Source organism: Ramlibacter tataouinensis, from assembly GCF_027941915.1.
Classification (GTDB): Bacteria; Pseudomonadota; Gammaproteobacteria; order Burkholderiales; family Burkholderiaceae_C; genus Ramlibacter; species Ramlibacter tataouinensis_C.
Map to the genome: position 1 here is coordinate 732,469 of NZ_CP116009.1, position 220,563 is coordinate 953,031.

Sequence of the window (220,563 nt, forward strand, 5' to 3'; positions counted from 1 at the left end):
TCGCCGGCCTGTTCGGCATGCCCGACCTGCGCGCCTTCGGCGTGTTCTGGCTGGACGAGGACGAGCTGGCCGCCGCGCTGGACATGCGAGGCGCCTTCAACCGGGTCGCGCTCAAGCTGGAGCCGCAGGCCTCGCAGCCGGCAGTGGTGGATGCCGCCACGCGGCTGCTCGCGCCGTACGGCGGCCTGCTGACGCGCACCCGCTCCGAACAGGCGTCGGAAGCAATGCTCGACAACGAGATCCGCAGCCAGCAGGTGATCGGCACCCTGCTGCCGGCGATCTTCCTGGGCGTGGCGGCCTTCCTGCTGCACGTGGTCACGGCGCGGCTGGTGGCCACCCAGCGCGAGCAGGTGGCGGCGCTCAAGGCGCTGGGCTACCGCGACCGCTCGATCGCCCTGCACTACCTCAAGCTGGTCGCGCCCATGGTCGGCGCCGGCTTCCTGCTCGGGCTGGCGGCCGGCAAGTGGATGGGCGTGCAGCTCATGGGCCTGTACACCGAGGTGTTCCGCTTTCCCGTACTGGTGCACGCGGTGCCGCCGGGGCTGGTGGCCGCCAGCCTGGCCATCGTGGCGCTCACGGCGGTCGCCGGCGCGCTCACGGCGATCGGCAGCACGGTGCGGCTGCAGCCGGCCGAGGCGATGCGGCCGCCGGCGCCCGGCACGTACCGGCGCTCGCTGCTGGAGCGGCTGCCGCGGCTGCGCACCGGACCGGCCCTGCGCATGATCCTGCGCAACATCGAGCGGCGCCCGCTGCGCACCGCCGTCACCGTCGGCGGCATCGCCTTCGCAGTGGCGATCGTGGTGCTGGGCAACTTCTTCCGCGACGCGATCGAGGTGATCGTCGACGCCAACTTCAACCTGGGCATGCGCGGCGACGTCGCCGTCTGGACCGTCGACCCGGTGCCGGCGGGGGAGGCACGGGCTTTCGCCCGCATTCCCGGCGTGCAGCAGGTGGAGGCGGGCCGGCGGGTGGAAGTGCGCTTCCTCAAGGGCCACCGCAGCGAGACCGGCGTGATCCAGGGGCGCCCCGCCGACAGCCGGCTGCAGCGGGTGATCGACGTCGACCGCCGCTCGGTGCCGATCCCGCTCGACGGCCTGCTGATGGGCGACCGGCTGGCCGCCAAGCTCGGGTTGCGGCCGGGCGACACGGTCACCGTGGAATTCCGCGAGGGCCGACGCCCCGTGCGCGAAGTCGTGGTCGAGCGCACCGTGCGCGACATGATGGGCCTCAATGCCTGGCTGGAGCGGCGCGCGCTCAACCGGCTGCTGGGCGAAGGCGACGTCGCCTCCGAGTTCACGCTGGGCATCGAACCGGGCCGCACGCCACAGGTGCTGCAGGCCACGCAGGAGATCCGCGGCGTGGCCGGGGCGTTCAGCAAGGCCAGCATGCAGCGCAACATGGAACAGGTCACCGCGCGCAACATCCTGATCATGAGCACCATCCTCACGACGTTCGCGGCCGTGATCGCGGTCGGCGTGGTCTACAACAACGCCCGCATCGCACTGGCCGAGCGCAGCTGGGAACTGGCCAGCCTGCGCGTGCTGGGCTTCACGCGGGCCGAGGCATCGTTGCTGCTGCTGGGCGAGCTCGCGCTGGGCATTGCCATCGCCCTGCCGATCGGCATGCTGCTCGGCTGGGGGCTGACCCACCTGCTGGTCGGCTTGCTGCAGACCGACCAGTTCCTGTTCCCGGTGGTGATCCGCCCGCGCACCTACGCCTGGGCGGCGATCTGCATCCTGGCGTCCGGCGCCGCCAGCGCGCTGGTGGTGCGGCGGCGGGTGGACCGGCTCGACATGGTGGCCGCGCTCAAGACGAGGGAGTGAAGGCGATGAAACTGAACCGGACGACGCTCTGGTGGGGGATCGGGCTGGCACTGGCGGTCGGTGCGCTGGCCTGGGCCTTTGCGCCGCGGCCGGCGGCGGTAGAGGTCGCGACGGCACGCCAGGCGCCGTTCGAGCAATGGATCGAGGAGGACGGCCAGACCCGGCTGCGCGACCGCTACACGATCTCGGCGCCGGTGGCCGCGCGGGTGGCGCGCAGCACCCTGCGCGAGGGCGATGCGGTGGCCGCCGGCGACGTGGTGGCGGTGCTGACGCCGGTCATGTCGTCGATGGTGGACGAGCGCAGTGCGCGCGAGGCCGCGGCAAGGCTGCGCGCCGCCTCGGCCGGCGTCGAGCGCGCGGCGGCACGGGTCGAGCGCGGGCGCATCGCGCTGGAGGAATCGCGCCTGAACCTGCAGCGCGACGAGCGCCTGGCCGCCGACGGCTACGTCTCCGCTTCACGCCTGGACAGCTCGCGGCTGGCGGTCGGCGCGGCGCAGCGCGAACTGGAGGCGGCGCGCGCCGAGCGCGAAGTCGCGACCCACGAGCGCGCCCAGGCGGCGGCGATGCTGCAGCCGGCGCGCCCCGGCACCGCCACCGGCGAGCCGCTGGCGGTGCGCTCGCCGGTGGCCGGCGTGGTGCTGCGGCTGCCGCTGCAGAGCGAAGCGACCGTCGCCCCCGGCACCGCCTTGCTGGACGTGGGCGACCCGAAGCAGATGGAAGTGGTCGCCGACCTGCTGACCACCGACGCGGTGCAGGCCAAGCCCGGCACCCGCGTTGCGATCGAGCGCTGGGGCGGGCCGCCGCTGGAAGGCCGGGTGCGCCGGGTCGAGCCGGCCGCCTTCACCAAGGTGTCGGCGCTGGGCATCGAGGAGCAGCGCGTCAAGGTGCTGATCGACCCGGTGGAGCCGCCGCCCGAGTGGCAGCGGCTGGGCGACGGCTTTCGCGTGACGGTGCGCGTGATCACCGGTTCCGCGCCCGACGCGCTGCAGGTGCCGGTGGGCGCGTTGTTCCCCAACGGCGAAGGCTTCGCCGTGTACCGGCTGGAGGACGGCCGCGCCAAGCTGCAGCCGGTGGACGTGGGCGGACGCAACGGCAGCATGGCCTGGATCGAGGCCGGCCTGGTGGCGCAGCAGCAGGTCATCCTGTACCCGGCGGCCACGCTGCGCGAAGGCAGCCGCGTCGCGGTGCGCCAGCCGTGACCGCCGCCTGGGTGCAGGCGCTGGCGGCCCGGCTCGGCGCCCGGCTGATCGAGACCCACATCTCCTGGGTGCTGCTGGCTGGCGACACGGCGCTGAAGATCAAGAAGCCCGTCACCCTGCCCTTCGTCGACTACGGCAGCCTGGCCGCGCGGCGCCACTGCTGCGAGGAGGAATTGCGGCTGAACCGGCGGCTGGCGCCCGGCCTGTACCGGGACGTCGTGCCGATCACCGGCACCGCGGCACAGCCGCGCCTGGGCGGCGACGGCCCGGCACTGGACTACGCGCTGCGCATGCGGCGGTTCGCCGACGGGATGCTGTTTTCCGAACTGCTGCCGGCCGGCGCCCTGCAGGCCGCCGAGGTCGACGAGCTGGCCGCCCTGCTGGCGGATTTCCATACGCAGGCGCCGATCGCGGGGTCGCAGGACGGCTTCGGTACACCCGAGGGGCGGCGCGATCTCGCACTGGCCGCCTGCGCCGGCGCCGCCACCGCGCTGCAGGCGGACCTGTCGGACCTGCACGGCTGGCTGCAGGCGCGGGCGGCAGAACTGCAGCCCCTGTGGGCGGCGCGGCTCGCGGCCGGGCGCGTGCGCGAGGGCCATGGCGACCTGCACCTGGCCAACCTGGTGCGGCTGGACGGCGGCGTGGCCGCCTTCGACGGCATCGAGTTCGACCCCGCGCTGCGCTGGATCGACGTGCTGGACGACATCGCCTTCGCGGTGATGGACTTCGCCGCTGCCGGCCACCGGGCCTTCGCCTTTCGCCTGCTGAACCACTGGCTGGATGCGACCGGCGACCACGACGGGCTGCCCGCGCTGCCCTTCGCCTGCGCCTACCGCGCGCTGGTGCGGGCGCAGGCCCATGCCCTGCGCGCCGACGCCCCGCAGGCACGGGCCTACGTGGAGGCCGCGCGCTCCTGGACGACGCTGCCCACCCCGAGGCTGGCCATCACCTTCGGCCTGCCCGGCTCGGGCAAGACCTGGCGCTCGCAGCAATGGCTAGAGCGGCACGGCGCCATCCGCCTGCGCTCGGACGTGGAGCGCAAGCGCCTGGCCGGGCTGGGCATGCTGGACGACTCGCGCGCGGCGGGGCTGGACCTGTACACCGCCGACATGGGCGCCCGCACCTACGAGCGGCTGTTCACGCTGGCGCGCACGGCGCTAACCGCCGGCCTGCCCGTGGTGCTCGACGCCGCCTTCCTGCGCCGCGCCGAGCGCGACCGGGCCCGCGCGCTGGCCAAGGAACTCGGTGCGCCGTTCAGCATCCTGGCGTGCGAGGCGCCGCCCGAGGTGCTGCGCCAGCGGCTGCGCGAGCGACGCGGCGATGCCTCCGAAGCCGACGAATCCGTGCTGGCACGTCTGACACCGGCCGCCGAGCCGCTGGGGGCGGAGGAGCTGGTCAGGGTGGAACCCGCGTGAGGAGCGCAGCCGGGGACGATACAGTGCAGCTGCAGCCTTCACCGACATGAACTCCACCTCCTCCCCCCGCCCCGCCCGCTGGCAGTTCTGGATCGACCGCGGCGGCACCTTCACCGACATCGTGGCGCGCCGTCCCGACGGCTCGCTGCTCACGCACAAGCTGCTGTCGGACAACCCCGAGCAGTACCGCGACGCCGCCGTCGCCGGCATCCGCCACCTGCTGGGCCTGGAGGCCGGCCAGCCGATCGGCCCCGAGCGGGTGGAGAGCGTGAAGATGGGCACCACGGTCGCCACCAACGCGCTGCTGGAGCGCAAGGGCGAGCCGACGCTGCTGGTCACCACGCGCGGTTTCCGGGACGCGCTGCGCATCGCCTACCAGAACCGCCCGCGCCTGTTCGATCGCCAGATCGTGCTGCCCGAGCTGCTGTACAGCCGGGTGATCGAGGCGCACGAGCGCGTCGGCGCGCAGGGCGAGGTGCTGGAGTCGCTGGACGAAGCGCACCTGCGCGAACAGCTGGCCGCCGCCCACGCCGACGGCCTGCGCAGCGTCGCCATCGTGTTCCTGCACGGCTGGCGCTTCACCGCGCACGAGGCCGCGGCCGGGCGGCTGGCGCGCGAGGCCGGCTTCACCCAGGTCAGCACCTCGCACGGCACCAGCCCGATGATGAAGTTCGTCAGCCGCGGCGACACCACCGTGGTCGACGCCTACCTGTCGCCCATCCTGCGCCGCTACGTCGAGCAGGTCGCGGCCGAGATGCCGGGCGTCCGGCTGTTCTTCATGCAGTCGTCCGGCGGGCTGGCCGACGCCCATGCGTTCCAGGGCAAGGACGCGATCCTGTCCGGGCCGGCCGGCGGCATCGTCGGCATGGCGCGCACGGCCCAGCTGGCCGGCCAGCCTCGGGTGATCGGCTTCGACATGGGCGGCACCTCCACCGACGTGTCGCACTTCGCCGGCGAGTTCGAGCGCGAGTTCGAGACCCAGGTGGCCGGGGTGCGGATGCGCGCGCCGATGATGAGCATCCACACGGTGGCGGCGGGCGGCGGCTCGCTCCTGGCGTTCGACGGCTCGCGCCTGCGCGTCGGCCCGCAGAGCGCCGGGGCGAATCCCGGGCCGGCGTGTTATCGCCGGGGCGGCCCGCTGGCCGTCACCGACGCCAACGTGATGGTCGGCAAGATCCAGCCGCGCTACTTCCCGCAGGTGTTCGGCCACGGCGCCGACGAGCCGCTCAGCCACGCAGCGGCTGCGGAGAAATTCGCCCAGCTCGCGGCCACCATCGGCCGCAGCGCCGAGGACGTGGCCGAGGGCTTCATCGCCATCGCCGTGCAGCAGATGGCCAATGCGATCAAGAAGATCTCGGTGGCGCGCGGCTACGACGTGACGCGCTACACCCTGCAGTGCTTCGGCGGCGCCGGCGGCCAGCACGCCTGCGGGGTGGCCGATGCGCTGGGCATGCCGCGCGTGCTGGTGCACCCGCTGGCCGGCGTGCTGTCGGCCTACGGCATGGGGCTGGCCGACCAGAACGTGATCCGCGAGCAGGCAGTGGAGCTGCCGCTGGATGCGGCGTCGCTGCCGCGGGTGAACGAGACCTTGCAGGCGCTGGCCGATGCCGCCCGAACCGAGCTGGAGAAGCAGGGCGTCGGCGCCGGCGAGGTGCGCATCGCGCCGCGCGTGCACGTACGCTACCAGGGCACCGATTCGGCGCTGGTGGTGCCGCACGGCGACCTCGCGGCCATCGTCGCCGCCTTCGAGGCGGCCTACCGCCAGCGCTTCTCCTTCCTGATGCAGGGCAAGGCGCTGGTGGTCGAGGCGGTGTCGGTGGAAGCGGTGGTCGCCGGCGGCGCGCCGGCCGAGCAGCGCCACGAACTGCAGCCGGAGCGCGAGCTGCCGCGGCGCGAGACGGTGCGCATGTACTCGGGCGCGCAGTGGCACGACGCCGCGCTGGTGGTGCGCGAGGACCTGCGGCCCGGCGACGCGATCCCCGGCCCGGCGATCATTGCGGAAAAGAACGCCACCACCGTGGTCGAGCCCGGCTGGGAGGCCCGCATCACCGGGCTGGACCACATCCTGCTGGAGCGGCGCGTGCCGCGCGAGAGCCGCTTCGCCGCCGGCACCCACGTCGACCCGGTGCTGCTGGAGGTGTTCAACAACCTGTTCATGAACATCGCCGAGCAGATGGGGCTGCAGCTGCAGAACACCGCCTACTCGGTCAACATCAAGGAGCGGCTGGACTTCTCCTGCGCGCTGTTCGACGCCGAGGGCAACCTGATCGCCAATGCCCCGCACATGCCGGTGCACCTGGGCAGCATGGGCGAGAGCATCAAGACCGTGATCCGCGAGAACGCGGGCAGCATGGCGCCGGGCGACGTGTTCGTGCTGAACGACCCCTACCACGGCGGCACGCACCTGCCGGACGTGACGGTGATCACGCCGGTCTACCTGGAAGCGCAGCCGGGGGAATTCGTATCTGCCCCCCATTTCTATGTCGGCTCGCGCGGGCACCACGCGGACATCGGCGGCACGACACCGGGCTCGATGCCGCCGTTCTCGACCCGCATCGAGGAAGAGGGCGTGCAGATCGACAACTTCAAGCTGGTCGACCGGGGCGTGCTGCGCGAGAAGGAGATGCTCGAGCTGCTGCGCAGCGGCACCTACCCGAGCCGCAACCCCGAGCAGAACCTGGCCGACCTGAAGGCGCAGATCGCGGCCAACGAGAAGGGCGTGCAGGAGCTGCGCCGCATGGTCGAGCAGTTCGGGCTGGACGTGGTGCAGGCCTACATGCGCCACGTGCAGGACAACGCCGAGGAATCGGTGCGCCGCGTGATCACGCGGCTGAAGGACGGCCGCTTCACGCTGCCGCTGGACAACGGCGCGCAGATCCAGGTGGCGATCCGCGTGAACGCGGCCGACCGCAGCGCCGAGATCGACTTCAGCGGCACCTCGCCGCAGCAGACCAACAACTTCAACGCGCCCACCGCGGTGTGCATGGCGGCGGTGCTGTACGTGTTCCGCACGCTGGTGGACGACGACATCCCGCTCAACGCGGGCTGCCTCAAGCCGCTGAAGGTGATCATCCCGCCCGGCTCGATGCTCAACCCCGATCCGCCGGCGTCGGTGGTGGCCGGCAACGTCGAGACCTCGACCTGCATCACCAACGCGCTGTTCGGCGCCCTGGGCGTGATGGCGTCCGGGCCCTGCACGATGAGCAACTTCACCTTCGGCAACGAGCGCCACCAGTACTACGAGACCATCTCCGGCGGCTCCGGCGCCGGCGGCATGTTCGACGGGCAGGGGCGCCTCATCGGCGGCTTCGACGGCACCAGCGTCGTGCAGACGCACATGACCAACTCGCGCCTGACCGACCCCGAGGTGCTGGAGTTCCGCTTCCCGGTGCGGCTGGAGAGCTACGCCATCCGCCACGGTTCCGGCGGCGCCGGCCGCTGGCACGGCGGGGACGGCGGCATCCGCCGCGTGCGCTTCCTCGAGCCGATGACCGCCAGCATCCTGTCCAACGGCCGCCGGGTGCCGGCCTTCGGCATGGCCGGCGGCCAGCCCGGGCAGGTCGGCATCAACCGCGTGGTGCGCCAGGACGGCCGCGTCGAAGAGCTGGGCCACATCGGCTCGGCGCCAATGGCGCCCGGCGACATCTTCGAGATCCACACGCCGGGTGGCGGCGGCTTCGGCGCACCGGACTGAACGGCGCGACAGCCGAGCCGCGTCCTGCGGCTAGACTGGCTGCCATCCGACACGCAACCCTTGCGAACATGACCCGTTGCTCCCCTGCCCTCGCCGCCGCCCTGCTGGGCCTGGCGATCGCCCTTCCCGCCGCCGCGCAACTGAAGGTACCCGGCCCGTCCGCCGCGCCGGGCCTGGGCGCGTCGACCGGCCGCGCACCCGCGGCCGCGCCATTGCAGGCCGCCTCGGCGCCCCAGGCCGCGGCCTCCAGCGACGTCGAGGAAAAGGAAACGGCCGGCCGCGTCGCCGCCGCCGGCTGGCTGACCCTGCTCGACCGGCGCGACTGGGGCACGGCCTGGGAATCCTCGGCCGCGGCCTTCCGCAAGAGCGTGCCGCTGGCCAACTGGATGGACGGCGCGCCCAAGGTGCGGGCCGACCTCGGCGCCCTGCAGGAGCGCACGCCCGCCACCGTGGCCTACAAGCAGCGCGTCGAGGGGCTGCCGCCCGGCGAGTACGTCAGCGTCATCTTCCTGAGCAAGTTCGCCCAGCGCGAGGTCGAGGAGGTGGTGACCACGGTGCGCGAGCCCGACGGCCGCTGGCGCGTGACGGGCTACTCCACCCGCTGAGCCTTCAGTCGACGATCCAGCCCCAGGGCACGACCAGGGTCCGGTCGGCGATCCCGTCGCCGTCGTCGTCGATGGCCGACACCAGGCGGGTGCTGTCGGTGCTGATGGCCGCCCGGATCGGCGCGGTGACCGTCACCGTCCGCCGCACGCTGTCGCCGGACAGGCTGAATTCGTCGGCCACCAGCGACGCGGTGGTGCCCACCGGCCGGAAGCCGACGCCATCGAGGAAGGTGGTTGCGCCGGCCGCTTGCGCCTGCACCTGCAGCACCCCATCGGTGCCGGTCTCCTGCCGCCAGGCGTCGCCGGTGGCACGCAGGGCCGGCGTGCCATAGCCGAAGCGGGCGGTGGCGGTATCCAGCGCCGCTGCGAGCACGCAGGCGCTGCCGGCCGGGCAACGGCCATCGGCCGCGTAACCGCTGGACTGGATGGTGAAGATCCAGCTGCCGTCGTAGACCAGCGGGTCGCCCGCCACCAGCTGGCAACGGCGCGCGTCCAGCACGAACCGGTTGGGCGCCGTCTTGCGGGTGGCGATGCTGCCGGCGGCACACGGCTGCTCGGCCGCGGTTCCGGCCGGCCCGCCCAGCTGCGCGTGGGCACCGGCCGCGGCCATCAGGCGCTCGGTGCCGGCCAGGCTGTCGAACAGGGCCAGCGCCAGCACGCTGGCGCCCAGGCCCGGCTCGCCGCGCGGCAGGTGCAGGCCGTCGCTGCGCGGCTCGTCGAAGACGCCGTTGTCGTCGAAGAAGCCGAAACCGATGCTGATGCCGCCGCCGCAGCCCGCCAGCGCCAGCGCGACGGCCGGCACCCCCCGCAGCAGCGCATGCCGGCACTTCATGGCTGGCGTGCACCGGACGACCGGTCGGCCGGGACCGTGGACACCGACCGTCGATGCGGCGGCGACGATGCCGCCAGCAGGCGCTCGGCCGCGGCGTGCTGCCGGCGCAGGCCGGGCAGCTGGCGCTCGACCCAGGCCTGCAGCAGCGGATCGCCCAGGGCCGGCGCAGCCCGGCCGAACTGAAGCCACTCGTCGCGGCGGGACGCGCTGCCGACCAGCTCGACGAACTGTCGATCGAAGCCCCGCCCCGTCGCGCGCGCCAGCCGCTGCAGGGCCTTGCGCTGCGCCGTGTCCATCAGCGGCGGCGCCATCTCGCGCGCGTGCAGCAGGTGCATCAGTTCCAGCCGGCCGGATTCATGCTGCTCCAGCAGTTCGGCCGCCAGCGTGCGCACGGCCGGCGACTCGGCCCGGGTGGCGGCCAGCCGGCTGGCCTCGGACTCGACCTGCGCGGCCAGCGCCGCCATCCGCAACCAGTAGCGCGCCTCGCGCTCGTGCGGCGGCAGCGGCGTGAGCGTGCGGACCGCCTCGGCGGCGTAGCCGCCGGCGGCGGCCCGGCGAACCGGCCTGGCGCCGCTCGCCGGCGGGGCCTCGCCAACCGGCGGCGCGCGCACCCCGTCGGCCGGTGCCGCCGGCACCTGCGCCCGCACGGCTCGCGCCAGCCACAACGCGACGGCCGCGCCCGCCAATCCCCACAGCCACCTTCTCGACGCCACCACCTGCTCCCTGCCGGCAGCAACTTCGTCGCCGGCCCGCTTAAGCGGGGGTCAGGATAAGGCTTCTTGGGCAGGCGTGGGCGGCTGCCGCCGTTGCCGGCGCGCCTCGAACTATCCCTCCTCGGCCTTCAGCGCGTCGGCCTTGGTGCGATGCAGCGTGCCGGGCGCTTCTTCCGGCGGGCTGTAGATGGTGTAGAGCTTGAGCGGCTGGCTGCCGGTGTTGACGAAGTTGTGGCGCGTGCCGGCCGGGACCACCACCAGCGAGCCGGCTTCGATCCGCGACTTGCGGCCGTCGAGGATGGCCTCGCCCTCGCCTTCGACGAAGGCGAGGGTCTGGTCCACGTCATGGGTTTCCTCGCCGATGTCCTCGCCCGGCCCGACGCTCATGAGGACGAGCTGGCTGTGCTCGTTGGTCAGGATCTCGCGCCGGAAATCCTTGTTCTCCTGCGCGAGCTGGCGGATGTTGACGTTGAGTTGGGGCATGGGCTCCTCTCCTGTGAAGACGTCACGAAACGGGGTGGCCGCCGGCCGGGCGCCGGCGGCGGCTGTCAGTACCTGGACCCGCTGCCCGCAGCCGGCGCCGATGACTTGCCGCTGCCGCCGGCTCCCATCCGGGCGGTGTCGCCGGCAGCGCTGCCGCCCATCTTCTCGCCGCCGGCCTGCGGCAGCTGCTTGGCCTGCGCCAGGTGCTCCTGCAGCACCGGCAGGGTCTTGGTCACGTACGCCTTCAGTTCCGGGTCCTTCACGTCCTTGCTGGCGTTCTGGAACTTCTTGATGTCCTTCTCGTGGTCCTTGATGCCGACCTCGCGCACGAACTGGCGGTCGAACTCGGCGCCGGTCTTCTTGCCCAGGTCCTCCACTTCCTTGCGCTGGGCTCGCGGCGCGGTCGCCGGCAGCTCGATGGCCTTGGACTTGGCCAGCTGGGCCAGTTCCTCGTTGCTCCTGGTGTGCTGCTCGACCAGCATCTCGGCGAACTTCTTGACCTCGGGATCGCTCGCCTTGGCGCTGGCCAGCTTGGCGGCCTGGACCTCGGCCATGCCGCTCTCGGCCGCTTCCTGGATGAACTTGCGGTCGCCGCGCGCGACCTTGTCGTCCTTCTTGCTCTCGGTATTGCGAGTGCCGGTGCCCGGCTGGGCAGCAGGGGCGGTGCGTGCCGAGGAGTCGCCGGACGAGGTGGACGGTGCCGTCGACTGGGCGTGCGCGCCGCCCAGCGAAAAGGCCATCGCGACCGCGATGGCGGAAAACTGCAGGGGTTTGGCCATGTGGATATCTCCTGAGGTCGAGGGATGGAAATGCGCGGCGACCGGCTCCGGCGCCGCACCCGTGGCGATGTTCAGCGGCTACTTCCGGCCGCCTTGCGAACTGGAGCCGCCGGAAGTGCTGCCGCCGGTGGACGACGTGCCGCTGCTGCCCCGGCTGCCGCCGGTGCGCGATTCGGCGCTGCCGGCCGCTTGCGAGCGGCCGCCCAGCGGCGCCGCACGCAAAGGACCTTAGGACGCGACCGGCACGCGACCTGTCGGACAAGCGCGAGGCATGTGTAGGACTGCCCGGCCTTGGACGGACCGGGCACCGAGGCGCGGGCCGCAAGGCCCGGACGGGGTCGTCAGTGCGTGTGCGCCGCGGCGCTCACCGCCGCCACCAGGCCCATGCCCAGCGCCAGCCACAGCACCTGGGCCACCGTCTCGCGTGCGCCGACCCGCTTTTGCAGTTGCGGGATCAGGTCGGCCAGGGCGACATAGACGAAGCTGCTGGCGGCCACCACCAGCAGGTACGGCAGCAGGTGGTCGAGCCGGCCGATCACCCACCAGCCGACCAGTCCGCCCAGCGGCGTGACGGCGCCGGCCAGCGACACCTTGACCAGGGCCGCGCGGCGGCTGCCGCTGGTCATGCGCAGCACCGCCAGGTCGCCGATGTGGTGCGGCACCTCGTGCGCCAGCACCGCCAGCGCCGCCACCAGCCCGAGCCGCAGGTCGGCCACGAAGGCCGATGCGATCAGCACGCCGTCGCCGAAGCAGTGCACGCTGTCGCCGGCCAGCACGGCCCAGCCGCCCGAGCGCGCGCCGTCGTGGCCGTGCCCGTGCGAGTGCGAGTGGCCATGCGCGTGCGAATGGGCGTGGGCCTGACCGGCGGGGTCGCCCGCTTTGCCATGTTCATGCCCGTGGTGCCACAACTCGGCCTTGTCCAGCAGGAAGAAGAACACCACGCTGACCAGCAGCGTGCCGAACAGCGCCTGCGCGTGCGCGCCGCTCTCGAAGGCCTCCGGCAGCAGGTGCATGAAGGCGGTGGCCAGCAGCGCGCCGGCCGCCAGGCTGAGCAGGTGCTGCGCGCCGACGGCCGGGCCCTCGCGCTGCGCGCGGGGCAGCAGCCCCAGGCCCATCAGGGCCGCGGCCAGCCACACGCTGCCGATGCCGGCCGCCAGCGTGGCGGCAAGGATTGCAATCAGGGTCATTTGCGTGGCGCCGCTCCGCCTTTCGCGGGGCCGGCGCATTCTTCTTTCATCCCAAACACAAGAAAGCCGCCCGGCGGCGGCTTCTTCCGGTCTTTCCGTTCCGCGGCCCTCAGGCCACGCCGTGCGCCTTGAACCAGTCCAATGCGCGATTCCAGCCGTCCTGTGCCGGCTGGGCCCGGTAGCTGGGGCGGTAGTCGGCGTGGAAGGCATGCGGCGCATCGGGATACACCACGAACTGCGACGCCTTGGCCGCCGGCGAACCACCCGCCAGGGCCGCTTTCATCTTATCAACCGTGTCAAGCGGGATGCCGGAGTCGGCGGCGCCGTACAGGCCCAGCACCGGCGCCTTCAGGCTGCCCGCCAGGTCCACCGGGTGCTTCGGGGTCAGCTCGGTGCTGTTGCCGACCAGCCGGCCGTACCAGGCGACGCCGGCCTTGACCGGCGCGTGGGCCGCGTACAGCCAGGTGATGCGCCCGCCCCAGCAGAAGCCGGTGATGCCGGCCTTGCCCGCGTCGCCGCCTTGGGCGGCCGCCCACTTGAGGGCGCCGTCCAGGTCGGCCAGCACCTGCGCGTCGGGCACCTTGGACACGACCTCCGCCAGCAGCTTGCCGACTTCGCTGTAGCTGCCCGGCTCGCCCTGGCGCGCGTACAGCTCGGGCGCGATCGCCAGGTAGCCGGCCCTGGCGAACCGACGCGCGGTGTCGGCGATGTACTCGTGCACGCCGAAGATCTCCTGGATCACCAGCACCACCGGCAGCCCGGTCTTGCCGGCCGGCGCGGCGCGGTAGGCCGGCACCTTGAAGCCGCCCACCTCGTAGCTGATCTCGCCGGCCACCAGGCCGTCGGCCGGCGTCCTGATCGCCGTCTGCGCCATGGCCGCACCGGCCGCGGCGGCATAGCCGGCGCCCAGCACCTTGAGCGCGGTGCGCCGGCTGGGACCGGCCTGGCCGCCAGCGCCGGCCGGCAGCAGGGCATCGAAGTCGTTCCGGAAATCCTCTCGCAGCATCAAGCGTCTCCTTGGGTGGTTGGGGGTCGGAATGCGCAGCTGACTATAGGGGCGAAGCCCGGCGGGCGTCTTGCCCGAGCGGGGCCAAAGGGCTTGGCCGGAGCGCGCTTCAGGAGCCCGGCGCCGGCGCGCACTGCAACAGCAGCACCTGGCGATCCGCAGCCCGTCCAGGGCGGCCGACGACGCCTTGCAAGGTCGCCAGCCGTTGCGCGGCCTCCTGCGGTCGCATGCCCTCGGGCCGCAAGGCGCCGATCGGACCCAGCCGGCGATGGCGCCCGGCCCGCTGGTCGACGTAGACCGTGCCGTACCACAGCGGAACGGGTGGCGCGCCGGGCCGCTGCAGGTCGACCCCGGAACGCCACAGCCGGAGCACGTCGCGTCCCCCGCTCGCCGCGGGGTCCGCGCGCACATGGACCAGGCCGGAGATGCGGCCCTGGTCCAGGCGCGGCAGCACCGGCAGGCCCTCCCAGTCCGGGCTGGGGGCCAGCAGGGCCAGGCTGGAAGCCAGGTTCCAGCCCGGCGAGGATCGCCAGCCCGCCGACTCCAGCACCGCGCGCAGCCGGTCCTCGCGGCAGGCCCACTGCACGGCGAAGGGCTCGGCCAGCTCCCCGGCGGCTTCGCGCCGGCGCGACGGCAGCTGCTGCCAGTCGCCCGCGAGCCAGTCCGCCAGCGCCATCGTCGTGCCTTCCGCCCGGCCGCCGTAGCGGGCGAGGTCGTGCGTCAGCCGCAGCGCGGTCCAGCCGGCGCCGAACGCCAGGTAGCTGGCCAGCGCCAGCGCCATCAGCTGCCGCGGCGCCTGCAATTCCCGGATGCGGCGCTGCGTGTAGACGGTGGCCACCAGCGCCAGCCACGCCGCGCCCAGGCTGATGCCGCCGACGGCGTCCGACAGCCAGTGCGCCCCCAGGTAGAGGCGGGAGAAGGCGATCAGCGCCACCAGCGCCGCGGCCGTGCCACCCAGCGCGAGCCGGATCCGCAGGGACTGCCCGCGCGCCAGGAAGAACGCCAGCAGGCCCAGCACGACGGTGCTGACCGTCGCATGGCCGCTGGGAAACGAGAACCGCTGCATCCCCTCGTACAGCTCCAGGGGCCGCGTGCGGCCCAGCGTCAGCTTGAGCAACTGCACGGCCGCCTCGCCGAACAGGGCCGCGGCCACCCAGTAGGCCGCGGTGCGGCGATGGCCACGCCGCAGCATCCAGGCCAGGACGACGGCCACGAGCGGCAGCAACACGCCCAGGCTGCCGAACTCCGAGACGACCACCATCAGCCGGTCGACGCTGTCGGTACGCAGTCCCTGCAGGAAGTTGAAGACGGCCAGGTCCACCTGCACCAGGGGCTCGCCGGCGACCACGTTCTCCACCGCCCCGAGCAGGACCCCGCCCGCGCCCAGCAGCAGCAAGGTACCCGCCAGCAGGCTCTGCGAGCCCGGGCGCGCCGGATCGAGCATCGCGACGACGGCCCGTGCGACCGCGCCGCGCCGGTGGCGTGCGCGGCGCAGCGCGGCGTCCCGCACGTGCCTCAGCCAAGGCGCGACGAACCGGACCACGGCCCGGGTCAGCGCCACCGCCAGCCAGATCGCCGCGGCGAGCAGCAGCATGAGGACCAGCAGGCGTCCGCCGACCGCCTCGGCCACCTTCAGCGAGTTGCCGAAGACCACGCCCGGCAGGATGTGCACGGGCGCCCACAGCAGCGCGGAGCCGACGTTCATCAGGTAGAAGCGCCGCCTCGGCATGTGCAACATGCCGGCCAGCAGCGGGACGAACGCGCGCACCGGGCCCATGAAGCGCGCCAGCACCACGCTCTTGCCGCCGTGGCGCTGGATCACGCCGCGCGACCGGGCCAGGGCGGCCTCCTGCCGCCGCATCAAGGGCCACTCGCGCAGGCGCGGGCCCTGGCTGCGGCCGAGCTCATAGCTCAGGCCGTCCCCCAGCGTCGCGCCGCCGGCAGCGAGCAGCAGCGTGGCCCACAAGTCGATCGCCCCGTGCGCCACCAGCGCACCGGCGGCGAACATCACGATCGCGGCCGGGACCACCGTGCCGACGATCGCCAGCGACTCGGCGAACGCGACCAGGGCGACGACGGCCAGCGCGACATGCGGATGGTCGGCGGACAGGGCGAGCAGTTGTTGCACGTCGGCGCGCGGCCCGGCACCCGGGCCACCAAAGGTGAAGAGTGTCACGCCGTGTTGCTTAAGCCCCAATTAAGTCTGGCTTGCGCAGACTTGGCCGTACGCAACAGCTTGGGCAGGCGCTGCATGACCGACGTGGCCGATCTGAATGAGGGTACCCGCTTGCGGGCCCGGCGCCGTGCGCGCGGGCCCGGGTCCGACCTCGGGAAGATGGCCTTGCCTGTTGCCACGGGCAGTGGCCACGGGCAACGAAGGAGCGGGCGCCCCAGCATCTCCTGCGTCATCCCTTGCCGCAACGAGGCCAGCAACCTGCGCGAACTGCTGCCGCAACTCCAGCAGGTCCTGGCCGGGCTCGCGCCGGAATGGGAAGTGGTCCTCGTCGATGACGGCAGCACCGACAGCACCTCCGACCTGCTCGCCCTGTGGACGCAGCGGCCCGGATTCCGCCTGATCGAGCTGTCGCGCCATTTCGGCAAGGAGGCCGCGCTGACGGCCGGGCTGGAGGCAGCGGCCGGGGAAGTGGTCGTCATCATGGACGCCGACCTGCAGCATCCTCCGCAGCTGCTGCCCGGCTTCCTGCAGCGCTGGGCCGAGGGGGCGGACATCGTGTACGCCGTGCGCGCCAGCCGCGAGGACGAGAGCCGGTTCAAGCGGCTCGGGACGAGCTGCTTCTACTGGCTGCTCAACGGAGCCGATCGCTTCGACGTGCCGGCCGGCGCCGGGGACTTCCGCCTGATGGACCGCAAGGCGGTCGACGCCCTGCTGGCGCTGCCCGAGCGCAACCGCTTCATGAAGGGCCTGTACGCCTGGGTCGGTTTCGACGCCGTGCCCATGCCCTACATGCCGCCGCCGCGCGCCCATGGAACCAGCCACTTCGGCGCGCTGCGGCTGGTGCGCCTGTCGCTCGACGGGCTGACGGCGTTCACGACCTGGCCGCTGCGGGCCGTCAGCATCCTCGGCTTCGCCCTGGCCCTGCTCGCCTTCCTCTATGGCAGCTACCTGATCGTGGCGTACCTGCTGCACGGCCATGTGGTGAGCGGGTGGACCACCATCGTGGTGAGCCTGATGTTCGTCGCCGGCATCCAGCTCGTCTCGCTGGGCGTGGTCGGCGAGTACGTCGGGCGGGTGTTCGAGGAGGTCAAGGCCCGGCCGCTGTTCGTGGTGCGCCGGCAGGCCGGCCGCGGCCTGGGCGGACCTCGCCCATGAGGGGCCAGCCCGGCCCGGCCGCCCGCGAAGCGATCGGGGTCGCCCTGGTCCTTGTCGCGTGGCTGGGCGCCACCGCGTGGATGCGCCCCCTGCAGCTTCCCGACGAGGGCCGCTACGTGGGCGTGGCCTGGGAGATGCTGCGCTCGGGCGACTGGGCCGTGCCGACCCTCAACGGCCTGCCGTACTTCCACAAGCCGCCGCTGTTCTACTGGATCACCGCGGCCTCCCTGTCGGTCTTCGGGAACAGCGAATGGGCGGCGCGCGCCGCCCCGCTGCTGGGCGGCTGGCTGGCCGCCTTCTCGATGTACCTCTTCGTCAGGCGGTGGCAGGGCCTGCGCGTGGCCCGGCTGACGGTGCTGGCGCTGGCCTTGCAGCCGATGCTGTACGCCGGCGCCCAGTTCGCCAATCTCGACATGCTGGTGGCCGGCTGCATCACGGTCGCCATTACCTGCCTGGCGCACGCGGCGCTGGGCTTCGAGCAGGACCGCCCGGTCCCCGAGTTCGTGGCGCTCGCCTGGCTATTCGCCGGCCTGGGCGTGCTGGCCAAGGGGCTGATCGGCGTGGTGATCCCGGCGCTGGTGGTCGGCGTGTGGCTCGTGGTCCGCGGCCGGTGGCGAACGTTGCGGCACCTGCTCTGGTGGCCCGGCGTCGTGCTGTTCCTGGGCATCGCCGCGCCCTGGTTCCTGGCCATGCAGCAACGCTTTCCGGAGTTCCTGCAGTACTTCTTCGTGGTCCAGCACTTCGAACGCTATGCCGCCGGCGGATTCAACAATGTGCAACCACCCTGGTTCTTCCCGGCCGTGCTCGCGCTGTTCAGCATCCCCTGGCTGCCCTGGCTCTACCGGTCCGCACGGCAGCTGCTGGCGCGGCGCAGCCAGGCCCTGGCGAACCCCGTGACACTGCTGGCCGGGCTCTGGGTCGTGCTGGTGATCCTGTTCTTCTCGCTGCCGGCGTCCAAGCTGCCCGGCTATGTGCTGCCGGCCGTGCCACCCCTGGCCTACCTGGCCGCCAGCGCCTTTGCCGGGTTGCAGCGCCCTTCGGTGGCCCAGCGCATGGCCTGGCAGGCCAGCTGCTGGATGGCCGCGGCGGTTTGCTTCGGTGCCGTCGCCTACGTCGGGCACTCGCCTCGCACCTCGCGCGAGCTGGGAAGCGCCTTGCGCCTGCATCGGGAGCCGGGCGAGCCGGTGCTGATGCTGAACCGGTATGCCTACGATGTTCCGTTCTACGCAGGCCTGCGCCAGCCGGTCGCGGTGGTCGAGGCCTGGGACAGTCCCGAAGTCCGCCAACAGGACGACTGGAAAAGGGAGCTGGCCGATGCGGGCCGGTTCGACCGGGGGCGTGCGGCGGGCCTGCTGTTGACTCCGGATGCCGCCATGCAGCACCTGTGCACGGTTCCGGCCGCCTGGGTGGTGGCCGACGAACAGGCCCACGAGCGCTACCGCCTGCTGGCCCAGGGGCGGCTGGTCGCGCGGCAGCGCGGCGTGGCGCTGTGGCGTGTCGAGCCCGCGCGCGGACTGCCGGAGGGCGGCGCATGTCGCGCAGCACCCGCCGACTGAGTGCCTCAACCGCCTGGCGCGCCGGCGAACGCCCAGCGCCGGCTGAGCAAGTAGGTGGCGCCGGCGACCATGACGAGCACGATCAGCAGCAGCACGTCGTAGCGGCCGGAAGTCCAGCGCAGCAGGACCGCATACGCCGCTTCGTTGGTGGCGAACCCTGCCGAGGAGATGAGAAGGAATCGCCTCGCGGACGCCAGCCAGGCGGTGCCGTGCCCGCGGAAGGTCAGCAGGTGATGGCCCGCGAACGAGACCGTGAACGCCGCCGCCCAGCCGGCCACGTTCGCGACCAGGGGCTGCCAGCCGAATCGACCGACCAGGGCCACCACCATCATCCAGTGCACCGCCGCGGCCGCGGTTCCCACCAGGACGAAGCGTCCGATCCGGACGAACTCGCCAGGCGTGGGCAAGGAATCACGAGCCATGGCCGAGCATAGCCGCGCGTGCAGCATCTGCATCTGTGCCGATGACTTCGGGCAGCGCGCGGGCATCAACGAAGCCGTCCTAAGGCTGGTCCATCGGGAGCGTGTGCACGCCGTCGGCTGCCTGGTCGGCGCACCGGCCTGGGCCAGCGGGTCGGCGCACCTGCGCGACGTGGCGGCGGACCGCTTGGACGCCGGACTGCACCTCGACTTCACGGAAGCGCCGCTGCTGCACCGACCCGCGCGACCCTTGCCCGCCCTGATCGCCGACAGCTCGCTCGGCCGCCTGGACGCAGCAGCCGTGGCCGCGGAGATCCATGCCCAGCTCGACGCCTTCGAGCAGGCCATGGGACGCCCGCCCGCCTTCGTCGATGGCCACCAGCACGTGCACCAGCTCCCGGTGATCCGGCAGCAGCTGCTGCTCGCGCTGCAGGCGCGCCGGTACGGCCGATCGCCCTGGCTGCGCTCCACGCGACACGCCCGCGCCGGAGCATTCGACTGGAAGCCGCGGCTCATCGAAGCGCTCGGCGCGGGTCCGCTGGCCGCGGCCTGCGAGCGCAGCGGCTACCGGCAGAACGGCCGGCTGCTCGGCGTCTACGACTTCACTGGCGGCGAGCAGCGCTATGCGGCTCTCCTGCGGGGCTGGCTGCAGCAGGCACGCCAGGGCGACCTCCTGATGTGCCACCCGGGACTGGGGACCGACGCGCAGGACCCGGTCGCGGTCGCGCGCGCAGCCGAGTACGCCGTGCTCGCCAGCCCCGCGATCGGGGAGCTGCTGGAAGCGAGCGGCATCCGTTTGCGGCCGATGAGCCGCATCCTTGCGCTGCCGGGTCGAGGGCACCCGCCCTGAGCCGGGCGGGCCTGCCGGCCGCAGAACGCCAGCGGTCCATCGAGCCCGAAGCCGGCGCTGCGTTCCGGGCGGCTGGCTCAAGCCGCCTTGTTCAGGCTGTGCCGGGTTGCGTAGGCGTACAGGTCCAGGCGGTTCTGCAGCCCCAGCTTGCCGTAGATGGAGCTGAGGTGGTTGCGCAGGGTGTGCTCGCTGATGCACAGGCGGCTGGCGATCACCTTGCCGGGGGCGGCGGCGTCGCTCGCGATGGCGACGATGGTCTGGCGCTCGCGTGCCGTCAGCGATGCGATCTTCAGCCGCTCGGGGTCGTTGGCGTGGGCCGCGTTCTGCCGGGCCATCTCCATGAAGATGCGGCCGGCCGCGCTGCGGTCGATCCACAGCTCGCCCTCGTGCACCTTCTCCAGCGCCTTGAGCAGCGCTGCGGGCGGATCGCTCTTGCGCACCACGCCGCGCGCGCCGCAGACCACCGCGCGATCGAGCATGGCCTGGTCCTGCGAGGACGTGAGCAGCACCAGGCGCAACTGCGGCGGCAGGTGCAGCTCGGCCAGCATGTCCACGCCATAGCCGCCATCCATGTCCAGCAGCAGCACATCGGCCGGCGAGCGCTCGAGGATCTGCTGGGCCTGCGCCAGCGTGGCGGACGTTCCCGTCAGCTCGAAGCGAGGGTGCGCGGTCTGCACCAGCCTCTCCAGGCCCCAGCAGAGCATGGCCGGGGCCACCACGAAGACCTTGATCGAATCGGACTGGAGTGCATTCATCGTCGAACCAGGCGTTGGTTGTTCGTGCGACGCATCCTACGAACGGCGACCGCCCAAGCCCCCGATCTTGCATCCGCTTGCAGCATTTGCAGATGCAGATGGGACGGTTGGGTCCGCGGCGCGGGGCTGCGCGAACGCCCTTGTCATGCCCTTTTCCATGACAAACCCGCGATGGAATCAGTCGTTTGCCCCATGTGGTGCGCAGCCGCGCCAACCACACTGTGTTGCATGTTCCCCGAACGCCGCGCGAGCCCGCGTGAGCCCCTGTCCCTGCCGATCACCCTGGCGGGCGACGGCACGGCCATGACGCGCGACATCAGCGAGCACGGTTTGTTCCTGTACGTGCCACGGGGCTCGGCCGTGGCCGAGTGGCTGTCCTTCGAATTCGCCGTTCCGCAGGTCAGGCTGAAGTTCGACGCGGTGGGCGAAGTGGTGCGCATCGAGCCGGGCATCGGTCACGTCGGCGTTGCCATCCGCCTGCACCGGCCGCGGCTCGTCGCACTCAACTGATCAGCTCGATCGCCGCAGCGCAACGCTGCAGTGCCCGGCCGGCACCCCTGAGCCAAGTACCACCTGAGCCTGACGCTTGTCCTGCCGAGATCGGGACGCACGGCTCATGCGTGCGGTCCCACCGACCCATAGATTGGACCCATCGACCCGACCGACCCGTTGCCAAGCCTCGCACGATGACCGAATTCGACGCCTTGAAGGAGCTGCTCTGGATGCTGGTGACGGATCCCGGCACCGGACCGCTGATCGGCCTGCTCGGGGTCGCCGCCGTCATCGACTGGCGGACCATGAGGATCCCCAACTGGCTCACGGTGGGTGGGATGGCGTGGGGCCTCTTCTACAACGCCGCGCATGCCACCTCGATCGGCGCCGGGCTCATGGCGAGCGCCGGGGGCCTGGCGACCGGCTTGGCCCTGCTGTTGCCGCTGTACGTGCTGCGGGTGATGGGTGCCGGCGACGTCAAGTTGATGGCGGCGGTCGGCGCCGTGGTGGGCGTGCCCGCCGTCCTGCACGCCATGCTCTGGAGCCTCGTCGCAGGCGGTGCCGCCGCGATCGGCTACGCCCTCTATCTCCGGGCCTTCGGTCGCATGGCGACCAACGTCGCTGCGATCGCGCAATCCATGGCCTTCGCCGCTCTCGTCGGCCTGCGCCCCGACCCCGCACTCACGGGGCGTGCTTCGGTCGGCAAGCTGCCCTTTGGCGTGGGTATCGCCCTGGGGACCGTTGCCTTCCTCGTTGCCCGCCAACTCGGCTACCTCTGAGCCGGAAAGGACATCCCCATGAAGAACCTCAAGGCGCTCGCGATGCTCGCACTGGCCGTGCTGATCGGCCTGGCCGCGGCGCTCTACGCGGCGCGCTGGGCTGCCCAGCGGACCCAGGTGGCAGCCAACAAGGTGGTGGTCGCCGCGGTCGACATCGAACTGGGCAGCCGGATCAACCCGCAGATGCTCACGACCGTCGAGTGGCCGGCCGGTTCCATCCCACCGGGCGCCTTCACGGACCTCGCCGAGCTTCAAGACCGGGTGGTCAAGGTCGCCATCCTGCGCGGCGACGCCATCCTGGATCGCAAGCTGGCACCACCCGGGACCAAGGGCGGCCTGTCGGCCGTCATCACCGAGGGCAAGCGCGCCATGACCGTGCGCGTCAACGACGTGGTGGGCGTCGCCGGGTTCGCGCTGCCTGGCAACTACGTGGACGTGATGATCAACGCCCAGCAGGACCGCGGCCGCGGCGATGGGCCCAACCAGGTCAGCATGACCGTCCTGCAACAGGTGCTCGTCCTCGCCGTGGCCCAGGAGGCCAGCCGCGACGACCTCAAGCCCAAGGTGGTGAGCGCCGTCACCCTCGAGGTCACGCCCGAGCAGGCCGAAAAGCTCGACCTGGCCCGCAGCGTCGGCACCCTGTCGCTCGTGCTGCGCAACCAGCTGGACAAGGACTCGGCCGGGACCAACGGCATCACGCGCGCCGAGCTGCTGGGACTCAAGGAAGTCTCCGCGCACCCCGCGCCCAAGCCCGCCGCGCCGGTGCGCACCGTCGCGCGCAGCACGCCCAAACCGGCGCCGGTCCACCGCGACTGCGTGGAAGTCATCCGCAACGCCTCCAGCTCCATGCACTGCTTCTGAAAACAAAGCATCGGCGCAGCACCTCCGGCCAGAAAACGAACCAAGAACAACGCTCAGGGAGAGAACACGATGCATCCCACTCCGTCGGCCCTCATGGCCGCCGCGCTCGCCGCCGTCGCGGCGCTTCCCGCCCCGGGCCGCGCGCAGGACTTCGACCACTGGCCGGCCGCGGCCGCCGCAACAACCGGCGCTGCGACAGCTGCCCCCGCGACGGTCGTTCCGTTCACGTCCCTGTCCCTCGCCCGCGCGGCACCAGCAACAAACCCGGAAGTGGTCGCACAGGCATCGGCTCCGGCAACCGCGCCGGCCGCTCGTCCGGCCCGCCCGGCACGCACTCAGGCGACGCCGGAACGCGGACCAGGAAGCGATACGCAGGCGGCCGCGCTGCGCCCCTGCACCACGGTCACCGTGGATCCGCCCACGCAGCTGACACTGGGCAAGTCGCAGGTGGTGCGCCTGCCCTTCCCGGTGGCCCGGCTCATCGTCGGCGGCCAGCCCGGCGGCCGTGCCGGCAGGGCCGCGGGCGCCGCGCCGGCGATGCCCGGCCAGCCGGCTCAGGCCGTCCGACCGGCCCCCGGCGCGTCCCGAAGCGGTGGCGGCAACGGCGTGGCCGAAGCCGATGTGACGCTGCTCAGCCCCACCGAGCTGTTCTTCCTCGGCCGCGAGACCGGGTCGATGAACGTGGTGCTGCAGGCCAGCGACGGCCACTGCCTCGTCAAGGACCTGGTCGTGACGGTGGACGCCGGCACCCTGCAGGCCACGCTGAAGGAGCTGATGCCCGATGAGTCCGGCATCCGCATCCGCAGCGCCGAGGACTCCCTGGTGCTGACCGGCAGCGTGCTGGATGCCGTCAAGCTGCAGCAGGTGCTGGCCCTGGCGACGTCCTATGCCGACACGAAGAAGGTCATCAACCTGCTGCAGGTGAACGCGCCCCAGCAGGTGATGCTGGAGGTGCAGATCGCCGAAGTGAGCAAGAACCTGCTGGATCGACTCGGCTCGGCATCGGCCATCACCCGCAGGACCGACGGTGGAGCCAACACCTTCTCGGTTGCCTCCAACTTCCTGAGCAACGGTGGCGGCTTGCTGCAGTTCCTGCGCAAGGGGCACACCGCGCTCAACCTGGATGGCGAGTTCACCGACGGCGTCGTACGCGTGCTGGCCGAGCCGAACATCATGGCCATCAGCGGCCAGACCGCCAGCTTTCTGTCCGGCGGGAAGATCTTCATTCCGGTGGCGCAGGACCGCGACCGCGCCGGCGTGACGATCACGCTGGAGGAGAAGGAGTTCGGGGTCGGCCTGAAGTTCACGCCCACCGTCCTGAACGGCCGCATCAACCTGAAGGTGGTCTCGGAAGTTTCCGAGCTGTCCCAGACCGGCACGCCCTTCACCACGATCGGCAACGTCACCGCCATCCTGCCCTCGATGACCACCCGTCGGGTGGACACCACGGTGCAGCTGGGCGACGGCCAGAGCTTCGTCGTCGCGGGACTGATCAAGAACAACGTCACGCAATCGCTGGACAAGTTCCCGGGCCTGGGCGACACGCCGGTCATCGGCGCGCTGTTCCGCTCGACGGAGTTCCAGAACGACAAGACCGAGCTGATGTTCGTCGTCACGCCACGCCTGGTGCGCCCGGTCACCACCCCGCTGGCCCTGCCCACCGACAACCATGTCGTGCCTTCGCGCAGCGAGGTGATCCTCAAGGGAACGGGCGAAGGGCCGGACCCCGCCCTGCGACCGGCCGCGACGCCGGCGCCGAAGCCCGGACCCGCGCCATCGTCCGGTGCCGCGCCCGCACCGCTGGTCGCGCCTCCGCCCGCAGCGCAGCCTGCCCCCGTGCGGCCGGTTTCGATGCTGGGCCGCGGCGGCCAACCCCTGACGATACCCTGACGACCGGAGAACCGACCATGCGACAACTCATTACCGTCCTGGCCGCCAGCGCCCTGCTCGCCGGCTGCGCCACTTCCAGCACGCCGAACTACGACACCCGCTTCGGCGAGGCGGTGCGCCAGGCGCGCCAGCTCCAGACGCTCAACCCCACACCATCGACGGCCTCGATGTCCGGCATGGACGGGGTGGCCGCCGCGCAGGCGGCGGAGCGCTACGTCGACTCGTTCAAGAAGCCCGAGCCGGTGGTGAACGTCATCAACATCGGTGGCCAGATCGGCGGAGGCCGCTAGCCGTGCAAGCGACCCCTGCCCCTTCAAGCCCCAGGCATTGCCGGGATCCCTGTTGCGCCGCGGAAAGGAGGACGCGCATGGATTAGCTCTTCCGTCCTCTTCCCCTGAACCCTTTTCATCACTCCTTTTTCTTCTTCGAGGTTCCTATGGAAGCTTTCATGAACATGGTTCGCGCCTTCGCCCACGACGACGACGGCGCACAGATCATCGAGTACGCGCTGATCGTCGCGGTGGTGTCGCTCGGCCTGATCCTCCTGATGATGGGCACCGGCGGCCTGGACTTCACCGGCTGGATCGGTCGCGTGAACGATTGCCTGCAGGGCGCCACCACCTGCGCGTGATCGCCACCTGAGCCCTGCGCCCGCCTGGCCAGGCGGGCGCAGTCCGATTTCGACCCCAAGCGACTTGTGGAGGAAGACAACCGTGCGAAGCATCGCCAGCCCTCGTCGTGAACGTGGCGCGGTGATCATCACCGTCGCCCTCCTCATGCTGTTCCTGCTCGGCTTCGTCGGCTTCGCCGTGGATTTCGGGCGCCTGTTCATCGTCAAGTCCGAATTGCAGACCGCCATGGACGCCTGCGCACTGTCCGCCGCGCAGGAACTCGATGGCCAGGCGGATGCCCTCACGCGCGCCACGAGTGCGGGCCTGACGGCAGCGAACCTGAACCGGGTGAACCTGCAGTCCGCCACCTGGGACGCCCAGGGCCAGTTGACCGGTGCCGGAATCAGCTTCCGCAACGGAGGCTTCGGCTTGACGACCAGCCCGTTCGCGGCCCGCTACGCCGAGTGCCAGCACACGCAGCCCGCGGTCCAGATGCTGCTGATGCATGCGATGGGCGCGTTCACCGGCGACAACGCCTTGTTCCCGAACGCGCGCAACGTCGCAGCACGAGCCGTGGCCACCCGCGCTCCCGCGCAGTCCGCCTGCCCGCTGCCGCTCGCACTGCGTCCCAAGACGGGGACGCCTCCCAATTACGGCTTCACCGTCGGTGAATGGGTTCGCCTGCTGATGTCGCCCGGCACCTCGGGCAGCGGCGAGATCGGATGGGCCAACCTGGACGGCTCGAACAACGCGGCGGAGACCCGGGCCGAGGTGCTCGGCTACTGCGGCACCGAGATCGGCGACGAACTGGGCACGCCCGGTGTCCAGGCCGCCATCGCCAGCGCCTGGAACTACCGATTCGGCCTTTATGGCGGCAGCGACACCCCTGAGATCTACAACCCCGACATGTCGGGCTACTCGTACACCGCGCTCAACTGGCCGACCCGGTTCAACGCCTTCGACGGCCCCAGGCCGCCCATGACCCCGGCCACGGCCACGTCCGAGAACTTCATCACCAAGCGGCTGGCCTATGCCAACTGCGCCGACACCGGCAACCGCGTGCGCGGCGCCAACAGCTGCGAATCCATCACGGGCCTGTCCCTCAACAGTTTCAGCCGCGTCGCCGCCGCGGGGCCGACCGCAGTCGGAGGCCACCGCACCTACGGGATCCGCAGCCGCATCGCGCCCGTGCCGGTGGTCAACGGATCGAACCAGGTGATCGATTTCGCCTGCATGTTCATGCTGCAGCCACTGACCATCCCGATGGCCGACGTCTACCTGGAGTTCCGCGGCAACGCCAGCGATCCGGGCAGCCCCTGCGTGACGGCGGGCATTCCCGGCGGCACCGCGGGTCCACTGGTGCCGGCGCTGGTGCGATGAAGGAGCGTTGCCATGACGAGCGTCCGGATGAAATCCCAATGCGGCGTCGCCATCATCGAGTTCGCGCTGGTGGTCCCGGTGCTGGTGCTGCTGTCCATGCTCGCGGTCGAATTCGGCCGGGCCATGTACCAGTACGACGCGCTCACCAAGTCGGTCCGGGACGCGGCGCGCTACCTCTCCATCCAGCTGCCCGGCGCCAACATCGCCGAGGCGCGCAACCTGGTGGTGTACGGGAACCTCGCGGGCAGCGGGTCGCCGCTGCTGCCGGGCCTGACGCCGGCGCATGTCCCGGACCCGACCTGGCAGAACGTCGGAGCGGACCCGATCATCCGCACGGTCACCATCCAGGTGAGCGGATACACATTCGACCCGCTGGTGACGACGGCGTTCGGCTTCACCTTCCCGGCGCTCACCTTCTCCGACATCCGGGCCACGATGAGGAGCCACCAATGAAGCGCGACCGCCAGACCGGAGCCACGACCATCGAGTTCGCGCTCGTGCTCATCCTCTTCCTGATGTTCATGCTCGCCATCGTCGACTTCGGCCGCATGCTGTACACATGGAACGCTGCAACTGAGGCCACGCGCGCCGGCGCGCGCTACGCCGTGGTCTGCGACAGCACGGCGAACGCGGCCGCGGTGCTCGCGCGCATGCAGGCGCTCATGCCGCAGATCGCCGAAGTCGGCGTCGACTGGACCCCGGCCGGTTGCACGACGTCCAACTGCGTCGGGGTCACGGTGACCATCGAGAACCTGGACTTCAACTGGATCTCGCCCATCCTGGGCGCATCGGGCATGGTCGTGCCGATGCCCCCCTTCAGGACATTCCTCACCCGCGAGGTCATGCGCATGGACCCGGCGAGCGAGGCGATCTGCTAGTCCCGCAAATCACAGACGGAGGTTGCATGAAGATCGCGGTGATATCGCCCAACGCCGACCACCTGGCCGGCCTCTGCAGCGCCCTGACGGCGCAGGGGCACGTGGCGGTGGCGTTCGAAGGCGGCAAGAGCCGGCTGCGCGAGGTGGTCGAGCGCGAGTCTCCCCAGCTGGTCCTGGTCGAAGGCATCTGTTGCGATCCGGCCGAGCTGTCGCACGTCGAGCAGTCGATGTCCCGGCAGCCCGGGCTGGAAGTCATCCTGCTGTGCGCCACGACCAGCCCCGAGTTCCTGATCGAGTCCATGCGCGCCGGGGTGCGCGAGGTGCTGCCCTCGCCGGTGCCGCCGGCCGAGCTGAAGGCCGCGCTGGAACGGGTCGAGGCCAGGCGCTCGGGCGCCGCGGCGCGCCGCCTCGGACAGGTGCTGGCCTTCATGTCCTGCAAGGGGGGCAGCGGAGCGACCTTCCTGGCCACGCAGCTGGGATGCCAGCTCGCGGCAAGCCGCTCCGTGCTGCTGATCGACTTGAACCTGCAGTTCGGCGATGCGCTGTCCTTCCTGCACGACGGACGCCCCGCGGCGACCCTGTCCGACCTGTCTCGCGATATCGGCCGGCTGGACGCGACCCTGCTGGCGGCTTCGACGGTCAAGGTGGCACCCAACTTCAGCGTCCTGGCCGCGCCCGAAAACCTGGGCCTTGCGGCCGAGGTGCGGCCGGAGCACGTCGACGCGGTGGTGGCCCTGGCGGCGGCCAACTACGAGTTCGTGGTCCTCGACATCGGACGCACGCTCGACACGCTGACCATCCGCGCACTCGACCGCGCCACACGCATCTACCTGGTCATGCAGTCGGCGTTGCCGGACCTGCGCAATGCCACGCGGCTGCTGGAAGCCTTCCGCACGCTGGGTTATGCCGGCGACCGCACCGAGGTGATCCTGAACCGTTACGACAAGTCGGCCGAGGTGGCCCTGGAACAGGTGCAGCGCGCCATCAGCCCCGCGCGGCTGCAGACCGTGCCCAACTCCTGGCGCGAGGTGAGCAGTTCCATCAACCACGGCACGCCGCTGGCGGCCATGGGGCGCTCCGGGCCGGTGGTGCGCCGGCTGACCGAACTCGCCTCGGCCCTCAGCCCGCGCCCCGACGCCGGCAGGGGCCTGTTCGACCGCCTGCTGAGGAGGGCTTGACGCATGGCCGCCCTCCACCCGATCACCCCGCGCGAGGGCTCGATCCTGTCCCTGCGCGAGCGGCTCAACGCGGCGCCGCCGGAAGCTGCGGCCGGCCCGGCGGCTCCGAACGACGCCGGCAGCTCGTACCGGGCCATCAAGAGCCGCATCCACCTGAAACTGCTGGAGATGTTCGACCTCACGGCGCTCGAGTCGCTGGCGCCGGAAGTGCTTCGCCAGGAGATTGCCGTGATGGTGGAGCGGCTGCTGGTGGAGGAGCAGGCGGTCGTCAACGACAGCGAGCGCAGCACCCTGATCCGTGACATCCAGCACGAGATGCTGGGCTTCGGCCCCCTGGAACTGCTGATGGCCGACCCTTCCGTGTCGGACATCCTGGTCAACTCCTGGTGCCAGGTCTACGTGGAGCGCCGCGGCCGGCTCGAGCTCACCAACGTGAGTTTCACCGACGAGAAGCACCTGCTGCGCATCATCGACAAGATCGTCTCGCTGGTGGGCCGGCGCATCGACGAGTCCAGCCCCATGGTGGACGCCCGGCTGCCCGACGGATCTCGCGTGAACGCGGTCATCCCGCCGGTGGCGATCGACGGGCCGATGATGTCGGTGCGCCGGTTCGCACACATCCCGCTGCGCATGGAGAACCTGATCGGCGAGCAGTTGCGCACGCTCACGCCGGAGATGGCGCACATGCTGCAGGGCCTGATCCGCGCCAAGGTGAACATCCTGATCTCGGGCGGCACCGGCGCCGGCAAGACCACGCTGCTGAACATCCTGTCGGGCTACATCCCGGACGTGGAGCGGGTGGTCACCATCGAGGACGCCGCCGAACTGCAGATGCAGCAGCCTCACGTCGTGCGCATGGAGACCCGGCCGCCCAACATCGAAGGCAAGGGCGAGGTCACGCAGCGCGCGCTGGTGCGCAATGCCCTGCGGATGCGGCCCGACCGCATCGTCATCGGCGAGGTGCGCGGTGCCGAGGCATTCGACATGCTGCAGGCCATGAACACCGGCCACGAGGGCTCCCTCACCACCATCCACGCCAACTCCCCGCGCGACGCCCTGGCCCGCCTGGAAAACATGGTCGGCATGGCCAACCTGAACCTGCCGCACAAGGCCGCGCGCCAGCAGATCGCGTCGGCCATCACGGTAGTCATCCAGGTGCTGCGGCTGATCGACGGCCGCCGAAAGGTCACCAGCATCCAGGAGATCACCGGCATGGAAGGCGAGGTGGTCACCATGCAGGAGATCTTCGCCTTCCGGCAGACCGGCCTCGGCAGCGACGGCAAGGTGCAGGGCCACTTCCAGGCCGTCGGGGTGCGACCCAAGTTCTGCGACCGCCTGCGGGCGTTCGGCATCGCGCTGCCCGACAGCATGTTCGACCCGACCCGGCACTACCTGTAGGAGGTGTTCGTGTTCGACTTCATCGAAGACAACTCGTTCCTGGCGCTGTCGGTGCTGGTGTTCATCGCCGTCGTGCTGCTGCTGGAGGGCCTGTGGACTCTGTGGCAGGCGCACCGCGGCGAGCAGGCGCGCCGGCTGCGCCAGCGACTGCAGCAGCTCGGCGGCCGCGCGGCGCTGGAGGCGCGATCGCGGCTGGTCAAGCAGGGCACGGTCAGTCGCATCCCGTTCCTTGAACGGCACTTGCGCAGCCTGCGCCTGACCGAGAGCATCGAACAGCACATCCAGCAGTCCGGCTTGCCGTGGACGGTTTCAGGCCTGCTGTCGTCCTCAGCCCTGGCCGCCGCGGCGAGCTGGTTCGTGCTGGGGGTGTGGCTCTACCAGCCCCTGCTGCTGACGCTGATCGGCACGGCGCTGGCGGGCGCCGCCCCCTGGGCCTGGCTGAACTGGCGCCGCTCGCGCCGGCTGGGCCGCCTGCAGCAGCAGCTGCCGGATGCGCTGGACCTGATGACCCGGGCGCTGCGCGCGGGCCATGCTTTTACCGCCAGCCTCAAGATGGCCGGCGATGAACTGCCCGACCCGATCGCCGGTGAGTTCCGCGCCGTGCATGAGGAGATCACCTTCGGTGTTTCCTTGCAGCAGGCGCTGACGCACCTGTCCGAGCGCGTTCCCGGCACCGACGTGCGCTTCTTCGTGGTCGCGGTCCTGATCCAGCGGGACTCGGGGGGCAACCTGACCGAGATCCTGTCCAACCTGAGCCGCCTGATCCGTGAACGGGCCCGCCTGATGGCCAAGGTCCGCGTGCTTTCGTCCGAGGGCCGGCTGTCGGCGTGGATCCTCACCTTGCTGCCGTTCGCATTGGGTGGCGCGCTGTACCTCGCCAACCCCAAGTTCATGGGTCCGATGGTCACCGACCCGATCGGCCAAACCATGCTGCAGTACCTGCTGGTCATGATGGCTTTCGGCGTGCTGGCGATCCGCAAGATCGTCCGCATCCGCGTCTAGGAGAGTTCCATGGTCCTGCTGTTTTCCGGGCTCATCTTCGTGGCCACCGTCCTGGCCGCTGCCGCCCTGTTCTATTGGCTGACCCCGACGCGGGCCGAGCAGCGGCTGCAGGCGATCAACGTCCTGCCCGCCTCCCCGGGCTGGACCGCCCTGGCCGTCAGGGTCGCGGGCCCCCTTGCCAAGCTGTCCTTGCCAGAGGGCGATTGGGAGCGCTCCCCATTGCGGGTCCGGTTTCTCAACGCGGGCATCCGGCACCCCGACGCGCGGCTGACGTACTTCGCCGCCAAGACGCTGCTGCCGCTGCTGCTGGCCGGAGCCACGTTCGCCGCACTCCGGGCGGCCAGCCAGTCCTACGGCGTGACCCTGCTGTTCTACGTCATGGTGGCGGCGCTGATCGGGTGCTACCTGCCCAACCTGGTGGTCGAATGGGTTGCCCGCGTGCGCCGCCGCGAGGTCTTCGAGAGCTTCCCGGATGCCACCGACCTGATGCTGGTGTGCGTGGAGGCCGGTCTCGGCCTCGACGCGGCCCTCACCAAGGTCGCGGACGAAATCCGCCGCAAGAGCCTGGCGCTCGCCGAGGAGCTGCACCTGACCAACCTGGAGATGCGCGCCGGGGCCAGCCGCGAGCAGGCCCTGCGCAACCTGGCGCTGCGCTCGGGCGTGGAGGAGATCGGGACCTTCGCCACCATGCTCACCCAGGCCGACAAGTTCGGCACCAGCATCGCCGATTCCCTGCGCGTGTTCTCGGACGAACTGCGTCACAAGCGCCAGGTGCGGGCCGAGGAGCGCGCAGCGAAGGTGCCGGTGAAGCTGCTGTTCCCGCTCGTGCTCTTCATCTTTCCGTCGATCATGATGGTGGTGCTCGGGCCGGCCATCATCCAGGTGGTCCGGACACTCGCGCCGATGCTGAGTGGGAGATAACGGTCCGGAGAGCGAGTGAACGAAAGGGGCGATTCGAGCGGCTGGATCTCTGTGCCCCAGCCGCCCTCACTCGAAGTGCACCCACTCCTCCTCCCGCAACCCCGAGAGGAACTCGAACGCCGCCTGCAGCGCTCCCTGCCGTTCGGCCCATTCGATCTGGTCGCGCAAGCGCAAGCGCTTCTGCATGGCCGAGGCGGCGGCCCAGGCGGGCCCGTCGAGCGGTGCGGGCGCGGCCCTTTGCTGGCCGTCGGCCAGGCGCGGCGGCAGCAGCCGGTGCAGGGCAGCCCAGGGGCCGGGCAGCGGGCAGGCGCGGTTGTTGCGGCGCGCCAGCAGCATCACCCGTTCGAGGTTGACGGGCGGGGATGGCGCCCGGGCCTGCCCGTCGGGCGCCGGCACCGGGGCCTGCATCGGCTGGGTGGGCGCGAACGCGCCGGCAGGCGAGGGAGCGGGTTCGGCAGCAGTGCGGCCCGGCGACACCGGCTGGCCATGCATCCGCTGCAGTTCCTGGAACATCTGCCAGGCCGAATCGCTGGATTCCTCCAGGGCCGCCGGCGCCGTGGCCCGGGTGCCGGCCACGAAGGGAGCCGGTGCAGGCGGGCGCGGCGGACGGGCGGCAGGCATGGCGGTGGCCATTATGGAGCGCGGCGGCCGGGCCTGCCTATTCCCTGCAAGGGGTCATCCCGTCAGTGCGCCTGCTCCCAGTTCGGCCCCATGCCGATCTCCGCCACCAGCGGCACCCGCAGTTCGGCCACGCCCGCCATCAAGTGCGGGATCTCGGCGCGCACCCAGTCGACTTCATCCTCCGGCACCTCGAACACCAGCTCATCGTGCACCTGCAGGATCATCTTCGTGCGCTTGCCGGCGCGATCGAGCACCTGCTGCACCTTCACCATCGACATCTTGATCAGGTCGGCCGCCGTGCCCTGCATCGGCGCGTTGATGGCAGCGCGCTCGGCGCCGGCGCGGCGCGGGCCGTTGGGCGAGTTGATCTCGGGCAGGTACAGGCGCCGGCCGAACACGGTCTCGACGTAGCCCCGGCTCTTGGCCGACAGCCGGGTCTCGTCCATGTACTGCTTGACGCCCGGGTAGCGCTGGAAGTAGCGGTCGATGTAGGCGGCGGCCGCCTTGGTCTCGATGCCCAGGTTGCGCGCCAGCCCGAAGCTGCTCATGCCGTAGATCAGGCCGAAGTTGATCACCTTGGCGTAGCGCCGCTGCTCGCCCGACACCTCGTCGGGCGCCAGGCCGAACACCTCCGCCGCGGTGGCCCGGTGCACGTCCATGTTCTCGCGGAAGGCGCGCAGCAGCGCCGGGTCCTCGCTGATGTGGGCCATGATGCGCAGCTCGATCTGGCTGTAGTCGGCGCTGGCGATGACGTGGCCCGGCGCGGCGATGAAAGCCTCGCGGATGCGCCGGCCCTCGGTGGTGCGGATCGGGATGTTCTGCAGGTTGGGGTCGTTGCTGGACAGCCGCCCGGTCACCGCCACCGCCTGCGCGTAGTGCGTGTGCACGCGCCCCGTGCGCGGGTGCACCATCAGCGGCAGCTTGTCGACGTAGGTGCCCTTGAGCTTGGACAGGCCCCGGTGCTCCAGGATCTTGGCCGGCAGCGGGTAGTCCTCGGCCAGCTTCTCCAGCACCTCCTCGTCGGTGCTGGGCGCGCCGCTGGCGGTCTTCTTGAGCACCGGCAGGCCCTGCTTGTTGAACAGGATCTCGCAGATCTGCTTGGGGCTGCCCAGGTTGAAGGGCTGGCCGGCCAGGTCGTGCGCCTCCTGTTCCAGCTTCAGGATGCGCTGGCCCAGCTCATGACCCTGGCGCGCGAGCTCCTGGCTGTCGATCAGCACACCGTTGCGCTCGATGCGGAACAGCACCTCGCTGCTGTCCATCTCCAGTTCGTAGATGAACTTCAGCTTCGGCTCGCGCTCCAGCCGGGGCCACAGCGCCAGGTGCACGTCCAGGGTCTGGTCCGAGTCCTCGCAGGAGTACTCCGCGGCCTTCTCGATGGCCACCTGCTGGAACGGGATCTGGTGCTTGCCGTTGCCGGCGATGGTCTCGTAGTCGATGCCGCTGCGGCCCAGGTGGCGCTCGGCCAGGCTGGCCAGCCCGTGCGGCTTGTGCACCTCCAGCACGTAGCTCTGCAGCATGGTGTCGTGGCGCCAGCCGCGCACCTCGACGCCATGGTTGGCGAACACGTGGCGGTCGTACTTGACGTGCTGGCCGAGCTTGGCCCGGTCCGGGTTCTCCAGCCAGGGCTTCAGGCGCGCCAGCACTTCGTCGCGCGGCAGCTGGTCGGGCGCGCCGGCGTAGCTGTGCGCCAGCGGGATGTAGGCCGCGATGCCCGGCGCAGTGGAGAACGACAAGCCGATGATCTCGGCCTTCATCTCGTCGAGCGAATTGGTCTCGGTGTCCACCGCCACCAGCTGCGCCGCTTCCAGTTGCGGCAGCAGCGCGTCGAACTGCGCCCACGTGAGCACGGTCTCGTACTGCAGGTTGGTCGCCCGCGACAGGCCCGAGAGGTCCGGCTCCTGGAACAGCGGGCCGGGCGGCGGCGCTTCGGCCCGGCCCTTGTGTTCCTTGATCTGCTCGGGCGGCACGTCGTGGCTCTCGAGCTGCTTGACCAGCCCCTTGAAGCCGTACTGCTCGTAGAAGGCCTTGAGCCGGGCGGTGTCCTGGCCGCCGATGACGATCTCCTCCAGCGAGGGAATGCCGGGGATGTGTTCGGCCAGGTCGCAGTCCTTCTTGATCGTCAGCAGCTCGCGGCCCTTGGGCAGCCAGTCCAGCGCCTTGCGCAGGTTCTCGCCCACCGCGCCCTTGACTTCGCCGGCCCGCGCGATCAGCTGTTCGAGCGAACCGTACTCCTGCAGCAGCTTGACGGCCGTCTTGGGCCCGACCTTCTCGACGCCGGGCACGTTGTCCACCGTGTCGCCCACCAGCGCCTGGTAATCCACCATCAGCCGCGGCGGCACGCCGAACTCCGCCTCGACGCCCGCCAGATCGCGCACCCTGTCGTTCATGGTGTCGATCACCGTGACGTGCTCGTCCACCAGCTGGCTCAGGTCCTTGTCGCCGGACGAGATCACGGTGCGGATGCCGCGCTCGCTGGCCAGGCAGGCCAGCGTGCCGATCACGTCGTCGGCTTCCACGCCCGGCACGTGCAGCACCTTCCAGCCGAGCAGGCGCACCACCTCGTGGATGGGCGGAATCTGGGCTCGCAGGTCGTCCGGCATCGGCGACCGGTTGGCCTTGTAGTCGGGGTACAGGTCGTCGCGGAAGGTCTTGCCGGGCGCGTCGAAGATGCAGGCGGCGTAGTCGGCGCGCACGTCCTTGCGCAGCTTCTGCAGCATGTTGATCATGCCGCGGATGGCGCCGGTCGCCGGGCTGCCGGGGTCGCCCGGCACCGCCCGCAGGTCGGGCATGGCGTGGTAGGCGCGGTACAGGTAGCTGGAGCCGTCCACCAGCAGCAGGGTTTTTCGGGGGGTGTCGGCGGCGGCGTCGGTCATCCGGCGATTGTGCCGAAGCGCAGGCCACGCGCCGCCCGGTCGCTCGAGGCGCGTTGCGCTGCAATTCCCGCCTCCGGGGACTGGCAGGCCGCCTACAATCCGCCCCATGTCCCGCCTCGTCGCCCTTCCGCTGCTGCTGCTGTCGTTCGCGGCCTTCGCGCAGGCCCCGGCCGTGCCGCCGCCGCAGCAGGACCCGCCGTTGGAAGGCCGGCGCAACCAGCGCGTCGAGCACCTGACGGTCGAGGACGGCGGCAGCCGCATCGACGAGGTGCGCTACGCCGGCCAGACCCAGAGCATCACGGTCCAGCCCAAGGTCGGCGAAGTGCCGGCCTACGAGGTGATGCCGGCGACGCCCTCGCGCAACCGCATCGCCGACGAGCGCCAGGGCACGTATGGCGGCGGCCAGCGCTTCTGGAACGTGTTCCGCTTCTGATCCCCGCTTGCGATGGCAGTCTTCACCGAGGTCCCGGAGGATGAAGCGCGCAAGCTCGCGCAGCGGCTGGGTTTGGGCGAGGTCGTCGGCCTGCGCGGCATCCAGGGCGGCATCGAGAACACCAACTATTTCCTCTCCACCGAGCAGGACGGGCGCCGCAGCGAGTGGGTCCTGACCCTGTTCGAGCGCCTGGGCTTCGAGCAGTTGCCGTTCTACCTGCACCTGATGAAGCACCTGGCACAGCGCGGCATCCCGGTGCCCGACCCGCAGGCCGACGCCAGCGGCGACATCCTGCACGCGCTGTGCGGCAAGCCGGCGGCAGTGGTCGACCGCCTGCCCGGCCACAGCGAGCTGGCACCGATCGCTGCCCACTGTGCGGCCGTCGGCGAGATGCTGGCCCGCCTGCACCTGGCGGCGCGCGATTTCGACCGCACCCAGCCCAACCTGCGCGGGCTGGACTGGTGGAACGAGACGGTGCCGGTGGTGCTGCCCTTCCTGGAGCCGGCGCAGGCCACGCTGCTGCGCAGCGAACTGGCCTTCCAGAACCACGTGGCCGCCTCGCCCGCCTACGCGGCACTGCCGCGCGGGCCGATCCACGCCGACCTGTTCCGCGACAACGTGCTGTTCGAGGGCGGCACGCTGACCGGCTTCTTCGACTTCTATTTCGCCGGCGTGGACAGCTGGCTGTTCGACATCGCGGTGTGCCTGAACGACTGGTGCGTCGCCCTGCCGGACGGCACGCACGACCCGCTGCGCGCCGACGCGTTCCTGCAGGCCTACCAGCGGGTGCGCCCGCTGGCCGCCGCCGAGCGCCGCCTGCTGCCCGCCATGCTGCGCGCCGGCGCCCTGCGTTTCTGGATCTCGCGCCTGTGGGACTACCACCTGCCGCGCGAAGCCGCCCTGCTCAAGCCGCACGACCCCGGCCACTTCGAGCGCGTGCTGCGCGAGCGCGTCGCCCGGCCGGTGCAGGCCTGAGGCCCGCCGACCGCGCGAGGGCGAGAATCAGGGCATGAAACTCAACGTCGTCCCGGCCCGCACCGGCCTTCTCTGGGTCCGGCTCGGCATCCGCACCTTCCTGCGGCAGCCGCTCGCCCTGGCCGGGTTGTTCTTCATGTACATGGCGGTGGTGCTGGTGGTCACGCAGATCCCGTTCGTGGGCATGTTGATCGGCGGCATCCTGGTGCCGGCCGCCACGCTGGGCCTGATGGCGGCCACGGCCGAAGCGTCCAGCGGACGCTTCCCGATGCCCACGGTGCTGGTCAGCGCCTTCCGCGCCGGCCGCGAGCGCCTGCGCTCCATGCTGGTGCTGGGCGTGATCTACACCGTGGCCTCGATCATCGCCACCACCCTGGCCTCGCTGCTTGCCGGCGGCGCCCCCGCGCCCGCGCCCGCCGCCGGGCCCGAGCAGCCGCAGGTCGACACCGGCATGCTGGTCACCCTGCTGCTGCACACGCCGCTGTTCCTGATGTTCTGGCATGCGCCGGCGCTGGTGCACTGGCACGGCATCACGCCGGCCAAGAGCCTGTTCTTCAGCGTGGTCGCCTGCTGGCGCAACCTGGGCGCGCTGCTGGTCTACGGGCTGGCCTGGATGGGCGTGTTCCTGCTGGTGGGCACGGTGCTCGGGCTGATCGGCGCGCTGGCCGGCGGCGCCAACCTGGCGCGCGCGGTGATGGTGCCCACCGCCCTGCTGATGGCGGCCATGTTCACCAGCTCGATCTGGTTCACCTTCCGCGACAGCTTCACGGCCGACGACCCGGCCGCCCCGCCCGGGCTCGACGGCCGGGCCGGTTAGCGCCCGCCCGCCTCGCGCAGCCGGCGCGCGATCTCCGCGTAGCCCCGCTGCACCGCATGCTGCAGCGGGGTGGTGCCCTGGCGGTCGCGCGGTTCACGTCCGCCCGGCGGCCGATGAGCAAGCCGACGATCTCGACGTAGCGGGGGCCGCCGTCGCCCAGGATCACGGCTTCGAGCAAGGCCGTCCAGCCCAGGTCGTTGACGTGGTCGACGTCGATGGCCGTGCCCAGCAGCAGCCGCACGGTGTCCACGTGGCCATGGTGGCAGGCCGGGATCAGCGCCGTGCCGCCGTAGCGGTTGGTGCTGCGCAGGTCGGCCCCGGCGGACAGCGCCGCTCGCACGATGGGCGTCAGCCCCTCGGCGCCGGCCAGCAGGAACACGCTGTCGCGCCGCTGGTCCTGGGCGTTCACGTCGGCCCCGCGCGAGATCAGCAGCAGGGCCGCCTCCACATGCCGGCCCTGCGTGGCGGCGAGCGCGGCGTTGCGGCCCGAGCCATCGCGTTCGTTCACGGCGGCGCCGGCATCCAGCAGCCGGCGCACCTCGCGGGGGTCACCGCGCGCCGCGGCGGCGATGAGCGGCGGCGTTCCACCGCCGGCGGCGCCCACCAGCGCGGGGGCAAGGCCCGTGGCCAGGAAAGTCCTGCGAAGCATGTAGCCGATTGTGTTGCACGCAGCTTCCGTCAGGGTGACGGCGCTTCCTCCGACAGCCACGGATCAGCGGCGCCGCTGAAATGCCTGTCGAGGACTGACGAAAGGAGTGCGCCATGTCCCAACAAGCCATCATCCGGGGAGAGGTCAACTTCCGCGCCGGCGACGGCGTGCTGCTGCCGGTGCCCAACGGGCCGGTCGACATCGAGCTGGCGGAGGACAGCGTGACGCTGGCCTGGCACGAAGGCCGCGACGCCAGTTCGGCGGCCATCACGCGCGACGAGTTCGACCGCTACGTGCGCGAGGGAAAGATCCGCCTCGGTTGACGCGGTGCGTGCGCGTGGCGCGGGGCATCGCCCCGCATGCCTCAGCGCATGAACAGCTTGGAGAAGATGATGCCCACGGCGAACGCCACGCCGAGGGCGGCCAGCGGGTTCTCGCGCACCTGGTCGCGCGCCATGTCGCCGTACTCCTGCTGCCAGCCCATCATCTTGTCGCTGCCGGAGCTCAGGGTCTGCTCCAGCCGGTCGACCGCCTCGTGTGCGCTCTGCGCCAGGCGCTGGACCCGGCCGCTGTCGGCGCCCATGCCGCCGGCGTCGGTGCCGCCGGTGGACGCGCTCCCGGTGGCGCCGGTCGTGCCCGTGGTCGTGCTGGTCGGGAAGGGCGAGGAGGAGGTTTCGCTGTTCATGGTGTTGCTCCGGAGGTGCTGGCAGGAAGGTTCACCGGCGGCGCCGGCGGCTCGTCCACTGTAGAAAGCCCAGCGTTGGCTCCCTGTCGTCCGCCGGGGAAGGTCACGGTAGGACGTCACCGACACGCACGCGACGGTGCGGCACGCCGGCCGCGGCTTATGATGAGCCGCATCCCATGAGTGCATTGCAACCGCTCGCGCCGCAGGGCGCCATCACCGACGTGGCCGGCATCGAGGTCGGCCATTTCACCCACGACCGCCGCGCCACCGGTTGCACCGTGGTGCTGGCCCGCCAGGGCGCCGTGGCCGGCGTCGACGTGCGCGGCGCGGCGCCCGGCACGCGCGAGACCGACCTGCTCGCGCCCACCAACCTGGTCGATCGCGTGCACGCGGTCATGCTCTCGGGCGGCAGCGCCTGGGGCCTGGACGCCGCCGGCGGCGCCATGCGCTGGCTGGAGGAGCAGCGCATCGGCCTGGGCGTCGGCCCGGCCGTGGTGCCGATCGTGCCGGCGGCCGTGCTGTTCGATCTCTACCTGGGCGATCTGTCGGTGCGGCCCGATGCCGCTGCCGGCCATGCTGCCTGCGCCGCCGCGTCGACGCGGGCACCGCAGGAGGGCAGCGTGGGCGCCGGCGCCGGCGCGCTGGTGGGCAAGATCTTCGGCCTCGACCGCGCCATGAAAGGCGGCATCGGCACGGCCTCGGTGCGCGCGGCGGGCTTCACGCTCGGCGCCCTCGTGGCCTGCAACGCGCTGGGCGACGTGGTCGATCCGGATACCGGCGCCCTCATCGCCGGTGCGCGGCGCGAGGATGGCCGCACGCTGCTGGATTCGCGCCGCGCGCTGCTGGCCGGCCAGCCGCCCAAGCGGCTGATCCCCGGCAGCAACACCACCATCGGCGTCATCGCCACCGATGCCGTGCTGACCAAGGCGCAAGCCGCGCGGCTGGCCACCGTGGGGCACGATGGCTTCGCGCGCGCGATCAACCCGGCGCACACGCTGCTGGACGGCGACACCCTGTTCGCGCTCGGCACCGGCACATCGGGCCAGCCGGCCGAGATGATGCTGCTGGCCACCATGGCCGCCGAGGCGGTGGCGATCGCCACCGTGCGTGCCGTGCGGATGGCGCGCGGGATGACGGTGGACGGCGTGCGCGTGCCGGCCGCGTCCGAGCTGTAGGCGGGCGGCTTCGCTTGCGCTCGCCGGTGCGTCGCGCTGGATCCTCCGCCTGCGCGGAGGATGACGAAATCCGGGGCGCGGACGCAGTCCGCCGAGACGCGGCGAAGCTGTCGCCTACTTGAGCGCCTTGAAGCGGACCCGCTTCGGCTTGGCCCCTTCCTCGCCCAGGCGCTTCTTCTTGTCGGCCTCGTACTCCTGGTAGTTGCCGTCGAAGAACACCCACTGGCTGTCGCCCTCGGCGGCCAGGATGTGGGTGGCGATGCGGTCGAGGAACCAGCGGTCGTGGCTGATCACCATCACGCTGCCGGCGAATTCCAGCAACGCGTCCTCCAGCGCCCGCAGCGTCTCGACGTCCAGGTCGTTGGAGGGCTCGTCCAGCAGCAGCACGTTGGCGCCCTGCATCAGCGTCTTGGCCAGGTGCAGGCGGCCGCGCTCGCCGCCCGACAGCGTGCCCACCTTCTTCTGCTGGTCGCCGCCGTTGAAGTTGAAGCGGCCGCAGTAGGCGCGGCTGGCCATCTGGAACTTGCCGACGGTGATGATGTCCAGGCCGCCGGAGATGTCCTCCCACACCGTCTTGTCGGCGGACAGGGCGTCGCGGCTCTGGTCGACGAAGGCCAGCTTGACGGTCTTGCCGATGTTCACCGTGCCGGAGTCGGGCTGCTCCTTGCCGGCGATCATCTTGAACAGCGTGGACTTGCCCGCGCCGTTGGGGCCGATGATGCCGACGATGGCGCCGGCAGGCACCTTGAAGCTGAGGTTGTCGATCAGCAGGCGGTCACCGAAGGACTTGGAGACGCTCTCGAACTGGATGACCTCGTTGCCCAGGCGCTCGGCCACCGGGATGAAGATCTCGTTGGTCTCGTTGCGGCGCTGGTAGTCGATGTCGCTCAGCTCCTCGAAGCGGGCCAGGCGCGCCTTGCTCTTGGACTGGCGGCCCTTGGCGTTCTTGCGCACCCACTCCAGCTCGCGCTTCATGGCCTTGGCATGGGCTTCCTCGCCCTTCTGCTCGGCCTCCAGGCGCGCTTCCTTCTGCTCCAGCCAGGTGCTGTAGTTGCCCTTCCACGGGATGCCGCGGCCGCGGTCCAGCTCCAGGATCCACTCGGCGGCGTTGTCCAGGAAGTAGCGGTCGTGGGTGATGCCCACCACGGTGCCCGGGAAGCGCTGCAGGAACTGCTCCAGCCACTCCACCGATTCGGCGTCCAGGTGGTTGGTGGGCTCGTCCAGCAGCAGCATGTCGGGCTTGGACAGCAGCAGCCGGCACAGGGCCACGCGGCGCTTCTCGCCGCCCGACAGGTTCTTGATCACCGCGTCCCACGGCGGCAGGCGCAGCGCGTCGGCGGCGATCTCCAGCAGGTGCTCGCTGTCGCCCTCGGCGCCGGCGGCGGCGATGATGCCCTCGAGCCTCTGCTGCTCCTCCGACAGCTTGTCGAAGTCGGCGTCCGGCTCGGCGTACGCGGCATAGATTTCCTCCAGCCGCTGCTTGGCGGTCGCGACCTCGCCCATGCCGCCCTCGACGGCCTCGCGCACCGTCTGCTCGGGCTCGAGCTGCGGCTCCTGCGGCAGGTAGCCGATCTTCAGGCCCGGCATCGGGGTGGCCTCGCCCTCGATCTCGGTGTCGAGGCCGGCCATGATCTTGAGCAGGGTCGACTTGCCCGAGCCGTTGAGGCCGAGCACGCCGATCTTGGCGCCGGGGAAGAAGGAAAGGGAGATGTCCTTCAGGATCTGCCGCTTCGGCGGCACGATCTTGCCGACGCGGTTCATGGTGTAGACGTATTGGGCCATGGGGCGGGATTATCCCCGCGGGGGCGCAGCCTCCCCGGAACGGCCGGGGAATGGCCGCCCGCATCCGCGGACAACGCGGTTCGCGGACCCGGTTCGTCATGCCCGCGGGAGGGCGGGGAGCCCTCGCCCGGCCCGCCGGCCCTACTCTTTCGCCAGGCTGTTCTTCAGCGCCGCCTTCGCCACCTGGTCGAGCGCGTCGTCGACCACCGGCCGGTCGGCGACGACGCGCAGCAGGCCCTGGCCGCGCAGGCGCTCGAGCGTGCGGCGCGACATCGAGTGCGCGGTGCCGGCCAGCGAGGTGAACATGAACAGCGTGCCGTGCGGGCTGGCCCAGGTCAGCTGCACGCGGGTCCAGCGGCCCTCCACCACCAGCTCGGCCCAGGTGCCGGTGCGCAGGCCGCCGGCGCCGGCGGCCACCGGCTCGGCCGGGCCGGAATCCTCGAACGGAATGCCGGCGACGGCCAGCTCCTGCGGCAGCAGCGAGTCCTCGCCCAGCCAGCCGGACTCCTGCACCTCGCTGTCGGCCAGCCAGGGTTCGGCGGCCGCTTCGGCGCCGGCCGGGCGCGGCTCCGACTCCAGCTCGGCGGCCCGCTTGCGCGCCGCCTCCTGCGCGCCCTGCAGGGCGGCGGCGTGCAGCGCGCCCAGGTTGTCGAAGAAGCGCTCGGTCAGCTCCGCCGGGTAGGCGATGCGCGCCAGCCCTTCGCGCAGCTTGGCCACCAGCGCCGGCACCATCCGCGCCAATCGGTGCGCGCGGCGCTGCTGCGAGGTGGACTTCTGCACGCTCCAGACCAGGTCGTCGACGAGCGCTCGGTAGCCGAACGGATCGTCCGAGCCGTCGGTGCAGGTCAGCTGCGCTTCGGCCACGACCTGCGACCACGAGCCCTTGAGGAAATCGGCGACGAAGGCGGCGACGTCCAGCCCCTCGGCCGCCTGGGCGAACTCGGCGGCGAGCTTCTGCGCCAGCAGGTTGCGCTGCTCGGCATGCAGCAGCGCGCGGGCGCCGTCCTCGCGGCGCTGGCGCACCGACTGGTCCTGCTCGGCCCAGACCTTCTGCAGGTGCGCCAACAGCTCGCCGAAGGTGTCGGCATCGACCACCTTGCTGCCGGCCAGCCAGCGCGAGGCGTACTGCACCGAATCGAGGAAGCGGCTCCAGCCTTCGTCGTCGGCCCTCTTGAACGCCAGGCTGCGCTGGGTGACGCGATCGAGCAGCTGGCGCGCCGGGTGCTCGCGGTCGCTGAAGAAGCGCGAATCCTGTTGCGCCAGCTTCTGCACCACCGGCTGCAGCACGCGCAGCTGCTCCTTGTAGCCGGGCAGCAGGCGCTCGTCCTGGGCCAGCGTCTCGAACATCAGCCGCAGCACCTCGTCGCCGAGCTGGTGGCCCAGCCGCAGCGGCGGCGCCGGCTCGTGCTCCGCCACGGGGCGCGCCGGCGCGGCCGGTGTTGCCTTGGGCCTTTGCTCCAGCCGCTTGACCAGCGTGTCGACCTGCTTGAGCTCCTGCAGCAGCGCCATCGAGGCCGGCACCGTGTGCAGGAACTCGGCCTTGCCGCCGGGCTGGTCGAAGTCGCCGGCCAGCAGCTTGCGCAGGCGGTCCAGCGTCAGCAGCGTGCGGGCCATGCTGCCCGCGGCCTGCTTGCCCTGGGCCCCGCTGCCCTGCTGCAGCTTGCCCCCGATCGGCACTGCCGGCTCGACCCCGGTGGACAGCAGCCAGTCGGACAGCTCGCGGTAGAGCCGGCGCAGCTGCGAGCCGAGCATGCCGGCCGCCGGCGCGATCAGTGTCTCTCGCGCCTGCGCGTCCGGCACGTGGGCCGCCAGCGTGCTCTGCAGCGCGCGCACGAAGACCTCGGGCCGCAGCGGGTTCAGGCCGGGCTGGATGGTGCGCCAGCCCAGCAGCGTGCTGACCAGGGCATCGACCGTCGGCAGCACGTCGTCGACCGCGAACGAGACCTCCTGCAGCGCCCGCGCGACCTCGATGCTCTGGTCGAGCTCGTCGTCGCCGAACAGTTGCAGGTCCTCGTAGCGCAGCACCTCGGTCGGCACCTGATCCTTGCCGCCGCCTTCGCGCGCAATGCGGGTGAGCTCGCCCTGGTAGGTGGCCTGCACCGCGGCGGCCTGTGCGTCCAGCGCGGCGATCGCCTGCTGGATGCCGGGCTGCTGGAACACGCCCACGCTTTGCGGGCCGACCGGGGCGGCGCCGCGCACCAGCGCCTGGACCACCTCGGCCATCAGCGGCTGGGCCTGCTCCAGCATGGTGTCCAGGCAGTCGTTGAGGCTGGGTTGCAGTGCCGTCGGATCGTCCGCGACACCGATTCGCCGTGGAAGCATCTTGGCCATGGTCGGGCTGATTATGGCCAGCGAACCCGGCTTTGCGAAGCGTGCGACAATGGCGGCTCCCGCGTGAACAGCAGTCGCTTGCGCGGGCTCAGCGCTTCGCTGGGGAGCCGCCGGCCAACGCAGCCGCGTCCTCCCGAACTCAACCCCATCTGCCTTTGACTGGCTCGGCGCCGCGGCGCCGCACAGGCCGATACCCGCGCCGGGTCTGGCGCTCAAGCTGTTCATGACATTCGACGAACTCAAACTGGCACCCGCCATCCTCAAGGCCGTGCGCGAGCAGGGCTACGACAACCCCACCCCCATCCAGGCCCAGGCCATCCCGGCCGTGCTGGAAGGCCATGACCTCCTCGGCGGCGCCCAGACCGGCACCGGCAAGACCGCCGCCTTCACCCTGCCGATGCTGCACAAGCTCACCACCGGGCGCAGCAAGACCAACAAGTTCGGCGTGGATGGCGTCGCCGCCCTCGTGCTCACACCCACGCGTGAACTGGCAGCGCAGGTGGAAGAGTCCGTCCGCACCTACGGCAAGTACCTGCCGCTGACCTCCACCGTGATCTTCGGTGGCGTGGGCATGAACCCCCAGATCGACCGCATCAAGCGCGGCGTCGACATCCTCGTGGCTACGCCCGGCCGGCTGCTCGACCTGCAGCAGCAGGGCTTCATGGACCTGTCGACGGTGGAAATGCTCGTGCTCGACGAAGCCGACCGCATGCTGGACATGGGCTTCATCCACGACGTCAAGAAGGTGCTGGCGCTGCTGCCCAAGGAGAAGCAGAGCCTGCTGTTCTCGGCCACCTTCAGCGATGAAATTCGTGACCTTGCAAACTCTTTGTTACGCGATCCGCGTAGCATCCAGGTCACACCCCGCAACACCACGGTCCAGCGGATCACCCAAGTGGTGCATCCGGTCGGCCGGGCCAAGAAGAAGCAGCTGCTGGCCCACATCATCCAGCAGCACGACTGGAGCCAGGTGCTGGTGTTCACCCGCACCAAGTTCGGCGCCAACCACGTGGCCGAGTTCCTGGACAAGAACGGCGTCACCGCCATGGCCCTGCACGGCAACAAGAGCCAGGGCGCGCGCACCCAGGCGCTGGCCGGCTTCAAGAGCGGCGAGATCCGCGCCCTGGTGGCCACCGACATCGCCGCCCGCGGCATCGACATCGACGACCTGCCGCACGTGGTGAACTACGAGATCCCGAACGTGCCCGAGGACTACGTCCACCGCATCGGCCGCACCGGCCGCGCCGGCAAGGAAGGCCAGGCCGTCAGCCTGGTTTGCCTGGACGAGGAAGGCTTCATGCAGGAGATCGAGCGCTTCACCAAGCAGCAGATCCCGGTGCAGCCGATCGAAGGCTTCGGGCCGGAGCCCGGCGAGCGCGCCGAACCGATCGCCATGGGCCGCCAGACGCTCTGGGGCGGCGCCGGCAAGCCGCCCAGCCGCGACGTGATGGCCGCTGCCGCCAAGGCGGCGCGCCAGGAGATGATGCAGCGCATCCGCGACAACAAGGGCGGCGGCTCCGCCCGCAAGCCCGCCGGCGGCGAAGCGCGCAGCGGCGGCAATGGCGCCGCGGGTGCGCCGCGCAACGGCAACGGCGCGGCGAATGGCGCGCGCAACGGCTCCGAGGGCGGCGCCCGGCGCGACGGCTCGCGCGGCCGCCCGGCCGGCCAGCCCCCGCACGCGCCGAACGGGCGTTCGCACAACGGCAACGCGCAGTCGCGCCCGCCGCAGCAGCCGCGCGACGATCGCCTGGCGCAGGATGCCGATGGCTTCGAGGAGCGCGACGACGAACGCCTGCCGCGCAACGTCGATCCGCTGCGCACCAACCTGCCCAGCCGGCGCGACACCATCGGCGTGCGCCGCCCGGCCAGCGGCAACGCCCAGCCCGACCCGATGCGCACCAGCATCGACGCCATGGGCAACAGCGGCCGCAGGGGCGGCGGTGGCGGCAATGGCGGTGGCGGCGGCAACCGCAACCGTGGCGGCTCGCGCGGCTACGGCCGCTGACGCCTTGCCATCGCGGCCGTGCGCCGCGATCCAGCACCCGCCCGCCGGACCGGTCCGCACCTTTCCAGCCCGCGGGAAGACCGTCCGCGCGTTGACCGGGAGGGCATGAAAGGCGCACGCGCGTCAGCCGCTGGGGCGCACAATGGCCGGATGCGTGCGGCGCCCGCCTCCTTCCGCACCGCCCTCGTGGCCGGTGCCAGCGGGCTGGTCGGGCGCGAGATCCTGGCGGGGCTGCTGGCCGACCGGAGCCTGGCCAAGGTCCACACCCTCGGGCGGCGCGAACTGCCGGCGACCCACCCCAAGCTCGAGCAGCACGTCGTCGATTTCGCCACGCTGCCGGCGCTGCCGCCGGTCGATGAGGTCTATCTGGCCCTGGGCACCACCATCAAGGTGGCAGGCAGCCAGCAGGCCTTCCGCGCCGTGGATCACGACGCCAACCTGGCCGTTGCCCGGGCGGCGCGCAAAGCCGGCGCCACCCGCCTCGCGCTCGTCAGCGCCATGGGTGCGGACGCCAGGTCCTCGATCTTCTACAACCGCGTGAAGGGTGAACTCGAGGCCGCGCTGGCCGGGCTGGGTTACGAAGCGCTGGTCATTGCGCGGCCCTCCATGCTGGCCGGCGACCGCCAGTCGCTCGGTCAGCCGGTGCGATCCGGCGAGGTCCTGGCCCTGCGCGTCAGCACGGCGCTGCGACCGCTGATTCCCGCCAACTTCCGCTCGATCCGCGCCGCCGACGTGGCCGCCGCCCTGCTGCAGGCACTGCCGCGGGCCCGCGGCACCACGGTGCTGCCGTCGGGCGCCATGCAGGGCGCGTCGGCGCGGGCTTGATCCGGCGCCGCCTCAGCCGCGCAGGAACAGCGTCACCAGCGGTTCGTGGCCGACCTGCGCGCTGCGGTGCCCGTGCACGGCCGGATCGAACGTCGCGCCGTCCGGCAGCAGGTCGGCCGACCAGAAGTGCTCGCCGGGACGGAACACGCGCGAGCTGCCGTCCTGCAGGCCGATCTCCATCGCGCCGGACAGGATGAACACCCACTGCGTGTGCGGCGAGCAGTGGAAGCTGCTGCGAAAGCCCACCGGGCTGTGGCGCAGCTGGTACCCGCCGCTGGGCAGCAGCGCCGACAGCCTGGCTTCGGGCTTGCCCTGGTCGAGCGGCACGCGCTCCTCGCGGAAGCGGGCGCGCCCGTCGGCGCCGGTGAAGAGGATGACCTTGGTGAAGTGCATGCGGAACCTTGCCGGTTGGAGGCTGCGCATCGGCAGCTCGCGGACGGCGGATGGTAGCCGCCGTGCCGGGCCGGCACCCGGCCGCGGGCGTCGCTACGATGCCGCCATGACCGGATCCACCGACTCCCCCATCCGCTTCGGCCTGCAAGGCCGCGTCTGCATCGTCACCGGCGCTGCGCAGGGCATCGGCGAAGCCTGCGCCCGCCGCTTCGCCGCCGACGGCGCGCAGGTGGTGATCGCCGACATCGAGGACGCGCGCGGCCAGGCGCTGGCGGCCGAACTGGGCGGCGCCTTCGTCCATTGCGACGTCGGCGACAAGGCGCAGGTCGATGCGATGGTGGCCGAGGTCATGCAGCGGCACGGCCGCATCGACGTGCTGGTCAACAACGCCGGCATCTTCAAGGCGGCGGATTTCCTCGACGTGAGCGAGGCCGACTTCGACGCGGTGCTGCGCGTCAACCTCAAGGGCTCTTTCCTCGCCGGCCAGGCGGTGGCGCGCGAGATGGCCCGGGCCGGCCGCGGCGCGATCGTCAACATGAGTTCGGTCAACGGCGTGCTGGCGATCCCCACCATCGCCAGCTACAACGTCAGCAAGGGCGGCATCAACCAGCTCACGCGGGTGATGGCGCTGGCGCTGGCCGACAAGGGCATCCGCGTCAACGCGGTCGCGCCCGGCACCATCGCCACCGAGCTGGCGGCCCGGGCGGTGCTGACCAGCGAGGACGCGAAGCACCGCATCCTGAGCCGCACGCCCATGAAGCGGCTGGGCGAGCCGGCGGAGATCGCCGACGTGGTCGCCTGGCTGGCCAGCGATGCCGCCAGCTACGTCACCGGCGAGATCGTGGTGGTCGATGGCGGGCGGATGACGCTGAACTACACGGTGCCGGTGTGACGCCGGAAATTCGTACCTGACCCCGATTTCTCAGGGGCGGGTGCGGGCGGCCAGCCGCCGCTTGCGCCGCAGCCGCACGCGCAGCGCCCAGATCCACGACGCCAGCACGTACGACAGCAGGCCCATGCTGACGGCGAAGATCGACAGGCCCAGCAGCAGGGGCTTGCCAACCGCCTTGACACGGCGCAGCGCCTGGCCGAACCAGCCGGCGTCGGGCGTCGCGCCCTCCTCCGGCGCGGTTTCGGACAGGGCATCGCCGGGCGCAGGTCCCGCCTCGCCGAGCAGCGCGGCGCCCAGTCTCCAGGCCGCGTAGTAGATCGGCCCGAAGGTGGCGGGATTGGATACGAGCGTGCTGGCCACCGCCGCCGGCACGTGGGCGCGCAGCGCCACGGCGGCCGCGGCGGAGAACGGGATCTGCGCCAGCGGGAACAGCAGGCCGAAGAACACGCCCAGGGCCACGCCCATGGCCAGCCCGCGGCGGCTCAGGTGCCACAGGCGCGGATGGTGCAGCGCCGGCCCCAGCCAGCGCAGCCAGCGGTTGCGCTGCAAGGCATCGCGGGTGGGAACCAGGCCGCGCAATCGCTGGAACATGGAGCAAGGTTAGCGCGGCCAGCGGCCGCGATCACGCGGTGGTGGCGGCCAGCCATCGCGCGCTGGGCCACTGAATGCAACACCCGTATCCCGCCGCGGGGGCGGGATCGGCAACGCCAGGATCAGGCGTTCATCACGGCGACCGCGCGCGCGTTGAGGTATGCGTCCAGCGCCTCCGGCCCGCCTTCGCTGCCGTAGCCCGAATCCTTGATGCCGCCGAAGGGCATTTCGGCGGAGGGCATGGCGGGCATGTTGATCCACAGCATGCCCACTTCCACGCGCCGCGCCAGCAGGTCGGCGTTCTTCAGCGAGCGGGTGAAGGCATAGCCGGCCAGCCCGTAGGGCAGGCGGTTCGATTCGGCGATCGCGTCCTCGAGCTTGTCGAACGCGCGGATCGCGGCCATCGGCCCGAACGGCTCGTCGTTGAACACCTTGGCCTGCAACGGCACCTCGTCGAGGATGGTGGGCTGCCAGAAGTTGCCCGCATCGCCGATGCGCTCGCCGCCGGCCAGCACCTTGGCGCCCTTCTCGACCGCGTCCTTCGTGAACTCGGCCATGGCCGTCAGGCGGCGCGGGTTGGCCAGCGGGCCCATCTGCGTGCCGTCGGCCAGGCCGTCGCCGACCTTCAGGCCCTGCGCATGCTTCGTCAGCGCGGCAGCGAAATCCTTGCGGATGCTCTCGTGCACCAGGAAGCGCGTCGGCGAGATGCAGACCTGGCCGGCGTTGCGGAACTTGGCGCCGCCGGCGCACTTGACCGCCAGCGCGATGTCGGCGTCCTCGCAGACGATCACCGGCGCGTGGCCGCCCAGCTCCATGGTCACCCGCTTCATGTGCTGGCCCGCCATGGCGGCCAGTTGCTTGCCCACCGGCGTCGAGCCGGTGAAGGTGATCTTGCGGATCACCGGATGCGGGATCAGGTAGCTGGAGATCTCGGCCGGATCGCCATAGACCAGCCCCAGCACGCCGGGCGGCAGGCCCGCGTCCTGGAAGGCGCGCACCAGCTCGGCCGGCGCCGCCGGGGTTTCCTCCGGCGCCTTCACCAGCATCGAGCAGCCGGCGGCCAGCGCGGCGCCGACCTTGCGCACCACCTGGTTGATCGGGAAGTTCCAGGGCGTGAACGCGGCCACCGGGCCGACCGGGTCCTTCAGCACCATCTGGCGGATCGCCAAGTTGCCGCGCGAGGGCACGATGCGGCCGTAGACACGGAAGCCCTCTTCGGCGAACCACTCGATGATGTCGGCGGCGGCCAGTGCCTCGCCCTTGGCTTCCACCAGCGGCTTGCCCTGTTCCTGGGTCAGCAGGCGGCCGATCGCCTCGGCCCGCTCGCGCATCAGGCCGGCGGCCTTGCGCATGATCTTGCTGCGCTCGGCGGCCGTCATGTCGCGCCAGGTCTCGAAGCCCTTCTGGGCCGATTCCAGCGCACGGTCGAGGTCGGCCCTGCCGGCGTGGGCCACGCGGCCGATCTCCTGGCCGGTTGCCGGGTTGTGCACCGCCAGGGTGCGGCCATCGGCGGCGTCCTGCCACTCGCCATGGATGAAGAGCTGGGTGTTCCGGTAGGTCATGGTTTCGCTGAGAGCGGGGGAGAAAACCGTTGATTGTCGGTGATTGACAAATCCGGATTCCGACGGCGTCGGGATGGCCGCTTCCAGCCGAGCGCCCCGCAAAAAAAAAAGAACTCTGCCGCAGTCGGCCGCGCGCACAAGAGCCCGGTCACTCGATATAAACGCCTCAGGAGGGGGCGTTCTTCATCGCAGGAGCAGCAACCCCATGCGCAAGTACAACGCCAGCCGCCCGGTGCTCGTCACCGGCGGCGCCGGATTCCTGGGCAGCCACCTGTGCGACCGGCTGCTCGGCCTCGGCCATGAAGTCATCTGCGTCGACAACTTCTTCACCGGCGCGCGCCGCAACATCGAGCACCTGCTGGACCATCCGCGCTTCGAGCTGATGCGCCATGACGTCTCGCTGCCGTTGCAGCTCGAGGTGGACCAGATCTACAACCTGGCCTGCCCGGCCTCCCCGGTGCACTACCAGCATGACCCGGTGCAGACGGTCAAGACCAGCGTGCTGGGCGCCCTGCACGTGCTCGAGCTGGCCCGGCGCACCCAGGCGCGCGTGTTCCAGGCTTCCACCAGCGAGGTCTACGGCGACCCGGACGTCCACCCCCAGCCCGAGGCCTACTGGGGCCGCGTCAACCCGGTCGGCCTGCGCAGCTGCTACGACGAAGGCAAGCGCTGCGCCGAGACGCTGTTCATGGACTACCACCGCCAGTGCGGCGTCGACGTCCGCATCGGCCGCATCTTCAACACCTACGGCCCGCGCATGCACCCCAACGACGGCCGGGTGGTGTCCAACTTCATCGTGCAGGCGCTGCGCGGCGAGCCCATCACCATCTACGGCGAGGGCCGGCAGACGCGCAGCTTCTGCTACGTCGACGATCTGGTCGACGCCTTCGTCGCCTACATGGCGCATGGCGGTCCGCTGCCCGGACCCATCAACCTCGGCAACCCGCACGAGTTCACCATCCGCGAGCTGGCCGAGCAGGTGATCGAGCTCACCGGCTCCTCCTCGAAGCTGGTGTTCAAGCCCCTGCCCGCCGACGACCCGCAGCAGCGCCGGCCCGACATCCGGCTCGCCGGCCAGCAGCTCGGCTGGGAGCCGAAGGTGCAGCTGGGCGAAGGCCTGCGGCGCACCATCGCGTACTTCGAGGAACTGCTGCAGCCGGTGCACTGAAAGGCGCGACTTGGAGCCGCTGGCGCCCGATGACGTGGGCGCACGCTGGATGGCCGCGATGCGCGCGGGCGACTGGGCCGCGGCCTGGCGCGCCACCGACGCGCTGGAAATCCCGCGCCGCCGGATGCAATCGCAGCCCGGCTTCGAGCGCCGGCCCTGGCACCTGTGCTGGGACGGCACCCCGTTCGAGGGCCGTACCGTGCTGGTGCGCTGCGAGCACGGACTGGGCGACACGCTGCAGTTCCTGCGTTTCGTTCCGCTGCTGCGACAGCGCGCCCGCGAGCTGCACCTGATGGTGCAACCGCCCCTCGTGGCGCTGCTCACCGGCGCGCCGGGCCTGGGCCAGGTGCACGACGGCTGGCAAGGTCCCCACTGGCCGAAGCACGAGGTCGAGATCGAGGTGATGGAACTGGCCTATGCCTTGCGCACCACGGCCGCCACCTTGCCGCCGCCCTATCCGCACCTGGCCGGGCAGGCCGGCCGGCGCTCGCGCTTGCGGATCGGGGAGGAGCCGGGCCAGGGCCGGGTGCGGGTCGGCCTGCTCTGGGCCGCCAGCGACTGGGACAGCAGCCGCTCCCTGCCGTGGCCGGTGCTGGCCCCCCTGCTGCGTTGTCCCGGGGTTCGCTTCCACGCGCTGCAGCAGGGTCCGGCAGCGCATGCAGCCGCGCTGGACCCCGCCGTGGTGCCGCTGTGGCAGCGCACCGACCGCATCGAGGATGCCGCCGCCGCCATGCTGCAGATGGACCTCGTGATCGCCATCGACGGCATGGCCGCCCACCTGGCAGGCGGCCAGGGCCGGCCGACCTGGTTGCTGCTCAAGCACGAAGCCGACTGGCGCTGGATGGACGGGCGCAGCGACTCGCCCTGGTACCCGTCGATGCGCCTGTTCCGCCAGCGCCGTGCCGGCGACTGGGCGGGTTTGGTCGACGAGGTGGCCGCGGCCCTGTCGGCATGGAGCACGGCGGCCGCTGCGCCTTGCCCGCCGGGCTGAACATCGAGCCCAGCCCGGCTTCTCGCCGCCGATACCCGGCGCTCAGAGGTTGGTCTGCTGCGGCGGAACGACGCCCGGATCCGGCAGTTCGCCGGCGGTCGCACCGGAACTGGCGCGCGGCACCGCACCGCCCAGCGCATAGCTGGTCATCGTGATGCCGCCCATGGTGCCGCCCTCGGCGAAGGGCGCAACCGTCTCGCCGCCGGCATGCGCCAGCCCGGCCAGGTACAGCAGGGGGATGAAGTGCTCGGGCGTCGGCACCGACAGCCGGTAGTCGGCATGGGCCTGCACCGACAGCAGCTGCTGCGGGTCGCTGGTCATGATGCGGCGCACCTCGGCGTCGAAGCGCTCGCCCCAGTCCCAGGCGCGATCGTCCAGGCCCCAGTCGATGCGGCGCAGGTTGTGCACCACGTTGCCGCTGCCCAGGATGAAGACGCCGCGCTCGCGCAGCGGCGCCAGCCGCGCGCCCAGGTCGAAGTGGTACTGCGGCGACTCGCCGCTGTGGATGGACAGCTGCAGCACCGGCACGTCGGCATCCGGGAACATGTGGGCCAGCACCGACCAGGTGCCGTGGTCCAGGCCCCAACTGTCCTCGTCCAGCCCGACGTAGGCCGGCTGCACCACGTCGGCGATCTCGCCGGCCACCTCGGGCGAGCCGGGTGCCGGGTAGTCGTACTCGAACAGTTCGCGCGGAAAGCCGAAGAAGTCGTGGATCACGCGCGGCCGCTCCATCGCCGTCACGGCGCTGCCCTGGATGAACCAGTGCGCCGAGATGCACAGGATGGCGCGCGGCCGCGGCAGGCTGCGGCCGAGCTCGCGCCAGGCGCTGGTGAAGCGGTTGGTCTCCAGCGTGTTCATCGGGCTGCCGTGGCCGATGAAGGCGGCGGGCATGCGGGTCTGGGTCATGGTGCGGCTTTGAAGGGAAGTCGGCGCAGGATAGCGCCGAAGCCGAGGGCCTGCAGGCGCCAGCGAGTGACACAGCCGGCTTGCGCCGAGATGGCAGATGCTGAGACCTCAGGTCCCGGGGCCTTGGCCCGGTTCGACATCGCCCCCCGTCGCATTCACCAGCCTCACCTGCAGCCAGCCCTGGCCCGCCTCGACGATGCTGAGGGAGCCGGGGGCTACCTCGAAACGCTCCAGGTCGTCGAGCGACATGTGGAGGACAGTCGCCAGGACGGCCTTGATGACGTCGCCGTGCGAGGCGATCAGCACGGCGCCGGCCGGATGACGTTGGCGCAGTTGCTCCAGGGCCTCCACGGCGCGCTGCCGCACCTGCGGCAGCGTCTCGCCGCCGGGCGGCCGGGCCTGGCTGCGGTGCTCGCACCAGTCGCGCCAGCGCTGGCCCTCGCGCGCCAGCGCCTCGAAATCGCGCCCGGCCCATTCGCCGAAATCGATCTCGTCGAACGCGTCCAGCACCCGCACCGGCAGCCGGCGCCGGCCGGCCAGCGGCGCCACCGTCTCCTGCGCGCGCGGCTGCGGGCTGCTGTAGATCGCCGCGATGTCCCAGCCGTCGAGGCGGCGCACCAGCGCCTCGGCCTGCAGCCAGCCGTGCGCATTGAGCGATACGCCGGGCAGCCGCCCGGCGATGCCGCGCCCGAGCCAGTCGTGGGCGCCGTGCCGCACGAGCAGGAAGGTGGTCACGCCACGGCCACCTCGCCCTCGGCCGCGCCGGCCGATGCACCCCGCGCCGGCGCATAGCGCCGCACCATGCGCGCACAGAACTCGGCGAACTCCTGCGGCACCTGGGGCGCGCTGGTGTGGTGCGGGTTCAGGCCGCGGTGCTCGGGCGTGAAGCAGAAGGTCAGCGTGACGTCGAACGCCTCCAGCGCGGCCATCTGCCGGTCGAACCATGCATCCGCGCCTGGCCGGAAGCTGTCGGCCCAGGACAGCCCGGTGCGCAGCTTCCTCACGCCCAGCCGGTGCAGCCAGCGCACCGCGTCATCCAGCCGGGGGTCCTCGAAGTGGAACCACTGGCAGATGCCCAGGCCGGGTGTGTAGTCGGCAAAGCGCGCACAGGCCCGCTTGGGCGAACCATCCTCGCGCAGCAGGCCCATGTGGAAGTGCCGGTAGTAGCTGGAGCCCTCGGCCTCGCGGTGCCGGGTGGTCGCCGGCCACGCCCGCGGCAGGTCGTACAGCGAGTACCAATGGATGCGCGGCGCGCGCCCCAGCAGCAGCTCGGCCGTGCGCTTCAGCCCCCAGTCCTGCACCTCTTCCGCCCCGAAGCTGGACACACCCACTTCGGTCACCCACACCGGCAGCGGCAGCACGGCCTGGATCTCGGCCAGCCGGGCCGGCCACTCGTCGATGGGCCAATGGTTCCAGTCGAGCGGAAAGCCATGGACCGCCACGGCATCCAGGTCGCGCAGCGCACCGGCATCGCGCAGCCGCTGCATGAACAGCGGATCGATCGGGGAGATGCCGCCCAGCACGCGCGTGAGCGGCGGGCTCTCGGCCTTCACGGCCGCGGCCGCGAGCTGCACCATCTGCGCGAAGCGGGACCATTCGGGGTCCAGCTCCAGGTCCCAGTGCGACTTGTTGTTCGGTTCGTTCCAGAACTTGACGGCTTCGATCATGAGCTCTTGAGGGCCTTGGGTGCGAGCGGGACGGCAGGCTTGGCGTTGCGGCGGCGGCGCGGGCGCAACGCACCGTCGCCGCGGATGAACGCCTCGACCAGTTCGCGCGCCTCGTCGTCGCTGAACTGCAGCGGCGGCGACTTCATGAAATAGCCGGCAGGGCCATTCAGCGCGCCGCCGATGCCGCGGTCGAGCGCGATCCTGGCGCAGCGGATCGCATCGATTACCACGCCGGCCGAGTTGGGCGAGTCCCACACCTCCAGCTTCACCTCGCATTGCATCGGGACATTGCCGAACCCCGTGCCTTCCATGCGGATGTGGCAGAACTTGCGATCGGCCAGCCAGGGAACGTAGTCGCTCGGTCCGACGTGGACGTCGGTTGCCTGCATGGGATGGCCGAGCTGGCTGGTCACCGCCTGGGTCTTGGAGATCTTCTTGGACGCCAGCCGCTCGCGCTCGAGCATGTTGAGGAAATCGGTGTTGCCGCCGAAATTGAGCTGGTAGGTATGGTCCAGCCGCACGCCGCGCTTCCTGAACAGGTCGGTGAGGATGCGGTGCACGATGGTGGCGCCCACCTGCGACTTGATGTCGTCGCCGATGATGGGCAGGCGGCGCTGGGCGAAGCGCTTGTTCCAGTACGGGGCCGAGGCGATGAACACCGGGATGCAGTTGACGAAGGCGCAACCGGCCTCCAGCACCTGCTCGACATACCACTTGGTGGCCATCTCCGAGCCGACCGGCAGGTACGACACCACCACGTCGGTCTTGGTGGCCTTGAGGATGCCGACGATGTCGTCCGTGCTGGCGCTGGACTTGGGCACCACGTCGCGCAGGTACGTGCCCAGGCCGTCGTGCGTCATGCCGCGGTGCACCGTCACGCCCAGCGGCGGCACCTCGGCAAAGCGGATGGTGTTGTTGGGCGCGGCGTGGATCGCCTCGGCCAGATCGAGCCCGACCTTGTGTGCACTGACATCGAAGGCCGCGCTGAACTCGATGTCGCGCGGCAGGTAACCGCCGAGATCGACGTGCATGAGCCCCGGCACGAAATCTTCAGTTGTTGCATCTTGATAGAAATGCACGCCTTGCACCAGCGCTGAGGCGCAGTTGCCCACGCCGATGATCGCGACCCGAATGGCAGACATGCATCGCTCCTGCAACAGCCAGCGGCACATCCTACTTGCGCAACGAGCTCCTCCTCGCAGGTTTCCTGCCCATCGATGCGAATATTTTCATGAAGCGTTAGAGGCCGACCCACGGACACAGCGTAAACACATAACATCGGTTTCCTCCTAAGAACGAAAAACCATGCGAAATGTCCTGATCACCGGGGGCGCCGGTTTCATCGGATCGCATCTGGCTGACGAGCTGTTGCGCCACGGTTATCGGGTGAGGGTGTTCGACGCCCTGGTTGAACAGGTGCATGGCGAGGAGCGGCGGCGGCCGCCCTACCTCGACCCCGATGTCGAACTGCAGGTCGGCGACGTGTGCGACGCCGATGCGATGGCCCGCGCACTCGAGGGCATCGACGCGGTCTTCCACTTTGCGGCCGCGGTGGGCGTGGGCCAGAGCATGTACGAGATCGCCCACTACACCCGCACCAACAACCTCGGCACCGCCGTGCTGCTGGAAGCCCTGATCGCCCGGCCGGTGCAGCGGCTGGTGGTGGCCTCCAGCATGAGCCTGTACGGCGAAGGCCTGTACCGCAACGCGAGCGGCCAGGTGGCCGAGGCCGGCGAGCGCACGCTCGAGCAGCTGAAGCGCGGCGACTGGGAGTTGCACGAACCCGGCGGTGGCCTGCTGCAACCCGTCCCGACGCCGGAGAGCAAGAGCCCGGCACTGGCCTCGATCTATGCGCTGTCGAAGTACGACCAGGAACGCATGTGCCTGCTGGCAGCTCGTGCATACAATTTCGATGCCGTTGCGTTGCGATTCTTCAATGCTTACGGTCCGAGGCAATCGCTTTCGAATCCCTATACCGGCGTGCTGGCGATCTTTGCCTCGCGCCTGCTCAACGGCAGCCCGCCCCGGATCTTCGAGGACGGCCTGCAGCAGCGCGACTTCGTCAGCGTGTACGACGTGGCCCGCGGCTGCCGACTGGCGCTGCAGTCGGCCCGGGCCGCCGGCGAAGTCTTCAACATCGGCAGCGGCCAGCCCCAGACCGTGCGGTCCATTGCCGCGCGCCTGGCCCGGGTGATGGGCCGGCCAGCCATGGATCCGGAGATCGTCGGCAAGTACCGGGTCGGCGACATCCGCCACTGCTTCGCCGACATCTCCCGGGCCCGGCAGGTGCTCGGCTACGAGCCGCAGGTCACGCTGGACGACGGCATGGCCGAGCTGTCGGCCTGGCTGGCCGGGCAGGCGGCCGTGGACAAGGTGGCGCAGGCCAGCGCCGAACTCAGCGCCCGGGGACTCACCGTATGAGCGGGCCGCTGACCCTGATCACCGGGGGCGCCGGCTTCATCGGATCCAACCTCGCCCATCGCCTGCTGGCCATGGGCCGCAAGGTCCGCATCCTGGACAACCTGTCGCGCCCGGGCGTCGAGCAGAACCTGGCCTGGCTGCGCGAGCAGCACGGCCAGGCGCTGCAGGTGGTCACCGGCGACGTGCGCGACGAACAGGCCGTGCAGCAGGCCGTGGCCGGCGTTGCCCAGGTCTTCCATTTCGCGGCGCAGGTCGCGGTGACGACCAGCCTGGCCGATCCGCGCACCGACTTCGCGATCAACGCCCAGGGCACGCTCAACCTGCTGGAGGCCATCCGGGCACGCCCCGTGCCCCCTTTCTTCCTGATGACATCGACCAACAAGGTCTATGGCGACCTGGCCGACCTCGCCCTGCAGCCGATCGGCCGGCACTACCAGCCGCTCGACCTGGCGGTGCAGGCCCGCGGCGTGTCCGAGCGCCGCCCGCTGGATTTCCACAGCCCCTACGGCTGCTCCAAGGGCACGGCCGACCAGTACGCGCTGGACTACGCGCGCAGCTACGGCCTGTGCACGGTCGTGTTCCGCATGAGCTGCATCTACGGCCCGCGCCAGTTCGGCACCGAGGACCAGGGCTGGGTCGCGCATTTCCTGCTGCGCGCGATGAACGGCCAGCCGATCACCATCTACGGCGACGGGCGCCAGGTGCGCGACATCCTGTTCGTCGAGGACCTGGTCCATGCCTTCCTGCTGGCGGAGCAGAACGGCCGGGCGCTGGCCGGCCGGGCCTTCAACATCGGCGGCGGCCCGCGCAACGCCATCAGCCTGCTCGACCTGATCGACCGGATCCAGGTGCTGGAGGGGGGTCCGCCGGCGGTGGCCTTCGACGAGTGGCGCACCGGCGACCAGCGCTACTACGTCAGCGATACGCGCGCCTTCGAGCAGGCCACCGGCTGGCGGCCCAGGGTGTCGTCGGCCGCGGGCATCGCGCGGCTGCACGCCTGGCTGGGCCTGCATCGCCGGCCGCCGGCGCCGGAGTCCGACTTGCAGGCCGCCGCCGCAGCCCATTGACGCAGTCCCATGCAAGCATGCGTGATCGCCGGGCCCCAGCAGGCCCTCCTGCAGGACGCGTCCCGCCCCGAGCCCGGCCCCGGCCAGGTGCTGCTGCAGCTGGAGGGCTCGGGCGTGTGCGCGTCCAGCCTGCCGGTGTGGGAAGGCCGCAGCTGGTTCGAGTACCCGCAGCCGCCGGGCGCGCCGGGGCATGAGGGCTGGGGGCGCATTGCCGCGGTGGGAGCGGGCGTCGAGCGCCTGGCCCCCGGCGATCGCGTCGCGGCGCTGAGCTTCCGGGCCCATGCGGAGTACGACCTGGCGCAGGCCGATGCGGTCGTGCCGCTGCCGGCTGCGCTGGCGGGCAAGGCCCTGCCGGGTGAGCCGCTGGGCTGCGCGGTCAACATCTTCCGCCGCAGCGACATCCGCGCCGGGCACGCGGTGGCCATCGTCGGCCTCGGCTTCCTCGGCTGCCTGCTGACGCAACTGGCGGTGCACGCCGGGGCGCGCGTCATCGCGATTTCGCGCCGCGGCTTCTCGCTGGACTTTGCACGCCGGTGCGGCGCACAGGAGCTGGTTCCCATGGACGACCACCAGCGCGTGATCGAACGGGTCAAGGCGCTGACCGGCGGCCGCTGGTGCGAGCGCGTGATCGAGGCGACCGGGCTGGAGGGGCCGCTGCAGCTGGCCAGCGAGCTGGCGGCGGTGCGCGGCCGGCTGGTGATCGCCGGCTACCACCAGGACGGGATGCGGCAGGTCAACGTGCAGCTGTGGAACTGGCGCGGGCTGGACGTCGTCAACGCCCACGAACGCGATCCGCGGGTCTATGTCGAGGGCATGCGCATGGCGGTGGACCTGATGGCCGCGGGCGTGCTGGATCCGGAGCCGCTGTACACGCACCGCCTGCCGCTGGACCGCCTGGGCGAAGCGCTCGAGCTGACCCGCACGCGGCCCGACGGGTTCATGAAGGCGCTGGTGGTGGCATGAACGGGAAACCGCCCCTTCCGCGCCTGGGCTTCCTCGGCCTGGGCTGGATCGGCCAGCACCGGCTGCAGGCGCTGCTCGACCAGAACGCCTGCGAGGTCGTCGCCATCGCCGACCCGTCGCCTGAAGCCCGGCTGCGCGCGCGCGAGTTCGCCCCGGGCGCCGCCCTCGTTTCCACGCTCGACGAGCTGCTGGCCCACGAGCTCGATGGCGCCGTGATTGCGACGCCCAGTGCGCTGCATGCCGGCCAGGCCCTGCAGGTGCTGGAGCGCCGCATCGCCGTGTTCTGCCAGAAGCCGCTGGCGCGCACGCGCAGGGAGACCGAGGCCATCGTCGCCGCCGCGCGCAGGGCCGACCGCCTGCTCGGCTGCGATCTCTCCTACCGCCACACCGAGGCGATGCGCCGCATCCGCAACGCCGTGGTCGAGGGCGACATCGGCACGGTGTACGCCGCCGACCTGGTGTTCCACAACGCCTGGGGGCCCAGCAAGGGCTGGGCGCGCGACATGGCGCTGGCCGGCGGCGGCTGCGTCATCGACCTGGGCACGCACCTGGTGGACCTGGCGCTGTGGGTGCTGGGCTTCCCGGCCGTCCAGCAGGTCGGCAGCCGCCTGTACGCCCACGGCCGGCCGCTGGCCGCCGGCGCGGCCACCTGCGAGGACTACGCCATCGCGCAGCTCGACCTGGCTGGCGGCATCGCCGTGCGCCTGGCCTGCTCCTGGGACTTCTCCAGCGGACGCGACGCCGTCATCGAGGCGCACTTCCATGGCAGCGGCGGCAGCGCCGTCATGCGCAACCGCGACGGCTCGTTCCACGATTTCGTGGCCGAGCGCTGCCACGGCAACCGGCGCGTGGTGCTGGCCGAGCCGCCGGATGCCTGGGGCGGCCGCGCCATCACCGAATGGGCGCGCCACCTCGGCGCCGGCGCCCGCTACCACCCGGCCATCGAATCCACCGTGCTGGTCGCCGCGGTGCTGGACGCGATCTATGGGCGGTGAGCAGCAACCCTCCATCCTGCTGACCGCCGACACCGTCGGCGGCGTCTGGACCTACGCCGTCGAGCTGGCCCGCGCGCTGGGGCCGTTCGGCATCGACGTGCACCTGGCCACGATGGGCGGGCCGCTGCGGGCGCACCAGCGCGACGAGCTCGATCGCCTGCCCCACGTCAGCCTGCACGAAAGCCGTTTCGCGCTGGAGTGGATGCCGGATCCGTGGCGCGAGGTCGACGCCGCGGCCGACTGGCTGCTGGCGCTGGAGCGGCGCTGGCAGCCGCAACTGGTGCACCTGAACCAGTTCGCCTTCGGCGCCCTGCCCTTCGCCGCGCCCACGCTGCTGGTCGCGCATTCCTGCGTGCCGAGCTGGTGGCGCGCCGTGCACGGCACGCGCGCGCCGGCCGGATGGGACGGCTACCGGGGCCGGGTCGCCGCCGGGCTGCGGGGCGCCGGCCTGGTGGCGGCGCCGACCGCGGCCATGCTGGCCGCGCTGCGGGCCGAGCACGGCTTCCACGGCGAAGCCGTCGTGCTGCCCAACGGCCGCGATCCCGCGCTGTTTCCGATCGGGGCCAAGGAGCCGTTCGTGTTCGCCGCCGGCCGCTTCTGGGACGAGGCCAAGAACCTGGCCGCGCTGCAGGCGGTAGCGCCGCGCCTGCCCTGGCCGGTGTGCGTGGCCGGCTCGTGCGTGCATCCGGATGGGCGCGAGCTGCGGCCGGCCGGTGTGCAAGCGCTGGGCGAGCTGGCGCCGCGCGAGGTCGCCGCGCACATGGCCTGCGCCTCGATCTATGCCCTGCCCGCGTACTACGAGCCGTTCGGCCTGTCGGTGCTGGAAGCGGCGTTGAGCGGCTGCGCACTGGTGCTGGGCGACATCGCCAGCCTGCGCGAGGTGTGGGGTGACGCGGCCGTCTACGTGAAGCCGGACGACACGCTGGCGCTGCACGAGGTCCTGCAGCAGCTGATCGCCCGCCCCGACCCGCGCAGCCGGCTGGCGGCCGCCGCCCACCGGCGCGCCCTGCGCTTCTCGCCGCGTGCCATGGCCGAGGCCTGGTTCGCTGCGGCAGCGCGACTGGCGCCGGCGCTGGCCGGCCGCCCCGAGGAGCTGCCATGCGCGTGATCCTGTTCTGCCACTCGCTGGTGTCCGACTGGAACCACGGCAATGCGCATTTCCTGCGCGGCATCTGCAGCGAGCTGCTCGCGCGCGGCCACGAGGTCGGCGTGTACGAGCCGGCCGACGCCTGGAGCGTCGCCAACCTGCTGGCCGAGCACGGCGAATCCGCCCTGCGCGCCTTCGCCCGCGCCTACCCGCACCTGCGCAGCCACCGCTACGCGCGGGGCGAACTGGACCTGGATCGCGCGCTGGCCGGCGCCGACCTGGTGCTGGTGCACGAGTGGAACGGGCACGACCTGGTGCGCCGCATCGGCCTGCACCGCAAGGCCCATCCGCACTACCGGCTGCTGTTCCACGACACCCACCACCGCAGCGTGACGGAGCCGCAGGCCATGGCCGCCTACGACCTGCGCCACTACGACGGCGTGCTGGCCTTCGGCTCGGTGATCCGCGACCTGTACCGGCGCCACGGCTGGTGCGAGCGCGCCTGGACCTGGCACGAGGCGGCGGACACGCGCATGTTCCGGCCGCAGCCGGCGGCAGGTGGGCGCCGGGGGCTGGTGTGGATCGGCAACTGGGGCGACGGGGAGCGCACGGCCGAACTGCACGAGTTCCTGCTGGAGCCGGTGCGCGCGCTCGGGCTGGCAGCACGGGTGCACGGCGTGCGCTACCCCGGGCATGCGCTGCAAAGCCTGCGCGAGGCCGGCATCGACTACGGCGGCTGGCTGCCCAACCACGAGGCACCGCGCGTCTTCGCGCAGCACGCCGTCACCGTGCACGTGCCGCGGCGGCCCTACGTGCAGGCGCTGCCGGGCATCCCGACCATCCGCGTGTTCGAGGCGCTGGCCTGCGGCATCCCGCTGGTGTCGGCGCCCTGGGACGACTGCGAGGGCCTGTTCGAGCCCGGCGCCGACTTCCTGGTGGCGCGCGACGGGCGCGAGATGCGCGAGCACCTGCGCGCCGTGCTGGCCGACCCGGCCCTGGCGCGCTCGCTGGCCAGCCACGGCCTTCGCACCATCCAGGCGCGGCACAGCTGCGCCCGCCGCGTCGACGAGCTGCTGGCGATCTATGCCGAGCTGGCGCCGCCGCGCCAGCCGGCACGGGAGGCCCCGGCATGAGCCACATGAGCCACGGGATGCACATCGCCTTCTTCGCCTCCAGCCTGGTGTCCGCCTACTGGAACGGCGCCGCCACCTATTACCGCGGCATCGTGCGCGCGCTGCACGCGCGCGGCCACCGCGTGACGTTCTACGAACCCGATGCGTTCGGGCGGCAGCAGCACCGCGACATGGCCGACCCCGACTGGGCCGAGGTGGTGGTCTATTCCGCGGCGAGCGAGGCCGCGGTCCTGCGCACGGTGCAATCCGCGCGCGGCGCCGACCTGGTCGTCAAGGCCAGCGGTGTCGGCGTCCACGACGAGCTGCTGGAGCGGGCGGTGCTGGACCTGCAACGGCCGGGCACGGCGGTGGTGTACTGGGACGTGGATGCGCCGGCCACGCTGGACCGCATGCAGGCGGACCCCGCCGATGCCCTGCGCGCCCTGGTGCCGCGCTACGACGGGGTGTTCACCTACGGCGGTGGCGAGCCGGTGCGCCAGGCCTACCGGGCGCTGGGTGCGCGCGACTGCGTGCCGGTCTACAACGCGCTGGATCCTTCCACCCATTTCCCGGTGGCGCCGGACCCGCGCTTCGCGGGCGACCTGGGCTTCCTGGGCAACCGGCTGCCCGACCGCGAGGCGCGGGTGGAGCAGTTCTTCCTGCAGGCGGCCGCGGAGCTGCCGCAGCGCCGCTTCCTGCTGGGCGGCAGCGGCTGGCACGACAAGCCCCTGCCCGCCAACGTGCGCCACCTCGGCCATGTCTATACCGCCGACCACAACGCCTTCAACTGCACGCCGCTGGCGGTGCTGAACATCAGCCGCGAGAGCATGGCGCGCTACGGCTTCTCGCCGGCCACGCGGGTGTTCGAGGCGGCCGGCGCCGCCGCCTGCCTGATCACCGACGACTGGGAGGGCGTGGCTCAGTTCTTCGAGCCGGGCCGCGAACTGCTGGTGGCGCGCGACGGCGACGAGGTCGCGCAGCAGCTCGACAAGCTCGACCCGGCGCGGGCCCGCGCCATCGGCCAGGCCGCGTACCGCCGCGTGCTGGCCGAACACACCTACGCCCACCGCGCAGCGCAGCTGGACGCGATCCTCGAGGGGCGCGCAAGCGGCGCCCGAGTCGAAAACGAGGCGACGACATGACGCACCGCCTGTCCATCGTCATCCTCGGCCTGTCGATCACCTCCTCCTGGGGCAACGGCCACGCCACCACCTACCGGGCCCTGGTGCGCGAGCTCGTCGCCGCCGGCCACGAGGTGCTTTTCCTCGAGCGCGAGCAGCCCTGGTACGCCGCGAACCGCGACCTGCCGCAGCCGCCGTGGGGGCGCCTGGGGCTGTACGGCAGCCTGGACGAGCTGCATGACCGGTGGGCGGCTGCCGTGCGTGCCGCCGACCTGGTGATCGTCGGCTCCTTCGTGCCGCAAGGCGCGCCCGTGGGCGACTGGGTGCAGGCGCAGGCCTCGGGCATCAAGGCGTTCTACGACATCGACACGCCGGTCACGCTGGCCAAGCTGGCGCGCGGCGAGCACGACTACCTGCGCCCCGGCCAGGTCGCCGGCTACGACCTCTACCTGTCGTTCACCGGCGGGCCGACGCTGCAGCGGCTGGAGCGCGAGTTCGGCGCGCTGCGCGCGCGCGTGCTGTACTGCTCGGTGGACCCGCAGCTCTATTACCCCGAGCCGCAGCCCGCCGCCTGGGACCTGGGCTACATGGGCACGTACAGCGACGACCGGCAGCCGGGCGTCGAGCGTCTGCTGCTGCAGCCCGCGCGCGAATGGCCCCAGGGCCGCTTCGTCGTCGCCGGCCCGCAGTACCCGGATGGCATCGCCTGGCCCGCCAACTGCTCGTGGCGCCCGCACCTGCCCCCGGCCGGGCACCGCGCCTTCTACAACCGCCAGCGCTTCACGCTCAACATCACCCGGGCCGACATGCTGCGCGCCGGCTGGTCGCCCAGCGTGCGCCTGTTCGAGGCGGCGGCCTGCGGCACGCCCCTCATCAGCGACCGCTGGGCCGGCATCGAGACACTATTCGAGCCCGGCCGCGAGATCGTGCTGGCCGACGGGCCGGCCGACGTGCTGGCCGCCCTGCGCGGCATGGGCGAGGACGAGCGCCTCGCCATGGCCGCGCGGGCGCGACGCCGGATCCTGGAAGGCCACACCGCCGCCCACCGCGCGCGCGAACTGGTGGCCCATGCGATGGACCTGCAACTGGAGGCTGCACCATGAACGTCACGGTGATCGGCGCCGGCTATGTCGGCCTGGTGAGCGGCGCCTGCCTGGCCGACGGCGGCAACGACGTGATCCTGCTGGACCACGATCCGCGCCGCATCGAGCTGCTCAACGGCGGGGGGTTGCCCATCTACGAGCCGGGGCTGCAGGAGGTGATCGACCGCAACCGCGCGGCCGGACGGCTGCGCTTCAGCCGCGACACGCCGGCCGCGGTCGCGCACGGCCAGGTGATCTTCATCGCGGTCGGCACGCCGCAGGCCGAGGACGGCAGCGCCGACCTGAGCCACGTGCTGTCGGCGGCCGACAGCATCGGCCGCTGGATGCAGGGCTTCAAGGTGGTGGTGACCAAGTCGACCGTCCCGGTGGGCACCGGCGAGCGGGTGCGCACCGCTGTGGCCGATGCGCTGGCCGCGCGCCACCTGCCGCACGATCCGCGGGCTTTCGCGGTGGCCTCCAACCCCGAGTTCCTGAAGGAAGGCGCCGCGGTGGAGGACTTCATGCGGCCCGACCGCATCGTCGTCGGCACCGAGCCGGGGCCCGACGGCGAGCGCGCGCGCGAGCTGCTACGGCGCCTGTACGCGCCGTTCAACCGGGTGCAGGACCGCGTGCTGCTGATGGACCTGAAGGCCGCCGAGATGACCAAGTACGCGGCCAACGCCATGCTGGCCACGCGCATCAGCTTCATGAACGAACTGGCCAACCTGGCGGGCGAGGCCGGCGTCGACATCGAGCAGGTGCGCAAGGGCATCGGCGCCGACCCGCGCATCGGCTACAGCTTCCTGTACCCGGGCACCGGCTACGGCGGCAGCTGCTTTCCCAAGGACGTGCGCGCGCTGATCCGCACCGCGTGCGTCAGCGGGTGCCACCTGCGCGTCCTGGAGGCGGTGGAGGCGGTGAACGAGGCGCAGAAGCACATCCTGGTGCAGAAGATCGGCGCGCGCTTCGGCAACAACCTGCGCGGGCTGCTGTTCGGCCTGTGGGGACTGGCCTTCAAGCCCAACACCGACGACATGCGCGAGGCGCCCAGCCGCATCGTGATCAAGGCCCTGCTGGAACGCGGCGCGCAGGTGATGGCGCACGACCCGGTGGCGATGCCGCAGGCGCGCAAGGTGCTGGCGCACGACTTCGCCGGCCGCCTGTCGTTGCTGGACGGGCTGCGCTACGCCGACACGCCGATCGCCTGCACCGAGAACGCCGATGCGCTGGTGATCGCCACCGACTGGCCGTCGTTCAAGAGCCCCAACTTCGATGCGCTGCGGCAGTCGATGCGCCAGTCGGTGATCTTCGACGGCCGCAACCTGTACGACCCGGCCATCCGCCAGTTGGGTTTCGAGTACCACGCCATCGGTAGATGAGGATGCGCACAGCCGATCCCGACCTCACTCGCGGCCCGGATGCGGACTCGCTCCGTCGCCAGGCCGAGGCGCTGGGTCCCTGGTTCCACAACCTGCACCTGCCGGGCGGCGTGGAGACGGTGCCCGACCACTTCCTGGGCGGCGACTTCCCGTGCTTCAAGTGGCAGCAGATCGCACCCCACCTCCCGGCCGACCTGGCCGGCTGGCGCGTGCTGGACGTGGGCTGCAACGCCGGCTTCTACAGCTTCGAGCTGGCGCGGCGCGGCGCCGGCGTGCTGGCGGTGGACGTGGACGAGCACTACCTGGAGCAGGCGCGCTGGGCGGCGCAGGTGCAGGGCCTGGCCGATCGCGTGCAGTTCCGCCGCCTGGGGGTGTACGAGCTGGCCGCGCTGCCGGACCGCTTCGACCTGGTCTGGTTCATGGGGGTCTTCTACCACCTGCGCTACCCGCTGCTGGCGCTCGACCTGCTGGCGCAGCGCACATTGCGGCTGATGGTGTTCCAGACGCTCAGCCTGCCGGGCGACAGCGTGTACCCCGACACCCGCGACCACCCGATCGACGATCGCGAGCCGCTGCTCGATCCGGGCTGGCCCAAGATGGCCTTCATCGAGCACCGCTTCGCCGGCGACCCGACCAACTGGTGGGTGCCCAACCACGCGGGCATCGAGGCCATGCTGCGCTCCAGCGGCCTGCGCGTGGCGGGCCGCCCGGCCGGCGAGATCTACCTGTGCGAGCCGGACCCGTCGGGCGACTCCGCGCGCTGGCGCCGCACCGGTGCGCTGGAGCCGGCGCTCGCAGCGGTGCAGGCCCTGGGCCGGAGGCCGGCCGGCGCATGACCCGGGCCATCTGCAGCGCGCGCTGGCTGCTGCCGCTGGACGCCCACCTGTCGCTGGTGCGGGCGGCGCTGGAGCGAGCGCCGCGCTGCACGCTGTTCGTGCGGCGCGCGCACCTGGCGCCCACGCCGGCCAACCCGTTCGGCTGGGAACTGCGCGCCGAGTGGCTGCGCCAGGCGCTCCGCCCCACCGATGCCGCGCGGGTGGACCTGCAGCCGCTGCGCGAGCATTGGGACGAGCCGCGCAACCTGCAGGCCATGCAGCAGGCGCTGGGCCCCGCGGAGACCGTCTGCTGGATCAGCGCCGGCCCGCTGCTGGACAGCGAGGACCTGCCGGCCGGCTGGTCGCATGCGCGCGTGGCGCCGGACGACCCGGACGATCCCATCGTCGGCTGGCTGCACCGCCTGTACGAGGCCGATGCGCCGGGCGCCGTGCTCGATACGCTGGCCGGCCAGCTGCCCCCGGCCTGCCGCGACGCGCTGCGCGAGTGGACCGGCAGCGCCGCCTTCGACACCGTGCGCGCCGACTGGCGGCAGATCGCGTCCGAGCGCAAGGCCTGGTCGGTTGCACCCTACCCGGTGGTGCTGTCCACGGTGGACGCGGTGGTGCAGGCCGGCGGCCGGGTGCTGCTGATCCGGCGCGGGCGCCCGCCGGGGCGCGGCCTGTGGGCGCTACCGGGCGGCTTCCTCGAGCCGGCCGAGGAGACGCTGCACGCGGCGCTGCGCGAACTGGTGGAAGAGACCGGGCTGCCGGTGTCGATGCGGCAGATGCGCCAGGCGCTGCGCGGCAGCCGGGTGTTCGACCACCCCGAGCGCAGCCAGCGCGGCCGCGTCATCAGCCACGCATTCTTCTTCGACCTGGGCGAGGAACCGCCGCCGCCGGTGCAGGCCGGCGACGACGCCGCCCAGGCCGCCTGGGTGCCGCTGGCGCACCTGCCGGCGCTGCAGGCGCAGCTGCACGACGACCACTTCCACATCATCGAGTGCTTCCTCGGCGCGCTGGAATCCGCGCAGCCCCCTGCCGTCCCCCGGCGCTGATCGGGTTTTCGTCGTTCGAGCCCCCGCCCCTCCTGTCATCCCCCGCGAAGGCGGGCATTCAGCGCAACGCGCCTGCGGCGCCCATGCGCCGCGTTGCGGTGGATTCCCGCCTGCGCGGGAATGACCAATCCGGCGAGGCCTTCAAAAAGAAGGCATGTAACATTCCGTTGCCAGAGCCGCCGCGCCACCCCGGCGCGAAGCTGTTCCGGACGGAGGAGAAGTGGTGGTCTTGAAAAGATTCTGGTCCTGGGTCCTGATGCTGTCCTGCGCGTTCGCTTCGGCGCCCGCGCTGTCCCAGGGGGCGGCTGCCATCCAGGTGGCGCCCGGCGTGAAGTACGAGCCCATCGGCACTTGGGACGTCGCTCGCCTGAACCGCATCCTGCAGGCCGAGACGCCGAAGTTCGCCGGCATCGACGTGAGCTACAGCCCGGCGCGCCATGCGGTGCGGCTGTATCGCGTCACCTACGCCTCGGTCGTTCCCGAGCGGGGCAACCGGCCGATCACGGCGACCGGGCTGGTCGCCGTGCCCGATGCGCCGAGCGCGTCGTTCCCGATGGTGTCGTACCAGCACGGCACCGTGTACGGCAAGCAGGAAGTGCCCTCGTTTCCCGAGCAGTCGCCGGAAACCGCACTGATGATCGCCCAGTTCGCGGGCCAGGGTTACATCGTGATCGGCGCCGACTACTTCGGCATGGGCGCGTCCACGGAGCCGGAAAGCTACCTGGTCAAGGGCAGCCACCAGCAGGCGACCTGGGACATGCTGCGGGCCAGCCGGGCCGTGCTCGGCCACCTGAAGCTGGAGGCGCCGAAGCTGTTCCTGGCGGGCTGGTCGCAGGGCGGCTACGTGACCATGGCCTTCCTGGAAAAGCTCGAAAGCCTCGGCGTGCCGGTGCAGGCGGCCACCACGGCGAGCGCGCCGGTGGACCTGTTCGCTGCCCTCAATGGCGTGCTGCAGTTCCCGCGCGAGATCGATGCGCCCTGGACCGGCACCATGTTCATCCTGACCTCGTTCGCGTTCGAGAACTACTACGGGCTGCCGGGGCTGGCCCGCTCGGTGATCAACGACGAGTACTACGAGGTTTCGCGCAAGGCCTATGCGCGCGAGCCGTTCAACCCGGCCGACGTGCCACTGGACCTGCGCAAGCTGGTGCGCAAGGATTACTTCGACCCGGCCTTCTTCGCCCAGTCGGCCTACGGCCGCATCATGGCGGAGAACACGGCCTATCGCTGGGTGGTCCGCACGCCGCTGCGCAACTACTACGGCGAGAGCGACGAGGCGATCAGCGTCGGCATCGGCCAGCTCGCCATGAACTACCAGCGCGCCATGGGCAACGGCAATCCGGCGGTGGAAGCGGTGTCCACCGGCAAGACCACCCACCGGGGCACCTTCGCGCGCGCCGTGCCGCACTGGAAGGCCTGGTTCGACCAGGCCCGCTAGCACCGGCCCCGTTCCATCGGCGAGCCTTCATGCCGCAGCGCCCGAACTCCCTGGCGAGCTCGGGCGTTGCGCGTTCTGGCACATCCTCAGCCGGGCAAACCGCCGACGCCCGCCGCGGGTGATGGCGCGGGTGGCGGCGGGGCGGGTGGCCCCGGTGGGGGCGGGGGCGGCGTGGGCGCCGGCGTGGGGGCGGCCGTTGGCGCGGGCGTGGGTGCCGGTGTCGGCGCAGCTGTGGGAGCTGGCGTCGGTGCGGGCGTCGGTGCAGGCGTCGGTGCAGGCGTCGGTGCAGGCGTCGGCGCAGCTGTGGGAGCTGGCGTCGGTGCCGGCGTCGGTGCCGCTGTCGGTGCCGGCGTCGGTGCCGCTGTCGGTGCCGGAGTCGGTGCCGGCGTGGGCGCCGGCGTGGGCGCCGGCGTGGGCGCCGCCGTGGGTGCAGGCGTCGGTGCCGGCGTGGGCGCAGCGGTGGGCGCAGGCGCCGGCGTGGGCGCGCCGGCCTGGCGGGTGCCGCTGAACACGAAGCCGTTCTCGGCGTCGGCGCGCAGTCCCAGGCCGGTCATCTGGAACGGGCTGCTCGTGGTATCCACCACCGCCACCCCGCTGGTGCTGGCGCCGTTGCCGAGCGCGCAGGTGCTGCCGCTGAAGGTGGCGTCCAGGTTGAACACGTTCTTGCCGGTGCCCCGCGGCACGATGCGGCCGCTGATGGTGCAGCCACGGTCGATCCCGCTGAGGTTGCCGGCGGCGTCGATCGCCAGGGCGGCGACGCTGAAGTCGGCGAACAGCGTCCGGCCTTCGATCCGCCAGGTGCCGATGACGTCGGCGGCCGAGGCGGCGCGGTCGTAGTCCGGCACGTACGACAGCGACAGGCTGGCGCCATTGCCCAGCACGCCGTTCATGGACGATCTCGGCACCAGGCTGCCCGCCGCCGTGCCGGGTTCGCGCAGCCCGGCGTCGGCGTTGTAGTCCATGAAGTCGGAGCTGAAGCGGTCCCCCGCGCCGATCGTCTGGCCCTGCAGCAGGCCGCGCAGCGCGCCGCCGGCGCGGTAGAAGCCCCAGGTCTGTCCGTTCTCCAGCACCAGCAGCGAGATCGACAGGTCGCTGTCGGTGCTGCCGCTCCAGAAGCCTTCGGCCGTGTTCGACAGGCCTGCCGCGGGTGCCTCCCCACCGCCACCGCCACCGCCGCAACCGCCGAGCAGCAGGGTCGCCAGCGATGGAACGAGCGCGACGGACAGCCTGAAGCGCAGCATGGAGCCTCCCTGGATCGTCCCTCGTCGTTGCGAGGGGCTCCCAGTTCAGCGCAGCCGGGCGCCCGGCGCAACGGACAGTTCAGCCAAATCGGGAAGGACAAGCGGCCACCGCAAGGCCGGACAAAGCCAACGCGACCGCCGCGCGGCCGGGCCATCAGGCCGCAGCCGTTGCCGGCCGTGCCGGCCGGGCTTCGCGGATCGGCAGGTGGATCAGCGCCGCGGCGGCTGCCAGCACGATGTCGACGTACCAGACCCAGTCGTAGCTGCCGGTCGCCTGGAACACCGCGCCTCCGAGCCAGGCGCCGAGGAAGCCGCCGACCTGGTGCGAGAGCATGACCAGGCCGAACAGGGTCGCCATGTTCGCCGGGCCGAAGAAGCGGGCGACCAGGCCGGCCGTGGGCGGCACGGTGGACAGGAAGGTCATGCCCATCACCGCCGAGAACAGCAGCACCACCGGGCCGGTCTTGGGGGCCAGCAGGAACAGCAGCACCGCGATGCCGCGGGTGGCATAGACCAGCGACAGCAGCGACTTCATGCGCCAGCGCCCCACGGCCCAGCCCATGGCCACGCTGCCGACGATGTTGAACAGCCCCAGCAGCGACAGCGACCAGCCGGCCCATTCGGTCGGCAGGCCGCAGGCCGCGACCACTCCGGGCAGGTGGGTGGCCAGGAAGGCGACGTGGAAGCCGCAGACGAAGAAGCCGGCCGCCAGCAGGCAGTAGCTGCGGTCGCGCAGCGCCTGGGCGATCGCAGCGCGCGTGCCCAGCCGCGGTGCCGCCGCGGTGGCCGCGTGCGGCTGCTGCGAGTGGCCGCGCAGCACCCACGCGGCGGGCAGGCACAGCAGCACCAGCAGCGCCATCGCCTGCATGGCGCCGACCCAGCCGATGCCCACCATCAGCGCCGCCGCCAGCGGCGCCAGCAGGAACTGCCCGGTGGAACCGCCCGCATTGATGATGCCGGTGGCCATGCCTTGCCGGCCCGGCGGGACCAGCCGCGTGGCCGCCGCCATCAGCACCGCCGGCCCGGCCATGCCGGCGCCGCCCGCGCCCAGCACGCCGATGGCCAGCAGCAGGCCGGCCGTGCTGCTCATGTACGGGGTGATGAAGGTGCCCACCGCCACCATCAGCGCGCCGGCCAGCAGCACGCGGCCGGCGCCGATGCGGTCGGCCACGATGCCGGCGAAGGGCTGGGTGATGCCCCACCACAGCTGCCCGAAGGCGAAGGCCAGGCTGATGCTGGCCAGCCCCAGGCCGGTGGAGGTGTTCAGCGGCGAGAGGAACAGCCCCATGGTCTGGCGCACGCCCATCGACAGCGCGAAGGTGCCGGCCGCGGCCAGCAGGATCACCCAGACGGCCGCACGGCCCTTCGATTCGCTCATTCCTCGTCTCCGGTGGGCGGCGGCGCCAGGCGCTCGCTGCAGTCCTCGATCAGCGCATGCAGCGCCAGCACGCGCTCGGCGCCGAGCAGCGCATTGAGCTGCTCCTGCGCCACGCGCCAGCGGCGGCGCGCCTCCTGGTACTTGTCGCGGCCGGCGTCGGTGGCCGCGACGCGGTGGCTGCGGGCGTCGTCGCCCGCTTCCACCGCCACCCAGCCGGCTGCCTGCAGCGGCTGCAAGTTGCGGCTGAGCGTGGACGGCGTGAGCTTCATGGCGCGCGCCAGATCCACCGGCCGCAGCGGCCCGAGCCTGCAGATGTGCGCCAGCAGCGAGTACTGGGTGGTCTTCAGGCCGGTCTTGCCGACCTCGGCGTCGTAGTGCTGCGCCACCTGCCGCATCAGCTTGCGCAGCTTGAGGTGCGTGCAGCCCTGGGGCTTGACAGCGGCGTCCATGGCGACTTATTGTAGCTGCAACTATTGCATATGCAACTACAACCATTCGCACACCTGAAAGGACCCCGATGACCCGGCACGACACCCTCGAGAACTGGCTGGCGCAGGAGCGCGCCCAGCAAACCCGCTTGCAGGCCGGCGCCGGCGTGGCGCGCCCGGAGCAGGTCGCCGGCCTGGGCGGGCTGGAGCTGATGCAGACGATGCTGGCCGGCGGGCTGCCCTATCCGCCGATCTGCCAGACGCTGGACTTCATGCTGATCGAGGTGGACGACGGCCGTGCCGTGTTCCAGGGCACGCCCGGCCCCGGGCACCTGAACCCCATGGGCGGCGTCCACGGCGGCTGGTACGCCACCCTGCTCGACTCCGCCATGGGCTGTGCCGTGCACACGAAGATGCCGGCCGGCCGCGGCTACACCACCGCCGAGCTGAGCGTCAACCTGGTGCGTGCCATCGGCCCCAAGGCGCCGCGCGTGCGCGCCGAGGGCAAGGTCATCCACGCCGGCCGCCAGCTGGCCACCGCCGAAGGCCGGCTGTACGGGCCGGACGGCACCCTGTACGCGCACGGCACCACGACCTGCCTGGTGTTCGACCTGCTGAAGTGACGGCGTGCCGATAATCGCCGGATGCGACTCCTCCACACCATGCTGCGGGTCGGCGACCTGCAGCGCTCCATCGACTTCTACACCCGCGTGCTCGGCATGAAGCTGCTGCGCACCACCGAACGGCCCGAGCAGAAGTACTCGCTGGCCTTCGTCGGCTACGGCACCAACCCGGACCATGCCGAGATCGAGCTGACCTACAACCACGGCGTGTCCAGCTACGAGATCGGCACCGCCTACGGCCACATCGCGCTGGGCGTGCCCGACGTGGCAGCCGCCTGCGAGAAGATCCGCGCGGCCGGCGGCACCATCACGCGCGAGGCCGGCCCGGTACAGGGCGGCAGCACGGTGATCGCGTTCGTGGCCGACCCGGACGGCTACAAGATCGAGCTGATCCAGAAAGACCCGACCACCTAGGACACGAACGGCGGCGGCACCGGGGCGCAAACCCCGGCGCGCGGCGCTCGCGGCAGTTCAGCCGCCGGGCAGCTGCCGGCGGCGCGCCGGCGCCGATCGCCACCGCCCATCCCCGAAAGGTCATGGTGATGGCCTTGGCACCTGCCGACCGCTCCGCACCGGCTGCGCCGTTTAAGGGCAACGATCGGCTGCTCGTCGGGATCATCATGGGCGTGGTCGCGTTCTGGCTGTTTGCCCAGACCACGCTCAACATCGCTCCGGAGATGCAGCGCGAACTGCAGATGGAGGCCGGCACCATGAACATCGCGGTGGCCGTCACCTCCCTGTTCTCCGGCATCTTCATCGTGGTGATGGGCGGCCTGGCCGACCGCGTCGGGCGCCTGAGGATCACCCGCATCGGCTTCATCCTCAGCATGGCCGGATCGCTTCTCGTGGCGATCACGCCCAGCGGCGGCCTGGCCGCACCCGTGATGCTGGCGGGGCGCGCGCTGCAGGGCCTCTCGGCCGCCTGCATCATGCCGGCCAGCCTGGCCCTCATCAAGGCGTACTGGGATGGCGCCGGACGACAGCGCGCCATCAGCATGTGGTCGATCGGGTCCTGGGGCGGCTCCGGGCTCTGCTCGCTGGTGGGTGGCCTGATGGCGCAAAACCTGGGCTGGCGCTCCATCTTCTGGCTGGCCGTCGCCATCAGTGCCCTGGGTCTGTGGATGATGTCCGGAACACCGGAGAGCAAGGCGCAGGATCGAGGCGGCTACCGGTTCGACCTCCCGGGCGTGCTGGCCTTCATGGTCGCGATGGTCGCCCTGCAGCTGCTGATCACCCTGGGCGGCAGCTTCGGCTGGACGAGCCTGCCCGGCCTGGCGCTGCTGGCCAGCGCGCTGGTGTTCGGCGTCCTGTTCTACCGGCACGAAAGCAAGGCCTCCAACGCGTTCTTCGACTTCGGCCTGTTCGGCAATCCGACGTTCACCGGCGCGACGGTGTCCAACTTCCTGATCAACGGCACGGCCGGCACCCTGATCGTGTCGCTGCAGTTGCTGCAGCTGGGCGGCGACATGAACGCCCAGCAGGCGGGCTTGCTGACGCTGGGCTACGCGATTGCGATCATCGCCTTCATCCGGGTGGGAGAGCGGCTGCTGCAGCGCTTCGGCGCCCGCCAGCCGATGGTCTGGGGTTGCCTGGTCACGGGCCTGGCCATCCTGCTGCTGTCGCCGGCCAATCTCCTGCTGCAGCAGTACAAGCTGGCGGCCATCGCCGCCTACTCGCTGTACGGCCTCGGCCTGGCGCTCTATGCCACGCCGTCCACCGACGCCGCGCTGTCCAGCCTGCCCGCCGCGCAGGCCGGCTCCGGAGCCGGCATCTACAAGATGGCTTCATCGCTCGGTGCGGCCTTCGGCGTGGCGATTTCGGCCGCCATCTTCACCGCGCTCGGGGCCGACAACGGAAGCGTTCGATGGCTGGAAGGCGTGGTCACGTTCTCCGGCCGCCAGAACAACCTGGCCGTGCGCGAGGCGGCCATCATCGCCCTGGGCTTCAACCTGGCGATGGTCGCGGTGGCGATCCTGTCGATCCTGCTGACGGTTCCGCGGCGCGAACCTCGCGCGCCCGCAACATGACCGCGCGCACCGGGCGCCCGGGCCGATCCGGCGCGCCGCCGAAGGGCCTGTCCGGGCCCTCAGTCGTTTGCCGGCCGGGGCCGCGCCGCCGGCAGGCTGCAGGCCGGGTCGCCCTCCTGGTCGTCCCAGTCGATCGCCACGGTCGCGTGGCCGATGTGGAACTGCTGCACCAGTTCGCGCTCGACGCAGCGCACCAGGGTGCGCGGATCGGCCTGCGGCGCCGGCTTGACGTGCAGCGTCGCCAGCGCATGGCCGGAGGTGATCAGCCACACGTGCACGTGGCTGACCGACACCAGCCCGGGCACGGTGGCCAGCAGGTGCAGCTCGATCGCCTCGGGCGCGGCATTGTCGGGCGCGCCTTCCAGCAGGATGTGCAGCGAGTTGCGCAGCAGCGACCAGGCGCTGCGCAGCACCAGCAGCGACACCAGCACCGACAGGATCGGGTCGATCGGCGCCCAGCCGGTCAGCCCGATCACGATCGCCGCGACGATGGCGCCGACCGAGCCCAGCAGGTCGCCCATCACGTGCAGCGCCGCGCCCTTGATGTTGACGTGCTCGCGGTCGCCGCGCGTGAGGATGTACAGCACGACCAGGTTGACCAGCAGGCCGGCCACCGCCACTGCCAGCATCGGCCCGGCCAGCACCGGCTGCGGCTCGCGCAGGCGCTGGAACGCCTCCCAGCCGATCCAGCCGACGATGGCGAACAGCGCGGCGGCGTTGGCCAGGCCGGCCACCACCTCGAAGCGCAGGTAGCCGAAGGTGCGGCGCGGGTCGGCCGGCCGCCGGCCGACGCGGAAGGCGCCCCAGGCCAGGGCCAGCGCAGCGGCGTCGGTCAGCATGTGGCCGGCATCGGCGATCAGCGCCAGCGATCCCGACAGCAGCCCGCCGGCCACCTCCACCGCCATGAAGGCGAAGGTGAGCAGGAAGGCGAACAGCACCTTGCGCTCGTTGTGGGCGGTGACGGACGGCGCATGGGAATGGCCGTGGTGCCCGTGCTCGTGGGTGTGCGCGTGCCCGTCGGGCTGGCCGTGCGCGTGATCGTGATCGTGGTCCCGCTTGTGCAGGGCGTGGTCAGGGCCGTGAGCGGCATGGTCGTGGGACATAGGCGGATTCTTGGCTTTTCGGCGGGGCCGCGCTGGCCCCGGTGAACTCGACGGCCGCATCCTCGAGCTTGCCACCATGGCAAGGTCAAGCCCTTCGCGCGGCGCCTGCCGAGGACGGTTACACGGGCCCCCGTCCGGCCCGGCGCGGTCCTAGGCTCGGGCATCGACCACAGGAGTTTCCCATGGCCACCATCGACGTCCGCACCGGCCAGGCACCGGCCGCCCACACGCGCGAGGAATTCGGCCGGCGCTTCCGGGCCCGCTTCTTCGACCCGGCCTTCCGCGCCGAGGACGAGGCGATCCGGCGGCTGGAGGCGATCGCCTGGGACGGCTACTGCGCCGCGCGCAAGTCGCCCGTGACGCGCAAGGCCGGCCCCGAGTTCAAGGACCCGGACTACGACCTGTCGGCCGAGTGGTACCACACGCGCAACCGCCTGCTCGCGGCGCAGCAGCGCTGGGCCGACCCGGCCACGCCCTCGCGCGTGCTGCTGGTCAACGGCGCCACCCGCAACGACGGCACCTGTCCCGGCGAGATGTCCAAGAGCTTCCGGCTGACTCGCCTGGCGCAGCAGGTCCTGGACGAGGCCGGCCTGCAGACCGAGCTGCTGGACCTGAGCCAGCTCGCCTCCGACTTCGACCGCCACATCCACCCGTGCAAGGGCTGCGTCTCGACCGCCATGCCACTGTGCCACTGGCCCTGCAGCTGCTACCCCAACCACGAACTGAGCCAGGTGAACGACTGGATGGCCGAGATCTACGAGCACTGGACCGGCGCGCACGGCGTGCTGCTGGTCACGCCGACGCACTGGTACACCATGTCCAGCCCGCTGAAGCTGATGATGGACCGGCTGGTCTGCGCCGACGGCGGCAACCCGGACCCCACCAGCACCGGCGGCAAAGACCCGGCGAAGGCCAAGCAGCTCGAGCTGGATGGCTGGCCCTATCCCAAGCACCTGGCCGGTCGCGCCTACGGCGTGGTGGTGCACGGCGACGTGGCCGGCATCGAGGGCACCCGGCGCGCGCTGTGCGACTGGCTGGACTGGATGGGCCTGATCGACGCCGGCCCGCAGGCCCGGCTGGACCGCTTCATCGGCTACTACGAACCCTATGCCACCAGCCACCAGGCGCTGGATCGCGACACCGACGTGCAGGAGGAAGTGCGCAACGTGGCGCGCGCGCTGGCCGAAGCGGTGAAGGAGTTGCGCGAGGGTCGGCTGAGCGCACCCGGCCGCGACTTGCCCTCGCCCAGGCCGAAGTAAGGCCACGTGAACGCACGGTGAACGAGCCTTTCAGCGCCGGTTCAGTGGCGCGGCGGCACACTCCGGTGCACAGTCGCCCTCGACTGCCGTCCATCCCAAGGAGATTCACCATGCAATCGACCGCCTTCGTCGCCTCGCTCGGCCTGCTCGCAGCCCTTGCCGGCAGCCCCGCGCTGGCCGGGGATCGCGACGCCGACCGAGGAGGCCCCGCGCCCCAGTCGGCGGGCGCCGGTACCGACCGCACCGCCAACCCGGGCATGCAGGCGGTGCCGCACGCCGCCGGACCCAGCGAACGGGCCCACGGCTGGCAATACTTCTCCGATCCCAAGGCGCAGCGCGCCGTCGTCATCAGCCCGCAAGGCGACTATTACTTCAGCCGCGGCAAGGGGCTGCGCTGGGTGGCCGCGGCGCAGTCGGACACCTGAGGGGCGCTGACCCGAAACGGCGGGCGGGAGTTGTCCTACCGCCGCTTCAGTACCCGCGCAGCGGGCCAGGGGCGACCTCCGACAGCACGGCCTGAAGGCGGCGCCTACCTTGGCAGCATCCTCACCCCCAGGAGAGCTGCCATGGACTCCAACCTCATGCTCGTGGTGCTGGTGATCCTCGCGCTGATCGCCCTCGCCCTGTTCTTCTATCAGCGCAAGACGCGTAGCGACCACCTGCGGCGCGATTTCGGCCCCGAATACAGCCGCGCCGTGCACGACCTCGGCAGCCGCGACAAGGCCGAAGCCGAGCTGCTCGCGCGCCGCAAGCGCGTGGAGGAGCTGGACATCGTGCCGCTCAGCCCGGCCGACGCCCAGCGGTTCAACCAGGCCTGGCGCTCGGTCCAGGCCCGCTTCGTCGACAACCCGCGCGGCTCGCTGGCCGAGGCCGACGTGCTGGTGCGCCAGCTGATGGAGACCCGCGGCTACCCGGTCGGCGACTTCGAGCGGCGTGCGGCCGACATCTCGGTGCACCACCCGCAGGTGGTCGACCACTACCGCGTCGCGCACGACCTGGCCGAGCGCGAACGCAGCGGCCAGGTCGACACCGAAGGCATGCGGCAGGCGGTGATCCACTACCGCGCCTTGTTCGCCGACCTGCTGCAGACCGAAGACCCGCGCGAGCCGCGCGGCCACCGCCACCCCGAAATGAGGAGCTCCGCATGAACCGCGACGAACAGCAACGCATGGGCACCGCCGACCTGGTCGCCGGCGCCGAACAGCAGGATCGGCAGGCCTGGGGCGAGCGGCAGCCGCCCGAAGCGGCAGACCGGGTGCGCCAGGCGCAGCAGGCACAGCAGGCCCCACGCCCGGGCGGCGGCGCCACGCCGCAGCAGATGGAGCAGCGCCAGCCCATGGACCGGCCTGCGTCCGCGCACACCCAGCCGCAGCATGGCCAGTCCCGGCACGAGCCGGTGCAGCACGGACAGCCGCCCCGTGGTGAAGGAATGCAGGGCACGGACCAACTCGCCGCCCTGTTCCCGCCCCAGGTCGCGGCCGACTTCCGCCAGCGCTGGGACCAGGTGCAGATCGGCTTCGTGGACGATCCGCGCCGGGCCGTGCAGCATGCCGACGAACTGGTGGCGCAGGTGATGAAGAGCCTGGCCGCCACGTTTGCCGAGCAGCGGACGAAGATCGAATCCAGCCTGGGCCGCGGCGAGCAGGCCGACACGGAAGACCTGCGGGTGGCCCTGCGCGGCTACCGCTCGTTCTTCCAGCGCTTGCTGTCGCTGTGACGGTGGCCGCGGGTCCCGGTTGACCGGCGCGCTGCTCGTTCGTTCAGGCGAGCAGCAGCCCCAGCAGCTTCCAGGCCCCCGCCGCCAGCAGCACGGCGCCCAGCCCCGCGGCCACGCGCTCGCCGCCGGGCGCCAGCTTTTCCAGCGCCACCAGCAGGGCGATGGCGGCGATCCACCACAGGTTCATCACGCCGCCGACGAACAGCAGGACCATCAGCGCCCAGCAGCACCCGAGGCACAGCAGGCCGTGCCGCAGCCCCATCACCCAGGCCCCACGCGCGCCCGGGCGCCACTCGCCCAGCAGGAATCCCACCGGCGTGCGGCAACGCGCCAGGCAGACCTTCTTCAGCGGCGAGAACTGGTAGGCGCCGGCCACCAGCAGCAACAGCACGTTGAGGGCGGCCGAGGTGCTGACGATCATCGGGTCCACCCAATGGGCCGCCTGCAGGAGCCATTGCAGGGCGGCCGCGGCGAGGCTGAAGAAGAACCAGACCGCCAGGTAGCCGCCGACGAAGGCGGCGGCGCGGACCGGCTCACCGCCGCGCAGGCTCAGGCGCGAGAAGGTGCTCACCATCGGCAGCGCGGCCGGCAGCATCATTGCGGCCATCATCACCGCCCACATGGCCGCGATCGCCAGCACGTTCGGTGCGCTCCAGTGCGGCGTGGCGGGCATGGTCAGCTGCACCAGCGGATGGCCCATGTCGAACGCCATCCAGCCCAGCACGGCCCAGCCGGCAACCGCCCCTGCCAACAGCATGCCCGTGCGCATCGTGGCCTCCTTTGCCGCGGCTTGCTCCGCGTGCTGCACACGATCAGCCGCGCACGGGTCGCTGTCAACTTGAAAGCGGGGGCGCGCGCGCCTAAGCTGGCACGTTCGCCGCCCATGATGCGGCGCCACCCCATCCGTCGCAGGCGGATGGCTTCGCAACCCTTCGGGAGACCGTGATGAGCTGGCAGATCTCGGGCGAATACATGGAAACCTGCAACTGCACGTTCCTGTGCCCCTGCATTTCCTCCAACCTGGCGGCGCGGCCGACCGAGGGGGACTGCAAGGCCGCGCTCGGGATGCGCATCGACCAGGGCGAGAAGGACGGCGTGCCGCTCGGCGGGCTGTCGTTCGTCCTCATGCTGCAGTCGCAGGGTCCGATGGGCGCCGGCAACATGACCGTGGGCCTGATCGTCGACGAGCGCGCCAGCGACCCGCAGGTCGAAGCCATCGGCGCCATCGCGTCCGGCCAGGTCGGCGGCCCGATGGCGGCGCTTGCACCGCTGGTAAGCCGGATGGCCGGGGTCGAGCGCAGCCCGATCCGCTTCGACATGGACGGCCTCACGCGCAGCCTGCGCGCCGGCGACCGGGTCGACCAGGCCTGCGAAGGCATCCCCGGCGCCACGGCGGACGAGGCCATCTGCCTGGACAACACCAACCACCCGGTCAACCCGCGTATCGCCATCGCCAAGGCGACGCGCAGCCGCTTCAGCGTCTTCGGCATCGACTGGGACGACAGCACCGGCACCCGCAACGGCCACTTCGCGCCGTTCGCCTGGTCGGGCTGAAGCACGTCGCGCGCCGACGCGGCGGCAAGCGCGCTACCCTGAGCCGCCCGCCTCGGCGGCGAGTTCGTGCACCAGCCGGCCCAGGGTGCGCAGCGCGCCTTCGAGCTGGCCGGGCGCCGGGTGCCCGTAGTTCAGCCGCACGAAATTGTGGAAGTGCGGCGCCGTCGAGAACAGGTGGCCGGGCGTCAGGCTGATCCGGCGCGCCAGGGCCAGCCGCTGCAGCTGCAGGCCATCCACGCCATCGGGCAGTTCAACCCACAGCAGGTAGCCGCCCTCGGGCCGGGTCACGCGCGTGCCGGCGGGAAAGTGGCGCTCGATCGCCTCCAGGGCCTGCGCCTGCCGCTCGGCCAGCGCGGCGCGCAGGCCGCGCAGGTGCTTGTCGTAGGCCGCGTGCAGCAGGTAGTCGAGCACCGCCACCTGCGAGGGTACGGCCACCGACAGGGTGCTCATCAGCTTGAGCCGCTCCACCTCGCGCGCGAAGCGGCCGGCCGCCGCCCAGCCGATGCGGTAGCCCGGCGCCAGGCACTTGGAGAACGAACTGCAGTGCATCACCAGGCCCTGGCGGTCGAAGGCCTTGGCCGGGGGCGGGCGGCGGGCGCCGAAGTACAGCTCGGCGTAGGCGTCGTCCTCGATCAGCGGCACGCCGTGCTGCGCCAGCAGCTCGACCAGCGCCTGCTTCTTGTCCACCGGCATCAGCGAGCCGGTGGGGTTCTGGAAATTGGGCATGAACCAGCAGGCCTTGATCGGGTGCCGCTCGAGCGCGTGCTGCAGCGAATCGAGCTGTACGCCGTCGCGCGGGTGGGTCGAGATCTCCACCGCCTTCAGCTGGTGCCACTCCAGCGCCTGCAGGCAGCCATAGAACGCGGGGGATTCGATCGCGACCACGTCGCCCGGCCGCGTCGCGACCCTCAGGCAGAGGTTGAGGGCCTCCATCGCCCCGTTGGTGACGATGACCTCGTCGGTGCCGACCGCGGTGCCGTTGGCCGCGTAGCGCAGGGCCAGCTGGCGGCGCAGCTCCTCGTTGCCGGGCGAGATGTCCTGCAGCAGCTCGTCGGGCTCCAGCCTGCGCATGGCCGAGGCGCCGGCGCGGGCCAGCCGATGCAGCGGGAACAGCCGCGGGCTGGGAAAGGCCGATCCCATCGGCACCACGTCGCGGTCGCGGATCGAACCGAGCGCCTCCTGCACCCGGTCGTACACCGCCACCGACGTCGATTCCTCGCGCGGCAGCGGCGCATGCGGCTCCGGGCTGCGGCGCCGCGGCGACTTCACGAAATAGCCCGACCGCGGCCGCGCCTCGATCAGGCCGCGCGATTCCAGCAGGTAGTACGCCTCGAACACCGTCGATGCGCTGACGCCGCGGCGGCTGACCGCCTCCCGCACCGAGGGCAGGCGGTCGCCGGGCGCCAGCGTTCCTGCGTCCACCAGCTCTTCGATGTCGCGGGCGAGTCGTTCGTACTTCTTCACGGCGCGATTCTCGGCCAAGGGCCGCGCTGATACGCCCGGATCAGCTGCATCTGAGCCTGCACGAAAGTCCGCCGGTATCTCCAGAATCGGAGGTTCCCATGCCGACCCTGCGCCCCCTGCTCCGTGCCCGTGCCGCCCTGGCGGCCAGCGCGATGACTTTTTCGCTCCTGGCCGCAGCTCCGGCCGAGGCCCTCACCGTTCCCGACACGATGGCGCAACGCATGGAGGCTTGCGTGGTCTGCCACGGCCAGCAGGGGCGGGCCACCAACCACGGCTACTTCCCGCGCATCGCCGGCAAACCGGCGGGTTATCTGTACAACCAGCTGGTCAACTTCCGCGAGGGCCGCCGCGAGAACGCGACGATGGCCTACCTGGTCGGCCACATGTCGGACGCCTACCTGCGCGAGATCGCCGCCTACTTCGCCGGCCTCGACCTGCCGTACCCGCCGCCCCAGACCACCGGCGCGCCGGCCGAGCAGCTGGCGCGCGGCGAGCAGCTGGTGCGCCACGGCGACCCCCAGCGCGGCATCCCGGCCTGCGCGCAATGCCACGGCACGGCGATGACGGGCGTGAACCCCGCCATGCCCGGCCTGCTGGGGCTGCCGCGCGACTACGTGCTGGCCCAGTTCGGCGCCTGGCGCACCGGCAAGCGGCGCGCGGCGCCACCCGACTGCATGGCGGAAGTCGCCCGGCGGCTGTCGGGCGACGATGTCAACGCGGCCGCCGCCTGGCTGTCGTCGCAGCCGGTCACGGCCGGCCCGGCGCCGGCCGGATCGCTGCCCGCCAAGCTGCCCTTGACCTGCGGGAGCGGCCTGCAATGAGCCGCGCGTCCCGCTGGCTGGCGGCGCTGGCCGCCGTCGCCCTGCTCCTGCTCGCGGCCGCGGCGGCGGTGGCCTGGCTGAACGTGCGCGGCGAGGCGCCGCTGGCGGACGCCGCCCCCGGCATTCCGGTCACGCCGCAGCGGCTGGAACGCGGCGCCTACCTGGCGCGTGCCGGCAACTGCGCGGCCTGCCACACCGATCGCGGCGGCCCGCCCTTCGCCGGCGGCAAGGGCATCGCCACGCCGTTCGGCACCGTGTACGCCGGCAACCTCACGCCCGATCCGGCCACCGGCATCGGCAACTGGAGCGCGGCGGAGTTCTGGCGTGCCATGCACCATGGCCGCTCCAAGGATGGCCGCCTGCTGTACCCGGCGTTCCCCTACACCGAGTTCACGCGCGTCACGCGCGAGGATTCGGATGCGCTGTATGCCTTCCTGCAAAGCCAGCCGGCCGTGCAGCGGCCCAACCGGCCGCACGACCTGCGCTTTCCGTACAACCAGCAGGCCGCACTGGCGGTCTGGCGCGCGCTGTTCTTCTCGCCGGCGAAATTCGAGCCCGATCCCGCCCAGTCGGCCGAGTGGAACCGGGGCGCCTACCTGGCGCGCGGCCTGGCCCACTGCCAGGCCTGCCACGCGCCGCGCAACGCCTTCGGCGCCACCGATTCGCGCATGGAACTCAGCGGCGGCCTGATCCCGATGCAGAACTGGTACGCGCCGTCGTTGGCATCGCCGGCCGAAGCCGGCGTGCAGGACTGGCCGGTGGAGGACATCGTGCAGCTGCTCAAGACCGGCAACTCGCCGCGCGGCGCGGCGATGGGGCCGATGGCCGAAGTGGTGTTCGGCAGCACCCAGCACCTGGCCGAGGCCGACCTGCGCGCCATGGCGACCTTCCTGCGGCAGCTGCCTCGGCACGAGGCGCCCGCGGTCGGCACCGCGCGCGCCACCACCGAGGTGCTGGAGCTGGGCGAGCGCCTGTACCGCAACAGCTGCGCGCAATGCCACGGGCCACGGGGGGAAGGCGCCGGCGCCGCCTACTCGGCGCTGGCGGGGAACCGCACGGTGACGATGGATTCCCATGCCAACCTGGTCCGCGTCATCCTCAGCGGGGGCTTCCCGCCCACCACCGGCGGCCAGCCGCGCCCGTTCGGCATGCCGCCGTTCGGCCAGACCCTGAACGATGCCGAAGTCGCGGCGCTCGCCAGCTACGTCCGCGGCGCCTGGGGCAACGCCGCCCCGGCGGTCTCGCCGCTGGACGTCCAGAAGCTCCGGTAGCGGTTAGAGAGCCGCGCGGGAAAGCGCGGCGCTACAGCAGGCCGAGCGAGCGCAGCCCGCCGACGGCGACCGGCACCAGCACCGCGGTGGCCATGCCGTTCAGGCCCATGCCGAGGGCGGCATAGGCGCCGGCCACCGGATGGTCCTGCAGTTCGCGGGCCATGCCGATGGCATGGGCCGTGAGGCCGACCGCGAAGCCGCGCGCCGCCGCGTCGCGGATGCGCAGCAGGTTCAGCAGGGGCCGCGCCAGCATCGTGCCGGCGATGCCGGTCAGCGCCACCGCCAGCGCGGCCAGCGCCGGCACGGCACCGATGCGCTCGGCCACCGGGATCGCCATCGGCATCGTGGCCGACTTCGGCGCCAGCGACAGCAGCACCGGCGGCGAAGCGCCCAGCGCCCAGCCGATCGCCAGCGCGGACACGATGGCCGTCAGCGAGCCGGCCAGCAGGGCCACGGCGACCGGTAGTCCGATCGCCCGCAGGCGGCCGGCCTGCTCGTACAGCGGAAGCGCCAGGGCCACGGTGGCCGGACCCAGCAGCCAGGTCAGCCCCGAGGTGGCGTCGGCATAGACCGGCCACGGCGTGCGCGAGAAGGCCAGCGCCGCGACCACCAGCAGGACCGCCGTCAGCACCGGCACCAGCAGCGGGTGGGCGCCGCTGCGCCGGTACAGCCAGGTCGCCGCGAGGTACGCCGCCAGCGTCAGCGGCAGCCACAGCAACGCCGCGCTCATGGCCGCTTGCCGCCGGTTCGCCGCAGCATCCAGTTGAGCGTCGCGGCGGTGACCGCCAGCGTGAGCGCCGCGCCGGCCACGCAGGCGAGCAGGAATGCCCACCCTTCGGACCGCACGCTCTCGACGTGCACCATCACGCCGGCCAGCGAAGGAATCAGCAGCAGCACCATGTGGCGCAGGAGCGATCCGCCCACGCGCCCCAGCGCCGCGGGGACCCTTCCGAGCAGGGCCAGCGCCGCGAACATCAGCAGCATGCCGACCAGCGCGCCCGGCACCGGCAGGCCCAGGCTGCGCACCACCCCCTCGCCCAGCAGGTACAGGCCGACCAGGGCGGCGATGGCGCTGGTCATCCCGGCCCGGCCGGCAGCGGGCGCGGCGGCAGGGCGTCCTGCGGGGAGGCGTCGGAACGGATGGCCGCCCGCACGACGTGCCACAGCCACATGGCCAGGCCGACGACGGCCCAGGCCGCCACCGCCCGGCCGGCGTGCAGCTGCTCGTCCGCCAGGTACACGCTGCACAGCTGCTGCGGCGCTTCCTGGTAGATCAGCCCGGCGCCCAGCGTCATCCAGAACCAGTTCAGGACGAAGAAGGCCTGGATGACGATGCCGGCGGCCGACCACGAGGCCTGCAGCAGCAGCCCCGCGGCGACCAGGCTGGCGACCTTGGCCGTGCCCACGGCCGGGTGCAGCACCGCGACGTCGAGCGCCGCCGGCAGCATCCAGAAGCCGGAAACGCAGGCGGCGAACAGCAGGCCGGGCAGGCCGTTGGCGTTCCAGGGCGCCAGGGCGCGGGCCAGGCCCGGGCCGGCGTAGGCGCCGGCCAGCCAGCCGGCGAGGACCAGGGCCGGCAGCTCCAGGCCCATGTGCCGCGCCATGGTCTGCTCCAGCCAGGGGTGCAGGCAGGCCAGGGCCGCGAGCAACGCGCCGGGGCCGGCGATCCGGGCCCAGGCCGGGAAGGAGTGCCGCGTCGTCACAGCAGCCCGGCGCGCCGCAGGTAGTCGGCCAGGGCGACATCGGGGCGGTCGATGTCGTAGGCGCGGCTCAAACGCCCGTCTTCGCCGACCAGGAACAGCGCCCCGTTGTGGGCGTAGCCGCCCAGGCCGTCGGGCAGGACCACCACGTCGAACAGGTCCAGCATGGGCTTCAGGTCGGCGCCGTCGCGCACGGTGGCGAAGCGCCACAGGGCCGGATCCGCGCCCAGCCGGCGCGCGTGGTCGGCCAGCACCGCCGGCGTGTCGCTGGCCGGGTCGAAGCTCAGGGTCAGCAGGCGCACCCGGTCGCCCAGGCCGCGGGCCTGGATCTCGCCCTGCAGCCAGGACTGGCCCGCGGCGGTGGTGAGGCAGATGGTCTGGCAGCGCACGTAGACCAGCGCCACGAAGGTGGCCGGCTGCGACGGCTGGCCGTAGTCGGCCAGCGAGAACGCCCGCCCGGCGGCATCCACCAGGCCGATCGGGGGCAAGGCGCGCGGCGTGCCCGCGAGGGCGGCCCGCCGCACGCCGTCGGAGGTGACGGCGGCGAAGCCGTGGGTGACGCCGGCGAACGCACACAGCGCCAGCACGGCGACCGTGAGGGTCGCAACCCCCGTGCGCCACCCGCGCGCCATGCTCAGGATCCCGAGGCGCCCACGAACTTCTGCAGTTCCCGGATGTCGGGCCAGGGTTCGGTGCGCCCTTCGGTCGCCTGGCGTGCCGCCTGCACCGCGGCCGCATCCACCGGCGCGCCGGTGTTGCCCCATTCGGCGCGCACGAAGCTCAGGACCGCGGCCAGCTCGGCGTCGTTCATCTGGCCGCCGAAGCCCGGCATGCTGCCGTTGTAGGTCGTCCCGGCCACTTCGATCGGGCCGTTCAGCCCGTGCAGCAGGATCTGCAGCGGGACCTCCACCGGGTCCTGCACCCATTCCGATTTCGCCAGCGGCGGGAACACGCCGGGCAGGCCCTGCCCGGTCGCCTGGTGGCAGGCCTGGCACTTGGCGACGTAGAGCTGGCGGCCATCGACCGCCACGTTCGAGGCGGGCGCCGCGCCCTGGGCCAGGGTGGCCGGCACGCGCCGGTCGCCGAGTCCGGCCAGGCCGTCCGGCCGCGCGGTCACGATGTAGGCGATGGCCCAGACCACCAGTCCGATCGCCAGCCCCAGCACCACCCGCGGCACCGGGTTGTACTGCTCGTGCGGATCGGCGTGTTCGCTGTCACGAGTTTGTTTCGGGCGCTGCATCGCTTCCTCCTCGGTCATCGGCATTGGATGGGGCGGGCGCAGCCCCGGCCGGCTTCGCCTCGCCCGGCAGCAGCCTGGCGGCCGCTTCGGCCTGGGCCGGCGTGAGGACCGGGTACTCCCGCTTCAGGCCCTGCAGGTAGGCGACCAGGTCCAGCGCCTCGGGCTTGGCGACCACCGCCTTGCCGGCGGGCACCGTGCCGGGCGGCAGCACCACCACCCGTTCGCCCTTGACCACCGCGGCCTCGTCCTTGACTTCGAACAGGAAGCCGTAGGCCGGCATGGTGCTGCCGGCGACGTAGGCGCGCGGCTGGAACAGGTGGCCCAGGTGCCAGTCGGCGCTCGGTTGCCGCACGCCGATGTTGAACAGGTCGGGGCCGGTGCGCATGGTGCCCAGCAGCGGCGGCTGGTCGTAGTGGTAGTCGCCGGCCACCGAGGGCCGGCCCCAGCCGCGGGCGGCATCGGCGATGCCGGCGCCGGTGGAGCTGGGCTGCTGCGTGTGGCAGGCGATGCAGCCGTTGGCCATGTAGACCTGGCGGCCGCGCAGCTCCTGGCTGGTGTAGGGCTTGAGTGCCGGCGGCGGCGGCACGTCCTTGAGCTGCAGGAACGGCACCACGATCATCGCGGCGGTGGCCAGCGAGAGCGTGACCATGGCCCCGCTGACAAGCTTGATTTCGTTTTCCATGGTGTCAGGCCCTCGCCAGTGCGGCGGTTGCGCGGTCGGGCCGGGTCAGCACGCCCGAGCGCACGGTCATCAGCAGCACGTGCCAGGCGAAGACGCAGTGGCCCAGCGTCATCAGCGCGCCGCCGATCGAGCGGCCCTGCAGCCAGGGCAGCGTGACCGCGACCGAGTCCATGAACGGCCGCGCCGGGTCGAGCAGCACCAGGCCTTGCAGGATGCCGCCGATGCTCAGGGTGACCATGTAGACCGCGAAGCCGGCCACCACCAGCCAGAAATGCAGGTTGATCAGCGCGGGCTTCGGCCACGGGATGTCCAGGATGCGCGGCAGCGCGAAGTAGGCCCCGCCGAAGATCACCATCGACACGAAGCCGTACATGCCCAGGTGCGCGTGCGCCACGGTGAAGTGGGTGAAGTGCGTCACCGCGTTGACCGAGCGCAGCGCCTCCATCGAGCCCTGCAGCGAGGCCAGCGTGTACATCATGGCGCCGAAGGCGATGAAGCGCAGCACGTAGGAGTGCTTCAGCGCGCTGAAGTGGCCCTTGAGCGTGAGGTGCTGGTTGACCGAGAACGCGACGACCGGAATGATCATCATCACGCTCTGCACGATCGACAGGGTGATCAGCCACTCGGGGATCGGGCCGCCGATCAGGTGGTGGGCGCCGACCTGGCCATAGAAGAACGCCAGCGTCCAGAACCCCAGCAGCGACAGGTTGTACGAGCGCACCGGGCGGCCGATCACCTTGGGCAGGAAGTAGTAGACGCAGGCCAGCGACAGCGGCGTGAAGAACAGCCCCAGCACGTTGTGGCCGAACCACCAGTTCATGGTCGCCTGCTCCACGCCGAAGTGCACCCCGGGGATCTTGGCGACGATGTACAGCGTCGGGAACCAGAACAGCGCGGCGCCCATGTACCAGACCGACACGTACAGGTGGTGGACCTTGCGCCGCTGCAGCATGAAGGCCATGGGCAGGCCGATCAGCATGCCGCCGATGGCGAACAGCAGGCCGACCTGCCAGGGGATCTCCAGCCATTCCATGCCGGCGTTGATGCCGATGGCGATGCCGCCCAGCCCGGCCACCAGGCCGGCGTTCCAGATCACCGCGCCGACGATCACCAGCCGGCTGCCCACGAACGGCGTCTTGAGCAGGCGCGGCAGCATCCAGGTGGCCAGCCCCAGCAGCCCCATCGGCGCCCAGCCGTAGGCGACCGCGTTCAGGTGGATGGTGCGCAGCCGGCCCAGCGTCAGCCAGGCCTGGTCGGTCAGCAGGTCGGGCCAGTGCAGCTTCAGCGAGCTCAAAAGGCCCGCCGCCGAGGCCACGATCAGCCAGACGGCCGCAGCCCCCAGCAGCACGAAGGCCGGAAAGGCACTGGAGCGGTCCGCCGCCTCGCGCGCGGCGAGCTCGCCCGCATCGATGCCGGCGGCCGGCTCGGCGTGGGCGGCGACGACCTGCTCCAGACCGCGCTGCTGGGCGGCGCTGGCCGTGGGCTCTTCGGGCTGGCCGACTTCGCCGGGGGAAAAGATGGTGCGTGCGCCGCTCGACTCCGCGTCGAAAAGTCCCTTGCGCAGCGACCAGATGAAGGCGAACAGACCCGCGATGGACAGCAGGAACGTCGCCAGCAACAGGGCGGTGGGATTCATGACTCTCTCTGGCCTTCCCGGGGACGGGACGGAACGGGGCCGATCCTAGGGATAACCCGGAGTCTTTTGAATCACCAGTCGCGCGAAAAACTTACGGATCAGTTGGCCGCCGGGCGGCTCAGGCGCACCACAGGGCGATCCGGTGCGCCAGGTCCATCCACAGGGCCCAGCCGGCGGCGCCGGCCAGCAGCAGGCCGGCGGCGCGGGTGCCCCAGTCCTGGCGCAACTTGTTACCAGCCTGTTTCAGCCGGGCGAACAGCCAGGGGCCGAACAGCAGGCCGGTGGAGCTGGCAGCGCCGAACAGCGCCATCGAGACCGCGCCTTCCAGCGGCCCGCCACTGAGTGAGGCCACCAGCAGCGCCGACCACAGCAGCCCGCAGGGCAGGAAGATCCACAGCGCGCCGGCGGTGAACAGGCCGCCGCTGCGCTGCGCCATCGGCCGGATGCGCGTCCAGGCGCTGCGCCCGGCGCTGCTCACCCACACCGGCTGGCGCGCCAGCACCACCAGCGACAGGGCCCAGGCCAGCACGACCAGGTGGAACAGGGTCCAGGCCGGCCGCAGCAAGGCGGTGGCCTGGGTGAGGGCGCCGAAGGCCTGGACCGCCCCGGCCGCCAGCGCACCGGCGGCGGCGTAGCCGGCCAGCCGCCCGCCCTGGAACAGCCAGCGCGAGCGCGGCGAGCGCGCGGCCGACGTGAGGCCGCCGCAGGCGGCACCGCACATGGCCGCGCAGTGCGGCGCGCCGGCGATGCCCATCAGCAGCGCGGTCGTGGCGAGGGTGGCGGTGATCACGAAACTGCTTCGCCGCTGCTCAGAGAATGCGCGAGAAGCGCGTTCGGTTGGTGTTGGCCTGCAGGTAGCGGTCGAACACCATGGCGACGCCGCGCACGAAGAACCAGCCCATGGCGGTGACCGCCAGGCCCTTGTCGTCCACCGCCACCAGGCCCTCGGCCGCCAGCGCCTGCAGGCGCTCCAGCTCGGGCGCGAAGTAGCTGCGGAAGTCCAGCAGCCAGCCGGCTTCCACGTCCTCGAACTGCAGCTGGCCCTGGCACATGATGGCCATGATCACCGCGCGGCGCAGCAGGTCATCGCGCGTGAGCGCCAGCCCGCGCACGATCGGCAGCCGGCCCTGGTCGAGCAGGTCGTAGTACTCCTCCAGCGTCTTGGCGTTCTGGCTGTAGGTGGTGCCGACCCGGCCGATGGCGGACACCCCGAGCGCGATCAGGTCGCAATCGGGCTGGGTGCTGTAGCCCTGGAAGTTGCGGTGCAGCCGTCCCTGCCGCTTGGCCACGGCCAGCGAGTCGTTGGGCAGCGCGAAGTGGTCCATGCCGATGTAGTCGTAGCCGGCGTCCAGCAGCGCCGACAGCGCCTGCGACAGCATGGCCACCTTGTCGCCGCCCAGCGGGATCTCGTCGCTGTTGATGCGCCGCTGCGGCTTGAAGCGCTCGGGCAGGTGGGCATAGCCGTACAGCGCGATGCGGTCGGGGCGCAGCTCGGACACCTGCGCCAGCGTGCGTGCGAAGGATTGCGGCGTCTGCTTGGGCAGGCCGTAGATCAGGTCGACGTTGATCGATTCGAAGCCGATGCGGCGCGAGGCTTCCACCAGCGCGAACACCTGCTCGGCCGGCTGGATGCGGTGCACCGCCTTCTGCACATCGGGGTCGAAGTCCTGCACGCCGAAGGACAGGCGGTTGAAGCCCATGTCGGCCAGCGCCTGCAGGCGCGACTCGTCGACCGTGCGCGGATCGACCTCGATCGAGTACTCGCCGCCGGGCACCAGGTCGAAGGCGCGCCGCAGCATGGCCATCAGCTGGCGCAGCTCGTCGTCCGACAGGAAGGTGGGCGTGCCGCCGCCCAGGTGCAGCTGCGACACCGCCTGGCGCCGCCCCAGGTGCAGCGCGTGCATGTCCAGTTCGCGCTGCAGGTACTCCAGGTACACCGGCGAGCGGTTCTTGTGCTTGGTGATGATCTTGTTGCAGGCGCAGTAATAGCACAGCTGCTCGCAGAACGGGATGTGCACGTACACCGACAGCGGCTGCGGCAGCGGGCTGGCGGCGCGCTGCGCCAGCGCCGCCAGGTAGTCGGCCTCGGTGAAGGCCTCGACGAAGCGGTCGGCCGTGGGGTAGGAGGTGTAGCGCGGCCCCGGGACGTCGAAGCGCCGCAGCAGGTCGTCGGAAACCGGAAGCTTGGCCATGGTGTCGCTGCTTGCCTTCCCTTGCGATTCTTTCTTCAGCGGGCCACCAGCACCGGGATCTCGGCCTGGGCCACCACCTTGGCGGCCACGCTGCCCAGCATCAGCCGCTGCAGCCCCGAGCGGCCGTGCGAGCCGACCACGATCAGGTCGGCGCCCAGTTCGCGGGCGCTCTCGGTGATGCCCTTGGCGGCGGCCACGTCCTCGACGCGGCGCAACTGCACGTCCACCTTGGGGCCGGCGTCGGCGGCGGCCATCACCTCGGCGTGTGCCTTGGCGGCGAAATCCAGCGCGGCCGACATGTAGGCCTGGAAGCCCATCGGATTGGCCTCGCCCACGCCCAGGTAGGGATATGGGTCCACCACGTACAGCGCGGTCAGGCGCGCCCCGTGGGCGCGCGCCAGCCCCATCGCGAGCTGGACGGCACGGGCGGACGCCTCGGAGCCATCGGTGGCGAGCAGGATGTGCTTGAACATGGGGGATCTCCTCGTGCGGGGTGGTGAACGGTGGATATCGCAATGCTCGCCCGGGGGCGGCGGCGCCATCTTGACATGTGTCAACGCCGGGTCGGGCCCGGCCGGGCTGCGTGCTTGAGGCAAGTCAACGCATGGCCGAAGCGGCGTTTCCACAATCGACGCCAGTTTCGCCCGGAGTTTCCCATGCCCACCCTGACCGACCCCGCCCGTGCCATCGAGGTGCGCCAGCAACTGGCCCGGCGCGAGGCCGAACTGCGCTCGCTGCTCGATGCCTGCACGCTGGGCGCCATGCAGGACGCCGACGAGCGCGAGGTGGGCGACTTCAAGGACATGGCGGTGGCCGAGGTCCAGGCCACGGTCGACGAGGCGCAGGCGGCCCACGTGGTGGCCGAACTGCAGCGGCTGCAGGCGGCCCGCGGCCGCCTCGACGAAGGCAGCTACGGCTTCTGCGAGGAGTGCGGCGACGAGATCGACCCGCGCCGGCTGGCGGCGCTGCCCACCACCACCCACTGCGCCTCCTGCCAGGAATGGCTGGAGCGTCGCGCCGCGCGCACGCACTGAAGCCACTGAAGCGGCCGGTGCCCTTCGCGAGCCACCGCGGAACCGGCTTTGCCGGGCCGCTGGTGGCGCCCCTTGAGGGGAGTCGCCGAAGGCGCTTCGGGGTGGTCCAATTCACGCCGAGGCGTGCACCAGCGGCTGGTCGGCCGGGTCGCCGGCCTGGCGCGGCACTTCGTAGATCCGGTACGGCGCCTGGCCGGGCCGGGCGCGCTGCAGCAGCGGCCGGGCCACATTGAACACCGGCACGCCGCCGATGGTGCGCGCCTCCAGCGTGCCGCGGTGGGCATGGCCGTGGAACACCGCATCGACCGGGTAGCGCAGCAGCGGCTCCTCCAGCCGGCTGCTGCCCAGGAAGGGATAGATCTCGGGCGGCTCGCCGGCGATGGTGCCGGCGATCGGCGCGTAGTGCAGCAGCGCGATCTTGCGCGGCATGCGCAGCTTGGCCAGCGCCGACTCCAGCTTCATCGCCTCGTGCTGCGCCTCCTTGACGAACAGCTTGATGGCCGGTTCGCCCCAGGCCCCGAGCGAGCCGCGCCCGAAGCCGCCGGCGAAGCCCTTGGCGCCGGCGATGCCCACCCCCTGGATCTCGCAGGCCTCGCCATCGAGCACGCGCACGCCGGCCCGGGCGAGGATCTCGCACACCTTGTCGGGACTGCCCGATTCGAAGTCGTGGTTGCCCAGCACCGCCACGATCGGCACCTTCACCACCGACAGCTCGTCGGCCAGCACCTGCGCCTCTTCGGCGGTGCCGTAGTCGGTGAGGTCGCCGCACAGCAGCAGCGCATCGGCGTGCTCGCTGGCCTCGGCGAAGAAGCCACGCAGCTGGCCCGCGGAATCGCGGGTGGCGTGGATGTCGCCGACGGCGGCGAAGCGCACGCGGTTGGCCGCAGCCGTCCGGGTCTTGGGCATTCGTTCTTGTTCCTCGTCGCGGCACGGCGCCGCCGGTGCCTCCATGCTGCCGCGCCTGCGCCGCCGGCGGCATCGGCCATCCGCCGCCGGACCCTGTAGGCGTCGGCCGACGCTGCTTGGGGCTTCCGGCCCGGACGGCGCACGCGGCTTGCCCATTAGCCTGTCTGCTCGACCAACACGCCTTGACCGCCCCGGAATGTCCGCCCTTGCACTCGCCCCCTCACTGGAGGATGAGGTCCTGCCCGACACCGCGGCGTTCTACCGCCGCGCGCTGCAATCGCTGGCCGATGCCGGCGTGCCCTTCCTGGTGGGCGGTGCGTTCGCGCATGCCTGCTTCACCGGCATCCGCAGGTCCACCAAGGACCTGGATCTGTTCATCCGGCGCGCGCACTACGAGCAGGTCGAGGCCCTGATGCGCGCGCAGGGCTGGCGCACCGAGCTGGCCTTTCCGCACTGGCTGGCCAAGGTGTACGCCGGCGAGGACTTCATCGACCTGATCTTCAACTCGGGCAACGGCGTAACGCCGGTCGACGACGAGTGGTTCCGGGGCAATGCGCAGGCGCAGGTGCTGGGCGTGCCGGTGCTGATCGCCAACATCGAGGACTCGCTGCTGTCCAAGGCCTTCATCATGGAGCGCGAGCGCTTCGACGGCGCCGACATCGCGCACCTGCTGCAGGCCAACGCCGAGCAGCTCGACTGGGACCGCCTGCTGCGCCGCTTCGGCCCGCACTGGCGGGTGTTGCTGGCGCACCTGGCGCTGTTCGGCTTCATCTATCCCGGCGAGCGGCACCGCGTGCCGCGCCGGGTGATGGAGGTGCTGCTGGCCCGGCTGGCGCAGGAGGTCGCCCAGGCGCCGGCCGAGGACCCGCACGTGTGCGCCGGCACCCTGCTGTCGCGCGAGCAGTACCTGCACGACGTCGAACGGATGGGCTACGTCGACGGCCGCCTGACGCCGCTGAGCACGATGACGCCGCAGGACGTGGCGCGCTGGACGGACGCGATCCCGGCGCGCCAGGGCGAAGCCGCCGACCCGGTGGTGCCCACGCCGGTGTCCGAGGCGGTGCCGCTGCCACTGCCGACGCGGCCGCGGCGCGGCTTCCGGCCGCAGTGACTTTGCGTCGGTCCCCGCATCCCCGGGGAACGGCGGACAGGCGGGCGACCGGCCTCCCCGTTCGCCGTGGCCCACCTGACGCAGGTCAATCCCCTGCCGGCCGCAGGCCGTTAGCTTCGGCGGCATGCCCTCACCTTCCGCCACGCTGGCCGGCGCGCCGGCCGCGCGCCACGCCGCCTTCGAGGACCTGCTGGCCCTGCTGACCGGCACCCTGCTGGCGGCGCTCGGGCTGGTGCTGTTCCAGCAATCCGGCCTGGTGACCGGCGGCACGGTGGGCCTGTCGCTGCTGCTGCACTACGCCACCCCCGTGCCGCTGCCGATCGCGCTGCTGCTGGTGAACGCGCCGTTCTATGCCCTGGCCTGCCTGCGCATGGGCCGCGAATTCACCCTGAAGACGCTGCTGGCCGTGAGCCTGATGTCGCTGTTCGCCTGGCTGCTGCCGCAGGGACTGGCGATCGCGCGCATCGACCCGGTGCTGGCGGCCGTGCTGGGCGGGCTGCTGTGCGGCGTGGCGATCCTGGTGTTGTTCCGCCACCGGGCCAGCCTGGGCGGGCTGAACGTGCTGGCGCTGTACCTGCAGGAGCGCTCGGGCCTGAGCGCCGGCAAGGTGCAGATGGCGCTGGATGCGGCGATCGTGCTGGGCGGCGGCCTGCTGGTGGCCGATGGCCCGCGCGTGCTGGCGTCGGTGGCGGCCGTGGTGGTGCTGAACCTGGTGCTGGCCGTGAACCACCGGCCGGGGCGGTACTTCGCCGGGTGAGCCCCGCGGCGCCGCAGGCTAGCGCCCGGCCTCCGCCCGCACCGCCTGCGCGAGCAGCTTCGAGACCTGCTCGGGGCCGACCGGCTTGACCAGGTGGTGGTCGAAGCCGGCCTTGAGCGCCTGGCTCACGTCCTCGCGCCGCCCCCAGCCGGTGACGGCCACCAGCAGGGTGCCGGGCAGCTTGTCGCGGATGTGCCGGGCCGCGGCATAGCCGTCCATCCGCGGCATGCCGATGTCCAGCAGCACGGCGGCGGGCTGGAACGAGGCGGCCAGCTCGACCGCTTCCTCGCCGTCGGCGGCGATGCGCACCTCGTGGCCCATCACCTCCAGCAGCACGGCCAGGGTCTGCGCCGCGTCGGGGTTGTCATCGGCCACCAGCACGCGCAGGCGCGGCGGCTCCGCGACCGGCGCGGGGCGCGCAGGCCGGATCTGCGGCTGCTCCACCAGCGGCAGCCGCACCACGAACTCGCTGCCGCGGCCGGGGCCTTCGGAGTGCGCCTGCACCGTGCCGCCGTGCATCTCGACCAGCCCGCGCACCAGGGACAGGCCGATCCCCAGCCCGCCTTCGGCGCGTTCGCGCGAGGGCACGGCCTGGGTGTAGATGCGGAACAGGTTGGGCAGCACCGCGGCGGCGATGCCCATGCCGTTGTCACGCACCCGCACCACGGCCTGCCCCTCCTCGGCGCGAACGCCGAGCGTCACGCGCCCGCCCCGGTCGGTGTACTTGGCGGCGTTGTTGAGCAGGTTGGCGAACACCTGGGCCAGGCGCGGGGGGTCGCCCTCCACCACCAGCGCCTCGGCCGGCAGGTCAGCCTGGAACGCATGCCCATGGGCATCGAGCAGCGGCCGGCTGGTCTCGATGGCGCGCTCCAGCGGGTCGGCCAGGTCGATGCGCTCGCGCCGCACCTCCAGCTTGCCGCGGGCGATGCGCGTCACGTCCAGCAGGTCGTCGAGCAGGCGCGACATCTGGTCGACCTGGCGCTCGATGATGCTGCGCGCCCAGGCCGAGCGGGCGTCGTCCTCGCGGCACACCTTGAGTACGTGGACGGCATTTCGGATGGGCGCGAGCGGGTTGCGCAGCTCATGCGCCAGCACCGCCATGAACTCGTCCTTGCGGCGGTCGGCGATGCGCAGGGCCTGCTCGTTGCTGCGCCGCTCGTGCACGTCGGTGCAGGTGCCGATCCACTCGCGGATGCCGCCGTCCGCGTCCAGGCTGGGCACGGCGCGGATCTCGAACTGCCGGTACTGGCCACTGGGGGCGTGCCAGATGCGCCCTTCGGCGCCATAGGGGGCACACTGTTCGCTGGCGACGCGCCAGTTGCGCCACATCGCCGGCAGGTCGTCGGCGTGCACCGCCTTCTGCCAGCCCAGGCCGCGACAGGCCTCCCAGGCCTGGCCGGTGCACTCGCCCCAGCCCGGCTGGGGCGCCGTGAAGTGTCCTTGCGCGTCGGTGATCCAGGCGAACTGCGGCGAAGGCCGGGTCAGCGACTCGTAGCGCGAATCGCTCGGGACCGGTGCGGAATGCATGAAGCCTCCCTGTGCCTGCGATGTGCAGCCGAGTCACATTATTGGTGGCTCTGCTGCACACGATCAAGCCGACCGTGCATTTCCCGAACGGGGTTATCCGTGCGCCGGGGAACCCACGGTACCGGCAATGACCGCGCCGCCCGCGGGTCGACGCGCCAGGAAGCGGCTGCTCAGCCGCCCGGCTGCAGCCGGCTGCGCCGCGTCAGCCCGCTGGCCGCGCGGGCGCCGACGGAGGTCGGCGCCAGGCTGTAGTGGCTGAGCTCATGCCGGGCCGCGGCCAGTTGCCGCTCGAAGGGCGTGGGTGCGGCACCCGCCCGTTCGGCCTGCAGGCGCTCCAGCTGGGCCGACAGGGGGCTGGTCCGGTCAGCGGGTGGGGCGTACATGCGGCTCTCTCCTCGGTCCTGGGTCTGCAAAAGAGCTTAGAAAAAGCGGCCCCCCTGGGGTTAGGGGGATGGATTAAGCGCGTTCAGCCGCTCGCTCATCCACAGGAAGCCGCGTCATCGACGGGATGCCGGCGCGTTCTGGCGCTGCAGCGCTGCCAGGCTGCGGCCGAGCTCGCCTTCCACGGTGCGCGACAGCCGCGACTGCAGCAGAGCCAGCACGGCGGCCTCATCCGGTCTGAGGACAGTGCCGTTGCCGTCCGCTGTCGGCAGGATGTCCAGCGCCAGTTCGCCCGCCTGCCAGGCCGCCAGCACCTCGGGGTGCACGTAGCACTTGCGACAGATCGCCGGCGTATTGCCCAGCCGGGCCGCCACGTCCGCGATCGCGTCGCGCAGGGACTTCTTCATCGCCGCCTGGGTGTCCGCCATGCCGGCGTCCTGCAGCGCCAGCGCCGCCATGACGGTGCCGCCCCAGGTGCGGAAGTCCTTGGCGGTGATCTCGCTCCCGCTGATCTCGCGCAGGTAGGCGTTGACGTCGGTCGAGGTCAGCTCGCGCACCTGGCCGTCCTCGTCCTCGTACTGGAACAGCCGCTGGCCGGGCAGCTCCTGGCAGGCGCGCACCACCTTGGCGACGCGCCGGTCGTGCAGCTGCAGCCGCCAGCTCTTGCCGCTCTTGCCCTGGAACCGGAAGCGAAGCTGCGCGCCCTCGACCGCCACGTGCCGGTTGCGCAGCGTGGTCAGCCCGAAGCTGCGGTTCTGGCGGGCGTAGTCGTCGTTGCCGACCCGGATCAGCGTGCTCTCCAGCAGGTGCACCAGGGTCGCCAGCACCTTCTCGCGCGACAGGCCCGGCAGCGCCATGTGGCGGGCGACGGTGGCCCGCAGTTGCGGCAGCGCCTGCGCGAACTCGAGCATGTGCTCGTACTTGTCCTGCTCGCGCACCTCGCGAAAGCGCGGGTGGTAGCGGTACTGCTTGCGCCCGCGCGCGTCCCGGCCGGTGGCCTGCAGGTGGCCCTGGGGCGAGGGGCAGATCCACACCCCGGTCCACGCCGGCGGCACGGCCAGGCTGCGGATGCGCGCGAGCGTGCGCTCGTCGCGCACCGCCGAGCCGTTCGCATGGAAGTAGCTGAAGCCGTCGCCGGCGGGCTCGCGGCGGATGCCCGGATCCTCGTCGCTGACGTGCACGAGGCCGGCCGCGCGCGCCGCCTGCCCGGGCACACCGTCATCCGGCGCCTGCTGCTGCTTGGTGGGCACGCGCCCATGCTGCGGCGTTCCCGGCGCGGCAGCGGTAGGACAGCGGCGGCGCCTGAGCGGCGACGGCGCCCGACAACGCCGTGGATGAGCACATCGCGGCAGCGTCGCACGTAATAATCGATCGCGTGACCCGAACCCGAATGGCCGCGCCGACCGACCCGCCGACCGACCCGCCGGCCGACCCGCCGATCACCATCGAAACCACCCTCGAGCACCGGCTGCAGCTGCTCATCGAGGCGGTGGAAGATTACGGCATCTTCGTGCTCGATCCCGGCGGGCACGTGGTGTCGTGGAACAGCGGCGCCGAGAAGCTCAAGGGCTGGACCCGCGACGAGATCGTCGGCCAGCACTTTTCCATCTTCTACCCGCCCGAGGCCGTCGCCACCGGCTGGCCGCAGGAGGAACTGCGCCGCACCATGCGCGACGGCCGCTTCGAGGACGAGGGCTGGCGCGTGCGCAAGGACGGCAGCCGCTTCTGGGCCAACGTGGTCATCACCGCCCTGCGCGAGCCCGGCACCGGCGAGCTGACCGGCTTCGCCAAGGTCACGCGCGACCTGACCGAGCGGCGGCGCCACGAGGAAGCGCTGCGCGCCAGCGAGGAGAGCTTCCGCCTGCTGGTCGAGGGCATCTCCGACCATGCGGTGGTCATGCTCGACCCCGAGGGCCGGGTGCGCAGCTGGAACCGCGGTGCCGAGGTGATCAACGGCTACAGCGGCAGCGAGATCATGGGGCGGCACTTCAGCATCTTCTTCTCGCCGAACGACCGCGCGGCGGGCAAGCCCGAACGCGAGCTGGCGCTGGCGCGGGCCGACGGCCGCTTCGAGGACGAGGGCTGGCGCGTGCGCAAGGACGGCAGCCGCTTCTGGGGCCGCGTGCTGGTCACCCCGATCCGCGCCAGCAGCGGCCAGCTGGCCGGCTATGCCAAGGTGACGCAGGACCTCTCGGTGCAGCGCAAGATCGCCGACCTGGAGCGCTCCACCCGGCGCATGAACGAGTTCCTGGCCATGCTGGCGCACGAGCTGCGCAACCCGCTGGCGCCGATCCGCAACGCGGTGACCATCATGCAGAAGATGGACGCGCAACTGCCCGCGCCGGTGCAGCGCATGCGCGACGTGATCGACCGCCAGCTCACCCAGATGACGCGGCTGGTCGACGACCTGCTGGACGTCTCGCGCCTGACCACCGGCAAGATCAAGCTGCGGCGCGAGCCGGTGGACATGGCGGACGTCATCGCCCGCAGCGTGGAGACCACCCGGCCGCTGATCGAGAGCCGCGCGCACGCGCTGGCGATCGATGTCCCGCCCGGGCCGCACACCGTCGATGGCGATCCCACCCGCCTGGCGCAAGTGCTGCAGAACCTGCTGGTCAACGCCGCCAAGTACACGACCGAGGGCGGACGCATCGCGGTGGTGCTGCACCGCCAGCCGGACAGCGTGGAGATCGCCGTCACCGACAGCGGCCGCGGCATCCCGCGCGAGGAGCTGGAGCACATCTTCGACCTGTTCGCCCAGGGCGAGGCGGGCCTGTCCCCGACCGCCACCGACACCGGGCTGGGCGTGGGACTGGCGCTGGCGCGCGCGCTGGTGCAGATGCACGGCGGCAGCATGTCGGCGCACAGCGACGGCGCGGGCAAGGGCGCGACCTTTGCCTTCCGGCTGCCGCTGGCCGGCGCGCGTCCGGCCGGCAAGGGCTCATCCGCCGGCTGACACCCAGCAGGAAGCGCGGGGACTGGGCAAACCTACCCGATGATCCCCGGCAGCCAGGTGGCGATCGCCGGCCAGAAGAACACCGCCGCCAGCAGCAGCAGGCTCATCGCCAGGTAGGGCACCACGGCTCGGAAGATGTGCGCCATGGTCACCGCCGGCGGGGCCACGCCGCGCATGGTCATCAGCAGCAGCCCGTGCGGCGGCAGCAGCAGCCCGAGCTGCATGCAGATCAGGAACATGATGCCGAACCACACCGGATCGATGCCCAGGCGCTGCACGATCGGCATGAAGATCGGCAGCGTGATCATCATCATGCTGACCTGGTCGACGAAGATGCCCAGGAAGATCAGCATCGCCATCATGCCGGCCACGATGGCCGCGGTCGACCAGCCCTGCCCGGTGATCAGCTGCACCAGCCCGTTGCTGGCCCCGGAGAACGACAGGATCTGGGCGAAGGTGGTGGCGCCCAGGATGATGAACAGGATCATCCCGGAGATGTTGGCGGTGCCCTTGAGCGCCTTGACCAGCGCCTTGAGGGTCAGCACCCGGTAGGCCGCCGCTAGCAGCAGCGTGGCGAAGGCGCCCAGCGCCGCGCACTCGGTCGGGGTGGCCCAGCCCGCCGCCAGCGCGCCCACCACCACGCCGAAGATCGACAGCGTCGGCAGCACGTAGGCGAAGAACGGCTTCCACTTCTCCCAGCCGCTGTAGGCCGGCTGCTCCTCCGCCGCGGGCGCCAGCGCCGGCGTGATCCTCACCCGCAGCACGATCCACAGCACGAAGGCGACGGACAGCAGCGCGCCGGGCAGCACGCCGCCCACCAGCAGCTTGGAGATGGAGATGCCCGACAGCGAGCCGAGCAGCACCGTCAGCGCCGACGGCGGGATCAGCATGTCGACCGCGCCGATGGCCATGATCGGGCCGGTGGCCAGCGTCGGGTGGTAGCCCTTGGCCAGCATCACCGGCAGCAGCAGCGATCCGAGCATGGCCGTGGTGGCGATGGTGGAGCCGGAGATCGCGGAGAACACGGTGCCCGCCACCACCGCCACCACCGCCAGCCGGCCCGGCAGGCGCCGGATCAGCCGCTCGATGCCCTCGATCACCTGCAGCGCCAGACCGGTGTGGAACAGCACCTCGCCCATCAGGACGAACAGCGGGATCGGCGTCAGCGAGAACGCCGTCACCGAGCTGACGCTGCTGCGCGCGAGCTGCGCCAGCCCCGCCTCGCCGCCCATGTACAGCCAGGCGCCGACGATGTTGATGGCGATGAAGGTCAGTGCGACCGGGATGCCGATGAACAGCAGCAGCGTGGAGCCGCCCAGCATCAGCCAGGCGCCGAAGACCCAGTCGGTCATGCAGGAAGTCCCTTGGAATTCAGGCCATCCGCCGTGCAGGCGGAAGATCCGGCGCAATGTCTCATGCGGCGCTCACCGCATCCTGCCGCGGCGCGCGTGCGCCGGCGGCCAGGCGCCGCATGCGCAGCACCATCTCGATCGACAGCAGCACGAAGGTCAAGGGAAGCGGCGCCAGCCACCACCACTCGGGCGTGACCAGCGTCTTGATCATCAGCGCGCCGTCGCTCCAGCTCGCCCAGGCGGCGCGGGTGCCGTACCAGGCCATGAACAGGCAGGCTGCCAGCCCGATGGTGTCGCCCACCCATTCGAGTTGCCAGGCCAGCCGGGACGGCAGTGCCTGCAGCACGATGTCGACCCGGATGTGCTGGCCCTGGCGCAGCAGCCAGGGCGCCACCAGCATGGTGGTCAGGAACAGCATCAGCTCCGAGACCTCGTTGCTCCAGGCCAGCCCGCGCGGCAGGCCCGGCAGCGGGATGTTGCGCAGCGCCACGTCGGCCACGATGACCAGCATCATGGCGAACATGACGGCGCAGCCGGCCAGCGCCAGGCCGGCCAGCAAGCCCTGCCACGCGCGTGCGAGATACGCCCTCACTTGGGCGCGAACAGCGGCTTGAAGCGCGCGGCGATCTCGGGGCTCTGCTTCTGGGCGTTGGACCAGCCGACCTCGTAGGCCTTGTCGACGAAGGCCTTGGCCGTGGCGGCGTCGAACTTGAGGGCCTGGATGCCGGCCTTCTGCTGGCGCGCGGTCTCCTCGGCGGTGTACTGGGCCCAGAAGGTGTTCTGCGCCTCCAGCGCCAGCAACTGCTTTTGCAGGTAGTCGCGCTGCGGTTGCGACAGCTTCCGGTAGGCCGGCAGGTTCATGATCAGCGAGACCTCGGCGTCGTAGAAGCCGGGATCGACGCGGTACTTGGTCTTCTCCTGCCAGTTCAGGTCGAAGATGCCGCCGATCGGCCAGCCGTAGCCGTCGACCACGCCGCGCTCCAGCGCGGTGTAGACCTCGCCCGGCGCGGTGGTGACCACGTTGGCATTGAGCGCCTGGAAGAACTCGCGGTACACCGGCGTGATGCGGATCTTCAGGCCGGTGAGGTCGGGCTTGTCGATCTTCTTGTTGGTGTACAGGTGGAACGGCTGGTTCTCCACCATCCGCGCCAGGTACTGCATGTTGGCCTTGTCGTTCCAGACCTTGTTGATCGCGTCGAACGCGCCGTTCTTGCGCTGCTCGGCGATCGGGACCTGGGTCAGCTTGAGGAAGTCGGCCTCCGGCATGACGTTGGTGTAGAACGCGCCGGTGGACAGGGCCATGTCGACCACCCCGGTCTTGACGGCGTTGCCCACCTCGAAGGTCGGGATCGCCTTGGGGCCGCCGATGAAGTTGATCTGCAGCACGCCCTTGCCCTCGGCGTTGAACTTCTGGATCCACGGCTGCAGGCGCTGCACGTAGATGCCGTTCTCGGCAAAGGCGCTAACCAGCCGCAGCGTGGCCTCCTGGGCGGCGGCGCCGGCCGCGAACCCCGTGGCCAGCAGCAGCGCTGCGGCCTTGCATACGATCCTTCGCTTCATCGCCTTGTCTCCTTGTGGTTGGTGGCTGAACATATCGGGTGCGTCGCGGGCGGTCAATTCAGGCAGACGCGAGCATGCGCTCCAGCGCCTGGCCGCTGTCGTCGGCCAGCGCGGCGCCGGCCAGCTGCGACAGCCGCTGCCCGCCATCGGCCTGCGCCTGCAGCCGCGGCAGCTCCGCCATCAGGCGCTGGAAGCTGCGCCAGCCGCGCGCGTGGGTGTCGCCGTAGCCCTTCACCAGGCGCTGGGCGCGCACGACTTCCAGGGCCAGGGCCGGGTGGGATGCGGTCAGCCGCTGCACCTGCGCCAGCCAGGCGGCGATGCGTTCCTGCTCGGCGCCGAAGCGCAACGAGCGGCGGCGCAGGCTGCGCAGCGAAGCGATCGCATACAGCTGCAGGAAACCGCCGAGCGAGCTGGTGCGCACCACCTTGCCCTCGCGCGTGAAGCGGCCGACGAGGCGGCGGGCCGGCCCGCTGCGCAGCAGCCAGCGGCCCAGGCCCGCGGGCAGGATGTCGGCCATCTCCTCCACGCGCGGATGCATGTATTCGTTGATGGCCAGCAGCTGGTCGGGCGCGAGCCGCACCTCGGTCGCCACCCGCTCGAAGCGCGTGCGGCGGGTCTTGAGGTCGGCGACGCGGATCGCGTCCTCGTAGCTCATCCAGAGCGCCAGGTGCCGCGCGGCCTCGACCAGCACCTCGCCCGCCTCGCGCAGCGGCAGCAGGCGGTCCAGGTAGTCGCCGGCATAGGCGAGGTCCTGGTAGTCGGCCAGCCGCAGCACGCCGTGGCGCAGCGTGGCGTGGGCAGCGGGCGGGAACTCGCGCGCGATGCGCTCGCCCAGTGCCGCCAAACGGGGGCCCAGCGGCGCCGCGTCGCCAGGCCCGCTTGCCGGCGCCGGCCCGGCCTGCGCCGCATCGAACCCGGCCGCGAACGCCTTCAGGCTGGCCTGCACGCCGACGCCGCCGCGGCGGATCGCTTGCTCGAACTGCTCGCGCGTGAACGGCAGCGCGCCGGACGCCGCCAGCGCCCCGAACAGCACCGGCGCGATCGGCCCGCCCGCCTGCTCAGCCAGCACGGCGAAATCGGATGCGACCAGGCGGGCCGCCGCGGCGCGCGCGCCTTCCAGCAGCTTGTCGCCGTCGACCCGGCCGTCGCCCATGGCGGTGCGCTCGGTCATCGAATAGACACGGTGGGTGGAGACGACGAAGGTGGTGCGCTCGGGCGTGACCAGCCCGCGCTGCAGCGCGCGGCCGGCTTCCATCAGCTCGGAGGCGATCACCACGTCCAGCTCGCCCGGCACCGGCGCCAGCGCCAGCACCGGCTGCGCGCCCGGCGGGACCTGCGCGGCCGGGAACAGCTCGATGTAGTAGATCGTCGCGCCGGTGCGCTGGGCGACGCCCGGCACCGAGGTGGCCTGCGCCAGGAAGCCGTTGGCCTCGCCCAGGTCCACCAGCCAGTCGGACAGCACGCCGCCGCCCTCGCCGCCCATGGCGAGCAGCGCGACGGTGATGGCGCGTGGCTGCGTCATGCCGCCAAACCTGCCAGCCGGCGCTCGATGCGGCCCTGGAGCCAGCCGATCACCGCCGCCGACAGCCGCTGCCGGAACCGGTCCCAGCGCGTCGGGTTGTTGACGATCTCGGCGCGGTAGAACGAAGGGCACAGCACAGCCGCGTGCGCCGCCTCGCCGCACAGGCCGCAGCCGACGCAGCTGTCGATCACCGTGGCCACCGGGTCGCGCCGCAGCGGGTCGGGGTTCTCGCGGATGGTCAGCGACGGGCAGCCCGACAGCCGGATGCAGGAGTGGTCGCCGGTGCAGGTGTCCGGATCGACGCCGAAGCGCTCGCGCACCACCCGCTTGCCCTCTGCGATGGCCTTGCGCGCCAGCGGCTTGACGCGGCGCTGCTTGTTCAGCATGCATTCGCTGGACGCCACGATCACCTTGGGACCCTTGGCCGGCGTGGTCAGCGCCTCGCGCAGCGCATCGCGCATCTTCGACAGGCTGTAGGTGTGGTCGATGGTGCGCACCCACTCGACGCCGACGCCGCGCACCGCCTTCTCGATCGGGTGGTTGGTGGCGCGGATCGGATTGGCCGCCTTCGACGACAGCAAATCCTGCCCGCCGGTCGCGGCCGAGTAGCCGTTGTCGATCACCACCAGCACGTTGTCGGTCTTGTTGAACACCGCGTTGCCGACGCCGCTGGTCAGGCCGTTGTGCCAGAAGCCGCCGTCGCCCATGATGGCCAGCGCGCGCTTGCCGGTCTCGGGCGTGTTGAACGCCGAGGCGCCGGCCCAGCCCAGGCCGTAGCCCATGGTGGTGGCGCCGATGTTGAACGGCGGCAGGATGGAGAACAGGTGGCAGCCGATGTCGCAGCTGACGTGGTGCGTGCCCAGCTCGCGCTCGACCAGCTTGATGGCGGTGAAGATCGGCCGCTCCGGGCAGCCGGTGCAGAACGAGGGCGGCCGCCCATGCACCTCGGCGGTGGCGTCGCGGATGGCGATCGCCCTCGGGTTGCCGGCCATGCGCTCCGGCGCCGGCGCCGGCCGCGCCGCCAGGGGCAGCGCGCGGCCTTCCAGCAGCGCCGGTGCGTAGCGCTGCACGAAGCCGGCAATGCCCTTGGCCAGCACCCCGCCGGTGTACTCGCCGGCCAGCGGCAGGAAGTCCTTGCCGTGCACCTTCGTCTGCACGTCGGCGCGGCGCAACATCGCGTGCACCGCCTGCTCGATGAAGTCGGGCTGGCCTTCCTCCACCAGCAGGATGGCGCGCTTGCCGGCACAGAAGCGGGTGAACTCGGCGTCGACCAGCGGGTAGGTGACGTTCAGCACGTACAGCGGCACGCGCGAGCGGCCGAAGGCGTCGGCCAGGCCGAGCAGCTCCAGCGCCCGCAGCACGCCGTTGTACATCCCGCCCTGCAGCACGATGCCGAAGTCCTGCTCGCCCTCGGCGAAGAACTCGTTCAGCCCGCGCTCCTGGATGAAGCGCACGGCCGCCGGCCAGCGCTGCTCCACCTTCTCCAGCTCGTGCGCGTAGGTGGCGGGCGGCAGCGCGATGCGGCCGGTGTCGCGGCGCGGCTGCTCGAGCGCGTCCTTGAGCGTGAAGCCGGCGCGGCGGTTGTCCTTGCAGTCGAAGCGGCCGTGCACGTGGCAGGCGCGGATGCGCAGCTGCAGCATCACCGGCGTGCGGCTGGCCTCCGACAGCTCGAAGCCCTGCTCCACCGCCTGCACGATGGACGGCAGGTTGGGCCGCGGGTCGAGCAGCCAGACCTGCGACTTCATGGCGAAGGCATGCGAGCGCTCCTGCATGATGCTGGAGCCCTCGCCGTAGTCCTCGCCGACGATGATCAGCGCGCCGCCGGTGACGCCGCCCGAGGCCAGGTTGGCGATGGCGTCGGAGGCGACGTTGGTGCCGACGGTGGACTTGAAGGTGACGGCGCCGCGCAGCGGGTAGTTGACCGACGCGGCCAGGGTGGCCGCCGCCGTCGCTTCGGACGCGCTGTGCTCGAAGCGGATGCCCAGCTCGCGCAGGATGTCGTTGGCATCCGTGAGCACGTCCATCAGGTGCGAGATCGGCGCGCCCTGGTAGCCGGCCACGTAGGACACGCCGGACTGCAGCAGCGCCTTGGTGACCGCCAGGATGCCCTCGCCACGGAACTCCTGGCCGGCGCCCAGGCGCAGCTTCTCGACTTCGGCGGCAAAGGAACGTTCGGCCATGGTTGGATTGCCTGGACAGCGGTAACGCCGCAATCTACGCATCGGCTTGACATTTGGCGAATGGATTGTGCGGATGGCGTACATTCACCGCGTCCATGATCGGGTGCAACCCTGCGAACTGAAGCATGAACTTCCGCCAGCTCGACCTCAACCTGCTGCGCGTGCTGGCCGCCATCCACCGCACCGGCTCGGTCACCGCCGCCGGCCGCTCCTTGTCGCTGTCGCAGTCGGCCACCAGCAATGCGCTGGCGCGGCTGCGCCAGTTCTTCGGCGACGACCTGTTCGTGCGGTCGCCCACCGGCCTGCACCGCACCCGCCTGTGCGAGCAGGTCGCGCCGGCGGTGGTGGCGCACCTGCTGTCGCTGGAGGCGGTGGTCACCGGGCTCGAGGCGTTCGATCCGCTGCACAGCCGCGCCACCTGGCGGCTGTCGCTGTCCGACCTGGGCGAGATGCTGTTCCTGCCGCGGCTGACGGCGGCGCTGCGCCAGCAGGCGCCGGGCACGCGGGTCGCCAACATCTCGGTGGCCGCACCCGCGGTGGCCACGGCGCTGGAGGCACGCGAGATCGACTGCGCCGTCGGCATCCTGCAGCCGCGCCACCGCGGCGTGCATGCCGAGCCCCTGTTCCGCGAGCAGTACGTGGCGATCACGGCGCCCGGCTGGAAGCCCCCGAGCGGGCGCAAGGTCGCCGCGCTCACCCAGGCCCAGCTGGCCGGCTCGTCGCTGGCGGTGGCCTCGCCGACCGCCACCTTCCACAGCAGCGTCGACGAGATGCTGTTGCGGCTGAAGCTGGCCGACCGGATCGTGCTGCGGGCGCGCCATTTCGGCGCGCTGCCCGAGCTGGTCACCGGCTCCGACCTGCTGGCCATCGTGCCGGCCATGTACGCGGCCAGCCTGGCCAACGTGCGCACCTGGCAGTTGCCGTTCGCCCCGCACTACGAAGTGCGGCTGGTCTGGCATGCCAGCACCGCGCGCGATCCGGCCCAGCAGTGGCTGCGCGGGCTGCTGCAGCAGCTGTTCGAGCGCCCGCTGCGCCCCTGAAGCGCAGCGGTCCGGAGGCGGCGCGTTCCTACAGCGTCGACCGCCGGCTCATCGCACCATGCGCTTCCACCCAGGAGAACGTTCCATGCGCGAAGCCAAGGGCAACACCAAGCTGACCGGCGACACCCACCTGCCGGAAATCGCCGACGAGTTGCTGCCGCCCGACGAGGCGGTGCGCCAGCCGCCGCCGCAGGGCCAAGGCGAGATCCAGGACACGCAATCCGAGGCCGGCGCCCGCTCCGGCCCGGCGCGGGATTCGGGCGAGCGGCCGAGGTAAGAACGGGCGCCGGATTGGCGACAGGGACGGCGGCTGCGGCGAGCCTAGCTCGAGGCTGCGGCTGCCTGCACCGGCGGACCGCCCCACGGCACCGCCACCTCCCGCACCGCCCGGGCCCGCAACTGTCCGCAGCCGCCCTCCACGTCCTGCCCGGCCGAGCGGCGCAGCTTGGTGAGCACGCCGCGGCGGTGCAGGCGGCGCGCCAGCTCGGCGGCCTTCTCCCAGGGCGGCCGGCGGAACGGCAGCTCGGGCACGCTGTTGTACGGAATCATGTTCAGCACCGCGAAGCGCCCCTTGAGCAGGCCCACGATGCCCTCGACTTCCGCGTCGGTGTCGTTGATGCCGTCCAGCAGCGTCCACTGCACCTGCAGCGGATAGCCGGAGGCGCGCGCGTAGCGGTCGCCGGCTTCGACCAGCTCGGCCGGCGCGATGCGCGGGGCGCGCGGCAGCAGCTCGGCGCGCAGGTCGGCGCGGGTGGTGTGCAGCGACAGCGCCAGCGCCGGCCGCACCGGGCCTTGCGGCAGCCGCTCGAACACGCGCTCGTCGCCGACGGTGGAAAACACCAGCTCCTTGTGGCCGATGTTGCCGATCGTGCCGAGGAACTCGATGGCGTCCATCACGTTGGCCAGGTTGTGGGCCGGCTCGCCCATGCCCATGAACACCACCTTGCGCACCGGCCGCAGCGATCGCGCCAGCGCCACCTGGGCGACGATCTCGGCGCTGCCGATCTGGCGCAGCAACCCGTCGCGGCCGGTCATGCAGAAGCGGCAGCCGACCGCGCAGCCGACCTGGGTCGACACGCACAGGCCGCCGCGCGGCAGCAGCACGCTCTCGCAGCTCTGGCCATCGGCCAGGCGCACCAGCAGGCGCTCGGAGCCGTCCTCGGCGGGATGGCGGGAGACCAGGGTCGCCAGCGACGCGAACTCGGTCGCGATCGCGGGCAGCGCCTCGATCAGCGACTTCGGCAGGAAGCTTCCGATGTCGCGCGGGCCGCTGTCCTGCGGCAACGCGTGCGACCACAGGCGCAACACCCGCCGCTCGTGCATCGGGCCGGCGCCGGCGGCGCGCAGGCGCTCACGCAATCGGGTGATGGAGGTCATGCGCCTAGCTTACCGTTGCTTCTCCGGGCCCGGGTGCGCTGCCCCAGGCGTGTCGGTCCTGCTACGCCGAAATCTCGATGGGCTGGAAGAACCGGTAGCCGACACCGCGCACCGTGGTCACGGGCAACTTCAGGCCACAGGCCTGCTCCACCCTGCGGCGAAGCCGTCGCATCTGGGTATCCAGCCGACGCTGGTCGTACTGCAGGTAGTCCTCCCCTAGCGCCTCGACGATGGCCCGCCGGCTCACCACGGAGCCGCCCCCCATGCCGAGAGCCAGCAGCACGACATGGTCCTGGGCGGACAACGGCAGCGCGGACAGGCCGGGTGGGATGAGCCGGGGCGGCGAGCCGCACAGCTTCCACCGGGGTGCGGCGTCCTCGGCCTCCAGCGTTTCGGCCCTGTCCGCGGAGTCCCTGCGTCCTGTGATGTCGCGGGCCACCGCAATCCGGACGCCGTCCTGCGGAACCCAGCGCGCGGACCACATGATGTGCACGAGGCGTCCGTCCTTGCGCACATAGCGGTTCTCGAAGTGGCGCTGGAGGTAGCCGTCCATGATGCGAGTGACGGCCTGCAGGGTCCGCAGCCGGTCCCCTTCGTAGACGAAGTCGATCATCGGCTTGCCGATCATCTCGTGCGGCCCGTAGCCGAAGATGGCCTCGCAGGCACCGCGGATGGCGAGGAAGCGTCCGTTGGGATCGACCACGCAGATCGCGTCCAGCAGCAAGTCCGTCACGTCGGGGGGCTCGGCCCGGACGGCGCCGGCGCCCGAACCGGTGTCCTCGGGTACGGCTGCCGTCGCCGCGGGATCTGGACCTGCATCCGCACCCGTAGACGGATCCGTCGAACTCATGCCTGCACTGCCTTCCAGCCCAAAAAAGGATCAACTTGCTCGCCGGCGATGCGCTCAGGTTTGCTCAGACTCCCGCCACCGCGGGTGCGTAGGATCCGCCCGCGCTGCCGTGGCGCACTTTACTGGAACACCATGCTGACGACGGAGGATGGCCCGAGCACGGGCCCGGAGCACCTGGGCGAGGCGCCGGCCGTCCGCCCGTCCGCCCCGGTTCCGCTGTCGAGGACCCGGCTGATCGATCGCCGTTCGAGGCGGCGCGACGATGCCCAGGTGCTTGCCCTGATCCGGGATCTGCCCGGACCCGCCAGCAACCGGTGCCACGTCTTCACGGCGGGGCTGCTGAACGAGGCGGGCGAGCTGTATCGCGAAGTCGACCTCCATGGCGAATTCGCGGCCTTGCTGTTCACCGCCCGGATGAATGCCAACGGCTTCTGCCGGTTGCAGGCCGGAGAGCCGTTCTTTGTGGACGGCTACGAAAGCGTTTTCGCCAAGCGTTGAACCGCGGCCCCGCCTACCCGCGCTTGGCCACCAGCGTCAGGATGTCGTAGCTCGCCACCAGCTCGCCGTGCTGGTTGGTGACTTCCACGTCCCAGGCCACCACGCCCTGGCCCACCCCCTTGGCGTCCTTCTTGCGCTTGTCGATCTTGCGCTTGGCGGTCAGGCGCGCCTGGATGGTGTCGCCGATGCCGACCGGCTTGACGAAGCGCAGCGTGTCCAGCCCGTAGTTGGCCAGCACCGGGCCGGGCGAAGGCCAGACGAACAGTCCGGCGGCCGCGGACAGCACGAAGTAGCCGTGCGCAATCCGCTGGCCGAACGGGCTTTCCTTGGCCGCGATCTCGTCGAAGTGCATGTAGAAGTAGTCGCCCGACAGGCCGCCGAAGGCGACGATGTCGGCCTCGCCGACGGTGCGGCGGTGCGTCAGCAGCGAATCGCCGACCTGCAGGTCCTCGAAGTGGCGGCGGAACGGATGCAGCTCGCTCTCGCGCACCTTGGCGCCACGCACGTGCTCGCCGGTCACCGCGCTCAGCATGGTCGGCGAGCCCTGCACCGCCGCGCGCTGCAGGTAGTGCTTGACGGCGCGCAGGCCGCCCAGCTCCTCGCCGCCGCCGGCGCGGCCCGGACCGCCGTGCTTGAGCAGCGGCAGCGGCGAGCCGTGCCCGGTGGACTCGGCCGCGGCCTCGCGGTCCAGCACCAGGATGCGGCCGTGGGTGGCGGCCGCTGCCGGCACGAACCGGGCCGCCGTCGCCGGGTCCCTGGTCACCAGCGTGCCGACCAGGCTGCCCTTGCCGCGGGCGGCGAGTTCCAGCGCCTGCTCGAGGTCGTCGTAGGCCATCAGCGTGCTGACCGGGCCGAACGCCTCGATGTCGTGCACGCCGTCGTCGCCCATCGGGTTCTTGGCCAGCAGCAGCGTGGGCGCGAAGAACGCGCCTTCGGCCACGCCCTCGCCCCGGGGCGCGAAGCCGTCGCGCTCGCCGAACACCAGCTCGGCGCTTTTCAGCAGCGACTGCACGCGCTCGGCGACATCGCGGCGCTGGTCCTGCGAGGCCAGCGCGCCCATGCGCACGTCCTCCAGCGCCGGGTCGCCGACCACCACCTTGGCCAGCCGCGCCTTCAGCCGTTTCGCCACTTCGTCGACGTACTTCGCCGGCACGATGGCGCGGCGGATGGCGGTGCACTTCTGGCCGGCCTTGACGGTCATCTCGCGCGCCACTTCCTTGACGTACAGGTCGAACTCCTCGTCGTCCGGCGTCACGTCCGGCGCCAGCACGGCCATGTTGAGCGAGTCGGCCTCGGCGTTGAAGGGGATCGAGTGGCGCACGATGTTGGGATGCACCCGCAGCCGGGCCGCCGTGTCGGCCGAGCCGGTGAAGGTGACCACGTCGGCGCCGTCCAGCCGGTCCAGCAGGTCGCCGGTGGAGCCGATCACCAACTGCAGGCTGCCCTCGGGCAGCAGGCCGGATTCGACCAGCAGGCGAACCGCCTTCTCGGTCAGGTAGCTGGTGGCGGTGGCGGGCTTGCCGATGCAGGGCACGCCGGCCAGGAAACTGGGCGCGAATTTCTCCAGCAAGCCCCAGACCGGAAAGTTGAAGGCGTTGATGTGCACCGCCAGGCCGCCGCGCGGCACCAGGATGTGGGTGCCGGCAAAACCGCCCTTCTTGCCCAGCGGGATCGCCGGTCCCTCGTGCAGCAGGTTGCCCGAGGGCAGCTCGTTGGCGCCGACGCCGGCATAGGCGAACAGCGTGCCGCTGCCGCCCTCGATGTCGATCCAGCTGTCGGTGCGGGTCGCGCCGGTGTGGGCCGAGACCGCATACAGCTCTTCCTTGCGATCGCCGAGGAACTTCGCCATCGCCTTCAGCCGCTCGGCGCGCTGCTGGAAGTCGAGCTTGAGCAGATTGGGCACGCCCACCTTGCGCGCGTGCTGCACCGCCTCGGCGAAGTCGAGCGGGTCGGCATGGGTGCTGGCCACCGGCTGGCCGTTGATGGCGCTGCGCAAGGTCTGCGCGGCGGCGGCGCCGACCCAGCGGCCGGCGATGTAGCTCTGGAGGATGGGAGGGGTCATGTCGGAGTCTCCTTGCGCGGTCCCCTGCGGGAGGGAACGCTCGTTCGTTGTCAGCCGCGGGAAAGCTGGCGATTCTGCGCGAGCGCCGGCTGCGGCGCCTGCACCGCCTGCAATCCCCCGAGGAACAGGTCCGTGACGATGGGCGCCATCGCCTCGTAGTCCAGCGCTCCTTCGGGTTTCATCCAGGTGAACATCCAGTTGACCATGCCGAACAGCAGCATGGTCAGCGGCTTGGCCAGCGTGGCCTCGTCCAGGTCGGGCCGCAGGCCGGCGATCACCTTGGCGAACTCGGCCACGACGGCCCGCTCGCGGTCCAGCACGCGCTGGCGGTCGGCCGGTTCCAGGAAGCGCACCTCGCTGGTCAGCACCCAGTGCGCGTCCTGCGCGTCCGCGTACTCCTGCACGAAGCGGCGGATCAGCAGGTGCATGCGCTCGCGCGGCTCGCCATCGGCCTGCGCCGTCTCGACCACGATGCGCTGCAGCCGCTCGACGTGCGAATCGGCGATCGAGAACAGCAGCGCGTACTTGTCGCGGTAGTAGTGGTACAGCGTGGCCTTGGACAGGCCGCAGGCCTGCGCGACCTGGTTCATCGAGGTGGCCGAGTAGCCGTGGCCGGCGAACAGACGCGCCGCACCCGCGAGGATGGCCTCGCGCTGGTCGTCGTAGCCGGCGTGGCGTCCGCGCCCCACCCGCGCTACCTCTCGTCGAAGGAGATGACCACGCGCTCGGTGGTCGGGTGCGCCTGGCAGGTCAGGATGAAGCCGGCCGCCACTTCCTTCTTGTCCAGCGCGAAGTTGCGCTCCATGCGCACCTGGCCTTCCACCAGCTTGGCGCGGCAGGTGCCGCACACGCCCGAGGTGCAGGAGTACGGCACTTCCAGGCCTGCGGCCGAGGCGGCGTCGAGGATGCTGGGCTGGTCCTTGCTGAAGGTGATCTCGCGCTGCAGGCCGTCACGCACGATCAGCACCCGGGCCTGCTCGGCATCGCCGGGCCGGGCCTCGTGCAGCACGGCGCCGACTTCGCCGGCCGCCTGCTGCGGAACGCCGAAGCGCTCGATGTGGATCCGGTCCGCGGCCACGCCGGCCGCCAGCAGCGCGGCCTCGGCCTCGTCGTTCATCTGGAACGGCCCGCACACGTAGGCATGGGCGATCGAGCCGGCCGGCACCGGGCCGCGCAGGAACTCGCCGATCTTCTCGCGGTTCATCAGGCCCATGTTGATGGGCGCATCGGTGTGCTCGTCGGAGAACACGTGGTGCAGCACCAGCCGGGTCATGTACCGGTCCTTGAGGTCCTCGATCTCCTCCTTGAACATGGTCGACTTCAGGCTGCGGTTGCCATAGACCAGCGTGAAGCGGCTGGCCGGCTCGCGCGCCAGCACCGTCTTCATGATCGACAGGATGGGTGTGATGCCGCTGCCGCCGGCGATGCCCAGGTGGTGGCGCTTCGCCTGCGGCTCGATCGGCACGAAGAAGCGCCCCTGCGGGGCCATCACGTTCACCGTGTCGCCGGGCCGCAGGTGCTCGTTGATCCACTGCGAGAACACGCCGCCCTTGACCTTGCGCACGCCCACGCGCAGCTCGCCGTCGTCGATCCCCGCGCAGATCGAGTACGAGCGCCGCAGGTCGTGGCCGCCGATCTCCTTGCGCAGCGTGAGGTACTGGCCCTGGGTGAAGCCGAACACCGGCCGCAGGTCCTCGGGCACCTCGAAGGAGACGACCACGGCTTCGGCCGTGTCGGGGGTGATGGAGCGGACCTTGAGGGGGTGGAAGAGCGGCGCGGTCATATCGGTTTGAAGTGCTCGAACGGCTCGCGGCAGGCAATGCAGCGGTACAGCGCCTTGCACGCCGTGGAGCCGAATGCCGACAGCCGCTCGGTGTTCGCGCTGCCGCAGCGCGGGCAGGCCACCGCATCGGCCTTGCGGCCGACGATGCGGATCGGCACGCCGTCGTCCGGCGCGGCCGGACCGGGCGGGGCGATGCCGTAGTCGCGCAGCTTGCGCTTGCCGTCCTCGCTGATCCAGTCGGTGGTCCAGGCCGGCGCGCGGCGCAGCGTGGCGCGCGCCGGGCCCAGGCCTTCGGACTGCAGCGCCTCCAGCACGCTCTGCTCGATGACTTCCGTCGCCGGGCAACCGGAGTAGGTGGGCGTGAGCACCACCTCCAGCTCGGCGCCGTGGTCGATCACCTCGCGCACGATGCCCAGGTCGCACAGCGACAGCGCCGGCACTTCGGGGTCCAGCACCGTGCCCAGCACCTGCCAGGCGCGGTCGACGCGATCGGCGGCCACGGCGCTCACCAGACGCCGCCCGGGAAGGCGCGCTGCAGGTGCTGCATCTCGGCCAGGATGTAGCCCATGTGCTCGCTGTGCACGCCGCGCTTGCCGGTCGACAGGAACGGGCTGGCCTGGGGGATTTCCAGCCCCGCTTCGGCCAGGATCACACCCATCTCGGCTTCCCACGGCGCCTTCAGCTCGGCCCAGGACGGGCCCAGCCCGCTGCGCGCGGCCTGCTCATCGACCGCATCGGCCGCGAACAGCTCGGCCGCATAGCGCCACAGGTGCTCGATCGCAGCCGCCATGCGCCGGTGCGATTCGTCCGTGCCCTGCCCCAGCCGCACCACCCAGTCGGCCGAGTGCTGCTGGTGGTAGCGCGCTTCCTTGATCGCCTTGCCGGCGATGGCGGCCAGTTCCGCGTCCGTCGACTGCTGCAGCCGCTGCCACAGCAGCTTGAGGAAGGTGGCGACCATGGCGTTGCGCAGCACCGTAACGGCGAAGTCGCCGCGCGGCAGCTCCACCAGCGTCACGTTGCGGAAGTCGCGCTCGTCGCGCAGGAAGGCCAGCTGGTCCTCGTCGTAGCCCTGGCCTTCCAGCGCGCCTGCGTGCGTGAGCACCGCGCGGGCCTGGCCGACCAGGTCCAGCGCGATGTTGGTCAGCGCGATGTCCTCCTCCAGCACGGGCGCATGGCCGGTCCACTCGCCCAGGCGCTGCGCCAGCACCAGGGCGGTGTCGCCGATGCGCAGCAGGTACTGGACGGCCGGGTCGTCCTTGATGGCGATCGAAGCTTGCATCCCTGCGCTCACATGTGGTCCACCGAGGCGGGCAGCTTGTAGAAGGTCGGGTGGCGGTACACCTTGTCTTCCATCGGGTCGAAGAACATGTCCTTGTCGCCCGGGTCGCTGGCCACGATCTGGTCCGAGCGCACCACCCACACGCTGGTGCCCTCCTGCCGGCGCGTGTAGACGTCGCGCGCCATCTGGATCGCCATCTTCGCGTCGGCCGCGTGCAGGCTGCCGCAGTGCTTGTGGTCCAGGCCGGACTTGCTGCGGACGAAGACCTCCCAGAGAGGCCATTCCTCTTTCACGTCGCTCATGCCGCTTCCTTCATCTTCTGGTCCTGCTTCGCCGCATAGGCCGTGGCCGCCTCGCGCACCCAGGCGCCGTCGTCCCAGGCCTTCACGCGCGCGGCCAGTCGCTCCTTGTTGCAGGGGCCGTTGCCGTTGACCACGTTCCAGAACTCGGCCCAGTCGATCGCGCCGAAGTCGTAGTGCTGCCGTTCCTCGTTCCACTTCAGCTGCGGGTCCGGCAGCGTCACGCCCAGCACCTTGGCCTGCTCGGCGGTGGCGTCGACGAAGCGCTGGCGCAGCTCGTCGTTGGACACCCGCTTGATGCCCCAGCGCATCGACTGCGCCGAGTTGGGCGACTGGTCGTCGGGCGGGCCGAACATCATGATCGAGGGCCACCACCAGCGATTCACCGCGTCCTGCACCATCGCCTTCTGCGCGTCGGTGCCCTGCTCCATCATCACCAGCAGGCTCTCGAAGCCCTGGCGCTGGTGGAAGCTCTCCTCGCGGCAGATGCGGATCATGGCGCGCGCGTAGGGACCGTACGAGCAGCGGCAGATCGGCACCTGGTTCATGATGGCCGCGCCGTCCACCAGCCAGCCGATCACGCCCACGTCGGCCCAGGTCAGGGTCGGGTAGTTGAAGATCGAGCTGTACTTGGCCTTGCCGCTGTGCAGCGCCTCCAGCATCTGGTCGCGGCTCGTCCCGAGCGTTTCGGCGGCCGAGTAGAGATAGAGGCCGTGCCCGCCCTCGTCCTGCACCTTGGCCAGCAGGATCGCCTTGCGCTTGAGCGTGGGCGCGCGCGTGATCCAGTTGCCCTCGGGCAGCATGCCGACGATTTCCGAATGCGCGTGCTGGCTGATCTGCCGCACCAGCGTCTTGCGGTAGTGCTCGGGCATCCAGTCCTTGCCCTCGATGAATTCGCCGGCGTCGATGCGCGCATCGAAGCGCTCCTGCAACCGCACTTCGTCGGCCGACCGCACCGGCTTGAGGGCGGCTTCATCCTTGCCCAGGGTATCCATCGCCTGCGTGTACATGCGCTCTCCTTGACATTCGGCAGGTTTTGCCCGACCGCGCGGTCGATAATAGAGGAGAGCCGGGGAACACGCAAGCGCTCGCCAATCGCAAGCGAAATCCCGACCTGTCGCGCTTGCGAGCCCGCCTTGCTGGGCTGCACCCCGTGCTAAGGTGCCCTGCCGCGACCGCGCGATGCGGCCTGCCCCCGACCCGGCGGCGCCGGATCGCCCGGCCCGCGCCCACAGAAGGCCCAGGGAGATCCGGATGAGCGCCTCCGACACCGATCCGATGCTGCCGCGCGTCGCCTACTTCTCCATGGAGATGGCGCTGGAGCCCGGCATGGGCACCTACAGCGGCGGGCTGGGCGTGCTGGCCGGCGACGTGATGCGCAGCGCGGCCGACCTGGCGCTGCCGATGGTGGGCGTGACGCTGCTGAGCCGCCAGGGCTATTTCCGCCAGCGCATCGAGGGTGGCCGGCAGGTGGAGGACGACGCGACCTGGGATCCGTCGCGCCACGCCACGCGGCTGCCGGCCAAGGTGCCGGTGTCGATCCGCGGCCGCGAGGTCTGGGTCGGCGGCTGGCAGTACAGGGTGCGCAGCGGCTGCGCGAGTTCACCCGAGGTGCCGGTGCTGCTGCTGGACACCGACCTGCCGGAGAACCAGCCGGAAGACCGGCGCCTGACGGCCTTCCTGTACGGCGGCGACGAGGCCTACCGGCTGTGCCAGGAGATCGTGCTGGGCATCGGCGGCGTGCGGCTGCTGGCGGCCCTGGGCCTGCAGGTCCGGAAGTACCACCTGAATGAAGGCCATGCCGCGCTGCTGACGCTGGAGCTGCTGCGCGAGCGCCTGGCCGCCAACCCCTCGCGCGAGCAGGCCATCGCCGCCGTGCAGGCGCAATGCGTGTTCACCACCCACACGCCGGTGCCCGCCGGCCATGACCAGTTCGACTACCCGCTGGCGCGCACCTGCATCGGCCCTCTGGTGCGCGAGCTGGACCTGCCCACCCTCGCGGGCCAAGAGCGCCTGAACCTGACCCACCTGGCGCTGGCCCTGTCGGGCTGGGTCAACGGCGTGGCACAGCGCCACGCCGAGGTCTCGCGCGCCATGTTCCCCGGCTACACGGTGCACGCGATCACCAACGGCGTGCACCCGTGGACCTGGGCCTCGGACGCCCACCGGCGCCTGTTCGACCAGCACGTGCCGCACTGGTGCCACGAACCCGAAGAGCTGCTGCACGCCGACCGCATCCCGGGCGGGGAGCTGCTGGCGGCCCACCGCGCAGCCAAGCACGCGCTCATCGGCCTGCTGCAGCGCGCCGGCGGCCAGGCGCTCGATCCGCAGCGCTTCACCATCGGCTTCGCCCGCCGCATGACCGACTACAAGCGCCCCTCGCTGCTGTTCAGCGACATCGCCCGGCTGCGCCGCATCGCCCAGCGCCACCCGATCCAGATCGCGCTGGCCGGCAAGGCGCACCCGCGCGACGAACTGGGCAAGCGCCACATCGCCCGCCTGCACGAGTGGGCGCGCGAACTGGGCGACGGCATTCCGGTGGTGTTCGTGCCCGACTACGACGTCGATTCGGCGCGCCTGCTGGTCAGCGGCGTCGACCTGTGGCTGAACACGCCGCAGCGCCCGCTGGAGGCGTCCGGCACCAGCGGCATGAAAGCCGCGCTCAACGGCGTGCCCAGCCTGAGCATCCTGGACGGCTGGTGGCTGGAGGGCTGCGAGGAAGGCCTGACCGGCTGGGCCATCGGCGCGGACGGCCCGCACGACGACGCGCTGGACGCCGCCTCGCTGTACGACAAGCTGGAGCGGGTGGTGCTGCCGCTGTACTACGAGGACCCGACCGGCTGGCTGAAGGTGTTGCAGGGGGCGATCACCAAGAACGGCGCGTTCTTCAACAGCCACCGCATGGTGCGGCGCTACATGCTGGACGCCTATTCGCACTAGCCGTCGTCAGGGTGCGGCGATGACCTGGCCATCGTCGTCGATCGAGACGGCCGTGGAATTTGCGGCCCTCGCTCACCAGCCGTAGAAGCGCGGCCACGCCTCGATCTCGCCGTCGGCGCCGACCGCCTGGTAGACCGGGTGCTGCGCTCCGGTGGCGCAGGCGTGGTTCGGCAGGATGCGCAGCCGCGTGCCGATCGGGAAGCGGCGCGCGATGTCGTCGTCGACCCCGTCGGCGCGATGCAGGATGCCGTGCTCCTGGTTCGCGCTGCCCAGCACGTAACCGGCGATCGGCTCCCCCGATTCGGTACACACCAGCCCGTAGCCGAAGTCGCGCTGCTGCTTCTGGGTGCCGCGGTCACGGCTCATGGCCATCCAGCCCGCGTCGACGATCGCCCAGCCCTTTTCTTCCTGGTGGCCGATCACGGTGGTGAGCACCGACAGTGCGATGTCCTCGACCTTGCACACGCCCACGTTGTGCATGACCAGATCGAAGAAGACGTAGACCCCGGCGCGGACCTCCGTCACGCCCTCCAGGTGGGTTGCGGCCAGCGCGGTCGGGGTCGAACCGACGCTGACCGCCGGGCACGGCAGGCCCGCCGCCCGCAGCCGCTCGGCGGCCTGCACGGTCAGCCGGCGCTCCTGCTCCGCGACGCGTTGCAAGGCCTCGGGATCGCTGCAGTCGTAGCTGGAGCCGGCGTGCGCCATGACGCCGCCCAGCCGCATGCCCGCGCCGTGCAGGATCCGGCCGACGGCCAGCAGCGCCTCGCCTTCGGGCGGAATGCCGGAGCGATGGCCATCGGCGTCGATCTCGATCCAGACTTCCAGGCCTTCGCCCTGCGCCTGGCCGAAGCTGGCGATCGCCTCGGCGGCGCCCACGCTGTCGGTGATGATTTTCAGCTCACAGCCACGGCGCCGCAGCGCCAGTGCCTGCGGCAGCCTGGCCGGCGCCATGCTCACGGCATACAGGATGTCCCGGATCCCGGCATCGAAGAACTGCCCGGCTTCCTTGAGCGTGGACACCGTGATGCCCTGCGCGCCGGCGGCCATCTGCGCCTGGACCACGGGCAGGCACTTGGAGGTCTTGACGTGCGGGCGGAACCTGACGCCCAGCTCGTTCATGCGCGCCTGCATCCGGGCGATGTTGTCCTGCATGCGCCCGACGTCGACCAGGGCGGCGGGCGTGTCGAGTGCAGCGATCGTGGTCATGGGCGGCGCGCTCAGGCGGGCACCACGGCCACGGCTTCGACCTCGACCTTGAGCCCGTAGTGCAGCGCGCCGGTGGGCACGATCGCGCGACTGGGGCGGCTCGGGCCGGCCCATTGCGCATAGACCGCGTTGAACGCGGCCCAGTTGTCGACCGAGTCGAGATAGACGCGCACCTGGACGAGATGCTCGATGCCGCTGCCGCAGGCCCTCAGGACGGCTTCGACGTTCGCCAGCGCCTGCCGGGCCTGGTCCTCGAAGCTCGCGGAGGCGAGCTTCTCTCCGGCGGGGGTGATGGGCAACTGGCCGGAGACGAAGACGAAACCGTTGGCTACCGATCCATGCGAATAGTGCCCGCCAGGTGCTGCGTTGGCGTCGGGATTGCTGTAGGTCACGAGGTTCTGCTGCATGGATGCGGTGGCCGGGGAAGGCCTCAGGTCTTTTCGCAGGCTTCGGACGGTCTGTCGTTCGGACTGCTCCTCTGCGGCCAGCCTCTACTCGGCCGGGTTCTTGAGCATCGAGATGTTACCGGCGGCCACCAGCAGGGCGCCAGGGCGGGGGGCGCCGCACAGTCACCGGACAACGTATCCAGCACTGGATCAAGTGTCCAGGTTGGGGGGAAACACGCACCGGCGCATGACGGTGGCCACTCGACTTCTAACGGGCATGGACCCGGAAGAAGTCCAGCATCGCAGCCGTGGCGTCCGGTCCGTGGGGGTCGGTGAAGCTGCCTGTGCTGCTGCCGCCAGACCACGCATGCGGCGCCCCATGCACGAGCCAGTGCTCGGCGATCCGCTTGCCGTTCGCGTCCAGGCGAATGCGTCGGGTCCATGACCGCCCGCCCGGCACGCTGCCCGACTCGGCCTGCCATTCGGCTTCGGCGGACCCGCTGCTCGCAAACAGGTGCTCCGCGTTGGACGGATGAACCGTCGTGTCCGCTTCGCCGTGGATGACGATGGTGGGCACCGCCGGCGCTGCCGCCGATCCACCGGATCGCGCCCCGTCCTTCATCGCCTTCAGCGCCGAAGGCAGGTCCCGCGCCGCGCCCGCGGGCAGGCCGGAGTGCACCCCAACGGCAGCGAAGATCTCGGGGTAGGTGTGTCCCAGCACCGCAGCCATTGCACCCCCCGCAGACAGGCCCGCCACATACACGCGCGTGGAATCGATCGCATGTCGGCCGATCACATCCTGGGTCATCCCGGCCAGGATCGCAGGCTCACCGCGGCCGCGGGCCTGGTGGCTGTGCTTGAACCAGTTCCAGCACCGCTGGGGATTTGCCTTGCGTGACTGCGCCGGGTAGAGCACGAAAAAGCCCGTCCGGCGCGCTGCCTCGTTCATGCCGGTGCCCGACGCGAAGTCATCCGGATCCTGGGTGCAGCCGTGCAGCATCACCACCAGTGGCATGGGCCGTGAGCCGGCGTCCGGCGGGATGAAGAGCTTGAAGCTGCGCTCCGCCGTTCCGGCGCCGAAACGGCCCTCGATGAATGACGCGTCGGCGTCGCGCGCGGCCTGCGGATCGTCGATCCGCACCGACGGGGACGGATCGCCGCCGGCGGCGCCGTCCGCGTCCGGCACGACCCTGGCGTCGACGTCGATGATGGCTGGGTCCACGCTGTCGGCCCGCAGCTTCAGCGCGGATCGAATGGCGGCGGTGGCCGCGTCGAGGTTACCGGCGCGGGTGAGCCGGGTTGCGTCCTGCATCAGGCGCTGGAAGTCTTCGTGCATGTCATTCCGCAGTAGATGGCCCGGGCCAAAGGCAGCCCGCACGCCGCACATTGCGCCGGCGCGCCCCCGTGCAAGGGCGAAAGCGCTTCTTGTTGCCTTTTCCGGTCTCGTCTGCCTCGCACTTCGATGCGGGCGGATGGCTCAGTCGCGCGCGACTGCGACTGTTACCGTTGGTGCAATCCAGGCGCTGCGTTGTCGTTGGGCGTAAGGTGCATGCTGCAATCGGCAGCCCACAATGAACCTGCGCAACACCCTGCCTTCGCTGGCAACGGCGGCCGCCCTGCTGGCGTGCGCCGTCCAGTCGCAGCCAGCCATGGTCAGCGTGGACCTCAGCGAGGTCGCCAGCCAGCTGGCCCAGCGCAACAGCCTGGACGAAAGCCTGATGCCGCTCAGCATCCTGGTCCCGCCCGAGGTGGCGGCGAGGGTCTGCGGGATGGCGGCCGGCGCCCGGGCGCTCATGGCTGCGGGCTGCACGGCAGCATCGAGTTCGACCGAGCTCGACAGGCTCGTGAAGGCGCGCATGGATGCCGACGAGCTTCCGCCGACGCCGCCACCGCGTCGCCCGCCTGACGACTAGCGAGATGACGCTGCCGCCTGCAGCGCCAGGCGGCATCTGCAGCAGCCAGCAATCAGTGGCGGCGCGAGCCGCCCACCCGAGGCGACTCAGCCTTTGGGCAGGTTGCGAATCGTGGCGGCCGACAGGTAGTTGATCGCAATGGATTGGACCACCGCCACCGTCAGGCGCGCCTTGGCGGCGTCGCCCAGCGCGGGGAAATGCATGGCCACGATCCTCTCCGCTTGCGCGAACTGCCCTTCGATCGCAACGAGCGCGCTCTCGAGGAGTCTTTCCTCGACGCCGCCGAACTCACTGGGGTGTGTGGTCATGAGGTTGTCCCTTCAGCTAAGTTGATCAAGGACCGGAAGCCCTCGGCTGCACTGTAGAGGGAACCGCGCCGATCGGAGCTTGCCTGCGTGCCCACCGTCGATCTGGATGGAACGCGACGCAGGCGGTTCCGTGCCACGGGGGCTAGTCACGCGATCCCACGTCCATCGCGCTGTTGATCATCAGCCTGGTGGCTCTTTCCCGCTCTTCGACCGCGTCCCTCCAGTCTTCCCAGGCTTCCTCGGCAAAACCGGCGTCGCCAGGCAGTCCCTGGACACGGCTCCAGGCCTGTGCCTCCCGGCGAAGCGCGTCTTCGTAGTTGCGGCGGAGCCTGTCGGCGCTGTGAGGCCCAACCGGCTGCTCGCCGTGGGACGGCATGTCTTGCACGGGATGGTGCGTGTCCCCCGCCTCGTGTTGCTGCGCGCGCCGAAGACCAGCCTCTTCTCGGCTGTGGTCATCGTGCATCCTGCGCGCAGACCGCTTTTCTGCCTTGCTCATGGAAGCAAGCATGCTCGCGAACGGCCGCCCCCGGGGATTTCGGCACACAAACCCTTACGCATGACGTGCGCATCGTCAACTCCAGGCGCGCAGCATCGGACCAAGGAGGACTTCGCATGAAGCCGACATTGCATCTGCCTGCCCCTGCGGGGGCTGCGCTGAATCGTTGGAGCAGCCTGGTTCGCAGCCTGACCCAGGAGCACCGGGCAGTCCGCCCCGACCACGCCGCAAGCTGCGCCGCCGAAGGCGATCCGGACCCGGACCCGCTGCGGACGGTGGGCACGCTCAGGGCAGCCGACGAAGTCCGGATCCTGAACGATGCCGGCGCCTTTCAGGTCGTGAACGTGGAAAAGCTTACCGGGCAGTTTGCAGGCTTGTGCAAGGTGTACCTGCGGTCTGTCGACCACGGCGGAACCGTGACGCTGATCCGGTCTCCGGCCGACTTCATTCGGGTCCTGTCGAAGACGGTCATCGTGGCTGCCGTTTGCTCCAGTTAGCCCCCGCGCCGCCGGCGCGCTGGTACAGGTGCGCAGTCTGCTGCGGTCGAGTCTCTCAGACGCGCGCGCGCAGCAGCTGCTGCACCAGCGGGTGCTGGATCCGCCGTTCGGCCGAGATCAGGTAGAAGTGTTCCACCAGCTCCGGCGTCTCGCCGATGGCCCGCAGCGACCGGTCCTTGCGAAGCTCCTCGCGCGACCAGTGCGACACCGGGAAGGCGCCCATGCCGCTGCGGCCGAAGGCCACGAGCAAGGCGCTGTCCTCGAATTCCCCGGCGATGCGCGGCCGCAGGCCCTGGCGCTCGAACCACTGGTCGAGCCGGGGCCGCACCGCGACGTCGCCGGTCGGCAGCAGCAGCGGCATCTCGTCCAGGCAGGCCGGGAACGGCTTGCGGGTCGCGCGCACGAGGGCCGCCGGGGCGAACCAGGCGAGCGGCGCCTGCCCCAGGGGATGGCTGTACAGACGCAGGTTGGGATTGGCGGCCGCCGGACGGTCCGACAGCACCGCGTCGATGCGATGCAGCGCCAGGTCCGCCAGCAGCCGGTCGAATTCGTCTTCATGGCACAGCAGCCGGATCTGCGGCCCGGCGACCGCCGGCTGCAACAGCTGCTGCGCCACCAGCTTGGGCAGGCCGTCGGAGATGCCGACCTTCAGGCGCATGGCCTGGCCGGTGGCCGCCTCGCGCACCGCCGCCGGCAGCTGCTCGCCGAGCTGGAAGATCTGCTCGGCATGGGCCATGGCCGCCACGCCCGCCTCGGTCAGGGCGATGCCGCGGCCGGCGGGCTTGAACAGGGCATGCCCGAGCGACTGCTCGAGCGCGCGCACCTGGGCGCTGACGGTCTGGACCGCCATGTCCAGGCGGTCGGCGGCCCGCGCCATCCCGCCTTCCTTGGCGACGACCCAGAAGTAGTAGAGGTGGCGGTAGTTGAGCGCGGTCGCCATGCGCCGAGTGTGCCTGGGGCCCGCGGCGGGCCTTGCGGGCGCGCCGCGCATCAGCTCGATGACCGCGCCGGCCCCCGTCAGGCCTGGGCCAGCTGCTGGATCCCGGCCACCACCCAGCCGCCCATCCCGGTGACCGGCTTGGCCAGGTGCCAGACCTCGTCGAGCGACTCCGGCACGGCGCCGTGCTGGTCGCGCACGCTGCCGGTGAAGCGGACGCTGACGATGTAGCGGTCCGGCTCCTGCTCCACGGACAGGACCTGCGCCTCCAGGCCGAACACCTGGGTCGCCTGCGGCGCCGCGCCGCGCTCGGCCAGGTCGATGCGCACGACCTCGAACATCTCCGGCGTCAGGTAGTCGCGCAGACGGTCCAGGTCGCCGGCGTCGTTGGCGGCCTGCAGTGCCATGAACTGGTCCTTGGCGTTGCGCGCGAAGGCGGCGGCGTCGAAGTCCGCGGGCAGGCCGGCCGGCTGCGCCGCCGTGGGCGCGAAGCCACCGAGGCGCGAGCCGATCAGCGAGCCGCGCGGCGCTGGGGTTTCGCCATGGACGGAGCGGAATTCGGCGGACGACGCCGCTTGCCGCGCCATGCCGTCGCGTGCCAGTCCCGGACCGGCCGCTCCCGCGAGCGCCGGGCCTTGCGACGCGGCGCGCTTGCGCAGGACCAGGCCGACGACGACCAGCACGGCCATCACGAGCAGGCCGATCATCATCATGTTGGCCAGCGCCTCGCCGAAACCGAGGTGGGACGCCAGCGCCGCCAGGCCCAGGCCGGCGGCCAGACCGGCCACCGGGCCCATCCAGTTGCGCTTGGGCGCTGCGGCCGCGGCAGTCGGCGCGGCAGCCGCCGCCGGCGCCGGGCTCGCTGCGCCCGGGTTGGCCGCGGGCTGGGCCGGCGTGTTGTTGGCCGGCGCCGTGGTGTTCTGCCGCTGCATGCCGGCGGACTTGCCGCCGCCAAGGCGCCTGGCCTCGGCGTCGAGCCCGGCGGTCAGTCCCAGCGTCAGGACGATGGCCGCAGCGGCCAGGGATTTCTTCATTCAGGTCTCCTGTGGAGGTCGGTTCAGGGCTGCACAGGGTAGCGCACCGGGCCGGCAGGAAAAAGCAGATCGTTCCTGCCGTTTGCTCAGGAAAAACCGAACCCCGTGCGGGCGCTGGGCAGGGGGACCGGCCACGGCGAGTCCGCACGGACAGCAGCCCTTCGGGCCAGCACCTGCCGGCCGATGGGCCTTCGCGAGATGCCTGCCGTGCTCAGCGGATCTCGCCGTCCACGTAGTACCAGCGCCCGTCGTCCTCGCGCACGAAGCGGCTGCGCTCGCGCAGGCGCCCGCCGCGGCCCTGGATGCGGTAGCGCGCGACGAATTCGACTTGCGCGTGCGAGCCATCGACCATCTGGTGGTCATGCACTTCCAGGCCCAGCCACCGGGTGGCCGGGTCGGGGCTGGCGTCGGCCGGCCGGGTGCTGGGGTGCCAGGTGGCCAGCAGGTAGGCCTCGTCGCGCAGCACGTGGGCGGTATAGCGCGAGCGCATCAGCGCCTCGGCATCGGGCGCCGGTTCGCCGCCGATCCAGCGGCCGCAGCAATCGGCGAGCGACAGCGACCGGCCGCGGTCGTCGGTGCGGCCGCAGGGACACGGGTCCGAGGGAGGCAGCGTGGAAGCCATGGCGTGATGGTAGGGGCCTTCAGCCCCGTGCTTCAGCAGCGCGGGTATCGGCAATCCTCCATCGGCTGCGCCGAGCTGCTGCAGGGCTGGCCGCTCGGCGATCCGTGCACGCGGTCGCGCTGGCCGGACGTGACCACCTCCTCATCCGATGCGGATCGGCAACGCGCGCTCCCGCCGATTGGTTCCATGCAGCCCAGCGCGGCGATCCTCACTGGGCGCGTCCCCGTGCTTGCTATATTCGATCCGGCTGTTCGGTGCCCGCTCGACCTGCAGGAGCGACAGGAACCAGGCAGCCGGGGCGTGGGCACGACATCCACTTCCAGCAGGAGCAGCCCCATGCCGATCGAGCCTTTCGACGACAAGCGACCTCAAGCCGCCGCCCAGCCGGCCACGCCGCCGGCAAAGCTGCACTCCCCGCTCGAACGCAGCCGGTTCGGCGGCACCCAGCGCCGGCACGAGCGTCCCGCCGACGACGACACGCCCGTGTCGCGCAGCGACCTCAGCAAGGGTCCCCAGGAACTGACGCAGGACCGGACGGCCCGCATCAACTGGCCCGTCCTGGGGGTCTCGTCGGTGGTGATCCTGGCCTTCTCGATCTGGGCCATCCTCGATCCCGGGCACGCCCGGGCGACGATGAAGGCAGCCGTCGGCTGGATCGCAACCAACCTCGGCTGGTACTACGTGCTCACGATGACCCTCGTGACCGGTTTCGTGCTCTGGGTCGCGCTTTCCAGGGAAGGCGATGTGCGGATCGGACCCGACCACTCGCGGCCGCAGTACAAGCTCGTGACCTGGGTCGCGATGCTGTTCGCGGCGGGCGTCGGCATCGACATGCTCTTCTACTCGGTCACCGGCCCTGTCGTGCAATTCCTGTCTCCGCCCGCCGGGCAGGGCGGCACTGCCGCCGCAATGCAGGATGCGGTGGTCTGGACGATGTTCCACTACGGCATCGCCGGCTGGTCGATGTATGCGCTGCTCGGCATGGCGATGGGCTACTTCGCCTACCGCTGGGGCATGCCGCTGTCGATCCGGGCGGCGCTGTACCCGCTGCTCGGCAAGCGCGTGCGCGGTCCCCTGGGCGACGGCATCAGCATCATTGCGCTGGTCGGCACGGTGTTCGGCGTCGCCACGTCGATGGGCATCGGCGTCGTGCTGCTGGCCGTCGGCTTCTCGCTGCTCTTCGGCCTGGCGCAGGGCCTGGCGCTGCAGATCGCGCTGGTGGTCGGCGCGGTGATCCTGACCATCGCGGCCACCACGTCGGGCGTCGACCGCGGCATCCGCTGGATCTCCGAGCTGAACCTCTGGAGCGCCGTGGCCATGATGGTCTACATCCTGGTCACCGGACAGACCGCCTTCCTGCTGAACGCCTTCGTCGAGAACGTCGGCCAGTTCCTGGTCACGCTTCCGGCACGCACGCTGCAGACCTTCGCCTACCAGCCCGGCGGTGCCGAGTGGATGGGCGGCTGGACGCTGTTCTTCTGGGCGTTCTGGCTGGCGTGGGGGCCGTTCGTCGGCGTCTTCCTCGCCCGCATCTCGCGCGGGCGCACGCTGCGCGAGTTCGTGATCGCGGCGATCACCGCGCCCGTGCTGTGCGACTTCATCATCGTCTCGCTATTCGGCAACTCGGCCCTGTACCGGGTGCTGCAGGGCGACAGGGCGTTCGCCGAACTGGCGGTCCAGAGCCCGGAGCAGGGCTGGTACGCCCTGCTGGGGATGTTCCCGGGCGCGATGTTCCTGATCGGGCTGGCGACACTCTCCGGGCTGCTGTTCTATCTCACCAGCGCCAACTCCGGCGCGATGGTGATGTCGAACTTCTCGGCATCGATCCCCGATCCGTCACACGACGGGCCGAAGTGGCTGCGCGTCTTCTGGGCCGTGCTCACCGCGGTGCTCACCGTGGCGATGCTGCTGGCCGGTGGCGTGACGACGATGGAGTACGCGACGCTCATCTTCGCCTTGCCGGTGACGATCATCGCCTACCTCGTGATGGCGTCCTTCCACAAGGTGCTGCGGATGGAACGGGCCGAGCGCGAGGGCCAGGTGCTGCGCCGGCCCTCGATCGCCCCGAGCGGCGGCCACGTGCCGGAGCGCTCGTGGAAGCAGCGGCTCGAGCAGCTGCGCGCCTTCCCCTCGCTGCGGCAGGTCACCCAGTTCCTCGACCGCACGGTGCGGCCCGCGCTCGACGATGTCGCCGCCGAGTTCAGCAACCAGGGCTACGAGGTCGAGCGCAGCGCCATGCCCAATGCGAACGGCATCGAGGAGCCGTTGCTGCGGGTGTCGATGGACACGTTCCGCGCCTTCCACTACCAGGTCGCCATCGTCGAGGCGCCGGTGCCGATGTTCAGCGGCCGGATGTCGCGCGAGACCGACGTCTACTACCGGCTCGAGGTGTACACGCAAACCGGTTCCGGCGGCTACGACCTGATGGGCTTGACCCGGCAGCAGGTGATCGACGACGTGCTCGAGCGCTACGAGGCGCACCTCGCCTTCCTCACCCTCTCCACGCAGACCAATACCGCCTCCGTGCTCACCCCGCCGGTGCCCCCCAGGGAACAGCCGTCCGCGCTGCCCAGGGACGCGGGGGACAGCCAGGATCTCGAAGAAAGGAAGGCGTGACGCCTGCCGGCTGTCCTCTGCGACGCTGCCGCCGGGCCTTCACCGCAGCCGCCGCCCCGCCGTGCGCGCGCCCGGCACTTCCAGCGGCAGCCGCGTCTCGGCCTTCACCTCCTTGAGCACCACGCTCGAGCGCACGTGCGTCACGCCGGCGAGCTTGAACAGGGTCTCGTGCAGGAAGCTCTCGTAGCGCTTGATGTCGGGCACCAGCACCTTGATCACGTAGTCGGCCTGGCCGGTGGTGGCGTAGCAGCTCACGATGCGCGGCTCGGCGGCGACGGCGTCCTCGAAGCGGCGCACGTCGTCCTCGTGGTGCCGCGTCAGGTTGACTTCGGCCAGCACGCACAGGGACAGGCCGACCTTCTCGCGGTCCACCAGTGCCGTGTAGCCGCGGATGATCCCGGCGGTCTCCATCTCCTTGACGCGCTTCCAGCACGGCGTGCTGGACAAACCGGCGGCCGCGGCCAGCTGCTGCACCGTCTGGCGCGCGTCGCGCTGCAGCTCGGCCAGCAGCAGAACATCGTGGCGGTCGAGGTCATTCATTCCGGAATCCCGTCACCGTGGAGAACCAGATTCTCCACCAGCCCTATTCTGACGGGAAAAAGAAATCACTTTTCCATTGATGGCGACTACGCTTTGCCTCCAGAAGAGGAGCGCCGCCATGGCCCTGGAGACAAGCACCGCCCCGCGCGACGAAGCGCCCGCGCTCGCCCGCCCGCATTACCAGCTCGGCGACAGCCTGTGGGCGCGCGGCGGCGCCATCTTCCTGACCGGCACCCAGGCGCTGGTGCGGCTGATGCTGATGCAGCGCCAGCGCGATGCCGCCGCCGGGCTGGACACGCGCGGCTTCATCAGCGGCTACCGCGGCTCGCCGCTGGGCATGGTCGACCAGGCGGTGTGGAAGGCGGGCAAGAAGTTCGACGAGGCCGGGCTGCGCTTCCTGCCGGCCATCAACGAGGAACTGGGCGCCACCGCGGTGCTGGGCACGCAGCGCGTCGAGGCCGATCCCGAGCGCACCTGCGACGGCGTGTTCGCGCTGTGGTACGGCAAGGGCCCCGGCGTGGACCGCGCGGGCGACGCGCTCAAGCACGGCAACGCCTACGGCGCCTCGCCGCACGGCGGCGTGCTGATGGTGGCGGGCGACGACCACGGCTGCGTGTCCTCCTCGATGCCGCACCAGAGCGACCAGGCGTTCATCGCCTGGCACGCCCCCATCGTCTCGCCGGCCAGCGTGGCCGAGTACCTGGAGTTCGGGCTGTACGGCTGGCAGCTCTCGCGCTTCTCGGGCAACTGGGTCGGCTTCACGGCGCTGTCGGAAGTGGTGGAGAGCGCCTCCACCGTCGACCTTGATCTCGTCAACGCCCGGGTCGCCGCCTGGCAGGACGCCGGCACCATCCGCCAGCTCACCGGCTACACGCCGCCCGCCGGCGGCCTGCACTACCGCTGGCCCGACCTGCCCTCGCTCGCGATCGAGCAGCGCCTGCACGCCAAGCTGGAGGCGGTGCGCGCCTTCGCCCGCATCAACAGCATCGACCGGCACGTCGTTCGAAGCGAACACGCCACGGTGGGCATCGTCACCGCGGGCAAGGCCCATTTCGACTTCATGGAGGTGCTGCGCCGGCTGGACATCGCGCCGGAAACGCTGGCGCAGCACGGCGTGCGCATCTACAAGCTCGGGCTGACGTACCCCATCGAGCCGACCCGCATGCACGAGTTCGTGCGCGGGCTGCGCGAAGTGCTGGTGATCGAGGAGAAGGCCCCGGTCGTCGAGGACCAGTTGCGCTCGATGTTCTACAACGCGCCGCGGCGGCCGCTGATCGTCGGCAAGACCGATGCGGACGGCGCGCCGCTGGTGTCGGCGCTGGGCGAGCTGCGGCCCTCGCGCCTGATCGGCCTGGTCGCGAACTGGCTGGCGGCCCACTACCCCGACCTGGACCGCCGCCACCTGGTGCGCGACTTCACCCTGCCCGAGCTGCTGTCCAACGACAGCGACAGCGTCAAGCGCCTGCCCTACTTTTGCGCCGGCTGCCCGCACAACACCAGCACCCGCGTGCCGGAAGGCTCGCATGCCCAGGCCGGCATCGGCTGCCACTTCATGGCGAGCTGGATGGACCGCGACACCGAAGGGCTGATCCAGATGGGCGGCGAAGGCGTGGACTGGGTCTCGCACGCGATGTTCACGAAGGTGCCGCACGTGTTCCAGAACCTGGGCGACGGCACCTACTACCACTCGGGCTACCTGGCGATCCGCCAGGCCGTGGCGGCGCGCGCCACGCTCACCTACAAGATCCTGTACAACGACGCGGTGGCCATGACCGGCGGCCAGCCGGTGGACGGCATCATCAGCGTCGACGGCATCGCGCGCCAGGTCGAGGCCGAGGGCGTCAGGCAGGTGGTGGTGGTTTCGGACGACATCGGCAAGTACGACGCGATCAAGGGCCGCTTCCCCGCCGGCACCGAATTCCACGACCGCAGCCGGCTCGACGCCGTGCAGCGCCGCCTGCGCGAGATGCCCGGCGTCACCGTGCTGATCTACGAGCAGACCTGCGCCGCCGAGAAGCGCCGCCGCCGCAAGAAGGGCGAGCTGGTCGACCCGGCCCGGCGCCTGTTCATCAACGAGCGGGTGTGCGAAGGCTGCGGTGACTGCAGCGTGCAGAGCAACTGCGTGGCCGTGCAGCCGCTGGAGACGCCGCTGGGCCGCAAGCGCAAGATCGACCAGAGCAGCTGCAACAAGGACTACTCCTGCGTGCAGGGCTTCTGCCCGAGCTTCGTCGGCGTGATCGGGGGCCAGCTGCGCCAGCGGGTGGGGGCGCTCTCGCCGCCATCCACGTCCGCTCCGTCGTCCCCCGGTGATGCCGGGTCCGCGGCCCTGGACGACTTCGCCCGCCGGGTCGCCGCCCTCCCCCACCCCGACCCGCACACCTGGAGCGCTCCCTACGACCTGCTGGTCACCGGCGTCGGCGGCACCGGGGTGGTCACGGTCGGCGCGCTGATCACCATGGCCGCGCACCTGGAAGGCAAGAGCGCCAGCGTGCTGGACTTCATGGGCTTCGCGCAAAAGGGCGGCTCGGTGCTGAGCTTCGTGCGCCTGGCCGACGTGCCTGAGCGCCTGAACCAGGTGCGCATCGACACCCAGCAGGCCGACGCGCTGCTGGCCTGCGACCTGGTGGTCGGCGCCTCGCCGGACGCGCTGGCCACGGTGCGCCACGGCCGCACCCGCATCCTGGCCAACACGCACGAGGTGCCGGTGGCCGAGAGCCTGCACAACCCGGACGCCAGCCTGAAGGTGCCGGCGCTGCTGGACAAGCTGCGCTTCGCCGCCGGCGCCGACCGCGTCGAGACGCTGGACGCGCAGGCGCTGGCCGAGGCCTTCATTGGCGACGCCATCGTCTCCAACATCCTGGCGCTGGGCTACGCCTGGCAGCGCGGGCTGGTCCCCGTCGGGCTGGCCGCCCTGACCCGCGCCATCGAACTGAACGGCGTCGGGGTGGACAACAACAAGCTGGCGTTGTCGCTCGGGCGTTTGGCTGCCGCCGACCCACAAGCCGTGGCGGCGCTGCTGCGCGCGTCGCAGGCCGAGGCGGTAGCAGCGCCGGATGCACTGGACACGATCGTGGCCCGCGGCGTGCAGCACCTGACCGGCTACCAGGGCCGCGCCTACGCGCGCCGCTACGCCGACTTCGTCGCCCGCGTGCGCACCCGCGAGGCGGCGCTGGACGCCGATGCCTCGCTGCCGTTCACCCGCGCCGTCGCGCAGTCGCTGCTCAAGCTGATGGCGTACAAGGACGAATACGAGGTGGCCCGGCTCTACACCGACGGCGCCTTCCTGCAGGCGCTGCACCAGCAGTTCGAAGGCGACCCGCAGCTGGAGTTCTACATGGCACCGCCGCTGCTCAGCCGCGCCCGGCCCGGCGAGCGGCCGCGCAAGATCCGGCTGGGGGGCTGGATGCTGCCCGCCATGAAGCTGCTGGCGCACGGCAAGCGCTTGCGCGGAACCGTGTTCGACGTGTTCGGCTACACGGAAGAGCGCGCGCTCGAGCGGGCGCTGGTGCGCGAGTACGCGCACCGCATCGAGTCGCTGCTGCCGGCGCTCGACGCGGAGCATCTTGCGCTCGCTGCCGAGATCGCGCGCGTGCCGCTGTCGATGCGCGGCTACGGCCCGGTCAAGCGGGCCAACGTGGACGCGGCGCGGCTGCGCGAGGCGCAGCTGCTGCACCGCCTCGATCCATCGACATATCCCAAGCCGGCGGGTTCCCCCGGCGCAGGCCAGCTACGTGGGATCCGCGTGGTCGCGACTTGACGGACAGCGATCCGGCCGACAACTCGAAGTTGCCCGTGCCGCGGCGCGACATCGCGGCCTTGCCCGCCACGCTGGACGACGGAGGTCAGCGGGAAAGCAGCCGCTCGGCGCTGCTTCAGGCGGGATCGACCCCGGGTACCTCGATGTCGAAGTGAAGGACGTCCTCGCGGGTGCCCAGCTTCGTGTACAGCGCGATGGCCGGATCGTCGCCGGGGTCGGCCTGGACGAAGATCACCCAGGCGCCGCGCTCGGCCGCTTCGCGCTGCAGGCGGCGGATCAGCGCGGTGGCGATGCCCTGCCGCCGGTGCGGCCCGGCCACCGCCAGGTCGTAGATGTAGACCTCGCTGCGCGGCTGCTCGAACTTGGGCAGCACATAGGCGGCCAGGGCGCCCACCGCCGTGTCGCCCTGGAACGCGCCCAGCGCAATAAAGGTGTCGCGCGCCAGCAGCCGCTGCAGCCAGGCATCGTCGGGCTGGGCGCCGCTGTAGGTGGCCACGTCGCCGAACTCGCGGCCGAACAGGTCGAGCAGGGCGCGCATCGCCTGGACGTCGGCGGCCCCGAGGGCGTGGATGGAAATCGGCTTGGCGGGCACGCAAGCTCCTGGTGGTGTCGGTGGCAGGCCGGGGACTTTAGCGGCACTGCCACAATGGCGCGCGCCGCCCGGCCGCCTTCGCCGCCGGATCCATGACCCATGATGAACAGGAGCTGCAGATGAGCGTTTACGACAAGCTGAAGGAACTCGGGATCGAGCTGCCCCCGGTGGGCACGCCGGCGGCTGCCTACGTGCCGTTCGTGCAGACCGGCCGGCTGGTGTTCGCCTCCGGCCACATCGCCCGCCGGGACGGCAAGCCCTGGGTCGGCCAGCTCGGCAAGACCATGGCCACCGAGGAAGGCAAGGCCGCCGCGCGCGCCGTCGCCATCGACCTGATGGGCACGCTGCAGGCGGCCGTGGGCGACCTGAACAAGGTCACGCGCATCGTCAAGCTGATGGGCCTGGTGAACTCCACGGCCGAATACACGGAACAGCACCTGGTGATCAACGGCGCCAGCGAGCTGTTCGGCCAGGTGTTCGGCGACAAGGGCTCGCACGCCCGCAGCGCCTTCGGCGTGGCCCAGAACCCGCTGGGGGCCTGCGTGGAGATCGAGCTGATCGCGGAAGTGGGCTGATCCCTCCCCAGCCCGGCCGGCGAAAGACCAACCTCGTCATCCCCCGCTACCCTTGCGTCATCACCCGCCTTCGCGGGGGATGACGAATCCTGGGCAACAGTGCGCCTTTCGGTGAAGGCCAGCGCCGAGGCTCAGCCCCGGCGCGGGGCCTGCGCGTCCGGCGGGATCGCGTACGTCCCCACCGCGTGGGCCACCGGCTCCGGCAGGCCTTCGGAATACAGCGTCACCTCGCCCACCGCCAGCGTGCGGCCGAGCTTGAGCAGCTTGCATTCGCCGACGATGCGGCGGTCGCCGGCCGGCTTGCGCATGAAGTTGAAGCTCAGGCTGGTGGTCACCGCCAGCGGCACGATGCCGATCTGCGCCAGGATGGCCACGTACAGCGCCACGTCGGCGGTGGCCATCATCACCGGGCCCGACACCGTGCCGCCGGGGCGCAGTTCGGCCGTGCCGACCTCGTGCACCACGCGGGCCGACATCGGACCGACTTCCAGGATCTGAACGGGGGTCTGCGGAAACTCCGCCGCGACGAACGCGGCGATCTCCTGCGTGCTGGCCCTCACCATGCTGCGTCTCCTCTTCTTTCCTATTCCACGCGCTCGATCAGCGCCGGCTTGAAGCCCAGGTCCGCCGCCTTGCCCTTGCGGCCGCGCGCGCCGCGGGCGTTGTTCAGCGAGCGGATCTCCAGCGTCTCCTCCCGCTCCTTGCCGCCGCGGCCGACCCCGGCCAGCCGCACGCTGCGGGTGTAGGCGGCAGCGCCGGCCAGCGCGTCCTTGGGCTCCAGGTCGATCAGCAGCAGGCCCCGGCCGCCGTTGGCCTGCGGGCGCAGCTCGCCGATCTCGAAGGTGAGGATGCGCCCTCCGGTGGATGCGCAGGCGACGTGGGTGGCCGGCGCCAGCAGGCCCGCGACCGCCGCCCCCGCCCCGGATGGCACGTTCGCCAGCGAGGGCTTGCACACCGTCTCGCCCGCGCCGCAGGTGATGAACGACTTGCCGCCGCGCTGGCGCGAGGTCATGTTCTCCACGGTGGCGAGGAAGCCGTAGCCGCCGCTCTGCGACAGCAGCAGCCAGGCGCCGGCCGCACCGGCGAAGTAGTGCACCACCTGGGTGCCCGATTCCAGGTCGATGAAGGTGGTGACCGGCTGGCCGTCGCCGCGCGCGCCCGGCAGCGTGGACACCGGAATCGAATAGATGCGCCCATTGCTGCCGAAGGCCAGCAGCGTGTCGACGGTGCGGCACTCGAAGGTGCCGTACAGGCCGTCGCCGGCCTTGAACGCGAAGCTGCCCGCTTCATGGCCATGGCCTTGGCGCGCGCGCACCCAGCCCTTCTGCGACACCACCACGGTCACCGGCTCATCGACCACCCGCACTTCCGCGACCGCGCGCTTCTCGGCCTGGATCAGGGTGCGGCGCTCGTCGGCGAACTGCTTGGCGTCCTGCTCGATCTCCTTGACCATCAGGCGCCGCAGCGCGGCCGGGCTGCCGAGGATCTCTTCGAGCTTCTTCTGCTCCTCGCGCAGGTTCTTCAGCTCCTGCTCGATGCGGATCGCCTCCAGCCGGGCCAGTTGCCGCAGCCGGATCTCCAGGATGTCCTCGGCCTGGCGGTCCGAGAGGCGGAAGCGGTCGATCAGGGCCTGCTTGGGCTCGTCGCTGCCGCGAATGATGGCGATCACCTCGTCGATGTTCAGCAGCACCAGCTGCCGCCCCTCGAGGATGTGGATGCGGTCCAGCACCTTGTCCAGCCGGTGCCGCGAGCGCCGCTCGATGGTGCGCTGGCGGAACTCGACCCACTCGGTGAGCATCTGCCGCAGCGACTTCTGCACCGGCCTGCCGTCCAGCCCGACCGACGTCAGGTTGATCGGCGCCGAGGTCTCCAGGCTGGTGTGCGCCAGCAGCGTGGTGATCAACTCGCTTTGCTCGATGCGGCTGGTCTTGGGCTCGAACACCAGCCGCACCGCGGCGTCCTTGCTGGACTCGTCGCGCACCGCATCCAGCACCGCCAGCACGGTCTGCTTGAGCTGCAGCTGGTCCTGCAGCAGCGCCTTCTTGCCGGCCTTGACCTTGGGGTTGGTGAGCTCCTCGATCTCCTCCAGCACGCGCTGGGAGCTGACGCCCGGCGGCAGCTCGTGCACCACCAGTTGCCACTGGCCGCGCGCCAGCTCCTCGATCTTCCAGCGCGCGCGCACCTTGAGCGAGCCGCGGCCGCTGCGGTAGGCGTCGGCGATGTCGGTGGCGCTGCTGATGATCTGGCCGCCGCCGGGGTAGTCGGGGCCGGGGATCAGCGCGAACAGCTCGTCGTCGCTGAGCCTGGCGTTCTTCACCAGCGCGACGCAGGCGTCGGCCACCTCACGCAGGTTGTGGCTGGGGATCTCGGTGGCCAGGCCGACGGCGATGCCGCTGGCGCCGTTGAGCAGAGCGAACGGCAGGCGCGCCGGCAGCTGCAGCGGCTCCTGCGTGCTGCCGTCGTAGTTGGGCGCGAAATCGACCGTGCCCTCGTCGATCTCCTCCAGCAGCAGGTTGGTGATCTTCGCCAGCCGTGCCTCGGTGTAGCGCATGGCCGCGGCGCCGTCGCCGTCGCGGCTGCCGAAGTTGCCCTGGCCGTCGATCAGCGGGTAGCGCTGGCTGAAGTCCTGCGCCATGCGCACCAGCGCGTCGTAGGCGGCCTGGTCGCCGTGCGGGTGGAAGCGGCCCAGCACGTCGCCGACCACGCGCGCGCTCTTGACCGGCTTGGCGCCGGCGCCGCCGCCGAAGCCCAGGCCCATGCGCCACATCGAGTACAGGATGCGGCGCTGCACCGGCTTCTGGCCGTCGCTGACATTCGGCAGGGCGCGGCCCTTGACCACGCTCAGGGCGTATTCCAGGTAGGCGCGCTGGGCGTAGCTGGCCAGGTCGATCTGGTCGTCGTTGCCGCCGTCGTCCAGGGAGATCAGGGAATCTTGCTCGCTCATCGGTCTCGTTCGGGGCGCGCCGGGCTGCCGGGGCGGCAGGCACGCCGGGTTCGCTTCAATAGGGGTCGGTGGCGGCCAGTTCCGGTGGCCGGGTGTCCAGTGGCGCCGGCATGTTGCCGCGGCCGGCGGCGCCGCCCGGCGGGCCGGACAGCTCGACCCGCACCCGGCGCGGCACGCTGCGCGGCCCCGCCGCCATGGCCGGCGGCTTGAGCATGGCGTACAGCTGCAGCACGGTCTGCACGTAGTTGCGGGTCTCGCGGTAGTTGGGCACCTGGTTGCCGGCACGCTGCACGGCGCCCTCGCCCGCGTTGTAGGCGGCCAGCGCCAGCTCGAGCTGGCCGGGAAACAGGTCCAGCAGGTAGCGCAGGTAGCGGGTGCCGGCGCGGATGTTGGTGCGCGGGTCGGTCAGCTGCGTCTCGATCGACTGCTTGCGGTCGGTGCCGACACCGTAGCGCTGGGCGGTGGCGGGCATCACCTGCATCAGGCCCACCGCACCCTTGGGCGACACGGCCGCGGCGTCGAAGCCGGACTCGGTGGCGATCACTGCCTGGAGCAGCTCATAGTCGATGCCGTGCGCCCGGGAGGCCTCGCGCAGGTGGTGCTGCACCCGCTTGTAGCCGGGCGAGACCTCGAAGAAGGCGACCAGGCGCGCCGCGCTGCGGGTGGGGACGGCCACCGGCCGCGGCGTGGCGCCGCGGCCGCCCACGCCGTCGGCCGTGTCGAAGCTCTCGCCGCCGCGGAAGAACAGCTCGTAGCGCTCGTCCAGACGCTCGGCGGCGAAATGGGCCACGCCGCGCTCGTCGACGAAACCCCAGACGTCGGCGTGGGCGGCGCCGCTGGCCAGCGCCAGGGCCGCTGCCGCGATGGCCAGGAGGCGCTTCACGCCGGCAACTCCAGCCCCTGCGCCCGCCGGCCCGCGAACTCGGCCTGCAGCATGGCCATGACCACCAGTGAATCGAAGCCGTCCGCGCCGCGCACGCACTCGCGCAGCGTGCCTTCGACAACAAAGCCCTCGCTGTCGTACAGCGCCCTGGCGCGGGCGTTGTGGTGCTTCACGTCCAGCCAGAAGCGGTGCGCGCCCAGGTCGTCGAACGCCACCTTCTTGGCCACCCGCAGCGCCGCGCGCCCGAAGCCCGTGCCCTTGGACTGCACCACCATGCGCTTCAATTCGAGCGACTGGTTGGGGCTCTTGCAACCGATCAGGATCAGGAAGCCGACCGAGGCCAGGTCCGCGCCGCCTTCCACGATGAAGTGGCGGAAGTCCGGAAAGCGGATCGCCGCCTCGTGCTGGGTGCGCTCCCAGGGCGTGATGAACGGCAGGTTGGCCGGATCGCGCTCGATCGAGAGCACGAATTCCAGGTCGCTCTGCATGGTGGGCCGCAGCCGGACACGGGCCGGCGAACGGTTCGTGGCGGCGTCGGTTGCGGGCAGCATGCAGGTGTCCTCGGCGCAGGTCAGACGTCCACTTCGACCGCGTCGCCGTGCAGTTCCATCAGCTCGCGCCGGGCCGCCGCCTCGCCCTTGCCCATCAGCTTGGTGATCAGGCCTTCGGTGCCGGCGAAGTCCCGCTTGCCCAGCTGCACCGGCAGCAGGCGCCGGGTGTCGGGGTTGAGCGTGGTTTCCCACAGCTGTTCCGCGCTCATCTCGCCCAGACCCTTGAAGCGGCTGATGGTCCAGGCGCCTTCCCGCACGCCTTCCTTGCGCAGCTTGTCCAGGATGCGGGTCAGCTCGCCCTCGTCGAGCGCGTATTCCTTGCCGGCCGGCTTCTTGCCGCGCGCCGGCACGTCGACCCGGAACAGCGGCGGCCGCGCCACGTACACGTGGCCGGCCTCGATCAGCTTGGGGAAGTGGCGGAAGAACAGCGTGAGCAGCAGCACCTGGATGTGCGAGCCGTCGACGTCGGCGTCGGACAGGATGCAGACCTTGCCGTAGCGCAGGCCCGACAGGTCGGGCTGGTCGTTCGGGCCGTGCGGATCGACGCCGATGGCGACCGCAATGTCGTGGATCTCGGTGTTGGCGAACAGGCGGTCGCGCTCGACTTCCCAGGTGTTGAGCACCTTGCCGCGCAGCGGCAGGATGGCCTGCGATTCCTTGTCGCGGCCCATCTTGGCGCTGCCGCCGGCCGAGTCGCCCTCGACCAGGAACACCTCGTTGTGCGACAGGTCGCGGCTTTCGCAATCGGTGAGCTTGCCGGGCAGCACCGCCACCCCCGAGCCCTTGCGCTTCTCGACCTTCTGGCCGGCCTTCTGCCGCGTCTGGGCCGCCTTGATCGCCAGCTCGGCCAGCCTCTTGCCGTAGTCGACGTGCTGGTTGAGCCACAGCTCCAGCGCCGGCCGCACGAAGGCGGACACCAGCCGCACGGCGTCGCGCGAATTGAGCCGCTCCTTGATCTGGCCCTGGAACTGGGGGTCCAGCACCTTGGCCGACAGCACGTAGCTGGCGCGGGCGAACACGTCCTCGGGCAGCAGCTTGACGCCCTTGGGCAGCAGCGAGTGCAGCTCGATGAAGCCCTTGACGGCATTGAACAGGCCGTCGCGCAGGCCGCTCTCGTGGGTGCCGCCGGCGCTGGTGGGGATCAGGTTGACGTAGCTCTCGCGCATCGGGTGGCCGTCTTCGGTGAAGGCCACGCACCAGGCCGCGCCCTCGCCTTCGGCGAAGGTCTCGCTGTTGTCGGCGAAGCCCTCGCCCTCGAACAGCGGGATCACCGGGTCGGCCGGCAGGGTCTGCAGCAGGTAGTCGCGCAGGCCGCCCTTGTATTGCCAGCTCTGGCTCTCGCGCGTCTTCTCGTTGACCAGGTAGACCGCCACGCCCGGCATCAGCACCGCCTTGCTGCGCAGCAGGTGCTGCAGCTCGGCCATGGGCAGCTGGCTGGACTCGAAGTACTTGCCGTCGGGCCAGACGCGCACCGTGGTGCCCTGGCGGCGCTCGCCCTCGGCCAGCTTGCGCAGCTTCAGCTCCTCGACCACGTCGCCGCCCGAAAACACGAGGGTGGCGACCTGCCCTTCGCGGTGGCTGGTCACTTCCATGCGCCTGGCCAGCGCATTGGTCACCGACACGCCGACGCCGTGCAGGCCGCCGGAGAAGCTGTAGGCGCCGCCCTTGCCCTTGTCGAACTTGCCGCCGGCGTGCAGCCGGGTGAACACCAGCTCGATCACCGGCGCCTTCTCTTCCGGGTGCAGTCCGAAGGGAATGCCGCGCCCGTCGTCCTCGATGCCGATCGAGCCGTCGGCGTGCAGCGTGACCTTGATGCGCTTGCCGTAGCCGGCCAGCGCCTCGTCCGCGGCGTTGTCCAGCACTTCCTGGATGACGTGCAGCGGGTTGTCGGTGCGGGTGTACATGCCCGGCCGCTGCTTGACCGGCTCCAGTCCCTTGAGGACGCGGATGGAACCTTCGGAGTAGTCGGTGGCGGGGGAGGAACGCGTGGCCATGGGTGGCGGATTGTAGTCGGCGCAACCGCGGCGGCTGTATGGATCCACAGGTCGCCCCGATTGATGAAGCAACTGCATCAATGACGCGCGCCGATTTCATCGGGTTGTCAGGCCGGCGACGGGCGCCTGCCAGGCGGTTTCGCTACAGTCGCGCGATGCATTTTCCCGCCCGTCTGTCCATGCGCCAGGTGCTCTTCTGCGGCGCCGCCGTCGTCACCCTGTCCATGGGCATCCGCCACGGCTTCGGCCTGTGGCTGCAGCCGATCACCCAGGCCCAGGGCTGGACCCGCGAGACCTTCGCCTTCGCCCTGGCGGTGCAGAACCTGGCCTGGGGCCTGTTCGGCGTGTTCGCCGGCATGCTGGCCGACCGCTTCGGCGCGTTCCGGGTGCTGATCGGCGGTGCGGTCCTGTATGCGCTGGGCCTGGTCGGCATGGCCCTGTCGCCCACCCCCTTGCTGTTCGCGCTCACGGCCGGCGTGCTGATCGGCGCGGCCCAGGCCGGCACCACCTACGCCGTGGTGTACGGGATCATCGGCCGGCAGATCGACCCGGCCAGGCGCTCCTGGGCCATGGGCGTCGCCGCCGCCGCCGGCTCGTTCGGCCAGTTCCTGATGGTGCCGGTGGAGGGCTTCCTGATCGGCGGGCTGGGCTGGCAGCAGTCGCTGCTGGTGCTGGCGGCGCTGGTGCTGCTGATCGGGCCGTTCGCCTGGGGCCTGCGCGAGCCGGGCTTCACGGGCGGGGCGCCGGTCCAGCGCGAGCAGACCATCGCGCAGGCCCTGAGGGAGGCCTTCCGGTACCCCAGCTTCCAGCTGCTGATGGCCGGCTACTTCGTGTGCGGCTTCCAGGTGGTGTTCATCGGCGTGCACATGCCCAGCTACCTGAAGGACAAGGGCCTGTCGCCCCAGGTGGCCAGCTATGCGCTGGCGCTGATCGGCCTGTTCAACGTGTTCGGCACCTACGCCGTCGGCGTGCTGGGGCAGAAGCTGGCCCGGCGCAAGATCCTGGCGGCGATCTACTTCGGCCGCTCGATCGCGATCGTGGCCTTTCTCTGGGCGCCGCTGACGCCGATGTCGGTCTACCTGTTCTCGGCGGTGATCGGCCTGCTGTGGCTGTCCACCGTGCCGCCCACCAATGCGACGGTGGCCCAGATCTTCGGCGTGGCCCACCTGTCCATGCTGAGCGGCTTCGTGTTCTTCAGCCACCAGATCGGCTCCTTCATGGGCGTCTGGCTGGGCGGCCTGCTGTACGACCGCACCGGCAGCTACGACATCGTCTGGTGGCTGGCCGTCGCGCTGGGCGTGTTCGCCGCGCTGGTGAACCTGCCCGTGCGCGAGGCGCCCATCCGCCGCGGCCCGCTGCCGCAGCCGGCATGACCATGGCCGCGCGCACCCGCCGACTGCTGGCCTGGAGCGGCGCCCTGGCGGCACTGGCGGCGGTGTTTGCCCTCTACACGCAGCCGCACATCGCGGTGATGCTCGCCGAGCAGATCTGGGCCTGCTTCGGTTGACGCCCGGGCGCTGCGAAGGGCGTCATTCCTGCCTGCGCGGGAACGACGAGGGGAGCGCGGGAATGACGAGGGAGTGCCGCAATGGCAATGGGGAATCTCGCATGAAGACCTACGTGATCACCGGCGCCTCCGATGGCATCGGGGCGGAGCTGGCGCGGCAGATCGCCGCGGCGAAGCAAGGCAATGCGGCGCTGGTGCTGGCCGCCCGCAACCGCGACAAGCTGCAGGAGGTGGCGGCCCAATGCGAGGCCGCGGGCGCCGATGCGCTGGCGGTCACCACCGACGTCACGCAGGAAGCGCAATGCCGGGCCCTCGTCGCGGCGGCGGTCGCCCGGTTCGGCGGCCTAAACTGCCTGGTCAACAACGCCGGCATGTCGGCCCATGCGCTGCTCGAGGACGTCGCCGCCGCCGACCTGGGCTGGTACCAGGACCTGATGGCCGTCAACCTGTGGGGCAGCGTGTGGTGCACGCATGCCGCGCTGCCGCACCTGAAGGCCAGCCGCGGCCAGATCGTCGCGGTCTCGTCGCTGGCCGGGCTGGTCGGCGTGCCGGGCCGCACCGCCTACAGCGCGACCAAGTTCGCCATGACCGGCTTCTTCGAGGCATTGCGCGCCGAGCTCAAGCCGGCCGGGGTGGCCGTGACCCTCGCCTACCCCGGCGTGGTGGACACCGCCATCCGCTTGCGCGGCTACGACGCCCGGGGCCGGCCGGCCGGGCGCAGCGGCCTGAAGGAAGAAGGCGCGATGCCGGTGGACCAGTGCGCCCGGCTGATCCTGCAAGGCATGCAGGCGCGCCGGCGCGAGGTGGTGATGACCACGCGCGGCAAGCTCGGCCGCTTCCTGAAACTGGTCGCTCCTGGTGTCGTGGAAAACATCGCCCTGGCTGCCTTGAAGGACGACGTGCGACCCGGCGCAGCCGCGGCCGGAAAGGCCGGGCCCCTGCCCGGCCAGGGCGGATGAGGATGCAGCACGGCACGCAAGAGCCTTCCGGCTGGATCCGCCGCTGGAGCCACCTGCTGCCCGCGGGCGGCACCGTGCTCGACGTCGCCTGCGGCGCCGGCCGCCACATGCGCTGGCTGGCGCGGCTCGGCCATGCCGTGACCGGCGTCGACCGCGACCCCGACGCCCTCGGTGCCGCCGCCGCCTTCGGCCGCGCGGTGCAGGCCGACATCGAGAACGGTCCCTGGCCCTTCGCCGGGCAGGCCTTCGATGGCGTGGTCGTCACCAACTATTTGTGGCGGCCGCTGTGGCCGACCCTGCTGGGCGCCCTGGCACCCGACGGCGTGCTGCTCTACGAGACCTTTGCCGAGGGCCAGGCCGCCATCGGCAAGCCCTCGCGGCCGGAATTCCTGCTGCGCCACGGCGAGCTGCTGCAGCTGTGCCGCGAGCTGCGGATCGTGGCCTACGAGGACGGCTTCCTCGACGCCCCGCCGCGCTTGGTGCAGCGCATCGCGGCCGTGCGGACGGGCCCTGCGGACGGAAGGGCTCGCCACCGCCTCCAGATAGAATCCGCCATTCCCGAGTGAACCCGACCATGACCCCCATCACCGGCAGCATCGTCGCCCTGGCGACCCCGATGCAGGACGACGGCAGCGTGGACTACCCCACCCTGCGCAAGCTGATCGACTGGCACATCGCCGAAGGCACCGATTGCATCTGCGTGGTGGGCACGACCGGCGAGTCCCCCACCGTCGACGTGGAGGAACACCAGGAGATCATCCGGGTGGCGGTCGACCAGGCCCGCGGCCGCGTGCCCATCATGGCCGGCTGCGGCGCCAACTCCACCCGCGAGGCGATTTCGCTGGCGCGCTACGCCAAGAAGGTCGGCGCCGACTGCCAACTGCAGGTGGTGCCCTACTACAACAAGCCCACCCAGGAAGGCCAGTACCAGCACTTCAAGGCCATCGCCGAGGCGGTGGGCGACCTGCCGATGGTGCTGTACAACGTGCCCGGCCGCACGGTGGCGGACATGCAGCACGAGACGGTGCTGCGCCTGGCCCAGGTGCCCGGCATCGTCGGCATCAAGGAAGCCACCGGCAACATCGAGCGCGCCCAATGGCTGCTGCGCGACAAGCCGGCCGGCTTCGCGGTCTATTCCGGGGACGACCCCACCGCGGTGGCGCTGATGCTGTGCGGCGGGCAGGGCAACATCAGCGTCACGGCCAACGTGGCGCCGCGCCTGATGCACGAGCTGTGCGTGGCGGCGCTGGCCGGCCAGGCGCGCGAGGCCATGGCCATCCAGAACCGGCTGCTGCCGCTGCACCGCAACCTGTTCGTGGAAGCCAACCCGATCCCGCTGAAGTGGGCGATGGCGCGCCTGGGCCTGTGCGGCCCGGCGCTGCGCCTGCCCATGACCCCCCTGGCACCCGCCTGGCACGCACCGGTTGAAGCCGCCCTGCGCTCGACCGGCCTGCTGGCCTGATTTCCCACCAAAAGGACCCCAAGACGTGAAGCGATTTGCAAAGCTGGGCGTGCTGGCCGCCTGCGCCGCACTGGCGGCGTGCTCGATCCTGGAGAACGACCGGATCGACTACAAGTCGGCCAGCAAGGGCGCGACGCTGGAAGTGCCGCCCGACCTCACCCAGCTCGCGCGCGACTCGCGCTACCAGGTGCCGGGGGGGCCGGTCACGGCCAGTTCCTACCAGGTGGGCCAGGCAGCGCCGGGCGTGCCGACGGCGGCCAACACGGTCGGCGACGTGCGCATCGAGCGCGCCGGCGACAAGCGCTGGCTGGTGGTCAACCGCCCGGCCGACCAGCTCTGGGGCCCGGTGCGCGACTTCTGGCAGGAAAACGGCTTCCTGCTGGCGATGGACCAGGCCAACCTGGGCATCATGGAAACCGATTGGGCCGAGAACCGCGCCAAGATCCCGCAGGACTTCATCCGCAGCACCCTGGGCAAGTTGCTCGACTCGGTCTATTCCACCGCCGAGCGCGACCGCTTCCGTACCCGCTTCGAGCGCACCCCCGGCGGCGGCACCGAGATCTTCATCAGCCACCGCGGCATGGTCGAGGTCTACAGCAACACCCAGAAGGACCAGACGGTGTGGCAGCCGCGCCCGGCCGACCCGGAGCTGGAAACCGAGTTCCTGCGCCGGCTGATGGTGAAGCTGGGCGTGCCGCAGGAGCAGTCCAAGGCCTTGGTGGCCGCCGGCGCCGTCAAGCCCATCGCACGGGTGGCCTCCGTCGACAGCAAGCCGGTGGTGCAGATCGACGAAGGCTTCGATCGCGCCTGGCGCCGCGTCGGCCTGGCGCTGGACCGCACCGGCTTCACGGTGGAAGACCGCGACCGCAGCCAGGGCACCTATTTCGTGCGCTACGTCCCGCCCAACCCGGACAAGAAGGAGCCGGGCTTCCTGGGCAAGCTGCTGAACTTCGGCCGCGGCGACAAGACCGAGGCGCCGCTGAAGTACCGCATCGCCGTGCGCAGCCAGGGCGAGTCCACCACCGTGTCGGTGCTCGACGCCCAGGGCGCGCCCGAGGCATCGGCCAACGCGCAGCGGATCGTCCAGGTCATTGCCGACGACCTGAAGTAAGTACAGGATTCCAGGCCGGCGCTGCCGGCCTCGTCCTTGCGTCGCACGCGCCTTCTTCCCCGATCAGGATGTTGCGTTTCAAGAGCCTGGGCAGCGGCAGCTCGGGCAACGCCACCGTCGTCCAGGCGCGCAGCGGCAGCACCACCAGCCACCTGCTGGTCGATTGCGGGCTGGGCATCCGCCAGCTCGACAAGCGGCTCGGCCAGGCCGGCATGCTGGCCGAGCAGATCGACGCCATCTTCATCACCCACGAGCACGCCGACCACATCGGCTGCGCACGCTCGCTGGCGCTGCGCGAACGGATCCCGGTGTGGATGTCCGAGGGCACCTGGCTGGGGCTGGGGCAGCCCGATTTCGACGGCCTGCTGCGCATCGCCGGGGACTCGGCGAGCTTTGAAGTCGGCGCCCTGCAGGTGCGCCCCTTCACCGTGCCGCACGACGCGCGCGAGCCGCTGCAACTGGCCTGCACCGACGGTGCCACGCAGCTGGGCGTGCTGACCGACCTGGGCCACGCCACCGCGCACGTGCTGGAGCAACTGGCCGGCTGCGCCACCGTGCTGCTGGAGTGCAACCACGACCCGCAGCTGTTGCAAGGCGGCTCCTACCCCTGGTTCCTGAAGAAGCGCGTGGCCGGCGACTGGGGCCACCTGGCCAACGAGGAGGCCGCCGCGATCGCGCAGGCGCTGCTCGGGCGGGGGCTGCGGCAGGTGGTGGCGGCGCATCTGAGCGAGCAGAACAACCGCCCCGAACTGGCGCGTGCCGCGCTGGAAGCGGCCCTGGGCACGGCGGTCGAGGTGCACATCGCCGACGGGCCCAGCGGCAGCGGCTGGCTGGCCGCCTGAGGCTCCTCGCCCCATGCAAAAAGCCGCCCGAAGGCGGCTTTTCAGCGAGCGCGAAGCGCTTACTTGCTGGCGCCGGACGCAGCCGGAGCAGCAGCGGGCGCAGCGCTGGAAGCGCCGGCAGCCGGAGCGGCAGCGGCGTCGGAAGCGGCTGCAGCCGGAGCGGCAGCAGGAGCGCTGGCCTCGGCGGCGGGGGCCGGAGCCGGGGCGGGCGCAGCAGCCGGCGCGGGAGCGGGAGCCGGCGCTTCGGTCTTGCCGCAAGCGGCCAGGGCCACGGCCGCCACCAGCGACGCCAGGACGAGCGATTTCTTCATTTGGATGATCCTTTGGGAATGGTTCGAATTTCCGGAAATTGCCGCGCGACCCCAGTTGGCGCGCTGCATGAACAGTTGGCACTCGAGCTCCGCCTGCTCAATCAAAAATTATAGGTCGAAGCCCCGGAATCCGAATCTAACCCCTGACGCGAAAAGGCCTCACAACCCGAGCGTGCTGGCGGGAAACGCGGGGGTGCTCTTCTGCAGCCATTCGCCGAGCGTTTCGCGCAAGGCCAGCCGGCGCTCCGGCTCGCTGCCGCTGACCCCGATGCAGCGCGGCAGGTCCAGGCGCTGCATCGCCCAGGCCGGGCTCCAGATCGCGCTGGGCAGCTCCTGCTCGTCGGCCGTCGGGCAGGCACGCGCCTCGATGACGTGGGCCCAGGTCTGCCGCCAGCTGACGAAGCGGGCATGCCGGCGCGGCACTTCGTCCCAGCGGCGCGCCAGCAGCACGCAGCGGCGACCGGCGGCCGACCAGGCCTGCAGTGATTGGGCCACCACCCGCTCGCCCAGCGGCCAGTCGGCGAAAGACGGGTCGGCCAGCACGATCTCGCGCCAGCCCTCGCGCGCGGCCGCGGCCAGCGCGTCGCGCACGAGCTGGGCGAAGGCGATGCGGCCCTCGAAGCGTCCCTGCGGCAGCGCGGGCGCTTCTGTCACGCCACCCCTTCGTGCGCCCAGCCGGCCTCGCACCAGGCCGCCAGCAGTTGCAGGGCTTCGTCGCTGGCGCGCGCCAGCTCGGCCGGCCCCAGCTGGCGCTCGTCGGCCAGTCTGCGCATCAGCCGCGCGTCGGGCCCCGAGGCGTGCCAGCTCTCGCCGTTGATGAACAGGTGGCGGCCGTCGTACAGCATGCGGGTGCGGCGATCCAGCCGCAGCGAGCGCCAGGCGCGCGGCGCCGCACCGGCGTCGAACCAGACGTCGGGCTTGGGCTCGCTCAGGTACTCGCCCAGCGCGCGCGGCAGCGCCTGCGGGTCCTTCAGCGCAGCGCGCAGCGCTTCCTGGGCGAAGCGCTGCAGTTCGGCCGGGACCTCGCCGGCCGCGCGCACGGCACTCTGGCCGGGATCGCGGTAGACCGTCTCGCCGGTGCGCCCCGCCTCCTCGTCGGCCAGACGCAGCAGCAGCTCGCGCGCCAGCTCGGCGCGCTGCGGCGAGCGAAAGCCGATCGAGTACGTCTGGCACTCGCCCTCGGCGATGCCGTCGTGCGCGTAGCGCGGCGGCAGGTACAGCATGTCGCCGGGCTCCAGCAGGTACTCTTCCTCCGGCTCGAACGCGGCCAGGATCTTCAGCGGCACGCCGGGCTGCAGCGAGAAGTCCTTCTGCCGGCCAATGCGCCAGCGCCGCCGGCCCTGGGCCTGCAGCAGGAACACGTCGTAGCTGTCGAAGTGCGGGCCGACGCCGCCACCGTCGCTGGCGTAGCTGATCATCAGGTCATCCAGCCGCGCCTGCGGCACGAAGCGGAACCGTTGCAGCAGCTCGTGCGCGGCATCGAGGTGCAAGTCGACGCCCTGCACCAGTAGCGTCCAGCCGGGGCGCGACAGCGGCGGCAGGGCGCGGCGCGTGAAAGGGCCGCGGCGCAGGCTCCAGCCACCGCCGCCGCGCTGTTCCACCACCCGCGACTCCACGTCTTCGCGCGCGGCGAGGGCAAACAGTTCGTTGCGCGCCAGCAGCGGGCGGAAGTCCGGCACCGCGCCGCGCACCAGCAGCGGCTTGCGCTGCCAGTGGCGCTTCATGAACTGGCGGGGGGAGAGGCTGCCGAGCAGCGGCGTGGAAAGGTGGACGTCCATCAGGTCAGGCGAGAGCTGCGAGAATTCTCGCCCATGCAAGTCACCCCGCAATGCGTCGTCGCGCTGACCTGGACGCTCAAGGACACCTTGGGCGACGAACTGGACGTGCTGTCCGAGCCGGTGGAGTTCCTGGTGGGCGGCGACGACCTGCTGGCGCGCATCGAGGAGGCGCTGCAAGGCCACGACCCGGGCGACCGGCTCGACCTGCACCTGGAGCCGGAAGACGCCTTCGGCGACTACGACGACCAGCTGGTGTTCCTGGAGGCGCGCGCCCTGTTCCCCGCCGAACTGGAGGAAGGCATGACCTTCGAGGGCCTGCCGCCCGGCACCAACCCGCAGGCGCCGCGCGACCGGCTCTTTACCGTCACCGAGATCTACCCCGAGCACGTGGTGCTCGACGGCAACCACCCGCTGGCCGGCATCGCGCTGCGCCTGCACCTGAAGGTGGAGGGCGTGCGCGAGGCGACCGAGGAGGAGATCGGCCGCGGATCGGCGGGAACGGGCTTCTTCCGCGTGCAGGGCGCCTGACCGTCACGCCCGTGTCGGGGCGGGCTCGACCCGCCGCCCCGCCCGATCCCGACGGGCTTTACGACCGGTAGATCACCCCGTTTTCCACGCGCACGCGGTCGCCCACCCGCAGGTCGCCCAGCGCGCCGACTTCGTAGGTTCGCCATTGGCCCTGGTCGGTCTGCACCGTGACGCGGTAGGCCGGCCCGGCCGCGCCGGCGGCCGCGGTGTTCTCCTGCCGCTGGCCCATCTGGTTGCCGATGACCGCGCCGGCCGCGCCGCCCAGCACCGTGGCGGCGCTGCGGTTGTCGCCGGAATTGATGTGCTTGCCGGCCACGTTGCCGACCACGGCACCGATGATGCCGCCCACCACCGCGTTGCGCGCGCTGGGGTTGGTGGCGCTGGTGGCACCCATCTGCACCGTCTGGATGTCGGTCACGCGACCCCACTCGGTGCCTTGCGGCACCGTCTGCGCCGTGGTCGCGCCCGGGTAGGTGGTGCTGGGCGCCGTGCTCACGCCCGGATAGACCGGCGTGCTGGGATAGGTGGCGACCGGCTGCGTCGGGTTGGTGCCGCAGGCGGCCAGTCCGGCCGCGACGACGGTCGCGCCGGCCAGGGTGAAGAAGCGGTTGCGCATGGAACTCTCCTGGTGATGCAGACTTGGCGCAGCCGAGGCGCGCCCCGTGCTTTTCATTACAAGCAGTCCGGCGCCCCGCCGGCCGCCGCCGTTGCCGCGCCTGGCTGTAGGAAGCCGCGGGAGAGGCTGTAGGAGCTCGTCCGTCATGCCGGCGGAACCCACCCGAGTCGGGTCCCGGCGACCGCCGGAACCCGGGCGTGCGTGGCGCCGCCGGGCGCCCAGGCTCAACCCTTGCCGGTCGAGCCGTAGCCGTTTTCGCCGCGCTGGGTGGCGGGAAACTCGTCGACCACGTTGAACTGCGCCTGCACCACGGGCACCACCACCAGCTGCGCCAGCCGCTCCATCGGCTGCAGCGTGAACGGCGTGCCGCTGCGGTTCCAGCAGCTGACCATCAGCTGGCCCTGGTAGTCGCTGTCGATCAGGCCGACCAGGTTGCCCAGCACGATGCCGTGCTTGTGGCCGAGCCCCGAGCGCGGCAGGATCAGGGCGGCATGGCCCGGATCCTTCAGCCAGATCGCGATGCCGGTGGGCACCAGCTTCCAGTCGTTGGGTGCCAGCTCGAGCGGCTGCTCGATGCAGGCGCGCAGGTCCAGGCCGGCACTGCCGGGCGTGGCATAGGTGGGCAACTGGTCCGCCATGCGCGGATCCAGGATCTTGACGTCGACTTTCATGCGGGAAGGTTGCCGGGCAGCCGGCGTGCGATTTCGGCGATCAGCATTCGGGCCAGCTGCAGCTTGGGCGCGCGCGGCAGTTCCTGCTCGCCGTGCTCGTCCACCAGCAGCAACTGGTTGTCGTCCTGACCGAAGGTGAGCGGGCCGATGTTGCCGGCCAGCAGCGGAATGCCCTTGCGGGCGCGCTTGGCGCGCGCATGGGCCAGCAGGTCGTGGCTCTCGGCGGCGAAGCCGACGCAGAACAGCGCGCCGCTGCGCGCCCGCTCGCCCTGCGCCACGGTCTGCAGGATGTCGGGGTTCTCGGTGAACGCCAGCACCGGCGCCTGGCCGGAGCCGTCCTTCTTGATCTTCTCGCCGGCTTCGCTGGCCGGGCGCCAGTCGGCCACCGCGGCGGTGGCCACGAAGACGTCGGCCTCGGGCACGGCGGCCAGCGTGGCCTGCAGCATCTGGCGCGCCGAGGTCACGTCCACCCGCTGCACGCCGCGCGGCGTGGACAGGTGCACCGGGCCGGCCACCAGCGTGACCTGAGCGCCGGCCTCGCGCGCCGCCCGCGCGATGGCGAAGCCCATCTTGCCGGACGAGTGGTTGGTGATGCCGCGGATCGGGTCCATGGCTTCGAAGGTGGGGCCGGCCGTGACCACCACCCGCTGGCCGCGCAAGGGCTTGGGCTGCAGGAAGGCGGTGATGTCCTCCAGCAGCTCGGCCGCCTCCAGCATGCGGCCGTCGCCGGTCTCGCCGCAGGCCTGGTCGCCGCTGCCCACCCCCAGCACCGTGGCGCCGTCCTGCGCCACCTGGGCCAGGTTGCGCCGGGTGGCCGGGTGGGCCCACATCTCGCGGTTCATGGCCGGCGCCAGCAGCAGCGGCACGCGGCCGATCGGGCGTGCCAGGCACATCAGGCTGAGCAGCTCGTCGGCCCGTCCCAGCGCCAGCTTGGCGATGAAATCGGCGCTGCACGGCGCGACCACGATCGCATCGGCCTCGCGCGACAGGTTGATGTGGGCCATGTTGTTGGCCTCGCGCCCGTCCCACTGCGAGGTGTAGACCGGCTGGCCGGACAGGGCCTGCATCGTCACCGGGGTGATGAATTGCGCGGCGGCTTCGGTCATCACCACCTGCACGGCGGCGCCTTCCTTGACCAGCGCCCGGCACAGTTCGGCCGCCTTGTAGCAGGCGATGCCGCCGGTCAGTCCGAGCACGAGTCGCTTGCCCTGCAGGTCGTTCATGGCGCGAGTGTAAGCGGCGGCCCTTCCCTATAATCCTGCTTTACCACCACCATTCGGAAGCGCGCCCTTCCGATCGACATGACCAAATTCGTCTTCGTCACCGGCGGTGTGGTGTCCTCCCTGGGCAAGGGAATCGCCTCAGCCTCCCTCGCTGCGATCCTCGAATCGCGGGGCCTCAAAGTCACCCTGATCAAGCTCGACCCGTACATCAACGTGGATCCGGGCACGATGTCGCCGTTCCAGCACGGCGAGGTGTTCGTCACCGACGACGGCGCCGAGACCGACCTGGACCTGGGCCACTACGAACGCTTCGTGACCACCCGCATGGGCAAGGTCAACAACTTCACCACCGGCCGGATCTACCAGTCGGTGCTGGAGAAGGAACGCCGCGGCGACTACCTGGGCAAGACCGTGCAGGTGATCCCGCACGTCACCAACGAGATCCAGGAGTTCATCCAGCGCGGCGCGCACGTCGGCGAGCCCGATGCGGCCGACGTCGCGATCGTGGAGATCGGCGGCACGGTGGGCGACATCGAATCGCTGCCGTTCCTGGAGGCCGCCCGCCAGATGAGCCTGCGGCTGGGCGCCAACCAGACGGCGTTCGTGCACCTGACCTACGTGCCGTTCATCGCCGCTGCCGGCGAGCTCAAGACCAAGCCGACCCAGCACACCGTGCAGAAGCTGCGCGAGATCGGCATTTCGGCCGATGCGCTGCTGTGCCGCGCCGACCGCCGGATCCCCGAGGAAGAGCGCGCCAAGATCTCGCTGTTCACGAATGTTCCCGAATGGGGCGTGATCTCCATGTGGGACGTGGACACCATCTACAAGGTGCCGCGCATGCTGCACGAGCAGGGCCTGGACGGGCTGATCTGCGACAAGCTGCGCCTGAACACGCCGCCGGCCAGCCTCAAGCGCTGGGACGACCTGGTGCACGAGGTCGAGCACCCGCGAGGCGAGGTCACCATCGCCATGGTCGGCAAGTACGTGGACCTGTCGGACAGCTACAAGTCGCTGAACGAGGCGCTCAAGCACGCCGGCCTGAAGAACCACGTGCGGGTGAAGATCGAGTACCTCGACTCCGAGGCGCTCACGCCCGCCAGCGTCAAGCAGCTCGCCCAGTACGACGCGGTGCTGGTGCCCGGCGGCTTCGGCAAGCGCGGCGTCGAGGGCAAGATCGCCGCCGCCCGCTTCGCCCGCGAGAACCAGGTGCCCTACCTGGGCATCTGCCTGGGCATGCAGGTCGCCACCATCGAGTACGCGCGCCACGTGGCGGGGCTGAAGGACGCCAACAGCACCGAGTTCGAACCCGCCACCCCGCATCCGGTGATCGCGCTGATCACCGAATGGCAGGATGCCGACGGCACCGTCAAGACGCGCAACGAGCAGTCCGACCTGGGCGGCACCATGCGCCTGGGTGCGCAGAGCTCCGACGTGGCCCAGGGCACGCTGGCGCACCGGATCTACGGCGACGTGGTCAACGAGCGCCACCGCCACCGCTACGAGGCCAACGTGCACTACCTCGACCGCCTGCGCGAAGCCGGCCTGGTGATCTCCGCCCTCACCCAGCGCGAGCACCTGACCGAGATCGTCGAGCTGCCGCAGGAGGTGCACCCCTGGTTCATGGGCGTGCAGTTCCACCCCGAGTTCAAGTCCACCCCCTGGGACGGCCACCCGCTGTTCAACGCCTTCGTCAAGGCCGCGCTGGACCACCAGGCGCAGCAGCGCGAAGCCGGCGGCAACAAGCTCAAGGTGGTTGCCTGATGAAATGCGCATGCAAGTTGACGCGCAGGAGCTGAAATGAGGTTGTGCGGCTTCCAAGCGGGCCTGGACAGGCCCTTTTTCTTGATCGCCGGCCCCTGCGTGGTCGAAAGCGAGCAGCTGCAGATGGACACGGCCGGGCAGCTGAAGGAGATCACCGCCTCGCTGGGCATCCCGTTCATCTTCAAGAGCAGCTACGACAAGGCCAACCGCTCCTCCGGCGCCAGCTTCCGCGGTCCCGGCATGTCGCGCGGGCTGGAAATCCTGGCCAAGGTGAAGCAAGAGCTGCAGTTGCCCATCCTCACCGACGTGCACACCGAGGCCGAGATCCCCGAGGTGGCGAAGGTGGTCGACGTGCTGCAGACGCCGGCCTTCCTGTGCCGCCAGACCGACTTCATCCGCGCCGTGGCGCAGTCGGGCAAGCCGGTCAACATCAAGAAGGGCCAGTTCCTGGCGCCGCACGAGATGAAGAACGTCATCGACAAGGCCCGCGCCGCCGCGCGCGAGAAGGGCCTGCCGGAGGACAGCTTCATGGCCTGCGAGCGCGGCGCCAGCTTCGGCTACAACAACCTGGTGTCGGACATGCGGTCGCTCGCAATCCTGCGCGAGACCGGCGCGCCGGTGGTGTTCGACGCCACCCACTCGGTGCAGCTGCCCGGCGGCCAGGGCACCAGCTCGGGCGGCCAGCGCGAGATGGTGCCGGTGCTGGCGCGCGCCGCCGTCGCGGTCGGCGTGGCCGGCCTGTTCATGGAAACTCACCCGGACCCGGCCAAGGCCCTGTCCGACGGCCCCAATGCCGTGCCTTTGAAGCACATGAAGGCCCTGCTGGAGACGCTGCTCGCGCTCGACCAGGTCACCAAGAAGAACGGGTTCCTCGAGAACGATTTCGGCGCCTGAGCGCCCAGGAAGAAGACCCATGCCCGCGTCCTACGTCATCGTCGACATGAACATCTCCGACCCGGAGCGCTACAAGGAATACATGGCGCGCGCGCCGGAAGCGGTGAAGGCTTTCGGCGGCGAGTACCTGGTGCGCGGCGGCCGCCACGAAACCATGGAAGGCAACTGGAAGCCGGGCCGCATCGCCATGCTGCGCTTTCCCAGCTACGAGCAGGCCAAGGCCTTCTACGACGGCGAGCAGTACACCCAGGCCCGCGCCATGCGCGCCGGCGCCACCGCGTTCTTCAACATGGTGCTGGTCGAAGGCGTCGCCGCGCCGGTCTGATCACCAAATTCCGAAAACCCGAGAGAAGCAGAAATGAGTGCAATCGTTGACATCGTCGGCCGCGAGATCCTGGACTCGCGCGGCAACCCCACCGTGGAATGCGACGTGCTGCTGGAATCCGGCACCATGGGCCGCGCGGCCGTGCCCTCGGGCGCGTCCACCGGCTCGCGCGAGGCGATCGAGCTGCGCGACGGCGACAAGGACCGCTACCTGGGCAAGGGCGTGCTGCGCGCGGTGGAGCACGTCAACACCGAGATCTCCGAGGCCGTGCTGGGCCTGGACGCCTCCGAGCAGGGCTTCCTGGACAAGACCCTGAGCGACCTGGACGGCACCGAGAACAAGAGCAAGCTGGGCGCCAACGCCATGCTGGCCGTGTCCATGGCCGTGGCGCGCGCCGCCGCGGAGGAGTCGGGCCTGCCCCTGTACCGCTACTTCGGCGGCATGAACGGCTGCCAGCTGCCGGTGCCGATGATGAACGTGGTCAACGGCGGCGCCCACGCCAACAACAACCTCGACCTGCAGGAGCTGATGATCATCCCGGTCGGGGCGCCCAGCTTCCGCGAGGCGCTGCGCTACGGCGCCGAGGTGTTCCATGCCTTGAAGAAGATCATCCACGACAAGGGCATGAGCGTCGCGGTGGGCGACGAAGGCGGCTTCGCGCCCAACGTCGAGAACCACGAGGCGGCCATCGGCATGATCCTGCAGGCGATCGAGGCCGCCGGCTACCGGCCGGGCGAGCAGATCGCGCTGGGCCTGGATTGCGCCTCCAGCGAGTTCTACCGCGACGGCAAGTACCACCTGGGCGCCGAGGGCCAGGTGCTGGAAGCCGGCGCCTGGGGCGACATCCTGGCCGGCTGGTGCGACAAGTTCCCGATCATCAGCATCGAGGACGGCATGGCCGAGGGCGACTGGGACGGCTGGCGCCAGCTGACCGACAAGCTGGGCTCGCGCGTGCAGCTGGTGGGCGACGACCTGTTCGTCACCAACACCAAGATCCTGAAGGAAGGCATCGACAAGAAGATCGCCAACTCCATCCTCATCAAGATCAACCAGATCGGCACCCTGACCGAGACCTTCGCCGCCATCGAGATGGCCAAGCGCGCCAACTACACGGCCGTGATCAGCCACCGCTCGGGCGAGACCGAGGACAGCACCATCGCCGACATCGCGGTTGGCACGAATGCCGGCCAGATCAAGACCGGCTCGCTGTCGCGCTCGGACCGCATGGCCAAGTACAACCAGCTGCTGCGCATCGAGGAAGACCTGGGCGACATCGCGCAGTACCCCGGCCGCGCGGCCTTCTACAACCTCCGGTAGCGCCCCGCGCGCCAGCGGACCACGGCCATGTCCTCCCGCCTCGTCCCCGCCCTGCTGCTTGCGCTGCTGGCCATCGTGCACGCGCAACTGTGGTTCGGGCGGGGCAGCGTGGGCAGCGTCGGCGAGATGCAGCGCAGGCTGCAGCAGCAGAAGGCCGCCAACGCCCAGGCCCAGCAGGCCAACGAGCGGCTGGCGGCCGAGGTGCGCGACCTGCAGGAAGGCCTGCAGATGGTCGAGGAGAAGGCGCGCGCCGAACTGGGCATGGTCCGGCCCAACGAAATCTTCGTCAACGTCGTGGCACCCAAGTAGGGCTGCGCGGCCTGGAGAGTGGCCGCCGCACGGCGCGGCGGGCGAGCTGATGCCCGAATTCCTGTTCCTGTCCGCGTTCGACCTGGGCGGCTCGCCGGTGACCTGGCTCGAGCTGGTGGCGGTGGTGCTGTCGCTCGCCATGGTGGGCTTCAACATCCGCGAGATCCACTGGGGGTGGCCGCTGGCCATCGGCGCCTCGCTGCTGTACTTCCTGCTGTTCTGGCGCCACCGCCTGTACGGCGAGGCCTGGCTGCAGATCGTGTTCGCCGTGGTCGGGCTGTGGGGCTGGCTGCAGTGGCTGCGCGGCAAGGGGCGCGACGGCGCGCCGCTGCGGGTGCACCGGCTCAGCCCCGCCGGCTGGGCCGTCTCGCTGCTCGCCCTGGCGATCGCCTGGCCGGCCCTCGGCTGGGTGCTGAGGTCCTGGACCGACACCGACGTGCCCTGGTGGGACGCCTTCCCGACCTCGCTCAGCCTGGTCGGCCAGGTGCTGCTGGGTCGCAAGCTGCTGGAGAACTGGCTGGCCTGGATCGTGGTCAACGCGGTCAGCGTGGCGCTGTTCGCCTACAAGTCGCTGTGGCTGACCGCGGGCCTGTACGTGGTCTTCATCCTGCTGAGCATCGTCGGCTGGCGGGCCTGGCGGGCGCGGGTGGCGGCATGAAGATCGCGTTGCTGGGCGCCGAGAGCACCGGCAAGACGGACCTGTCGTTGCGCATGGCCGCTGCCCTGCGCGCCCGTGGGCACCGCGTCGCCGTCGTGCCCGAGGTGCTGCGCGAATGGTGCGTGCGCGAAGGCCGCACGCCGCGCCCCGAGGAGCAGTTGCCGATCGCCCGGGAGCAGGAGCAGCGCGTCGACGCCGCGGCAATGGCGGCGGACATCGTGATCGCCGACACCACGGCGCTGATGGTGGCGGTCTACAGCGCCATGCTGTTCGACGACGGCACCCTGTACCGCTTCGCGCTGGAGCGCCAGCGCGGCTACGGCCTCACGCTGGTCACCGGCCTGGACCTGCCCTGGGTGGCCGACGGCCTGCAGCGTGACGGCCCGCACGTGCGCGAGCCGGTCGATGCGCTGGTGCGCGAGGGCCTGCACAAGGCCGGCGTGCCGTACCGAGTGGTCTACGGCAGCGGGGAGGAGCGCACGCGCAATGCGCTGGCGCCGGTGCTGGCCGCGCTGGGCCAGCCGCCGGCGAACAGCGCGCCGGTTCGCTGGAAATGGGTCTGCGACACCTGCAGCGACCCCGACTGCGAGCACCGGCTGTTCAAGCTGGGGGGCTGACCCTCACTGCACCACCGAGGTCACCGGCGGCTGGTCGCCGGGACTCGCGAACAGCTGCGCGGCGTCCACCGCATCGAAGCGGTACTGCTGCCCGCAGAAATCGCAGCCGACCTCGATGCCGCCCTGCTCCTCGACGATGCTGTCAGCCTCCTGCCGGCCCAGGCTGCGGATCATGTTGGCCACCCGGTCGCGGCTGCAGGTGCAGGCGAAGTGCGGCACCTGCGCCGGGAAACGCATCATCCGCTCCTCCCAGAACAGCCGGCGCAGGACCGTGTCCGCATCGAGCTCCAGCAGCTCGTCGCGCTTGAGGCTGGCGGCCAGCACCGCGATGCGGTTGTAGTGCTCGTTCAGCCCGATCTCGTCCTCGTCCGCCGTGCTCACCAGGGATCCGGCCAGGTTGCCCTCGCCTTCCAGCGGCAGCCGCTGGATCAGCAGGCCGGCGGCCACCTTGGCGTCGGCCGCCAGCACCAGGGTGGTGTCGAGCTGCTCCGATTTCAGCATGTAGTGCTGCAGCACGTCGCTGAGCCGCTCGATCTTCTCGCCGCGGTCGCCGTGCAGCGGCACCACGCCCTGGTAGGGCTGCTGGCCCGGCAGCTTGTCGCGCGGGTCCAGCGTGATGGCGCAGCGGCCCTTGTTGTGCACGTTCACCAGGTCGGGCAGGCGATCGGCCACCTGCACCTCGCCCAGCACCTTGGCCGTGACGCGCAGGCCCAGGTCATGCTGCACCTCGGCCACCGCCACCTTGACCGGCCCGTCGCCGAACACCTGCAGCACCAGCGCGCCATTGAACTTGATGTTGGACTGCATCAGCACGCCGGCCGCCGCCATCTCGCCCAGCAGCTCGGCCACCGGCGGCGGCCAGGCCCCGGTGGTGCTGTTGGCCTGGCGGCGCGCCAGGATCTCGGTCCAGGCGTCGGTCAGGCGCACCAGCGCACCGCGTACGGGCAGGCCCTCGAAGATGAATTTGTGGAGTTCCGACATGCAAAAAGAAGACCCAAACCGCGGCAGATGGCGGTCAGCCGATCTTCTTCAAGCCCCTGGCGAAGCGCCGGCTGTTGGCCACGTAACCCTGCGCATTCAGCGCCAGCTTGGCCGCGGCGGCCTCGTCCAGCGTGCGCACCACCTTGGCGGGCGCCCCGATGATCAGCGAGTTGTCCGGGAACTCCTTGCCTTCGGTCACGACGCTGCCGGCGCCCACGATGCAGTTGCGGCCGATCTTCGCGCCGTTGAGCACCACCGCCTGGATGCCGATCAGCGTGTTGTCGCCGACCGTGCAGCCGTGCAGCATGACCTGGTGCCCCACCGTGACGTCGTCGCCGATGCTCAGCGGCACGCCTTCGTCGGCATGCAGCACGCAGGCGTCCTGGATGTTGGTGCGGTTGCCGATGCGGATGGTTTCCGTGTCGCCGCGGATCACGGTGTTGAACCAGACGCTGGCGTCGGTGCCGAGTTCGACGGTGCCGATCACCTGTGCGCTGTCGGCGACCCAGGCGCCTTCGCCCAGCCGCGGCGCGGCGCCATCGAGTTCATAAAGGGCCATGGAAGGGTTTGAAGTCCTGAAAACCTAGAATTGTAGGGATGCGTACGGCGCGACAAGAGGCCCTGGCTGTGCTGTTGCAGCCGCGGCCGCAAGACAAGGCGGAGATGGCGCGCGCGCTGCGCGTCGATGGCGATCTCGGCGAGGACGAAGCGCTCGCCGAGCCGCCCGGCCTCCCCGGCCGACCCGCGCGACCCCGGCTGGTGGCGCCCAGCGAGCTGAAGCAGCGCTCGGTGCACACGCCCGAAGGCCGCGCCGCGCTGGTCCATGCGCTGGCCCACATCGAGCTCAACGCCATCGACCTGGCCGCCGACATCGTCTGGCGCTTCGCCGGCATGCCGCCGCTGTTCTACCGCCAGTGGATCGCCATCGCGCAGGAGGAAGCGCTGCACTTCCAGATGCTGCGCGAGCACCTGCAATCGCTCGGCCACGACTACGGCGACTTCCCGGCGCACAACGGGCTGTGGGAGATGGCCGAGAAGACGAAGCACGACCTGCTGGCACGGCTGGCGCTGGTGCCGCGCACCCTGGAGGCGCGTGGCCTGGATGCCTCGCCGCCCATCCGGGCCAAGCTGATGCAGGCCGGCGACCGGCGCGGCGCCGCCATCCTGGACATCATCCTGCGCGACGAGATCGGCCATGTCGCCGTGGGCAACCACTGGTACCGCACGCTGTGCACCGGGCGCGGCCTGGATCCGGTGCCGGCCTATGCGGAACTCGCGGCGCGCTACGGGGCACCTCGCCTGCGCGGGCCCTTCAACCTCGAGGCGCGGCGCTCGGCCGGCTTCGACGAAGCCGAACTCGCGGCCCTTCGCTAGCGTCTCGCCCGCTGCATCACCGGCGATGGCCACGGGGACGTTGCGCCGCTGCCCCAGCCGCAGGCGGGCGCCGGCCGGGCGTGCCAGTCCCGATTCACGGCCGCGCCGTTCCGCAGTACAAGGCCTCATCCGTGAGTCCTTGCAAGAAAGGGGGCCGGCGATGGGCAAGTCCGATCGTGAGCGCAGGCACCGCGCCAACCTGGAGCGCATCAACCGCATCCAGCAGGTGGTGGGCCGCGGCGACTGCATGCGGGTCGATCACGAAGGCACGCTGCTGGAGCGGGCGCGCCTGATGGCCGACGAGTACCGATCGCACCAGGCCACCGAAGCCGGCCTGCTGGCGTTCGCTCGCCTGCTGCGGGTGGCCGAAGAGCAGGTCTCGCCGCACGCGCGCGACGTGGCGGTCTTCATCTCCGCCGTCTGGAGCAACCAGCCGCTGCCGATCGCCACGCTGCGCGGGCTGGACATCGCCACCGGCGACGACATGCTGGCGGTGCTGGACGCCTGGCGGTTCGCCCGGCTCAACCTGGTCGAACACGTCGAAGGCGGGCCGCGACGCGTGGCCCACGTGGTCGGCCGCTGGCTGCCTAGGCTCGCGCCGGCCCCGGCAGCACCCTGAAGCCGGCCGCGGCCAGCGCCAGCATCAGCGCGATGGCGCCGAGCACCGCCTGGTAGGTCTCGACCTGCCAGGCCGGCGCGGCCGCCGCCACCAGCCCGGTGAGCCACTGCACCAGCGCCACGCCCAGGAACAGCGCCATCGTGAAGACCGCCATCGCGCGCCCGATCATCCGCGCCGGGTAGGCCGATCGCACGTCGGCGTACTGCAGCACGATGTAGCCCGCCACCAGGCTCATGACGATGCTCACCACCACGTCGACCGCGGCCTGCCGGTTGAAGGCCATCGCCGCATACATGGCCGCCACCAGCAGGGTGTAGCCGACCAGCCAGCGACGGCGCAGCGCCTCGCCGGGGTCGAGCCGGCCGAACAGCGGCGGCCCCAGCATGCCCATGACGGACACGGCCAGCGCCACGTGGCCGGCCTGCACCAGCGTGAAGCCGTGCCGCTCCACCAGCATCGGCCCGAGCCAGAGGCCGCGCAGCGCCAGGAACGACGCATAGGTGAAGGTCGCCAGCACCAGGATGCCCCAGGTGTGGCGCAGCGCAAACAGCTCGCCATAGCCACGCAGCGCCGCCAGCACGCCCGCTGGCGCCGGCGTGCCCGCGGGGATGGGCGGCTCGTCGACCAGCCACCAGATCGCCAGCCAGGCGGCCAGCGAGCCGGCCGCCAGCGCCAGGTAGCCGGCGCGCCAGGACGTGGCCTCGACCAGCCAGGCCAGCGGCGTGCCGGTCAGCAGCAAGCCGACCGAGCCGATCCCCAGCACGGCGCCGGACACGGCGGCAAAGCGCTCGCCCGCAAAGCGGCGCGCGATGAACACGGTGCAGACCAGGAAGGCCGGGGCACAACCGACGCCGATCACCACCTGCGCCAGCAGCAACTGACCGAAACCGTCGGCGCCGGCCGCGAGCAGCGCACCGACCACCGTGAGCGGCGATGCCGCCAGCACCGTGCGCCGAGGACCCCAGACGTCGATGCCGATGCCCATGAACAGCTGCAGGGCGCCGAAGGCGAAATGGAAGGCGCCGGCGAACAGCCCGAGCTGCTCGGGCGTGAGGCCGAACTCCTGCTGCAAGGGCGGCGCGATGATGGCCGCGACGGTGCGGTAGGCCTGGCTGAGGGCGAATCCGCAGGTCAGTGCCATCAGCATGGCCCAGGCGATGCGGTCGTTGCCGGGCGTGGAGGAAGCAGCGTGGGAGTCCAAGGAGGACGACTGTAATGGAACGTACATCCGGGCCCGCCGCGGGTAGCATCGCCGCATGAGCCGAAAGATCCTGATCCTGCAGGGCCACCCGGACGCGACGGCGCCGCACCTGTGCCATGCGCTGGCCGAGAGCTACGCCGCCGGGGCGCGCGAGGCCGGCCACGAGGTGCGCCTGCTGGACATCGCCCGCTTCGACTTTCCGCTGTTGCGCAGCCAGCAGGCCTGGGAGCACGGCGAAGTGCCGGCGGCGCTGGCGCCGGCGCAGCAGGACATCCGATGGGCCGAGCACCTGGTGCTGTTCTTCCCGCTCTGGCTGGGCGACATGCCGGCGCTGGTGAAGGGCTTCCTGGAACAGGTGGCGCGCCCGGGGTTTGCCTTCGAGTACTCCGATCGGGGCCCCGCCTTCACGCGCAAGGGACTCAAGGGCCGTTCGGCCCGCGTGGTCTGCACCATGGGCATGCCGGCGCTGGTCTACCGCTGGTACTTCCGCGCCCACAGCATCCGCTCGCTGGAGCGCAACATCCTCGGCTTCGTCGGCATCGCGCCGGTCCACGAGACGCTGATCGGCGGCGTGGGCGACTTGAAGGCCGCCGACGCCGCGAAGTGGATGCAGAAGCTGCGGCGCCTGGGCGAGCAGGCGGCCTGAACGGCGCTAGCCGCGCGGGTGGTGCTGGGCGTGCAGCACCTTCAGCCGCTCGCGCGCCACGTGGGTGTAGATGGTGGTGGTGGAGATGTCGGCGTGCCCCAGCAGCATCTGCACGGCGCGCAGGTCGGCGCCGTGGTTCAGCAGGTGGGTCGCGAAGGCGTGGCGCAGCGTATGCGGCGACAGCGGCGCCGTGATGCCGGCCGCCTTCGCGTGCTTGCGCACCAGCACCCAGAACATGGCGCGCGTCATGCCCTGGCCGCGCGCGGTGACGAACAGGTCCTCGCTCTGCCGGCCGGCCAGGATGGCGCCGCGCGCCTCGGCGAGGTAGCGCACGATCCAGTCGCGCGCGACCTGGCCGAACGGCACCAGGCGCTCCTTGCTGCCCTTGCCCATCACGCGCACCACGTGCTCGGCCATGCCCAGGTGGATCACCTTCAGCGGCACCAGCTCGCTCACCCGCAGCCCGCTGGCGTACATCAGCTCCAGCATGGCGCGGTCGCGCAGGCCCAGCGGCGTGTCCACGTCGGGCGCGCCCAGCAGGGCCTCGACCTGGGCCTCGGTCAGGGTGCGCGGCACCCGCAGTTGCCGCTTGGCCGACTCCAGCTTCAGCGTCGGATCCGCGTCCACCAGCCGCTGGCGCAGCGCCCAGCGGAAGTAGCGCCGGAACACGGCCAGCCGCCGGTTGGCCGAGGTCGCCTTGGTCTTGTCGTGCCGCGCGGCGAAGTAGGCCTGCAGGTCGGCCTCGGTCGTGCCCTCCAGCGTGCCGCCGCGGCCGCCCAGCCACTGCGCGTACAGCGTCAGGTCGCGCCGGTAGGCGGCCAGCGTGTTGCGCGCCAGCCCCTCTTCCAGCCAGAGCGCGTCGATGAAGTCGTCGACGGAAGCGAACAAGCCGCCCGAGGGCGGCCTGCTGCGGGGCGCGGCCTGTGCAGCCACTCGAAGCGGATCAGTCGAGGCGCAGCTTGGCGCTGTCGACCACCTTCTTGTACACCTCGAACTCGGCCTTGATCTGCTGCGCGAACTGCTCGGGGGTGTTGGCGATGATCAGCGAACCGGTGTCCTCGATGCGCTTGCGCACCGCCGGCTCCTGCAGCGCCTTGACGGTGCCGGCGTGGACCTTGTCGACGACTTCCTTGGGCAGCCCCTTGGGCCCCAGGATGCCGTAGTAGGCCATGCGGTTGACCGGCTCCAGGCCGACTTCCTTGAAGGTGGGCACGTTGGGCAGGTCCTTCAGCCGCTGCGGCGCCGCCACCACGATCGGCACCAGCCGGCCTTCCTTGATGAAGGGCAGCGCCGAGGGCAGGTTGTCGAAGATCACCGGCACCTGGCCGGCCACCACGTCGTTGAGGGCCGGGCCCGCGCCGCGATAGGGGATGTGCGTGATGAAGGTGGCCGACAGGCTCTTGTACAGCTCCATCTGCAGGTGGCCGATGCCGCCGGTGCCGGACGATGCGTACGAGTAGCGGCCCGGGTTCTTCTTCAGCTCGGCGACGAAGGCCTGGTAGTCCTTCGCCGGGAAGCTGGGGTGCACCGCGATGATGTTGGGCGTGGCCGCGATGTTGATGATCGGCGTGAAGTCGGTCGTCGGGTTGTACGGGATCTTGGTGTTGATCGCCGGGTTGGCCGCGGTGGTGGAGACGGTGGCGACGCCGAGCTCGTAGCCGTCGGGCGTGGCGCGCGTGGTCTGGGTGGCGCCGATCACGCCGCCGCCGCCGGCCTTGTTCTCGACGATCACGTTCTGACCCAGGGCCTTGCCCAGCGGCTCCGAGATCACGCGGGCGATGATGTCGGTGGTGCCGCCCGGGGCGAACGGCACGACCAGCTTGACCGGCTTGGTCGGGTAGCTCTGGGCCAGGGCGGGGCCGGCGGCCACCGCCAGCGAGGCGGCGGCAACGGCAATCCAGTCTCGGCGTTTCATTCGAAGGTCTCCTTGAGGGTGGTTGTTCTTGACGGGGGGCCATCCTACAGGGCGGCGCGCCATGTAAACCTGTGGATTACACATAGGGGAGAACCCCGAACGGCCCCGCTATGCTCAGGCGTGGACATCGCTCGCCTGCTGTTTCCGGACTTCTCGCTGATCGCCCTCGGCTACCTCGTGTGCCGCTTCACGCCGCTGGACCGCGGCGTCTGGGAACCGGTCGAGCGGCTCGTCTACTACTTCCTGTTCCCGGTCCTGCTGTTCCACTCGATCGTGCGCACGCCGCTGCAGCTCGGGCCGGCCTCCAGCCTGATCGGAGCCGGGCTGCTGCTGGGGCTGGCCGGCATCGCCATGGCCTACGCCATCCCGCACCTGCCCGGCTTGCGCCGGCACGTCGACCGGCGCGAACACGCCGCCGCCGCCCAGGTGGCCTTCCGCTTCAACTCCTTCATCGCGCTGGCCATGGCCGGCCGGCTGGGCGGCGACGCGGGCCTGCAGCTGGTCGCGGTGCTGATCGGCGTGTGCGTGCCCATCATGAACGTGGGCGCGGTGTGGCCGATGGCGCGCCACGCGCAGACCGGCGTCGTGGCGGCGCTGGTGCGCAACCCGCTGATCGTCGCCACCGTCGGCGGGTTGATTGCCAACCTGGCGGGGCTGCGCATCCCGGCCTTGCTGGAGCCGATCGTCGCGCGCCTGGGCAGCAGCTCGCTGGCGCTGGGTTTGATGGCCGCCGGCGCGGGCCTGCAACTGGGCAGCCTGGCGCGCTCGCGCACGCTGTCGGCGGCGGTGCTGGGCATCCGCCACCTGCTGATGCCACTGGTGGCCTTCGGGCTGGTCCTGCTGTTCCGGCTCGATCCGCTGCAGGCCACCGTGCTGCTGGTGTTCTCCGCCCTGCCGACCTCTTCCAGCGGCTACGTGCTGGCCTCGCGCATGGGCTACAACGGCTCGTACGTCGCAGGGCTGGTGACGCTGTCCACCGTGCTGGGGGTGCTCAGCCTGACGGCCGTGCTGGGACTGTCGCGTTAAGCCGCGCCCTGCCCGAGGGCCCAGCCCGCATGCTCGCGCACAAGCTCGCTGGGGTGCGCGAGCAAGGCTTGCAGCGCGTCGCGCAAGTCGGCGTCGTCGGCCTGCCGCAGCGCGTTGCCGGCGGCCACCGCGACGTTGCGCAGCCAGCGCTCGTGGCCGATCCGGCGGATCGGGCTGCCTTCGGTGCGGCGCAGGAACTCGCCTTCGCTCCACGCCAGCAGGCTGGCCAGCGTGGCCCCGCTCATGCCGGCGCGCTCGTCGAAATCCGGCAGCGGGCTGCGGCCGGCGTACTTGTTCCAGGGACAGGCGAGCTGGCAGTCGTCGCAGCCGTAGATGCGGTTGCCCATCAGCGGCCGCAGTTCCGGCGGGATCGCCCCGGGGTGCTCGATGGTCAGGTACGAGATGCAGCGGCGCGCATCCAGCCGGCCCGGAGCGACGATCGCGCCGGTCGGGCAAGCCTCGATGCAGGCGCTGCAGGTGCCGCAATGCGCGCTGACCGGCTCGCTCGCCGGCAGCGCCAGGTCGACGTAGATCTCGCCCAGGAAGAACATCGAGCCGGCTTCGCGGCTGAGCACCAGCGTGTGCTTGCCGCGCCAGCCCTGGCCGCTGCGCGCGGCGAGTTCGGCCTCCAGCACCGGCGCCGAATCGGTGAACACGCGGTGGCCGAACGGGCCGATGGCGCCAGCGATGCGGTCACTGAGCTTCTGCAGCCGCGCGCGCATCACCTTGTGGTAGTCGCGGCCGCGCGCATAGACCGAGACCACGCCTTCGCGCGGCGAGCGCAGGCGCTCCCATTCGATCGCCTGCCAGCCCTCGGGCGTGCCGGCAGGCAGGTAGTCCATCCGGGCCGTGACCACCGACAGCGTGCCGGGCACCAGCTCCGCCGGCCGCGCGCGCTTGAGGCCGTGGGCCTGCATGTAGGCCATCTCGCCGTGGAATCCGTTGGCCAGCCACTGCAACAGGCCCGGTTCGGCGCTGGAAAGGTCGACGCCGGCCACGCCGATTTGGGAGAATCCGAGCTCGCGGCCCCACCCACCGATGGCGGCCACCAGTGAAGGACCGTCGATCTGAGCGCACTGCAAGGTCACCCGCCGATTGTAGGAACCAGCCCCCTGTCGGGCCGGTCGGGCGCCGTGTTGCAGTGGGCCGGCGAGGACGACACCGCCGCCTTCGCGCGGCGGCTGGCCGCCCGGCCCGCCGTCGCGCGCGCCTTCATCGAGCTGCACGGCGACCTGGGCGCGGGCAAGACCACCTTCGTGCGCCACCTGCTGCGCGCGCTCGGAGTGGCCGGGCGCATCAAGAGCCCGACCTACACCCTGGTGGAGCCCCACGAGGGGCCGGGCTTCCCGATCTGGCATTTCGACTTCTACCGCTTCGACGACCCGCGCGAGTGGGAAGACGCCGGCTTTCGCGACGTGTTCCAGCAGAGCGGCCTGAAGCTCGCCGAGTGGCCCGAAAAGGCCGCCGGCCTGCTGCCGCCGCCCGACCTGTCGCTGCACCTGGCGCTGCGGCCGGACGCTACGCGCGAAGTGCGGGTGCAGGCGCACAGCGCCACCGGGCAGGAGCTGCTGGCATGAGCGCGCCCGTCCCGGCGCGCCGGACCCTGCTGCGGCACGGCACGCTGGTGCTGCTGCTGGGCACCGCGCAGATCGCGCGCGGCGCCACCATCGTCGCCGTGCGCCTGTGGCCGGCGCCCGACTACACGCGCGTGACCATCGAGTCCGACGGCCAGCTCGTCTCGCGCCATGCCGCGATCGGCAGCCCGCCCCGGCTGGCGGTGGACATCGAGGGCATCGAGCTCAATGCCGCGCTGCGCGAGCTGGTGGCCAAGGTGCAGGCCGACGATCCGTTCATCGCCGGCATCCGGGTGGGCCAGTTCGCGCCCGGCGTGGTGCGGCTGGTGCTGGACCTGAAGCAGCCGGCGCTGCCGCAGGTCTTCACGCTGCCGCCGGTCGCCGCCTACCAGCACCGGCTGGTGCTCGACGTGCATCCCGCGCAACCGGCCGATCCGCTGGAACAACTGATCGCACAGCACCTGGGCCAGAAGCCCGCGGCCGCGCCAGCCCCCGCCCCGGCCGCCGATCCGCTGGGCGAGCTGATGGCGCGGCACGGCGCCGGGACGGCGCGCCCGCAGCCGTCGGCCGGCGAGCCTGCTTCCCCGGCCTCGCCGGCCGCAGCCGCGGCGCCCCCGGCCGAGGCCGCCGGCAAGACCGACCGCCTGATCATTGTCGCGCTCGATCCCGGACACGGCGGCGAGGATCCCGGCGCCATCGGCCCCGGCGGCACGCGCGAGAAGGACGTGGTGCTGCAGGTCGCCCACCGCCTGCGCGACCGCATCAACGCCACCAGCATCAACGGCAACCCGATGCGCGCGTTCCTCACCCGCGACGCCGACTTCTTCGTGCCGCTGCACGTGCGGGTGCAGAAGGCGCGCCGGGTGCAGGCCGACCTGTTCGTCAGCATCCACGCCGACGCCTTCATCACGCCGACGGCGCGCGGCGCCAGCGTGTTCGCGCTGAGCCAGGGCGGCGCCTCCAGCTCGGCGGCCCGCTGGCTGGCCGAGAAGGAGAACCGGGCCGACCTGATCGGCGGCGTCAACGTGCGCACGCAGGACCGCCACGTGGCCCATGCGCTGCTGGACATGAGCACCACGGCCCAGATCAAGGACAGCATCAAGCTGGGCGGCGCGCTGCTGGGCGAGATCGGCAACGTCGGCCGGTTGCACAAGCGCAACGTCGAGCAGGCCGGCTTCGCCGTACTCAAGGCGCCCGACATTCCCAGCGTGCTGGTGGAGACCGCCTTCATCAGCAACCCGGAAGAGGAAGCCAAGCTGCGCAGCGCGGCCTACCAGGACGAACTGGCCGACGCCCTGATGCGCGGCATCCGGCGCTACTTCGCAGCCAATCCGCCGCTGGCGCGCAGTCGCGCCGTCTGACCCGCCGCGCCCTGCGCGCGCCGTCAAGCCGGCACGGGGGTGCCGACACCCCCTGTCTGGCCCTTCCTACAGCCCGCTGACGGGCTGCTTTCCACAATGCAAGGCACAGGCAGGTCGCGCCTTCCGCGGCCGTAAACCCAAGAAGGTGAACGATATGACAACCAGGCTTCTCGCGGCCGTCGTGGCCGCCGCGTCGTTGACTCTGGCCGGCTGCGGCACCATGGACCGGCAGACCGCCGGCACGATCGGCGGTGCCGCCGTCGGCGGCGTGGTCGGCAACTCGGTGTTCGGCGGCCCGCTGGGCACGCTGGGCGGCGCCGCCGCCGGCGGCTACATCGGCAACAAGGCCACCCAACCGAATAGGTAATTCGCGCCGGCTCGGTCATCTTCCGCGAAGGCGGAAGATCCAGCGCAACGCCCAACGCCAGCGCGGCCGCCGTTGCGCTGGATTGCCCCTGACGCCTGCCTCGCGCCAGGCGAGGCAGGAATGACAGTCAGATCGGATAGATCAGCGAGTTCAGCACCATCTCGCTGTCGTAGACGCAGCGGCGGCTCCTGAACTTCAGGCCCTCGCCGGTGCGCACGATCTCGTCGATGTAGCGGCCGACGTTGTAGACCTCGCTGGCATCCCCGGGGCGGGTGCGGAACACGGCGTAGTTGGCCTGCGCCCGCAGCAGCCCGGGCTCGTCGCCTTCCTGGGCCGGCAGCACCCGGGCGCCACCGACCACGTGGCGCGAGTAGTACGGGCGGTGGAAGATGGTCTGGGTGATGCCATAGACCCGGTCCTTCATCATCCCGCGGCTTTCCAGCGCGATCAGCGCCAGCGGCAAGCCGCGGTCGAAGTTCTCGCGGGCCTGCACGAAATAGCGCCCGTCCTCCAGGAAGAAGCCGGGCCAGTCGTCGAAGCGGGCTTCGTCCAGCGCCGCGGCGTAGTCGGCGTTGAGCCGGTCGACTTCCAGTTGCAGCAGCAGCTCTTCCTTCATACGTCCATCACCTTGCGCCAGTAGGCGTACATGCTGCGGATCAGCGTCTCGGTCACCATGTGCTCGGTGCCGCCGGTGCCGGTGCCGCCGAGCTCGCAGAGCGTGCGGCCATCCTCGCCCCATTGGCAGAAGCCGTCCTGGCTGAACTCGATCACCTCGCCGTCGTCGGCGCTGACGAAGCCGGCCGGGCCGAACAGGTTGGCCTGGCGCAGGCGCCGCTGCGTCATCTCGGGCGTGTCGTCGGCAAAGCCGAAGTGGGTCCAGACGAAATCGAAGCCGCCCTCGCCGCGCGGCACGATGTGGCGGGTCGACAGCGAGTTGACCTGCTGCTGGATGATGACGCTGGGGAACAGCGTCATCATGGTGACGGTGGGCATGATCTCTGTGCCCGGGTTGGCCGGATCGGGCACCTTCCACCACGGCTCGGGCACCACGTCCAGCAGGCGGTCGTCGTTGAGCACCATGTTGGCCTTGAACGAGGTCACGCCCTCGGTCACCACCTTGTTCTCGCCGCCGTCGTTGCGGCGCGAGACCATCACCGCATGCCGGCCGTGCGCGTCCATCACCATGCGGCTCTTCTGGTCGGCGCGCCACAGGCCGAAAGTGACGAACCAGGTGTGCAGCAGGCCCGGGTGGTACGGGTCCTTGATGTTCTCCATCATCAGCTTCCAGTTGCCCGGAATCCGCTGGCGGTTGTAGCCGAGCAGCGTGAGCTGGCGGCCGGCGAAGATGCGGTCCAGCCAGGGCATCACCTCGGGGCCGAGGTAGTCGCGCAGCGGCTCGGCGTCGGGGCTGAAGGTGGCGAACACCAGGCCGTGCAGCACTTCCACCCGCAGCTTGGTCAGGCCGTTGGCCTTCATGTCGAAGTCGGCCGGCATGCCGCCCTGGACGCAGGCCGATCCATCCGCCTCGACCGACTTCACGCCGTCCTTGAACGGCAGGCCGGCCAGGTCGCCATCGAGCTTGTAGGTCCACTGGTGGTACGGGCAGACGAAGCTGCGCGCGTTGCCGTGCGACTGCTGGCAGAAGCGCACGCCGCGGTGGGCGCAGCGGTTCTCGACCACGCGGATGCCGGTGTCGGTGCCACGGTCGCGGGGCGCGACCCGGTCGCGCACCATGATCACCTGGCGCTCGCCCACCCAGCTGAGCTTGAAGTCGCCGGTCTTGGGAATCTCGATCTCCAGCCCCACGTAGCACCAGTGCGGGCCGTAGAAGATCTTTTCCAGCTCGCGCTGGTAGAGGCCGGGGTCGGTATAGGCCCAGAAGGGCACGCGGCTGGAGCCCGGCTGGGCCCAGCGCGAAAGGGGTTCGGGAGCATTCATCGCAGCGTCTCCATGGCAGGCTCAATCATAAGCATGCATAGCATTCGGCGCCACCCGGACCTCAGGCGACCGGCGTGAGCTTGGCCACCGACAGCGCCAGCCACTTGATGCCGTGGCGGTTGAACTTGACCTGCGCGCGGGCGTCGTCGCCCTGCCCCTCGACCGACAGCACCGTGCCTTCGCCGAACTTGTTGTGGAACACCTGCAGGCCGGCCTTGAGGCCGTGCGAGGGGGTGGCCTTCTGCACCGGCACCGGCGCGCTGGCGTAGCGATCGGCGCTCCAGGACGATCCACCCTGGCCGGCGCGCGTGCTGGGGTAGCCGGCGCCGTAGCCGAAGGCCGAGCCGCGAAAGCCCGACTCCCGGGGCGTGAGCCACTTGAGCGCGGGCTCCGGCAGTTCGTCGAAGAAGCGGCTGCGCATGTTGTAGCGGGTCTGGCCGTGCAGCAGCCGGGTCTGCGAATAGCTCAGGTACAGCCGCTTGCGGGCGCGCGTGATCGCCACGTACATCAGCCGCCGCTCCTCCTCCAGCCCCTCGTAGTCGGCCATCGACCGCTCGCTGGGGAACAGGCCTTCTTCCAGGCCGGTGGCGAACACCACGTCGAACTCGAGCCCCTTGGCCGAGTGCACGGTCATCAGCTGGACGGCGTCCTGCCCCGCCTGGGCCTGGTTGTCGCCGGATTCGAGCGCGGCGTGGGTGAGGAAGGCCGCCAGCGGCGACAGGGTTTCGCCGGTTTCCTGGTCGGGCGGGATGTAGTCGGGCGCCGGCTCCGTCGGCTGGTCCGGATCGAGCCCCTGGCTCACCGGGCTCTGGCTCAGCTCGTCGATCGGCAGGGCGACGGCGTCGCGGCCGAAACCTTCCTGCATCACGAAGCTCTCGGCGGCGCTGGCCAGTTCCTCCAGGTTCTCGACGCGCTCGGCGCCCTCGCGCTCGGCCTTGTAGTGCTCGACCAGCCCGGCGTGCTGCAGCACCAGCTCGATGATCTCGCGCAGGCTCAGGCCCTGCGTCTGTTCGCGCAGCACGTCGATCTTCGCCACGAACGCGGCCAGGTTGGCGCCGGCCTTGCCGGTGGTGGCGCTCACCGCGTCGTGCAGCGAGCAGCCGGCCGAGCGCGCCGCGTCCTGCAGCTGCTCGATGCTGCGCGCGCCGATGCCGCGCGGCGGGAAGTTCACCACCCGCAGGAAGCTGGTGTCGTCGTGCGGGTTCTCCAGCAGGCGCAGATAGGCCAGCGCGTGCTTGATCTCGGCGCGCTCGAAGAACCGCAGGCCGCCGTAGACCCGATAGGGCACGCCGGCATTGAACAGCGCGGTCTCGATCACCCGGCTCTGGGCGTTGCTGCGGTAGAGCACGGCCATCTCGTGGCGCGGAACGCCCGGCTCGGTGCCCTGGTCGCGCGCCAGCTGCCGCATCTCCTCGACCAGCCACTGCGCCTCGGCCAGGTCGGTCGGCGCCTCGTAGACGCGCACCGGCTCGCCCGGCCCCTGGTCGGTGCGCAGGTTCTTGCCCAGCCGCCCCTTGTTGTGGCTGATCAGGGCGTTGGCCGAGTCCAGGATGTTGCTGTAGCTGCGGTAGTTCTGCTCCAGCTTGATCTGGTGGCGCACGTCGAACTCGCGCACGAAATCGGCCATGTTGCCGACCCGCGCGCCGCGGAAGGCATAGATGCTCTGGTCGTCGTCCCCCACCGCGAAGATGGAGGTGGCGCCGGCGCCGGGAGCCCCGGTGGGCTCGAACGCGAAGATCTTGATCCACGCGTACTGCAGCCGGTTGGTGTCCTGGAACTCGTCGATCAGGATGTGGCGGAAGCGCCGCTGGTAGTGGGCGCGGATGGCGTCGTTGTCGCGCAGCAGCTCGTAGCTGCGCAGCATCAGCTCGCCGAAGTCGACCACGCCCTCGCGCGCGCACTGCTCCTCGTAGAGCTGGTACAGCTCGACCTTGCGGCGGTCCTCCGGCGTGCGCGCCTCCACCGCCGCCGGGCGCAGGCCGTCTTCCTTGCAGCCGGCGATGAACCACTGCGTCTCCTTGGCCGGGAAGCGCTCCTCGTCCACGTTGAACTGCTTCATCAGCCGCTTGATGGCCGACAGCTGGTCCTGCGTGTCCAGGATCTGGAAGGCCTGCGGCAGGTTGGCCAGCTTGTGGTGCGCGCGCAGGAAGCGGTTGCACAGGCCGTGGAAGGTGCCGATCCACATGCCGCGCACGTTCACCGGCAGCATCGCCGACAGCCGAGTCATCATTTCCTTGGCCGCCTTGTTGGTGAAGGTCACGGCCATCACGCCGCCGGGCGAGATCTGGCCGGTGGACAGCAGCCAGGCGATGCGGGTGGTCAGGACACGGGTCTTGCCGGATCCGGCGCCGGCGAGGATGAGCGCGTGCTCGTTGGGCAGGGTGACGGCAGCGCGCTGCTCCGGGTTGAGGTGCTGCAGGAGCGGGGACGCGGCATCGACTTCTGGGAACATACGGCATTCTAGGAAGCCGCCCTTCGCAAGCAGATGTCACGGACCGCCCTCCTCGCCGCCGCGCTGGCTGCTGCCGCGGCGGCTCAAGCCCAGCAGACCTCGTGCAGCAGCGACGAGCAGCCGGCGCCGGTGGCGCTGCTGGAGCGCTTCATCAACGCCGATTGCGAGGCCTGCTGGCAGGCCGAGCAGGCGCCGCGCCCGCGCGCCGGCGAACTGGCCCTCGACTGGATCGTGCCGGGCGCGCGCGGCGAGGACGCGCCGCTGTCGGCCGCTGCCAGCAGCGACGCGCTGGAGCGGCTGCAGGCGCTGGGCCGCCGGGCGCCGGCGCAGCTCGCATCGGTCCGCACGGCGCGGCAGCAGGCGGCGGGCAGCCTGCGGGTGGCGCACGGCCCGGCCTTCAACGGCTACGTGGGCACCTCGATCCAGTCGCTGGGCGGCGGACCGGGCCCGTTCACCGGCTGGCTGGCGCTGGTCGAGACGCTGCCGGCCGGCGCCGAAGGCTCGCCGGTGGAGCGCAACCTGGTGCGCAACCTGCTGCAGGTGCCCTGGCCGGCGGCGCCGGGGCGGCGTTTCGAGGCCCGGCCCATGAGCATCCCCGAAGGCGCCCACCCCGAGCGCCTGCGCGTGGTCGGCTGGCTGCAGGATTCACGGGGAAGGATCCGGGCCATCTCCGAGTCGCGCTGCGACCCGCAGGAGCAAAGGCGCTAGAATTGCGCACCGGGCCCAAGCATTTGGGACCCGGTTTTTTTTTGCCCTCGCCCATTCGGCGGGAGCGCAGGCCGGGCCCAGTCCAAGCGTCCACTCGTTCTTCAACGATTCCTCTCCAGGAGCTTGGTCACATGGAAATCTTCGACTACGACAACGTCCTGCTGCTGCCGCGCAAGTGCCGCGTGGAAAGCCGCTCCGAGTGCGACGCCAGCATGGTGCTGGGCGGCCGCAGCTTCCGCATCCCGGTGGTCCCCGCCAACATGAAGACGGTGGTGGACGAGGCGATCTGCCTGTGGCTGGCGCAGAACGGCTACTTCTACGTGATGCACCGCTTCGACCTGGACAACCTGAAGTTCGTCCGGTGGATGAAGGAGCAAGGCGCCTTCGCCTCGATCTCGCTGGGCGTGAAGAAGGCCGACTACGAGACGGCGGACCAGCTGGCCGCCCAGGGCCTGGCGCCCGAGTACGTGACCATCGACATCGCGCACGGCCACGCCGACAGCGTAAAGAACATGATCGCGCACCTGAAGGCGAAGCTGCCCTCGACCTTCGTGATCGCCGGCAACGTCGGCACGCCCGAGGCGGTGATCGACCTGGAGAACTGGGGCGCCGACGCCACCAAGGTCGGCATCGGCCCGGGCAAGGTCTGCATCACCCGCATGAAGACCGGCTTCGGCACCGGCGGCTGGCAGCTCTCGGCGCTCAAGTGGTGCGCCCGCGTGGCCACCAAGCCGATCATCGCCGACGGCGGCATCCGCGAGCACGGCGACATCGCCAAGAGCATCCGCTTCGGCGCCAGCATGGTGATGATCGGCTCGATGCTGGCCGGCCACGAGGAGTCGCCCGGCCAGACCGTCGAAGTCGACGGCCAGCTGTACAAGGAGTACTACGGCAGCGCCTCCGACTTCAACAAGGGCGAGTACCGGCACGTGGAGGGCAAGCGCATCCTGGAGCCGGTCAAGGGCAAGCTGGCCGACACGCTGCGCGAGATGCAGGAAGACATCCAGAGCTCGATCAGCTATTCCGGCGGCAAGCGCCTGCTGGACATCCGCAAGGTCAACTACGTGATCCTGGGCGGCGACAACGCGGGCGAGCACCTGTTGATGTAAGAAAGTTGTAACGATCAGCCCTAGAATGGACTGATGCAAAACGTTACAAGGCGCGCCGCCCGCCTGACCCTGGCGGCCCTCCTCGGGGCGGCAGCGGCCGCGCACGCCGTGCCCATGCCCGCCTTCGAGGACCCCAAGCTGGCCGAATGGGCGCGCCTGGCCAATGCCGAGATGGAGCGCTACCTGGCCAACCCGCAGGGCTACTTCGCCATGCCGGCCCAGGCCGGCGCCAGCTGCGAGCTGCCGCCCGAGGTGCTCAGCCGCATTATCGGCGTGCGCCTGCCGGGTGTGGCGATGTCCGAGGAAGAGCGCAAGGTCTGGGCCCGCACCACGCGCGGCATGCCCGGCATGAAGCCGATGGAGTACGCCGACGTGGTGGTGCGGCCCACGAAGGCCGAGTGCAGCGACGGCAAACCGGCCGGCAGCTGGGCCGGCTGGGTCGAGTTCACCATGGTCAACAACGCGCCCGGGATGGTGATCCGCACCCGCATGCGCAAGTACATCGAGGTGGCGGTGGCGCCCGATGGCCAGCGCAACGGGGCGGTGATGGAGCGCATGACCCAGATCAGCCACACGACCGACTGGGCCGACCCGGCCACCGCCGACCTGATGCGCAAGAACCCGGGCCCCAGCGCCACCTCGGCCACCTTCGTCTACAACGAGCCGGGGCAGCACGAGGCCACCAACAAGGGCCTGACCCTGTCGCGCGTGTTCGTCAGCGGCTCGCACGGCGGCGCCGACGTGACCACCACGGTGACGCTGCCGATCGGGCCGAAGCACTTCAAGACCGTCATGTACAACGGGACCCAGAAGGCCAACGAGTTCTCCTACAAGGACGGCCGGCCGCACGGACTGCAGGTGGGCTACCCGTACCGCACCGGCATGGGCATCGACGTGCCGGCTTCCAGCATCTGCTGGGAGAACGGCGAACAGATCAAGACCACCCAATGCAACGCCAACTGATTGTCGCGCTGCTGGCCGCCGGCGCCACCGTGGCCATGGCCCAGGACCCTGCCGTGCACGGCACCGGCGCGCGCTGCCTGGCCGGCGATTGCCACAACGGCACCGGCACCCTGCTGCGCGGCGACGGCAACCAGTACACCGGCCCCTGGATCGGCGGCCGCTTCGCCGGCGGCACCTACCAGGTGCGCTGGGCGGCCGACGCGAGCCAGACCCATCCCCTGCGCATCGATACCGAGGGGCTGGCCCTGGAAGGCACCATGGTGCGCGGCCTGGGCGACTGGGCCAAGGCCACCAGCACCTACACCGGCACCTTCGGCCGGGTCTGGAACCCGTTCATCGAGCGCCACATGGCCTCCTTCGCCACCGGCCGCTACCTGGACACCAAGGGCAACACCTACGAAGGCGAGTTCCAGTACATCCCCTCGCGCGCCTACGGCGAGCACGTGGTCACCGGCATCTTCCTGTTCCAGGGCGTGCGCATCGACCCGGTCGAGGACGAGGTGGTCGCCGGCCTGTTCATCAGCGATCCCACGGTCAGCGGCGCCAACATCGCCTTCTACCGCGCCCGGCCGGACTACATCGCCAAGCTGCAGCAGGACTTCGCCTTCGACAAGCAGCGCAGCGCCCAGGACAAGGCCGACCAGGCCTCACGCCAGGCGGCCTGGGGCATGCTGCTGAACCTGACGATGGGCGCCGCCGCGATGTCGGGCGGCGGCGGACGCGGCGGCGGCTTCGATGCGCTGGGCGGGTTCGGCGGCGGTCTGGGCGGCTTCGGCGGCGCGGGCGGCGGCGGCAGCAGCGGCAAGCGGCTGGCGCTCAACCTGCTGGGCGACGTGCTGCGCGGTGCCGAGCCGGCGCAGGCGGCCGCCGACCGGCTGGCCGGCGACCTGCAGCAGCGCGCCCTGGGCGCGCCGCAAGCGGCCGCCGCGCTGGGCCTGGGCGGAGGCGCCCCCGCCAGTTCGCAGGAGCTCGCGCAGCGCATCGGCCAGTCGCTGCTGGCCAACCCGCGCAAGCTGACCGTCAAGGAGTACCAGCGCCTGCTGCAGGAAGCGGCCGGGCGCTGAGGAGATCCACTTTGTCATCCGCCGCGAAGGCGGAGGATCCAGCGCAACGCGCCTGCGGCGCTGCCGAAAGCGCAAGCCGCGGATTCCCGCCTCCGCGGGGATGACCCGCTGGTCGCTCGCGTCCGGATCAGCGGAAGAGCAGGTCCAGCGCCAGTTCGTGCAGCCGGTGCTCCGGCTCCACCAGAGCCTCCAGCACGCTGAAGTGGTTCAGGCCCGGCAGCGCCTCGCACACCTCCACGCAACCTTCGCCCCAGGCCTCGCGGATCAGCCGGTTCTGGCGCAGGAACTCAGGGCTCTCGTCGCCGCCGGCCACCGCGTACAACGCCGCGCCCGCGGGCGCCGGCAGGAAGGCCGGGCTGGCCCTGCGCGCATCCTCGGGCGTGAGCCGCAGGTCCTGCAGGAAGGGCGTGCGCCGGATCGGCTCCAGGTCGAACAGGCCGGAGATCGACAGCGCCTTGCGCACGGCGTCGGCCGGCAACTCGGGGTCCCAGGCGCGCCAGTCGCAGGCCAGCAGCATGGCCGCCAGCTGGCCTCCGGCCGAATGGCCGACCACGGTGACCTGCCGCGGATCGCCGCCGTAGGTGGGCGCGTGCTTCCAGGTCCAGGCCAGCGCCCGCACGATCTGCAGCGTGATCTGCGGGATCGTCACCGCCGGGCACAGGTCGTAGTTGGGCACCACCACGCAGGCGCCCACGTCCTGGAACATCGGCGCCACGAAGGAGTGGTCGCTCTTGTCCAGCGCACGCCAGTAGCCGCCGTGCAGGAACACCATGACCGGGCCGCGCGCCTGCGGCGCCGGGAACACGTCCAGCCGCTGGCCGGCGCTGTCGCCGTAGGGGATGTCCGGCACGCACTCGAACGCCTCGCGCGCGCGGCGCGAGGCGTCGGCCCAGCGCGCAAAGTGCGCGCCGTGCTGCGGCACCAGCGCGCGGTTGTTGTACATGCGGTCGAGCCACTCGCCATCCTGCCGTTGCATGCGTTCGCCTCCTCGGGGTCGTCCTCCGACAGCGGGCGACGATAGCAGAGCGTCCTAGAATTCCCGGTCACTGCCGGGGCCCGGCAGGACAGGCACAACGAGAGGGCGCGTCCATGGCCGTCAAGGTGGTGAGCAAGGTCGAGATCCCGGAGCTGGTCGAGAAGCGCCAGAGCCAGATCCTGCGGGCCGCCATCGAGCTGTATGGCAAGCAGGGCTACCACGTCACCACCATCCGCGAAGTGGCCCTGCGCGCGAACGTGAGCGTCGGGCTGATCTACCAGTACGTGCAGGACAAGGAGGACGTGCTGTTCCTCGCGCTGGTGGAAGTGCTGGAGTCCTACCAGCGCGAGATCCCGCCCGCGCTGGCCGGCCTCACCGATCCGATGGAGCGCTTCTGCGCCGCGGTGCGCGCCTACGGGCACGTCATCGACCAGCGCATCGAGGCCACCGCACTGGTCTACCGGGAGACCAAGTGGCTGCGGGCCGAGCGGCGCGAGCTCCTCAAGCAGAAAGAGGCGCAGACCAACAGGCTGGTTTCCGACTGCATCGGGGACTGCATGGCCGCCGGCCTGTTCGAAGACCTCGACGTCGACCTGTTCACCTACCAGATCGTGATGTTCTGCCACGCCTGGGCTCTGAAGGCCTGGCACTTCCAGGGCCGCATGACGATCGACGAATACCTCGACCGTGGAATGAAGCTGATGCTGGGCCCGGTGTTGACGGCGCGCGGCAAGCGCAACTTCGCCCAGCAGGCGCCGGCGGCACCGGCCGCGGCGGCGAGAAGTGGCGCGAGCGGCGGGAGCCGGGTGGCGGCGAGAAGCGCTGCGGGCGGCAAGCGGACGGCGGCGCGGTGACGGCGGCGCAGCAGGCGCCGCTCCTTTCGCCTACTTCGCCGCCGCAAACGCCGCCAGCGTCTGTCTTCCGATGATCAGCTGCTGCACTTCGGTCGCCCCCTCGTAGATGCGCAGCGCCCGGATCTCGCGGTACAGGCGCTCCACCGGCACCTCCGACACCACGCCGAGCCCGCCCCACACCTGCACCGCCGCATCGATCACCTGCTGCGCCGACTCGGTCGCCTGCATCTTGGCCATGGCGGCCTCGCGGGTGACGTTGCGGCCCTGGTCGCGCTGCCAGGCCGCGCGGTAGGTGAGCAGCGCCGCGCTGTCGATGGCCGTCGCCATGTTCGCCAGCTTGACCTGGGTGATCTGGAAATCGGCCAGCACCTGGCCGAACATGCCGCGGGTGGTTGAGCGCGCCAGCGTCTCGGCCAGGGCGCGGCGCGCGAAGCCCAGGGCGGCGGCCGCCACCGAGGTGCGGAAGATATCGAGCGTCTGCATCGCGATCTTGAAGCCCTGCCCCGGCTCGCCAAGGCGCTGCGCAGCCGGGATGCGGCAGCCGCTCAAACGCAGGCTGGCCAGCGGATGCGGCGCGATCACCGGGATGCGCTGCGCGATCTCGAAACCGGGCGTGCCGGCCTCGACGACGAAGGCCGACAGGCCGCGCGAGCCGGACGCCTCGCCGGTGCGCGCGAACACCACGTAGAAGTCGGCGATGCCGCCGTTGGAGATCCAGGTCTTCTCGCCGTCGAGCACGTAGTGGTCGCCCTCACGCCGGGCGCGGCACTGCAGGGCCGCCACGTCGGAACCGGAGTTGGGTTCAGACAGGGCGAACGCGGGGATTGCCTCGCCGCGGGCGACGGGCGCAAGGTAGCGGCGCTTCTGCGCCGGCGTGCCGTGCAGCGTGACCGCGCCGGAGCCGAGCCCCTGCATGCCGAACGCGAAGTCCGCCAGGCCCGAGTGGCGCGCCAGCGTCTCGCGCAGCAGGCAGAGCGCGCGCGTATCGATCGTTTCGCCCTGGCCGCCCCACTCGGTGCCGCCGATGGCGTAGCGCAGCCAGCCGCCCGCGCCCAGGCGCCGCACCAGGTCGCGGCAGGCGGCATCGACGTCGGCGCCGTGACCGCGATCCAGTTCGCGCGCGCACCAGGCCTCCAGGTCGCGGGCCATCGCCCGGTGCTGCGGCTCGAGGAAGGGCCACTCGAGCCAGCCGGTGTCGTGGAACATGGGCGCCTTTCGTTCAACCGGCCAGGAAGCGACTCACCAGCGCCTGGGTGTCGGCCTGTGCGTACAGCAAGGCCGTGCCTTCCAGCTCCGCCGCAAAACCGTCCTCCCGGCCCAGGGCGGCGGCGGTGATGCAGCGCTTGCAGGCAGCCAGCGCCGGGCCCGTGAAGGCGGCGATCCGCTCGGCCTGCGCCCGCGCCGCGGCTTGCAGCTGTGCCGCCGGCACGCACTGGTGGACGAGGCCTAGAGCCGCGGCCCGCGTTCCGTCGATCACCTCGGCGCCGAGGATCAACTGGCGGGCGACGGCGTCGCCGCAGATGCGCGCCAGCCGCTGGGTGCCGCCGGCGCCCGGCAGCAGCCCCAGCCTGGCCTCGGGCAATCCGAGCCTGGCGGTGTCGGCCGCCAGCCGCAGGTCGCAGGCGAGCGCCAGTTCGAGCCCGCCGCCCAGCGCCGGCCCGCCGATCTCGGCCAGCGACACCTTGGGGCTGCGCTCGATGCGCGCGAACACCTGCTGCATCGCCCGCGCCAGCTCGACCATCTGCGCGCGCCCGGCCTCGGTCGCGAAGCGCTCGCGCATCAGCACGAGGTCGGCGCCGGCGCAGAAGGCCCGGCCCGCATTGCGGATCCGCAGCACGTGCACCTCGTCGCGCGCCTCGACCTCGTCGACGATGGCGTCCAGCCGCGCCACCCAGGCGTCGTCGATCGCGTTGACCGGCGGCCGGTCCAGCGTGGCGATGGCGATCGCCCCCTCGAAGGCGAGTGCGATCGGATGGCGGGCAGCGTCCATGGCGCGCGGTCGTCAGTCGCCCTGGAACACCGGAGTCTGCTTGGCCACGAACGCGTGGTAGGCGCGACCGAAGTCCTGGGTCATCATGCAGATCGCCTGTGCCTCGGCTTCGGTCTCCAGCGCCTGCTCGATGGTCTGGTTCCATTCCTGGTGCAGGCACTTCTTGGTCATGAAGTGCGCGAACGCCGGGCCGTTGGCCAGCGACAGTGCCATGTCCCTGGCCTTGGCCAGCAGGCCGTCGGCCGGCACCAGCTCGTTGAAGTAGCCCCAGGCCAGGCCCTCGTCGGCCGTCATCACGCGGCCGGTGTAGAGCAGCTCGGAGGCGCGGCCGTGGCCGATCAGGCGCGGCAGGATGGCGCAGGCGCCCATGTCGCAGCCGGCCAGCCCCACGCGGGTGAACAGGAAGGCCGTCCTGGTCCTGGCCGTGCCGTAGCGCAGGTCCGACGCCATCGGCAGGATGGCGCCGGCCCCGGCGCTGATGCCGTCGACCGCCGCGATGATCGGTTGCGGACACTGCCGCATTTCCTTGACCAGGTTGCCGGTCATGCGGGTGAAGCTGAGCAGCCCGTCCATCTCCATGCCCACCAGCGGACCGATGATGTCGTGCACGTCGCCACCCGAGCAGAAGTTGCCGCCCTCGCCGGTGAGCACCACCACGCGCACGTCGTCCACGCATTGCAGCTTGTGGAAGGTGTCGCGCAGCTCGGCGTAGCTGTCGAAGGTCAGCGGGTTCTTGCGGTCGGGGCGGTTGAGCGTGACAGTGGCCACGCGGTCGGCAACCTCCAGCCGGAAGTGCCTGGGACGGAGTTCGGCGGCCTTGAGCTTGTACATGGTCATTCCTTCTGGGGCGTTGGGTGCTGCGGCGGGCCGGCGGGGCGCTGGGCGGACGGTGCTCAACCGGCGAGCGTCAGGCCGCCGCTCACGCTGAGCACCTGGCCGGTGACGAACGAGGACTGGTCGGTGCTGAAGAACAGCACTGCGTCGGCGATCTCGGAAGGCTGCGCCAGCCGGCGCATCGGCGTGGCCTTGACGAAGGCCTCCTGGTGCTTCTGCGGCACCGCCGCCAGCAGCGGCGTGGCAGTCGGCCCGGGGCAGACGCAGTTGACGTTGATGCGGTGGCGGGCGGTCTCGCGCGCCAGGCTCTTGGTGAAGGCGATGGCGCCGCCCTTGGCGCCCGAGTACACCGTCTCGCCCAGGCTGCCGACCCGGCCGGCGTCGCTGGCCACCGTCACGATCTTGCCGCCCTCGCCCCGTTCGATCATGCCGCCCAGGAAGGCGTGGGTGACGGCGATCGGCCCCATCAGGTTCAGGTCCACCACCTTGCGCCAGAAGTCGGGCGTGTTCTCCAGGAACGGCTGGATCCGGCCCCAGCCCGCCACGTTGGCGACGATGTCCACGTGCGGCGACTGGCGGTAGGCTTCGGCGCGGAATACCGCGATCGAGTCGAGGTCGGTCACGTCCAGGCGGATGAAGTCGGCCTTGCCGCCCTGCGCGCGGATGTCGTCGGCCGCCGCGCGGCCGGCCGCTTCGGCGATGTCGCCGAGCAGCACGTAGGCGCCGGCCTGCGCCAGCGCGTGCGCGGTGGCGCGCCCGATGCCCGAGGCCGCTCCGGTGACGACGGCCGTCTTGCCTGTGAGTTGCATGCCACGAACCTCCAAGGTGTTGGTCGAGGTCGAAAAAGGGGCCGGGGCCGTGGGCGGGTCCGGTCATGGGTCCTCGCCCCGCTGCCAGACTGAATGATGGTTCATTCGACAAACCAGGTCCGGCTGGATTTACCCTCGGAACGGGCTTGACTTATGTCCGGCCCGCGACGAGCCCGGCAGCCGCAACGGCACCGTCCCCACCACAATCGAGCCCGTGTTCAAGCCCGCCTTCTGATCCCGATCCCATGAACCTCCACGCCAAGCTCCAGCAGCGTGCGGCCCAGGGCCGCCCCATCCGCATCGGCCTGATCGGCGCCGGCAAGTTCGGCTCCATGTACCTGGCCCAGGTGCCGCGCACGCCGGGGGTGCACCTGGTCGGCATCGCCGACCTCTCGCCGGCCGGCGCGCACGCCAACCTCGCTCGCGTGGGCTGGGAGCCCGCCCGCAGCGAGGCGCCATCGCTGGATGCGGCGATGCGCGACGGCAGCACCCACGTCGGCGAGGACTGGCAGGCGCTGGTGCGGCACCCGGCGATCGACGTGATCGTCGAGTGCACCGGCCACCCGATCGCCGCCGTCGACCACTGCCTGGAGGCGTTCGCCCACGGCAAGCACGTCGTCAACGTCACGGTGGAGGCGGACGCCTTCTGCGGTCCGCTGCTGGCGCGGCGCGCAGCCGACGCCGGGGTCGTGTATTCGCTGGCCTTCGGCGACCAGCCGGCGCTGATCTGCGACCTGGTGGACTGGGCGCGCACCTGCGGATTCCCGGTGGTGGCGGCCGGCCGCGGGCACAAGTGGCTGCCGCACTTCTGCGAATCGACACCGGAGACGGTCTGGGGCTACTACGGCCTGACACCCGAGCAGGCCCGCCGCGGCGGGCTGAACCCGAAGATGTTCAACAGCTTCCTGGACGGCTCCAAGCCTTCGATCGAAAGCACGGCGGTGGCCAACGCCACCGGGCTGGGCGTGCCGAGCGACGGCCTGCTCTACCCGCCGGCCAGCATCGAGGACATCCCCTACGTCACCCGTCCGCGCAGCGAAGGCGGCGTGCTCGAGCGCAAGGGCATGGTGGAAGTGATCTCCTCGCTCGAGCCCGACGGCCGCCGGATCCCCTACGACATCCGCATGGGCGTGTGGGTCACCGTGGAGGCCGAGACCGAGTACATCCGCAACTGCTTCGAGGAATACAACGCCCACACCGATCCCAGCGGGCGTTATTTCACGCTGTACAAGCGCTGGCACCTGATCGGGCTGGAAGTCGGCGTGTCGGTCGCCTCGGCCGCGCTGCGCGGCGAGCCGACCGGCGTGGCCACCGGCTGGAACGCCGACGTGGTCGCCACCGCCAAGCGCGACTTGAAGCCGGGCGAGCTGCTCGACGGCGAAGGCGGCTACACCGTCTGGGGCAAGCTGCTGCCCGCCGCCCGCTCGGCACAGATGGGCGGCCTGCCGCTCGGGCTGGCGCACGGGGTCAAGCTGGTGCGGCCGGTGGCGAAGGGCCAGAGCCTGACCTGGGCCGACGTCGCCATGGACACCGGCACGCGGGCCTGGCAACTGCGGCGGGAAATGGAAGGGCTGTTCGCCCCGGCGCGGCTGACAGCCGCCTGACAGCCACCGCGCGGGTGGGCGCGCCATGATGGCCGCCAAGGAGGAACCCCCATGAAGATTGCCCTGCTCGGCACCGGCCTGATGGGCCTGCCCATGGCGCGCCGCCTGTGCCGTGCCGGCCACGAGGTCGCGGCCTGGAACCGCACCCGCGCCAAATGCGAGCCGCTGTCGGCCGATGGCGCCGCCATCTGCGACAGCGCGGCGCAGGCCGTCGCCCACGCTGACATCGTGATCAGCATGCTGGAGAACGGCGCGGTCGTGCACGACGTGCTGTTCAACCAGGGCGCCGCCCGCGCGATGCGCCGCGGCACGCTCTTCATCGACATGGCCTCGATCCAGCCGCGCGAGGCGCGCGACCACGCCGCGCGGCTGGGCGAGCTGGGCGTTGCCTGCCTGGACGCACCGGTATCCGGCGGCACCGTGGGCGCGGAAAACGGCTCGCTGGCCATCATGGTCGGCGGCGCGACAGCTGATTTCGAGCGCGCGGCGGCGGTGTTCCAGGTGTTCGGCCGCGCGACCCACGTCGGCCCGCATGGCGCCGGGCAACTGGCCAAGCTGGCCAACCAGATGATCGTGGGCATCACCATCGGCGCCGTGGCCGAGGCCCTGCTGCTGTGCGCCAAGGGCGGCGCCGACATGGCCAAGGTGCGCGAGGCCATCAGCGGCGGCTTTGCCGACAGCCGCATCCTGCAACTGCACGGCCAGCGCATGGTCGAGCGCGACTTCGCACCGCGCGGGCGCATGACGGTGCAGCTCAAGGACATGCGCAACGCGCTGGCCACGGCCGAGGAGATCGGTTTCGATGCACCGGTGACGAAGCTGTTCGAGCGCCTCTACGCCGACGGCGTGGAGCACGGCCTGGCCGACCTGGACCATTCCGGACTGTTCGTCGAGCTCGCGAGCCGCAACGGCATGCGCTAGTTGCGCTAGAATTACGGCCTGTTGTGGGGGGGTAGCTCAGCTGGGAGAGCGTCGCGTTCGCAATGCGAAGGTCGGGAGTTCGATCCTCCTCCTCTCCACCACGACACGTTTTCGCAGCGCCGCCATCGGCGACGTTGCAGAGTGGGTTCTTAGCTCAGTTGGTAGAGCAGCGGACTCTTAATCCGTAGGTCGAAGGTTCGAATCCTTCAGGACCCACCACTCTTTAGTCAGGACGGGCCTTTCGGGGCTCCGCGTGCAGTCCGTCGGTCACGACGGTTCTCAACTCACTCGGAGCTCAAGAATGGCTACGGAAAATCCGTCCGTCGGTGACGGGTCGGTGCCTGGCGGCACCACCAATACTGACACTCGCGCGGCGCTGCCGCGCTTGGCCTCACCTGCACTTTTTACTGCCGAGCTGCCGCTGCGCGATGGCAGCCTCACGGTGCGCGCGCTCATCGACCTCTACATGCGCCAGTACGCCGGCCGCGACACCTCGCGCCTATACCGGCTGCGCTGGTGGGCTGCCAAGCTTGACGACATCAGCCTGGCCGACCTGAGCGACGACCATGTGCACAGCGCGCTGGAGACGCTGGCGCGCCAACCGAGCCGGTACTTCGCCGGCCAGGACGCCGATGGCCGGGCGATCCACCGGGCCAAGCGCAAGTTGCTTTCGCCCGCCTCGATTAATCGCTATGCGGCCTCGCTGGCGGCCGTGATCACCTGGGCGATCAAGCGGCGCATCGCGCCCAAGGGCTATGTGCATCCCTGCAGGAGCATTGAGCGTCGGCCCGAAAACAACGAGCGGGTGCGTTTTCTGTCCGACGAGGAGCGCGCGCGGCTGCTGGCGGCCTGCCGGGCCTCACGCTGGGAGCACCTGCACCTGCTGGTGCTGCTGGCGTTGACCACGGGGGCTCGCAAGGGCGAACTGATGGCCCTGCGCTGGCAGGACATCGATCTGGAGCGGCAGGTCGCCCTGTGCGATCGCTCCAAGAACGGTGACCCCAAGGTGCTTCCGCTGCTGGAGCCCGTGCTGCAGCTGCTGCGCGCGAGCCCCGGCAAACCCGCTCACCTGGTGTTCGGCTCGCCGCGCAATCCACTGGTGCGCTTCAACTTTGAAAAGTGCTGGCGCGAGGCCCTGGCCGCGGCCCGGCTGCGCGACTTCCGATTCCACGACCTGCGCCATAGCTGCGCCTCGATGCTGGCCCAGCACGGCGCCACGCTGCTCGAGATCGCCGACGTCCTCGGGCACCGGCAGCTGCAGATGACCAAGCGCTACAGCCACCTGACCACCGCCCACAAAGCGGCGCTGATCAAGCGGGTCTGGGAAGAACGCTGCCCCTGAAAGGCGCTCAGAGCCCCGCCGTCTACAAGACGGGCGACAACTTCAAGAAGGGCTGATCTCATCGATCTTCTTCATGTGTGAATCAGCCGGTTTTCAGAGGGAAACCGGCTGACGCGCAGCAGCTGCGGACCACTTGCCAGGGCACTTGTCCACGCGAGGTCGCTCGCGCGCGCGCCCGGGCCCTCGCATGATTCGCAGCATCGAAGCCGAGGCCTCGATGCGGGCTCCGCCAGGCCCGTCCTGACACACAGATGGAGAAAGAGATGAACAACAAACTCGACGACCTGCTGCCGTTCGATGCCTATCGCGAGATGCGCCTCGAGGTGTTTCCCTCCCGCACATCGCTCGAGTGGTTCACCCGCAGAAACCGGGACAAGCTGATCGAGAAAGGCGCGCTGTTCCTGATCGCCGGCCGCAAATTGGTGCAGCCTGAGCGCTATGACGAAGTTGTCCGCGCCGAAGGTCAGCGCGCGGCCGAGGCCCGTCACCCGCGCGCCGGCTCCGTTTAAGTCACCTGGAGAACGCGTATGAGCTTCGACCGCTCATTGCTGCCCGACCCGGTGACCTATTTCGCCGACCAGGGGCTGCACCTGTCGCCGCATGGGAAGTGGCGCACGACCGCGTGCCGTATTCATGGCGGCAGTGATTCGATGCGCATTCATGTGGCGTCGGGCGCCTGGATCTGCATGAACTGCGGCGTCAGCGGCCGCGACGTGCTGTCCTATCAGATGCAGCTGCACGGACAGGACTTCATCACCGCAGCGCGTGAGCTTGGCGCCTGGCTGGAAGACGGCAAGAGCGGCGCATGGCCGAAGTCGCCGCCGCCGCTGCCGGCCCGCGCTGCCCTGCAGGTGATCGGCGCGGAGGTCAACCTGGTCGCAGTGGCCGCGCTGAATGTGGCGCATGGCGTCAACCTGCACCAGTCGGACCGCTCGCGCCTGGTCAAAGCCGCGGCACGCATCGCCCGCGTGGTGGAGATCTTCGCGTGAAGCAGGAACTAGATCATCTCTACGCCAGGCTCGATGCAGATATCGAGGATCAGCCGCCTGTCGAAGTCGGAATCGACTGGCCCGAGCCTCGCGAAATCAAGAGCGAACTGCCGGTTGCGCCGCCGTTCCAGGCGACTGAGATGCTGCCCAGGCCGCTGGCCGAATTCGTGCTTGACGAAGCGACTCGGATGCCCTGCGCGCCCGACTACATCGGGGCGGCCCTCGTCGTCGCCCTCGGCGCAGTGATCGGCTCCAAATGTGCCTTGAAGCCCAAGCGCCGCGATGATTGGCTTGTGACGCCGAATCTTTACGGCGGCGTCGTGGGCGAGCCGTCGGCCAAAAAGACGCCCGCGGTGAGTACCGTGATGCGCTTCATCGACCGGCTGGAGAAAAGGGAGGCTCTGGCCCTGGTCGAACGCAAGAAGATCTACGAGGCCGAAAAAGCTGCCTACGAAGCCCACCAGGCGGCCATCAAGACGGAGATGAAGTCCGCCGCCAAGGGCGACAAGCAGGACAAGATGCTGACGGCAATGGCCGACTTTCAGAAGCTGGAGGAACCGCAGGAGCCCACGACGCGCCGATTCAAGACCAATGACGCGACAGCCGAGAAGATCGCCGACCTGCTTGCGCACAATCCGGCCGGGCTGCTGGTCTACCGCGATGAACTTGTCGGGCTCTGGGCCAGCTGGGAGCGCGACGGCCGCGAGGGCGACCGCGCGCTGTATCTAGAGGGCTGGAACGGGACCGGCAGCTTCAATGTTGATCGCATCGCCCGCGGCAGCGTGTTCGTTCCGAACGTGTGTTTGTCCGTGTTCGGCGGTATCCAGCCCGACATCCTGGAGCGGTACCTGCGCAAGGTCACCGGCAGCCTGGACAACGACGGCGCCATGCAGCGGTTTCAGGTCCTCGTTTTCCCGGATGCGCCGCGCTGGGAGTGGCGCGATCAGCCGCCGCATAAGGGTGCGCGCGAGGCTGTTCGCGACGCCTTCGAGCGACTTGCCTCGTTCGACCCGGTGCAGGACGGCGCTCGTCCCGCCGACGATTTCGTCAAGCTGCCGCACTTCAGCTTCGACGACCAGGCGCAGGACGTGTTCATCGCCTGGTGCGGCTGGCTTCACGAGCAGATCGAGAGCGAGCAGCACCCGCTGGTCGCGCAGCACCTGGGCAAGTACGAAAAGCTCTTCTGTGCGGTCGCCCTGGTTCTGCACCTGGCCGAGGGCAACATCGGGCCGATTGGCGCTTCATGCGCACAGCGCGCGGTGCGCTGGTGCGAGTACCTTGCTGGCCATGCGCGCCGGATCTACTCGCTGCTTGAAGCCGGCCGAGTGACCACCGCGCGCTCGATCTCCAGACGCATCCGGCAAGGCAAGCTGTCCGACTGGTTCACCGCGCGCGATGTCTACAAAAAAGGCTGGGGCGATGTGCGCTCCACGGCCGAAGCGGAAGTGGCGCTGGCCGTGCTGGAAGAGTTTGGGTGGGTGCGCTCCTTCGACATCAGTGAACAACCTGGTCGCCCCACAACCCGCTATCTGATCAACCCCAAGGTGAGGCCAACCGGCACCGCCGCTGCAAGCGGCGGAGACTGAAAGATGTGTCGGGTGAGGCCCCAAAACCCCCATAACCGCAGCCGAGTGCCCGCACGTGGCGCGCGTGAGTTTCGGGGGTTTTGGGGGGCCGTCGACCAGCATTTTTAGAAAACTTTCAACCACCAGCGGCCGGTACGCCGAAAAGGAGAGCGCAATGGTGATGCCCAAGAAGGATGTGGACTGGTACGCGGTAGAAGTGGCCTATCGGGCGGGCCGTTCATTTCGCATGCTGGCCAAGGAGTTCGGCATCAGCAGCACGCGGATCAAGCAGGTAGCGGATTTCAACCGATGGGCGCGGGACCTGTCGGTTGTGATCACCGAAAAGACAACGGCCAAACTGAACGCCGCCAACCTGAACATCAAACTGAACGGCAAAAGCGCCTGCGAGCGCGACGTCATAGAGGCGACCGCTCAAGCCCAGACCGACGTGGTTCTCGCCCATCGCAACTCCATCCAGCGCGCAAGAAAACTGACCCTTGCACTTCTCGAGGACCTGGAGCTTGCGACTGTGCAGTGGAGGCGTGACCGATTCTCAGGCGCGGAAGCCATCGCTCCTAGCCGAACTATTCCCGACAAGGAAAAGTCGATGGCGTCGCGCAGCGCCATCCTCAAGATGCTCGCTGACGCTCTCAAGACGCTTATCGGGTTAGAGCGCCAGGCATTCCAAATCCTGGATGGAAGTCCCGGCAAGCCAGAAGAGCCCGCGGCAAAGCAGGACGCGCTGGAAGGTCTGGACACGCTTGAGGCTGCCTGGGCTCGGGTCCTGGGGCGCCCTCCCCAAGCCTCCACTACCACTTCAATAAAGGGGAGCTAAGCGCGCTTGCAACCCGAAGTCGTCGACGATGACGCCGTCTTTGCGTACCTGTGGGCAGGGCAACCCCCGGATTTTGAATCCGTGGGTGTTATGCGTCTGCGTCAGCGCGCAATATTCGGGGGATCGTCCTGCGCTCCGTCCCTTTTGACGCACGTAGCGACGGGCCCTGCCGCCAGCCGCTCAAGCATTGCCGGTTGCCAGCTTCGCGCACGCGGCGCGCATGAACTCGATGAACGCCCGCGTGTGAGGGCTCATGTATCGCCGGTGCTGCACCACGGCGTAGATTGCGCTGGCATTGGCTCGATAGGGCCGCAAAACCTCCACCAGGCGGCCCAAGCGCAGGTCTTCGGCCACGTGGAAAGCGTAGAAGCCGCCGAGGCCGAGTCCCTGGACGCAGTAGGCCCGTAGCGCGTCGCCGTTGTTCGACGCGAATACTTTGCGGACGGGGTACTTGCGCACCGTCCGCCCGGCCAAGAACGGCCATTCCTCGGCGAAAGGCGACCCGTGTCCGACCAGCCCCGCGTGCCGGCGCAGGTCCGCAGGAGTGCCCGGGATGCCATGGCGCTCCAGGTATGCTGGTGACGCACAGACGACGCAAGTGTGGTCGGCCAATTTCACGGCGGGCTGCTTCTTCCGGTGGATCTCGTCCAAACTGATGTGCACGTCGATGCCTTCGCGAATCAGGTCCACCGGGCCGGCACTCACCCGCAGATCGACCAGTAGCCCGGGGTGCAGCTCGCGCAGCAAAACGCTGGAGGTGAAGGAGGGAGATGCCAGGACCCGCAGATCCCCTTCCAGTTGCGCGGGGGCTGGTTCGCTCCCTGCCGGCCTGCCTGTCACGCTGGCGATCTCGACGGCATTCGGCTTTCCGTTCGAGGGCGAGGTTCGCCCTTCCGGGGTCTGCAGCCTCATCGATGCCTTCATGGACGCAGGGGTAATGCGCTTCACCCTCTGCGACACGACCGGCATGGCAAATCCGGTCCAGGTGCGCACCATGGTCGAGGACTTGCAGCGGCGCAGCACCGTGGTGCACTGGTGCCTGCATTTCGCACGTTACGCGCGGGATGGCGCTGGCCAACATGCTCGCCGCGGTGGAATCCGGCATCGATCGATTTGAGGGCTCCGTGGGTGGGCTGGGCGGTTGCCCGTACGCACCGAGCGCCAGCGGCAACGTGGCCACTGAAGATGCGCTGCACATGTTCGAGGCCCTCGGCTACGACACGGGGGTGGACCTGGCACGCGTACTTGCCGTAGCCCGAGGGCTGGCCGACGTCGTCGGGCACGCTGGACATGGCCACGTCTGCAAGGCGGGCCTGACCGCGCCATGGTCACTTTGTTTTACCGCTAGTCAGCATCTGCGCGTGCCGAAGGCTGCTTTTCGACCAAAGCGGCCATCCTCAAGCCGCAACCGACCAACGGGAAAACCGCCGCGGTACGTGGCTTCATCCTCCAGAACTCAGCGCAGCAGGCAGCAGCATCGAATGCCTAAGTCCTCCCCTTACGGATCTGCTCCGGTGCATTGTCGGATTCCGTCTAGGAAAAGCGTGTTGATCTGAATGTCAAAATCACTCGCCATGGCGGGCCCGCGCTGCGAGTTCCAGCAACTGCTCATCATGCCCAGCAGCAGAAGCGAGTAGAACTCAGTTCGCAATGCATATGCCTGCAGTCCAGGCTTGATTTCAGCGAGAAGACCTCCGAGAAAAGTCGTGATCTCGTTCCTAAGAAGTCGGCAGACTTCTCGCGATGCAGCATCAAGTCGCTTGGATTCACGCAAGAGAATTAGATGCTCATCACGGAAAGCCGCTGCGCAGCGAGCATAGGCGTCTACGTAAAGCGTCAATCGCTCCTCGGCAGGCAACGTCATTGTCTTAATGCGCTCGAGTTCCCTTTCCTGGCGGCGCGCGTACGCTAGCACCGCTACCTTGAGGATGTCTTCTTTGCTGCTGAAGTAGTAGAAAAGCCGGGACTTCGATGCTCTGCATGCGCGCGCTACATCCATCATCGTCGTATCAGTGAAGCCCTTGCGCGCGAACAATGCCACGGCCTCCTTCACTATATTTCGCTTCTTTTCCTCATAACCAAACACTCTTCCGCGAACCATGCAAGCGCTCCTGTTACTGGGTCGTCCTGGCCGCCTTCCTCCAAATCTCCTAGTACGCCAACTTCATAACAAACTCGATAGCACTGGAGCAGGCGATCAACGGTGAGGAGGCCCAATTCCCTGTTGATTACCTCGGCTAGATCGGGATGCAGCCGCAATCCGGAGAACGCCGCCAGCGCGCACCGAAGTCAATGCTTAAACGTCAGTGCGATGCCGCCTAGGATCAGCAATCCGCCGAACACTTGGTTGACCACAAGGTTTTCCTGCAGGAAAAGAATTCCGGCCACTGCCGTAATCAACGGGACGCTAAGCTGCACGGTGGACGCCTGGATGGCTCGCAAGCGCGGCGTCACCGAATACCACACCACATAACCCGCTCCCGAGGTTAAAGCGCCTGAGGCGGTAGCTAGTGCAAGACCCAGGGGATCCCATTGCCACTGCCTAACTACCATCGGTAGCAACGTGGCCGACAAGGCTGCGGCGCGAATGAAGTTGCCTCTGGTCAAGGCTTTGGCGTGTGTCGACTGCCGGCCTAGAATGCTGTACACGCCCCAGGCCACGCCGGCTGCCGCCATTAGCACCTGGGCCCAGAGGCCGCCGTAGTTCGCTCCGCCTTGCGCGAACAAAAGCACATAGAAACCAGCGAGTGCGGCCGAAAGGCCCGCCACATGGCTGCCGGTGACGCGGTCGCCCGCTACTAACCCGCAAAGCACCATTGTGAGCTGCACGACTCCAAACAGCAGCAATGCGCCGACTGCGGCTGAGAGCTGCACATACGCGAACGAGAAAGCGGCAGCGTAAGCGAACAGAGCGATCGCACTACGCCAGTTGCCATCCTGGCCTGTAACGCCGCAGGGCCGCACCAGCAACGCCAGCGCCGCTGCGCCGGACACTAGACGGACAACCGCGAACGAAGCAGGATCGATTGCCGTTTCCCGTAAGGCCCAGCGACAAAGCAGGGAATTGCCCGCGAAGGCAAGCATGGCGGCCATCGTGAGAAGGCTCAGGCGTGCGGAGCTCAAACCAATCCACATTCGATGGGCTGCTTATGGATCTCGCCGTGATTGCTCTTCGAGAGCGCTTCGAAGAACCGGACTTCAAACGACATGAATGCGGGGGAGTGGGCGATCTCGCCCGCCCATCACTTGCCGGCGTTCCGAAAAGGGCTATCCGCGCGAACAGCCGCTCAAGTGCCAAACGGAATGGAACAGCCGCATCCGTTCATGATCCGGCGATCTGGGCATTCCGACCTTCCCAGTACGGCTGTCGCAGCTCATTGCGCAGGATTTTTCCCAGCGCATTCCTAGGTAACTCATCTAGGAAGACGACTGCCGTTGCCTTCTTGACCGCGCCCAATTGTTCGCGAGTCAGGGCAATCAACTCTTCCTCAGACGCCGAGCCCTCCGGCTCGAGAACGACGGCTGCCATGGGGGTCTCTCCCCACCGTGGGTGCGGCACGCCGAAAACGCAGACTTCGCGAACCGCCGGATGTCTTTCGATGACTACTTCGAGCTCAGCTGGCCAAATGTTGTAGCCGCCGGAGATGATCAGGTCATTCTTGCGGTTGACCAGAAAAATGTACCCGTCCTCATCGACATATCCGACGTCACCGCTGAGCAAGGCGCCGTCAGGAGTGAGTTTGCGGGCCAGTCCCTCGGGGTCGTTCCAATAACCACTCATCATTCCTTGGGCACGGACGGCGAGCTCGCCGACCTGGCCCGGCGGTAGTGGCTCGCCGTTGCCGTCGACAGCGACGACCTGTGTATTCGGTGTGGACTTACCGACGGAACGTAGTCGTTTCCCGCCTGCAGCATGGTCCTCGGGAGTCAGTACCGAAACGGGCCAGGCCTCGCTCTGGGCGTACGCTTGGAAGAGGGCATGCCCGAAACAGGAGATCGCGGCTTTGAGCGTGGCCTCGCTGATCGGGGCCGCCCCGTAGTGGATGGCGCGCAGGCTGGAAAGGTCGAATTTTTCGATCAGTGGCGAGTTCACGAGATCGGCAATCATTGTCGGCACCATCACGGAGAACGTCGCGTGGTGTTCCTCGATGAGGCGCAGAGTTCGCGCAGCGTCGAACGAATCCGTCAGAACGATTTTGGCTCCTGCTCGAAGCATCGACCAAAACGGGATGATTGATGCGTGGGTTAGCTGGCCCACCACGAGGTACGTGTCCTCCGGGCTGAGGGTCGGAAAAGCCCGTTCGAACTCCAGGCAGGCGCATATCCACCGTTTGACCGTGTGATAGATGCCCTTTGGGCGCCCCGTCGTGCCGCCGGAGAAGCGAACGATGTGGGTATGGTCGACATCGAGTTGGGGCGGGACGCTGAGCGGTTCGGCATCGGCAACGAGTGCTTCGTAGTCGAATTTGGCGGCTTCCTGGTACTGCCCTCGAACCGCGCGCCACACGATGATCCACTTGAGCTCCGGGCAGGCCCGATGGATCCGTTCCAGGACCGCAAGATGACGCTCGTGCACGATGAGTGCGCGGATGCCGACGAAGTTGGCCAGGTAGGCGTTCGTTTCAATGGACTCGTGGGCGTAGAGGCTGACTCGGACGAACCCGGCGAGTGCGAGGCCGACAATCTGTTCAGGGCTCGCGATGGTATTTTCGCCGAGCGTCCCGACAGCGTCGCCGGGCCTCAATCCGAGGCCAGCCAAGGCGCCCGCAAGACGCAGCGACCGGTCGAGTAGCACTGAGTAGGTAAGCGACTCATCGCCGCTGATCACCGCAGTGCGGTGTCCATTCGCACGAGCCGTGGCGTGCATGATCTCCCAGAAGTTGGCCGGCTCGGATCCGACCGCTGGCGTGACCAGCGGCAAGGCACTCTTTTCAACGGTCACGTCGGAACCTCTTCTGGTACTGGGCATTTGCTTGCTGGCACTCGTCGTCGAACGAAGCGAGCATCATCAACGGCAGGTCTGTTCCACCCGTAGGCAGTAGCGCCTGTTCGCTCTGGCGGAGTGCTTTGGCAGTTCCCCAGATAAGGAGCCGAGGGCGCTGCGCCAATTGGGCGACGACCCCCTCGACCAGCTCGGTCAGTTCGACCTCGGTCTCCAGCACGGCGGTGATCATTCCCGCGGATTTGGCTTCGTGCGCTGGAACCTGCCGACACGTATAGACCATGTCGGCTGCGAGAGTAGGCCCAACGGCTCGAACAAGCTGCGGAATGGCGTTCATCGAATACGGATATCCGAGGTCGAGTTCGGGAACCGTGAACCGCGTCGTCGCTGTTGCGTACCGCAGGTCGCACATTAAGGCGAGTGCGAGCCCGCCGCCCGCGCACGGCCCTGCGATCTGCGCAACCTTGGCGACGGGAAGGCTTTCGAGATCGAGCAGAACTTGACGGAGCGCGTCCTTGGAAACGAGTTCTGCTTGGATGCCATCGCCTGAGAGCAGTTCGCCCGAGAGATCCATGCCGGCACAGAACCCCCGGCCCGCCCCGCTGATCACAACCACTCGAATCGTCGGCGTGCGGCGTACGAAATCGATGGTGGCCTGGAGCTCGGCGAACATCTGGACGGTCAGTGCGTTCAATCGCTGTGGACGGTTCAGAAGCACTCGTACGACGGAGTCAGTCGCGGTGACCTGGATGTGCTCCGTCGTGGTGAGCTCGGGCGGTAGAGTCTGTCGTCTTGTCATGGTGGCAGGTGGAGATGAGATTTCCGTCGTCATGCAGTGGTTGCTATCGAGGTTATAGACAGGAAGTTGATGCGAGCGGTCCAGGATGAAGGCGCGCCACGGCGCCCGCGATCACGTTCCCGCCCCGGGAAAGTGGCACGCAGCCTGGTGTCCTGTGGTTGACTCTGTCAGGCGCGGAGGTACAGCACGGCAGATGTCGGCCGCTCGCCAGCATCTGCTCTGGAATCGGCACCCGATGGGCGGGTCGCTTGGGTTGGGCAGGTCCCCATTGAGGACGATGACATCTTGGGCTCCGGCGTCTGGGTCGGGCACGGGCACTGCTGAAAGGAGGGCTTGGGTGTAGCAGTGCTGTGGATGATCGTAGACCTGTTGGGTGGTTCCGTACTCAGCGAACTGTCCCAGATACATCACGGCGATCTGGTCGGAGATGTGACGTACGACCGAAAGGTCGTGGCTAATGAAGACGTAGGTGATCCCGAGCGTCTCCTGAAGGTCCTGGAGCAGATTTAGGATCTGCGCCTGAATGGATACATCCAAGGCAGAAACAGGCTCGTCCAGGATCAGTATCGAGGGTTCGAGCGCCAGAGCTCGTGCGAGACCGATGCGCTGGCGCTGACCACCGGAAAACTGGTGCGGATATCGCTTCGCGTAAACGGGATCGAGACCAACCATATCCATGGTCTCGAGCACGCGCTGCCGGGCAGCGGTCGTACTCCATCCATTGGCGCGCAAGGGCTCGCCGATGATCTCGAGGGTGGTCATCCGGGGGTCGAGCGACGAATAGGGATCCTGGAAAAGGATTTGGATGTGCTTTCGCAGTTCGCGGCGGCGTTGGCGAGACGGCATGGTGACGTCTTCGCCACAATAGAAGATCGAGCCCGACGTCGGTTCAAGTAGGCCGGTGAGCACTCGGCCGAGCGTCGATTTCCCACAGCCGGACTCGCCCACAACGCCTAGGGTCTCTCCCCTGCGGAGATCAAACTGCACGCCGTCCACCGCGTGCACCACCTGTTGCCGACCACTGGCCCCGCGGACTCGGTAGTGCTTGACTAGATTGCGGACCGAGAGAACCGTATCCCGGCGATCAAGATCTGGAGACGACATACTCATCTTGCAGTTCCCATTTCCGGGGACCCCCCAAGGCGGTGGCACGCCGCAGTGTGTCCGCCGTCAATCTGACGAAGCCGCGGGGCGATCTCTGCGCATGCCGGAAGCCCTGCGGCCTCTCCGCAGCGAATCCGAAAAGCGCAACCTGTCGGCATATTCGTCAGTACCGGCGGTGCGCCCGGGATCGGCGTCAGGCGGTTGCGCGTTGTCCGATGGTCCGGCAGACTCGCGAGCAGCGCCCGTGTGTAGGGGTGCCGAGCAGATCGGAATATCCCGGAAACGCTGCCGTACTCCACTAGCTTGCCTGCATACATGACTGCAACAGAATCAGCAGTCTGGGCGACAAGCCCCAGATCGTGGGTGATGAGAATGAGGCCGGCACCACTTGCGGTCTTCGCCTTTTTCAACACCGACATCACCTGCGCCTGCACGGTCACATCCAGCGCCGTCGTCGGCTCGTCGGCGATCAGGATCGTCGGATCGTTGGCGATTGCCATGCCGATCACCACACGTTGTCTCATCCCGCCCGAGAATTCGTGCGGGTACTGCCTGGCTCGCCTGGCCGGATCTGGAACTCCCACGAGATCGAGAAGTTCGACGGCTCTATCGCGGGCCTGGCGTTGAGATACGCGCCGGTGGGCGCGGACCGCTTCCGCCAGTTGATCCCCGACCCGGAATAGCGGATTGAGCGTCGTCATCGGGTCCTGGAAGACCATCGCGATGTCGTTGCCTCGGATGTGCCGGAGATCGTCCCTGCCCATTGCGAGGAGGTCTCGTCCGCGAAATAGGGCCCGGCCTCCGGTCACCGCACCATTTGGCGGAAGGAGCCCGAGAAGCGACAACATCGTCACACTCTTGCCGGACCCGGACTCGCCAACGATACCCAGTGTCTGTCCCTGCTCCAGAACGAACGAAACGCCATCAATCGCTCGAACCGAACGACCGGTGATCTGAAAATCGACCGAAAGATCCTGGACGCTGAGCAATGCTCCGGCAGAGCCGGATACCTGTGGGAGCGAGTACTCCAAGTTCGCCGACTTCATGCTATCCCCCGCAGCCGAGGATCGAGAAAATCCCGCAATCCGTCGCCGACCAGGTTGCAGGCGAAGATCGTGAGAAGAATGAATAGGCCCGGGATCGTCACCGTGTGTGGATAGGAGATGAAGGTTGCGCGTGCCGCGCCGAGCATGGTCCCCCATTCGGGCATGGGGTCCTGTACACCCAGGCCAAGGAATCCGAGGCCGGCTGCGATGAGAACGACGACGCCAATGTTCAGCATCGCAAAAACCACGACGGCCGAGACGCAATTGCGCAAGATGTGCGTACGGATGATCGCCAGATGACTCACGCCACTTGCGATGGCAGCCTCGATGTACATCTCGCTCTTCAGCGAGAGCGCAAGCCCTCGCGAGAGCCTGACGAACTGAGGTACGACCGCAGCGGCAGAGGCGATGATCACGTTCCGGAGTTCTACGCCCAACGTCGCAACCAGAGCGATTGCCAGGAGGCCACCGCCCGCCATAGCCAGCAGCGTGTCCGTGATGCGCTGGATGACGAGGTCGAACCATCCTCCGAAGTAACCGGAGAGCAGGCCCATCGAGACGCCGATCAGCAGCGCGATCGCAGTGGCACTCGCGCCGATCAGAAGCGTGATCCGGCCTCCGTAGAGAATTCGGGAGAAGATGTCGCGCCCGAGTTCGTCGGTACCGAACCAGTGCGCTGCGCTTGGGCTTTGCAGCGCCACAGCGAGATTCTGCTGCTCGGGATCATGGGAGGTCAGCAGGGGAGCGCAGATGACGGCCAGCAAGATAATGATGAGCACGGCGGCCCCAAGCGAGGCAGCCTTGTTCGTGACCATCGCTTGGCGAAGCGCTGCTGCACGATGCCGGAGCAAGTTGGCGCGGCTTTTCTTGTGCCCGCTGCACGATAGGGATATCTCAATCATTGAGAACAATCCTCGGATCGATGACGGCATAAACCAGATCCGTAAGCAGATTCACCACGACGACGACGGCAGCGAAGATGAACACAATGCCCTGCATCATGGGGAAGTCACGAGCGGTTATCGACTGGATCAGCAGGCGACCGATTCCTGGCCAGCTGAAGACCGTCTCGACAATGATCGCGCCGCCCATAAGCGCGCCGAGCTGAAGTCCGATGACCGTGACGATCGGAATGGCAGCGTTGCGCAGAGCGTGCTTGTATACGACGACCCAGTGCCGCAGGCCCTTCGCATAGCCTGTCCGGACATAGTCCTGGCGCAAGACATCGAGCATCGCGGCGCGGGTCATCCGGGCTACAAGACCGGCTGTGAACGTGGCCAGCGTCGCGGCTGGCAATACGATTGCACTCGCCGATTCCGCGCCACCTGTGGGAAACCATCGAAGATCGACCGACAGCGTCAGGATGAGCATCAAGGCCAGCCAGAATCCGGGCACCGAGATGGTCAGAACGGCGATGGACGAAGCGACGAGGTCGGGCCAGCGTCGGTGGTAAACGGCGGCCGTAACTCCCAACATTGCCCCGAGAATGGTGCCCACCACCACTGCGACGGTTGCGAGTTCAATCGTGTATGGCAACCGGCTCACGATCTCCTCTGTCACGGGGCGTGCCGTACGTGCAGACGTCCCAAGGTTCCCTTGGATCAGGTTTGAGATGAAGTGGACGTATTGCTGGAGCAGACCGTCATCCAGCCGCAGCGCTGCCCGGATCCGCTCGACCTCGACCTGATCAGCCTGGACGCCGGCGATCACGCGAGCCGGATCGCCGGGGAGCAATTTGGTGAGCGAAACAACGATGAACGCGACGCCCAGGATAGTGATGACGCTGAAGGAAAGGCGCCTGACGACGAACTGCAAGAGACTACGCACAACTGCCAACTCCAGGCCGAATCGAAGGGAAGTGCAGGCCGCCGATACACGAGGCTTGGCGGCCTGCGGTACTCAGTTCGCCGGCCTCGCATGAATCGTGTCGAAGTACTCGTTCGGCGCAACCGTGATTCCGGTGAGAGCAGAGTTGAATGCGATCGGGTATTTCTGGGCCCACAGGAAAATGAATGGTGCGTCGTCCCATACGATCTTCTGGGCATCGCAATAAAGCGCCGACCGTGTCTGCAAGTTGATCTCCTTTGCTGCAGATGCGAGCAGCGCGTCGACCTTGGCATTCTTGTAGAACGAGGTCGCGAGGCCGCGCGGCGGTGCCTGGTCGCTCTGAAACTGTGTCATCGGCTGCTGCGGGTCCATGTAGGAAGCGGCCCAACCGAGAATGTGAAGGCCGAAGTTGTCCTTCGGCGCGGACGTCACGCGGCCGACATAGGTCGGCCAGTCCAGAGTTGTCACCTTGACAGTCACGCCCACGTCCTTGAGATAGCCGGCAATGGCCTGGGCGATCTGAGTTGCCTGGGGGTACTTTCCGTTGGGTGCTCCGAACTCGACTTCGAGGCTCTTGACGCCAGCATCCTTGAGAAGGGTACGAGCCTTTTCAGGGTCATACGCGTAAGGGTGGTCCATCGTGCAGTTGTCGGCCAATGCAGGCGCAAGCGGCCCCTTGGCTGCCTCGGCAGTGTTATGCATCACACTCTTGATGATCGCTTCTCGGTCGATTGCGTAGTTGAGCGCGCGGCGGACCAGCGGGTTGTCGAACGGCGGCCTTTGTGTATTGAACACGGCGTAGAGCGTGCGCGCGGGCAAGCCCGTGTGCACGGTGGTACTGCTGTTCTTACTGATCGCATCCAGAGAGGTCAGCGGCGGCGACAGGATCATTTGCGCCTCTCCGCTCATTAGCATGTTCTGGCGCGAAGAGGCCTCTGGAACGATCTTGAACGAGATGCCCTTGAAATAGGGCTTCGCACCCCAGTAGCTTTCGTTCCGAGACATCGCGATCTTCTCGCCGCGGTCGTATTGCTCGACCCGGTATGGCCCAGTGCCTACCGGCAGGACGATCTTGGTGTAGCTGTTTCCGTTCTGGCTTACGGAGTCTGGCGCCAGAATGCCCACAGTCTCGAGGGAAAGGGCCTTAGGGAGCGCAGGGGCGGGCCTGGAGAGCACGAGTTCGACCGTATGGGCATCCGGTGTCAGCACCTCGCTGATCGCAGAGAATGCGCTGCGATAAGGCACGGTCACCTTGGGATCAAGGACGCGGTCGAGAGTTGCCTTGACAGCCGTCGACGTGAATGGGCTGCCATTTTGGAAGGTCACGTTCTTGCGCAGGTCGAGCGTGAGCTTCAGTCCGTCGTTGGACAATTTCCATGAAGTAGCGAGTCCCGGAGCGAGTTCCCCCGTCGCCGTCGTATTGGTGAGGGTCTCGACGCTATATTTGAGAATGCTTGCAACTACGGATGTCGTCTGGGACTGCGGGTCCAGGGTGTCGGGTTCCGCATCGATCGCGATCACGAGTTGTTGATCTTTCTTGACGGTCGCCGTTTCACTAGCCGAGTTTCCGCGAGAGCAGCTCGTGAGTGCAGCTACTGCGGCTAACGCCAAAAACAGCGTCGCCTTCGCGGGGGCGGCGGATCGACGCCGGTACGGCTTGTTGGACCTGTGCTTGCTATTCATAACAGTGCGCCTCTCTTGGAGAAGAAGGGTTTGCTTTCCTAAAGGTTGATCCGGCGTTGAGCCATTGACTCTTTGACGGTCGCTAAATCCAGTTGCCCATGGATAGAAGCCAACTCGCGAGCGCCGCCATCGCATGTTGCCTTGATAGACCGACGCGTCGGGTTATTTATTAGGTGTCGCATTCTCTTGGTGACGAGTGCCACATTCATCGGGAGTAACCCGTAAGGCGCTGCTGCCGCCCCTCTGGCCACCCCGGCACACCCCAGACGGCGAGAGCTCACCTCAGTGCTGATCAATCCTCGCTCGACTCAACCCAAACGACGCTCTCGAAAATGCTCGCCCGACCCATCCGGTATGCGTTTGCCGGGTGCGAATGTTCCTCGTAGCCGAATGAGACGCCACACACGAGGATTCTCCCGTCCGGGATCCCCAACTCCCGGCGAACGATGTCCGGATATGACGCCAACGCCGCCTGTGCGATGCTGGAAACCCCACTCGCGCTCGCCGCAAGCATGAAGTTAGAGACCCAGGCGCCGCAATCGATGGCGCCGTAGCTACCCAATTCCCGCGGTGCGGTCACGAAAGCCACGTGCGGGGCGCCAAACATCCGGAAGTTCTCACGTGCCTGAAGATTCGAGGCCTCGCGGTCGCCCCGGGCAATGCCTACGCTCTCGTAAAGACTCCAGCCGCATGCGCGACGTCGGTCGAGATAGGCACCCCGATATTCGCCGGGGAAGGGTAAGTCTGGTCGCGCTGGCTCGTTAGCAGATGCTTCGTACAGCATCGCACGCAATCGCTCGAGTGCGGCACCACTGGCGATATACACCAGCCATGGCTGTGCGTTGCACCACGAGGCAGTGAGTTGCGCCTGCTCCAGGATCGTTTTTACGGTATCAACTTCAACGGGACGTCCGTTGAAAGCGCGACAACTATGGCGATTCCGCAGCAACGTTTCGAGGCTGTCGCTTAGTCCTTGCCGTACTTCTGTCATCAAATACCTCACGAATGAACCGAGCGGAACCTTCTAGACCTTGAACCCCGGTTCGGTGACCAGCCCACCCAATGGCTCTATTACGGAACGCAGGAAGGCGTCGAAGCAGCCCGCGTTACCAGCGGCCATCCGAACCTCTAGTCAGCGCCAGCGCTCGACGATTTCCAGCTGCGCCAGAATTTCCTGCAGCAGCTGATCGAGCTTGGTAACGATCGCATCGGACGTACCGCGCCGGCAAGCGATACCGCTCCAGGTGCCGAAATCGAAGCTGGGTGACACCGTCTCGGCCAGAGTGGTCACCTGGGGGATCAGTTCGGCCTGCCTGATGGTGCTCACCGCGATCGGCCGGAGCATTCCGGCCTTGATCTGCTGCAGCGCGCCAGTCAGGGTCGTCGCGCTGGCAGACCAGTTCGCGCTGCTCCATGGGAAGTCGGAACCCATCCATGTACGCCTCGGAATCCTCCTTGAAGCAGGCGCGGTTAGCAGCCTGGTTCAGGGGAAAGGCCATCTTGTTCAGCTCGTGGGCGCCCTGCGATAGGTTCAGGTCAAACGGTGGCACGTCGCTCACGGCAGAAGTTAAAGGAGGCGTCATTCCGGGCTTGCCATCTCGTCGGTGGCTCGTACAATCCTACCAACCAGTAGGTAGGGCAGTGTACGGCCTTGTTCTGTCTGGTCCGGCTTAGTGATTACCCTCAAACTAAAAAGTGATGAAGACTGCCTCGGAACTCACCCCGGCTGCGCAGCGCGTGGTCGACGCCGCCCAGGAGTTGATTCAAAGCCGCGGCTACAACGGCTTTTCCTACGACGACATTTCGCACCGGCTCGGTCTGCGCAAAGCCAGCATTCACCACCACTTCCGCACCAAGGCAGACCTCGGCGCCACGGTGGTCCGCCGCTACACGGAGGATTTCCGCGGCAAGCTCGCGCACATCGATGCCAGCTGCAGCAGTCCTGAGGCGCGGCTTCGTGCCTACGTGGAGTTGTTCACCCAGACCTATGCCCGCGACCGCCACCTGTGCCCCGGTGGGATGCTTAGCACCGAGACCGAATCCCTCCCGCCCGAGGTGGTTGCCGAGGTGGTGACGTTTTTCGAGGTCAGCCTGACCTGGCTCGCGCAGCTGTTCAAACAAGCGAGGCCGCACGGACAGCCGGCAACCGATACCTCTCCCGAGCGGCTGGCCCTTTGCCTGCTTTCCTGCCTGCAAGGCTCGATGGTGGTCGGACGCGCCATAGCGGACCCGAGGGCGAGTGCGGCCGCGGTGGGCGATGTCGGCCGGACGGCCGTGGAACTGTTCCTCTCCCTAAGCGCCGCGAGCCGACCCGCTCAGCGACGATCCGGGCCCAAGCTAGCAGCCTGAGTGGCGGTGCGCGCCAGCGCATCGTCCATATCTCCAGGGCGCTTCATGCCGGCCTGGACTGAGCAGGATCCATGGCAACAATGGCGCGTAGCAGGGATCGTGCGCCATCGCGGTTCGCGGCGACCTTCCCCACCGCTGCTAGGCCAGCGCCCGAAGAGGTGTTGGAAGATCTGCTTGGGCTTTCTGCCAAGCGCATCTCCGGTCTCAAAGATGCCGCTGTGATCTAGCGTGAGCCAAGGGACTTGAATGCGGCTGTTCGCCTTCGACGGCGACAGCATCTGGCCGGAAGGCGGCTTTTGGCCGACAGCAGACATCGCTGCTTACGCACCACACGCGCCACTCCCCTGCCCTCCGACCGACGGAGTCTCAGTCCGGTGGTCGCGGGCTGAGAGGGCGTCTGTCAAGCTCCGTAAGTGGCCTTCCACATTTTGGTCTACCACCAGCGTGCGTTATGGAAGTCCCGCTGCTAGACCGCAACGCTACAGGAGCTGGTTGGCGACGAATGGCGTTGGTCGAAATGAAGCAGCAGAGTTGCATGCCGCTCCGATCGGAGAGGACGCACTCTCGTTACCGCCAAGCCAACATCGTGGCGAAAGGCCTCCGAACAGTGGCTTGCGTCGAGACGAATGACCGCGGGCGGGATAAGCAAGTTCACAATTCGGAGGTCAGCTCAGGCCATTCGAAGAGCGCCTGATCAGTGTCGAACTTCTGCCGCAGCCACAGCACGTCTTCCGCGCGCACTTTTCTCAGCGCCGGTAGACTTGCAGAGCTGACCTTGTTCAGATAGAGCAAGAACGAAACGAGTGCTGCCAAGCGCTCGATACTGCGGCGATATCCCCAGTACGCATAGTCCGGCGACTCAATGCCATGAAGATTTTCGGTCAGTATCCGCTTCAGAACCGCCCGCCTCAACGCCATCGGAATGCTGCCCTCACCCTCATACCCGTGCGCACGCAGAAATGCTCGGTCTTCCCATTCGTGTCTGAGTATGACGGTCGGGTTGTACGGGCCACACAAGCCCTCTGCTAGCACGCATCCTCCGGGATACTGGCGAGACCACCTGGGGTGTCCAATCGCGCTAATCCCAGCGTGATTCGCTTCGATATGCTTTAGAACATCCGCACTCAAGAGCGTGTAAGGGTCCGCGCGCGTCATGAGGCCTAACACCAATAGTTCCTGCGGGAACACACGCTGAGAGCTGCCGAGGCCTTTAAACTGATCGAGCTCGACTTGATGGAAGTTCTCTGTCCCGATGGCAATCGCGTTGCAAAAGGCTGGATGGTCAACGCACGAGAAGAATCGGCTCTGCAGGAACCTCAGGAAGACCGTCTTCGGCCACGGCCCCTCGCCACACACGTAAATCGGCCCCCCAATCCAGTCCACGTCCGAAGCGGTCACACGACCTGCGAGCGCGTTCAGGAGAAATGGAGCATGGAGCCCAGATGGGTGCATGCGTGCAAACTTATCCAACTCAACAGGATGTTGGCTTCCCATCTTCTTGAACTCTTTGCTAGCAGACACTGCGTGCTCGCCTCGCTGAGGAGCGGCACCTCGGTAGTCGGGTCCACGAGGCCGCCAACCCGTACTGTATTCATGAACGCCTCTGCGTGTGAGCAAATTCGCATTGCCGGCCTGCAGATCGGAAGTTTTAAGTCCTCTCGAGTTCTACTTGGTTCCACGGAGCTCTCGTCCCCCAAGAGTCCCACGAGGTTGACCTTTCCGAGCGCGAACGGCTAATCGTCCCCCGGCGGCTCCGCCACTCGACCCCGGCGAGCCAGACACCTGCGGAGTGTCAATCCGCCGATCGTGCGCGCAAGCTGAAGGACAAATTCACAGGCTGGAGTGACCCGCCAATCTGTGCCCGTGATTGCCGAAACAAACCTCAGGAATACGTCACATCGTGGTACGAGGCGTCCAGGGACGTTTCTACGTCAATCACGGTCGGCACCCCGGACGCCAGCGCGCGTTCGAAGGCGCCAGCCAGCTCACCCGGATTGGTGACGCGGATCCCCAAGCATCCCATGCTCTGGGCAATGGCAGCGTGGTCGAACTCCGCAAACTTTGTGCCGAAAGAGCCTCGCAGGTGCATCGACCATCCAAGCGCGTGGTTGTTGAAGACGAGGACGATGATCGGGATCCTTTCTTCGACAGCGGTGAACAGGCCGTTCATCGTCATAGAGAAGCCGCCGTCGCCGCACACCGCCACGACGGGACGGTCCGGGTGCACCAGCTTCGCCGCCATCGCGGCGGGGATGGCGAAGCCCATTGGGCCGGCGCCGGCCGCCTGCAGGAAGCCACCCGCCTCCTTCGTTTGGTAGTAGTGCGTCATGAAGATGCGGTTCTCGCCCGCATCGCATGTGACGATCCCGCCCGGCGGCAGCGCACGTTGCAACTCCGCGATGATCCTTTGGGGCATCACGGGGGCGGCATCGCTGCGCGCCTGGGGCGGATCGAAGTAGCCCAGCGTCCGGCGATGCCCGGCGACCCGGCTGGCACCGCCGTGCAGCGGTCGGTCGAGGCCGTCCGTGAGCTGGTCCAGCACGGTCCCCGCGTCGCCGATCACCACGTGGTCGCACGGGAAGGTCCATGCCGCGTTGCGCGGCTCGACATCGATCTGGATGAAGGTCTGCCGACAGGGATCGAGCAGCGCGACCGCTTCGCGCGCCGTATCCGAGGCGCCCAGCTTCGAACCGACTACGATCACCAGGTCCGCCTCGGCCACGCAGGCGTTCGCCGCGGGAGTGCCGAAGGTGCCGAAGACACCGAGGGCCAGTGGATGCGTTTCTGCGAAGCAGCCCTTGCCCGAAGCGGTCGTCACGACCGGGATTCCGCTGCGTTCGGCGAACCGCTGCAGTGCCTTGAAGGCCCGCGAGATGCGAATGCCGTTGCCGGCGACGATCACGGGTTTGCGCGCGCCTGCACAGACCTCGAGCAGCGACTTCACGTCTTCCGCACGGGCCGGCTGCCGCACCGCGGCGATGTAGCGCTCGGTGGGATACAGCCGGGGCTGGCCGCCGGCCGTCACCGTTCCCTGCAGTGCCGTCAGGCTGTACAGGACCGCAACCGGTCCCGGCTGGCCCGCCAGGGCGTGCTTGAGCGCCAACTGCGTGGCATGCACGGCCGCGCCGGGTGTCGTTGCCTGCATGACCTGCTTGGTGATGCCGCGGAACGCGGTGCGCGCGTCCCAGCTCCCGTAGTCGCCAGTGGCGGACTGGTACGGCGCATGGAGAGAGTAGTCCGGCGTGTCGCTCAGGTCCGCGAGCACGAGCATCGGTGAACTCGAGAGGTGCGCCTCCAGCGTCCCGATCATCCCGTTGCCCATCACCCAGGGCCCCTGGCCGAGCATGACGCCGGGCCTGCCGGTCAGCCGGCCATAGACTTCCGCCATCACGCCGGCCAGCGATTCATGCCGCACGAGCACGGTGCGGATGCGGTTCTGCCGGCGCGACAGCCCGGTCCAGATCAGGCCAGCGTGGCCACCCGCGATGCCGAACACGTGGTCGATGCCGGCCTGCTCCAGCACCAGACCCACGAGGTCGGCCGGCCCCGCGTCTTCCCGGACCAGAGTTTCGACGGTCATGGCGCGGCCCCTTATTGCTTCTCGATCCTGGCGGTCCGCGCGACGGCGGCGTAGCGCTCGGTGTCGCGCGCCAGCATCTCGGCGAACTGCTGCGGCGTGTTGGAGACCGGCTCGACGCCGATGGCGAGGAACTTCTGCTGCACCTCCGGCGAGGCCACCGCCTTCGCGATCTCGGCGTGCAGCCGCCGCACGATGGCGTCCGGCGTTCCGGCGGGCACCAGGATGCCCGTCCATCCGGACACGTCGAAGTCCTTGAACCCGAGCTCGTTGAACGTCGGCACGTCGGGAAGGACCGCCGACCGCTTCGGGCTCATCACAGCCAGGGGCTTGAGCTTGCCCGCCCTGATGTTCGCCATCGACGCCCCGATCGTGTCGGGCACCACGGTGGTCCTGCCCCCCATCACGTCGATCGCCGCTTCCACAACGCCCTTGTAGTTCACGCCGATCATGTCAACGCCGCTCTGCGCCTTGAACATCTCCATCGACAGCTGCAGCATGGTGGAACCGGAGCCATAGCTCAGCTTGCCTGGCTCCGACTTCGCCATGCGCACGAGGTCGGGAACGCTCTGGATCGAGGACTCCCGGGCCGACAAGAGGACGATCGGTGCGCTGCCGATTAGGGACACCGGCGTGAAGTCCTTGAGCGGATCGTACGGAAGCGTCTTGAAGACGGCGGGCGCCACGACCAGCGGCGCGCCCGTTCCCAGCACGAGCGTGTAGCCGTCGGGCTTGCTCCGCGCGGCCTGCTGCATGCCCAGTCCACCCCCGGCGCCTGGCCGGTTCTCCACCACGACGGGCTGCCCCAGCGCGGCCTCGAGCTTCTGCGCGATCACGCGGCCCGTGATGTCCGAAACCCCGCCGGGCGTGTACGTGATGATCAGCTTCAGGGGCCGGCTCGGGTACTCCTCGGCGCCCTGCGCGGCGGCCGGCAGGCAGGTGCACGCTCCCATCAATGCCAGGGCCAGCATCACGGATCGCTTGTTCATCGAATCTCCTTCCACAGATGTTGGTGATTTCAGCGGGGTTGCAGGATCAGCGAGCCGAGGTGGCCGCCGCGTTCGAGCAATGCGTGCGCCTCGCTGGCTTGGGCGAGCGGAAAGCGCTCGTGAATGCGGGCCTCGAAGACGCCCGCCTCGGAGGCTTCGAAGACGCGTGCCGCCCCCGCCAGCAGGTCGGACCGGTCCTCGATGTAGTGCGACACGGTGGGCCGCGTGACGAACACAGACCCACGCTCGCGCAGCCGCGCCGCGGGGATCGGGTCGATGTCGCCCGAGGCCCAGCCGTAGCTGACCAGCAGGCCGAAGCGCGCTAGGCTGGCGAACGATGCGTCGAACGTCGCCCTGCCAATCGGGTCGTAGACCACCTTCGCTCCGCGGCCGCGCGAGACCTCGAACACGGCTTGCACCACGTCGTCCTCGCCGAGCACGGCGACCCGCCGGCAGCCCAACGCCTGCGCGTGGGCGGCCTTGGCACGACGGCCCGTCGTGCCAACCACGTTCACGCCTTCGCGGACGAGCCAGGGCACCGCGATCGAGCCCACACCGCCGGTGGCCCCGTGGAACAGCACGGTGTCTCCGGGCTCGAGCGTCCGCAACCGGTGGATCAGGTAATCCGCGGTCAGGGCCTTGAAGAAGATCGCCACGGCCCGGGCTTCGTCGAGTCCGGGCGGGAGCGCCACGGCGCGCGACGCATCGACGTTGCGTGCATCGCTGTATGACCCGGCCGGCCCTCCAGCGTAGACCACCCGGTCTCCCACAGCGAAGTCCTTCACCCCCTCGCCGACCGCTTCCACGACCCCGGCGCCTTCCAGGCCCACTCTCGCGGGCAGCGCGCCCCCGAGGTCGCCGCGGCGCAGCAGCACGTCGATGAAGTTGACGCCGATCGCCTCGTGGCGCACGGTGATCTCGCCGGCCGCGGGCGCGGCGGCTTCCGACGGAACGAGCGTGAGGGATTCGGGGCCGCCGAAGCGTTCGATGAGGATCTGGTTCATGGGCAGAGGCCGCCTCGCGCGTCCGGTGCGGACGCGCACGGGGTCAGCTCGGGGAAAGGGGATGCGCCGCGCGCGCGGCGCGCCGGCTGCTACTCGGGCTTGTAGGCGATCGTCTTCACGACGCGCTCCCACTTGCCGATGTCGTCGCGCGTGAGCTGCGCAAACTGCGCCGGCGTGCCGCCCACGGGCTCCAGTCCCGACTTGCGCAGGGTTTCGATGATTTCCGGGGCTGCCAGCGCGGCCGCGAGCGCCTCGTTCAGGCGGGCCACGACGTTCGGCGGCGTGCCGGCCGGTGCGTAGATGCCGACCCAGTTGCTGGCCTGAAAGTCGGGGATCCCCGATTCGGCCACCGTGGGGACATCGGGCAGCTCCGCCGACCGCTTGAGGCTGGTGACCGCGAGCGCACGCAGCTTGCCGGACCGCACCAGCGGCAGCGAAGACGCCGGATTGTCGAACATCACCTGCACCTGCCCGCCCGCCAGGTCCGCGAGCGCGGGCGAGCTGCCCTTGTAGGGCACGTGCAGCATCTGGGCCCCTGTGATCATCTTGAAGTGCTCGACCGTCAGGTGGTTGCCGCCGCCGGCGCCGGTGGACGCGTACGAGACCTGGTTGCCGCTGCGCTTGGTCCACTCGACCAGCTCGCGTATGTCCTTGGCCGGGACCGAGGGGTGTACGACCACCAGCAAGGGCGTCTGCGCAACCTGGATCACCGGCGAGAAGTCCTTGTCCGCGTCATAGGAGAGCTTGGCAAAGGTGTTCGGGTTGGTGCCGTGCGTGGCGTTCGTCCCCATCAGCAGCGTGTAGCCGTCCGCCGGCGCGCGGGCCACCAGCGCGGTACCGATGCTGCCGCCCGCTCCCGCCTTGTTGTCGACGACCACCGACTGGCCTAGCAGTTCCCCCAGCCGCTTCGACACCACCCGCGCTGCGATGTCGGTCACCCCGCCGGCCGGGTACGGGACCACGAGCTTGATCGGCGCCGCCGCCGGCCACGCCTGCCCGAAGGCGTGCGGTGCCGCGAGGGCGCCGATCCCCGCGAGCAGCCCCATGATGATGTTCCTGCGCTGCATGGTCTTGTCTCCTTGTCTTGTCGTCGAGTGCCGGATCAGTGCGCGAACAGCACGGAATCATCGGCGGCCTCGCCCTTGGCGAGGGACTCGAATGCGGTGATGGGCGGGAATGCCTCGGGCGCGACATGCGCGTCGATGACATAGGGCAGGCTGGAATCCAGCGCTTCCCGGATCGCCACGGCCAGGCCGGCGGCGTCGTGGACGCTGCGCCCGGCACATCCGCAGGCGCGGGCGATCGCCACGTGATCGATGGGCCCGAAGTCGCAGACTTCGGTGTGCGAACCGAAGCGCGACGTCTCCGCGTCGCGCTGGAAGCCCAGCACCCCGTTGTTCAGCACGATGACGATCACGGGCAGGCCGTGGCGGCGGGCCGTCTCCAACTCCGACCAGCAGTGCGCGAAGCCGCCGTCGCCCACCACGGCGACCACGTGCTGGTCCGGCTGCGCCAGCTTTGCGCCGATGGCCAGCGGCAGCCCCCAGCCCAGCCCGCCGATGCCGCGCGGCGTGAGGAAACGCTGCCCTGCCCTGCGGCTGCGGGCGAATTGCGAGACCCAGAGGGACGAGTAGCTGGCGTCCGCGCACCAGATCGCGTCGCCGAACGCGACTTCGAGCTCGCGCATCAGCCGCTCCGGACGCATTGGCAACGCATCGCTGCCAGCGAAGGGCGCGATCTCTCGCGCATGCATCTCGCGCCCCCGAGCGATAAGGCCGCGAAAGTCGGCCGCCTGCGGGTGCGGGAAGGCGGACGGCCGCGACGCGGCTTCCTCCAGCAGCGCCCCCAGCGTGCTGGCCGCGTCCCCGAGCAGGCGCAGGCAGGGATAGTTGCGCCCGATCTCCTCGGGGTCCACGTCGATGTGGATGAACTGCGCTTCCCGGTCGAAGAGCGTCCAGGAGGCCGTGCCGTTCTCGTTGGTGCGATTGCCCACGAACAGCACCGCGTCGGCCGTCTCCACGTACTCGCGCAGGTGCCGGGTCGGGCTGCGGCTGCCCATCACATAGCCGACCACCCCGATCGAGAGCGGATGCGATTCGTCCACCGCCCCCTTGCCCATGTTGGTGGTCGCCACCGGCACCTGCCAGAAGTGCTGCAGCCTGGCCAGCTGCTGTGACGCGCCCGACAGGTGCACCCCGCCGCCCGCCACGATGAGAGGCCGCCTGGCCGTCGACAGGATGTCCACCGCGCGCGCCAGCAGGGGCCGCGCGGGCACGAACCGGTCCACCGGGTAGCGGCCAAACTCCGGGGAAAGCTGCGGATTCGGGCTCGGGTCGGCGACGTCCTCCATCACGACGTCGAACGGCACGATCAGCACGGCGGGCCCCGGCCGGCCAGTGGTGGCCGCCCGGATGGCCCGTTCCGTGTACTCGGCCGCGCGCTCCGCCACAGTGAGCCTGCGCACCCACTTCGAGCAGGACTTGAACATCTGCTCATGGTCCAGCTCCTGGAACGCGTTCCGGTCCGTGTTGCCGCGGGCGACGTCCTGCACGATGGCGACGATGGGCACGGAGGCGCGCAGCGCCTCGCACAGGCCCGCCACGATCAGTGCAGCGGCGGGCCCGTTCTGCGCCGCCATGACACCCACCCGGCCGCTGGCGCGGGCGAATCCGTCGGCCATCGCGGCGCCGGCATTCTCGGTGCGGTAGCCGATCTGGCGCACGCCTTCCTTCTCGGCGCAGAGGAACAGCGCAATGGGGCAGCTCTGGCCGAAGATGGCCTGCACCCCCGCGGCCTTGAGCGTGCCGACGATCGCCGCGGCAGCGCTGGAATCACTGAGTTTCTGACGGGATAGCGTACTGCGTGTCACCTGTTTGCCCTGGGCCATCGAGATCTCCTTGCGGGCCATTCTGGGCGCCTAGTGCGCATATCACAAGTTGATTTATTTCATCGATCGATATGATCTGCTTATGGATGTCACGCTCCGCCAGATCAAGGGTTTCATCGCCATCAGCCGCCTCGGCAGCTTCTCCAAGGCCGCGGAAGCGGTCCACGTGTCGCAGCCGGCGCTGTCGCTCATGATCCGCAAGATGGAAGAGACGCTCGGCGTGGCGCTGTTCGAGCGCACGTCCAGGCACGTCGCGCTCACGACCGCCGGGCGCGAACTGCTGCCCGGCGTGCAGCGCCTGGTCGACGAGCTGGAGGCCACCTTCGACGCAGTGACGGAATCGACCGCGCCAGTAGGGGGCACCCTGAGCGTCGCGAGCATCCCATCGGTCAGTGCGGCCGTGATGCCGCGGATCATCGCGGCCTTCGAGAAGAGCCGCCCGCGCGTGCACGTGATCCTGCACGACGCCATGACGGAGAGCCATCGCATGCTGCAGATGCTGCGCGCGGGCGAGTTCGATTGCGCGGTGGGCACGCCGCAGCCGCAGGACGGCGACTTGCAGTTCATCCCCTGGCTGGAAGACGCCATGAACGTCGTGGTGCAGCCGTCTCATCCCCTAGCAGGCCGGCGCAAGGTGCGCTGGCAGGAGATCGCGGAACTCCCGATCATCGGCACGAGCTACAACAGCCACGTGCGGAGGCTGATGGACTCCGCCTTCGCCAGCCACGGCGTCTCGGTTCGTCCTCACGCCGAGGTCAGCCTGGTGCCCACCGCCCTCGGACTGGTCGATGCCGGCATCGGAATCGCGGTGCTGCCCGACACGTCGGTGCAGAACTTGGGCGCCCTGAACCTGCGTGCGATTCCCCTGGTCGAGCCGGTGGTTCGCCGCCGCCTGGGATTCGTCTACCGGTCAACGAATTCCCTGCCGCCCCTGGTCCGGGACTTCATCGCCTTCGCGATCGCATTTCAGCCGGCTGCAGCAAAGGGCCGACGGTAGCTCTGGAGCGCGCAGGGGCGCCTCGAAGTCGTGATCTTCACTCGCTGCTGGCCACGGACGGACGTCGAGCCGGCGGACTCGCAATCCGCGCGATCAGATACAGCCGCCTCGGATCCAACAGGCTTGGCACAGGCCCGAGGCGAAGGCAGTCGCGGCGCTCAACTCTTCTCGCTAGGGCGGAGGAGCAGGGCTTGAACCGACGCCAGTGCCGTGGCAACTCCTCTGGGTGGGACCATGCGTCCGGCACGCCAAGCCCAAGCACACGCCGGGGACGGGTCCTGGCGCTGCCAACCTCGCACCTCGCGTTCGCGAAAGTTGGATGATGAGTTGGCCCCTAATGCACACGCCCACCACTGACGAGCTAAGGCAAGCGTCAGTTGTCACTTGACAACTTGCGCGCTTTCCCCTACCCTCAGAGCAAAACTAGTCGCCATGGCACGCTCAAGACACCCAAAAAAGGAAGTGGAAGACGCTCTCCAGCATGCTGAGGCACATGGTTGGCGCGTGGAAGAAGGCGGCTCGCATGCATGGGGAAAGTTGTACTGTCCCTACGACGATGAGGAATGCCGCTGCGGGATGTTTTGCGTGACGAGTATCAGCAGCACGCCGAAGAACGCCGGCAATCACGCGAAGCAGCTGAGGCGCGTCGTCGACAACTGCACAACGAGAAAGGCCCAGGAAACACAGAGCTCACAGGCACGGGAATCCGGCGTAGGTTCCGGATCGGGGAAGGACTGACGAAATGCGAAACGAAGAATTCGAGTTTTCTCTTAGGTTCAGGTTGCCGGCAGATTGCCCTGACTACGATGTCTTGGTCGAGCGCTTGTACGAGGCCGGATGTAACGACGCGACTATCGGCATCGGACTTCCGGGCTACATTGGCCTCGACTTCATTAGAGAGGCTTCGTCTGCGGAAGAAGCCGTAGTAAGCGCAATCTCGGATGTTCTGAATGCGATCCCAAGGGCGCGACTAGTTGAAGCAGCACCAGACTTTGTTGGTCTTACAGATGTCGCCGAGATGGTTGGTGTGACTCGTCAGAACATGCGGAAGCTAATGGTGAATCATCCAGAAAAGTTCCCCGCACCTGTGCATGGGGGGAGCGCGTCAATCTGGCACCTAGCATCGGTACTTCAGTTCTTACAGGAGCGGGACTACGATGTCCGGTATGAGCTCTATGAAGTGGCACGGGCAGCCATGAAAGTGAACATTGCCAAGGAACATGCCAGCCTAGGCAAAGAGGCGGAAAAACTCCGCCAACTGTTTGCCTAGCGCAAATAAGCTCGTTGTTGCTCGACTGACGGACCCTCAATCCGCCGTTCGAGCGTCCGCTATGCCGTGTGTCTGCTTGAGCACACGGCTACTCTTCGCTCGCGATCGAGACCCCCCCTTCACGCACGAAATCTACCAGCATCGACAACACGCCCATATCCATACTTGTAGGATAGAAGTCGAAGGGACTCGTCAGCGCGAATTCCATAGCGCTATCCCACGCATCGGTGAGCACCCGCGCTTCCGCCTCCGAGGCTATAAAACCATCAGCCATGTACCAGGTAGCTGGTCGAGACGGATTCCAGCCGAACTTCAGAGCCAAAGCGAGGGCATTCGCCCAAGCAATAGACGAAACCCTGAATTCTTGATCGGTACGAACCAGGACGCGAGTCCTAATTATGGCAATCGTCTAGAGCAAGTCGAAGGCCGTCACTATTCCGACCAACTCCATGCCGTCCCTGCTCATCACTAGGATGGGTACCGATCCGAGCTTGCCTGCCACCTCTTGTATTGGAGTGTCGACTTGAGCCATATCTGGAGTTTCGAGCTCAAGATAGTTCTGCGAGACAGCATCCTCCAAAGACATGCCGAGCATCCGTGCCCGGGCGTCTTGTCCGACAGCTCCTCGAAGCGCTCGAGCTAGAGACGCGTCTGCGACGAGTCTCCACGCACCTTCCTGGACCCCGGGGATTCTGACCGGCAGGTAAGAGAATGATCCCGTAAGCATTGCTTGGCGCACGAAACTGAGCGGATGCCATGCTGCCGCTTCCACCGGGTTGCGAACCATGAAATTCCCGACCGTTTTCATGTTTGCCTCTAGAGCATCCTCGAATATCAGTGCGCACTCGACTGAGTGTGCCGCCAGTCTGCGGGCTAAAGCCCCCTCATGGATTGCCATGTTGCGCGCAACCCGGACTGATTCCAACAACGCCGAAACTTCGTGGTGATAGTCCGATCGACCTTGAGGGACGGTTCGTGCAAGTGGCGAATTCTGTGCAAGTCCGCTCAGGGTATCCGCCAACGCACCAAGTCCGAAGCCGTGCCCGGGCGCAAGGAATCGACCTAGCCGTTCGAGCGCCTGGACCACACCCTCAAAATCTTCTGCGTTTGCGAGCACCCTTGCGCGCGCAGCGCGCAGCTGATCTCGAAAGAAGACCGCCGCATACTGATCAAGTGTCATTGACAAGTCATTCTTCGCTTTTTCTGTGGGTTAACGCCGGAGCCTCAATCCGTAGGCTTGTCCGCGACTGGCCACCATGGCGGTGGCCAGCTTTGCCAACTGGGCACGGTCAGCACCTCTGCGAGCTGCTTGTCCAATGGAGAGTCCTCGGCCAGCTCCTCCCGTACGACTCCCAACCAGACCTTCAAGCGATCTGCGAAGGGCGTCTTCAGGTTGGCGGCATGTTCGTCCAAATATCGCAGGAACCTCTCTAAGCGCTCGATCTGCTCATGGGTTTCAGCCATCGAAAAGGCGCGCTTCAGCTGCTCGGCACGGGACTCCGCCACCCTCCTCGCGGCTTCCCGTCGTTCCGCTTCCCGCTTGGCCCTCGCTTCGGCCGCTTCTCGCTCTTTGCGAAACAGGGGCTGTAGGCTTCCCAATTCGATCATCTTTTCCGCAATCTCACCGAGCCTCCCCTCCAGCTTCTCGGCAGTACCCTGCCATTCCGCACGAGCACGGTACTCTGTTCCGTTCCATTTCAGCGTGTACTTACCGCTTGGTATGGTTTCGTAGGTCTGGTAGGGCGCATGCCCTCGCTCTCTTGTCAGCTTGGCGATCTCCTCTGGGCTCATAGGAACTCGCCGATAGCCCTCTGTAAACTCAATCTCGAAGACCTCGTCCTCGCGGGTCGCGACGACCGCAGCCGGTTTATCTTCGCGGTAGCGACTAGCTCCTACCACCTCTCTTCGGGTGATCTTGAATCCTGCCGTCTCCAAAGCTCCAAACAGGCCCGCGTGGAAGCGCAATAACCAATCGATGTTCGCAAGTGAGCAAGTAATGTTCAGGCAGCCCTTGTGGAAAAGCCGATAGCGGCCATGATCAGCGTGAGGCGGACGATCCTCCTCTTTGGCAAGGCCCCATTCACTTGGTCGGCGGCGTTCCCACTTGCGCTCCAAACCTGGAATTCGCTCGCAGTATCGGCTGGTGAACCGAATCAGGGGGTGAGCGCCTTCGAGCGACTCTGGCATCGACACGCGTTTCGGCTCCGGGGCTGGTTGCGCATGCTCTTCTAGCCACCGCTTCTGCGTCGCCCGGTCTTGCTCTGCGCGAGCACGCTGCTCTGGCGACGTGATCGCGAGCACTACCTCCGTGTCCTTGTCAGGGTTGGGCAACCTCGCTCTCTCCAGCTTGTGTCCGGCCTGAAGCTTCGCCCAATAGCCGCGCGGAGGTGTGGGGATCCCATGCCTGCGGCATGCTTTCGCCAGGGCAACGTCCGAGATGCCAAGCTCCTTCGAGATCCTGGTGATTGGCGTGGCCCAGACCTTTTCGTAGAGCTCGCGTCTCTTCATGGTTTCGCATGATCACCGAGAAGCACAGCCACGCACAACCGGCGGTGTTCCGATCCGTGGGTTCTCCACATCGCATCCAGCCCCGCAGCTCGGAACTGGTCCAGGCCGCAGCTCATCCGGATCAACAGCGACTTTGACGCCATCCAACAGCACAAACGTTCTGTCTTAACGAAGAGCACTGCCCAACCGAGGCAGCACCCGGTTAGATGGTCGTGTTCCCGTCCCAAAGAATGCCTGGAGGTCCGAGCAGATACTTGACCTCGTCGGCAGACAAGACTTGCGACAGCAGAAGAAACCTTGCAATGCATCCTACCCTCTTCCACTCACGAATGAGAAGCTGCTCAGCCTCCGCTGTCAGAGTTCGGGGGTGGAGCTCGGTGGGAGGATCATCGTGTCCGAAGACAGCTTGCAGGTGATCGCGCAGGACACGATGGTCGCCAACTGACCAAAACTGATCGGCAGGCCATCCCTCATCCTCGTACATCAGCCGCTCCGCCACCTCGCCAGCGACAAGAATTAGGATTTTCCGACGGCAATGAGTTCGGTCCGCCGTGGTCATGCATTCGGCGGTGTAACTCCGTGCCGAGAGCCCATCGTAGGCGCGCCCTCCGGTGCGATGGAGCTCGATGCCAGCAACAGGCACTCCAAGCGCATGGGCGGTGACCTGGTGACCCGCTTCGTGATAAGCCAGGGCTCGATCCAAGATGCTGGCAGACGTGTAAGGCACCTGCGAATCGTACCGCTGCTTCGGCACTGCCTTCCTCAGGCGACATTCACTCCCGGATCACTGGCTTCGCCAGACCCAGTCACCTCTCGGAAGATCTTGGACAACGATGTTCGTTGCACAGCATGTGCCTTCATGAAGTCAGTCGAGTCGAGAAGCCCTCGTCGGTCGTAGGCCTCGAAGAGCAGCTTCAGGAGCTTGCCTAGAACGATCCGCGGAACCTCACTGCCAGGCCGTTCAAGAAGCCACTGATAAGGGTCACGGGCCCCTTTCGATGCGTTGCAGCGTCTACATGCACGGACAAGGTTGTCGATCGTGTCCGGGCCACCGATCGCAAGCGGAATCACATGATCCCATTCCAGTGAGTGGCGAGCACCGCAGTAGGCACAGACCTGACCTTCTTTAAAAAGAAGCTTGTTCTCGAGCACGATTCCTGACGGATTTGCCGTTGCGGCTCGCAACCGCCCATAGGTGTATGAAACGAACCGATACTCCGCCCGGCTGCCCGTCGCCGAGCCAGCAATAAGCTTGGCGTACTCCCAATAAAGCAAGTCCCTGACCGTCGGAAATTCACGCGCCATGCAGATTGATTTCTACGATTCCGGCCTAGTGATCAAGTCAATCAGCGTACAGCCGATCGAGGTGAAATTTAGTTGAGCACAGGGAGTCGCGCAGGCTCAAGCCACTCTGCCCTTGCGAAGCGTTCTGGCAAGGTGCGAAACGATGCTCATGAAGTCTCCGTCCAGATTGGTGCCGTGATCGTCGGAGCTGCGGACACGCGCGCCCGGTGTACTCTCGACAGCTTCTTTTACCCAGGGGAGCGGCCGACGGTAGTAGATTCGCAAGTATGCGGGCTGCGACTTGGGCTCAACGATTTCAACAGAGCGCACGCCGAAGTGATTCTTGGCTTGCAGCAGCAGCTTCGTCCTGCGAATGTTCGCGAGCGGCTTGACCCACTCGCACTGCAATACATCGGCCAAGCCTGATTGCGCGTGAAGCTGCTTAAGTTCCTCGCTCCTATCTCTCACGCAGATCTCCTCAAAGAGTCATCGACCTCGCAAGCACTGCCCGTCTGAGGCAGTGATTTGGCGGCGAACTAGAAAACCACTCCGCCTTGCATTCGAGATCAAGCCTGAGCATCCCAATCTTGTCGGCTCGTGCGGTCAGTGATTCCTCCGCGCCGGGTAACGCGGGCCATCAGCAGCGTCGTGAACTCTGTAAGATCAGCTGCGCTGTCCTCACGGTGTTTCCCTCATTCCGCGCCTGAGGGCCGTTGCAGGGGCTCCTGCGTGGAATTTCGCCGCTGCGGCGCCGATGAAAGCGGCAGATCATCCACGCCCCCGTCTGGCGGCAGGGTCACAATTGAATGCGGCGGCGGCTCCAAATTGATGCACATATCCCGGAGCCAGATCGGATTCAACTGCTCGCTCGCGCTTTCTTCCAGGCACGCCAGCAGATCGTCCTGGCGCGGCTGCGCGAACACGAGCCGGTACAAGGCCAGGCTACGACGCAAGCGGCGATAGCGAAGTTCGTCCCTGCTAAGCGGCATGGCCATGACACGGCGCTCGATGCTGGCGCCTCCTTCGGCCTCGAAGATCCAGTAGGGTATGAGGTCGGTGGCTCCAGTCGGCTTCTCACCGGCGGCGAGCCGGAACATGTGCGTCCACGGGTCTCGCAGGCCTTCCTCCGACTGCGCGCGGACCCCAAGACCGAAGCGGCGGGCCACGTTCTTGCGGACGGCATATCCCTTGTAGCGGTGCACCCGCCCTTCCCTCTGCTCGAGGTCCACCGGATTAGACGGCAGGTTCCAGTGCACCACCGCGTGACACCACACATGGAAGTCGAGTCCTTCCTGCCCCACTGAGGTGGACGTGAGCACGAAAGGCGCGAAGGGAGAGTTGAAGGCGGCCTGGACTACTTCCTTGCGAGCACCGCTTCCCTCGTCGTCCGACCGGGCTCCAAAGCGCACGGCAAAGTGGCTGCGCATCCTTGTCGGGAAAGGCTCCAGCTCCACGCGGCCTTCGTTCTCGCGCACCTGGTCGACCTGCAGGCTCGCGGTGCGCACGCTCATGGCCTTGTACATATGCTGCGCCAGGTGCTCTGAGTCGTCGGCGACCGCCGCATTCACGGCCAGCGATTCCTTCAGGTGGTGCACGTACTCGTCGAGCACGGCCTGCAGATTGCCTTCGCTGCAATAGCGCAGAACCTGCCGCCAGTAGGATTCGTCGTCCTCCAGTTCCTGCAGCAAGGCAATGATTCGCGGCGAGTTGAACTGGCTGCGCAATCCCCAGGCCACTTGCGCTGCGCTGGTCATCAAGGCATCGCAGTCCCGAGGGCTCTGCATGTCCCACACGCGCGCCAGCGACCGCAAGGCGCAGGTCCCCGGCGCGCACAGGGCCACATCGGCGAGCACCTCCAGCAGGTCGCCCGGAACGCG

At 69.8% G+C, this 220,563-nt stretch carries 220 protein-coding genes, 2 tRNA genes and 1 pseudogene (2 of these 223 cut by a window edge); 108 read left to right on the forward strand and 115 right to left on the reverse strand.

All coding sequences use genetic code 11. From position 1 onward, the window contains the following. From PE066_RS03310 to PE066_RS03330, 5 genes are all read left to right on the forward strand, one after another. Positions 1-1,823, forward strand: partial view of an ABC transporter permease gene (locus PE066_RS03310; protein ID WP_271235141.1) — the 3' portion only. Its footprint begins 544 nt before the window's first position; only the last 1,823 of its 2,367 coding nucleotides appear in the window; its start codon lies off the left edge, out of view; its stop codon occupies positions 1,821-1,823. 5 nt (positions 1,824-1,828) lie between these two features. Continuing rightward, the gene (locus PE066_RS03315) at positions 1,829-3,022 is read left to right on the forward strand and encodes an efflux RND transporter periplasmic adaptor subunit (RefSeq protein WP_271235142.1); all 1,194 of its coding nucleotides are present in this window, start codon (positions 1,829-1,831) and stop codon (positions 3,020-3,022) included. Further along, positions 3,019-4,437, forward strand: a complete 1,419-nt coding sequence (locus PE066_RS03320; protein ID WP_271235143.1) for an AAA family ATPase — start codon at positions 3,019-3,021, stop codon at positions 4,435-4,437. Before PE066_RS03315 ends, PE066_RS03320 begins: the two co-directional genes overlap by 4 nt. Before the next feature lie 46 nt (positions 4,438-4,483). Continuing rightward, positions 4,484-8,131, forward strand: coding sequence for a hydantoinase B/oxoprolinase family protein (locus PE066_RS03325; RefSeq protein WP_271235144.1), 3,648 nt, complete (start codon positions 4,484-4,486; stop codon positions 8,129-8,131). Between the two features lie 68 nt (positions 8,132-8,199). Further along, positions 8,200-8,736: a DUF4019 domain-containing protein gene (locus PE066_RS03330; RefSeq protein WP_271235145.1), complete on the forward strand. Its 537-nt coding sequence runs from the start codon at positions 8,200-8,202 to the stop codon at positions 8,734-8,736. A gap of 4 nt (positions 8,737-8,740) precedes the next feature. Here PE066_RS03330 and PE066_RS03335 read toward each other — a convergent pair whose 3' ends face one another. From PE066_RS03335 to PE066_RS03350, 4 genes are all read right to left on the reverse strand, one after another. Next, positions 8,741-9,568, reverse strand: coding sequence for a hypothetical protein (locus tag PE066_RS03335; protein ID WP_271235146.1), 828 nt, complete (start codon positions 9,566-9,568; stop codon positions 8,741-8,743). Continuing rightward, positions 9,565-10,281 carry a DUF4142 domain-containing protein gene (locus tag PE066_RS03340; protein ID WP_271235147.1) on the reverse strand — a complete coding sequence of 239 codons (717 nt, stop codon included), beginning with the start codon at positions 10,279-10,281 and terminating at the stop codon, positions 9,565-9,567. Before PE066_RS03340 ends, PE066_RS03335 begins: the two co-directional genes overlap by 4 nt. Before the next feature lie 111 nt (positions 10,282-10,392). Beyond that, positions 10,393-10,764, reverse strand: a complete 372-nt coding sequence (locus tag PE066_RS03345) for a cupin domain-containing protein (protein WP_271235148.1) — start codon at positions 10,762-10,764, stop codon at positions 10,393-10,395. Positions 10,765-10,829: 65 nt separating this feature from the next. After that, the gene (locus PE066_RS03350) at positions 10,830-11,543 is read right to left on the reverse strand and encodes a DUF4142 domain-containing protein (RefSeq protein ID WP_271235149.1); all 714 of its coding nucleotides are present in this window, start codon (positions 11,541-11,543) and stop codon (positions 10,830-10,832) included. On the opposite strand from PE066_RS03350, the gene PE066_RS03355 reads away from it, so the two are divergent. Then, entirely contained in the window at positions 11,542-11,775 is a 234-nt protein-coding gene (locus PE066_RS03355; protein WP_271235150.1) for a hypothetical protein, read from the forward strand. The two genes, PE066_RS03350 and PE066_RS03355, sit on opposite strands and share 2 nt — an antisense overlap. A 109-nt stretch (positions 11,776-11,884) precedes the next feature. Here the strand turns inward: PE066_RS03355 and PE066_RS03360 are convergent, their stop codons facing one another. From PE066_RS03360 to PE066_RS03370, 3 genes are all read right to left on the reverse strand, one after another. Continuing rightward, positions 11,885-12,730: a ZIP family metal transporter gene (locus PE066_RS03360; protein ID WP_271235151.1), complete on the reverse strand. Its 846-nt coding sequence runs from the start codon at positions 12,728-12,730 to the stop codon at positions 11,885-11,887. Positions 12,731-12,839: 109 nt separating this feature from the next. Beyond that, positions 12,840-13,736 (reverse strand): dienelactone hydrolase family protein, encoded by an 897-nt coding sequence (locus tag PE066_RS03365; protein ID WP_271235152.1) that lies wholly within the window; start codon positions 13,734-13,736, stop codon positions 12,840-12,842. Between the two features lie 109 nt (positions 13,737-13,845). Continuing rightward, positions 13,846-15,912, reverse strand: coding sequence for a bifunctional DedA family/phosphatase PAP2 family protein (locus PE066_RS03370; RefSeq protein ID WP_271235153.1), 2,067 nt, complete (start codon positions 15,910-15,912; stop codon positions 13,846-13,848). A 159-nt stretch (positions 15,913-16,071) separates the two neighbouring features. On the opposite strand from PE066_RS03370, the gene PE066_RS03375 reads away from it, so the two are divergent. Continuing rightward, on the forward strand, positions 16,072-17,067 hold the full coding sequence (locus PE066_RS03375; RefSeq protein WP_440480570.1) for a glycosyltransferase family 2 protein: 996 nt from the start codon (positions 16,072-16,074) through the stop codon (positions 17,065-17,067). Continuing rightward, positions 17,064-18,623 carry an ArnT family glycosyltransferase gene (locus PE066_RS03380; RefSeq protein WP_271235155.1) on the forward strand — a complete coding sequence of 520 codons (1,560 nt, stop codon included), beginning with the start codon at positions 17,064-17,066 and terminating at the stop codon, positions 18,621-18,623. Before PE066_RS03375 ends, PE066_RS03380 begins: the two co-directional genes overlap by 4 nt. A gap of 5 nt (positions 18,624-18,628) precedes the next feature. Here the strand turns inward: PE066_RS03380 and PE066_RS03385 are convergent, their stop codons facing one another. Beyond that, the gene (locus tag PE066_RS03385) at positions 18,629-19,078 is read right to left on the reverse strand and encodes a GtrA family protein (protein WP_271235156.1); all 450 of its coding nucleotides are present in this window, start codon (positions 19,076-19,078) and stop codon (positions 18,629-18,631) included. On the opposite strand from PE066_RS03385, the gene PE066_RS03390 reads away from it, so the two are divergent. Next, a complete protein-coding gene (locus PE066_RS03390; protein ID WP_271235157.1) occupies positions 19,044-19,892 on the forward strand; it encodes a ChbG/HpnK family deacetylase in 849 nt (282 codons plus the stop codon). The genes PE066_RS03385 and PE066_RS03390 overlap by 35 nt on opposite strands. A 77-nt stretch (positions 19,893-19,969) precedes the next feature. Here the strand turns inward: PE066_RS03390 and PE066_RS03395 are convergent, their stop codons facing one another. Further along, positions 19,970-20,647 carry a response regulator transcription factor gene (locus tag PE066_RS03395; protein ID WP_271235158.1) on the reverse strand — a complete coding sequence of 226 codons (678 nt, stop codon included), beginning with the start codon at positions 20,645-20,647 and terminating at the stop codon, positions 19,970-19,972. A 228-nt stretch (positions 20,648-20,875) separates the two neighbouring features. Here PE066_RS03395 and PE066_RS03400 point away from each other — a divergent pair, with 228 nt between their 5' ends. From PE066_RS03400 to PE066_RS03460, 13 genes are all read left to right on the forward strand, one after another. After that, complete coding sequence (locus PE066_RS03400) at positions 20,876-21,157, forward strand: PilZ domain-containing protein (RefSeq protein WP_271235159.1); 282 nt, start codon at positions 20,876-20,878, stop codon at positions 21,155-21,157. Between the two features lie 176 nt (positions 21,158-21,333). Then, on the forward strand, positions 21,334-21,918 hold the full coding sequence (locus tag PE066_RS03405) for a prepilin peptidase (protein ID WP_271235160.1): 585 nt from the start codon (positions 21,334-21,336) through the stop codon (positions 21,916-21,918). A gap of 18 nt (positions 21,919-21,936) precedes the next feature. Then, the gene (gene cpaB, locus PE066_RS03410) at positions 21,937-22,779 is read left to right on the forward strand and encodes a Flp pilus assembly protein CpaB (protein ID WP_271235161.1); all 843 of its coding nucleotides are present in this window, start codon (positions 21,937-21,939) and stop codon (positions 22,777-22,779) included. Between the two features lie 408 nt (positions 22,780-23,187). Continuing rightward, the gene (locus PE066_RS03415; RefSeq protein WP_271235162.1) at positions 23,188-24,669 is read left to right on the forward strand and encodes a type II and III secretion system protein family protein; all 1,482 of its coding nucleotides are present in this window, start codon (positions 23,188-23,190) and stop codon (positions 24,667-24,669) included. Positions 24,670-24,686: 17 nt separating this feature from the next. After that, positions 24,687-24,959 carry a hypothetical protein gene (locus PE066_RS03420; protein ID WP_271235163.1) on the forward strand — a complete coding sequence of 91 codons (273 nt, stop codon included), beginning with the start codon at positions 24,687-24,689 and terminating at the stop codon, positions 24,957-24,959. Positions 24,960-25,117: 158 nt separating this feature from the next. Further along, a complete protein-coding gene (locus PE066_RS03425; RefSeq protein ID WP_271235164.1) occupies positions 25,118-25,300 on the forward strand; it encodes a Flp family type IVb pilin in 183 nt (60 codons plus the stop codon). Between the two features lie 82 nt (positions 25,301-25,382). Further along, positions 25,383-26,660, forward strand: a complete 1,278-nt coding sequence (locus PE066_RS03430) for a pilus assembly protein TadG-related protein (RefSeq protein WP_271235165.1) — start codon at positions 25,383-25,385, stop codon at positions 26,658-26,660. A gap of 12 nt (positions 26,661-26,672) precedes the next feature. Continuing rightward, positions 26,673-27,113, forward strand: coding sequence for a TadE/TadG family type IV pilus assembly protein (locus tag PE066_RS03435; protein ID WP_271235166.1), 441 nt, complete (start codon positions 26,673-26,675; stop codon positions 27,111-27,113). Next, a complete protein-coding gene (locus PE066_RS03440) occupies positions 27,110-27,538 on the forward strand; it encodes a TadE/TadG family type IV pilus assembly protein (RefSeq protein WP_271235167.1) in 429 nt (142 codons plus the stop codon). The genes PE066_RS03435 and PE066_RS03440 overlap by 4 nt, the downstream gene beginning before the upstream one ends. A gap of 26 nt (positions 27,539-27,564) precedes the next feature. Next, positions 27,565-28,716 carry an AAA family ATPase gene (locus tag PE066_RS03445; RefSeq protein ID WP_271235168.1) on the forward strand — a complete coding sequence of 384 codons (1,152 nt, stop codon included), beginning with the start codon at positions 27,565-27,567 and terminating at the stop codon, positions 28,714-28,716. A gap of 45 nt (positions 28,717-28,761) precedes the next feature. Beyond that, the gene (locus tag PE066_RS03450) at positions 28,762-30,114 is read left to right on the forward strand and encodes a CpaF family protein (protein WP_271236495.1); all 1,353 of its coding nucleotides are present in this window, start codon (positions 28,762-28,764) and stop codon (positions 30,112-30,114) included. 9 nt (positions 30,115-30,123) lie between these two features. Continuing rightward, positions 30,124-31,116: a type II secretion system F family protein gene (locus tag PE066_RS03455; RefSeq protein ID WP_271235169.1), complete on the forward strand. Its 993-nt coding sequence runs from the start codon at positions 30,124-30,126 to the stop codon at positions 31,114-31,116. A gap of 9 nt (positions 31,117-31,125) precedes the next feature. Then, positions 31,126-32,037 carry a type II secretion system F family protein gene (locus PE066_RS03460; RefSeq protein WP_271235170.1) on the forward strand — a complete coding sequence of 304 codons (912 nt, stop codon included), beginning with the start codon at positions 31,126-31,128 and terminating at the stop codon, positions 32,035-32,037. A 66-nt stretch (positions 32,038-32,103) separates the two neighbouring features. Here PE066_RS03460 and PE066_RS03465 read toward each other — a convergent pair whose 3' ends face one another. Next, complete coding sequence (locus PE066_RS03465) at positions 32,104-32,658, reverse strand: hypothetical protein (RefSeq protein ID WP_271235171.1); 555 nt, start codon at positions 32,656-32,658, stop codon at positions 32,104-32,106. Between the two features lie 62 nt (positions 32,659-32,720). Continuing rightward, entirely contained in the window at positions 32,721-35,531 is a 2,811-nt protein-coding gene (polA, locus tag PE066_RS03470) for a DNA polymerase I (RefSeq protein ID WP_271235172.1), read from the reverse strand. A 106-nt stretch (positions 35,532-35,637) separates the two neighbouring features. On the opposite strand from polA, the gene PE066_RS03475 reads away from it, so the two are divergent. The 3 genes from PE066_RS03475 to PE066_RS03485 are packed head-to-tail and all read left to right on the forward strand — an operon-like array spanning position 35,638 to position 37,756. Continuing rightward, complete coding sequence (locus tag PE066_RS03475; RefSeq protein ID WP_271235173.1) at positions 35,638-35,964, forward strand: hypothetical protein; 327 nt, start codon at positions 35,638-35,640, stop codon at positions 35,962-35,964. 12 nt (positions 35,965-35,976) lie between these two features. Beyond that, the gene (locus tag PE066_RS03480; RefSeq protein WP_271235174.1) at positions 35,977-36,939 is read left to right on the forward strand and encodes a homoserine kinase; all 963 of its coding nucleotides are present in this window, start codon (positions 35,977-35,979) and stop codon (positions 36,937-36,939) included. A 34-nt stretch (positions 36,940-36,973) separates the two neighbouring features. Further along, positions 36,974-37,756, forward strand: coding sequence for a BPSS1780 family membrane protein (locus tag PE066_RS03485; RefSeq protein ID WP_271235175.1), 783 nt, complete (start codon positions 36,974-36,976; stop codon positions 37,754-37,756). Here the strand turns inward: PE066_RS03485 and PE066_RS03490 are convergent. Continuing rightward, on the reverse strand, positions 37,704-38,405 hold the full coding sequence (locus PE066_RS03490) for an ankyrin repeat domain-containing protein (protein WP_271235176.1): 702 nt from the start codon (positions 38,403-38,405) through the stop codon (positions 37,704-37,706). The genes PE066_RS03485 and PE066_RS03490 overlap by 53 nt on opposite strands. Before the next feature lie 113 nt (positions 38,406-38,518). Here PE066_RS03490 and PE066_RS03495 point away from each other — a divergent pair, with 113 nt between their 5' ends. Then, positions 38,519-38,728 (forward strand): hypothetical protein, encoded by a 210-nt coding sequence (locus PE066_RS03495; protein ID WP_271235177.1) that lies wholly within the window; start codon positions 38,519-38,521, stop codon positions 38,726-38,728. A 41-nt stretch (positions 38,729-38,769) separates the two neighbouring features. Here PE066_RS03495 and PE066_RS03500 read toward each other — a convergent pair whose 3' ends face one another. Continuing rightward, entirely contained in the window at positions 38,770-39,090 is a 321-nt protein-coding gene (locus PE066_RS03500; protein ID WP_271235178.1) for a hypothetical protein, read from the reverse strand. 176 nt (positions 39,091-39,266) lie between these two features. Between PE066_RS03500 and PE066_RS03505 the strand changes: the two genes are divergently transcribed. Next, a complete protein-coding gene (locus PE066_RS03505) occupies positions 39,267-40,265 on the forward strand; it encodes a P1 family peptidase (protein WP_271235179.1) in 999 nt (332 codons plus the stop codon). Between the two features lie 114 nt (positions 40,266-40,379). Here the strand turns inward: PE066_RS03505 and ettA are convergent, their stop codons facing one another. Beyond that, positions 40,380-42,047 (reverse strand): energy-dependent translational throttle protein EttA, encoded by a 1,668-nt coding sequence (gene ettA / locus PE066_RS03510; protein ID WP_271235180.1) that lies wholly within the window; start codon positions 42,045-42,047, stop codon positions 40,380-40,382. Between the two features lie 141 nt (positions 42,048-42,188). Beyond that, positions 42,189-44,378, reverse strand: coding sequence for a DUF1631 family protein (locus tag PE066_RS03515; RefSeq protein WP_271235181.1), 2,190 nt, complete (start codon positions 44,376-44,378; stop codon positions 42,189-42,191). A gap of 223 nt (positions 44,379-44,601) precedes the next feature. Between PE066_RS03515 and PE066_RS03520 the strand changes: the two genes are divergently transcribed. Beyond that, a complete protein-coding gene (locus tag PE066_RS03520) occupies positions 44,602-46,383 on the forward strand; it encodes a DEAD/DEAH box helicase (RefSeq protein ID WP_271235182.1) in 1,782 nt (593 codons plus the stop codon). 150 nt (positions 46,384-46,533) lie between these two features. After that, the gene (locus PE066_RS03525; RefSeq protein ID WP_271235183.1) at positions 46,534-47,208 is read left to right on the forward strand and encodes an NAD(P)H-binding protein; all 675 of its coding nucleotides are present in this window, start codon (positions 46,534-46,536) and stop codon (positions 47,206-47,208) included. Between the two features lie 12 nt (positions 47,209-47,220). Here the strand turns inward: PE066_RS03525 and PE066_RS03530 are convergent, their stop codons facing one another. After that, entirely contained in the window at positions 47,221-47,601 is a 381-nt protein-coding gene (locus PE066_RS03530) for a hypothetical protein (RefSeq protein WP_271235184.1), read from the reverse strand. 106 nt (positions 47,602-47,707) lie between these two features. On the opposite strand from PE066_RS03530, the gene PE066_RS03535 reads away from it, so the two are divergent. Then, a complete protein-coding gene (locus PE066_RS03535) occupies positions 47,708-48,493 on the forward strand; it encodes an SDR family NAD(P)-dependent oxidoreductase (protein ID WP_271235185.1) in 786 nt (261 codons plus the stop codon). 30 nt (positions 48,494-48,523) lie between these two features. Here PE066_RS03535 and PE066_RS03540 read toward each other — a convergent pair whose 3' ends face one another. Together PE066_RS03540 and PE066_RS03545 are read right to left on the reverse strand one after the other, a co-directional pair. Beyond that, positions 48,524-49,084: a DUF2062 domain-containing protein gene (locus PE066_RS03540; protein ID WP_271235186.1), complete on the reverse strand. Its 561-nt coding sequence runs from the start codon at positions 49,082-49,084 to the stop codon at positions 48,524-48,526. Positions 49,085-49,206: 122 nt separating this feature from the next. Further along, positions 49,207-50,646, reverse strand: coding sequence for an NAD-dependent succinate-semialdehyde dehydrogenase (locus PE066_RS03545; RefSeq protein ID WP_271235187.1), 1,440 nt, complete (start codon positions 50,644-50,646; stop codon positions 49,207-49,209). A gap of 205 nt (positions 50,647-50,851) precedes the next feature. Between PE066_RS03545 and PE066_RS03550 the strand changes: the two genes are divergently transcribed. Further along, positions 50,852-51,814: a UDP-glucuronic acid decarboxylase family protein gene (locus PE066_RS03550; RefSeq protein ID WP_271235188.1), complete on the forward strand. Its 963-nt coding sequence runs from the start codon at positions 50,852-50,854 to the stop codon at positions 51,812-51,814. A gap of 10 nt (positions 51,815-51,824) precedes the next feature. Then, positions 51,825-52,805, forward strand: a complete 981-nt coding sequence (locus PE066_RS03555) for a hypothetical protein (protein WP_271235189.1) — start codon at positions 51,825-51,827, stop codon at positions 52,803-52,805. A gap of 42 nt (positions 52,806-52,847) precedes the next feature. Here the strand turns inward: PE066_RS03555 and ygiD are convergent, their stop codons facing one another. The 4 genes from ygiD to PE066_RS03575 all read right to left on the reverse strand — a co-directional run bounded on the left by ygiD (position 52,848) and on the right by PE066_RS03575 (position 56,520). Next, entirely contained in the window at positions 52,848-53,711 is an 864-nt protein-coding gene (gene ygiD, locus PE066_RS03560) for a 4,5-DOPA dioxygenase extradiol (protein ID WP_271235190.1), read from the reverse strand. Positions 53,712-53,819: 108 nt separating this feature from the next. After that, positions 53,820-54,446, reverse strand: a complete 627-nt coding sequence (locus tag PE066_RS03565; protein ID WP_271235191.1) for a histidine phosphatase family protein — start codon at positions 54,444-54,446, stop codon at positions 53,820-53,822. Then, on the reverse strand, positions 54,443-55,378 hold the full coding sequence (locus PE066_RS03570; RefSeq protein WP_271235192.1) for a beta-xylosidase: 936 nt from the start codon (positions 55,376-55,378) through the stop codon (positions 54,443-54,445). The genes PE066_RS03565 and PE066_RS03570 overlap by 4 nt, the downstream gene beginning before the upstream one ends. Next, positions 55,375-56,520 (reverse strand): inositol-3-phosphate synthase, encoded by a 1,146-nt coding sequence (locus PE066_RS03575; protein WP_271235193.1) that lies wholly within the window; start codon positions 56,518-56,520, stop codon positions 55,375-55,377. The genes PE066_RS03570 and PE066_RS03575 overlap by 4 nt, the downstream gene beginning before the upstream one ends. A 163-nt stretch (positions 56,521-56,683) precedes the next feature. Between PE066_RS03575 and PE066_RS03580 the strand changes: the two genes are divergently transcribed. The 12 genes from PE066_RS03580 (at position 56,684) to PE066_RS03635 (ending at position 69,913) form a co-directional block, all read left to right on the forward strand. After that, on the forward strand, positions 56,684-57,799 hold the full coding sequence (locus PE066_RS03580) for an NAD-dependent epimerase/dehydratase family protein (protein ID WP_271235194.1): 1,116 nt from the start codon (positions 56,684-56,686) through the stop codon (positions 57,797-57,799). Then, positions 57,796-58,866, forward strand: a complete 1,071-nt coding sequence (locus PE066_RS03585) for an SDR family NAD(P)-dependent oxidoreductase (protein WP_271235195.1) — start codon at positions 57,796-57,798, stop codon at positions 58,864-58,866. The genes PE066_RS03580 and PE066_RS03585 overlap by 4 nt, the downstream gene beginning before the upstream one ends. 9 nt (positions 58,867-58,875) lie before the next feature. Next, entirely contained in the window at positions 58,876-59,829 is a 954-nt protein-coding gene (locus PE066_RS03590) for an MDR/zinc-dependent alcohol dehydrogenase-like family protein (RefSeq protein ID WP_271235196.1), read from the forward strand. Next, the gene (locus PE066_RS03595; RefSeq protein WP_271235197.1) at positions 59,826-60,824 is read left to right on the forward strand and encodes a Gfo/Idh/MocA family protein; all 999 of its coding nucleotides are present in this window, start codon (positions 59,826-59,828) and stop codon (positions 60,822-60,824) included. Before PE066_RS03590 ends, PE066_RS03595 begins: the two co-directional genes overlap by 4 nt. Then, on the forward strand, positions 60,814-61,932 hold the full coding sequence (locus tag PE066_RS03600) for a glycosyltransferase family 4 protein (RefSeq protein ID WP_271235198.1): 1,119 nt from the start codon (positions 60,814-60,816) through the stop codon (positions 61,930-61,932). The genes PE066_RS03595 and PE066_RS03600 overlap by 11 nt, the downstream gene beginning before the upstream one ends. Beyond that, positions 61,923-63,044 carry a CgeB family protein gene (locus tag PE066_RS03605; protein ID WP_271235199.1) on the forward strand — a complete coding sequence of 374 codons (1,122 nt, stop codon included), beginning with the start codon at positions 61,923-61,925 and terminating at the stop codon, positions 63,042-63,044. The genes PE066_RS03600 and PE066_RS03605 overlap by 10 nt, the downstream gene beginning before the upstream one ends. Further along, on the forward strand, positions 63,041-64,165 hold the full coding sequence (locus tag PE066_RS03610) for a CgeB family protein (protein WP_271235200.1): 1,125 nt from the start codon (positions 63,041-63,043) through the stop codon (positions 64,163-64,165). Before PE066_RS03605 ends, PE066_RS03610 begins: the two co-directional genes overlap by 4 nt. Further along, positions 64,162-65,247 carry a CgeB family protein gene (locus tag PE066_RS03615; RefSeq protein ID WP_271235201.1) on the forward strand — a complete coding sequence of 362 codons (1,086 nt, stop codon included), beginning with the start codon at positions 64,162-64,164 and terminating at the stop codon, positions 65,245-65,247. The genes PE066_RS03610 and PE066_RS03615 overlap by 4 nt, the downstream gene beginning before the upstream one ends. Beyond that, on the forward strand, positions 65,244-66,605 hold the full coding sequence (locus tag PE066_RS03620; RefSeq protein ID WP_271235202.1) for a UDP-glucose dehydrogenase family protein: 1,362 nt from the start codon (positions 65,244-65,246) through the stop codon (positions 66,603-66,605). Before PE066_RS03615 ends, PE066_RS03620 begins: the two co-directional genes overlap by 4 nt. Next, positions 66,602-67,441: a TIGR04290 family methyltransferase gene (locus tag PE066_RS03625; protein ID WP_271235203.1), complete on the forward strand. Its 840-nt coding sequence runs from the start codon at positions 66,602-66,604 to the stop codon at positions 67,439-67,441. The genes PE066_RS03620 and PE066_RS03625 overlap by 4 nt, the downstream gene beginning before the upstream one ends. After that, a complete protein-coding gene (locus PE066_RS03630; protein ID WP_271235204.1) occupies positions 67,438-68,475 on the forward strand; it encodes an NUDIX domain-containing protein in 1,038 nt (345 codons plus the stop codon). The genes PE066_RS03625 and PE066_RS03630 overlap by 4 nt, the downstream gene beginning before the upstream one ends. 229 nt (positions 68,476-68,704) lie before the next feature. Continuing rightward, the gene (locus PE066_RS03635; protein WP_271235205.1) at positions 68,705-69,913 is read left to right on the forward strand and encodes an alpha/beta hydrolase family protein; all 1,209 of its coding nucleotides are present in this window, start codon (positions 68,705-68,707) and stop codon (positions 69,911-69,913) included. An 86-nt stretch (positions 69,914-69,999) separates the two neighbouring features. Here PE066_RS03635 and PE066_RS03640 read toward each other — a convergent pair whose 3' ends face one another. From PE066_RS03640 to PE066_RS03650, 3 genes are all read right to left on the reverse strand, one after another. Beyond that, complete coding sequence (locus PE066_RS03640) at positions 70,000-71,154, reverse strand: hypothetical protein (RefSeq protein ID WP_271235206.1); 1,155 nt, start codon at positions 71,152-71,154, stop codon at positions 70,000-70,002. A 154-nt stretch (positions 71,155-71,308) separates the two neighbouring features. Beyond that, positions 71,309-72,532, reverse strand: a complete 1,224-nt coding sequence (locus tag PE066_RS03645) for an MFS transporter (RefSeq protein ID WP_271235207.1) — start codon at positions 72,530-72,532, stop codon at positions 71,309-71,311. Beyond that, positions 72,529-72,981 carry a MarR family winged helix-turn-helix transcriptional regulator gene (locus tag PE066_RS03650; protein WP_271235208.1) on the reverse strand — a complete coding sequence of 151 codons (453 nt, stop codon included), beginning with the start codon at positions 72,979-72,981 and terminating at the stop codon, positions 72,529-72,531. Before PE066_RS03650 ends, PE066_RS03645 begins: the two co-directional genes overlap by 4 nt. A 68-nt stretch (positions 72,982-73,049) precedes the next feature. On the opposite strand from PE066_RS03650, the gene PE066_RS03655 reads away from it, so the two are divergent. From PE066_RS03655 to PE066_RS03665, 3 genes are all read left to right on the forward strand, one after another. Next, positions 73,050-73,583 carry a PaaI family thioesterase gene (locus tag PE066_RS03655; RefSeq protein WP_271235209.1) on the forward strand — a complete coding sequence of 178 codons (534 nt, stop codon included), beginning with the start codon at positions 73,050-73,052 and terminating at the stop codon, positions 73,581-73,583. 21 nt (positions 73,584-73,604) lie between these two features. Continuing rightward, the gene (gene gloA, locus PE066_RS03660; protein WP_271235210.1) at positions 73,605-73,997 is read left to right on the forward strand and encodes a lactoylglutathione lyase; all 393 of its coding nucleotides are present in this window, start codon (positions 73,605-73,607) and stop codon (positions 73,995-73,997) included. 128 nt (positions 73,998-74,125) lie between these two features. Next, positions 74,126-75,610, forward strand: a complete 1,485-nt coding sequence (locus PE066_RS03665) for an MFS transporter (protein WP_271235211.1) — start codon at positions 74,126-74,128, stop codon at positions 75,608-75,610. Positions 75,611-75,669: 59 nt separating this feature from the next. On the opposite strand, the gene PE066_RS03670 is transcribed toward PE066_RS03665, so the two are convergent. Continuing rightward, the gene (locus tag PE066_RS03670; protein WP_271235212.1) at positions 75,670-76,713 is read right to left on the reverse strand and encodes a cation diffusion facilitator family transporter; all 1,044 of its coding nucleotides are present in this window, start codon (positions 76,711-76,713) and stop codon (positions 75,670-75,672) included. 182 nt (positions 76,714-76,895) lie between these two features. Here PE066_RS03670 and PE066_RS03675 point away from each other — a divergent pair, with 182 nt between their 5' ends. The 4 genes from PE066_RS03675 to PE066_RS03690 all read left to right on the forward strand — a co-directional run bounded on the left by PE066_RS03675 (position 76,896) and on the right by PE066_RS03690 (position 79,689). Next, the gene (locus tag PE066_RS03675; protein WP_271235213.1) at positions 76,896-77,972 is read left to right on the forward strand and encodes a flavodoxin family protein; all 1,077 of its coding nucleotides are present in this window, start codon (positions 76,896-76,898) and stop codon (positions 77,970-77,972) included. A gap of 110 nt (positions 77,973-78,082) precedes the next feature. After that, positions 78,083-78,397, forward strand: a complete 315-nt coding sequence (locus PE066_RS03680; protein ID WP_271235214.1) for a hypothetical protein — start codon at positions 78,083-78,085, stop codon at positions 78,395-78,397. Positions 78,398-78,538: 141 nt separating this feature from the next. After that, a complete protein-coding gene (locus PE066_RS03685; protein WP_271235215.1) occupies positions 78,539-79,120 on the forward strand; it encodes a hypothetical protein in 582 nt (193 codons plus the stop codon). Further along, positions 79,117-79,689 carry a hypothetical protein gene (locus tag PE066_RS03690; protein ID WP_271235216.1) on the forward strand — a complete coding sequence of 191 codons (573 nt, stop codon included), beginning with the start codon at positions 79,117-79,119 and terminating at the stop codon, positions 79,687-79,689. Before PE066_RS03685 ends, PE066_RS03690 begins: the two co-directional genes overlap by 4 nt. Positions 79,690-79,732: 43 nt before the next feature. Here the strand turns inward: PE066_RS03690 and PE066_RS03695 are convergent, their stop codons facing one another. Further along, on the reverse strand, positions 79,733-80,458 hold the full coding sequence (locus PE066_RS03695; RefSeq protein ID WP_271235217.1) for a DUF2182 domain-containing protein: 726 nt from the start codon (positions 80,456-80,458) through the stop codon (positions 79,733-79,735). A gap of 176 nt (positions 80,459-80,634) precedes the next feature. Between PE066_RS03695 and PE066_RS03700 the strand changes: the two genes are divergently transcribed. Next, on the forward strand, positions 80,635-81,243 hold the full coding sequence (locus PE066_RS03700) for a DUF1326 domain-containing protein (RefSeq protein WP_271235218.1): 609 nt from the start codon (positions 80,635-80,637) through the stop codon (positions 81,241-81,243). 33 nt (positions 81,244-81,276) lie between these two features. Here PE066_RS03700 and PE066_RS03705 read toward each other — a convergent pair whose 3' ends face one another. After that, on the reverse strand, positions 81,277-82,707 hold the full coding sequence (locus PE066_RS03705) for an aminotransferase-like domain-containing protein (protein ID WP_271235219.1): 1,431 nt from the start codon (positions 82,705-82,707) through the stop codon (positions 81,277-81,279). 98 nt (positions 82,708-82,805) lie between these two features. Here PE066_RS03705 and PE066_RS03710 point away from each other — a divergent pair, with 98 nt between their 5' ends. Together PE066_RS03710 and PE066_RS03715 are read left to right on the forward strand one after the other, a co-directional pair. Then, on the forward strand, positions 82,806-83,528 hold the full coding sequence (locus tag PE066_RS03710) for a c-type cytochrome (protein ID WP_440480571.1): 723 nt from the start codon (positions 82,806-82,808) through the stop codon (positions 83,526-83,528). Beyond that, positions 83,525-84,799: a c-type cytochrome gene (locus PE066_RS03715; RefSeq protein ID WP_271235220.1), complete on the forward strand. Its 1,275-nt coding sequence runs from the start codon at positions 83,525-83,527 to the stop codon at positions 84,797-84,799. Before PE066_RS03710 ends, PE066_RS03715 begins: the two co-directional genes overlap by 4 nt. A 31-nt stretch (positions 84,800-84,830) precedes the next feature. On the opposite strand, the gene PE066_RS03720 is transcribed toward PE066_RS03715, so the two are convergent. From PE066_RS03720 to PE066_RS03765, 10 genes are all read right to left on the reverse strand, one after another. Beyond that, complete coding sequence (locus PE066_RS03720) at positions 84,831-85,529, reverse strand: LrgB family protein (protein ID WP_271235221.1); 699 nt, start codon at positions 85,527-85,529, stop codon at positions 84,831-84,833. Then, positions 85,526-85,879, reverse strand: a complete 354-nt coding sequence (locus PE066_RS03725) for a CidA/LrgA family protein (protein ID WP_271235222.1) — start codon at positions 85,877-85,879, stop codon at positions 85,526-85,528. The genes PE066_RS03720 and PE066_RS03725 overlap by 4 nt, the downstream gene beginning before the upstream one ends. Continuing rightward, on the reverse strand, positions 85,876-86,502 hold the full coding sequence (locus PE066_RS03730) for a hypothetical protein (protein WP_271235223.1): 627 nt from the start codon (positions 86,500-86,502) through the stop codon (positions 85,876-85,878). Before PE066_RS03730 ends, PE066_RS03725 begins: the two co-directional genes overlap by 4 nt. Further along, positions 86,499-87,131: an SCO family protein gene (locus PE066_RS03735; protein WP_271235224.1), complete on the reverse strand. Its 633-nt coding sequence runs from the start codon at positions 87,129-87,131 to the stop codon at positions 86,499-86,501. Before PE066_RS03735 ends, PE066_RS03730 begins: the two co-directional genes overlap by 4 nt. A 2-nt stretch (positions 87,132-87,133) precedes the next feature. Continuing rightward, complete coding sequence (locus PE066_RS03740; protein WP_271235225.1) at positions 87,134-87,739, reverse strand: c-type cytochrome; 606 nt, start codon at positions 87,737-87,739, stop codon at positions 87,134-87,136. Further along, positions 87,714-88,421, reverse strand: a complete 708-nt coding sequence (locus PE066_RS03745) for a cbb3-type cytochrome c oxidase subunit II (protein WP_271235226.1) — start codon at positions 88,419-88,421, stop codon at positions 87,714-87,716. The genes PE066_RS03740 and PE066_RS03745 overlap by 26 nt, the downstream gene beginning before the upstream one ends. A gap of 4 nt (positions 88,422-88,425) precedes the next feature. Beyond that, positions 88,426-90,057 (reverse strand): cbb3-type cytochrome c oxidase subunit I, encoded by a 1,632-nt coding sequence (locus PE066_RS03750; protein ID WP_271235227.1) that lies wholly within the window; start codon positions 90,055-90,057, stop codon positions 88,426-88,428. Between the two features lie 118 nt (positions 90,058-90,175). Next, a complete protein-coding gene (locus PE066_RS03755) occupies positions 90,176-90,844 on the reverse strand; it encodes a sulfite exporter TauE/SafE family protein (RefSeq protein WP_271236497.1) in 669 nt (222 codons plus the stop codon). A gap of 22 nt (positions 90,845-90,866) precedes the next feature. After that, positions 90,867-92,249 carry an oxygen-independent coproporphyrinogen III oxidase gene (gene hemN, locus PE066_RS03760; RefSeq protein WP_271235228.1) on the reverse strand — a complete coding sequence of 461 codons (1,383 nt, stop codon included), beginning with the start codon at positions 92,247-92,249 and terminating at the stop codon, positions 90,867-90,869. Positions 92,250-92,284: 35 nt separating this feature from the next. Continuing rightward, positions 92,285-92,722, reverse strand: a complete 438-nt coding sequence (locus PE066_RS03765) for a universal stress protein (protein ID WP_271235229.1) — start codon at positions 92,720-92,722, stop codon at positions 92,285-92,287. Positions 92,723-92,905: 183 nt separating this feature from the next. Between PE066_RS03765 and PE066_RS03770 the strand changes: the two genes are divergently transcribed. Next, complete coding sequence (locus PE066_RS03770; RefSeq protein WP_271235230.1) at positions 92,906-93,283, forward strand: TraR/DksA family transcriptional regulator; 378 nt, start codon at positions 92,906-92,908, stop codon at positions 93,281-93,283. A gap of 111 nt (positions 93,284-93,394) precedes the next feature. Here PE066_RS03770 and PE066_RS03775 read toward each other — a convergent pair whose 3' ends face one another. Next, positions 93,395-94,189: a metallophosphoesterase family protein gene (locus PE066_RS03775; RefSeq protein ID WP_271235231.1), complete on the reverse strand. Its 795-nt coding sequence runs from the start codon at positions 94,187-94,189 to the stop codon at positions 93,395-93,397. Positions 94,190-94,385: 196 nt separating this feature from the next. On the opposite strand from PE066_RS03775, the gene PE066_RS03780 reads away from it, so the two are divergent. Both PE066_RS03780 and PE066_RS03785 read left to right on the forward strand, forming a co-directional pair. Then, entirely contained in the window at positions 94,386-95,300 is a 915-nt protein-coding gene (locus PE066_RS03780) for a nucleotidyltransferase (RefSeq protein ID WP_271235232.1), read from the forward strand. A gap of 124 nt (positions 95,301-95,424) precedes the next feature. Further along, positions 95,425-96,057: a YitT family protein gene (locus PE066_RS03785; RefSeq protein WP_271235233.1), complete on the forward strand. Its 633-nt coding sequence runs from the start codon at positions 95,425-95,427 to the stop codon at positions 96,055-96,057. Between the two features lie 18 nt (positions 96,058-96,075). On the opposite strand, the gene PE066_RS03790 is transcribed toward PE066_RS03785, so the two are convergent. From PE066_RS03790 to PE066_RS03800, 3 genes are all read right to left on the reverse strand, one after another. Further along, the gene (locus PE066_RS03790; protein WP_271235234.1) at positions 96,076-97,584 is read right to left on the reverse strand and encodes a hybrid sensor histidine kinase/response regulator; all 1,509 of its coding nucleotides are present in this window, start codon (positions 97,582-97,584) and stop codon (positions 96,076-96,078) included. A gap of 170 nt (positions 97,585-97,754) precedes the next feature. Beyond that, a complete protein-coding gene (locus tag PE066_RS03795) occupies positions 97,755-97,967 on the reverse strand; it encodes a hypothetical protein (RefSeq protein ID WP_271235235.1) in 213 nt (70 codons plus the stop codon). Positions 97,968-98,081: 114 nt separating this feature from the next. Continuing rightward, positions 98,082-99,215: a DNA topoisomerase IB gene (locus PE066_RS03800; protein WP_271235236.1), complete on the reverse strand. Its 1,134-nt coding sequence runs from the start codon at positions 99,213-99,215 to the stop codon at positions 98,082-98,084. Positions 99,216-99,355: 140 nt separating this feature from the next. Between PE066_RS03800 and PE066_RS03805 the strand changes: the two genes are divergently transcribed. After that, positions 99,356-100,921: a PAS domain-containing sensor histidine kinase gene (locus tag PE066_RS03805; protein ID WP_440480596.1), complete on the forward strand. Its 1,566-nt coding sequence runs from the start codon at positions 99,356-99,358 to the stop codon at positions 100,919-100,921. 32 nt (positions 100,922-100,953) lie between these two features. Here the strand turns inward: PE066_RS03805 and PE066_RS03810 are convergent, their stop codons facing one another. From PE066_RS03810 to PE066_RS03830, 5 genes are all read right to left on the reverse strand, one after another. Next, on the reverse strand, positions 100,954-102,273 hold the full coding sequence (locus PE066_RS03810; RefSeq protein ID WP_271235238.1) for a TRAP transporter large permease: 1,320 nt from the start codon (positions 102,271-102,273) through the stop codon (positions 100,954-100,956). Positions 102,274-102,334: 61 nt separating this feature from the next. Next, positions 102,335-102,865, reverse strand: coding sequence for a TRAP transporter small permease (locus PE066_RS03815; protein WP_271235239.1), 531 nt, complete (start codon positions 102,863-102,865; stop codon positions 102,335-102,337). Continuing rightward, a complete protein-coding gene (gene dctP / locus PE066_RS03820) occupies positions 102,862-103,833 on the reverse strand; it encodes a TRAP transporter substrate-binding protein DctP (protein WP_271235240.1) in 972 nt (323 codons plus the stop codon). Before dctP ends, PE066_RS03815 begins: the two co-directional genes overlap by 4 nt. Before the next feature lie 58 nt (positions 103,834-103,891). Then, positions 103,892-105,355 (reverse strand): indolepyruvate oxidoreductase subunit beta family protein, encoded by a 1,464-nt coding sequence (locus PE066_RS03825; RefSeq protein ID WP_271235241.1) that lies wholly within the window; start codon positions 105,353-105,355, stop codon positions 103,892-103,894. Next, the gene (locus tag PE066_RS03830; protein ID WP_271235242.1) at positions 105,352-107,535 is read right to left on the reverse strand and encodes an indolepyruvate ferredoxin oxidoreductase subunit alpha; all 2,184 of its coding nucleotides are present in this window, start codon (positions 107,533-107,535) and stop codon (positions 105,352-105,354) included. Before PE066_RS03830 ends, PE066_RS03825 begins: the two co-directional genes overlap by 4 nt. Before the next feature lie 125 nt (positions 107,536-107,660). On the opposite strand from PE066_RS03830, the gene PE066_RS03835 reads away from it, so the two are divergent. Both PE066_RS03835 and PE066_RS03840 read left to right on the forward strand, forming a co-directional pair. Then, positions 107,661-108,575, forward strand: coding sequence for a LysR family transcriptional regulator (locus tag PE066_RS03835; protein WP_271235243.1), 915 nt, complete (start codon positions 107,661-107,663; stop codon positions 108,573-108,575). Between the two features lie 85 nt (positions 108,576-108,660). Beyond that, on the forward strand, positions 108,661-108,852 hold the full coding sequence (locus PE066_RS03840) for a hypothetical protein (protein ID WP_271235244.1): 192 nt from the start codon (positions 108,661-108,663) through the stop codon (positions 108,850-108,852). Positions 108,853-108,896: 44 nt separating this feature from the next. On the opposite strand, the gene PE066_RS03845 is transcribed toward PE066_RS03840, so the two are convergent. Continuing rightward, positions 108,897-109,952: an RNA methyltransferase gene (locus PE066_RS03845; RefSeq protein ID WP_271235245.1), complete on the reverse strand. Its 1,056-nt coding sequence runs from the start codon at positions 109,950-109,952 to the stop codon at positions 108,897-108,899. Positions 109,953-110,013: 61 nt separating this feature from the next. Continuing rightward, positions 110,014-110,802 (reverse strand): PAS domain S-box protein, encoded by a 789-nt coding sequence (locus tag PE066_RS03850; protein ID WP_271235246.1) that lies wholly within the window; start codon positions 110,800-110,802, stop codon positions 110,014-110,016. A 132-nt stretch (positions 110,803-110,934) separates the two neighbouring features. Here PE066_RS03850 and PE066_RS03855 point away from each other — a divergent pair, with 132 nt between their 5' ends. Further along, positions 110,935-111,300 carry a hypothetical protein gene (locus tag PE066_RS03855; protein WP_271235247.1) on the forward strand — a complete coding sequence of 122 codons (366 nt, stop codon included), beginning with the start codon at positions 110,935-110,937 and terminating at the stop codon, positions 111,298-111,300. 13 nt (positions 111,301-111,313) lie between these two features. Here PE066_RS03855 and paaZ read toward each other — a convergent pair whose 3' ends face one another. Genes paaZ through paaA form a run of 7 tightly spaced genes read right to left on the reverse strand, consistent with a single transcriptional unit; the run spans position 111,314 to position 117,733 of the window. Next, positions 111,314-113,362 (reverse strand): phenylacetic acid degradation bifunctional protein PaaZ, encoded by a 2,049-nt coding sequence (paaZ, locus tag PE066_RS03860; protein ID WP_271235248.1) that lies wholly within the window; start codon positions 113,360-113,362, stop codon positions 111,314-111,316. A gap of 50 nt (positions 113,363-113,412) precedes the next feature. Further along, positions 113,413-114,051: a TetR/AcrR family transcriptional regulator gene (locus PE066_RS03865; RefSeq protein WP_271235249.1), complete on the reverse strand. Its 639-nt coding sequence runs from the start codon at positions 114,049-114,051 to the stop codon at positions 113,413-113,415. 5 nt (positions 114,052-114,056) lie between these two features. Then, positions 114,057-115,145, reverse strand: coding sequence for a 1,2-phenylacetyl-CoA epoxidase subunit PaaE (gene paaE, locus PE066_RS03870; protein ID WP_271235250.1), 1,089 nt, complete (start codon positions 115,143-115,145; stop codon positions 114,057-114,059). Further along, positions 115,142-115,654 carry a 1,2-phenylacetyl-CoA epoxidase subunit PaaD gene (gene paaD / locus PE066_RS03875; protein ID WP_271235251.1) on the reverse strand — a complete coding sequence of 171 codons (513 nt, stop codon included), beginning with the start codon at positions 115,652-115,654 and terminating at the stop codon, positions 115,142-115,144. Before paaD ends, paaE begins: the two co-directional genes overlap by 4 nt. Continuing rightward, the gene (gene paaC, locus PE066_RS03880) at positions 115,651-116,424 is read right to left on the reverse strand and encodes a 1,2-phenylacetyl-CoA epoxidase subunit PaaC (RefSeq protein WP_271235252.1); all 774 of its coding nucleotides are present in this window, start codon (positions 116,422-116,424) and stop codon (positions 115,651-115,653) included. The genes paaD and paaC overlap by 4 nt, the downstream gene beginning before the upstream one ends. Positions 116,425-116,432: 8 nt before the next feature. Continuing rightward, on the reverse strand, positions 116,433-116,726 hold the full coding sequence (gene paaB, locus PE066_RS03885; RefSeq protein WP_271235253.1) for a 1,2-phenylacetyl-CoA epoxidase subunit PaaB: 294 nt from the start codon (positions 116,724-116,726) through the stop codon (positions 116,433-116,435). Continuing rightward, complete coding sequence (gene paaA, locus PE066_RS03890) at positions 116,723-117,733, reverse strand: 1,2-phenylacetyl-CoA epoxidase subunit PaaA (RefSeq protein WP_271235254.1); 1,011 nt, start codon at positions 117,731-117,733, stop codon at positions 116,723-116,725. Before paaA ends, paaB begins: the two co-directional genes overlap by 4 nt. Positions 117,734-117,977: 244 nt before the next feature. On the opposite strand from paaA, the gene glgP reads away from it, so the two are divergent. Continuing rightward, on the forward strand, positions 117,978-119,663 hold the full coding sequence (gene glgP, locus PE066_RS03895; RefSeq protein WP_271235255.1) for an alpha-glucan family phosphorylase: 1,686 nt from the start codon (positions 117,978-117,980) through the stop codon (positions 119,661-119,663). A 72-nt stretch (positions 119,664-119,735) separates the two neighbouring features. Here the strand turns inward: glgP and PE066_RS03900 are convergent, their stop codons facing one another. From PE066_RS03900 to PE066_RS03910, 3 genes are all read right to left on the reverse strand, one after another. Then, positions 119,736-120,869, reverse strand: coding sequence for a DSD1 family PLP-dependent enzyme (locus PE066_RS03900; RefSeq protein ID WP_271235256.1), 1,134 nt, complete (start codon positions 120,867-120,869; stop codon positions 119,736-119,738). An 11-nt stretch (positions 120,870-120,880) separates the two neighbouring features. Continuing rightward, on the reverse strand, positions 120,881-121,276 hold the full coding sequence (locus PE066_RS03905) for a RidA family protein (RefSeq protein WP_271235257.1): 396 nt from the start codon (positions 121,274-121,276) through the stop codon (positions 120,881-120,883). A gap of 247 nt (positions 121,277-121,523) precedes the next feature. Continuing rightward, positions 121,524-122,591 carry an extracellular catalytic domain type 1 short-chain-length polyhydroxyalkanoate depolymerase gene (locus PE066_RS03910; protein ID WP_271235258.1) on the reverse strand — a complete coding sequence of 356 codons (1,068 nt, stop codon included), beginning with the start codon at positions 122,589-122,591 and terminating at the stop codon, positions 121,524-121,526. Between the two features lie 235 nt (positions 122,592-122,826). Here PE066_RS03910 and PE066_RS03915 point away from each other — a divergent pair, with 235 nt between their 5' ends. Next, positions 122,827-123,168: a hypothetical protein gene (locus tag PE066_RS03915; protein ID WP_271235259.1), complete on the forward strand. Its 342-nt coding sequence runs from the start codon at positions 122,827-122,829 to the stop codon at positions 123,166-123,168. A gap of 86 nt (positions 123,169-123,254) precedes the next feature. Here the strand turns inward: PE066_RS03915 and PE066_RS03920 are convergent, their stop codons facing one another. After that, on the reverse strand, positions 123,255-123,476 hold the full coding sequence (locus tag PE066_RS03920; RefSeq protein WP_271235260.1) for a hypothetical protein: 222 nt from the start codon (positions 123,474-123,476) through the stop codon (positions 123,255-123,257). Between the two features lie 142 nt (positions 123,477-123,618). Further along, the gene (locus tag PE066_RS03925; protein ID WP_271235261.1) at positions 123,619-123,972 is read right to left on the reverse strand and encodes a hypothetical protein; all 354 of its coding nucleotides are present in this window, start codon (positions 123,970-123,972) and stop codon (positions 123,619-123,621) included. Between the two features lie 116 nt (positions 123,973-124,088). Between PE066_RS03925 and PE066_RS03930 the strand changes: the two genes are divergently transcribed. Further along, positions 124,089-124,469, forward strand: coding sequence for a hypothetical protein (locus PE066_RS03930; RefSeq protein WP_271235262.1), 381 nt, complete (start codon positions 124,089-124,091; stop codon positions 124,467-124,469). A gap of 55 nt (positions 124,470-124,524) precedes the next feature. Here PE066_RS03930 and PE066_RS03935 read toward each other — a convergent pair whose 3' ends face one another. The 3 genes from PE066_RS03935 to PE066_RS03945 all read right to left on the reverse strand — a co-directional run bounded on the left by PE066_RS03935 (position 124,525) and on the right by PE066_RS03945 (position 127,062). Then, on the reverse strand, positions 124,525-125,409 hold the full coding sequence (locus PE066_RS03935) for a LysR family transcriptional regulator (protein WP_271235263.1): 885 nt from the start codon (positions 125,407-125,409) through the stop codon (positions 124,525-124,527). A gap of 77 nt (positions 125,410-125,486) precedes the next feature. Then, on the reverse strand, positions 125,487-126,440 hold the full coding sequence (locus PE066_RS03940; RefSeq protein WP_271235264.1) for a Tim44 domain-containing protein: 954 nt from the start codon (positions 126,438-126,440) through the stop codon (positions 125,487-125,489). Between the two features lie 211 nt (positions 126,441-126,651). Next, complete coding sequence (locus PE066_RS03945) at positions 126,652-127,062, reverse strand: YchJ family protein (RefSeq protein WP_271235265.1); 411 nt, start codon at positions 127,060-127,062, stop codon at positions 126,652-126,654. Positions 127,063-127,398: 336 nt separating this feature from the next. Here PE066_RS03945 and betT point away from each other — a divergent pair. After that, positions 127,399-129,612, forward strand: a pseudogene (gene betT, locus PE066_RS03950) (choline BCCT transporter BetT); the annotation flags it as partial. A gap of 105 nt (positions 129,613-129,717) precedes the next feature. Here betT and PE066_RS03955 read toward each other — a convergent pair. Next, the gene (locus tag PE066_RS03955) at positions 129,718-130,218 is read right to left on the reverse strand and encodes an Lrp/AsnC family transcriptional regulator (RefSeq protein WP_271235267.1); all 501 of its coding nucleotides are present in this window, start codon (positions 130,216-130,218) and stop codon (positions 129,718-129,720) included. 118 nt (positions 130,219-130,336) lie between these two features. Here PE066_RS03955 and PE066_RS03960 point away from each other — a divergent pair, with 118 nt between their 5' ends. Next, entirely contained in the window at positions 130,337-133,975 is a 3,639-nt protein-coding gene (locus tag PE066_RS03960) for an indolepyruvate ferredoxin oxidoreductase family protein (RefSeq protein WP_271235268.1), read from the forward strand. A gap of 115 nt (positions 133,976-134,090) precedes the next feature. Here PE066_RS03960 and PE066_RS03965 read toward each other — a convergent pair whose 3' ends face one another. Next, a complete protein-coding gene (locus tag PE066_RS03965; protein WP_336298459.1) occupies positions 134,091-134,513 on the reverse strand; it encodes an AAC(3)-I family aminoglycoside N-acetyltransferase in 423 nt (140 codons plus the stop codon). A gap of 173 nt (positions 134,514-134,686) precedes the next feature. On the opposite strand from PE066_RS03965, the gene PE066_RS03970 reads away from it, so the two are divergent. Continuing rightward, a complete protein-coding gene (locus PE066_RS03970; RefSeq protein ID WP_271235270.1) occupies positions 134,687-135,142 on the forward strand; it encodes a RidA family protein in 456 nt (151 codons plus the stop codon). Positions 135,143-135,273: 131 nt separating this feature from the next. Here PE066_RS03970 and PE066_RS03975 read toward each other — a convergent pair whose 3' ends face one another. Genes PE066_RS03975 through PE066_RS03995 form a run of 5 tightly spaced genes read right to left on the reverse strand, consistent with a single transcriptional unit; the run spans position 135,274 to position 141,514 of the window. Next, entirely contained in the window at positions 135,274-135,705 is a 432-nt protein-coding gene (locus tag PE066_RS03975; protein ID WP_271235271.1) for a PaaI family thioesterase, read from the reverse strand. A 20-nt stretch (positions 135,706-135,725) separates the two neighbouring features. After that, on the reverse strand, positions 135,726-138,086 hold the full coding sequence (gene parC, locus PE066_RS03980; RefSeq protein WP_271235272.1) for a DNA topoisomerase IV subunit A: 2,361 nt from the start codon (positions 138,084-138,086) through the stop codon (positions 135,726-135,728). Between the two features lie 55 nt (positions 138,087-138,141). Then, positions 138,142-138,969 carry a lytic transglycosylase domain-containing protein gene (locus tag PE066_RS03985; RefSeq protein ID WP_271235273.1) on the reverse strand — a complete coding sequence of 276 codons (828 nt, stop codon included), beginning with the start codon at positions 138,967-138,969 and terminating at the stop codon, positions 138,142-138,144. Continuing rightward, the gene (locus PE066_RS03990) at positions 138,966-139,520 is read right to left on the reverse strand and encodes a GNAT family N-acetyltransferase (RefSeq protein WP_271235274.1); all 555 of its coding nucleotides are present in this window, start codon (positions 139,518-139,520) and stop codon (positions 138,966-138,968) included. The genes PE066_RS03985 and PE066_RS03990 overlap by 4 nt, the downstream gene beginning before the upstream one ends. A 20-nt stretch (positions 139,521-139,540) precedes the next feature. Next, positions 139,541-141,514, reverse strand: coding sequence for a DNA topoisomerase IV subunit B (locus PE066_RS03995; protein WP_271235275.1), 1,974 nt, complete (start codon positions 141,512-141,514; stop codon positions 139,541-139,543). 155 nt (positions 141,515-141,669) lie between these two features. Between PE066_RS03995 and PE066_RS04000 the strand changes: the two genes are divergently transcribed. The 7 genes from PE066_RS04000 (at position 141,670) to PE066_RS04030 (ending at position 147,395) form a co-directional block, all read left to right on the forward strand. After that, entirely contained in the window at positions 141,670-142,887 is a 1,218-nt protein-coding gene (locus PE066_RS04000; RefSeq protein WP_271235276.1) for an MFS transporter, read from the forward strand. Between the two features lie 2 nt (positions 142,888-142,889). After that, entirely contained in the window at positions 142,890-143,021 is a 132-nt protein-coding gene (locus tag PE066_RS04005) for a hypothetical protein (protein ID WP_271236650.1), read from the forward strand. Positions 143,022-143,122: 101 nt separating this feature from the next. After that, positions 143,123-143,980: an SDR family oxidoreductase gene (locus PE066_RS04010; RefSeq protein WP_271235277.1), complete on the forward strand. Its 858-nt coding sequence runs from the start codon at positions 143,123-143,125 to the stop codon at positions 143,978-143,980. Further along, a complete protein-coding gene (locus PE066_RS04015; RefSeq protein WP_271235278.1) occupies positions 143,977-144,546 on the forward strand; it encodes a class I SAM-dependent methyltransferase in 570 nt (189 codons plus the stop codon). Before PE066_RS04010 ends, PE066_RS04015 begins: the two co-directional genes overlap by 4 nt. A gap of 8 nt (positions 144,547-144,554) precedes the next feature. Further along, positions 144,555-145,442 carry a 4-hydroxy-tetrahydrodipicolinate synthase gene (gene dapA, locus PE066_RS04020; protein WP_271235279.1) on the forward strand — a complete coding sequence of 296 codons (888 nt, stop codon included), beginning with the start codon at positions 144,555-144,557 and terminating at the stop codon, positions 145,440-145,442. A 25-nt stretch (positions 145,443-145,467) separates the two neighbouring features. Further along, positions 145,468-146,553, forward strand: coding sequence for an outer membrane protein assembly factor BamC (gene bamC / locus PE066_RS04025; protein ID WP_271235280.1), 1,086 nt, complete (start codon positions 145,468-145,470; stop codon positions 146,551-146,553). A 68-nt stretch (positions 146,554-146,621) separates the two neighbouring features. Next, the gene (locus PE066_RS04030) at positions 146,622-147,395 is read left to right on the forward strand and encodes an MBL fold metallo-hydrolase (protein ID WP_271235281.1); all 774 of its coding nucleotides are present in this window, start codon (positions 146,622-146,624) and stop codon (positions 147,393-147,395) included. 59 nt (positions 147,396-147,454) lie between these two features. On the opposite strand, the gene PE066_RS04035 is transcribed toward PE066_RS04030, so the two are convergent. The 3 genes from PE066_RS04035 to PE066_RS04045 all read right to left on the reverse strand — a co-directional run bounded on the left by PE066_RS04035 (position 147,455) and on the right by PE066_RS04045 (position 149,484). Next, positions 147,455-147,706, reverse strand: coding sequence for a hypothetical protein (locus tag PE066_RS04035; RefSeq protein ID WP_271235282.1), 252 nt, complete (start codon positions 147,704-147,706; stop codon positions 147,455-147,457). 159 nt (positions 147,707-147,865) lie between these two features. Continuing rightward, complete coding sequence (locus PE066_RS04040; protein ID WP_271235283.1) at positions 147,866-148,360, reverse strand: hypothetical protein; 495 nt, start codon at positions 148,358-148,360, stop codon at positions 147,866-147,868. Next, entirely contained in the window at positions 148,357-149,484 is a 1,128-nt protein-coding gene (locus tag PE066_RS04045) for a JmjC domain-containing protein (protein WP_271235284.1), read from the reverse strand. The genes PE066_RS04040 and PE066_RS04045 overlap by 4 nt, the downstream gene beginning before the upstream one ends. Positions 149,485-149,517: 33 nt before the next feature. Here PE066_RS04045 and PE066_RS04050 point away from each other — a divergent pair, with 33 nt between their 5' ends. Continuing rightward, positions 149,518-150,012, forward strand: a complete 495-nt coding sequence (locus PE066_RS04050) for an FKBP-type peptidyl-prolyl cis-trans isomerase (RefSeq protein ID WP_271235285.1) — start codon at positions 149,518-149,520, stop codon at positions 150,010-150,012. A 58-nt stretch (positions 150,013-150,070) separates the two neighbouring features. On the opposite strand, the gene PE066_RS04055 is transcribed toward PE066_RS04050, so the two are convergent. From PE066_RS04055 to coaBC, 3 genes are all read right to left on the reverse strand, one after another. Beyond that, positions 150,071-150,628 carry a glycine zipper 2TM domain-containing protein gene (locus PE066_RS04055; protein WP_271235286.1) on the reverse strand — a complete coding sequence of 186 codons (558 nt, stop codon included), beginning with the start codon at positions 150,626-150,628 and terminating at the stop codon, positions 150,071-150,073. A 224-nt stretch (positions 150,629-150,852) separates the two neighbouring features. After that, the gene (gene dut, locus PE066_RS04060) at positions 150,853-151,299 is read right to left on the reverse strand and encodes a dUTP diphosphatase (protein WP_271235287.1); all 447 of its coding nucleotides are present in this window, start codon (positions 151,297-151,299) and stop codon (positions 150,853-150,855) included. Beyond that, the gene (gene coaBC / locus PE066_RS04065; RefSeq protein ID WP_271235288.1) at positions 151,296-152,522 is read right to left on the reverse strand and encodes a bifunctional phosphopantothenoylcysteine decarboxylase/phosphopantothenate--cysteine ligase CoaBC; all 1,227 of its coding nucleotides are present in this window, start codon (positions 152,520-152,522) and stop codon (positions 151,296-151,298) included. The genes dut and coaBC overlap by 4 nt, the downstream gene beginning before the upstream one ends. 78 nt (positions 152,523-152,600) lie before the next feature. On the opposite strand from coaBC, the gene PE066_RS04070 reads away from it, so the two are divergent. From PE066_RS04070 to PE066_RS04100, 7 genes are read left to right on the forward strand one after another with little or no spacing between them, the layout of a single operon-like run. Next, positions 152,601-154,283 (forward strand): CTP synthase, encoded by a 1,683-nt coding sequence (locus tag PE066_RS04070; protein WP_271235289.1) that lies wholly within the window; start codon positions 152,601-152,603, stop codon positions 154,281-154,283. A gap of 36 nt (positions 154,284-154,319) precedes the next feature. Beyond that, positions 154,320-155,177, forward strand: coding sequence for a 3-deoxy-8-phosphooctulonate synthase (gene kdsA, locus PE066_RS04075; RefSeq protein WP_271235290.1), 858 nt, complete (start codon positions 154,320-154,322; stop codon positions 155,175-155,177). Positions 155,178-155,196: 19 nt separating this feature from the next. After that, positions 155,197-155,502 (forward strand): DUF1330 domain-containing protein, encoded by a 306-nt coding sequence (locus PE066_RS04080; protein ID WP_271235291.1) that lies wholly within the window; start codon positions 155,197-155,199, stop codon positions 155,500-155,502. Positions 155,503-155,535: 33 nt separating this feature from the next. Further along, the gene (gene eno / locus PE066_RS04085) at positions 155,536-156,819 is read left to right on the forward strand and encodes a phosphopyruvate hydratase (protein ID WP_271235292.1); all 1,284 of its coding nucleotides are present in this window, start codon (positions 155,536-155,538) and stop codon (positions 156,817-156,819) included. A 27-nt stretch (positions 156,820-156,846) separates the two neighbouring features. Then, entirely contained in the window at positions 156,847-157,128 is a 282-nt protein-coding gene (locus PE066_RS04090; RefSeq protein WP_271235293.1) for a septum formation initiator family protein, read from the forward strand. A 49-nt stretch (positions 157,129-157,177) separates the two neighbouring features. Further along, positions 157,178-157,786 carry a nicotinamide riboside transporter PnuC gene (gene pnuC / locus PE066_RS04095; protein ID WP_271235294.1) on the forward strand — a complete coding sequence of 203 codons (609 nt, stop codon included), beginning with the start codon at positions 157,178-157,180 and terminating at the stop codon, positions 157,784-157,786. Continuing rightward, the gene (locus PE066_RS04100) at positions 157,783-158,403 is read left to right on the forward strand and encodes an ATP-binding protein (protein WP_271235295.1); all 621 of its coding nucleotides are present in this window, start codon (positions 157,783-157,785) and stop codon (positions 158,401-158,403) included. Before pnuC ends, PE066_RS04100 begins: the two co-directional genes overlap by 4 nt. A 3-nt stretch (positions 158,404-158,406) precedes the next feature. Here the strand turns inward: PE066_RS04100 and hslO are convergent, their stop codons facing one another. Together hslO and PE066_RS04110 are read right to left on the reverse strand one after the other, a co-directional pair. Further along, positions 158,407-159,384 (reverse strand): Hsp33 family molecular chaperone HslO, encoded by a 978-nt coding sequence (gene hslO / locus PE066_RS04105; RefSeq protein ID WP_271235296.1) that lies wholly within the window; start codon positions 159,382-159,384, stop codon positions 158,407-158,409. 34 nt (positions 159,385-159,418) lie between these two features. Next, positions 159,419-159,943, reverse strand: a complete 525-nt coding sequence (locus PE066_RS04110) for a gamma carbonic anhydrase family protein (protein WP_271235297.1) — start codon at positions 159,941-159,943, stop codon at positions 159,419-159,421. Positions 159,944-160,047: 104 nt separating this feature from the next. On the opposite strand from PE066_RS04110, the gene PE066_RS04115 reads away from it, so the two are divergent. After that, the gene (locus tag PE066_RS04115; protein WP_271236498.1) at positions 160,048-160,758 is read left to right on the forward strand and encodes a ferritin-like domain-containing protein; all 711 of its coding nucleotides are present in this window, start codon (positions 160,048-160,050) and stop codon (positions 160,756-160,758) included. Between the two features lie 160 nt (positions 160,759-160,918). After that, positions 160,919-161,377 (forward strand): DUF7673 family protein, encoded by a 459-nt coding sequence (locus PE066_RS04120; RefSeq protein WP_271235298.1) that lies wholly within the window; start codon positions 160,919-160,921, stop codon positions 161,375-161,377. Here PE066_RS04120 and PE066_RS04125 read toward each other — a convergent pair. Further along, entirely contained in the window at positions 161,346-162,578 is a 1,233-nt protein-coding gene (locus PE066_RS04125; RefSeq protein WP_440480572.1) for an MFS transporter, read from the reverse strand. The genes PE066_RS04120 and PE066_RS04125 overlap by 32 nt on opposite strands. Positions 162,579-162,633: 55 nt before the next feature. On the opposite strand from PE066_RS04125, the gene PE066_RS04130 reads away from it, so the two are divergent. Then, positions 162,634-163,224, forward strand: coding sequence for an NAD(P)H-dependent oxidoreductase (locus PE066_RS04130; protein ID WP_271235299.1), 591 nt, complete (start codon positions 162,634-162,636; stop codon positions 163,222-163,224). Between the two features lie 6 nt (positions 163,225-163,230). Here the strand turns inward: PE066_RS04130 and xerD are convergent, their stop codons facing one another. Beyond that, a complete protein-coding gene (xerD, locus tag PE066_RS04135; RefSeq protein ID WP_271235300.1) occupies positions 163,231-164,112 on the reverse strand; it encodes a site-specific tyrosine recombinase XerD in 882 nt (293 codons plus the stop codon). Positions 164,113-164,167: 55 nt separating this feature from the next. Then, positions 164,168-165,139: a tripartite tricarboxylate transporter substrate binding protein BugE gene (locus PE066_RS04140; protein WP_271235301.1), complete on the reverse strand. Its 972-nt coding sequence runs from the start codon at positions 165,137-165,139 to the stop codon at positions 164,168-164,170. Between the two features lie 120 nt (positions 165,140-165,259). On the opposite strand from PE066_RS04140, the gene PE066_RS04145 reads away from it, so the two are divergent. After that, on the forward strand, positions 165,260-166,165 hold the full coding sequence (locus PE066_RS04145; protein WP_271235302.1) for an AEC family transporter: 906 nt from the start codon (positions 165,260-165,262) through the stop codon (positions 166,163-166,165). On the opposite strand, the gene queG is transcribed toward PE066_RS04145, so the two are convergent. Then, entirely contained in the window at positions 166,162-167,205 is a 1,044-nt protein-coding gene (queG, locus tag PE066_RS04150) for a tRNA epoxyqueuosine(34) reductase QueG (protein ID WP_271236500.1), read from the reverse strand. The genes PE066_RS04145 and queG overlap by 4 nt on opposite strands. Positions 167,206-167,259: 54 nt before the next feature. Between queG and tsaE the strand changes: the two genes are divergently transcribed. The 3 genes from tsaE (at position 167,260) to PE066_RS04165 (ending at position 169,467) form a co-directional block, all read left to right on the forward strand. Then, positions 167,260-167,742 carry a tRNA (adenosine(37)-N6)-threonylcarbamoyltransferase complex ATPase subunit type 1 TsaE gene (tsaE, locus tag PE066_RS04155; RefSeq protein ID WP_271236501.1) on the forward strand — a complete coding sequence of 161 codons (483 nt, stop codon included), beginning with the start codon at positions 167,260-167,262 and terminating at the stop codon, positions 167,740-167,742. Beyond that, positions 167,739-169,100, forward strand: coding sequence for an N-acetylmuramoyl-L-alanine amidase (locus PE066_RS04160; RefSeq protein ID WP_271235303.1), 1,362 nt, complete (start codon positions 167,739-167,741; stop codon positions 169,098-169,100). The genes tsaE and PE066_RS04160 overlap by 4 nt, the downstream gene beginning before the upstream one ends. Before the next feature lie 154 nt (positions 169,101-169,254). Then, complete coding sequence (locus PE066_RS04165) at positions 169,255-169,467, forward strand: glycine zipper 2TM domain-containing protein (protein ID WP_271235304.1); 213 nt, start codon at positions 169,255-169,257, stop codon at positions 169,465-169,467. A 127-nt stretch (positions 169,468-169,594) separates the two neighbouring features. Here PE066_RS04165 and PE066_RS04170 read toward each other — a convergent pair whose 3' ends face one another. The 3 genes from PE066_RS04170 to PE066_RS04180 all read right to left on the reverse strand — a co-directional run bounded on the left by PE066_RS04170 (position 169,595) and on the right by PE066_RS04180 (position 173,857). Further along, positions 169,595-170,083 carry an aromatic-ring-hydroxylating dioxygenase subunit beta gene (locus PE066_RS04170; protein WP_271235305.1) on the reverse strand — a complete coding sequence of 163 codons (489 nt, stop codon included), beginning with the start codon at positions 170,081-170,083 and terminating at the stop codon, positions 169,595-169,597. Then, on the reverse strand, positions 170,080-171,405 hold the full coding sequence (locus PE066_RS04175) for an aromatic ring-hydroxylating dioxygenase subunit alpha (protein WP_271235306.1): 1,326 nt from the start codon (positions 171,403-171,405) through the stop codon (positions 170,080-170,082). The genes PE066_RS04170 and PE066_RS04175 overlap by 4 nt, the downstream gene beginning before the upstream one ends. Positions 171,406-171,466: 61 nt before the next feature. Next, positions 171,467-173,857, reverse strand: a complete 2,391-nt coding sequence (locus tag PE066_RS04180; RefSeq protein ID WP_271235307.1) for a UvrD-helicase domain-containing protein — start codon at positions 173,855-173,857, stop codon at positions 171,467-171,469. 33 nt (positions 173,858-173,890) lie between these two features. On the opposite strand from PE066_RS04180, the gene PE066_RS04185 reads away from it, so the two are divergent. The 4 genes from PE066_RS04185 (at position 173,891) to PE066_RS04200 (ending at position 177,701) form a co-directional block, all read left to right on the forward strand. Continuing rightward, on the forward strand, positions 173,891-174,565 hold the full coding sequence (locus tag PE066_RS04185) for a hypothetical protein (protein WP_271235308.1): 675 nt from the start codon (positions 173,891-173,893) through the stop codon (positions 174,563-174,565). Positions 174,566-174,696: 131 nt separating this feature from the next. Continuing rightward, positions 174,697-175,674: a GMP reductase gene (locus tag PE066_RS04190; RefSeq protein WP_271235309.1), complete on the forward strand. Its 978-nt coding sequence runs from the start codon at positions 174,697-174,699 to the stop codon at positions 175,672-175,674. 33 nt (positions 175,675-175,707) lie between these two features. After that, complete coding sequence (locus tag PE066_RS04195; protein ID WP_271235310.1) at positions 175,708-176,637, forward strand: hypothetical protein; 930 nt, start codon at positions 175,708-175,710, stop codon at positions 176,635-176,637. Then, positions 176,622-177,701: a hypothetical protein gene (locus PE066_RS04200; protein ID WP_271235311.1), complete on the forward strand. Its 1,080-nt coding sequence runs from the start codon at positions 176,622-176,624 to the stop codon at positions 177,699-177,701. Before PE066_RS04195 ends, PE066_RS04200 begins: the two co-directional genes overlap by 16 nt. Positions 177,702-177,828: 127 nt before the next feature. On the opposite strand, the gene PE066_RS04205 is transcribed toward PE066_RS04200, so the two are convergent. Then, complete coding sequence (locus PE066_RS04205; protein ID WP_271235312.1) at positions 177,829-178,677, reverse strand: alpha/beta hydrolase; 849 nt, start codon at positions 178,675-178,677, stop codon at positions 177,829-177,831. Between the two features lie 113 nt (positions 178,678-178,790). Between PE066_RS04205 and PE066_RS04210 the strand changes: the two genes are divergently transcribed. Next, complete coding sequence (locus PE066_RS04210; RefSeq protein WP_271235313.1) at positions 178,791-179,531, forward strand: TetR/AcrR family transcriptional regulator; 741 nt, start codon at positions 178,791-178,793, stop codon at positions 179,529-179,531. A gap of 30 nt (positions 179,532-179,561) precedes the next feature. On the opposite strand, the gene PE066_RS04215 is transcribed toward PE066_RS04210, so the two are convergent. The 4 genes from PE066_RS04215 to PE066_RS04230 all read right to left on the reverse strand — a co-directional run bounded on the left by PE066_RS04215 (position 179,562) and on the right by PE066_RS04230 (position 183,164). After that, entirely contained in the window at positions 179,562-180,737 is a 1,176-nt protein-coding gene (locus PE066_RS04215; protein WP_271235314.1) for an acyl-CoA dehydrogenase family protein, read from the reverse strand. 13 nt (positions 180,738-180,750) lie between these two features. Continuing rightward, entirely contained in the window at positions 180,751-181,521 is a 771-nt protein-coding gene (locus tag PE066_RS04220; RefSeq protein WP_271235315.1) for an enoyl-CoA hydratase/isomerase family protein, read from the reverse strand. Between the two features lie 12 nt (positions 181,522-181,533). Beyond that, a complete protein-coding gene (locus tag PE066_RS04225) occupies positions 181,534-182,352 on the reverse strand; it encodes an enoyl-CoA hydratase family protein (RefSeq protein WP_271235316.1) in 819 nt (272 codons plus the stop codon). A 62-nt stretch (positions 182,353-182,414) separates the two neighbouring features. After that, a complete protein-coding gene (locus tag PE066_RS04230; protein ID WP_271235317.1) occupies positions 182,415-183,164 on the reverse strand; it encodes an SDR family NAD(P)-dependent oxidoreductase in 750 nt (249 codons plus the stop codon). 245 nt (positions 183,165-183,409) lie between these two features. Between PE066_RS04230 and PE066_RS04235 the strand changes: the two genes are divergently transcribed. From PE066_RS04235 to PE066_RS04275, 9 genes are all read left to right on the forward strand, one after another. Further along, on the forward strand, positions 183,410-184,768 hold the full coding sequence (locus PE066_RS04235; RefSeq protein ID WP_271235318.1) for an NAD(P)H-dependent oxidoreductase: 1,359 nt from the start codon (positions 183,410-183,412) through the stop codon (positions 184,766-184,768). Between the two features lie 51 nt (positions 184,769-184,819). Next, entirely contained in the window at positions 184,820-185,689 is an 870-nt protein-coding gene (locus tag PE066_RS04240; RefSeq protein WP_271235319.1) for an NAD(P)-dependent oxidoreductase, read from the forward strand. Positions 185,690-185,714: 25 nt separating this feature from the next. After that, positions 185,715-185,790, forward strand: a tRNA-Ala gene (locus PE066_RS04245). Between the two features lie 42 nt (positions 185,791-185,832). Then, a tRNA-Lys gene (locus PE066_RS04250) sits at positions 185,833-185,908 on the forward strand. A 34-nt stretch (positions 185,909-185,942) separates the two neighbouring features. Further along, entirely contained in the window at positions 185,943-187,031 is a 1,089-nt protein-coding gene (locus PE066_RS04255; protein WP_271235320.1) for a tyrosine-type recombinase/integrase, read from the forward strand. A gap of 263 nt (positions 187,032-187,294) precedes the next feature. Further along, complete coding sequence (locus PE066_RS04260) at positions 187,295-187,540, forward strand: hypothetical protein (protein WP_271235321.1); 246 nt, start codon at positions 187,295-187,297, stop codon at positions 187,538-187,540. Positions 187,541-187,558: 18 nt separating this feature from the next. Then, a complete protein-coding gene (locus PE066_RS04265; protein WP_271235322.1) occupies positions 187,559-188,020 on the forward strand; it encodes a hypothetical protein in 462 nt (153 codons plus the stop codon). After that, entirely contained in the window at positions 188,017-189,606 is a 1,590-nt protein-coding gene (locus PE066_RS04270; RefSeq protein ID WP_271235323.1) for a YfjI family protein, read from the forward strand. The genes PE066_RS04265 and PE066_RS04270 overlap by 4 nt, the downstream gene beginning before the upstream one ends. 154 nt (positions 189,607-189,760) lie before the next feature. Next, positions 189,761-190,420 (forward strand): hypothetical protein, encoded by a 660-nt coding sequence (locus tag PE066_RS04275; RefSeq protein WP_271235324.1) that lies wholly within the window; start codon positions 189,761-189,763, stop codon positions 190,418-190,420. Positions 190,421-190,600: 180 nt separating this feature from the next. On the opposite strand, the gene PE066_RS04280 is transcribed toward PE066_RS04275, so the two are convergent. Next, positions 190,601-191,416, reverse strand: a complete 816-nt coding sequence (locus PE066_RS04280; protein ID WP_271235325.1) for a substrate binding domain-containing protein — start codon at positions 191,414-191,416, stop codon at positions 190,601-190,603. An 83-nt stretch (positions 191,417-191,499) separates the two neighbouring features. On the opposite strand from PE066_RS04280, the gene PE066_RS21415 reads away from it, so the two are divergent. Further along, positions 191,500-191,976, forward strand: coding sequence for a hypothetical protein (locus tag PE066_RS21415; protein ID WP_369128082.1), 477 nt, complete (start codon positions 191,500-191,502; stop codon positions 191,974-191,976). Here PE066_RS21415 and PE066_RS04285 read toward each other — a convergent pair. The 11 genes from PE066_RS04285 to PE066_RS21445 form a co-directional block, all read right to left on the reverse strand. After that, entirely contained in the window at positions 191,919-192,473 is a 555-nt protein-coding gene (locus PE066_RS04285; protein WP_271235326.1) for a TetR/AcrR family transcriptional regulator, read from the reverse strand. The genes PE066_RS21415 and PE066_RS04285 overlap by 58 nt on opposite strands. Positions 192,474-192,709: 236 nt before the next feature. Beyond that, positions 192,710-193,513 (reverse strand): DMT family transporter, encoded by an 804-nt coding sequence (locus tag PE066_RS04290; RefSeq protein ID WP_271235327.1) that lies wholly within the window; start codon positions 193,511-193,513, stop codon positions 192,710-192,712. 229 nt (positions 193,514-193,742) lie between these two features. Further along, positions 193,743-195,362: a class I adenylate-forming enzyme family protein gene (locus tag PE066_RS04295; RefSeq protein ID WP_271235328.1), complete on the reverse strand. Its 1,620-nt coding sequence runs from the start codon at positions 195,360-195,362 to the stop codon at positions 193,743-193,745. After that, positions 195,352-196,194: an enoyl-CoA hydratase/isomerase family protein gene (locus PE066_RS04300; RefSeq protein WP_271235329.1), complete on the reverse strand. Its 843-nt coding sequence runs from the start codon at positions 196,192-196,194 to the stop codon at positions 195,352-195,354. The genes PE066_RS04295 and PE066_RS04300 overlap by 11 nt, the downstream gene beginning before the upstream one ends. Before the next feature lie 78 nt (positions 196,195-196,272). Further along, positions 196,273-197,271 (reverse strand): ABC transporter ATP-binding protein, encoded by a 999-nt coding sequence (locus tag PE066_RS04305; RefSeq protein WP_271235330.1) that lies wholly within the window; start codon positions 197,269-197,271, stop codon positions 196,273-196,275. Further along, positions 197,268-198,311: an ABC transporter ATP-binding protein gene (locus tag PE066_RS04310; RefSeq protein WP_271235331.1), complete on the reverse strand. Its 1,044-nt coding sequence runs from the start codon at positions 198,309-198,311 to the stop codon at positions 197,268-197,270. Before PE066_RS04310 ends, PE066_RS04305 begins: the two co-directional genes overlap by 4 nt. Next, positions 198,308-199,213 carry an ABC transporter permease gene (locus tag PE066_RS04315; RefSeq protein ID WP_271235332.1) on the reverse strand — a complete coding sequence of 302 codons (906 nt, stop codon included), beginning with the start codon at positions 199,211-199,213 and terminating at the stop codon, positions 198,308-198,310. Before PE066_RS04315 ends, PE066_RS04310 begins: the two co-directional genes overlap by 4 nt. After that, complete coding sequence (locus PE066_RS04320) at positions 199,206-200,126, reverse strand: ABC transporter permease (RefSeq protein WP_271235333.1); 921 nt, start codon at positions 200,124-200,126, stop codon at positions 199,206-199,208. Before PE066_RS04320 ends, PE066_RS04315 begins: the two co-directional genes overlap by 8 nt. An 84-nt stretch (positions 200,127-200,210) precedes the next feature. Beyond that, positions 200,211-201,821, reverse strand: a complete 1,611-nt coding sequence (locus PE066_RS04325) for an ABC transporter substrate-binding protein (protein WP_271235334.1) — start codon at positions 201,819-201,821, stop codon at positions 200,211-200,213. A 292-nt stretch (positions 201,822-202,113) separates the two neighbouring features. Next, entirely contained in the window at positions 202,114-202,812 is a 699-nt protein-coding gene (locus tag PE066_RS04330; RefSeq protein WP_271235335.1) for a nitroreductase, read from the reverse strand. A gap of 115 nt (positions 202,813-202,927) precedes the next feature. Next, complete coding sequence (locus PE066_RS21445) at positions 202,928-203,404, reverse strand: hypothetical protein (RefSeq protein WP_440480573.1); 477 nt, start codon at positions 203,402-203,404, stop codon at positions 202,928-202,930. Between the two features lie 115 nt (positions 203,405-203,519). On the opposite strand from PE066_RS21445, the gene PE066_RS04340 reads away from it, so the two are divergent. Further along, positions 203,520-204,170, forward strand: a complete 651-nt coding sequence (locus tag PE066_RS04340) for a TetR/AcrR family transcriptional regulator (RefSeq protein ID WP_271235337.1) — start codon at positions 203,520-203,522, stop codon at positions 204,168-204,170. 651 nt (positions 204,171-204,821) lie between these two features. Here the strand turns inward: PE066_RS04340 and PE066_RS04345 are convergent. From PE066_RS04345 to PE066_RS04370, 6 genes are all read right to left on the reverse strand, one after another. Next, positions 204,822-205,691, reverse strand: coding sequence for a hypothetical protein (locus tag PE066_RS04345; RefSeq protein ID WP_271235338.1), 870 nt, complete (start codon positions 205,689-205,691; stop codon positions 204,822-204,824). 361 nt (positions 205,692-206,052) lie between these two features. Further along, entirely contained in the window at positions 206,053-207,750 is a 1,698-nt protein-coding gene (locus PE066_RS04350; protein ID WP_271235339.1) for a thiamine pyrophosphate-binding protein, read from the reverse strand. Between the two features lie 11 nt (positions 207,751-207,761). After that, positions 207,762-208,736, reverse strand: coding sequence for a Bug family tripartite tricarboxylate transporter substrate binding protein (locus PE066_RS04355; RefSeq protein WP_271235340.1), 975 nt, complete (start codon positions 208,734-208,736; stop codon positions 207,762-207,764). A 29-nt stretch (positions 208,737-208,765) separates the two neighbouring features. Next, positions 208,766-209,740: a quinone oxidoreductase family protein gene (locus tag PE066_RS04360; protein ID WP_271235341.1), complete on the reverse strand. Its 975-nt coding sequence runs from the start codon at positions 209,738-209,740 to the stop codon at positions 208,766-208,768. An 89-nt stretch (positions 209,741-209,829) separates the two neighbouring features. Beyond that, positions 209,830-210,807 (reverse strand): Bug family tripartite tricarboxylate transporter substrate binding protein, encoded by a 978-nt coding sequence (locus PE066_RS04365; RefSeq protein WP_271235342.1) that lies wholly within the window; start codon positions 210,805-210,807, stop codon positions 209,830-209,832. Positions 210,808-210,842: 35 nt separating this feature from the next. Next, on the reverse strand, positions 210,843-212,627 hold the full coding sequence (locus PE066_RS04370; protein ID WP_440480597.1) for an acetolactate synthase catalytic subunit: 1,785 nt from the start codon (positions 212,625-212,627) through the stop codon (positions 210,843-210,845). 49 nt (positions 212,628-212,676) lie between these two features. Between PE066_RS04370 and PE066_RS04375 the strand changes: the two genes are divergently transcribed. From PE066_RS04375 to PE066_RS04385, 3 genes are all read left to right on the forward strand, one after another. Beyond that, positions 212,677-213,624, forward strand: a complete 948-nt coding sequence (locus tag PE066_RS04375; protein ID WP_271235344.1) for a LysR family transcriptional regulator — start codon at positions 212,677-212,679, stop codon at positions 213,622-213,624. A 432-nt stretch (positions 213,625-214,056) separates the two neighbouring features. Continuing rightward, positions 214,057-214,362 carry a hypothetical protein gene (locus PE066_RS04380; protein ID WP_271235345.1) on the forward strand — a complete coding sequence of 102 codons (306 nt, stop codon included), beginning with the start codon at positions 214,057-214,059 and terminating at the stop codon, positions 214,360-214,362. Between the two features lie 4 nt (positions 214,363-214,366). Continuing rightward, positions 214,367-214,894, forward strand: a complete 528-nt coding sequence (locus PE066_RS04385) for a DNA-binding protein (protein ID WP_271235346.1) — start codon at positions 214,367-214,369, stop codon at positions 214,892-214,894. A gap of 88 nt (positions 214,895-214,982) precedes the next feature. Here the strand turns inward: PE066_RS04385 and PE066_RS04390 are convergent, their stop codons facing one another. The 6 genes from PE066_RS04390 to PE066_RS04415 all read right to left on the reverse strand — a co-directional run. Then, on the reverse strand, positions 214,983-215,216 hold the full coding sequence (locus PE066_RS04390; RefSeq protein WP_271235347.1) for a hypothetical protein: 234 nt from the start codon (positions 215,214-215,216) through the stop codon (positions 214,983-214,985). A gap of 87 nt (positions 215,217-215,303) precedes the next feature. Continuing rightward, the gene (locus PE066_RS04395; RefSeq protein WP_271235348.1) at positions 215,304-216,074 is read right to left on the reverse strand and encodes a hypothetical protein; all 771 of its coding nucleotides are present in this window, start codon (positions 216,072-216,074) and stop codon (positions 215,304-215,306) included. Positions 216,075-216,118: 44 nt separating this feature from the next. Beyond that, the gene (locus tag PE066_RS04400) at positions 216,119-217,402 is read right to left on the reverse strand and encodes a hypothetical protein (RefSeq protein WP_271235349.1); all 1,284 of its coding nucleotides are present in this window, start codon (positions 217,400-217,402) and stop codon (positions 216,119-216,121) included. Between the two features lie 762 nt (positions 217,403-218,164). Next, positions 218,165-218,707: an HNH endonuclease gene (locus PE066_RS04405; protein WP_271235350.1), complete on the reverse strand. Its 543-nt coding sequence runs from the start codon at positions 218,705-218,707 to the stop codon at positions 218,165-218,167. A 96-nt stretch (positions 218,708-218,803) separates the two neighbouring features. Beyond that, positions 218,804-219,154, reverse strand: coding sequence for a hypothetical protein (locus PE066_RS04410; RefSeq protein ID WP_271235351.1), 351 nt, complete (start codon positions 219,152-219,154; stop codon positions 218,804-218,806). Between the two features lie 224 nt (positions 219,155-219,378). Beyond that, positions 219,379-220,563: the 3' end of a helicase-related protein gene (locus PE066_RS04415; RefSeq protein ID WP_271235352.1), read on the reverse strand. The gene runs 2,136 nt beyond the window's last position; the window shows 1,185 of its 3,321 coding nt (coding positions 2,137-3,321); its start codon lies off the right edge, out of view — the gene reads right to left on this strand; it ends in the stop codon at positions 219,379-219,381.

What these genes read in the sequence shown, in the direction of transcription:
- PE066_RS03315 (WP_271235142.1), top strand. Translation starts at nt 1,829, where the DNA reads ATGAAACTGAACCGGACGACGCTCTGGTGGGGGATCGGGCTGGCACTG.
- PE066_RS03325 (WP_271235144.1), top strand. Translation starts at nt 4,484, where the DNA reads ATGAACTCCACCTCCTCCCCCCGCCCCGCCCGCTGGCAGTTCTGGATC.
- PE066_RS03330 (WP_271235145.1), top strand. Translation starts at nt 8,200, where the DNA reads ATGACCCGTTGCTCCCCTGCCCTCGCCGCCGCCCTGCTGGGCCTGGCG.
- PE066_RS03335 (WP_271235146.1), bottom strand. Translation starts at nt 9,568, where the DNA reads ATGAAGTGCCGGCATGCGCTGCTGCGGGGGGTGCCGGCCGTCGCGCTG.
- PE066_RS03345 (WP_271235148.1), bottom strand. Translation starts at nt 10,764, where the DNA reads ATGCCCCAACTCAACGTCAACATCCGCCAGCTCGCGCAGGAGAACAAG.
- PE066_RS03355 (WP_271235150.1), top strand. Translation starts at nt 11,542, where the DNA reads ATGTGGATATCTCCTGAGGTCGAGGGATGGAAATGCGCGGCGACCGGC.
- PE066_RS03350 (WP_271235149.1), bottom strand. Translation starts at nt 11,543, where the DNA reads ATGGCCAAACCCCTGCAGTTTTCCGCCATCGCGGTCGCGATGGCCTTT.
- PE066_RS03360 (WP_271235151.1), bottom strand. Translation starts at nt 12,730, where the DNA reads ATGACCCTGATTGCAATCCTTGCCGCCACGCTGGCGGCCGGCATCGGC.
- PE066_RS03365 (WP_271235152.1), bottom strand. Translation starts at nt 13,736, where the DNA reads ATGCTGCGAGAGGATTTCCGGAACGACTTCGATGCCCTGCTGCCGGCC.
- PE066_RS03375 (WP_440480570.1), top strand. Translation starts at nt 16,072, where the DNA reads ATGGCCTTGCCTGTTGCCACGGGCAGTGGCCACGGGCAACGAAGGAGC.
- PE066_RS03380 (WP_271235155.1), top strand. Translation starts at nt 17,064, where the DNA reads ATGAGGGGCCAGCCCGGCCCGGCCGCCCGCGAAGCGATCGGGGTCGCC.
- PE066_RS03390 (WP_271235157.1), top strand. Translation starts at nt 19,044, where the DNA reads ATGGCCGAGCATAGCCGCGCGTGCAGCATCTGCATCTGTGCCGATGAC.
- PE066_RS03385 (WP_271235156.1), bottom strand. Translation starts at nt 19,078, where the DNA reads ATGCAGATGCTGCACGCGCGGCTATGCTCGGCCATGGCTCGTGATTCC.
- PE066_RS03395 (WP_271235158.1), bottom strand. Translation starts at nt 20,647, where the DNA reads ATGAATGCACTCCAGTCCGATTCGATCAAGGTCTTCGTGGTGGCCCCG.
- PE066_RS03400 (WP_271235159.1), top strand. Translation starts at nt 20,876, where the DNA reads ATGTTCCCCGAACGCCGCGCGAGCCCGCGTGAGCCCCTGTCCCTGCCG.
- PE066_RS03405 (WP_271235160.1), top strand. Translation starts at nt 21,334, where the DNA reads ATGACCGAATTCGACGCCTTGAAGGAGCTGCTCTGGATGCTGGTGACG.
- cpaB (WP_271235161.1), top strand. Translation starts at nt 21,937, where the DNA reads ATGAAGAACCTCAAGGCGCTCGCGATGCTCGCACTGGCCGTGCTGATC.
- PE066_RS03420 (WP_271235163.1), top strand. Translation starts at nt 24,687, where the DNA reads ATGCGACAACTCATTACCGTCCTGGCCGCCAGCGCCCTGCTCGCCGGC.
- PE066_RS03425 (WP_271235164.1), top strand. Translation starts at nt 25,118, where the DNA reads ATGAACATGGTTCGCGCCTTCGCCCACGACGACGACGGCGCACAGATC.
- PE066_RS03435 (WP_271235166.1), top strand. Translation starts at nt 26,673, where the DNA reads ATGACGAGCGTCCGGATGAAATCCCAATGCGGCGTCGCCATCATCGAG.
- PE066_RS03440 (WP_271235167.1), top strand. Translation starts at nt 27,110, where the DNA reads ATGAAGCGCGACCGCCAGACCGGAGCCACGACCATCGAGTTCGCGCTC.
- PE066_RS03445 (WP_271235168.1), top strand. Translation starts at nt 27,565, where the DNA reads ATGAAGATCGCGGTGATATCGCCCAACGCCGACCACCTGGCCGGCCTC.
- PE066_RS03460 (WP_271235170.1), top strand. Translation starts at nt 31,126, where the DNA reads ATGGTCCTGCTGTTTTCCGGGCTCATCTTCGTGGCCACCGTCCTGGCC.
- PE066_RS03465 (WP_271235171.1), bottom strand. Translation starts at nt 32,658, where the DNA reads ATGCCTGCCGCCCGTCCGCCGCGCCCGCCTGCACCGGCTCCCTTCGTG.
- polA (WP_271235172.1), bottom strand. Translation starts at nt 35,531, where the DNA reads ATGACCGACGCCGCCGCCGACACCCCCCGAAAAACCCTGCTGCTGGTG.
- PE066_RS03475 (WP_271235173.1), top strand. Translation starts at nt 35,638, where the DNA reads ATGTCCCGCCTCGTCGCCCTTCCGCTGCTGCTGCTGTCGTTCGCGGCC.
- PE066_RS03480 (WP_271235174.1), top strand. Translation starts at nt 35,977, where the DNA reads ATGGCAGTCTTCACCGAGGTCCCGGAGGATGAAGCGCGCAAGCTCGCG.
- PE066_RS03485 (WP_271235175.1), top strand. Translation starts at nt 36,974, where the DNA reads ATGAAACTCAACGTCGTCCCGGCCCGCACCGGCCTTCTCTGGGTCCGG.
- PE066_RS03490 (WP_271235176.1), bottom strand. Translation starts at nt 38,405, where the DNA reads ATGCTTCGCAGGACTTTCCTGGCCACGGGCCTTGCCCCCGCGCTGGTG.
- PE066_RS03495 (WP_271235177.1), top strand. Translation starts at nt 38,519, where the DNA reads ATGTCCCAACAAGCCATCATCCGGGGAGAGGTCAACTTCCGCGCCGGC.
- PE066_RS03500 (WP_271235178.1), bottom strand. Translation starts at nt 39,090, where the DNA reads ATGAACAGCGAAACCTCCTCCTCGCCCTTCCCGACCAGCACGACCACG.
- PE066_RS03505 (WP_271235179.1), top strand. Translation starts at nt 39,267, where the DNA reads ATGAGTGCATTGCAACCGCTCGCGCCGCAGGGCGCCATCACCGACGTG.
- ettA (WP_271235180.1), bottom strand. Translation starts at nt 42,047, where the DNA reads ATGGCCCAATACGTCTACACCATGAACCGCGTCGGCAAGATCGTGCCG.
- PE066_RS03515 (WP_271235181.1), bottom strand. Translation starts at nt 44,378, where the DNA reads ATGGCCAAGATGCTTCCACGGCGAATCGGTGTCGCGGACGATCCGACG.
- PE066_RS03520 (WP_271235182.1), top strand. Translation starts at nt 44,602, where the DNA reads ATGACATTCGACGAACTCAAACTGGCACCCGCCATCCTCAAGGCCGTG.
- PE066_RS03525 (WP_271235183.1), top strand. Translation starts at nt 46,534, where the DNA reads ATGCGTGCGGCGCCCGCCTCCTTCCGCACCGCCCTCGTGGCCGGTGCC.
- PE066_RS03530 (WP_271235184.1), bottom strand. Translation starts at nt 47,601, where the DNA reads ATGCACTTCACCAAGGTCATCCTCTTCACCGGCGCCGACGGGCGCGCC.
- PE066_RS03535 (WP_271235185.1), top strand. Translation starts at nt 47,708, where the DNA reads ATGACCGGATCCACCGACTCCCCCATCCGCTTCGGCCTGCAAGGCCGC.
- PE066_RS03540 (WP_271235186.1), bottom strand. Translation starts at nt 49,084, where the DNA reads ATGTTCCAGCGATTGCGCGGCCTGGTTCCCACCCGCGATGCCTTGCAG.
- PE066_RS03545 (WP_271235187.1), bottom strand. Translation starts at nt 50,646, where the DNA reads ATGACCTACCGGAACACCCAGCTCTTCATCCATGGCGAGTGGCAGGAC.
- PE066_RS03550 (WP_271235188.1), top strand. Translation starts at nt 50,852, where the DNA reads ATGCGCAAGTACAACGCCAGCCGCCCGGTGCTCGTCACCGGCGGCGCC.
- ygiD (WP_271235190.1), bottom strand. Translation starts at nt 53,711, where the DNA reads ATGACCCAGACCCGCATGCCCGCCGCCTTCATCGGCCACGGCAGCCCG.
- PE066_RS03570 (WP_271235192.1), bottom strand. Translation starts at nt 55,378, where the DNA reads ATGATCGAAGCCGTCAAGTTCTGGAACGAACCGAACAACAAGTCGCAC.
- PE066_RS03575 (WP_271235193.1), bottom strand. Translation starts at nt 56,520, where the DNA reads ATGTCTGCCATTCGGGTCGCGATCATCGGCGTGGGCAACTGCGCCTCA.
- PE066_RS03580 (WP_271235194.1), top strand. Translation starts at nt 56,684, where the DNA reads ATGCGAAATGTCCTGATCACCGGGGGCGCCGGTTTCATCGGATCGCAT.
- PE066_RS03585 (WP_271235195.1), top strand. Translation starts at nt 57,796, where the DNA reads ATGAGCGGGCCGCTGACCCTGATCACCGGGGGCGCCGGCTTCATCGGA.
- PE066_RS03590 (WP_271235196.1), top strand. Translation starts at nt 58,876, where the DNA reads ATGCAAGCATGCGTGATCGCCGGGCCCCAGCAGGCCCTCCTGCAGGAC.
- PE066_RS03595 (WP_271235197.1), top strand. Translation starts at nt 59,826, where the DNA reads ATGAACGGGAAACCGCCCCTTCCGCGCCTGGGCTTCCTCGGCCTGGGC.
- PE066_RS03600 (WP_271235198.1), top strand. Translation starts at nt 60,814, where the DNA reads ATGGGCGGTGAGCAGCAACCCTCCATCCTGCTGACCGCCGACACCGTC.
- PE066_RS03605 (WP_271235199.1), top strand. Translation starts at nt 61,923, where the DNA reads ATGCGCGTGATCCTGTTCTGCCACTCGCTGGTGTCCGACTGGAACCAC.
- PE066_RS03610 (WP_271235200.1), top strand. Translation starts at nt 63,041, where the DNA reads ATGAGCCACATGAGCCACGGGATGCACATCGCCTTCTTCGCCTCCAGC.
- PE066_RS03615 (WP_271235201.1), top strand. Translation starts at nt 64,162, where the DNA reads ATGACGCACCGCCTGTCCATCGTCATCCTCGGCCTGTCGATCACCTCC.
- PE066_RS03620 (WP_271235202.1), top strand. Translation starts at nt 65,244, where the DNA reads ATGAACGTCACGGTGATCGGCGCCGGCTATGTCGGCCTGGTGAGCGGC.
- PE066_RS03625 (WP_271235203.1), top strand. Translation starts at nt 66,602, where the DNA reads ATGAGGATGCGCACAGCCGATCCCGACCTCACTCGCGGCCCGGATGCG.
- PE066_RS03630 (WP_271235204.1), top strand. Translation starts at nt 67,438, where the DNA reads ATGACCCGGGCCATCTGCAGCGCGCGCTGGCTGCTGCCGCTGGACGCC.
- PE066_RS03640 (WP_271235206.1), bottom strand. Translation starts at nt 71,154, where the DNA reads ATGCTGCGCTTCAGGCTGTCCGTCGCGCTCGTTCCATCGCTGGCGACC.
- PE066_RS03645 (WP_271235207.1), bottom strand. Translation starts at nt 72,532, where the DNA reads ATGAGCGAATCGAAGGGCCGTGCGGCCGTCTGGGTGATCCTGCTGGCC.
- PE066_RS03650 (WP_271235208.1), bottom strand. Translation starts at nt 72,981, where the DNA reads ATGGACGCCGCTGTCAAGCCCCAGGGCTGCACGCACCTCAAGCTGCGC.
- PE066_RS03655 (WP_271235209.1), top strand. Translation starts at nt 73,050, where the DNA reads ATGACCCGGCACGACACCCTCGAGAACTGGCTGGCGCAGGAGCGCGCC.
- gloA (WP_271235210.1), top strand. Translation starts at nt 73,605, where the DNA reads ATGCGACTCCTCCACACCATGCTGCGGGTCGGCGACCTGCAGCGCTCC.
- PE066_RS03665 (WP_271235211.1), top strand. Translation starts at nt 74,126, where the DNA reads ATGGCCTTGGCACCTGCCGACCGCTCCGCACCGGCTGCGCCGTTTAAG.
- PE066_RS03670 (WP_271235212.1), bottom strand. Translation starts at nt 76,713, where the DNA reads ATGTCCCACGACCATGCCGCTCACGGCCCTGACCACGCCCTGCACAAG.
- PE066_RS03675 (WP_271235213.1), top strand. Translation starts at nt 76,896, where the DNA reads ATGGCCACCATCGACGTCCGCACCGGCCAGGCACCGGCCGCCCACACG.
- PE066_RS03680 (WP_271235214.1), top strand. Translation starts at nt 78,083, where the DNA reads ATGCAATCGACCGCCTTCGTCGCCTCGCTCGGCCTGCTCGCAGCCCTT.
- PE066_RS03685 (WP_271235215.1), top strand. Translation starts at nt 78,539, where the DNA reads ATGGACTCCAACCTCATGCTCGTGGTGCTGGTGATCCTCGCGCTGATC.
- PE066_RS03690 (WP_271235216.1), top strand. Translation starts at nt 79,117, where the DNA reads ATGAACCGCGACGAACAGCAACGCATGGGCACCGCCGACCTGGTCGCC.
- PE066_RS03695 (WP_271235217.1), bottom strand. Translation starts at nt 80,458, where the DNA reads ATGCGCACGGGCATGCTGTTGGCAGGGGCGGTTGCCGGCTGGGCCGTG.
- PE066_RS03700 (WP_271235218.1), top strand. Translation starts at nt 80,635, where the DNA reads ATGAGCTGGCAGATCTCGGGCGAATACATGGAAACCTGCAACTGCACG.
- PE066_RS03710 (WP_440480571.1), top strand. Translation starts at nt 82,806, where the DNA reads ATGCCGACCCTGCGCCCCCTGCTCCGTGCCCGTGCCGCCCTGGCGGCC.
- PE066_RS03715 (WP_271235220.1), top strand. Translation starts at nt 83,525, where the DNA reads ATGAGCCGCGCGTCCCGCTGGCTGGCGGCGCTGGCCGCCGTCGCCCTG.
- PE066_RS03720 (WP_271235221.1), bottom strand. Translation starts at nt 85,529, where the DNA reads ATGAGCGCGGCGTTGCTGTGGCTGCCGCTGACGCTGGCGGCGTACCTC.
- PE066_RS03725 (WP_271235222.1), bottom strand. Translation starts at nt 85,879, where the DNA reads ATGACCAGCGCCATCGCCGCCCTGGTCGGCCTGTACCTGCTGGGCGAG.
- PE066_RS03735 (WP_271235224.1), bottom strand. Translation starts at nt 87,131, where the DNA reads ATGGCGCGCGGGTGGCGCACGGGGGTTGCGACCCTCACGGTCGCCGTG.
- PE066_RS03740 (WP_271235225.1), bottom strand. Translation starts at nt 87,739, where the DNA reads ATGCAGCGCCCGAAACAAACTCGTGACAGCGAACACGCCGATCCGCAC.
- PE066_RS03745 (WP_271235226.1), bottom strand. Translation starts at nt 88,421, where the DNA reads ATGGAAAACGAAATCAAGCTTGTCAGCGGGGCCATGGTCACGCTCTCG.
- PE066_RS03750 (WP_271235227.1), bottom strand. Translation starts at nt 90,057, where the DNA reads ATGAATCCCACCGCCCTGTTGCTGGCGACGTTCCTGCTGTCCATCGCG.
- hemN (WP_271235228.1), bottom strand. Translation starts at nt 92,249, where the DNA reads ATGGCCAAGCTTCCGGTTTCCGACGACCTGCTGCGGCGCTTCGACGTC.
- PE066_RS03765 (WP_271235229.1), bottom strand. Translation starts at nt 92,722, where the DNA reads ATGTTCAAGCACATCCTGCTCGCCACCGATGGCTCCGAGGCGTCCGCC.
- PE066_RS03770 (WP_271235230.1), top strand. Translation starts at nt 92,906, where the DNA reads ATGCCCACCCTGACCGACCCCGCCCGTGCCATCGAGGTGCGCCAGCAA.
- PE066_RS03775 (WP_271235231.1), bottom strand. Translation starts at nt 94,189, where the DNA reads ATGCCCAAGACCCGGACGGCTGCGGCCAACCGCGTGCGCTTCGCCGCC.
- PE066_RS03780 (WP_271235232.1), top strand. Translation starts at nt 94,386, where the DNA reads ATGTCCGCCCTTGCACTCGCCCCCTCACTGGAGGATGAGGTCCTGCCC.
- PE066_RS03785 (WP_271235233.1), top strand. Translation starts at nt 95,425, where the DNA reads ATGCCCTCACCTTCCGCCACGCTGGCCGGCGCGCCGGCCGCGCGCCAC.
- PE066_RS03790 (WP_271235234.1), bottom strand. Translation starts at nt 97,584, where the DNA reads ATGCATTCCGCACCGGTCCCGAGCGATTCGCGCTACGAGTCGCTGACC.
- PE066_RS03795 (WP_271235235.1), bottom strand. Translation starts at nt 97,967, where the DNA reads ATGTACGCCCCACCCGCTGACCGGACCAGCCCCCTGTCGGCCCAGCTG.
- PE066_RS03805 (WP_440480596.1), top strand. Translation starts at nt 99,356, where the DNA reads ATGGCCGCGCCGACCGACCCGCCGACCGACCCGCCGGCCGACCCGCCG.
- PE066_RS03810 (WP_271235238.1), bottom strand. Translation starts at nt 102,273, where the DNA reads ATGACCGACTGGGTCTTCGGCGCCTGGCTGATGCTGGGCGGCTCCACG.
- dctP (WP_271235240.1), bottom strand. Translation starts at nt 103,833, where the DNA reads ATGAAGCGAAGGATCGTATGCAAGGCCGCAGCGCTGCTGCTGGCCACG.
- PE066_RS03825 (WP_271235241.1), bottom strand. Translation starts at nt 105,355, where the DNA reads ATGACGCAGCCACGCGCCATCACCGTCGCGCTGCTCGCCATGGGCGGC.
- PE066_RS03830 (WP_271235242.1), bottom strand. Translation starts at nt 107,535, where the DNA reads ATGGCCGAACGTTCCTTTGCCGCCGAAGTCGAGAAGCTGCGCCTGGGC.
- PE066_RS03835 (WP_271235243.1), top strand. Translation starts at nt 107,661, where the DNA reads ATGAACTTCCGCCAGCTCGACCTCAACCTGCTGCGCGTGCTGGCCGCC.
- PE066_RS03840 (WP_271235244.1), top strand. Translation starts at nt 108,661, where the DNA reads ATGCGCGAAGCCAAGGGCAACACCAAGCTGACCGGCGACACCCACCTG.
- PE066_RS03845 (WP_271235245.1), bottom strand. Translation starts at nt 109,952, where the DNA reads ATGACCTCCATCACCCGATTGCGTGAGCGCCTGCGCGCCGCCGGCGCC.
- PE066_RS03850 (WP_271235246.1), bottom strand. Translation starts at nt 110,802, where the DNA reads ATGAGTTCGACGGATCCGTCTACGGGTGCGGATGCAGGTCCAGATCCC.
- PE066_RS03855 (WP_271235247.1), top strand. Translation starts at nt 110,935, where the DNA reads ATGCTGACGACGGAGGATGGCCCGAGCACGGGCCCGGAGCACCTGGGC.
- paaZ (WP_271235248.1), bottom strand. Translation starts at nt 113,362, where the DNA reads ATGACCCCTCCCATCCTCCAGAGCTACATCGCCGGCCGCTGGGTCGGC.
- paaE (WP_271235250.1), bottom strand. Translation starts at nt 115,145, where the DNA reads ATGACCGCGCCGCTCTTCCACCCCCTCAAGGTCCGCTCCATCACCCCC.
- paaC (WP_271235252.1), bottom strand. Translation starts at nt 116,424, where the DNA reads ATGCAAGCTTCGATCGCCATCAAGGACGACCCGGCCGTCCAGTACCTG.
- paaB (WP_271235253.1), bottom strand. Translation starts at nt 116,726, where the DNA reads ATGAGCGACGTGAAAGAGGAATGGCCTCTCTGGGAGGTCTTCGTCCGC.
- paaA (WP_271235254.1), bottom strand. Translation starts at nt 117,733, where the DNA reads ATGTACACGCAGGCGATGGATACCCTGGGCAAGGATGAAGCCGCCCTC.
- glgP (WP_271235255.1), top strand. Translation starts at nt 117,978, where the DNA reads ATGAGCGCCTCCGACACCGATCCGATGCTGCCGCGCGTCGCCTACTTC.
- PE066_RS03900 (WP_271235256.1), bottom strand. Translation starts at nt 120,869, where the DNA reads ATGACCACGATCGCTGCACTCGACACGCCCGCCGCCCTGGTCGACGTC.
- PE066_RS03905 (WP_271235257.1), bottom strand. Translation starts at nt 121,276, where the DNA reads ATGCAGCAGAACCTCGTGACCTACAGCAATCCCGACGCCAACGCAGCA.
- PE066_RS03910 (WP_271235258.1), bottom strand. Translation starts at nt 122,591, where the DNA reads ATGCACGAAGACTTCCAGCGCCTGATGCAGGACGCAACCCGGCTCACC.
- PE066_RS03915 (WP_271235259.1), top strand. Translation starts at nt 122,827, where the DNA reads ATGAACCTGCGCAACACCCTGCCTTCGCTGGCAACGGCGGCCGCCCTG.
- PE066_RS03920 (WP_271235260.1), bottom strand. Translation starts at nt 123,476, where the DNA reads ATGACCACACACCCCAGTGAGTTCGGCGGCGTCGAGGAAAGACTCCTC.
- PE066_RS03925 (WP_271235261.1), bottom strand. Translation starts at nt 123,972, where the DNA reads ATGAGCAAGGCAGAAAAGCGGTCTGCGCGCAGGATGCACGATGACCAC.
- PE066_RS03930 (WP_271235262.1), top strand. Translation starts at nt 124,089, where the DNA reads ATGAAGCCGACATTGCATCTGCCTGCCCCTGCGGGGGCTGCGCTGAAT.
- PE066_RS03935 (WP_271235263.1), bottom strand. Translation starts at nt 125,409, where the DNA reads ATGGCGACCGCGCTCAACTACCGCCACCTCTACTACTTCTGGGTCGTC.
- PE066_RS03940 (WP_271235264.1), bottom strand. Translation starts at nt 126,440, where the DNA reads ATGAAGAAATCCCTGGCCGCTGCGGCCATCGTCCTGACGCTGGGACTG.
- PE066_RS03945 (WP_271235265.1), bottom strand. Translation starts at nt 127,062, where the DNA reads ATGGCTTCCACGCTGCCTCCCTCGGACCCGTGTCCCTGCGGCCGCACC.
- PE066_RS03955 (WP_271235267.1), bottom strand. Translation starts at nt 130,218, where the DNA reads ATGAATGACCTCGACCGCCACGATGTTCTGCTGCTGGCCGAGCTGCAG.
- PE066_RS03960 (WP_271235268.1), top strand. Translation starts at nt 130,337, where the DNA reads ATGGCCCTGGAGACAAGCACCGCCCCGCGCGACGAAGCGCCCGCGCTC.
- PE066_RS03965 (WP_336298459.1), bottom strand. Translation starts at nt 134,513, where the DNA reads ATGCGCGCCCTGCTCGACCTGTTCGGCCGCGAGTTCGGCGACGTGGCC.
- PE066_RS03970 (WP_271235270.1), top strand. Translation starts at nt 134,687, where the DNA reads ATGAGCGTTTACGACAAGCTGAAGGAACTCGGGATCGAGCTGCCCCCG.
- PE066_RS03975 (WP_271235271.1), bottom strand. Translation starts at nt 135,705, where the DNA reads ATGGTGAGGGCCAGCACGCAGGAGATCGCCGCGTTCGTCGCGGCGGAG.
- parC (WP_271235272.1), bottom strand. Translation starts at nt 138,086, where the DNA reads ATGAGCGAGCAAGATTCCCTGATCTCCCTGGACGACGGCGGCAACGAC.
- PE066_RS03990 (WP_271235274.1), bottom strand. Translation starts at nt 139,520, where the DNA reads ATGCTGCCCGCAACCGACGCCGCCACGAACCGTTCGCCGGCCCGTGTC.
- PE066_RS03995 (WP_271235275.1), bottom strand. Translation starts at nt 141,514, where the DNA reads ATGGCCACGCGTTCCTCCCCCGCCACCGACTACTCCGAAGGTTCCATC.
- PE066_RS04000 (WP_271235276.1), top strand. Translation starts at nt 141,670, where the DNA reads ATGCATTTTCCCGCCCGTCTGTCCATGCGCCAGGTGCTCTTCTGCGGC.
- PE066_RS04005 (WP_271236650.1), top strand. Translation starts at nt 142,890, where the DNA reads ATGGCCGCGCGCACCCGCCGACTGCTGGCCTGGAGCGGCGCCCTGGCG.
- PE066_RS04010 (WP_271235277.1), top strand. Translation starts at nt 143,123, where the DNA reads ATGAAGACCTACGTGATCACCGGCGCCTCCGATGGCATCGGGGCGGAG.
- PE066_RS04015 (WP_271235278.1), top strand. Translation starts at nt 143,977, where the DNA reads ATGAGGATGCAGCACGGCACGCAAGAGCCTTCCGGCTGGATCCGCCGC.
- dapA (WP_271235279.1), top strand. Translation starts at nt 144,555, where the DNA reads ATGACCCCCATCACCGGCAGCATCGTCGCCCTGGCGACCCCGATGCAG.
- PE066_RS04030 (WP_271235281.1), top strand. Translation starts at nt 146,622, where the DNA reads ATGTTGCGTTTCAAGAGCCTGGGCAGCGGCAGCTCGGGCAACGCCACC.
- PE066_RS04035 (WP_271235282.1), bottom strand. Translation starts at nt 147,706, where the DNA reads ATGAAGAAATCGCTCGTCCTGGCGTCGCTGGTGGCGGCCGTGGCCCTG.
- PE066_RS04045 (WP_271235284.1), bottom strand. Translation starts at nt 149,484, where the DNA reads ATGGACGTCCACCTTTCCACGCCGCTGCTCGGCAGCCTCTCCCCCCGC.
- PE066_RS04050 (WP_271235285.1), top strand. Translation starts at nt 149,518, where the DNA reads ATGCAAGTCACCCCGCAATGCGTCGTCGCGCTGACCTGGACGCTCAAG.
- PE066_RS04055 (WP_271235286.1), bottom strand. Translation starts at nt 150,628, where the DNA reads ATGCGCAACCGCTTCTTCACCCTGGCCGGCGCGACCGTCGTCGCGGCC.
- dut (WP_271235287.1), bottom strand. Translation starts at nt 151,299, where the DNA reads ATGAAAGTCGACGTCAAGATCCTGGATCCGCGCATGGCGGACCAGTTG.
- coaBC (WP_271235288.1), bottom strand. Translation starts at nt 152,522, where the DNA reads ATGAACGACCTGCAGGGCAAGCGACTCGTGCTCGGACTGACCGGCGGC.
- PE066_RS04070 (WP_271235289.1), top strand. Translation starts at nt 152,601, where the DNA reads ATGACCAAATTCGTCTTCGTCACCGGCGGTGTGGTGTCCTCCCTGGGC.
- kdsA (WP_271235290.1), top strand. Translation starts at nt 154,320, where the DNA reads ATGAGGTTGTGCGGCTTCCAAGCGGGCCTGGACAGGCCCTTTTTCTTG.
- PE066_RS04080 (WP_271235291.1), top strand. Translation starts at nt 155,197, where the DNA reads ATGCCCGCGTCCTACGTCATCGTCGACATGAACATCTCCGACCCGGAG.
- eno (WP_271235292.1), top strand. Translation starts at nt 155,536, where the DNA reads ATGAGTGCAATCGTTGACATCGTCGGCCGCGAGATCCTGGACTCGCGC.
- PE066_RS04090 (WP_271235293.1), top strand. Translation starts at nt 156,847, where the DNA reads ATGTCCTCCCGCCTCGTCCCCGCCCTGCTGCTTGCGCTGCTGGCCATC.
- pnuC (WP_271235294.1), top strand. Translation starts at nt 157,178, where the DNA reads ATGCCCGAATTCCTGTTCCTGTCCGCGTTCGACCTGGGCGGCTCGCCG.
- PE066_RS04100 (WP_271235295.1), top strand. Translation starts at nt 157,783, where the DNA reads ATGAAGATCGCGTTGCTGGGCGCCGAGAGCACCGGCAAGACGGACCTG.
- hslO (WP_271235296.1), bottom strand. Translation starts at nt 159,384, where the DNA reads ATGTCGGAACTCCACAAATTCATCTTCGAGGGCCTGCCCGTACGCGGT.
- PE066_RS04110 (WP_271235297.1), bottom strand. Translation starts at nt 159,943, where the DNA reads ATGGCCCTTTATGAACTCGATGGCGCCGCGCCGCGGCTGGGCGAAGGC.
- PE066_RS04115 (WP_271236498.1), top strand. Translation starts at nt 160,048, where the DNA reads ATGGCGCGCGCGCTGCGCGTCGATGGCGATCTCGGCGAGGACGAAGCG.
- PE066_RS04120 (WP_271235298.1), top strand. Translation starts at nt 160,919, where the DNA reads ATGGGCAAGTCCGATCGTGAGCGCAGGCACCGCGCCAACCTGGAGCGC.
- PE066_RS04130 (WP_271235299.1), top strand. Translation starts at nt 162,634, where the DNA reads ATGAGCCGAAAGATCCTGATCCTGCAGGGCCACCCGGACGCGACGGCG.
- PE066_RS04140 (WP_271235301.1), bottom strand. Translation starts at nt 165,139, where the DNA reads ATGAAACGCCGAGACTGGATTGCCGTTGCCGCCGCCTCGCTGGCGGTG.
- PE066_RS04160 (WP_271235303.1), top strand. Translation starts at nt 167,739, where the DNA reads ATGAGCGCGCCCGTCCCGGCGCGCCGGACCCTGCTGCGGCACGGCACG.
- PE066_RS04165 (WP_271235304.1), top strand. Translation starts at nt 169,255, where the DNA reads ATGACAACCAGGCTTCTCGCGGCCGTCGTGGCCGCCGCGTCGTTGACT.
- PE066_RS04170 (WP_271235305.1), bottom strand. Translation starts at nt 170,083, where the DNA reads ATGAAGGAAGAGCTGCTGCTGCAACTGGAAGTCGACCGGCTCAACGCC.
- PE066_RS04175 (WP_271235306.1), bottom strand. Translation starts at nt 171,405, where the DNA reads ATGAATGCTCCCGAACCCCTTTCGCGCTGGGCCCAGCCGGGCTCCAGC.
- PE066_RS04180 (WP_271235307.1), bottom strand. Translation starts at nt 173,857, where the DNA reads ATGTTCCCAGAAGTCGATGCCGCGTCCCCGCTCCTGCAGCACCTCAAC.
- PE066_RS04185 (WP_271235308.1), top strand. Translation starts at nt 173,891, where the DNA reads ATGTCACGGACCGCCCTCCTCGCCGCCGCGCTGGCTGCTGCCGCGGCG.
- PE066_RS04190 (WP_271235309.1), top strand. Translation starts at nt 174,697, where the DNA reads ATGGAAATCTTCGACTACGACAACGTCCTGCTGCTGCCGCGCAAGTGC.
- PE066_RS04195 (WP_271235310.1), top strand. Translation starts at nt 175,708, where the DNA reads ATGCAAAACGTTACAAGGCGCGCCGCCCGCCTGACCCTGGCGGCCCTC.
- PE066_RS04200 (WP_271235311.1), top strand. Translation starts at nt 176,622, where the DNA reads ATGCAACGCCAACTGATTGTCGCGCTGCTGGCCGCCGGCGCCACCGTG.
- PE066_RS04205 (WP_271235312.1), bottom strand. Translation starts at nt 178,677, where the DNA reads ATGCAACGGCAGGATGGCGAGTGGCTCGACCGCATGTACAACAACCGC.
- PE066_RS04210 (WP_271235313.1), top strand. Translation starts at nt 178,791, where the DNA reads ATGGCCGTCAAGGTGGTGAGCAAGGTCGAGATCCCGGAGCTGGTCGAG.
- PE066_RS04215 (WP_271235314.1), bottom strand. Translation starts at nt 180,737, where the DNA reads ATGTTCCACGACACCGGCTGGCTCGAGTGGCCCTTCCTCGAGCCGCAG.
- PE066_RS04220 (WP_271235315.1), bottom strand. Translation starts at nt 181,521, where the DNA reads ATGGACGCTGCCCGCCATCCGATCGCACTCGCCTTCGAGGGGGCGATC.
- PE066_RS04225 (WP_271235316.1), bottom strand. Translation starts at nt 182,352, where the DNA reads ATGTACAAGCTCAAGGCCGCCGAACTCCGTCCCAGGCACTTCCGGCTG.
- PE066_RS04230 (WP_271235317.1), bottom strand. Translation starts at nt 183,164, where the DNA reads ATGCAACTCACAGGCAAGACGGCCGTCGTCACCGGAGCGGCCTCGGGC.
- PE066_RS04235 (WP_271235318.1), top strand. Translation starts at nt 183,410, where the DNA reads ATGAACCTCCACGCCAAGCTCCAGCAGCGTGCGGCCCAGGGCCGCCCC.
- PE066_RS04240 (WP_271235319.1), top strand. Translation starts at nt 184,820, where the DNA reads ATGAAGATTGCCCTGCTCGGCACCGGCCTGATGGGCCTGCCCATGGCG.
- PE066_RS04260 (WP_271235321.1), top strand. Translation starts at nt 187,295, where the DNA reads ATGAACAACAAACTCGACGACCTGCTGCCGTTCGATGCCTATCGCGAG.
- PE066_RS04265 (WP_271235322.1), top strand. Translation starts at nt 187,559, where the DNA reads ATGAGCTTCGACCGCTCATTGCTGCCCGACCCGGTGACCTATTTCGCC.
- PE066_RS04275 (WP_271235324.1), top strand. Translation starts at nt 189,761, where the DNA reads ATGGTGATGCCCAAGAAGGATGTGGACTGGTACGCGGTAGAAGTGGCC.
- PE066_RS04280 (WP_271235325.1), bottom strand. Translation starts at nt 191,416, where the DNA reads ATGGTGCGCACCTGGACCGGATTTGCCATGCCGGTCGTGTCGCAGAGG.
- PE066_RS21415 (WP_369128082.1), top strand. Translation starts at nt 191,500, where the DNA reads ATGCTCGCCGCGGTGGAATCCGGCATCGATCGATTTGAGGGCTCCGTG.
- PE066_RS04290 (WP_271235327.1), bottom strand. Translation starts at nt 193,513, where the DNA reads ATGGCCGCCATGCTTGCCTTCGCGGGCAATTCCCTGCTTTGTCGCTGG.
- PE066_RS04300 (WP_271235329.1), bottom strand. Translation starts at nt 196,194, where the DNA reads ATGACGACGGAAATCTCATCTCCACCTGCCACCATGACAAGACGACAG.
- PE066_RS04305 (WP_271235330.1), bottom strand. Translation starts at nt 197,271, where the DNA reads ATGAGTATGTCGTCTCCAGATCTTGATCGCCGGGATACGGTTCTCTCG.
- PE066_RS04310 (WP_271235331.1), bottom strand. Translation starts at nt 198,311, where the DNA reads ATGAAGTCGGCGAACTTGGAGTACTCGCTCCCACAGGTATCCGGCTCT.
- PE066_RS04315 (WP_271235332.1), bottom strand. Translation starts at nt 199,213, where the DNA reads ATGATTGAGATATCCCTATCGTGCAGCGGGCACAAGAAAAGCCGCGCC.
- PE066_RS04325 (WP_271235334.1), bottom strand. Translation starts at nt 201,821, where the DNA reads ATGAATAGCAAGCACAGGTCCAACAAGCCGTACCGGCGTCGATCCGCC.
- PE066_RS04330 (WP_271235335.1), bottom strand. Translation starts at nt 202,812, where the DNA reads ATGACAGAAGTACGGCAAGGACTAAGCGACAGCCTCGAAACGTTGCTG.
- PE066_RS21445 (WP_440480573.1), bottom strand. Translation starts at nt 203,404, where the DNA reads ATGACGCCTCCTTTAACTTCTGCCGTGAGCGACGTGCCACCGTTTGAC.
- PE066_RS04340 (WP_271235337.1), top strand. Translation starts at nt 203,520, where the DNA reads ATGAAGACTGCCTCGGAACTCACCCCGGCTGCGCAGCGCGTGGTCGAC.
- PE066_RS04350 (WP_271235339.1), bottom strand. Translation starts at nt 207,750, where the DNA reads ATGACCGTCGAAACTCTGGTCCGGGAAGACGCGGGGCCGGCCGACCTC.
- PE066_RS04355 (WP_271235340.1), bottom strand. Translation starts at nt 208,736, where the DNA reads ATGAACAAGCGATCCGTGATGCTGGCCCTGGCATTGATGGGAGCGTGC.
- PE066_RS04360 (WP_271235341.1), bottom strand. Translation starts at nt 209,740, where the DNA reads ATGAACCAGATCCTCATCGAACGCTTCGGCGGCCCCGAATCCCTCACG.
- PE066_RS04365 (WP_271235342.1), bottom strand. Translation starts at nt 210,807, where the DNA reads ATGCAGCGCAGGAACATCATCATGGGGCTGCTCGCGGGGATCGGCGCC.
- PE066_RS04370 (WP_440480597.1), bottom strand. Translation starts at nt 212,627, where the DNA reads ATGGCCCAGGGCAAACAGGTGACACGCAGTACGCTATCCCGTCAGAAA.
- PE066_RS04380 (WP_271235345.1), top strand. Translation starts at nt 214,057, where the DNA reads ATGGCACGCTCAAGACACCCAAAAAAGGAAGTGGAAGACGCTCTCCAG.
- PE066_RS04385 (WP_271235346.1), top strand. Translation starts at nt 214,367, where the DNA reads ATGCGAAACGAAGAATTCGAGTTTTCTCTTAGGTTCAGGTTGCCGGCA.
- PE066_RS04395 (WP_271235348.1), bottom strand. Translation starts at nt 216,074, where the DNA reads ATGACACTTGATCAGTATGCGGCGGTCTTCTTTCGAGATCAGCTGCGC.
- PE066_RS04400 (WP_271235349.1), bottom strand. Translation starts at nt 217,402, where the DNA reads ATGAAGAGACGCGAGCTCTACGAAAAGGTCTGGGCCACGCCAATCACC.
- PE066_RS04405 (WP_271235350.1), bottom strand. Translation starts at nt 218,707, where the DNA reads ATGGCGCGTGAATTTCCGACGGTCAGGGACTTGCTTTATTGGGAGTAC.